Annotated in this window: 178 protein-coding genes, 2 tRNA genes, 2 rRNA genes, 7 pseudogenes and 2 riboswitches (2 of these 191 running past the window's edge); of the genes and pseudogenes, 93 read left to right on the top strand and 96 right to left on the bottom strand. The window is 50.4% G+C overall.

What is annotated here, in order from left to right:
* The 17 genes and pseudogenes from ABGT88_RS02780 to ABGT88_RS02700 form a co-directional block, all read left to right on the top strand.
* Positions 1–1,442, top strand: partial view of a phosphodiester glycosidase family protein gene (locus tag ABGT88_RS02780; protein ID WP_346700289.1) — the 3' portion only. Its footprint begins 1,033 nt before the window's first position; only the last 1,442 of its 2,475 coding nucleotides appear in the window; its start codon lies beyond the left edge, outside the window; its stop codon occupies positions 1,440–1,442.
* Positions 1,443–1,461: 19 nt separating this feature from the next.
* Positions 1,462–2,364 carry a PD40 domain-containing protein gene (locus tag ABGT88_RS02775; protein ID WP_087408737.1) on the top strand — a complete coding sequence of 301 codons (903 nt, stop codon included), beginning with the start codon at positions 1,462–1,464 and terminating at the stop codon, positions 2,362–2,364.
* A 10-nt stretch (positions 2,365–2,374) separates the two neighbouring features.
* The gene (locus tag ABGT88_RS02770) at positions 2,375–4,759 is read left to right on the top strand and encodes an Ig-like domain-containing protein (RefSeq protein ID WP_258327151.1); all 2,385 of its coding nucleotides are present in this window, start codon (positions 2,375–2,377) and stop codon (positions 4,757–4,759) included.
* Positions 4,760–5,030: 271 nt separating this feature from the next.
* Complete coding sequence (locus ABGT88_RS02765; RefSeq protein ID WP_087408739.1) at positions 5,031–5,870, top strand: hypothetical protein; 840 nt, start codon at positions 5,031–5,033, stop codon at positions 5,868–5,870.
* A 261-nt stretch (positions 5,871–6,131) separates the two neighbouring features.
* Positions 6,132–9,107, top strand: a complete 2,976-nt coding sequence (locus ABGT88_RS02760) for a fibronectin type III domain-containing protein (protein ID WP_346700286.1) — start codon at positions 6,132–6,134, stop codon at positions 9,105–9,107.
* Positions 9,108–9,114: 7 nt separating this feature from the next.
* Entirely contained in the window at positions 9,115–10,980 is a 1,866-nt protein-coding gene (locus ABGT88_RS02755; protein ID WP_346700284.1) for a PQQ-binding-like beta-propeller repeat protein, read from the top strand.
* Between the two features lie 10 nt (positions 10,981–10,990).
* A complete protein-coding gene (locus tag ABGT88_RS02750; RefSeq protein WP_346700282.1) occupies positions 10,991–12,448 on the top strand; it encodes a glycosyltransferase family A protein in 1,458 nt (485 codons plus the stop codon).
* A 6-nt stretch (positions 12,449–12,454) separates the two neighbouring features.
* Positions 12,455–13,384 carry a DUF4922 domain-containing protein gene (locus ABGT88_RS02745; RefSeq protein ID WP_346700280.1) on the top strand — a complete coding sequence of 310 codons (930 nt, stop codon included), beginning with the start codon at positions 12,455–12,457 and terminating at the stop codon, positions 13,382–13,384.
* Positions 13,385–13,391: 7 nt separating this feature from the next.
* Positions 13,392–14,696, top strand: a complete 1,305-nt coding sequence (locus ABGT88_RS02740; protein WP_346700278.1) for a SpoIID/LytB domain-containing protein — start codon at positions 13,392–13,394, stop codon at positions 14,694–14,696.
* A gap of 11 nt (positions 14,697–14,707) precedes the next feature.
* Positions 14,708–15,199, top strand: a pseudogene (locus tag ABGT88_RS02735) (MFS transporter); the annotation flags it as partial.
* 570 nt (positions 15,200–15,769) lie between these two features.
* Positions 15,770–16,573 (top strand): annotated as a pseudogene (locus ABGT88_RS02730) (MFS transporter); the annotation flags it as partial.
* 14 nt (positions 16,574–16,587) lie between these two features.
* The gene (locus ABGT88_RS02725) at positions 16,588–17,820 is read left to right on the top strand and encodes an exo-beta-N-acetylmuramidase NamZ domain-containing protein (RefSeq protein ID WP_087881021.1); all 1,233 of its coding nucleotides are present in this window, start codon (positions 16,588–16,590) and stop codon (positions 17,818–17,820) included.
* Between the two features lie 19 nt (positions 17,821–17,839).
* Entirely contained in the window at positions 17,840–20,638 is a 2,799-nt protein-coding gene (locus ABGT88_RS02720) for an FAD-binding and (Fe-S)-binding domain-containing protein (protein ID WP_346700276.1), read from the top strand.
* Positions 20,639–20,650: 12 nt separating this feature from the next.
* The gene (locus tag ABGT88_RS02715; RefSeq protein WP_087408747.1) at positions 20,651–21,823 is read left to right on the top strand and encodes an acyltransferase family protein; all 1,173 of its coding nucleotides are present in this window, start codon (positions 20,651–20,653) and stop codon (positions 21,821–21,823) included.
* Positions 21,820–22,659: an ATPase gene (locus ABGT88_RS02710; protein ID WP_298662146.1), complete on the top strand. Its 840-nt coding sequence runs from the start codon at positions 21,820–21,822 to the stop codon at positions 22,657–22,659. The genes ABGT88_RS02715 and ABGT88_RS02710 overlap by 4 nt, the downstream gene beginning before the upstream one ends.
* Positions 22,660–22,671: 12 nt before the next feature.
* On the top strand, positions 22,672–23,499 hold the full coding sequence (gene murQ, locus ABGT88_RS02705; RefSeq protein WP_087408749.1) for an N-acetylmuramic acid 6-phosphate etherase: 828 nt from the start codon (positions 22,672–22,674) through the stop codon (positions 23,497–23,499).
* Positions 23,500–23,514: 15 nt separating this feature from the next.
* Entirely contained in the window at positions 23,515–24,180 is a 666-nt protein-coding gene (locus tag ABGT88_RS02700; protein WP_346700273.1) for a GDSL-type esterase/lipase family protein, read from the top strand.
* A gap of 273 nt (positions 24,181–24,453) precedes the next feature.
* On the opposite strand, the gene ABGT88_RS02695 is transcribed toward ABGT88_RS02700, so the two are convergent.
* The 3 genes from ABGT88_RS02695 to ABGT88_RS02685 form a co-directional block, all read right to left on the bottom strand.
* A complete protein-coding gene (locus ABGT88_RS02695; RefSeq protein ID WP_087408751.1) occupies positions 24,454–25,896 on the bottom strand; it encodes a hypothetical protein in 1,443 nt (480 codons plus the stop codon).
* Positions 25,897–25,945: 49 nt separating this feature from the next.
* Complete coding sequence (locus tag ABGT88_RS02690; protein ID WP_346700271.1) at positions 25,946–28,786, bottom strand: TonB-dependent receptor domain-containing protein; 2,841 nt, start codon at positions 28,784–28,786, stop codon at positions 25,946–25,948.
* A 180-nt stretch (positions 28,787–28,966) separates the two neighbouring features.
* Positions 28,967–29,329: a helix-turn-helix domain-containing protein gene (locus ABGT88_RS02685; protein WP_087408753.1), complete on the bottom strand. Its 363-nt coding sequence runs from the start codon at positions 29,327–29,329 to the stop codon at positions 28,967–28,969.
* Between the two features lie 171 nt (positions 29,330–29,500).
* Between ABGT88_RS02685 and ABGT88_RS02680 the strand changes: the two genes are divergently transcribed.
* A complete protein-coding gene (locus ABGT88_RS02680) occupies positions 29,501–29,914 on the top strand; it encodes a cupin domain-containing protein (RefSeq protein ID WP_298662153.1) in 414 nt (137 codons plus the stop codon).
* Positions 29,915–30,015: 101 nt separating this feature from the next.
* Here the strand turns inward: ABGT88_RS02680 and ABGT88_RS02675 are convergent, their stop codons facing one another.
* Both ABGT88_RS02675 and ABGT88_RS02670 read right to left on the bottom strand, forming a co-directional pair.
* On the bottom strand, positions 30,016–31,311 hold the full coding sequence (locus ABGT88_RS02675; RefSeq protein ID WP_346700268.1) for an alpha-L-fucosidase: 1,296 nt from the start codon (positions 31,309–31,311) through the stop codon (positions 30,016–30,018).
* Positions 31,312–31,516: 205 nt separating this feature from the next.
* Positions 31,517–32,290 (bottom strand): META domain-containing protein, encoded by a 774-nt coding sequence (locus ABGT88_RS02670; RefSeq protein WP_346700266.1) that lies wholly within the window; start codon positions 32,288–32,290, stop codon positions 31,517–31,519.
* Between the two features lie 229 nt (positions 32,291–32,519).
* Here ABGT88_RS02670 and ABGT88_RS02665 point away from each other — a divergent pair, with 229 nt between their 5' ends.
* A complete protein-coding gene (locus ABGT88_RS02665; protein WP_346700265.1) occupies positions 32,520–33,191 on the top strand; it encodes a lipocalin family protein in 672 nt (223 codons plus the stop codon).
* Between the two features lie 1,187 nt (positions 33,192–34,378).
* Here ABGT88_RS02665 and ABGT88_RS02660 read toward each other — a convergent pair.
* The 7 genes from ABGT88_RS02660 to ABGT88_RS02630 form a co-directional block, all read right to left on the bottom strand.
* Positions 34,379–34,452, bottom strand: a tRNA-Met gene (locus tag ABGT88_RS02660).
* A 99-nt stretch (positions 34,453–34,551) separates the two neighbouring features.
* Positions 34,552–37,275: a calcium-translocating P-type ATPase, PMCA-type gene (locus ABGT88_RS02655; RefSeq protein ID WP_346700263.1), complete on the bottom strand. Its 2,724-nt coding sequence runs from the start codon at positions 37,273–37,275 to the stop codon at positions 34,552–34,554.
* A complete protein-coding gene (gene hisS / locus ABGT88_RS02650) occupies positions 37,272–38,684 on the bottom strand; it encodes a histidine--tRNA ligase (protein WP_346700261.1) in 1,413 nt (470 codons plus the stop codon). Before hisS ends, ABGT88_RS02655 begins: the two co-directional genes overlap by 4 nt.
* 356 nt (positions 38,685–39,040) lie before the next feature.
* Entirely contained in the window at positions 39,041–42,424 is a 3,384-nt protein-coding gene (locus tag ABGT88_RS02645) for a hypothetical protein (protein ID WP_346700259.1), read from the bottom strand.
* Positions 42,425–42,426: 2 nt separating this feature from the next.
* Positions 42,427–44,460 (bottom strand): carboxypeptidase-like regulatory domain-containing protein, encoded by a 2,034-nt coding sequence (locus ABGT88_RS02640; RefSeq protein ID WP_298662923.1) that lies wholly within the window; start codon positions 44,458–44,460, stop codon positions 42,427–42,429.
* 15 nt (positions 44,461–44,475) lie between these two features.
* On the bottom strand, positions 44,476–45,024 hold the full coding sequence (locus ABGT88_RS02635) for a DUF3575 domain-containing protein (RefSeq protein ID WP_143240939.1): 549 nt from the start codon (positions 45,022–45,024) through the stop codon (positions 44,476–44,478).
* A 233-nt stretch (positions 45,025–45,257) separates the two neighbouring features.
* Positions 45,258–45,938, bottom strand: a complete 681-nt coding sequence (locus ABGT88_RS02630) for a zinc metallopeptidase (RefSeq protein ID WP_087408763.1) — start codon at positions 45,936–45,938, stop codon at positions 45,258–45,260.
* Between the two features lie 276 nt (positions 45,939–46,214).
* Between ABGT88_RS02630 and ABGT88_RS02625 the strand changes: the two genes are divergently transcribed.
* Together ABGT88_RS02625 and ABGT88_RS02620 are read left to right on the top strand one after the other, a co-directional pair.
* A complete protein-coding gene (locus ABGT88_RS02625; RefSeq protein ID WP_346700256.1) occupies positions 46,215–50,411 on the top strand; it encodes an acyl-CoA dehydratase activase-related protein in 4,197 nt (1,398 codons plus the stop codon).
* A 5-nt stretch (positions 50,412–50,416) separates the two neighbouring features.
* Positions 50,417–51,079: a TetR/AcrR family transcriptional regulator gene (locus tag ABGT88_RS02620; protein WP_087408765.1), complete on the top strand. Its 663-nt coding sequence runs from the start codon at positions 50,417–50,419 to the stop codon at positions 51,077–51,079.
* Between the two features lie 97 nt (positions 51,080–51,176).
* Here ABGT88_RS02620 and ABGT88_RS02615 read toward each other — a convergent pair whose 3' ends face one another.
* The gene (locus ABGT88_RS02615; protein ID WP_346702809.1) at positions 51,177–51,623 is read right to left on the bottom strand and encodes a DUF4465 domain-containing protein; all 447 of its coding nucleotides are present in this window, start codon (positions 51,621–51,623) and stop codon (positions 51,177–51,179) included.
* 921 nt (positions 51,624–52,544) lie between these two features.
* Between ABGT88_RS02615 and ABGT88_RS02610 the strand changes: the two genes are divergently transcribed.
* Complete coding sequence (locus ABGT88_RS02610; protein ID WP_064975453.1) at positions 52,545–53,771, top strand: MFS transporter; 1,227 nt, start codon at positions 52,545–52,547, stop codon at positions 53,769–53,771.
* Positions 53,772–53,860: 89 nt separating this feature from the next.
* On the opposite strand, the gene mobV is transcribed toward ABGT88_RS02610, so the two are convergent.
* The 11 genes from mobV to ABGT88_RS02555 all read right to left on the bottom strand — a co-directional run bounded on the left by mobV (position 53,861) and on the right by ABGT88_RS02555 (position 71,778).
* Positions 53,861–55,228: a MobV family relaxase gene (mobV, locus tag ABGT88_RS02605; protein ID WP_022508104.1), complete on the bottom strand. Its 1,368-nt coding sequence runs from the start codon at positions 55,226–55,228 to the stop codon at positions 53,861–53,863.
* 193 nt (positions 55,229–55,421) lie between these two features.
* Entirely contained in the window at positions 55,422–56,390 is a 969-nt protein-coding gene (locus ABGT88_RS02600; protein WP_016564201.1) for a toprim domain-containing protein, read from the bottom strand.
* Between the two features lie 254 nt (positions 56,391–56,644).
* Positions 56,645–57,886: a primase-helicase family protein gene (locus ABGT88_RS02595; RefSeq protein ID WP_016564203.1), complete on the bottom strand. Its 1,242-nt coding sequence runs from the start codon at positions 57,884–57,886 to the stop codon at positions 56,645–56,647.
* Positions 57,887–58,196: 310 nt separating this feature from the next.
* A complete protein-coding gene (locus tag ABGT88_RS02590; RefSeq protein WP_016564204.1) occupies positions 58,197–58,586 on the bottom strand; it encodes a hypothetical protein in 390 nt (129 codons plus the stop codon).
* A gap of 18 nt (positions 58,587–58,604) precedes the next feature.
* On the bottom strand, positions 58,605–59,840 hold the full coding sequence (locus ABGT88_RS02585) for a site-specific integrase (RefSeq protein WP_016564205.1): 1,236 nt from the start codon (positions 59,838–59,840) through the stop codon (positions 58,605–58,607).
* Between the two features lie 260 nt (positions 59,841–60,100).
* Positions 60,101–61,063, bottom strand: a complete 963-nt coding sequence (locus tag ABGT88_RS02580; protein ID WP_346700250.1) for a DUF4465 domain-containing protein — start codon at positions 61,061–61,063, stop codon at positions 60,101–60,103.
* A 26-nt stretch (positions 61,064–61,089) separates the two neighbouring features.
* Complete coding sequence (locus ABGT88_RS02575) at positions 61,090–63,270, bottom strand: DUF5074 domain-containing protein (protein WP_346700248.1); 2,181 nt, start codon at positions 63,268–63,270, stop codon at positions 61,090–61,092.
* Positions 63,271–63,349: 79 nt separating this feature from the next.
* Positions 63,350–67,018 carry a leucine-rich repeat protein gene (locus ABGT88_RS02570; RefSeq protein WP_346700246.1) on the bottom strand — a complete coding sequence of 1,223 codons (3,669 nt, stop codon included), beginning with the start codon at positions 67,016–67,018 and terminating at the stop codon, positions 63,350–63,352.
* Positions 67,019–67,162: 144 nt separating this feature from the next.
* Positions 67,163–67,353: riboswitch (cobalamin riboswitch) on the bottom strand.
* 31 nt (positions 67,354–67,384) lie between these two features.
* Positions 67,385–68,590 (bottom strand): cell surface protein, encoded by a 1,206-nt coding sequence (locus tag ABGT88_RS02565; RefSeq protein WP_346700244.1) that lies wholly within the window; start codon positions 68,588–68,590, stop codon positions 67,385–67,387.
* 6 nt (positions 68,591–68,596) lie between these two features.
* Positions 68,597–69,763: a YncE family protein gene (locus ABGT88_RS02560; RefSeq protein WP_346702807.1), complete on the bottom strand. Its 1,167-nt coding sequence runs from the start codon at positions 69,761–69,763 to the stop codon at positions 68,597–68,599.
* Positions 69,763–71,778, bottom strand: a complete 2,016-nt coding sequence (locus ABGT88_RS02555; RefSeq protein WP_346700242.1) for a TonB-dependent receptor domain-containing protein — start codon at positions 71,776–71,778, stop codon at positions 69,763–69,765. Before ABGT88_RS02555 ends, ABGT88_RS02560 begins: the two co-directional genes overlap by 1 nt.
* 111 nt (positions 71,779–71,889) lie before the next feature.
* Positions 71,890–72,090, bottom strand: a riboswitch (cobalamin riboswitch).
* 181 nt (positions 72,091–72,271) lie between these two features.
* Here ABGT88_RS02555 and ABGT88_RS02550 point away from each other — a divergent pair.
* Genes ABGT88_RS02550 through ABGT88_RS02530 form a run of 5 tightly spaced genes read left to right on the top strand, consistent with a single transcriptional unit; the run spans position 72,272 to position 76,534 of the window.
* Positions 72,272–72,541, top strand: coding sequence for a DUF4492 domain-containing protein (locus ABGT88_RS02550; RefSeq protein WP_087408772.1), 270 nt, complete (start codon positions 72,272–72,274; stop codon positions 72,539–72,541).
* Positions 72,538–74,091 carry a cytochrome ubiquinol oxidase subunit I gene (locus tag ABGT88_RS02545; protein ID WP_087408773.1) on the top strand — a complete coding sequence of 518 codons (1,554 nt, stop codon included), beginning with the start codon at positions 72,538–72,540 and terminating at the stop codon, positions 74,089–74,091. Before ABGT88_RS02550 ends, ABGT88_RS02545 begins: the two co-directional genes overlap by 4 nt.
* 9 nt (positions 74,092–74,100) lie before the next feature.
* The gene (gene cydB, locus ABGT88_RS02540) at positions 74,101–75,252 is read left to right on the top strand and encodes a cytochrome d ubiquinol oxidase subunit II (RefSeq protein WP_087408774.1); all 1,152 of its coding nucleotides are present in this window, start codon (positions 74,101–74,103) and stop codon (positions 75,250–75,252) included.
* A 58-nt stretch (positions 75,253–75,310) separates the two neighbouring features.
* Positions 75,311–75,913, top strand: coding sequence for a YigZ family protein (locus ABGT88_RS02535; protein WP_346700239.1), 603 nt, complete (start codon positions 75,311–75,313; stop codon positions 75,911–75,913).
* Positions 75,914–75,916: 3 nt separating this feature from the next.
* A complete protein-coding gene (locus ABGT88_RS02530; protein ID WP_346700237.1) occupies positions 75,917–76,534 on the top strand; it encodes a sugar O-acetyltransferase in 618 nt (205 codons plus the stop codon).
* A 20-nt stretch (positions 76,535–76,554) separates the two neighbouring features.
* Here ABGT88_RS02530 and ABGT88_RS02525 read toward each other — a convergent pair whose 3' ends face one another.
* From ABGT88_RS02525 to ABGT88_RS02480, 10 genes are all read right to left on the bottom strand, one after another.
* Complete coding sequence (locus tag ABGT88_RS02525) at positions 76,555–78,291, bottom strand: hypothetical protein (protein ID WP_346700235.1); 1,737 nt, start codon at positions 78,289–78,291, stop codon at positions 76,555–76,557.
* Between the two features lie 17 nt (positions 78,292–78,308).
* Positions 78,309–79,022, bottom strand: a complete 714-nt coding sequence (locus ABGT88_RS02520; RefSeq protein ID WP_346700233.1) for a YjjG family noncanonical pyrimidine nucleotidase — start codon at positions 79,020–79,022, stop codon at positions 78,309–78,311.
* A gap of 231 nt (positions 79,023–79,253) precedes the next feature.
* A complete protein-coding gene (locus ABGT88_RS02515; RefSeq protein WP_087408776.1) occupies positions 79,254–80,255 on the bottom strand; it encodes a phosphodiester glycosidase family protein in 1,002 nt (333 codons plus the stop codon).
* A gap of 24 nt (positions 80,256–80,279) precedes the next feature.
* Complete coding sequence (locus ABGT88_RS02510; RefSeq protein ID WP_346700231.1) at positions 80,280–82,853, bottom strand: endonuclease/exonuclease/phosphatase family protein; 2,574 nt, start codon at positions 82,851–82,853, stop codon at positions 80,280–80,282.
* A gap of 13 nt (positions 82,854–82,866) precedes the next feature.
* Positions 82,867–85,341, bottom strand: coding sequence for a phosphodiester glycosidase family protein (locus tag ABGT88_RS02505; RefSeq protein WP_346700229.1), 2,475 nt, complete (start codon positions 85,339–85,341; stop codon positions 82,867–82,869).
* A 104-nt stretch (positions 85,342–85,445) separates the two neighbouring features.
* The gene (locus ABGT88_RS02500) at positions 85,446–87,254 is read right to left on the bottom strand and encodes a T9SS type A sorting domain-containing protein (RefSeq protein WP_346700227.1); all 1,809 of its coding nucleotides are present in this window, start codon (positions 87,252–87,254) and stop codon (positions 85,446–85,448) included.
* 91 nt (positions 87,255–87,345) lie between these two features.
* A complete protein-coding gene (locus tag ABGT88_RS02495) occupies positions 87,346–89,091 on the bottom strand; it encodes a RagB/SusD family nutrient uptake outer membrane protein (RefSeq protein ID WP_346700225.1) in 1,746 nt (581 codons plus the stop codon).
* Positions 89,092–89,110: 19 nt separating this feature from the next.
* Positions 89,111–92,362: a TonB-dependent receptor gene (locus ABGT88_RS02490; RefSeq protein WP_346700223.1), complete on the bottom strand. Its 3,252-nt coding sequence runs from the start codon at positions 92,360–92,362 to the stop codon at positions 89,111–89,113.
* Between the two features lie 90 nt (positions 92,363–92,452).
* A complete protein-coding gene (gene glpT, locus ABGT88_RS02485) occupies positions 92,453–93,790 on the bottom strand; it encodes a glycerol-3-phosphate transporter (protein ID WP_346700221.1) in 1,338 nt (445 codons plus the stop codon).
* Positions 93,791–93,835: 45 nt separating this feature from the next.
* Entirely contained in the window at positions 93,836–95,404 is a 1,569-nt protein-coding gene (locus ABGT88_RS02480) for a glycerol-3-phosphate dehydrogenase/oxidase (protein WP_258327186.1), read from the bottom strand.
* 231 nt (positions 95,405–95,635) lie between these two features.
* On the opposite strand from ABGT88_RS02480, the gene ABGT88_RS02475 reads away from it, so the two are divergent.
* Both ABGT88_RS02475 and ABGT88_RS02470 read left to right on the top strand, forming a co-directional pair.
* On the top strand, positions 95,636–96,400 hold the full coding sequence (locus ABGT88_RS02475; protein WP_087408784.1) for a DeoR/GlpR family DNA-binding transcription regulator: 765 nt from the start codon (positions 95,636–95,638) through the stop codon (positions 96,398–96,400).
* 568 nt (positions 96,401–96,968) lie between these two features.
* Complete coding sequence (locus ABGT88_RS02470; RefSeq protein ID WP_346700218.1) at positions 96,969–98,702, top strand: DNA/RNA non-specific endonuclease; 1,734 nt, start codon at positions 96,969–96,971, stop codon at positions 98,700–98,702.
* A gap of 197 nt (positions 98,703–98,899) precedes the next feature.
* On the opposite strand, the gene pgeF is transcribed toward ABGT88_RS02470, so the two are convergent.
* Positions 98,900–99,712 carry a peptidoglycan editing factor PgeF gene (gene pgeF / locus ABGT88_RS02465; RefSeq protein ID WP_346700216.1) on the bottom strand — a complete coding sequence of 271 codons (813 nt, stop codon included), beginning with the start codon at positions 99,710–99,712 and terminating at the stop codon, positions 98,900–98,902.
* On the bottom strand, positions 99,712–100,848 hold the full coding sequence (gene obgE / locus ABGT88_RS02460) for a GTPase ObgE (protein ID WP_087408788.1): 1,137 nt from the start codon (positions 100,846–100,848) through the stop codon (positions 99,712–99,714). The genes pgeF and obgE overlap by 1 nt, the downstream gene beginning before the upstream one ends.
* A gap of 522 nt (positions 100,849–101,370) precedes the next feature.
* Here obgE and ABGT88_RS02455 point away from each other — a divergent pair.
* Positions 101,371–103,407: a leucine-rich repeat domain-containing protein gene (locus ABGT88_RS02455; protein WP_346700213.1), complete on the top strand. Its 2,037-nt coding sequence runs from the start codon at positions 101,371–101,373 to the stop codon at positions 103,405–103,407.
* A 171-nt stretch (positions 103,408–103,578) separates the two neighbouring features.
* On the opposite strand, the gene ABGT88_RS02450 is transcribed toward ABGT88_RS02455, so the two are convergent.
* Positions 103,579–104,151: an adenylate kinase gene (locus ABGT88_RS02450; RefSeq protein WP_346700211.1), complete on the bottom strand. Its 573-nt coding sequence runs from the start codon at positions 104,149–104,151 to the stop codon at positions 103,579–103,581.
* A gap of 37 nt (positions 104,152–104,188) precedes the next feature.
* Positions 104,189–104,731, bottom strand: a complete 543-nt coding sequence (gene hpt, locus ABGT88_RS02445) for a hypoxanthine phosphoribosyltransferase (RefSeq protein WP_087408792.1) — start codon at positions 104,729–104,731, stop codon at positions 104,189–104,191.
* A 348-nt stretch (positions 104,732–105,079) separates the two neighbouring features.
* Here hpt and ABGT88_RS02440 point away from each other — a divergent pair, with 348 nt between their 5' ends.
* From ABGT88_RS02440 to ABGT88_RS02430, 3 genes are all read left to right on the top strand, one after another.
* Positions 105,080–106,609: an NAD(P)H-hydrate dehydratase gene (locus ABGT88_RS02440; protein WP_346700209.1), complete on the top strand. Its 1,530-nt coding sequence runs from the start codon at positions 105,080–105,082 to the stop codon at positions 106,607–106,609.
* Positions 106,610–106,733: 124 nt separating this feature from the next.
* Positions 106,734–107,801, top strand: coding sequence for a DUF4831 family protein (locus ABGT88_RS02435; protein WP_087408794.1), 1,068 nt, complete (start codon positions 106,734–106,736; stop codon positions 107,799–107,801).
* Between the two features lie 10 nt (positions 107,802–107,811).
* Positions 107,812–108,408: a ribonuclease HII gene (locus ABGT88_RS02430; RefSeq protein WP_087408795.1), complete on the top strand. Its 597-nt coding sequence runs from the start codon at positions 107,812–107,814 to the stop codon at positions 108,406–108,408.
* A gap of 13 nt (positions 108,409–108,421) precedes the next feature.
* Here the strand turns inward: ABGT88_RS02430 and ABGT88_RS02425 are convergent, their stop codons facing one another.
* Complete coding sequence (locus ABGT88_RS02425; protein WP_258327192.1) at positions 108,422–109,087, bottom strand: YitT family protein; 666 nt, start codon at positions 109,085–109,087, stop codon at positions 108,422–108,424.
* A 124-nt stretch (positions 109,088–109,211) separates the two neighbouring features.
* On the opposite strand from ABGT88_RS02425, the gene ABGT88_RS02420 reads away from it, so the two are divergent.
* On the top strand, positions 109,212–110,066 hold the full coding sequence (locus tag ABGT88_RS02420; RefSeq protein WP_346700206.1) for an AraC family transcriptional regulator: 855 nt from the start codon (positions 109,212–109,214) through the stop codon (positions 110,064–110,066).
* A 70-nt stretch (positions 110,067–110,136) separates the two neighbouring features.
* Here the strand turns inward: ABGT88_RS02420 and ABGT88_RS02415 are convergent, their stop codons facing one another.
* The 20 genes from ABGT88_RS02415 to ABGT88_RS02320 form a co-directional block, all read right to left on the bottom strand.
* Complete coding sequence (locus ABGT88_RS02415) at positions 110,137–111,696, bottom strand: peptide MFS transporter (protein WP_298662526.1); 1,560 nt, start codon at positions 111,694–111,696, stop codon at positions 110,137–110,139.
* Between the two features lie 27 nt (positions 111,697–111,723).
* Positions 111,724–112,149 (bottom strand): SufE family protein, encoded by a 426-nt coding sequence (locus tag ABGT88_RS02410; RefSeq protein ID WP_087408799.1) that lies wholly within the window; start codon positions 112,147–112,149, stop codon positions 111,724–111,726.
* A gap of 22 nt (positions 112,150–112,171) precedes the next feature.
* Complete coding sequence (locus ABGT88_RS02405; protein WP_087408829.1) at positions 112,172–113,161, bottom strand: M28 family peptidase; 990 nt, start codon at positions 113,159–113,161, stop codon at positions 112,172–112,174.
* A 46-nt stretch (positions 113,162–113,207) separates the two neighbouring features.
* Positions 113,208–114,113 carry an LD-carboxypeptidase gene (locus ABGT88_RS02400; RefSeq protein ID WP_346700203.1) on the bottom strand — a complete coding sequence of 302 codons (906 nt, stop codon included), beginning with the start codon at positions 114,111–114,113 and terminating at the stop codon, positions 113,208–113,210.
* A gap of 151 nt (positions 114,114–114,264) precedes the next feature.
* Complete coding sequence (gene der, locus ABGT88_RS02395; protein WP_258327196.1) at positions 114,265–115,578, bottom strand: ribosome biogenesis GTPase Der; 1,314 nt, start codon at positions 115,576–115,578, stop codon at positions 114,265–114,267.
* 41 nt (positions 115,579–115,619) lie between these two features.
* Complete coding sequence (gene era / locus ABGT88_RS02390) at positions 115,620–116,507, bottom strand: GTPase Era (protein ID WP_346700201.1); 888 nt, start codon at positions 116,505–116,507, stop codon at positions 115,620–115,622.
* A gap of 176 nt (positions 116,508–116,683) precedes the next feature.
* Positions 116,684–117,673 (bottom strand): beta-ketoacyl-ACP synthase III, encoded by a 990-nt coding sequence (locus tag ABGT88_RS02385; protein ID WP_346700199.1) that lies wholly within the window; start codon positions 117,671–117,673, stop codon positions 116,684–116,686.
* A gap of 67 nt (positions 117,674–117,740) precedes the next feature.
* The gene (gene rpmF, locus ABGT88_RS02380) at positions 117,741–117,926 is read right to left on the bottom strand and encodes a 50S ribosomal protein L32 (protein WP_008861440.1); all 186 of its coding nucleotides are present in this window, start codon (positions 117,924–117,926) and stop codon (positions 117,741–117,743) included.
* An 11-nt stretch (positions 117,927–117,937) separates the two neighbouring features.
* The gene (locus tag ABGT88_RS02375) at positions 117,938–118,525 is read right to left on the bottom strand and encodes a DUF177 domain-containing protein (protein WP_087408804.1); all 588 of its coding nucleotides are present in this window, start codon (positions 118,523–118,525) and stop codon (positions 117,938–117,940) included.
* 171 nt (positions 118,526–118,696) lie between these two features.
* Positions 118,697–119,851 (bottom strand): ATP-binding protein, encoded by a 1,155-nt coding sequence (locus tag ABGT88_RS02370; protein WP_346700196.1) that lies wholly within the window; start codon positions 119,849–119,851, stop codon positions 118,697–118,699.
* Between the two features lie 71 nt (positions 119,852–119,922).
* Entirely contained in the window at positions 119,923–121,068 is a 1,146-nt protein-coding gene (locus tag ABGT88_RS02365) for a hypothetical protein (RefSeq protein WP_143240940.1), read from the bottom strand.
* Between the two features lie 5 nt (positions 121,069–121,073).
* Positions 121,074–121,709 carry a hypothetical protein gene (locus ABGT88_RS02360; RefSeq protein ID WP_346700194.1) on the bottom strand — a complete coding sequence of 212 codons (636 nt, stop codon included), beginning with the start codon at positions 121,707–121,709 and terminating at the stop codon, positions 121,074–121,076.
* Between the two features lie 43 nt (positions 121,710–121,752).
* Complete coding sequence (locus ABGT88_RS02355) at positions 121,753–122,550, bottom strand: DUF1266 domain-containing protein (RefSeq protein WP_298662544.1); 798 nt, start codon at positions 122,548–122,550, stop codon at positions 121,753–121,755.
* Between the two features lie 33 nt (positions 122,551–122,583).
* Entirely contained in the window at positions 122,584–123,603 is a 1,020-nt protein-coding gene (locus ABGT88_RS02350) for a DUF1266 domain-containing protein (protein WP_346700192.1), read from the bottom strand.
* A 24-nt stretch (positions 123,604–123,627) separates the two neighbouring features.
* Positions 123,628–124,602 (bottom strand): ankyrin repeat domain-containing protein, encoded by a 975-nt coding sequence (locus tag ABGT88_RS02345; protein ID WP_346700190.1) that lies wholly within the window; start codon positions 124,600–124,602, stop codon positions 123,628–123,630.
* Positions 124,603–124,611: 9 nt separating this feature from the next.
* Complete coding sequence (locus ABGT88_RS02340) at positions 124,612–126,135, bottom strand: ankyrin repeat domain-containing protein (protein ID WP_298662549.1); 1,524 nt, start codon at positions 126,133–126,135, stop codon at positions 124,612–124,614.
* Positions 126,113–126,601: a hypothetical protein gene (locus tag ABGT88_RS02335; protein ID WP_346700187.1), complete on the bottom strand. Its 489-nt coding sequence runs from the start codon at positions 126,599–126,601 to the stop codon at positions 126,113–126,115. Before ABGT88_RS02335 ends, ABGT88_RS02340 begins: the two co-directional genes overlap by 23 nt.
* An 18-nt stretch (positions 126,602–126,619) precedes the next feature.
* Positions 126,620–127,300 (bottom strand): hypothetical protein, encoded by a 681-nt coding sequence (locus tag ABGT88_RS02330; RefSeq protein ID WP_143240942.1) that lies wholly within the window; start codon positions 127,298–127,300, stop codon positions 126,620–126,622.
* A gap of 30 nt (positions 127,301–127,330) precedes the next feature.
* On the bottom strand, positions 127,331–127,810 hold the full coding sequence (locus ABGT88_RS02325) for a hypothetical protein (protein ID WP_346700185.1): 480 nt from the start codon (positions 127,808–127,810) through the stop codon (positions 127,331–127,333).
* Positions 127,811–127,916: 106 nt separating this feature from the next.
* Positions 127,917–128,531, bottom strand: coding sequence for a TetR/AcrR family transcriptional regulator (locus tag ABGT88_RS02320; protein ID WP_087408814.1), 615 nt, complete (start codon positions 128,529–128,531; stop codon positions 127,917–127,919).
* A gap of 129 nt (positions 128,532–128,660) precedes the next feature.
* On the opposite strand from ABGT88_RS02320, the gene ABGT88_RS02315 reads away from it, so the two are divergent.
* The 4 genes from ABGT88_RS02315 (at position 128,661) to ABGT88_RS02300 (ending at position 134,090) form a co-directional block, all read left to right on the top strand.
* Positions 128,661–131,237, top strand: a complete 2,577-nt coding sequence (locus ABGT88_RS02315) for a glycosyl hydrolase 2 galactose-binding domain-containing protein (RefSeq protein ID WP_346700183.1) — start codon at positions 128,661–128,663, stop codon at positions 131,235–131,237.
* 60 nt (positions 131,238–131,297) lie between these two features.
* On the top strand, positions 131,298–132,221 hold the full coding sequence (locus ABGT88_RS02310) for a WYL domain-containing protein (protein WP_346700181.1): 924 nt from the start codon (positions 131,298–131,300) through the stop codon (positions 132,219–132,221).
* Between the two features lie 271 nt (positions 132,222–132,492).
* Positions 132,493–133,299, top strand: a complete 807-nt coding sequence (locus ABGT88_RS02305) for a DNA gyrase subunit A (protein ID WP_346700179.1) — start codon at positions 132,493–132,495, stop codon at positions 133,297–133,299.
* A 59-nt stretch (positions 133,300–133,358) separates the two neighbouring features.
* Entirely contained in the window at positions 133,359–134,090 is a 732-nt protein-coding gene (locus ABGT88_RS02300) for a hypothetical protein (protein WP_298663776.1), read from the top strand.
* 75 nt (positions 134,091–134,165) lie between these two features.
* Here ABGT88_RS02300 and ABGT88_RS02295 read toward each other — a convergent pair whose 3' ends face one another.
* Positions 134,166–134,792: a Crp/Fnr family transcriptional regulator gene (locus ABGT88_RS02295; protein WP_346700177.1), complete on the bottom strand. Its 627-nt coding sequence runs from the start codon at positions 134,790–134,792 to the stop codon at positions 134,166–134,168.
* 215 nt (positions 134,793–135,007) lie between these two features.
* Here ABGT88_RS02295 and ABGT88_RS02290 point away from each other — a divergent pair, with 215 nt between their 5' ends.
* The 14 genes from ABGT88_RS02290 to ABGT88_RS02225 all read left to right on the top strand — a co-directional run bounded on the left by ABGT88_RS02290 (position 135,008) and on the right by ABGT88_RS02225 (position 152,429).
* Entirely contained in the window at positions 135,008–136,912 is a 1,905-nt protein-coding gene (locus ABGT88_RS02290; protein ID WP_346700175.1) for a hypothetical protein, read from the top strand.
* Between the two features lie 19 nt (positions 136,913–136,931).
* On the top strand, positions 136,932–139,190 hold the full coding sequence (locus ABGT88_RS02285) for a hypothetical protein (protein ID WP_346700173.1): 2,259 nt from the start codon (positions 136,932–136,934) through the stop codon (positions 139,188–139,190).
* A 51-nt stretch (positions 139,191–139,241) separates the two neighbouring features.
* Positions 139,242–140,144 (top strand): Ig-like domain-containing protein, encoded by a 903-nt coding sequence (locus ABGT88_RS02280; RefSeq protein WP_346700171.1) that lies wholly within the window; start codon positions 139,242–139,244, stop codon positions 140,142–140,144.
* 70 nt (positions 140,145–140,214) lie between these two features.
* Positions 140,215–142,515, top strand: a complete 2,301-nt coding sequence (locus ABGT88_RS02275) for a hypothetical protein (protein WP_346700169.1) — start codon at positions 140,215–140,217, stop codon at positions 142,513–142,515.
* Positions 142,516–142,897: 382 nt separating this feature from the next.
* Positions 142,898–143,659 (top strand): class I SAM-dependent methyltransferase, encoded by a 762-nt coding sequence (locus tag ABGT88_RS02270; RefSeq protein WP_346702805.1) that lies wholly within the window; start codon positions 142,898–142,900, stop codon positions 143,657–143,659.
* 409 nt (positions 143,660–144,068) lie between these two features.
* Positions 144,069–144,890 carry an AraC family transcriptional regulator gene (locus ABGT88_RS02265; RefSeq protein ID WP_346700167.1) on the top strand — a complete coding sequence of 274 codons (822 nt, stop codon included), beginning with the start codon at positions 144,069–144,071 and terminating at the stop codon, positions 144,888–144,890.
* A gap of 75 nt (positions 144,891–144,965) precedes the next feature.
* The gene (locus ABGT88_RS02260; RefSeq protein ID WP_346700165.1) at positions 144,966–145,586 is read left to right on the top strand and encodes a CatA-like O-acetyltransferase, family 2; all 621 of its coding nucleotides are present in this window, start codon (positions 144,966–144,968) and stop codon (positions 145,584–145,586) included.
* 243 nt (positions 145,587–145,829) lie between these two features.
* The gene (locus ABGT88_RS02255) at positions 145,830–147,119 is read left to right on the top strand and encodes an MATE family efflux transporter (RefSeq protein ID WP_204447254.1); all 1,290 of its coding nucleotides are present in this window, start codon (positions 145,830–145,832) and stop codon (positions 147,117–147,119) included.
* A 12-nt stretch (positions 147,120–147,131) separates the two neighbouring features.
* Positions 147,132–147,770, top strand: coding sequence for a CatB-related O-acetyltransferase (locus ABGT88_RS02250; RefSeq protein ID WP_346700163.1), 639 nt, complete (start codon positions 147,132–147,134; stop codon positions 147,768–147,770).
* 1 nt (position 147,771) lies between these two features.
* Entirely contained in the window at positions 147,772–148,617 is an 846-nt protein-coding gene (locus ABGT88_RS02245) for an RteC domain-containing protein (RefSeq protein ID WP_346700161.1), read from the top strand.
* 242 nt (positions 148,618–148,859) lie between these two features.
* Positions 148,860–149,213, top strand: a complete 354-nt coding sequence (locus ABGT88_RS02240; protein WP_249053075.1) for a helix-turn-helix domain-containing protein — start codon at positions 148,860–148,862, stop codon at positions 149,211–149,213.
* Complete coding sequence (locus ABGT88_RS02235; RefSeq protein WP_346700158.1) at positions 149,176–151,221, top strand: bifunctional DNA primase/helicase; 2,046 nt, start codon at positions 149,176–149,178, stop codon at positions 151,219–151,221. Before ABGT88_RS02240 ends, ABGT88_RS02235 begins: the two co-directional genes overlap by 38 nt.
* A 19-nt stretch (positions 151,222–151,240) precedes the next feature.
* Entirely contained in the window at positions 151,241–151,519 is a 279-nt protein-coding gene (locus ABGT88_RS02230; RefSeq protein WP_055095680.1) for a helix-turn-helix domain-containing protein, read from the top strand.
* Between the two features lie 403 nt (positions 151,520–151,922).
* Positions 151,923–152,429, top strand: a complete 507-nt coding sequence (locus ABGT88_RS02225; protein ID WP_346700156.1) for a dihydrofolate reductase family protein — start codon at positions 151,923–151,925, stop codon at positions 152,427–152,429.
* A gap of 262 nt (positions 152,430–152,691) precedes the next feature.
* Here the strand turns inward: ABGT88_RS02225 and ABGT88_RS02220 are convergent, their stop codons facing one another.
* On the bottom strand, positions 152,692–154,077 hold the full coding sequence (locus ABGT88_RS02220; protein WP_346700154.1) for a transposase: 1,386 nt from the start codon (positions 154,075–154,077) through the stop codon (positions 152,692–152,694).
* A 246-nt stretch (positions 154,078–154,323) separates the two neighbouring features.
* On the opposite strand from ABGT88_RS02220, the gene ABGT88_RS02215 reads away from it, so the two are divergent.
* Positions 154,324–154,863, top strand: coding sequence for a hypothetical protein (locus ABGT88_RS02215; protein ID WP_346700152.1), 540 nt, complete (start codon positions 154,324–154,326; stop codon positions 154,861–154,863).
* Positions 154,864–154,960: 97 nt separating this feature from the next.
* Here the strand turns inward: ABGT88_RS02215 and ABGT88_RS02210 are convergent.
* From ABGT88_RS02210 to mobA, 10 genes and pseudogenes are all read right to left on the bottom strand, one after another.
* Positions 154,961–156,712 (bottom strand): annotated as a pseudogene (locus ABGT88_RS02210) (DNA topoisomerase); the annotation flags it as partial.
* Between the two features lie 129 nt (positions 156,713–156,841).
* Positions 156,842–157,867 (bottom strand): tyrosine-type recombinase/integrase, encoded by a 1,026-nt coding sequence (locus ABGT88_RS02205; RefSeq protein WP_057256749.1) that lies wholly within the window; start codon positions 157,865–157,867, stop codon positions 156,842–156,844.
* Complete coding sequence (locus ABGT88_RS02200; protein ID WP_206422497.1) at positions 157,857–158,861, bottom strand: tyrosine-type recombinase/integrase; 1,005 nt, start codon at positions 158,859–158,861, stop codon at positions 157,857–157,859. The genes ABGT88_RS02205 and ABGT88_RS02200 overlap by 11 nt, the downstream gene beginning before the upstream one ends.
* The gene (locus ABGT88_RS02195; RefSeq protein ID WP_346700149.1) at positions 158,848–160,092 is read right to left on the bottom strand and encodes a site-specific integrase; all 1,245 of its coding nucleotides are present in this window, start codon (positions 160,090–160,092) and stop codon (positions 158,848–158,850) included. The genes ABGT88_RS02200 and ABGT88_RS02195 overlap by 14 nt, the downstream gene beginning before the upstream one ends.
* A gap of 148 nt (positions 160,093–160,240) precedes the next feature.
* Positions 160,241–160,582 (bottom strand): annotated as a pseudogene (locus tag ABGT88_RS02190) (toprim domain-containing protein); the annotation flags it as partial.
* Positions 160,583–160,608: 26 nt separating this feature from the next.
* Positions 160,609–161,931 carry a DUF3945 domain-containing protein gene (locus ABGT88_RS02185; protein ID WP_346700147.1) on the bottom strand — a complete coding sequence of 441 codons (1,323 nt, stop codon included), beginning with the start codon at positions 161,929–161,931 and terminating at the stop codon, positions 160,609–160,611.
* Between the two features lie 272 nt (positions 161,932–162,203).
* Positions 162,204–163,538: an RNA-binding domain-containing protein gene (locus ABGT88_RS02180; RefSeq protein WP_346700145.1), complete on the bottom strand. Its 1,335-nt coding sequence runs from the start codon at positions 163,536–163,538 to the stop codon at positions 162,204–162,206.
* 58 nt (positions 163,539–163,596) lie between these two features.
* Positions 163,597–165,609, bottom strand: a complete 2,013-nt coding sequence (gene mobC / locus ABGT88_RS02175) for a conjugal transfer protein MobC (RefSeq protein WP_346700143.1) — start codon at positions 165,607–165,609, stop codon at positions 163,597–163,599.
* Positions 165,610–165,626: 17 nt separating this feature from the next.
* Positions 165,627–166,868, bottom strand: coding sequence for a conjugal transfer protein MobB (mobB, locus tag ABGT88_RS02170; RefSeq protein WP_346700141.1), 1,242 nt, complete (start codon positions 166,866–166,868; stop codon positions 165,627–165,629).
* A complete protein-coding gene (gene mobA / locus ABGT88_RS02165) occupies positions 166,853–167,275 on the bottom strand; it encodes a conjugal transfer protein MobA (protein WP_068856495.1) in 423 nt (140 codons plus the stop codon). Before mobA ends, mobB begins: the two co-directional genes overlap by 16 nt.
* Before the next feature lie 577 nt (positions 167,276–167,852).
* Between mobA and ABGT88_RS02160 the strand changes: the two genes are divergently transcribed.
* The 15 genes from ABGT88_RS02160 (at position 167,853) to ABGT88_RS02090 (ending at position 179,234) form a co-directional block, all read left to right on the top strand.
* Positions 167,853–168,638 carry a ParA family protein gene (locus ABGT88_RS02160; RefSeq protein WP_068856494.1) on the top strand — a complete coding sequence of 262 codons (786 nt, stop codon included), beginning with the start codon at positions 167,853–167,855 and terminating at the stop codon, positions 168,636–168,638.
* Position 168,639: 1 nt separating this feature from the next.
* Positions 168,640–169,068, top strand: coding sequence for a DUF3408 domain-containing protein (locus ABGT88_RS02155; RefSeq protein ID WP_068856493.1), 429 nt, complete (start codon positions 168,640–168,642; stop codon positions 169,066–169,068).
* Between the two features lie 2 nt (positions 169,069–169,070).
* The gene (locus tag ABGT88_RS02150) at positions 169,071–169,697 is read left to right on the top strand and encodes a hypothetical protein (RefSeq protein ID WP_346700138.1); all 627 of its coding nucleotides are present in this window, start codon (positions 169,071–169,073) and stop codon (positions 169,695–169,697) included.
* 161 nt (positions 169,698–169,858) lie between these two features.
* A complete protein-coding gene (locus tag ABGT88_RS02145) occupies positions 169,859–170,155 on the top strand; it encodes a DUF4134 domain-containing protein (protein ID WP_068856491.1) in 297 nt (98 codons plus the stop codon).
* Positions 170,156–170,165: 10 nt separating this feature from the next.
* On the top strand, positions 170,166–170,501 hold the full coding sequence (locus tag ABGT88_RS02140) for a DUF4133 domain-containing protein (RefSeq protein ID WP_068856490.1): 336 nt from the start codon (positions 170,166–170,168) through the stop codon (positions 170,499–170,501).
* Positions 170,498–173,011: a TraG family conjugative transposon ATPase gene (locus tag ABGT88_RS02135; protein ID WP_068856489.1), complete on the top strand. Its 2,514-nt coding sequence runs from the start codon at positions 170,498–170,500 to the stop codon at positions 173,009–173,011. Before ABGT88_RS02140 ends, ABGT88_RS02135 begins: the two co-directional genes overlap by 4 nt.
* Before the next feature lie 11 nt (positions 173,012–173,022).
* Positions 173,023–173,373: a DUF3876 domain-containing protein gene (locus ABGT88_RS02130; RefSeq protein ID WP_270738642.1), complete on the top strand. Its 351-nt coding sequence runs from the start codon at positions 173,023–173,025 to the stop codon at positions 173,371–173,373.
* A complete protein-coding gene (locus tag ABGT88_RS02125) occupies positions 173,373–173,999 on the top strand; it encodes a DUF4141 domain-containing protein (protein ID WP_068856518.1) in 627 nt (208 codons plus the stop codon). Before ABGT88_RS02130 ends, ABGT88_RS02125 begins: the two co-directional genes overlap by 1 nt.
* A gap of 12 nt (positions 174,000–174,011) precedes the next feature.
* On the top strand, positions 174,012–175,010 hold the full coding sequence (gene traJ / locus ABGT88_RS02120; RefSeq protein WP_068856487.1) for a conjugative transposon protein TraJ: 999 nt from the start codon (positions 174,012–174,014) through the stop codon (positions 175,008–175,010).
* Between the two features lie 20 nt (positions 175,011–175,030).
* Positions 175,031–175,654, top strand: coding sequence for a conjugative transposon protein TraK (gene traK / locus ABGT88_RS02115; RefSeq protein ID WP_068856486.1), 624 nt, complete (start codon positions 175,031–175,033; stop codon positions 175,652–175,654).
* Positions 175,655–175,658: 4 nt separating this feature from the next.
* On the top strand, positions 175,659–175,946 hold the full coding sequence (locus tag ABGT88_RS02110) for a TraL conjugative transposon family protein (protein WP_346700134.1): 288 nt from the start codon (positions 175,659–175,661) through the stop codon (positions 175,944–175,946).
* Positions 175,924–177,219: a conjugative transposon protein TraM gene (gene traM, locus ABGT88_RS02105; RefSeq protein WP_270738640.1), complete on the top strand. Its 1,296-nt coding sequence runs from the start codon at positions 175,924–175,926 to the stop codon at positions 177,217–177,219. The genes ABGT88_RS02110 and traM overlap by 23 nt, the downstream gene beginning before the upstream one ends.
* A 34-nt stretch (positions 177,220–177,253) precedes the next feature.
* A complete protein-coding gene (traN, locus tag ABGT88_RS02100) occupies positions 177,254–178,189 on the top strand; it encodes a conjugative transposon protein TraN (RefSeq protein WP_346700132.1) in 936 nt (311 codons plus the stop codon).
* Positions 178,190–178,192: 3 nt separating this feature from the next.
* On the top strand, positions 178,193–178,774 hold the full coding sequence (locus ABGT88_RS02095) for a conjugal transfer protein TraO (RefSeq protein ID WP_117709839.1): 582 nt from the start codon (positions 178,193–178,195) through the stop codon (positions 178,772–178,774).
* A gap of 19 nt (positions 178,775–178,793) precedes the next feature.
* Positions 178,794–179,234 carry a DUF3872 domain-containing protein gene (locus ABGT88_RS02090; protein ID WP_068856481.1) on the top strand — a complete coding sequence of 147 codons (441 nt, stop codon included), beginning with the start codon at positions 178,794–178,796 and terminating at the stop codon, positions 179,232–179,234.
* Positions 179,235–179,496: 262 nt separating this feature from the next.
* Here the strand turns inward: ABGT88_RS02090 and ABGT88_RS02085 are convergent, their stop codons facing one another.
* From ABGT88_RS02085 to ABGT88_RS02065, 5 genes and pseudogenes are all read right to left on the bottom strand, one after another.
* Positions 179,497–179,979, bottom strand: a complete 483-nt coding sequence (locus tag ABGT88_RS02085) for a DUF6956 domain-containing protein (RefSeq protein WP_068856480.1) — start codon at positions 179,977–179,979, stop codon at positions 179,497–179,499.
* A gap of 11 nt (positions 179,980–179,990) precedes the next feature.
* A complete protein-coding gene (locus ABGT88_RS02080; protein WP_068856479.1) occupies positions 179,991–180,212 on the bottom strand; it encodes a DUF3873 domain-containing protein in 222 nt (73 codons plus the stop codon).
* Between the two features lie 20 nt (positions 180,213–180,232).
* Positions 180,233–180,445, bottom strand: a complete 213-nt coding sequence (locus ABGT88_RS02075; protein WP_074024222.1) for a hypothetical protein — start codon at positions 180,443–180,445, stop codon at positions 180,233–180,235.
* Positions 180,446–180,495: 50 nt separating this feature from the next.
* Complete coding sequence (locus ABGT88_RS02070; RefSeq protein ID WP_068856478.1) at positions 180,496–181,029, bottom strand: antirestriction protein ArdA; 534 nt, start codon at positions 181,027–181,029, stop codon at positions 180,496–180,498.
* Positions 181,030–181,829: 800 nt separating this feature from the next.
* Positions 181,830–181,970: pseudogene (locus ABGT88_RS02065) on the bottom strand (site-specific integrase); the annotation flags it as partial.
* A gap of 55 nt (positions 181,971–182,025) precedes the next feature.
* Between ABGT88_RS02065 and ABGT88_RS02060 the strand changes: the two are divergent.
* Positions 182,026–183,795, top strand: coding sequence for a recombinase family protein (locus ABGT88_RS02060; protein ID WP_258336303.1), 1,770 nt, complete (start codon positions 182,026–182,028; stop codon positions 183,793–183,795).
* Between the two features lie 77 nt (positions 183,796–183,872).
* On the opposite strand, the gene ABGT88_RS02055 is transcribed toward ABGT88_RS02060, so the two are convergent.
* The 11 genes from ABGT88_RS02055 to ABGT88_RS02005 all read right to left on the bottom strand — a co-directional run bounded on the left by ABGT88_RS02055 (position 183,873) and on the right by ABGT88_RS02005 (position 193,599).
* Complete coding sequence (locus ABGT88_RS02055) at positions 183,873–184,517, bottom strand: hypothetical protein (RefSeq protein ID WP_346700128.1); 645 nt, start codon at positions 184,515–184,517, stop codon at positions 183,873–183,875.
* A 292-nt stretch (positions 184,518–184,809) separates the two neighbouring features.
* The gene (locus tag ABGT88_RS02050; RefSeq protein ID WP_258336301.1) at positions 184,810–185,067 is read right to left on the bottom strand and encodes a leucine-rich repeat domain-containing protein; all 258 of its coding nucleotides are present in this window, start codon (positions 185,065–185,067) and stop codon (positions 184,810–184,812) included.
* A 67-nt stretch (positions 185,068–185,134) separates the two neighbouring features.
* Positions 185,135–186,175, bottom strand: a complete 1,041-nt coding sequence (locus ABGT88_RS02045) for a hypothetical protein (RefSeq protein ID WP_258336300.1) — start codon at positions 186,173–186,175, stop codon at positions 185,135–185,137.
* A gap of 34 nt (positions 186,176–186,209) precedes the next feature.
* Positions 186,210–186,608, bottom strand: coding sequence for a hypothetical protein (locus ABGT88_RS02040; RefSeq protein ID WP_258336299.1), 399 nt, complete (start codon positions 186,606–186,608; stop codon positions 186,210–186,212).
* 66 nt (positions 186,609–186,674) lie between these two features.
* The gene (locus tag ABGT88_RS02035; RefSeq protein WP_258336298.1) at positions 186,675–187,721 is read right to left on the bottom strand and encodes a hypothetical protein; all 1,047 of its coding nucleotides are present in this window, start codon (positions 187,719–187,721) and stop codon (positions 186,675–186,677) included.
* A 377-nt stretch (positions 187,722–188,098) separates the two neighbouring features.
* The gene (locus ABGT88_RS02030; RefSeq protein ID WP_258336297.1) at positions 188,099–188,371 is read right to left on the bottom strand and encodes a hypothetical protein; all 273 of its coding nucleotides are present in this window, start codon (positions 188,369–188,371) and stop codon (positions 188,099–188,101) included.
* Between the two features lie 103 nt (positions 188,372–188,474).
* On the bottom strand, positions 188,475–189,476 hold the full coding sequence (locus ABGT88_RS02025; RefSeq protein WP_258336296.1) for a DUF3871 family protein: 1,002 nt from the start codon (positions 189,474–189,476) through the stop codon (positions 188,475–188,477).
* A 424-nt stretch (positions 189,477–189,900) separates the two neighbouring features.
* Complete coding sequence (locus ABGT88_RS02020; protein WP_258336295.1) at positions 189,901–190,806, bottom strand: hypothetical protein; 906 nt, start codon at positions 190,804–190,806, stop codon at positions 189,901–189,903.
* A gap of 232 nt (positions 190,807–191,038) precedes the next feature.
* Positions 191,039–192,112: a hypothetical protein gene (locus ABGT88_RS02015; protein WP_346700124.1), complete on the bottom strand. Its 1,074-nt coding sequence runs from the start codon at positions 192,110–192,112 to the stop codon at positions 191,039–191,041.
* Between the two features lie 140 nt (positions 192,113–192,252).
* On the bottom strand, positions 192,253–193,113 hold the full coding sequence (locus ABGT88_RS02010; protein ID WP_258335970.1) for a hypothetical protein: 861 nt from the start codon (positions 193,111–193,113) through the stop codon (positions 192,253–192,255).
* 285 nt (positions 193,114–193,398) lie between these two features.
* The gene (locus ABGT88_RS02005) at positions 193,399–193,599 is read right to left on the bottom strand and encodes a tyrosine-type recombinase/integrase (protein ID WP_346700122.1); all 201 of its coding nucleotides are present in this window, start codon (positions 193,597–193,599) and stop codon (positions 193,399–193,401) included.
* A 219-nt stretch (positions 193,600–193,818) separates the two neighbouring features.
* On the opposite strand from ABGT88_RS02005, the gene ABGT88_RS02000 reads away from it, so the two are divergent.
* The 6 genes from ABGT88_RS02000 to ABGT88_RS01975 all read left to right on the top strand — a co-directional run bounded on the left by ABGT88_RS02000 (position 193,819) and on the right by ABGT88_RS01975 (position 200,308).
* Positions 193,819–195,048 carry a site-specific integrase gene (locus tag ABGT88_RS02000; protein ID WP_346700120.1) on the top strand — a complete coding sequence of 410 codons (1,230 nt, stop codon included), beginning with the start codon at positions 193,819–193,821 and terminating at the stop codon, positions 195,046–195,048.
* A gap of 19 nt (positions 195,049–195,067) precedes the next feature.
* Positions 195,068–196,255: a site-specific integrase gene (locus tag ABGT88_RS01995; protein ID WP_346700118.1), complete on the top strand. Its 1,188-nt coding sequence runs from the start codon at positions 195,068–195,070 to the stop codon at positions 196,253–196,255.
* A gap of 168 nt (positions 196,256–196,423) precedes the next feature.
* Positions 196,424–196,702, top strand: coding sequence for a DUF4372 domain-containing protein (locus ABGT88_RS01990; RefSeq protein ID WP_346700116.1), 279 nt, complete (start codon positions 196,424–196,426; stop codon positions 196,700–196,702).
* A 15-nt stretch (positions 196,703–196,717) separates the two neighbouring features.
* Entirely contained in the window at positions 196,718–197,596 is an 879-nt protein-coding gene (locus ABGT88_RS01985) for an IS4 family transposase (protein ID WP_346702803.1), read from the top strand.
* Positions 197,597–197,676: 80 nt separating this feature from the next.
* Positions 197,677–198,438, top strand: a complete 762-nt coding sequence (locus ABGT88_RS01980; RefSeq protein WP_346700114.1) for a hypothetical protein — start codon at positions 197,677–197,679, stop codon at positions 198,436–198,438.
* Positions 198,431–200,308, top strand: a complete 1,878-nt coding sequence (locus tag ABGT88_RS01975) for a hypothetical protein (protein WP_346700112.1) — start codon at positions 198,431–198,433, stop codon at positions 200,306–200,308. The genes ABGT88_RS01980 and ABGT88_RS01975 overlap by 8 nt, the downstream gene beginning before the upstream one ends.
* 413 nt (positions 200,309–200,721) lie before the next feature.
* Here the strand turns inward: ABGT88_RS01975 and ABGT88_RS01970 are convergent, their stop codons facing one another.
* Together ABGT88_RS01970 and ABGT88_RS01965 are read right to left on the bottom strand one after the other, a co-directional pair.
* Positions 200,722–201,030, bottom strand: a complete 309-nt coding sequence (locus tag ABGT88_RS01970) for a helix-turn-helix domain-containing protein (protein WP_346700110.1) — start codon at positions 201,028–201,030, stop codon at positions 200,722–200,724.
* A gap of 41 nt (positions 201,031–201,071) precedes the next feature.
* Positions 201,072–201,392, bottom strand: a complete 321-nt coding sequence (locus ABGT88_RS01965) for a helix-turn-helix domain-containing protein (protein ID WP_346700108.1) — start codon at positions 201,390–201,392, stop codon at positions 201,072–201,074.
* Positions 201,393–201,846: 454 nt separating this feature from the next.
* Here ABGT88_RS01965 and ABGT88_RS01960 point away from each other — a divergent pair, with 454 nt between their 5' ends.
* From ABGT88_RS01960 to ABGT88_RS01920, 9 genes are all read left to right on the top strand, one after another.
* Positions 201,847–202,299 (top strand): DUF3408 domain-containing protein, encoded by a 453-nt coding sequence (locus tag ABGT88_RS01960; RefSeq protein ID WP_346700106.1) that lies wholly within the window; start codon positions 201,847–201,849, stop codon positions 202,297–202,299.
* Between the two features lie 240 nt (positions 202,300–202,539).
* Positions 202,540–202,914, top strand: a complete 375-nt coding sequence (gene mobC, locus ABGT88_RS01955; RefSeq protein ID WP_346700104.1) for a plasmid mobilization protein — start codon at positions 202,540–202,542, stop codon at positions 202,912–202,914.
* Positions 202,911–203,840, top strand: a complete 930-nt coding sequence (locus tag ABGT88_RS01950) for a relaxase/mobilization nuclease domain-containing protein (RefSeq protein WP_346700102.1) — start codon at positions 202,911–202,913, stop codon at positions 203,838–203,840. Before mobC (ABGT88_RS01955) ends, ABGT88_RS01950 begins: the two co-directional genes overlap by 4 nt.
* A gap of 49 nt (positions 203,841–203,889) precedes the next feature.
* Complete coding sequence (locus ABGT88_RS01945) at positions 203,890–204,657, top strand: hypothetical protein (RefSeq protein ID WP_346700100.1); 768 nt, start codon at positions 203,890–203,892, stop codon at positions 204,655–204,657.
* Between the two features lie 4 nt (positions 204,658–204,661).
* Entirely contained in the window at positions 204,662–205,861 is a 1,200-nt protein-coding gene (locus ABGT88_RS01940) for a site-specific integrase (protein WP_346700098.1), read from the top strand.
* A 254-nt stretch (positions 205,862–206,115) separates the two neighbouring features.
* Positions 206,116–208,065, top strand: a complete 1,950-nt coding sequence (locus ABGT88_RS01935; protein WP_346700096.1) for a site-specific DNA-methyltransferase — start codon at positions 206,116–206,118, stop codon at positions 208,063–208,065.
* A 5-nt stretch (positions 208,066–208,070) separates the two neighbouring features.
* Entirely contained in the window at positions 208,071–210,707 is a 2,637-nt protein-coding gene (locus tag ABGT88_RS01930) for a DEAD/DEAH box helicase family protein (protein ID WP_346700094.1), read from the top strand.
* 229 nt (positions 210,708–210,936) lie between these two features.
* Positions 210,937–211,902 (top strand): IS30 family transposase, encoded by a 966-nt coding sequence (locus tag ABGT88_RS01925; protein WP_346699950.1) that lies wholly within the window; start codon positions 210,937–210,939, stop codon positions 211,900–211,902.
* Between the two features lie 113 nt (positions 211,903–212,015).
* On the top strand, positions 212,016–212,642 hold the full coding sequence (locus tag ABGT88_RS01920; protein ID WP_022083695.1) for a sce7726 family protein: 627 nt from the start codon (positions 212,016–212,018) through the stop codon (positions 212,640–212,642).
* On the opposite strand, the gene ABGT88_RS01915 is transcribed toward ABGT88_RS01920, so the two are convergent.
* Genes ABGT88_RS01915 through ABGT88_RS01905 form a run of 3 tightly spaced genes read right to left on the bottom strand, consistent with a single transcriptional unit; the run spans position 212,630 to position 214,891 of the window.
* Positions 212,630–213,715, bottom strand: coding sequence for a beta family protein (locus ABGT88_RS01915; protein ID WP_022083694.1), 1,086 nt, complete (start codon positions 213,713–213,715; stop codon positions 212,630–212,632). The two genes, ABGT88_RS01920 and ABGT88_RS01915, sit on opposite strands and share 13 nt — an antisense overlap.
* Complete coding sequence (locus ABGT88_RS01910) at positions 213,708–214,262, bottom strand: ImmA/IrrE family metallo-endopeptidase (RefSeq protein ID WP_022083693.1); 555 nt, start codon at positions 214,260–214,262, stop codon at positions 213,708–213,710. The genes ABGT88_RS01915 and ABGT88_RS01910 overlap by 8 nt, the downstream gene beginning before the upstream one ends.
* A 2-nt stretch (positions 214,263–214,264) precedes the next feature.
* Complete coding sequence (locus ABGT88_RS01905; RefSeq protein ID WP_022083692.1) at positions 214,265–214,891, bottom strand: hypothetical protein; 627 nt, start codon at positions 214,889–214,891, stop codon at positions 214,265–214,267.
* Between the two features lie 183 nt (positions 214,892–215,074).
* On the opposite strand from ABGT88_RS01905, the pseudogene ABGT88_RS01900 reads away from it, so the two are divergent.
* Positions 215,075–216,030: pseudogene (locus ABGT88_RS01900) on the top strand (IS1595 family transposase).
* Between the two features lie 251 nt (positions 216,031–216,281).
* Here the strand turns inward: ABGT88_RS01900 and ABGT88_RS01895 are convergent.
* Positions 216,282–217,313: pseudogene (locus tag ABGT88_RS01895) on the bottom strand (site-specific integrase); the annotation flags it as partial.
* Positions 217,314–217,756: 443 nt separating this feature from the next.
* On the opposite strand from ABGT88_RS01895, the gene ABGT88_RS01890 reads away from it, so the two are divergent.
* The 8 genes from ABGT88_RS01890 (at position 217,757) to ABGT88_RS01855 (ending at position 226,977) form a co-directional block, all read left to right on the top strand.
* Positions 217,757–219,037, top strand: coding sequence for a phage integrase SAM-like domain-containing protein (locus ABGT88_RS01890; protein ID WP_346696567.1), 1,281 nt, complete (start codon positions 217,757–217,759; stop codon positions 219,035–219,037).
* A gap of 69 nt (positions 219,038–219,106) precedes the next feature.
* Positions 219,107–220,405, top strand: a complete 1,299-nt coding sequence (locus tag ABGT88_RS01885; RefSeq protein ID WP_346696565.1) for a PDDEXK nuclease domain-containing protein — start codon at positions 219,107–219,109, stop codon at positions 220,403–220,405.
* 7 nt (positions 220,406–220,412) lie between these two features.
* The gene (locus ABGT88_RS01880) at positions 220,413–221,432 is read left to right on the top strand and encodes a hypothetical protein (protein ID WP_072545214.1); all 1,020 of its coding nucleotides are present in this window, start codon (positions 220,413–220,415) and stop codon (positions 221,430–221,432) included.
* A 223-nt stretch (positions 221,433–221,655) separates the two neighbouring features.
* A complete protein-coding gene (locus tag ABGT88_RS01875; protein WP_007842330.1) occupies positions 221,656–221,964 on the top strand; it encodes a DUF3853 family protein in 309 nt (102 codons plus the stop codon).
* A gap of 14 nt (positions 221,965–221,978) precedes the next feature.
* Positions 221,979–223,055: an AAA family ATPase gene (locus tag ABGT88_RS01870; RefSeq protein WP_122330702.1), complete on the top strand. Its 1,077-nt coding sequence runs from the start codon at positions 221,979–221,981 to the stop codon at positions 223,053–223,055.
* A gap of 216 nt (positions 223,056–223,271) precedes the next feature.
* Positions 223,272–224,231, top strand: coding sequence for a toprim domain-containing protein (locus ABGT88_RS01865; protein ID WP_346694573.1), 960 nt, complete (start codon positions 223,272–223,274; stop codon positions 224,229–224,231).
* Positions 224,232–224,455: 224 nt separating this feature from the next.
* Positions 224,456–225,859, top strand: coding sequence for a mobilization protein (locus tag ABGT88_RS01860; RefSeq protein WP_346694575.1), 1,404 nt, complete (start codon positions 224,456–224,458; stop codon positions 225,857–225,859).
* A gap of 158 nt (positions 225,860–226,017) precedes the next feature.
* Positions 226,018–226,977 carry a hypothetical protein gene (locus ABGT88_RS01855; protein WP_302726957.1) on the top strand — a complete coding sequence of 320 codons (960 nt, stop codon included), beginning with the start codon at positions 226,018–226,020 and terminating at the stop codon, positions 226,975–226,977.
* A 287-nt stretch (positions 226,978–227,264) separates the two neighbouring features.
* On the opposite strand, the gene ABGT88_RS01850 is transcribed toward ABGT88_RS01855, so the two are convergent.
* From ABGT88_RS01850 to ABGT88_RS01840, 3 genes are all read right to left on the bottom strand, one after another.
* Positions 227,265–227,349 (bottom strand) — tRNA-Ser (locus tag ABGT88_RS01850).
* 1,999 nt (positions 227,350–229,348) lie between these two features.
* Positions 229,349–229,457: ribosomal RNA gene (gene rrf / locus ABGT88_RS01845) — 5S ribosomal RNA — on the bottom strand.
* Positions 229,458–229,536: 79 nt separating this feature from the next.
* Positions 229,537–230,686 (bottom strand): 23S ribosomal RNA (locus ABGT88_RS01840); it runs 1,717 nt beyond the window's last position.

The following is a 230,686-nucleotide window of genomic DNA, read 5'->3' as shown; positions in this document are numbered from 1 at the left end:
AGTCGAGCACTTCGGTAGGTTGCAATACCGCCACCATGTGCTACATTCTGAAACAGGCCGGGGCCTGGAACGTGGCCAATATGGACGCCGGCGGTTCGGCCCAGATGATGCTGCGGGGCAGCCTCGTGAACAATCCGGCCGACGGCAAGGAGCGCCCGGTATCGAACGGCTTCATGATATTCACCAACGCCCCCGACGACGAAAACCTCACCCACCTGGCTTTCGACCACTACAACCTCGAGATTCCGGCCTATGCCTGCTTCGAACCTACCATTCTGGGTTATAACCAGTATGGCGTGCTGGTCGATACGCAAGTGGCCGACTACACCCTCAGTTGCGACCCCTCGCTGGGAACCGTCTCGGACGACGGCAAACGCTTCTACGCCGCGCCCCAGGCTACTACGGGCATCCTGCACGTCACCTCGGGCAACGCTACGGGCGAAATCAAGGTGACCGTCAAGGCTACCGAAATTGCCATGAAGAACAGCGCCGTGCTGGCCGACAAGGCTCACCCCTATCCCATCGAGGTCGTCTCGACCATCGGCGAGAATACCTATACCTACGACCCCTCTTCGCTCACCTGGAGCATCGACGACCCCACCGTCTGCCAAATCGACGGGGGTGTACTCACCGGCCTCCAGAACGGGCAGACCCGCATCACCGGTTCGATAGGCGACTTTAGCGGCTCCATGGATGTGACCGTAGAGATTCCGCAGTCGCCCTGCATCCCGGCCGACGACTTCACCGGCTGGACCACCAAGGCCATCAGCGCCATCACCGACGCCACGGTCACCCCGGCAGGCGACGGGGCCGGCACGCTGGCATTCACCTACAAATCGGGCCGCCAGCCCTACGTCGAGATGGACAAGAGCGTCACCCTGTACAGTATCCCCGATACCATACGGCTGCTCATCCACAGCGAGATACCTCTCTCGAAGGTACAGGTTGCCTGCAAGGCCAACGGCGACAAGGAGCAATACCTCGAATACGAAGGCCTGGAGACCAACAGCGACTACCTCATCGCCATCCCTTCGGCCCAAATCACCGGCGAGAACAACCGCGGCGGATTCCCCATCACCCTGAACTACATCAAGTTCTATATCAGCACCTCCGGGACCACCAGCGGACAGGCCTACAAGATTGACCTCAAGGAGTTCAGCCTCGTCTACAACGGGGTAGTGAGCGGTATCGAGGCGATAGCCGGCGACCGCAACCTCACACTCTATCCCAACCCCGTGACCGACGGCACCTTCTGCCTCGAGGGTGAAGCCATCGCACCGGGAAGCCTCGTGCGGATATACGACCGCAACGGTGCCCTCGTGCTGGAACAGACCATCGACCGACCGGGTACCATCGATGCCGGTTCGTTGACCCCCGACGTCTACATCGTCGCCGTACAGACGCCCCACGGGAACTTTGTCAACAAAATTGTCGTACAATAAAATCAAAAAATCATACACCATGAAAATGAAATTGACCATAGCCCTGTTGGCGTGCGCTGCCACGCTCTCGGCACAAAACGTATCGGTTACCCGCCACACCGAGGTAACCCCCGAGGGAGGAGCCGCCTATTTCCCGGTGCTCAGTCCCGACGGCAGTAAAATGGCCTATACCTCGTCCGACTACACCGGACTGAAAGTGCTCGACTTCACGACCGGCAACAGCCAGGTGGTGAGCTTCTCGGCCGGGGCCGGTTTCGACCCGGTATTCAGCACCGACGGCTCGGCCATCTACTACCGGCAGCAAAGCACGGTGGGCGGACAGAAGCTCCGTTCGCTCTCGGAGTATAACCTCGACCAGAAGAGCGAACGTCAGCTCATAGCCCCCACCCGCGACCTGAAGCGCCCGGCCGCCATCGCCGGAGGCATGGCCGTATTTGCCGGCAACAAACTGTTCAAGAGCGTAGGCGCCCGCATCAACAGCCTCTACGTCTACTCGGTAGCTCAAGAGGGTACCATCGTCGTATGCGACGGCAAAACCTCGCGGGTGTTGCGCCCCTACGGCAATCAGGTGCGCAGCTACTTGTGGACCACCCTCTCGCCCGACGGCACCAAGATTGCCACCTATGCCATCGGCAAAGGGGTAGTCGTGCTCGACCTCGACGGTAAGGTACTGGCCGAACTGGGCGACTTCGAAGCCCCCGCCTGGTACGGCAACGATTTCGTAGCCGCTGCCCGCACCACCGACGACGGCCACCAGTACACCGCCTCGCAAATCGTGCTGCTCGACCGCCACAACCGCCAGGTACACAACCTCACCGCCCCCGACGAGATGGGCATGAACCCCTCGGCCGCTGCCGGTAAAATCGTGTACAACACCCCCGAAGGCAAACTCTTTATGCTGGAATTAAACATCACGAAATAAAAACGCTGCCATGAAAAAACTCTATATACTCGTCATAGCCCTCGTGGGCTGTCTCGGTCTGCAAGCCAAAGACATGACAGGCCTGAGAATCTACATCAACCCCGGCCACGGAGGCTGGGACTCGGACGACCGCAACGTAGCCGTCGCACCCTTTGCCCAGGGCGATACGCTGGGCTTCTGGGAATCTTCGTCGAACCTCCACAAGGGGCTCATGCTGCGCGAACTGCTCGAAGGCCAGGGGGCTACCGTGGCCATGTCGCGCGTGCTGAACCGCACCGAAGACGACCTCAACCTGAACACCATCAGCCGCGAGGCCAACGAATTCGATGCCGACCTCTTCTTCTCGATTCACAGCAACGCCACCGGCACCAGCAATCGGGTCAACTTCCCCATGATGCTCTTCAAGGGATACACCGAGAATCCGGCCAAACCCGAAGACAAGGTGGTGGCCAAGATTCTGTTCAAGCACCTCATCGAAAACCAGGTCACCTACTGGACGCAAACCAGTGAATACGTAGTGGGCGACTGGGATTTCTACCCCGACTGGAACAACGCCGGCCTGGGCGTGCTGCGTAACCTCACCGTCACGGGATTCCTCTCGGAGGGTTCGTACCACGACTATGTGCCCGAGACCTACCGTCTGCTCAACATGGACTACAAATACATCGAGGCCTGGCACTTTGCCAAGGCGGTGATGGAGTATTTCAATACCGATGGCTTCACGACTGGCCACATTGCCGGTGTCGTATACGACAGCCGCATGACCCGCACCGAGTCGTACGTACAGCACGGCCGCGACAAGCAGGTGCCCCTGTGCGGTGCCACCGTCACCCTGCTGCCCAACAACATCACCTACACGACCGACCCCTATTTCAACGGCGTATACATGTTCCGCGACCTGGCTCCCGGCAACTACCAGTTGAAAGTAGTGGCCGATGACCACTACGAACAGACCATCGACGTCACCGTTACGGCCAACACCATAAGCTATACCAACGTCGCCATGGACCGCGTGAGAAGCACGCCGCCCGAGGTGCTCTCGTACAGCCCCATGATGGAGAGCGAAACCGACAGCATCAACTGCACCACCCCCATCGTCATCAACTTCAACTGGGATATGGATGTAGAGTCGGTACGCGAAGCCTTCTCTATCGAGCCGGCCGTCGAGGGCGAAATCACCTTCGAAGACTCGCAATACCGCATGGTATTCACCCCCAACCGTCCCTACGAAGTGGCTACGCGCTACACCGTGACCATCGACAAGAGCGCCAAACACCCGGGTAACCTGTCGATGGAAGAGGACTTCTCGTTCTCCTTCCTCACCCAGGGCCGCAACCAGTTGAAACTGCTGGCCTCCAGCCCGGCCGATGGTGGCGTGGTTCACTACACGAAACCGACCCTCGAGGTGCGGTTCGACAACGTGCTCGATGCCGTCGACATCCGCAACCTCATCAAGCTCTACGACAACGAGGGCAACGAGGTGAGCATCAACCTGCGCTCGGCCAAGTACAACCAGCTGGGCGACGTCTACGGCAACTACTATTTCACCACCGCTTCCGACCTGGTTCAGGGTCAGGAGTATCAGTTGCGAATCGATGCCTCGCTGAGCGACGTCAACAGTCTGCCCGTCATCGACCCCATCGTGATTAACTTCACCGCCGGCGACGTGCGCCACAACGACGCCCCCATCGAGGACTTCGAGACGGCCGACCGCATCACCTACGACGCAGCACAAAGCAGCGGCGTGTCCACAGCCAAGGCGGTCCGCTCGACCTCGCAAGCCCTCTTCGGCAGTGCCGGCTACAACTTCACCTACACCTTCAACGCCAACGAAGCCTATGCCTTCTACCCGACCGATGCCACCTTTGCCGGTGGTGCCACCGTCGACAACACCCAGACCATAGGCATGCACATCTATGGCGACCTGGCCTGCGACGAAATCTGGCTGCAACTCTCGTCGGGCGACGACACCCGGGAGGTGCTGCTCACCAACATCGACTTCCGCGGCTGGCAATTCCGCGAGGCCCGTCTCGACCAGCTCACTCCCGGCAAGAGCTACCGGGTGAGCGGCATCAAGGTGGTGCGCAAGGGCCCCTTCTTCTCCAACTCGGGCAGCTTCTACCTCGACAACATGCTGGCCTACACCTCGTCGGGTATCCAGTCCGTAGCCACCTCGGCCTCGATTCAGGTATACCCCAACCCGGCCACCGACCTGCTGCACATCCAGTCCGAGGCTCCCGTGCAACGCGTAGCCCTCTACAACCTGGCCGGTAGCTGTGTAGCCACAGGCACCGAAGCCGTGCTCGACGTCACGGGTATCCCCGCCGGTACCTACCTGCTCCAGATCAGAGCCGCCGACCACAACTTCTGCTACCCGGTATTGATTGTTCATTAGTTCATTTATTACCTCCTGCGAGGCTGCATACTCCGGCATTCCCGCCGGATATGCAGCCTCGTTCACCCATTAGGTTTTAACAGAAATTTGGTACTTTATATAAAAAATAAGCATTCCTTTTGGAAAATGTCGAAAGAAATTTTATCTTTGTGATGTATAAGCAACAGAGTAGCGATGCAAGGACCAGCATAATCACAGGCAAGGACTTGCAGGCTCTTTTTTAATTTAATGGAGTGATACCAGAAAACACCATTATCAAGATTTTGGATTTATGAAGATTATAGCAGAAAGTGGTTCCACCACTACGGAATGGGTTCTCGTCGACGGGAAAAATGTGGTAGAAAGGAGTTTTACCGAAGGTATAAACCCCTTCTTTCAGACACGTAGAGAGATCAGTCACAGCATACGGCTCAACCTGCCCGAAGCCTTCTTCAAGAAAAGATGGGAGCGGGTCTATTTCTACGGCGCCGGATGTGCCAACCTCGACAAGAAAAACATACTCGAGGCCTCGCTGGTAGCCCAGTTCAAGACCCCCATCTCGGCCGAGAGCGACCTGTTGGCTGCCGCCCGCGGTATGCTCATCGACAAACCGGGTATCGCCTGTATCTTGGGTACAGGCTCCAACTCGTGCCTCTACGACGGTGAGCGCATCATCAAAAACGTACGGTCGGCCGGCTACATTCTGGGCGACGAGGGCAGTGGGGCCGCCATGGGCCGCCGCTTCCTGAGCGACTACCTCAAAAATCTGGCTCCCAAAGAGTTGTGCGACGCCTTCTACGAGAAGTTCAAAGTCACCCCCGACGAGATTCTCGACTCGATCTACAACCACCCCTTCCCCAACCGGTCGCTATCGACCTTCTCCTACTTCCTCAAAGACCACCTCGACAACAAATACGCGTTCAACCTGGTCTACGAAGAGTTGATGCGGTTCTTCCAGCGCAACATCATCCAGTACGACTACAAGTCATACCCGGTCTTCTTCATGGGAAATCTCGCCTACACCTACGCCGACATCCTCGACCTGGTGGCTAAAGATTTCGGACTCAATATCGAAAAGACCGAGAAGAGCCCCATGCGGGGACTTATCGAGTACCACTCGATTTACGGATAAGCTTCAACCACTTCCGCACCTCATAGCTATGCAGAACCGACACCCTCGATTCTGCATATTTTTTTTCGTTCACAAACGGAGGGAAATTCATATTAAAAAATACTAAATATATGTTCCCGAAATCAAAATATACCTATATTTGTATTAACTAAAAAGATAGTTTTTGCCCGCCGACACCGACGGTGGCTCTTTGGCACGGCCCAAATCGGAGCTACCCGACAAGAGGAGCGGAAAATAACCGAATTGATCCATTCGAAAAACATGAAAGAGAAACGCTATATCTTCCTGCTTATCCTCATAGCAGTCCTGCTCGGCCCCACACATGCCCGCAATCTGGAGCCGACCGTCGAGCAGGCACTCGCCTCGCTCAAGCCCCAGCATCTCGGCATCGGCGAAATCAAGCTGAAATCGCTCTCGCAACAGAAGGGCAACCGCCTCGTCATCGTCATGAACGACGAGTTTTCTTACCTGCCGTTCCGCGAGGAGCTGGTCAAACGGGCCTATGACACCGTGCGCTCCATCCTCCCCAAGAATCTGAGACACAAGAAGCTGGCCATCTACGCCGGTGGCTACGAAATCAGCCGACTCATCCCCTTTGCCGAGAATCACAAGCGCTTTGCCGTCAAGTGTCACCGACCCATTGTCGAGCCGGTAAACCGCCTCTACACCCCCGACCGGGGGCTGCTCAACCGCCACATCGCCCTGTGGCAGAGCCACGGGTTCTACTTCGAGCAGTCGCTCGACCGTTGGGAGTGGCAGCGCGCCCGCATCTTCCAGACCGTAGAAGACCTCTATACCCAGAGCTACGTCATGCCCTTCCTCACCCCCATGCTCGAGCAGGCGGGAGCCTACGTCTTCTCGCCCCGTGAGCGCGATACCAACGGGCACGAACTCATTGCCGACAACGACAACCCGGCCACCTATCGCGAAACCTCGGCCGGGAAAGAGCGCTGGAAGGAGGGCGGTATCGGATTCGCCCACCGGCAACAAGTCTATACCGATTTTCAGAACCCCTTTACCGACGGGAGCTTCCGCCAGACCCACACCACCACCGACCCGCACAAGGAGATACGGGCCTGCTGGCACGCCACGATTCCCGAGGGGGGCCGATATGCCGTCTACGTGGCCTATCACACGGTCAAAAACAGCACCGACGACGCTCTCTACACCGTATATCACAAAGGGGGTAAATCGCAATTCCACGTCAACCAGACCATGGGCGGCGGCACCTGGATCTATCTGGGGCACTTCGACTTCGAGGGGGGCCGGGAGGCCCGTATCGAGTTGAGCAACCTGGCCCGTGAAAAGGGACGCACCGTCACGGCCGATGCCGTGAAGATAGGCGGTGGCTACGGCAACATAGCCCGCCGGGTGAACCCCTCGCGCATCGAGAGCAACCCCACCCTGGCCGCTATCGACTATACCGACCAGTCCAGCGGATACCCCCGCTTCACCGAAGCGGCCCGCTACTGGCTGCAATGGGCCGGATTCCCGGCTTCGGTCTACTCGCCCACCCAGGGCGAAAACGACTATGTCGACGACTACAAATGCCGGGGAGAGTGGGTCAACTACCTGGCCGGAGGCTCGTCGGTACTGCCCGACAGCACGGGCCTGAACGTGCCGATAGACCTGGCCTTTGCCTTCCACTCCGATGCCGGCACCACCCTCAACGACTCGATTATCGGCAGCCTGGGCATCTACTTCACCGGGAAAGAGCGCAAAGTCTACATCCACGACGTGCCGCGGCAAGTATCGCGCTACCTCACCGACGCCGTGCTGTCGCAAGTGACCGACGACATACGCCGCACCTACGAACCCCAATGGAGCCGCCGGGGCATGTGGAACAAGTCGTACTTCGAAGCCCGCGTGCCCGAGGTACCCACCATGCTGCTCGAGTTACTCTCGCACCAGAACTTTGCCGACATGCGCTACGGCCTCGACCCACGCTTCCGCTTCGTCGTGGCCCGGGCCGTCTATAAAGGCATCTTGAAGTTCATCGCCGCACAAAACGGCTACGACTACACCGTGCAACCCCTGCCGGTGAGCCACCTGCGCACCGAGTTTACCGGGGCGAACCAGATACGCCTCGCCTGGCGTGCCGTGACCGACTCGCTCGAGCCGACCGCCACCCCCGACCGCTACATCGTCTACACCCGGGTGGGCAACGGGGCTTTCGATGCCGGCACCCTGGTGAGCGACACCACCTGCACGCTGACCATACGACCCGACTCGATCTACAGCTTCCGCGTTACCGCCGTGAACCGGGGCGGCGAGAGCTTCCCCTCCGAGACGCTGTCGCTCTGCCGCGCCTCCAACGAGAAGGAAGTCGTGCTGGTTATCAACGGATTCGACCGCATCAGCGGCCCCGACAGCTTCGAGGTCGACACCATCACGGCGGGCTTCGACACCCGCAAAGACTTCGGGGTGCCCTACCTCTGCGACATCAACTACATAGGCGAACAATACGAGTTCCGCCGCCATATCCCCTGGCGCGACGATGACGACCCGGGCTTCGGTGCCAGCCGCGCCGACTACGAAACGCAGGTCATCGCCGGCAACACCTTCGACTATCCCTACCTGCATGGCCGCTCGATTGTGCGGGCCGGATACTCCTTTGTCTCGACCAGCAACGAGGCCGTAGCCGAGCAGCTTGTCGACCCGAGTCGCTACCGCATGGCCGACCTCATACTCGGCAAGGAGAAACAGGTCACGATGGGCCGGGGCACCAGCGGCTACGCCTTCAAGACCTTCGACCGGCCGCTGCGCGAGGCCATCACCCGCTACTGCAACGGGGGCGGCAACCTCTTCGTCTCGGGGGCCTACGTAGGTACCGACCTGTGGGACAACCACGAGGCCGACACGCTGGGACAGCAGTTTGCCAACCAGGTGCTGCACTACACCTGGCGCACCGGGCAAGCCTCGGTGAGCGGTCGGGTGAAACCGGCAGCCTCGCCCTTTGCCCGCTTCGGCAAGCTCGACTTCGAGTATTACCACACCCCCAACGCCCAGTGCTACGCCGTAGAGTCGCCCGACGGCATCGAACCCTTCGGCAAGGGCAGCTACACCATACAGCGCTATGGCGAGAACAACATCAGCGCCGGCATCTTCTACCGGGGCGATACATACAGCACCTGCGTGCTGGGCTACCCCTTCGAGACTATCAAAAGCGAAGTCCAACGCGACGCGCTCATGAATGCCATACTCTCTACCTTCAACGAAAACTCAAACGACCGATAAACAACCCATGAAACGATTTCTCCTCTCACTCTCCCTTCTCCTGCTGGTCATTGGCAGTCAGGCGGCCGACTTCAAGTTTGCCTTCCTCACCGACATCCACATCACCGCCGGCGACTCACTGCCCTGCAACGACCTGGCCCGATCGGTCGACCAGATCAACGCGACACCCGGTATCGACTTTGCCATCGTCTCGGGCGACATCACCAACCTGGGCGACCGCCGCTCCATGGAGGTGGTCAAGTCGCTGCTCGACCGGCTCGAGGTTCCCTACTACATCGTGCCGGGCAACCACGAAACGAAGTGGAGCGAGTCGGGGGTAACCGATTTCGCCCGCATCTTCGGCAGCGAGCGGTTCCGGTTCGAACACGACGGTGTGCTCTTCCTGGGCATGAACTCGGGTCCCATCATCCGCATGGCCGACGGCCACGTGGCTCCGCAAGACATCGACTGGCTCAAGCGAGAACTGAGTGCCGCCGGTCCGGAGAAGCCTGTCATCGTCGTCACTCACTATCCCCTCCAGCCGGGCGACGTCGACAACTGGTACGATGTGACCGACGCCATCCGTCCCTACAACATCCGCCTCGTCATGGGCGGCCACTACCACCAATACCTGAATCTGAAATACGACGGCATACCCGGCATTCTGTGCCGGTCGAACCTGCGCGACAAAGCCCCCGTCGGCGGCTACTCGCTCTGCGAGGTGACCCCCGACTCCATCCTCATCTACGAACAGCAGATAGGCCGGGAACCGGTGCGCCGGGGAGGCTACACCATGACCGGCCCCAACTTCGACAAAAGCAACACCGGCTATCCCCGCCCCGACTACTCGGTGAACCTCGAGTATCCCCAGGTCAAGGAGCAGTGGCTGGTCAAGTGCGGCTATGAGATATTCTCCTCGCCCGCCTGCTGGGACCGCAAGGTCTACGTGGGCGACGACTCGGGCACCCTCGCCTGCTACGCCCTCGCCGACGGCAAGGAGCTGTGGCGGTTCAAGAGCGGCATGCGCATCGTGGGCACCCCCGCGGCCGACGACAACGTAGTGGTATTCGGCTCGGCCGACATGTGCATCTACGGCCTCGACGCCACCACCGGCCGACTGCTGTGGAAAGTCCAGACCGACGCCCCCGTGCTGGGCGCCGTGACCCTGCACAAGGGGGTAGCCTATATCGGTGGCAGCGACCACTGCTTCAGAGCCATCGACCTCCACTCGGGGCAAGCCGTCTGGACCTACGAAGGGGTGGCCGGATACATCGAAACCAAACCGCTCGTCTACGACGGGCTCGTCATATTCGGGGCGTGGGACAAGAACCTCTATGCCCTCGACCTGAAAACCGGCCGTGAAGTGTGGAAGTGGCACGACGGCAAACCGGGCAAATTCTACTCGGCCGCTGCCGTATGGCCCGTAGGTGCCCACGGCAAGGTGTTCGTGGCCGACCCCGAGCGGGTGCTCTCGGCTATCGACGTCCGCACCGGGGCCACCGTGTGGCGCACCAAAGAGTCGATGGTGCGCGAGACCATCGGTTTGTCGGAAGACAACCGCCGCATCTACAGCAAGACGATGAACGACAGCGTGGTCTGCTACTCGGCTACCGCCGACCACCCGCAAAAGCTGTGGGCCTCGAACGTGGGCTTCGGCTACGAACACGCCCCCTCGATGCCCGTCGAGAAAGATGGCGTGGTCTTCGGCAGCACCAAAAACGGACTCATGTTCGGCCTCGACGCCCGCACCGGCCGGGTATTGTGGAAGCACAAGGTGGGCAACTCGCTCATCAGCACCCTCGTACCCCTCTCGAAAGAGCGTTGCCTCTTCACCGCCACCGGCGGCGAGATAGGGCTGCTTGTCATCGATTATAAAACGAATAAACAAAAATAAAACTCCAGTTATGAAAACAATCAACTGTTTCATTCCTTTCTCGAGCCAGGCTCAGGTAAGCGAAACCGTAAAAGGGCTGCGGGCCTGCGAACATGTGAAGAGCATCTACCTGCTCGCCACCGAAAAGAATCAAGAAGCGGTAGAGGGGTGTGAACTTCTGCCGGTAACCAGCCTCAACGCCTCGGCCACGCTGCACGCGATAGCCGACCGCAGCAATGCCGACTACACCCTACTCTACACCAAATACACCACCCTCGAACTGGGCTACTTCGCCCTCGAGCGCATGGTGCGCATCGCCGACGACTCCCAGGCCGGCATGGCCTACGCCGACTCGTACCACGTGACCGACGGTAAACAGGAGAAGGCCCCCGTCATCGACTACCAGTACGGCAGTCTGCGCGACGACTTCAACTTCGGGTCGCTGCTGCTCTTCAACGCCGCCGCCTTCCGGGAGGCCGCCTCGCGCATGACCACCGACTTCCAGTTTGCCGGTCTCTACGACCTGCGTCTGAAGCTGTCGCAAAAGGCTTCGCTGGTACACATCAACGAGTATCTCTACTCCGAAGTCGAGAACGACAACCGCAAGAGCGGCGAGAAGATTTTCGACTACGTCGACCCCAAGAACCGGGGCGTACAGATTGAGATGGAGGCCGCCTGCACCGAGCACCTCAAGGCCATCGGTGGATACCTCGAGCCCCGTTTCGAGAAGATTGCCTTCGACGAGGGTAACTTCGAATACGAGGCTTCGGTCATCATTCCCGTGCGCAACCGCGTACGCACCATTGCCGATGCCATCGAGTCGGTACTGAAGCAGCAGACCAACTTCAAATTCAACCTCATCATCATCGACAACCACTCGACCGACGGCACCACCGAGGCCATCGACCGCTTTGCGGCCGACGAGCGGGTCGTCCACCTCATTCCCGAGCGCAACGACCTGGGCATAGGCGGCTGCTGGAACCTGGGCGTGCATCACCCCAAGTGCGGCAAGTTTGCCGTGCAGCTCGACAGCGACGACGTCTACAAGGACGAGCACACCCTGCAAACCATGGTCAACGCCTTCTACGAGCAGAACTGCGGCATGGTGGTAGGTACCTACATGATGACCGACTTCCACATGAACATGATTGCCCCGGGCATCATCGACCACAAGGAGTGGACCCCCGAAAACGGCCGCAACAACGCCCTGCGCATCAACGGCCTGGGTGCTCCGCGCGCCTTCTACACCCCGCTTCTGCGCAAGGTGAAGGTGCCCAACACCAGCTACGGCGAAGACTACGCCCTGGGTCTGAACATCTCGCGCCGCTACCAGATAGGCCGCGTCTACGACGTGGTATACCTGTGCCGCCGCTGGGACGACAACTCCGACGCCTCGCTCAGCATCGAGAAGATGAACGCCAACAACCTCTACAAAGACCGCATCCGCACCTGGGAGCTGCAAGCCCGGGTGGCCATGAATAAAAAATAAACCGGTATGGAACTGACATCGAAACATATCGAACGCCTGCTCGACGACCAGCTCGCCGTGTGGGATTCGGCCCGCAACAACTACCAGGCACTGGAGTCGGTACGGGTCAAGGAGATACCGCTGGGGGGCTGCACGGTCAAGGTGCAGTTCAACCCGGCCCGCATCGTTTCGTCGGCGGCCAAGGTCGACACGAAATCGTTGAAGGAGCGCAAGTGTTTCCTCTGCGTCGAGAACCGGCCCGAGGTACAGCACGGGCTGCCCGACGGGGAGTACACGTGGCTCATCAACCCCTTCCCCATCTTCCCCAAGCACTTCACCATCCCGGTCAACCGACACACGCCGCAACTCATCGGCAGCCGGTTCGGCGACATGCTGCGTCTGGCTCGCGAGGCCGACGACTTTGTGCTCTTCTACAACGGACCCAAATGCGGAGCCTCGGCTCCCGACCACGCCCACTTCCAGGCCGGCAACAAAGGTTTCCTGCCGCTGTGTGACGTGGTAGCCACCTGCCACCGCACGCCGGTGATTACCCAGGGCTCGGCCCGGCTGAGTCTGGTCGAGGAGTACATCTGCCCCTTCTTCCTCATCAAAGCCACCGGGGCCGACGACGCCCGGGCCCTCTTCGACAAGTTCTACCAGACGCTCGAGGTGAAACCCGACGAAACGGAGCCCATGATGAACGTGCTCGCCTGGTACGACACCGACCGCTGGTCGGTCGCCATCTTCCCGCGGGCCCAGCATCGCCCCTCGTGCTACTTTGCCGAGGGCGACGACAACATCCTGCTCAGCCCCGCATCGGTCGATATGGGTGGTGTATTCATCACCCCGCTCGAGAAAGATTTCGAGAAAATCACGGCCGACGACCTGGCCCAGATACTCGCCGAGGTATGCCTCGACCGGGAGAAAATGAACCAAATAGCCCAAAAACTCAAATAGCACAGCCATGAAAGAGCCATCGGTAACCGTAGGAATCATGTCGGGCGAAACCATCGAGTTCGTCCTCAACGGCACCTATCTGCAGGGCGGCCACCCGGTCGAAGGGGTCCAAACGGCCCGCATCGAGCAGGGGCGCATCGGCTGGAACGGCGGATTGTACGACCAGCTCCTCTTCACCCCGCAGGAGGCCGGCCACTCGTTCTGCCTCAAGGGGGTGACCATAGGGGTAAAATTCCACTGGGAGCGCCGCGAAGACCAGACCTTCAGGGGAGCCCTGAAGCTGATTGTCGAGGGCGACCGCCTCACCGCCATTAACGAGCTGGGCATCGAAGAGTATCTGCTCAGCGTCATCTCGTCGGAGATGAGCGCCACCGCCTCGCTCGAGCTGCTCAAGTCGCACGCCGTCATCTCCCGCAGTTGGCTGCTGGCTCAAATACAGAAGAACAAGGCGCTGGCCGGGCAGAAACCCGTCTCGTGCTTCCGCACCGATCACGAGCTCATCCGCTGGTACGACCGGGAGGACCACGACCGCTTCGACGTCTGCGCCGACGACCACTGCCAGCGCTACCAGGGCATCACCCGCGAATCCACGCCCATCGTGGGGCAGGCCATCGAGGCCACCCGGGGCGAGATACTCACCTACGACGGCCAGATATGCGACGCCCGCTTCTCGAAGTGTTGCGGCGGCGTGATGGAGCGCTTCTCTTCGTGCTGGGAAAACCGCGACTTTCCCTACCTCGTCGCCCTGCGCGACGACCGCAACGAGCACGACTTCCCCGACCTGACCGTCGAGGAGAATGCCCGCCGCTGGATTTGCGAATCGCCCGAGGCCTTCTGCAACACCACCGACAAACGGGTGCTCTCGCAGGTGCTCAACAACTACGACCAGGAGACGACCGACTTCTACCGCTGGAGCGTGGCCTACACCCAACAGGAGCTGGCGGCACTCATCCGGGAGAAATCGGGCATCGACTTCGGCCAGATTGTCGACCTGAAACCCGTCGAGCGGGGCACCTCGGGTCGGCTCATCCGCCTGCAGATACAGGGCACACGACAGACCCTCACCATCGGCAAGGAGCTGGAGATACGCCGCACCCTCTCGCCCTCGCACCTGTACAGCTCGGCCTTCATCGTCGAGCGCGAGGAGGTGGTCGACGGCATACCGCAACGCTTCGTGCTGCGGGGAGCCGGCTGGGGCCACGGCGTAGGACTCTGCCAGATAGGCGCCGCCGTCATGGGCGAGCAGGGATACGACTACCGACACATCCTCCTGCACTATTTCGCGGGAGCAACCATTGAAAAACTCTATTAACACATAAAACCATGAATTCGCAGAAAAAGACATCGCCCTGGGCCTGGATTCCTACGCTATACTTTGCGCAGGGGCTGCCCTATGTGGCTGTGATGACCATCTCGGTCATCATGTACAAACGACTGGGAATCTCCAATACCGACATCGCCCTCTACACCAGTTGGCTCTACCTGCCGTGGGTCATCAAACCCTTCTGGAGCCCCTTCATCGACCTGTTGAAAACCAAACGGTGGTGGGTAGTGACCATGCAGATGCTCGTGGGCGCAGGCCTGGCCGGCATCGCATTCACCATTCCCGCGCCGCACTTCTTCCAGATTACGCTGGCCATTTTCTGGCTGGTGGCCTTCAGCTCGGCTACGCACGACATTGCGGCCGACGGTTTCTACATGCTGGCCCTCGACACCCACGACCAGGCCATGTATGTGGGCATCCGCAGCACCTTCTATCGGGTGGCCACCATCGCCGGGCAGGGATTGCTGGTGATTCTGGCCGGACTGCTCGAGTCGAACACGGGCCTTACCCCTCTGTCGCTCGAGGTGAAGGCCGGCCCGCAGTATGCCAGTGAAATCGCCCTCCCCTCGACCGACTACGTGACCGACAGCAACAACGACGAGATGCACTTCGTGGCCACGCCTGCCGTGCTCGAGATAGGTACCGCGGCCAATCCCGCCCAAGTCGACTCGGTAAATGCCTGGGTAAAACAACAGAACATCGCCAACGGTTTCGCCGCTCCCGAGACGGCCGCCACGACCCAGAGCAGCACCGCCGCAAAGGGTCAGGAGCTCAGCAAGTTCGAGCTCTTCATCAAGAACACCTTCGGTGAAAACCGCGAGCGCACCCAACACCAGCTCACCGGCAACATCGGGGTCATCAAGGTATGCCTCTCGCAACAGCCCAAACCCGGCGAAAAGGTGGTACTCAACACCGTGCACAAAACGGGTGACCAGAGTATCTTCCTCACTCAGGGCGACCGCATCGAGTTCAACGCCGACAACTGGAACAAACCCGCCTACATCACCATACAGGTAGACCCGAAACTGAAAGAGGCTTCGTCGGCTTCGTTCGAGTCGACCTCGGGCAACATCGCCCTGGCCTGGTCCATCACCTTCTTCGTACTGGCCGGTTTCTTCATCGCCATCTGCCTGTATCACAAATACATTCTGCCCAAACCCGCTTCCGACCGGGCCGTATGCGAGGCTACCGCCTCGAACATCTTCAAGGAGTTCTTCGCCACCTTCGTCACCTTCTTCAAGAAGAAACAGGTATGGGTGGCCGTCCTCTTCATGCTGCTCTACCGTCTGCCCGAGGCACAGCTGGTGAAACTCATCAACCCCTTCCTGCTCGACCCCAAAGAGCTGGGCGGTCTGGGTCTGACCACCGGCCAGGTAGGTCTGGTCTACGGTACCATCGGCATCCTGGGCCTCACCGGCGGCGGCATCATCGGCGGTATCGTAGCAGCCAAAGGCGGCCTGCGCAAATGGCTCTGGCCCATGGCCTGGAGCATCTCGCTCACCTGCGCCACCTTTGTCTACCTCAGCTACTACCAGCCCGACAGTCTCTTCATCATCAACCTCTGCGTCTTCATCGAGCAGTTTGGCTACGGCTTCGGCTTCACCGCCTACATGCTCTACCTCATCTACTTCTCCGACGGCGAGCACAAGACCGCCCACTATGCCATCTGTACCGCCTTCATGGCTCTGGGCATGATGTTGCCGGGCATGGCTGCCGGTTGGCTGCAAGAGCTCATCGGGTATAAACACTTCTTCTACTGGGTAATGATTTGCTGCGCCGCCACCATCGCCGTGTGTGCCTTCATCAAAATCGACCCCAACTACGGCAAGAAGGATGCAAACGAAAATGAAACAGTAACAAAATAGCAAAAAGAAAGTCTATGACATTAAAAAAGTATATAATTTTGTGCCTGATTGCAATTTTTGCAGGAGGATTGAGTGCACAGAAAACAATGACAGGAATCGAGGTTCTGAAAAAAGATAACTTCAAGATACTGGAGGGGAAAAGAGTCGGTCTCATCACCAACCCTACGGGGGTGGACAATTCGCTGAAATCGACCATCGATATCCTGTTTGAAGCTCCCAACGTCAATCTGGTAGCCCTCTACGGTCCCGAACACGGTGTGCGCGGCGACGTGCATGCCGGCGACAAAGTAGAGAACTCGACCGATCCCTCGACCGGACTGCCCGTCTATTCGCTGTACGGGAAGACCCGCAAACCTACCCCCGAGATGCTCAAGGGCATCGATGTGCTCGTCTATGACATCCAAGACATAGGCTGCCGCTCGTTCACCTACATCAGCACCATGGGGGTAGCCATGGAGGCTGCCGCCGAAAACGGCATCGAGTTTGTCGTGCTCGACCGTCCCAACCCCATCGGGGGCGAGAAGGTCGAAGGCAACATCGTCGAGGACGGCTACTTCTCCTTCGTGAGCCAGTTCAAGATTCCCTACGTCTACGGACTCACCTGCGGCGAGCTGGCTCGCATGCTGGTGGGCGAACACATGTTGGCCAAGGACTGCAAGCTCACGGTCGTACCCATGAAACACTGGAAACGCAATATGGACTATGCCCAGACGGGGCTGCAATGGATACCCTCGTCGCCCCATATTCCGCACCCCCACTCGGCCTACTTCTACCCCCTGTCGGGTATCGTGGGCGAGTTGCCCTATCTGTCGATAGGCGTGGGGTACACCATTCCGTTCCAGATGTTTGCCGCCCAGTGGATCGACGCCGAGAAGCTGGCCGACCGCATGAACGCGCTCGAGTTGCCAGGCATCAAGTTCCGCCCCATACACCTGAAGCCCTTCTACGCTTTCGGGCAGGGCGAACACTTGCAGGGAGTACAAGTGCACATCCTCGACTATCGGAAGGCTCGCCTCTCCGAGGTCCAGTTCTACATCTTGCAGGAGTTGGCTGCCATGTACCCCGACAAGAAGGCTTTCGGGCCCGAAACCGAAAAGCGTTTCGACATGTTCGACAAGGTGTGCGGCAGCAACCAGATACGCGAGCGGTTCTCCAAGAACTACCGCTTCGACGACATCAAGGACTACTGGTATAAAGATGTAGAGAGCTTCAAGAAATTGTCACGCAAATACTATCTTTATAAGTAACACCAAGTAACAGACCGAGATGAAAGATCAAAAGTACAACGCTTATCTGAAAGAGGTCGGGACATTCATTCCCCAAGACCGTATCTACACCGACGAACTGCGCCTGCTGGCGTGGGGTACCGATGCCGGATTTTATCGCCTTATCCCTCAGATCGTAATCCGATCGAAAAACGAGGCTGAGGTGGCCCGGCTGCTGGCCCTGGCCGACAAGTATGCCTTGCCGGTAACTTTCAGAGCTGCCGGGACCTCGCTCTCGGGACAGAGCATAAGCGACTCGATACTGATTGTTGCCGGCAAGAACTGGGAACAATACGCCATCTCGGACGACCATACGCGCATCACGCTCCAGCCCGGCATCATCGGGGCCCGTGTGAATGAAATATTGAAACCCTATGGCAGAAAATTCGCACCCGACCCCGCCTCGGTAAAATCGGCCATGGTAGGAGGCATTGTGATGAACAACGCCTCGGGCATGAACTGCGGCACCCACGCCAACAGCGACAAGGAGCTGCTGGCGGCCAAAATCGTCCTGGCCGACGGGACTCGCCTCGACACGGGCGATCCCGCCAGCCGACAGGCTTTTGAGCAGAGCCACCCCGACTTCTTGAAACGGCTCGTCGAGCTGCGCGACGACATCCGGGCCGACCAGGCCCTGAGCGAGCGCATCCGCCGGAAATACTCCATCAAAAACGTAACCGGCCTCAACCTGCTCCCCTTCGTCACCTACGACGACCCGTTCGACCTCATCGCCCACCTCATGGTGGGCTCGGAAGGTACGCTCGCCTTCCTCTCCGAAGTGACGATGAAGACCGAGCACGACTACCCCTGCTCGGCCAGCGCCATGCTCTATTTCAACGACATCAAGGAGGCTTGCCACGCCGTCGTGGCCATGAAGCAGGGCCCGGTATTCAGTGCCGAGATGCTCGACAAGAAGTCGCTCGCCTCGGTGGGCGACACCACCGGCACAGGGCTCACCGCCGTGCTCACCGAGACCAAGGCCGACTCGCCCGAAGAGCTCCAGGCCAATATCGAGGCCATCAAAAAGATACTGGCCCCCTTCCAGACGGCCACACCCATACACTTCACCGACAAGCCCGAGGAGTACTCGAAATATTGGGCCATCCGCTCGGGCATCTTCCCCTCGGTAGGCGGCACCCGCCAACTGGGCACCACCGTACTCATCGAGGATGTGGCCTTCCCCATCAACGACCTGCCCGAGGCTACTGCCGACCTGCAGGCCCTGCTCGAAGAGAACGGCTACGACGATGCCTGCATCTACGGCCATGCTCTGGAGGGTAACTACCACTTCATCATCAGCCAGTCGTTCGACACGCCCGAACAGGTGGCCCGCTACGAGCGACTGATGGACGAGGTGAAGAGCCTCGTGGTCGACAAATACGACGGCTCTCTCAAGGCCGAACACGGCACGGGCCGCAACATGGCTCCCTTCGTCAAATACGAGTGGGGCGAAAAGGCATTCGGCTACATGAAGGCCGTCAAAGAGCTCTTCGACCCCAAGGGGTTGCTCAACCCCGGTGTCATCTTCAACGACGACCCGCGCTGCCACCTGAAGAACTTCAAACCCATGCCGCTCACCAACGCCCACGTAGACCGTTGCATCGAGTGCGGCTTCTGCGAGGTCAACTGCCTCACCTGCGGCTTCTCGCTCTCGTCGCGCCAACGCATCGTCATCCGGCGTGAAATCTCCCGGTTGAGCCACCTGGCCGACGCCGAGAGTCAGGCGCGCATGCACACCCTGCTGAAACAATACAAATATCTGGGCAACGCCACCTGCGCCGGCGACGGACTCTGCTCCATGTCGTGCCCGATGGGCATCAGCGTGGGCGACCTCACCCACGACCTGCGCGAAGAGAGCCTGCCCGCCGGAAGCCTGGGCTACAAAACCGGCGACTGGGTAGCCAACCACTTTGCCGGTACCAAAGCCAGCATCCGTCCGGTGCTCTACCTGGCCAATGTGGCACACTCCCTGCTGGGCGACAAATCGATGAGCGCCGTAGGCCGCACGCTGCACCGCATGGGCCTGCCGCTGTGGACCCCGGCCATGCCCAAACCCTACCGTCCGCACACGATACAACAACATGCCGAACCGCTGAAGGTAGTCTACTTCCCCAGCTGCATCAACCAGACCATGGGCCCGGCCAAAAACTCGCCTGACCCCACGCCGCTTATCGACAAGACCGTAGCCCTGCTGCAAAAGGCTGGCTACGAAGTCATCTTCCCCAAGAACATGAAGAACCTTTGCTGCGGTACCATCTGGGAGAGCAAAGGCATGCGCGATATTGCCGACCGCAAGTCGACCGAACTGGAAGATGCTCTCTACGAAGCCAGCCACGAGGGGCGCTACCCTGTGCTGTGCGACCAGAGCCCCTGCCTGCACCGCATGCGCGAGGTGATGACCCGCGTCAAACTCTACGAACCGGTAGAGTTCATCTACACCTTCTTGCGCGACAAGCTGCAATTCACCCCCATCGACGCCCCCATCGCCGTGCACATCACCTGCTCGATGCGGAAGATGAACCTGGGCAACATGCTCGTCGAGCTGGCCCGGCTCTGCTCGCGCCACGTCGTCGTACCCGACGAGGTGGGCTGCTGCGGATTTGCCGGCGACCGCGGCTTCACGCACCCCGAGGTCAACGCCTACGCCCTGCGCAAGCTGAAACCCCAACTCGAGAAAGCCGGCGTAAAGACCGGCTACTCCAACAGCCGCACCTGCGAGATAGGACTGACCACCAACTCAGGCATTCCCTACCTCTCGATCGTCTATCTGGTAGACCAATGTACAACCCCTAAAAAATAAAAGAAAAACGCCATGAACAACCCACCCAGCAAACGACTCCTCTCGCTCGACATCCTGCGAGGCATCACCATAGCCGGTATGATTATGGTCAACAACCCCGGCTCATGGGGTCACATCTATGCCCCGCTGGAGCACGCCGAGTGGATAGGGCTCACCCCTACCGACCTCGTCTTCCCCTTCTTCATGTTCATCATGGGTATATCGACCTACATGTCGCTGCGGAAGTTCGATTTCAAACTATCGGGGCCGGTGGCCTGGAAAATCATTCGCCGCACGATTGTCATCTTTGCCATCGGCTTGGCCATCGCGTGGTTCGGGTTGACCATGCGCAACTATCACCAACTGGGCGAAGAGTCGCTGCCGTGGCTCGAGCGTCTGGGCCGGTCGATGTGGAACTTCGATCACCTGCGCATCCTGGGCGTGATGCCCCGTCTGGCCATCTGCTACGGCGTGGCCGCCTTCGTGTCGCTGCTGGTCAAACACAAGTATATCCCGCACATCGTCATCGTGACCCTGCTGGCCTACTTTGTCGTGCTGGTTACGGGCCGGGGATTCGAGTTCTCCGAAGATAACATCATCTCGGTAGTCGACCGCGCCGTGCTGGGTACCAACCACATGTATCACGACAGCGGCCTGGCCTTCGACCCCGAAGGTCTGCTCAGCACCATCCCGTCGATATGCCACGTGCTGATAGGCGTATTCTGCGGAGGCCTCATCATGCACACCAAAGACAATGCCGTGCGCATGCAAAACCTCTTCATCGCCGGTACCATACTCACCTTTGCGGGCCTGCTGCTCGAGTATGGCTGCCCCATCAGCAAAAAGATATGGTCGCCCACCTTCGCCCTCACCACCTGCGGGCTCGCCGCCAGTGCGCTGGCCCTGCTCATCTGGATTATCGACATCAAAGGCTACAAAAGGTGGAGCCGCTTCTTCGAAGCCTTCGGCATCAACCCCCTGTTCATGTATGTGCTGGGCGGCGTGCTGAGCATCCTCCTGGGCAACATCTACGTCACCTACGGCGGCACGGCCATGACGCTGAAGGGGGTCATCTACAACGAGTGGCTCGTACCCCTGTTTGGCGACGAGACTTTCGCCTCGCTCATCTTCGCCCTGCTCTTCATCGGGGTAAACTGGCTCGTAGGATATGTTTTGTATAAAAAGAAAATATATATAAAGATATGATTATTATAGCAGATAGCGGTTCAACCAAAACCGACTGGTGTGTAGTAAACCAGGGAGCTCCCGTCAAACGAATTACTACCGAGGGTACCAACCCGTTTTTCCAGACCGAGGAGGAGATTAGCCTCGTAGTCAAAGACAAACTCATGCCTCACCTCGAGGGCTTGAAAATCGATGCCGTCTACTTCTACGGTGCAGGCTGTGCCTTCCCCGAGAAGAATGCCATTGTCGAGCAGGCCATCGCCCGCCACATACCCGACGCGCACATCGAGATAGGCAGCGACCTGCTGGCCGCCGCCCGCAGCCTGTGCGGCCACAAGCCGGGCATCGCCTGCATCATGGGCACCGGCTCGAACTCGTGCTACTACGACGGCAAAGAGATTGTCGACAACATATCGCCTCTGGGCTACATCCTGGGCGACGAAGGCAGCGGCGCCGTACTGGGCAAGCTGCTGGTGGGCGACTGCCTCAAGAACCAGCTTACCCCCGAGTTGAAGGAGAAGTTTTTCAAACGCTTCGACCTTACCCCCAAGGAGATTCTCGACCGGGTCTACAAGAAACCCTTCCCCAACCGGTTCCTGGCCTCGGTTTCGCCCTTCCTCATCGAGAATATCGAGGAGCCCTGCATACACCGCATCGTGCTCAACGGCTTCAAGAACTTCTTCACCCGCAACGTCATGCAGTACGACTACAAAAACGTGAAGGTGCACTTCATCGGCTCCATCGCCTACTACTACAAGGAGGTGCTCGAAGAGGCCGCCAACGCCCTGCAAATCGAGCTGGGCACCATTATCAAAAGCCCCATGGACGGACTTGTAGAATATCATTCAACCCTATAAAACGCAATCGCTATGGCATTCGTGAAAATCACCGAGCAACCGTCTCTATACGACAACCTCGAAAAAAAATCGGTTCGTGAGATTCTGGAAGAGATCAATACCGAAGACCAGAAGGTAGCCCTGGCCGTACAAAAGGCCATCCCCCAAATCGAGAAACTCGTCACCCAAATCGTGCCCCGCATGAAACAGGGCGGCCGCATCTTCTACATGGGCGCCGGCACCAGCGGACGGCTGGGTGTGCTCGACGCTTCGGAGATTCCCCCCACGTTCGGCATGCCGCCCACGCTGGTCATCGGACTCATTGCCGGCGGCGACATCGCCCTGCGCAACCCGGTCGAGAATGCCGAGGACGACATGAACCGCGGCTGGGAAGAGTTGCAGGAACACCACATCAACACCAAAGATACCGTCATCGGCATCGCCGCTTCGGGTACTACCCCCTACGTCATCGGGGCCCTGCGGGCCGCCCGCGAGCACGGCATCCTCACCGGCTCCATCTCGAGCAACCCCGACTCGCCCATCTCGCACGAGGCCGATGTGCCTATCGAGATGATCGTGGGTCCCGAATATGTAACCGGCAGCTCGCGCATGAAATCGGGCACGGGACAAAAGATGATTCTCAACATGATTACCACCTCGGTGATGATTCAGTTGGGTCGGGTCAAAGGCAACCGCATGGTCAACATGCAGCTCTCGAACCAGAAGCTGGTAGACCGCGGTACCCGCATGGTATCCGAAGAGCTGGGCATGGACTACGAGCACGCCAAACGGCTGCTGCTCCTGCACGGCTCGGTCAAGAAAGCCGTCGATGCCTATCACGCCGAAAATCCCGACAAATAAAAGGAGCCAAGTCCTATGAAAAAGATTCCCGTCCTTCTGCTGCTGTCGCTCGTAGGGGCCACGGCCCTGTCGGCTCAAGAGGTCTACCACTACAACCTCTTCTACTACCAGCGGGCTACGCTTTTCGAGAAGCTGCCGGTCGACAGCGACGACATCATCTTCCTGGGCAACAGCATCACCAACGGCTGCGAGTGGCACGAACTGCTCGACAACCCCAACGTCAAGAACCGGGGCATCAGTTCCGACGTGGCCATGGGGGTCTACGACCGCCTCGAGCCCATCGTGCAGGGGAAACCGGCCAAGATTTTCCTGATGATCGGCATCAACGACGTGTCGCACGACCTCTCGACCGACAGCATCGTGCGCAACATCGCCCAAATCGTGCGCAAGATACGCCACGACAGCCCCGCCACGCAGCTCTACATACAGAGTATGCTGCCCATCAACAACTCGTTCGGGCAGTACCGCAAACTCGCGGGCAAGGAGCCGCAGATCGTCGAGATAAACCAGCGGCTCGAGCAACTGGCCGCCGCCGAGCAGTGCACCTATATCGACCTCTATTCGCACCTCACGGCCCCCGGCTCGAACGACCTCGACCCCGCCTACACCAACGACGGGCTGCACCTGCTGGGCGATGCCTATCTGGTGTGGAAAGAGGTATTGCAACCCTACTTGAAATAGCGAAAGTTCTCACTCCATACCACGAGGGGGATAGGCCGAACCACCGGTCTATCCCCCTCGCCGTATAGATATACGTCCGGGAGCCGTTTCTCCCTGCTCCCGACAAGCCCCCTCCGGACAGACGGTACACGAAAAAGGGCTCTATCCTGCCCTCCGAGAGAGCGACGATAGAACCCTTTATGTTCCCGGTTATTGCTAACCCTTCAAGTGTCGAGCCCGGGGCACAGGCCCGACCGTATTAGATTGTGTTCAGTTAAATCAGATTGTGTTGTATCAATAGACTGTGTTCTGGGGATCCATGTTGGTCCAGCCGGTCATCCAGTTGTTGTCGGCCGTTTCGCTGGGCGAGAAGGCACCGATGTACGAAACCTGCTCGAATCCCGAAGCTACCAGCGGGTTGCTCCAGTCGGCAGCCTGGCTTACCAGCGGGCTCTCCTGCGAAGGAATCAGGTTGAAGCCCGTGAGGCTTTGGGGATTGCCCTGCAACTTGAGGTCGGCGATAGCGGCATAGGCGTGGTTCTTGCCGTCGGCCCGGTTGAAGTAGCTGTCGGCAAAAGCACCGTTGTCGGTGGGGCTGTAGGGCGTGTTGTTCTCCCAGTATTGGGCATCCTGGAAGTTCTTGACCATACCGGCAAAGAGGCAGTTCTCTACCACCAGTTTCCCGGCCGTAGCAAAGTCTTGCGTCGTGGAGTTCTTGTCGTTCTCGATGATGAGACCGAGGGGGAATCCGGCAAATACCGAGTTGAACACTCTCAACTGGGTGTTGCGGCGCAGGTGCATGGCAGCCTGGAAGTGGGCGTCGGTATTGCTGCCGTTCACGCCGGCTTCGTCGGTGTAATTGTTCGGATCAACCACGGGACCGAACATCGAGACGTTGGAGAATACGCACGAGGTGTAAGGCTCGATGGTAGCGGCGTCGCTGCAGTTGTCCGATTCGAAACCGTTGGAGGCCGACTTGTCACCGATTTTCGGGTCGCGTACGGCTGCCAGGAACTGCAGACGGCCCGAGAAACCGTTGTCGGTATCGAAGTCGTCGTCCCAGGTACCCAGAGCTACCAGGTGCTTGCAGTTGACGTCACCGCCGAACCACTCGTAAGAGTCATCGCCCGAGTAGGAAACCTGTACATAATCGACCGTCGTACCGCTGCCGACCGACCCGAAGGTGATGGCGTTGATTTCGTTGTCGACCGAATATTCGATACCGGCAAACTCGCAACGTACATACTTCAGCACACCCGAGTTGTCGGCATCGTCGTTACCGCCGTGTTTGCTGCGTACGCCGCCCTCGATGGTCTGCTCGCCCTTGTTGTTCTTGGCTTTACCCAAGAGGATGATACCGCCCCAGTCGCCCGGTTTACGGCTGCCCGGAGCCTGAGCCGACGTGAAGACGATAGGACGCTCTTTCGTGCCCTCGGCAATGAGTTTGCCGCCCCGCTCTACAATCAGGGTAGCCTTGGATTCTTTCTCACCCTTGATAACCACACCCGGCTCGATGGTGAGGGTAGCCCCCTCGGTTACATATACGAAACCGCGCAGGTTATAGGTATTGGGATAGGTCAAAGTCATGTCCGACGAAATCTCATAGGCATCGGAACCATCGCCCAGGTCGTAGCTCGAACCGGCCGGAACAACGGGTTCGTCGTTATTCTCATCACAACTTACTACGGTCATGGCTGCCAAACATACGAAGGCAATCGTTTTGAATAGCTTTTTCATTTGATTTTCTTTTTGGTTAGTATGATAGAAAAGTTATCTTTTTTCGAGATTAGAAATTGAAGGTGATACCCACACTCACCGCACGGCCCGGACGATACGATTTCGTCACCTGCTCGCGCTCCTGCAACTGACCGGCGGCATCGTAGAACTGCGGGAACTGCTTGTAGACCACCTTCTCGGCCAGTATATCCTTCACGCCGGCCTTCAGCTCGATGAGCTTACCCAGCTTTTTGGAGATGGTGAAGTCGAGGCTGTTGCGGGGCATCTCGTAGGTATCGGGTATGTTCACGCTCACGTCGTGGGTGGTGCTGTTCGACTTGCCGATACCGATAATGCGTTTGCCCAGGCGGTTGTAGAGGAGCGACGACATCAGACCCCACTTCTCGTTCTGGTAGTACAACCCGGCGTTGATGATGTAGGGCGACTGGCCCTGCATGGGGCGGTCTTCGGTCTTGATGATGCCCGACTCGTCGAACCGCACATTGCTCTTGATGAGCGTGGCGTTGAACAGCAGGCTGAAGTTGCGCATCCCGATGAAGTCGAGGCTCTTGCGTATCTCTACCTCGGCACCCAGACTCTGGGCCGAGAGGGCATTCTCGTAGTTGTAGCGCAGGGTACCGCCCATGTCGATGAAGGTCCATTCGATGGGGTTCTCGAAATGTTTGTAGAAGAGCCCCACACTCACCATCTCGCCCCGGGCGGGATAGAACTCGTAGCGGAAATCGAGGTTGTCGATCTTACAGGTTTTCAAATCTTCGTTACCGCCGATTTCGTTGAAGAGGTCGAAGTCGTAGTAGACGGCCGGCGACACCTCGCGGAACTCGGCCCGGTTGAGCGAGCGGCCGTAGGCGAGCCGCAACAGGTGCTGCTCGTTGAAGTTGTAGGTGGCGTTGACCGAGGGCAACAGGTCGAGGTCGACGTAGTCGCGACTGGTCAGCAGGGTTTGCGTGGCCGACATCGACTTGTCGCGGGTGAGGCGCAGTCGGTTATACTCGAGGCGCAACCCGGCGTAGATGTTGAATTGGCCCAGCGGCAGCTCGATGGCTCCGTAGCCGGCACCGTAGAGGTTGGTGGCTTCGTAGGCGTTGGTCTTCTGGGTGATTTCGTCGATGTAGACCTTGTCGGCACTCAGCCAGGCATCGCTCATCATCTCTTCGTAAGGCAGGTAGAGGTACTCCTGACGCTCGGCCACGGTGAGGTTGTCGTAGCGGTAGACAAACTCGCGGGGGGTATAGCTGCGGGTGCGGTATTCGCCCATCAGGCCGCCCTTGACGGTCGAGCGGATGGAACCCAAATTGACAGAGCCCTTGTAATCGACACTCCCCGAGAAGAGGTGGTCGCTGAGCGACTGGAAGTAGCGCGAGATCTCCTCGTTGCCCACCTTCAGTTGCGACACGTCGGCGCCCTCGCTCATACCGGCCTGGTTGACGATGATGCGTCGGTCGGGCTCGGTTTTGTAGGCGTAGCTGTAACCTACGTTCCACGACAGGGAGTGCAGCTTGTGCTCGTCGAGGAAGTGGTTGCCGGCCAGCTGCCCCAGGTAGGTGAGGCGCGACTGGTAGAGCATCTCGGTCTCTTCGCGGTAGAAGGGGCTGCTGATGTTGCGCTCGCCGGTACGTTCGGTCAGGCGGTTTTTACCCAGCATGTTGAAGAGGTTGCGGAACTCGATTTTGTTGCGGTCGCTGAAGACAAACGACCAGTTGTGCATGGCCCCTACCCGCACGTCGTTGGAGTATTGGTTGTCGATATAGTCGTCAAGGTAGACCGGCTTGTCGGCCTCCGACGAGTAGACGCCGAACCGGGCGTTGACAATATCCTGTATCGTCTTGTAGGTGTTGCTGTAATTGATGAAGGTGGTCATGCCTATCTCGGTGCCCCCTTCGGTGTCGAACCGCCGGTTGACGGTGAGCGACAGCCGCTGGTCGGGCATGGGAATGTAGCTCTTCACCCGCCAGTCGGAGTTGAACGAACGGGTCAGCCGTGTCACCTCGTCGGGGTTGCTGCCGGCCACATCCATGTGCGAAGGCATGCTGCTCGAGAGGGGGCGTTTGCTCAAGTCGAAGCCCAGCCAGTCGGTCGAGCTGCCGGGGTTGAGCCGGATGTCGGTAAACTGCGTGCTGGTGTTGAACCCGGTGGTGTAGTTCACCTGCACCGAGTTGCGCAGCGGCAGGCTCTTGGTGGTGATGCGGATGAAACCGCCGGCAAAGTCGGCCGGAATTTCGGGAGCCGGCGACTTATAGATAATCATATTTTCGATTTGCGAACTGGGCAGCATGTCGAACGAGAAGACCCGGCTGTCCGACTCCAGACTCGGGGCCGTGTTGCCGTTGATCCACACGTTGTTGTAGCGTTGGGCCAATCCCCGCACCACCACAAAGCGGTCGTCGAGAATCGAGATACCCGGCACGCGCTTCACCACCTCGGAGGCATCGCGGTCGAGCGTCTTGGCTATCTGCTGCGACGAGATACCGCTCGCCACCTGCACCTGGGCCTTCATTCCCTCAATGAGCGACGTCTCGGTGTCGTTGCGCCGGTAGGTCGAGACCACCACCTCTTGCAGGGCAACCCCGTCCTCTTCGAGCTCGATTACCAGCGGAGCAGCACTCTGTCCGGCAACTACCTCGACCGGTATCCGGGCCGTCTTGTACGAGAGATAGCGGCAGACAATCACCTGTTTGCCGGCCGGCACGCTCTTCAACGCGAAGTTCCCGTCTATATCGGTAGCCGCAGCTATCGAGGTATTCTCGACCTGGATGGTGGCTCCGATGATGGTCTCGCCGCTCTTCTTGTCCTGTACGGTTCCCGTAATCGAGCCGGTAGCCGGAGCGCCCAACACCCGAAGTGTAAAAATGAATCCTAAAACAATCGCTAATAATCTGTTTTTACCCATACTTTCTTATCTTTTTTCTTTCCGCCGCAAAGATATGGGCATGGGGCTACGAAGATGAGACAACGACGTGAATGAGCATATAACATCTGTTACATTTCGATAACCTGCATTTATCAAAAATGTTTCAACAGATGTATATCTATCTGTCAAACAGAGCGATTAGAAACAAAAAGGGTAACACTACGACTCCCCGGAGCGCATTGCCTCCCGCGAAGCCATGATGTCGCCCGAGTGCTCGAAGGCCCAGCGCACCAGCTCGCCGAGCACCGGCATGAAGCTCTGCCCCCGTTCGGTGAGGGTATACTCGACCCGCGGCGGTATCTCGGCATAGACCCGGCGGGTGAGCATGCCATCCTCCTCGAGCGACCGCAGCGTGACAGTGAGCATGCGTTGCGAGATGTCGCCCAACGAGCGCTGTATGTCGTTGAAGCGCATGGTGCCGTTTTCGTGCAAGGTCTCGAGCACCAGCACCGACCATTTGCTGCCCAGCCGGCTCAAAATATCGCGCACGGGACAAACTCCGGTATGAAGAAAAGTTTTCATCTTATTTAATATTTTGTATATTCCTGATTTCCTGCATTCGTTACCTCGGTGTAACTTACCTATCTCGCTGTGCCTTCTTGCAAGGGAGCCGGGAAAAGAGCATCTTCGCACTACAAAAATAATAAAGTTATTTTTAGTAACCAATCATAAACCAACTTAATCGATAAGAAAATGGAAACAATTCGTAAAGTCAATGAGGGTGAAAAATTCACCCACGCCACGGTAGGCGACCTGAGCGCCTTTGCCGGCAAACAGTTTGTAAAAGATTGTGCAGGCACCACCGGTTGCGAAATCTCGTTCAGCACCTTGAACCCGGGCGAAGCCGCACCCTTCTTCCACAGCCACAAGCAGAACGAAGAGGTCTATCTGATTCTGCGGGGCTCGGGCGACTTCCAGGTCGACGACACCGCCTTCCCCATTGCCGAGGGCTCTATCGTGCGTGTAGCTACCCACTGCAACCGCTCGCTGCGCTGCACCTCGGCCGGCAGCATGCTCTACCTCTGCATCCAGGTCAAAGAGGGTAGCCTCGACCAATGCACGTTGAACGACGGTATAATTACCGAGCAGGCCACGGCTTGGAAATAAGCCTGTCTCTCCCGAAAAAAAGCCACAGGGCTTTGCTCCCCTCGAATGGGAGCGAAGCCCTGCGTTTTATTGCTGCGTTTTATTATTGCAAAGTCCGATGACTATTTGAGCGTCACCTTCACCACATAGTCGATGCAGTCGTCGGGAATCTCTACCCCGAAGTCGAGCACCCCCTTCTTACATTTGTAGTCGATGCGGGTACCCTCGCCCAGCACCTCGACACTCTTCACCTTCTGCGCAACCGGCATCTTCACCTGCTCGATGTCGGTATTCAGAATATGCACATAGAGCACGTTGCCGTTGCGGGTCGTGATGAGGTTGTCGCCCTCGCGATAGCCGCCGGCCACGGTGGCATAGATCGACTCGCCGTAGCGGTCGAGCCACTTGCCCATCTCGGCCAGGCGGGTCAAGGCAGCCTCGGGCAACGTACCGTCGGGTTGCGGGCCGACGTTGAGCAGCAGGTTGGCCCCTTTGCCCGAGGTGCGCACCAACAGCTGGATAAGCTCCCGAGTCGATTTATACTCCTGGTCGGTCACCCGGTACCCCCACGAGTGGTTCATGGTCTGGCAGGTCTCGAGCGGCAGCGCACTGATATCCTGCCCCGAGAGTCCGGCCTTGTTTTCGCCCGGCACATCACGCTCGAAAATCTGAATATCCTCCCCCTCGAAAGGCACCTGATGGTGGTTGTTCCCCACCAGGCAGCCGGGTTGCAGTCGGTGGATAAGCCGATATTGCCCGTCCAGCTCCCAGTCGAAAGGCACGGAATCGACGTCGTGGTCCCACCAGCCGTCGAACCAGATGGCCCCGATCTCGCCGTAGTTGGTGAGCAACTCGGTCAACTGGTTGTTCATAAAGCGATAGTATGCCGGCCAGTCGGCGCGGTCGAGCCGCTTGGTCCCCCGGCCCGTACGGCCTGCGGGATAGTCCTCGCGGGTCCAGTCGATGTGCGAGTAATAGAGGTGCAGCTTGATGCCCTGGCGGTGACACTCCTCGGCCAGCTGCCGCACGATGTCTTTGCCGTAGGGCGTATTCATGATGTTATAGTCCGACCACCGGGTATCCCACATGGAGAAGCCCTCGTGATGCCGGGTGGTGAAACAGATGTATTTCGCCCCCGCAGCCTTGAAGGCCGACACCCACTGGCGGGCATCGAAACGGTGGGGATAAAAGCCGTTCATGGCCTTGGCATATTCGCGGGCGTCGACACTGGCATTGTTCATATACCACTCACCCTGTGCAAAGGTGCTGTACAGGCCCCAGTGGATAAAGATACCCAGCCGGCTCTCGGCAAACTCTTTCCTGTTCTGAAGATTCTCGGGGGTAGGTACATACTTCTGGGCCTGCGCCGACACAGACAGCAGGCAGAAGCATGCAAGCGTTGCAATCCATTTTTTCATCGGTTCTTGTTTTTAGTATTTCATGTGTATCAGGTCGATGCCGGGAAGGGGCCCGACACCCATACAAATGTAAGGAAAATCTGCGGAAAGCACACTCCGGAGGCGCAAAAATCCATACCTCCCAGAGCACAAAAACAACCGAGGGGCTACCCTCCCGCATGGCGGGAAGGCGGCCCCTCGGTCTCACCTGTATATCTGGAACAGTTTATTTGCTCCGTTCCAACTCGAGCACAATCGTGCCACCCTCGCTCATGAGTGCCAGACGGCCGTTGTCGAGCAGACCGTAGGAACGCACGCTGTTGAGGGCCGAGAGTACCTGATTCTCGGTATCCATGTCGGGGCAGGCCATACGGGTAGAGGCCACGTTGCCAAACGAGATGGAGTTCTCGTCGGCCCCGTCGTGGTTAATCGCACCCGAAAGCCGGTTACAACCCGAATTGCCGGTTACCCGATTGGCTGTCACGTCGAAGTTGAGTGCTGGCACGGTTTCCATGCCTTCGGGCAAAGCGGCTCCGTAGAGGCTCACCACACGCCAGTCGCCTTTCAGGCTCGACAGGGGCACGACTTCGAAACGCTTCTGCAACAGCATCACCGGCTCTTTGTCCGCTCCATACAGCACCAACGTCTTGCCCGAGCACTTGAGGCTTTTCACCGAGGCCAACGCATTGAGCATGAGCCGCTCGGTCTCCATATCGGGACAAGCCATGAGGGTAGAGGCCATCTGCCCCAATTCGATTTTATTGGGTTTCGAGAGGGTCAAAGCACCCATCAGCCGGTTGCAACCGGTATAACCATATACCCGTCCGTCTTGGGCATCAAACCCGATAAAGGGTTGCGACTCGGCCTGCACGGCCTGGCCTTGAATCTCCACTACATTCCATTCGCCGTCGAGATCGTTTACCGACACGGCCTCTTTTGAGGAGCGGCACGCAGCCAACGAAAGCACGGCAGCAGCCACAGCCACATATAAGCACTTCATTTTCATAGTTCTTTTTGTTTTAGTTTCTATTCTATATTTTCTACACGAATTTCTCGTATAAAGATAAAACAAAAATAAAGGCCAATACTGCGCTACGATACATTAAATTGTCTTAAAACCGTCTCGCATTTGTATATTCTTTCTTTTCTCCCGGGGTATCGGGATACCAAAATTCCTTTTTATTCATAGCTTTGCAGAAAGTACCATAAACCTAAAACACTTTTCAACAATGAAAACAAAAATGTTCACGGCCTTGACAGCTATTGCTATTCTGGCCTCGGCCTGTCAGAACAAAGCCTCCTTGACGGGACAATGGATCGAACCGATACCGGGTAACCCCGATGCCATACAGGGTATCGACCTGAAAGAAAACGGCGAAGCATCATCGATCAACATGGCAACCCTCCAATACGAACAGTGGAGTCGGGAGGGCGACCGGCTTATCCTCTCGGGCGAAAGCATCGGCAACCACCAGACCATCGCCTTTGCCGATACGTTCGAAATCGGCAAACTCACGGCCGACAGCCTCGTATTGAAAAAGGGCGACTATGTGATGAGCCTTGCCCGTCCGCAAAGTTCGATACCGGCCACTCTTATACAACCGGCGACCCCGCTCTCCTTCACGGTGAACGGGCGATTGATCATCGGGCACGAGGTGCGCTCGTTTATTGCCGACGGCGATACGGCCGAATACTGGATTATCGACGAAACCGATTCCCTGAAGCCTCTGTACGAAAAGGCCGTCGGCGAGAAGGCAAAACCCTACACCGCCGTGAAAGCCTCGCTGCGAGTGGTCGACGCCGGGAAATCGGCCGAAGGATTTGCCGCCGAATACGACGGTGTCTATCGGGTCGAACAGGTTATCGACATCGCGCCCCTTGACCTAAACGAGAAGCGATAACAACAGAATCCAATCCCCCTCTTTCCTAGATGAGAAGCGACGGAATCCCGACTCCTACGGGCCGTCGCTTCTTCCCTTTTTATGACACAGCGTCACCCCTCACTTGATGCAGGAACAGGCACAGAACTTTGGCGGGTATTCCTTTACGGGTATTCTCTGGATTCCGCGTCGAAGCGCGGAATGACAAGAACGTCACCCCGCACCTCGATGCGGGGTCCAGAAGAGGACAAGCGAGACTTTCATTTACGGGGTCTTTGCCGATATTTACCTCATGCGGGTATTCCCCCTTTACGGGTATTCTCTAGATTCCGCGTCGGAGCGCGGAATGACAAGAACGTCACCCCGCACCTCGATGCGGGGTCCAGAAGAGGATAAGCGAGGCTTTCATTTACGGAGTCCTTGCCAGTATTTACCTCATGCGGTATTCCCCCCCTTTGCGGACTGTCTCCTTTGCGGGTATTTTCTGGATTCCGCGTCGGGGCGCGGAATGACTACATACAAAAAAAAGAGCTCCAATTACCTGAAGCTCTCTTCGTAGCGAGACCGGGGTATAATCCCGGGACCTTCCCGATACTGTATCGGGACGCTCTAACCCTTCGCTATCAACTGCTTGATATATATTCTACTCTTCTTATTCTTTATCTCTCGCTCCCGAGCCATGGCGGCCCCTTTCTCCGTATAGGATTCGCTATACACCAATTCCCAAGGCCTGCCGCTTCGGGTACTCGGCGTAGCTCCCGCATTGTGCTTCGACAAGCGAGTGGCTATATCGTGAGCATAACCTACATAGTATCGATTGCGTGTACGTGAATAGAGGATATAAACGTAATACATTGGAGGAGGTAAAAAAATGCCTCACTGAATCGTGAGGCAACTTTTATTTTTCGTAGCGAGACCGGGGTATGATCCCGGGACCTTCCCGATGCTGCATCGGGACGCCCTAACCCTTCGCCACAATAATAAAAAGCACCAAGCCTCACTTCAAGTGCTATATGAACTTAACGAAAAAGAGCTCCAGTTACCTGAAGCTCTCTTCGTAGCGAGACCGGGGTATGATCCCGGGACCTTCCCGATGCTGCATCGGGACGCCCTAACCCTTCGCCACAATAATAAAAAGCACCAAGCCTCACTTCAAGTGCTATATGAACTTAACGAAAAAGAGCTCCAGTTACCTGAAGCTCTCTTCGTAGCGAGACCGGGGTATGATCCCGGGACCTCATGATTATGAATCATGCGCTCTAACCAACTGAGCTATCTCGCCATCATGTCTATTTTTGCATCGACCACTTGTCAAATGCGGTGCAAAGATAAACGATTATTTTGGACTACGCAACAAATCGGCGCATTTTTTATCAACAATTTATGCCACAATTCTGCGAATGAGTCGATAAATCTCGCCAATCCACAACACAATGGAGGTAGCGGCAAAGATATAAACCCAATCCATGAGCTGCAGCGGGGTCACGCTGAAGAGCGCACCGCCCACACTCACGATGAGTATCTGCCCGGCCAGGATGATGAGCGTTACCCACAGGAAGCCTTTGCAGGTGTTCAAGCGGCTGAAGGCCGACTGCACATTGCCGAAGGCCTTGGCGTTGAACATGTTCCAGAATTGCAGGAAGACGAATATCGAGAAGAAGAGGGTAAGCTCGTAGCGGGTAAGGCCTTCGTGCACGGGGCTGAAGTTGAAGAAGTTGGCCAGGAAGAGACTCAGGTCGAACTGGGCTATCGAAGTGACATCGACATGCTTGAAGTATTGCAGCAGCCCGAAGAGGAGCAGCACAAAGGCGATACCGGTACCGATGATGCCCTTGCCCATGGCACGGGTCACGATATTGTCGTTGAGGTGGCGGGGCTTGTCGCGCATCACCCGTTCGTCGGGCGGCAGCGAGGCCAGAGCCAGCGCGGCAAAGGTATCCATAATGAGGTTCACCCACAGCATCTGCGTGACGGTGAGCGGCGACTCGGTGCCCAGGAAGGCCCCCAGCAGCACGATGAGGCAGGCCGCTACGTTGATGGTCATCTGGAAGAGAATGAATTTCTGGATATTGCGATAGAGCGAACGGCCCCACAGCACCGCTTTGGTGATGCTGCCGAACGAGTTGTCGATGATGGTGATGTCGCTGGCCTCCTTGGCTACCGAGGTGCCGTCGCCCATCGAGAGGCCCACCTGGGCGGCATTGAGGGCGGGAGCGTCGTTGGTACCGTCGCCGGTCACGGCCACCACCTCGTCTTGCGACTGCAGCAACTTCACCAGCCGCTCCTTGTCCATGGGGCGGGCGCGGGCAATCACCTTCAGGTCGGGGATACGCTCGAGCAACTCCTTGTCGGAGAGGTTGGCAAACTCGGTACCGGTGATGATGTTGCGGTCGCCATCCTCGGGCTTCCACAACGAAATCTGGCGGGCTATCTCGCGTGCCGTAGCCGGGGTGTCGCCCGTTACAATCTTCACCTTGATGCCGGCATTCAGGCACTCGGCCACAGCCTCGGGCACCTCCTTGCGCACAGGGTCGGCAATAGCGGTCACACCCAGGAAGGTGAGGCGGATATGAGGCGACAGATGGCCGGCGATGAAGTAAGGCTCGTCGGGACCTACCAGCGCATAGGCAAAGCCCAAGGTACGCATGGCCTGGTTCTGATACTGCAACAGTTTCGCCTCCACGCCCGGACGGCTGCTCTCCATGGGCACGAGCCCCTGGGCCGTAACCATCTGCGAACAGAAATTCATCACATACTCGGGGGCACCCTTTACATAGACCACCCGGTGGTTGAGCAACGGCGAGTCGACCACCGTAGCCATATACTTGCGCTCGGTCGAGAAGGTGAGCTGCTCCACCACATGAGCCCGGTTGCGCAACTCGGCATAGTCGACACCCTGGTCGGCCAGCCACAGCAGCAGAGCCCCCTCGGTGGGGTTACCCAGCACCTTCACCCCGTTGGTACCCTCGTCGAGGTGAGCCGTCGAGTTGGCGGCAATGCCTTCGGCAATAATCGCTTTGATATTCGAGTCGGAGGCGTAGTCAAAAGCAGCCTCGCTCACCCGCATCTGGTTTTGGGTGAGGGTTCCCGTCTTGTCGGTACAGATGACCGTAGCCGCACCCATCGTCTCGCAGGCGTGCATCTTGCGCACCAGGTTGTTGTTGGCCAGCATACGCTTCATGCTCATGGCCAGACTCAGGGTCACACTCATGGGCAACCCCTCGGGCACGGCCACCACGATAACGGTCACGGCAATCATGGCCGTCGAGAGCAGGTAGCTGCCGAAGCTGAGCCAGTCGAGCACCGGATGGTCGGTGAGGTAGATGACCGTGCGGGCCACAAAGATGATAGCGGCAATCACATAACTGGCCTTCGTGATGAACGATGCCAGCGTATTGAGCTGCTTGTCGAGCGGAGTTTGGGTATTGTTCTCGATTTGTGAGCCGGTATAGACCTTGCCATACTCGGTAGCGTCGCCCACCTGAGTCACCTGCATCACGCCATAGCCGCCCAGCATGGTCGAACCGTTCATCACGGCGTTGGAGGGATAGGTAGCATCCTTGTCGAAGTCGGCTTCGACCGTCGTCTTGGTGGCCATGGGCTCACCCGTGAGCGACGACTCGTTCACCTGCACCGAGACGGCACTCAGCAGAATACCGTCGGCCGGTATCTCGTCGCCGGCATTGAGCATGACGATGTCGCCCACCACCACCTCACGTTTGGGAATCTCGACAATATGTCCGCCCCGCACCACCTTCACGGGCAGGTCGTCGTTCACCTGATTGAGAATGTCGAACTTCTTGGCGGCACTCATCTCGAAGAGGAAGCCCACCACCGTAGCCAGCAGGATGGCCAGGGCGATGCCGGCCGGTTCGAACAGGGCCGAAGCTCCGGCCTCGCCGGTTGCCACGTGATAGACTGAAACGGCTATCGACAGCAACAAAGCTACCAATAAAATACGAATGATAGGGTCGGAGAATTTCTCCAGAAACAATTTCCACATCGGGGTTCGGGCCGGTGGCGTCAACACGTTTTCGCCATACTTTTCCCTACTTTTCAACACCTCGGCCTCAGTCAAGCCGGTGTATTCCAATTTCGAGCTCATCGATTCAATCTATCTATGGTTTTATTTTCTTTTATCGTTTCTTGCCGATTACGCAAAAGGGCAATAACCTCGTCGAGCGAGAGCAACGACTGCTCGCCCGTAGTCATGTTTTTCAGAGCTATCTTGCCGGCGGCGATTTCGGTCTCGCCCACCAGAGCCACATACTGGGCCCCTATCGAGTCGGCATAGCTCATCTGTTTCTTCATCTTGGCCGGTTCGGGATAGATTTCGGCCCGCACGCCGGCAGACCGCAACCGAGCGAGGTGGCCCAGACAGACCTGGCTCTCGCGCTCCCCGAAGTTGACAAAGAGCACCTGTGTCGACTGCATCGACTCCTTGGGATAGAGGTCGAGCTGGTTGAGCACGTCGAAGATGCGGTCGGCACCGAACGAGATGCCCACGCCCGATACACCCGGCAGACCAAATACTCCGGTGAGGTTGTCGTAGCGGCCGCCACCCGTGATGCTGCCTATCTGCACATCGAGCGCCTTCACCTCGAGAATGGCACCCGTATAGTAGTTGAGGCCGCGCGCCAATGTCAAGTCTATCTCGAGCGTCGAGCGCAACGGCGAGGCCGAGAGTTTCTGCAAGATATACTCCAGCTCGTCGATACCCTTCAAGCCCGTCTCCGAGCCAGCCAATTCGCGGCGCAGCACCTGCAGCTTCTCCTCGTTGCTGCCCTGCAACTGGATGATGGGTTGCAGTTGGGCCACAGCCTCCTGCGAAAGCCCCTTCTCCATCAGTTCGGCATTCACCTTGTCGAGCCCCATCTTGTCGAGTTTGTCGATGGCCACAGTAATGTCGACAATCTTCTCGGGAGCCCCTATCCACTCGGCTATACCGCTCAATATCTTACGGTTGTTCAACTTGGTGGCTACCCGTATGCCCAGACGGGAGAATACCTCGTCGATCATCTCGATGAGCTCTACCTCGTTCAGCAGCGAGTCGGAACCCACCACGTCGGCATCGCACTGGTAGAACTCGCGATAACGCCCCTTCTGCGGACGGTCGGCCCGCCACACGGGCTGAATCTGATAACGCTTGAAGGGGAAGGTAAGTTCGTTGCGGTGCATCACCACAAAGCGGGCAAAGGGCACGGTGAGGTCGTAACGGAGCCCCTTCTCGCACAGGCGGGCAGCCAGGCGGTTGAGATTGCGCTCGGCCAGGTCGGCCTCCGAAACATCCGAGAGGAAATCGCCCGAGTTGAGCACCTTGAAGAGCAACTTGTCACCCTCCTCGCCATATTTGCCCATGAGGGTCTGCAGGGTCTCCATGGCCGGCGTCTCAATCTGCCGGAACCCATAGAGAGCAAAAACTTGTTTTATCGTATCGAATATGTAATTGCGCTTGGCCATCTCGTCGACCGAGAAATCGCGCGTACCTTTGGGAATGGAAGGTTTTGCCATCATATTTTTCATTGTCTATTTTATGTTCTTCGCGGGGAGAGCTCCCGGCTTCAATCTATCCCGGCAGCCACCTTGCCGATTGCAGGCTTCACGGCCCGGCTGTCCAATCGAAACCTATCGGGTATCTGCTGCCTTCGCTTTTTTACCGAGCAAAGATAATGCAAAAAAGTGATATAGCGCACATACTCCGCGATATAGTTGGTTCTTTATCCTTGAAAAAAAAGCCGGTATTCACCCCCCCCCTTCCGAGTATCCTGCCCCGAAAGCCGACGACAGGTATCCCTGGCCACGACCTCTGAAAAACGCAGGCACCCGACTCACGCTCGAGAGTCGGGTGCCTGCAATATCATAGTCGTGCGTCAAAACCGATAGGCGGTTCCTACCGAAACCCGGCCTACGCCGATAAAGTGGTGAGTGTTGGTTTCGAACAGCTTATCGTCCCAGAGGGTCATCGAAGGCTCCACAAAGAGGTCGAGCGTGCGCGATACGTTCCAGCGCAACTGAGCGGCACCGCGAGCCACCCAGCCTATACCGCCATCGCGGTTGTAGTTGCTCCAGCCCAGACCGGTACCCAACGAGGCAATCAAGTGGAACCGACGATCGGGGTCGGGCTCGAGTAGCGACGAGAGGTTGAGCAGATAGTCGGCATGGAGCGTCCCTACGTTGAGTGTAGGCGAAGTTCTCGGGGTAATGAAGTCATAGCCCAACCCTACCGATACACCCGATGCGGCCGTAAACCAACGACCCAGTGCAATGTCGGTAGCGACCGACACCTTGCGGTAACGGTCCATCAATATCGTTTCGCTGAAGAGCGAAGGGCCTACCGATACCGATACAAAGGTGTTGCGGTCGGGAGCACGACGGCCACCCTCTACCGCATTGCGGCCCAGCTTGTAGTTGAGGCCCACCAGCACGCGGGCTTCGGTATCGACACTGCCATAGGTGTGAGGCAGGTGCGAAGCCACGAGTTGCGGCTCGACAAACAGGTCTATCCCCGACGAGAGGTTGAACCGTCCCTGAACGCCGGCCCGGGCTCCATACACAAATTCGTTCTGTTTCCGGCAATTGCCCACGCCGCCATACACACCACCCAATACCAGCAGGTCGAAGAAGCGGTCGGGGTTATACCCCACGGTAAAGGCCGAGAGATTGAACAGATAGTCGGCCGAGAGCGACAAGGCCATATATTGCGGTTGGGTGCGATAGTAGCCGTAGTCCAAGCCCAAACGCCAGGCCGACAGCGGAGTATACCACTTACCCAGCGAGAGGGTGGCTCCATAACCCGGAGAGAACTGCAGGCCCGACTTCCGGAGCCAGCGACCCGTATAGCCTACCGACACGAAATATTTGTTGTCGGTATCGTAGGCGGCATGATTGGCCTGGTAGTCGTAGTGGTTGAGCCTGTATTGAAGGCCCACGTTCACCGAGGTGAGCATGTCAATCGGCAAACTGGCCATGCCTTCGCGCGAATAGTTCTTCCCGAATACCCGCAGTTGAGGCTCGACGAACAAGCCGATACCCGAACCGACATTCCACAACCCTTGCAGACTCAGGGCGGCTCCGGGGTAGAATCCCGTGTGGTTGCCGGTAGCATAAGAGAGCACGGCACCTACCCCCAGGTGAGTCTCGAAGATGCGCGACGGGTTATAGCCGTAAAGGGTCGAATTGATATTCCACAGATAATCGAGTTGCACGAGCCCGAACTTGCGATACCCGATTTCGGAGTCGCGATAAGCACCGGCACCGGCCGAGAGCCGCACACCCGATGCCCCCGTAAACCATTTGCCCACATAGGCCGAAGCCATGGGCCCGATGCGGTCGAGCGGATGAAAAACCAAATTGCGGTGCATAATACCGGCAACACCTACGCCCGCTCCGTAAAATATATGGTCTACGAAGTTTTCGTGGCGAAACTCCTGGGCCTTCTCCATCGTACCATGTGTGCGCCCGTAGCCATAGAGCGAATAGGTGAGACCGGCCGTAATCGTGGGCACGACATCGATGCTCGAGATAAGCTGCTGTTCCCAACGGTTATCCTGCCCTACAATCAGACGGGGCTCGATGAACAAGCCAAACATATCGTTGAGCCGGAAGAGACCTTGCAGACCTACACCTGCACCCACGCTGTGCTGGAAATAGCCCTCCGACGATACAAAATCGTAATTGAGACCGGCCACCCCACTCAGCGAGAAGAGGCGGCTGCGATCATAACCATAGAAGAGGTTAGTCAGGTTGAACAGATAGTCAAGCTGACCACCCACGGCCCACGTGTGGTGCGTCGTAAAGCGGGCATCGAGCGACGAGAAATTGGCCAGCAACCGCACGCCCGAAACCGGATTCCACCAGGTGCCTATACCGCCGAACAGGCGATAACCCTTGTTGGGTAACGGGTCGGAGATTGAGGTATTGAGCACACTGGCAAAGCCACCGCCTATCGTCAGGTAGAGGTCGCCGATGCTCCGAGGCAAGTCGAACGGGTCTTGCTCGATGGTCGAGCGATTGATTGCAGGCGAAACCGGCCGATAGGTAAGTCCGGCCCATACCGAAGCCAACGGGTCTACCGCACTCAGGTGGTCGCCCCAGGCTCCGTTGGCAAAGACATCGACCCGAGGCTCTATGAACAGGCCCAGATTTCCAGACAAGCGGAACTCGCCGTGCAAACCGGCCCCCACACTCCAGCGACTCTGGAGCTTTTCATCGACAGCCACCTTGTTATAACCAGCTCCCAAAAGGCCCGACATCTCGAACACCCGACCAGGGTTATATCCACCGAAGAGGGCGTGCATGTTGAAGAGGTAATCGAGCTGGGCTCCTACCGATGCCTTATGGGTATTCCGGTCGGTTTTCAGATAACGGACCGTCCCCGACAAGCGCAGCGACGATACCGGCGTGAACTGTTCGCCAATCGACACCATGGCAGTATAACCCGAGTCGAGCAACGGATTCAACGAACTGGTCAAGGTCGACGACAGACCACCTGCCAACGAGAAGAAGAGACCTTGATTAGCCCCCCAGAACGATTCGTGCCGACGTACCGGCGCCGAGAGCAACCGATACCCCAGACCGGCCATGAGCGAGGCCTCCCAGTCGTATCGCATCCAGGTAGAGATGCCGTCGATGCCGTCGGTATAGATACCTACCCGCGGCTCGAGGTAGAAGAAGGTGAGCGGCGAGAAGTTGAAGCGCGTCTGCATACCCAGTCTGAAACCTCCGCCGTGGTTCCAGTTGCCCCGGCGGTACAACAGTTGATATTCACCGCCGGCTACCCCTATCAGCTCGAAGATGCGCGACGCATTGTCTTTGTGCAACAAGGCCGAGAGATTCATCAGATAGTCGGCCGAGAGTCCGGCAAAATAGGGGTTGACCTCGCCCAGTCCATTGTGCAACCCGGCATTCAGCCCCAGCCGCACACCATGTACGGGGGTGAACCAGTCGCCCACCGTGAGACCGCTACGCAGCCCCAACCCCGGCGTAGAAAAGAGAGTCCCGGCCGAGCGGACGGCAGTGACTCCCGCCTCGCCCGTAAAGAAGAGGTGGTCGCCAAACTTTTTCCGGGCAAAGCGCTCGTTTCTGGCCGGACGCTGTAACATGTAATTCAATCCGTTGAACTGGGTCGTATCGTTGTTCGCAGCCTCCTGTGTCTGGGCCGACGCGCTCCACGCACACAGCACCATCAACAGGCAGGCACACCTTACTGCCCCTTTACAACCACGCATACTGTATTTCGAATTTTTCCTTTTCATACTTACTCCTCATCATCATGTTGTTGCAACAATTCCAGCACATCGCCATCGATGCTGGCCACATCGCGCAGCGACGGGTCTTTCTTGAACGCACTTTCCAGATACGAGAGTGCGAGCACCACTTCGTCGACACGATTGGCCGCAACGGCCTTGATGTAGTTCTCGCGGGCCGAGTTACCCAACAGCTTGGCCTTCTCCCAGGCCTGGTCGTTGGCTTTGATGGCCAGCAACATCAACACTTCGTTGAAGGGCGAATCGGCCGAAACCTCCTGTATCACCTCGCTGTACCTGCCGTTCAAAGCCGCCGCATACACCCTGGCCTTGTGATAGACCCCGGTATCGGGCAAATCGGCGGCCAACGAATCGGCCTGACCGAACTTGCCGACCGCCATCCAGGCGACTACCTGGTTGAGCCGGGTTTCATCGGGCAACTCGGGCAAACTCAGATAGGGGACGAGCAACTCGGCATCGGGCTTACCCTTCTCGATAAGGAGGGCTGCCAGGTCGGTGGCAGCTACCAGGAACTTCGGATAGACCTCGAGAGCCCGCCGGCATATCGCCTCGCGCTCGTCGGCCGAACCGGCCTGGTTGTACAACCGCCAGAACTCGTTGCGGGTGAGCTCGGCACTGTTGGTCCGATACAGAGTCCTTATCTCTTCGTCGGTGAGGTAGCGATACTGCGAGAAGAGCAGTTCGTAGCTGACCCGACGCAACTGCGGCAAATAGGTGCCCGTAATGAGCGGACGATAGAAGGGCAGCGACACCACCTTGCGCCACTGCCGGTTGGGATTGTCGGGGTATTGGTCGATAATGGCCTGTATGGCGTCGGCCTCCTGGTTCTTGCCGTCGGCCCGAAGCAGTTCGACCACCCGGCTCCAGGGCTCTACCGCGGCATCGGTACTTATATCGAGTTGCCGACGAGTCGACTCGTTCAGCTCTTTCAACACCCAATCCATGGCCGACGACATACGCTGCCCGGCCAACTTCAGGTTCTTTTCGTAACTACCGTCGGGCGAAGCCGTTCCCGCAATGGAGAAGCTCTTCAGCCGGGCATTGGGGTCGTTCTCGACCTCGCGCAGGCGGGCTACCAGCCGTTGCATCTCCTCGCGGTTGTTGCCGTCGTCGAGGTTGAGCCGGCTCTGGTTGACCCGGAAAGTCAGATTCACATCGCCCCGGGTATCGCGCAACTGCATCTCGGGTTGCGGGAAAAAGCGCTCGTTCTTCACCGCACTGCCGGGAATGTCGTACTCGAGGAACCGCAGCGGGTTGACCACGCCGCGGGCAATCACAAAGGTATCGCGGTAGAGCACCCGGTTGTAGTTCTCCATCGCCACCATCATGTCGCAACGGAAGTCGTCGTTGGGGTTCTCGACATAGGTCGAGTCGTTGTAGCCCACCCAGTCGTCCTTGCGCGACGAGGTAGTTTTTATCTGCACATATTGCGACAAGGGGTCTTGCCGGGTGTCGTAGTCGTACATGCGCTCTTGCGTGATGGCATACTCCTTGCCGTCGAAAACTACCGGTTTGAGAAAGACCATCTGCCCGCGAGAGACATTGTAGATACCCGGTTGTATAATCATGCGGGCATCGGTCGTGAAGAGTTCGCGGGGAATCTTCACCCGGGTCTTCACATGGAAGTAGTTGCCCTTCACCTCGATATCGGTAGGCTCGGGCACCACCTTGTCGACGATGCGTTTGGCCGAGACCACCACCTCGTTCAGCGCCACGGCCGAAGGTTCGAGTTCGACATCGATGGTCAGTTCGCCACGCACGGCTACTTGTTTCTCTTCATATCCCAGCGACGAGAAGAGCAAATCGCCCTCCGAATCGATTTTCACCAAATACTTGCCATCCTCATTGGTAGCCCCCACCAGCTTGTTGGTAGCGGCGTTGAAGATGCTCACCCGGTAGAGCGGCTCACCCTCGATATTGGTGACCGTTCCCCGCACATTGATGTCGCGAGCCCACAGCGGCAGCAGTGCAGCCCCAATCAAAGCGCCTGCCACCCAGCAGGAGCGTAATCTATTTATCAGCATAATCACAAATTATTATCACTTGAATATATAGGAAAACGAAAGGCCCAGCCGAATGGGAATCGGCGACCATTTGCGCAAGTTGGGCGTAGCGGGTTTCTCCTCGCCTTCGCGATAATCGAACGCCCGCAACCGGGCCATACCCACACCGAGCGTAGCCTCGAGGTTCCAGTGCCTACTCAATACGAACGCATAGCCATACGACAGCCCGGCGCCCCATATATCGCCCTGATACAGATGTTGCCTGATGTTCATGTTGTACAACCCGCCCAGAAAGCTAAGGCCCACGAAATGGCGGGCCATGGGACGGTTGAACCAATAGCGCAACTCGGGTTGCAATCGGGCATGTGTGGCCTTTACGTCGGCAACGGAAAACGTAAACGGATTGGCCGTGGCACTAATATCGAGGGTCAGCCGACTGTTGAGCCGCATCTCCAGTGCCAGGTTGGGCGACAGTGTGGCCCAGTCGATTACATTACTCTTAAGCGCTACGCGCTGTGCATTGACAAATTGAGTACATAGGATAGCACACGCTATCCACACAATCTTATACCAATATTTCTTCATACGTTCTATCGGGTCGATCAAGGACCCGTCTCGCCGGCAGACTTCACCCGAAGCACTTTGCCAACGATTCCATTCAAAAAAATTAGACCTTAAACAAAAACTATCGCAAAAGTAGGCAAATTGCTCATATTTACCAAAAAAGCTTTTACTTTTATATCTTTTAAAAAAAAGCCGCTGCCCACACGGAGCAACGGCTTGTACATCTATCGGCTCAAACGGTATGGTATCGTTCCTTACTCGTCGCGACGACCTCCCACAAAAATGAGAATGTAGTACACCAGCGTAGCCAACGATCCCAGAGCAGCTACTACATAGGTGTAGGCGGCCCACTTGAGGGCATCTTGTGCCTTGTCGTGAGTCGTGGCATCGGTCACACCGGCCTGATTCAACCACGCCAAAGCCCGCTGACTGGCATTGATTTCGACCGGCAACGTAATGAAACTGAACAACGTAGTGGCAGCAAACAAAATGATACCTACAAGCATAATCTGAGGCATCACCTGTATGGTGAAGATACCAATCAGCAAAATCCATTGTACCCAGTTTGAAGCAAAGCTGACAAACGGAACCAGAGCCGAGCGCAACGTCAGGAACGAATAGGCTCGGGCATGCTGTACCGCATGGCCACACTCGTGAGCAGCTACAGCCGCAGCAGCCACGCTGTTGCCGTAGTAGACCTCGCGGCTGAGGTTGACCGTGTGGGTCGTAGGGTTGTAGTGGTCGGTCAGGCGACCGTCGATCTGTGTCACCGTGACATTATTGATGCCATTCTCCTGCAACATACGCATGGCAATATCGCGACCGGTAAGTCCATAGGGAATAGGCACTTGCGAATAGCGTTCGAATTTGCTCTGCAACGTACGCTGTACGGCGAAGCTCACCAACGCAATGACTATGAACAAGACATAAATCATAACTTTCTCTTTTGTTTTCTGTTAGTAACCTGCCGCAAATATATAGGAAATAGTGCATCAATTGTGTTAATTCAAGAGGAGTTATAACCAAATTGTGTTAAATCAGAATCTTCGAACAGAAAATCCGAACAAATGAAGAAAGAGCCGCGTCCTACCCGAAAAGCCAAAAAAATTTAACAAGAGTTCCAAGGTCAAAGAATAATCTCTACATTTGCGTCTGACAGTATAGTCAGACATATAAGACAAATTATTTTTTTGACTTCAAATCATCGACTCATGCAAGCGACCAACTATTACAGAACAGGGTTAGACGTTGGCTCTACGACCGCCAAGATGGTGATTCTCGACAACCACGGACAGGTAGTATTCTCGCGTTACGAACGGCACAACGCTCAAGTAAACCGATTGCTCGAAACCTACTTTCGCGAAGCCCGCGAGCAACTGGGCGACGTGACTACGGCCATCGCCGTCACCGGCTCGGTAGGTATGGGCACGGCCGAACAGTTGCAGGCCGGGTTTGTACAGGAGGTGGTAGCCGCCACCCGGTACGCTCAGGAGAGATACCCCGAAGCCTCGGCCTTGATCGACATCGGTGGAGAGGATGCCAAGGTAGTCCTCTTTCAAGGCGAGAATATCGACCTGCGCATGAACGGGAACTGTGCCGGCGGCACGGGAGCCTTCATAGACCAAATGGCTGTATTGTTGGGCGTGAGCATCGAGCGATTGAATGAACTGGCCCTGCAGGCCGATCACATCCATCCCATCGCTGCCCGATGCGGTGTATTTTCGAAAACCGACATCCAAAACCTGGTCAGTCGCAACGTCCCTCTCGCCGACATTGCCGCCTCAATTTTCCATGCCGTAGCCGTGCAGACGATTGTCACACTGTCGCGGGGATGGACCTTCCGCCCGCCCATCCTGTTGTGCGGAGGCCCACTCACCTTTATCCCGGCCCTGCGCAAGGCCTTTGCCGACTACCTGCAAATTGCCGAGAGCGACTTCATCCTCCCGGCCGGAGGCAACTTGCTGCCAGCTCTGGGATGCGCCTTGTGTGCCGATGAGAACCAAGTCACCTCGCTTTCGCGCCTGTCACAAGCCATCGCCCGGCACAACGACACACCCCGCCAGGCCTCTTTGCCTCCCCTCTTTGCTTCGGCTCAAGAGTATGAGCGATGGCAAGCCGAGAAGGCCCGCTACAACTGGCCCTCACGGCCGCTTGCACCGGGACACCAGCAGGCAGTACTCGGCATCGATTCGGGCTCTACCACGACAAAGATTGTAGCCGTGGCCCCCGACGGAGCTATCCTCTTCACCCACTACGCCCCCAATCTGGGCAACCCCATCGAGGCGGTTCGCCAGGGACTCGCCGAACTGAAGAAACAGTGCGACGACCGGCAGACCCGACTCGACATCATCGGCTCGTGCTCGACCGGCTATGGCGAAGAGCTTATCAAGGCGGCCTTTGCCCTCGACGGGAGCATGATCGAGACCATGGCCCACTACAAGGCTGCGCGGCAGATGGAGCCCGAGGTAAGTTTTATCCTCGACATCGGCGGGCAAGACATGAAGGCCATCTTTGTCAAGCAAGGAGCCATCATCCGCATGGAGCTGAACGAAGCCTGTTCGTCGGGATGCGGTTCGTTCATCGAGACCTTCGCCCGCACGCTCGGCTACAAGGTTTCCGACTTTGCCCAAGCCGCCTGCACCGCCTCGCGACCTTGCGATTTGGGGACCCGCTGCACGGTATTTATGAATTCGAAAATCAAACAGGTACTGCGCGAAGGGGCCACTATTGCCGACATTGCCGCAGGCCTCTCCTACTCGGTCGTAAAAAACTGCCTCTACAAGGTACTGAAACTGAAGCACAGCAAAGAGCTGGGCGATACCCTTGTCGTGCAGGGAGGCACCATGCACAACGACGCTATCGTGCGGGCCTTCGAACTGGAAACCGGCCGACAGGTAGCCCGAAGCAACCACCCCGAACTGATGGGGGCCTATGGTTGTGCCCTTCAGGCGCTGGAACGGCAGTCGGCACCCCGCACACTCGACTCGCTGCTTGCCTCGACCGGCTACACCAGTCGTCAGATTCAGTGCGGCGGTTGCGAAAACCGTTGCTTCGTATGCCGCTACACCTTCCCCAACGGCAACACCTTCTACTCGGGAAACAAATGCGAACGGATATTCACCAACCGGGGCGAAAGCGAAAATCCCGGCCAGAACATCTACCCCTACAAGTACCGGTTGCTTTTCGACCGGGCGACTCCCGAACAGGGCTCGCCGGTCGTGGGGATTCCCCGGGTACTCAATCTCTACGAGAACTATCCCTTCTGGCACGCCCTCTTCACCCGTTGCGGCATCCGGGTCGTGCTCTCCGACCTGTCGACTTTCGTCAGCTACGAAAAGGCACTGCACACGGTCATGTCCGACAACATCTGTTTCCCGGCCAAACTGGTGCACAGCCACATCCAGAATCTCGTACAAAAGAAGGTCGACCGCATATTCCTCCCTTATGTTGTCTACGAACACGAGAGCGACGAAAAGATGTCGAACAGCTATACCTGCCCCATCGTAGCCGGATATTCCGACGTGATACGCAGTGCCATGTCGCCCGACATACCGGTCGACTCGCCGGCTATCACCTTTGCCGACATCGACCTGCTCACCAAGCAGTGCACCCGCTACCTGGCTACACTGGGTATCCCGCACGAACAGGCCCGCGAAGCGGTGAAGCAGGCCTGGCAAGCCCAGCGACAATACACCATCGACATCCGACAAAAGGCCGAAGCCATCGTACGGGAGAGCCGGCAGAAGGGCGAACCTGTCATTCTACTGGCCGGGCGCCCCTACCACACCGACCCGCTCGTACAGCACAAACTCTCCGAGATGATTGCCAACCTGGGGGTGAATGTCATCTCCGACGACATCGTGCGGGGAGATGACGGAATCGATACCCACGACACCTACCTCGTCAAACAGTGGGCCTACATGAACCGCATCTTGAAGGCCGCCGAATGGGTGGCCCGACAAGGTAACGATATTCACTTCGTGCAGATGACCTCCTTCGGCTGCGGCCCCGACGCGTTCCTGCTCGACGAAATCCGCGACATCCTGCACCGCAACGGCAAGCCATTCACCCTGTTGAAAATCGACGACGTGAACAACATAGGCTCCCTGAAACTGCGGGTACGCTCGCTGGTCGAGAGCCTGCGACAAAACAATCGCCCCGTCACGACCGAAGCATTCCGCACGACCCAGGTATTCCACAAGAGCGACCGCCGTCGAAAAATCATCGCCCCCTTCATGTCGGAGTACATCACACCCATGCTGGTACCGCTTTTCAAACTGTCGGGATACGACGTCGAAGTGCTGCCTCCGAGCGATGCCGCTTCGGCCGAGACGGGATTGAAATATGCCAACAACGAGGTTTGCTACCCGGCCACCCTCATCGTGGGCGACATCATCAAGGCACTGGAATCGGGGCGATACGACCTCGACCACACGGCCGTAGCCATCACCCAAACCGGTGGACAGTGCCGCGCCACCAACTACCTGGCCCTTATCAAGCGGGCCATGCTCGATGCCGGGTTCGGCCATGTGCCGGTCGTCACGCTGGGGCTGGGACGAAAGGCCGTAAACGAACAAGAGGGATTCGAACTGAAGTGGGGCAAGATACTGTCGGTAGCCCTCAATGCCCTGCTCTACACCGATACCATCTCCAAGTTCTACCACGCCTCGGTCGTACGGGAACGGGAGCCGGGAGCCGCAGCCCGTCTGCGCGACCAATATCTGGCCATGGCCGAGAAGCCTATCCTCGACAACACGCCGTCTCTGCTGGTCGAATATGCAGCCCGGGCCGCCCGGGATTTCAACGGCATCTGCCTCGACAAAACGTGCCCCCGCGTAGGCGTAGTGGGCGAGATTTTCCTGAAGTTCAACTCCTTTGCCCACCAGCACGTGGTCCGCGTCCTTACCGAACAGGGCATCGAGGTTGCCCCGCCGCTGCTGTTGCCCTTCTTCATGCAGGGATTCGTCAACCGGGACAACAAGGAGTCGATGTACCTGTCGAAGCAGCACATCCCCCACTTCCTCTCCCGGATGGCCTATCGGCTCATCGACAAACGGATAGCGCAGTTCAACCGCACGGGCTCGGAGTTCCGCTACTTCGTCCCCTTCAGCGACATCTACGAAGAGGCTGCAAACACCCGAGGCGTAGTATCGGGTGCCGCCCAGTTCGGCGAGGGGTGGCTGCTCCCGGCCGAGATCATCGAGTTTACGAAACAGGGCATTCACAATGTCATTTCGCTACAACCTTTCGGCTGCATTGCCAACCACATTGTATCGAAAGGCATCGAAAAGAGACTGCGCATGCTCTATCCTGAATTAAATTTATTATCTTTGGATTTTGACAGCGGTGTAAGCAGCGTGAATGTAACCAACCGATTGTTGCTTTTCACCCACCACTTAAGAGCCTAACAACCATGAAAACCCAACCGACACATACCGTCCCCAAAAGCGGAGCAACCGAAAATATAGAAACCCGCATTATCGAAGCGGCCAAACAGGAGTTTATCGAAAAAGGATTCGAGCAAACCTCGATGAGCGACATCGCGGCCGTCGTGGGAATAAACCGCCCCACGCTGCACTACTACTTCAGGACAAAAGACAAAATGTTCCAGGCGGTCTTTGCCTCGATTGTGAGCAATTTCCTGCCCCATATCGATGCCATTTTTTCGCAAGACAAACCATTCGAAAAGAAACTGGAAGAGATTATCGACATCTATTTCGACATCTTCACGGCCAACCCCTCGCTACCCAAATTTATCGTCGGCGAGATTCACCGCGACGTCAATCACCTCATCGATACCTTCTACATCCTGAAGTTCGACCAGTACCTGAGCCACATCGGCGAGCTGCTCAAGCAGGAGATTGACAAGAACCATCTCGAAAAGGTACCGATGCAGTTCCTCTTTATGACCTTTTACAGCCAGATTACCTTCCCGTTCCTCAGCCGCAACCTTTCGAAAAAGCTCTTTTTCCACGACAATCCCGAGGAGTATGCCCGGTTTCTGCCTCAATGGAAACAGCATATCATCGCACAAATCCTGCTCCTGCTCAATCCCCGGGAAGGCCTGCCCCTTTAAAAGGGAGCACCCCCGTCGAATCACTTCGCCGGAGGCACCATTCACTGTAGCAGTAGAGACTTAGCTAACAATAATCATCATACACTTTTTATAGAAGTCACTTTACAATCTTCACTCTGTACTCGCCACAGCGTATTACGTAAACACCCGAAGGATAGGCTGTCATATCGATAGTTGCAGTACCATCTATCGGCTGAGTCACAACCGGAGTTCCGCTCAGGCTGTAAAGTGTGGCGTCGACCCGACGATCGGACTCTACCCGCACTACCCCGGCCGCACGGTCGTAATAGGCTTTGACGGCAGGAGCCACAGCCTCTTCGACCGACGAGGGCGCAGTCAGAACCGTAAGACGGTCGAGGCAAAAGTAGGTCGGGGTCTTGGGGCCATGCTTGCCTTGATTGCTCGACTCCAACGTGAAGTAAAGCGAAGCGACTCTTCCCAGCGGGCTCAAATCGACCCACTCCCACGATTTATTCAAAGTCCAGGTGTTGGAATCTTTGCCCCGGTAATCGGCCAGATAACAGTTACAATTAAAGTAAGTAATATTCTTCTCATTTACAAATTCATTTTAATGGATTATTTCATTTCGTCCGCCTCTGTCTCCACTCTGGTGGAAGGCGATTCGATAGGATAACGCATCGAATCCATTTTCCCCCTACTGGAGAAATGAAAAAAAATGATTTCTCGAATACTTTTGGCCTGAGAAGCGCAGCCATACATCTATTATACAAGCTATTACGACTATCAAAAAAAAAAGAAACGCCTCCGTCGAATCACTTCGCCGGAGGCGCCATACCCTATGGCAGTAGGGACTTAACTAATAAATTATCATACACTTGCTATAAAATTTATTTTAAATTCTGAACGGTTTCGTCTAACCGTTTGATGAATAAACATTTAACGGAGTATCTGAAAAGTAATGGTAACGACTAGGAAACCGTGCGATTTTCAGCGTTTTGCGGTGTTTTACTATCAAATAACTCTTTCAGGTGCAAAGATACGACAAATCTTTGATATAGTATCCAATACAAACAGTATTCGCCATTTTTTGCCTTTCGATATATACCTATTTGCTTATGCCGTTATTTTTTGCAGATTTGGATAAAAAAGGAAAGGCAAAATTCAGGAAGCATTGAAATTCTTTACTTTAGTTAGTGCAAAAATCGAATAATTTATTGTAACTTTGCAGCGGATTCGGTGTGCATATAATACCATCCCAATTAAGATAAGTCGCAACATATATAGTGGTTTTCAATATGATTATGAACAATTGTACAATATTAACAGGTAAAAACACCGTTAATATTGCATATCATAAACCTTGGTAATTTTTCCACATTCAAATCTAATTAATTCGATTTGAATGTCATTGTCTTTGTAATCCGGCATGCTATTTCAGGCTTGTCGAGAGATTTTTTGTGCTATAAAATCAAGAAACATTCAAAAGATAAAAGGAAAAATTCAAATGGAAAAAATCAGAAATTGGAAACAAGATTTCTATACAATATGGGCGGGGCAAGCTGTGTCCCTGATAACAAGTGGGGTTCTTCAAATGGCCATCATCTGGCATCTGACAAATACAACAGGGTCTGCGATGGTGTTGTCAATGGCGACCTTGGTTGGGTTTCTACCTCAAGCGGTTTTAGGTTCTGCAATCGGAGTACTTGTTGACCGCTGGAACCGGAAAATGGTCATGATTGGTGCAGATGTCATCATAGCTTGTGCTGGACTGGTACTTACCGTAATTTCCCTGTCAGCGGAACTACCTGTATGGATAGTAATGCTCATCCTCTTCATTAGAAGCGTTGGCACTGCATTCCATTCCCCTGCGTTAAGTGCGGTAACACCTCTTTTAGTGCCTGAAGAACAGTTAGTCAAATGTGCCGGCTACACCCAGTCCATCCAATCGGCAAGTTTCATCCTAAGTCCGGCAATTGCCGCTTTTCTCTATGCAAAATGGGGGTTGAATTCTGCGGTTGCCCTTGACGTATTCGGAGCAATAATTGCCTGTATCACTGTTGCAATGGTTCACATCCCAAAACAACCGATTGAAGCGCTGCAGCAAGAAAACTTTTTCACCGAACTGCGCATTGGCTATAACGCAATACGACAAAATAAAGCTCTTTTCACATTGCTTTGGATAGGAGCAATCAATATGTTCATTTATATGCCAATCAATGCGCTATTTCCGCTGATGAGTATGAATTATTTCGAGGGAAGTACCTTGCATGCTTCCGTGGTGGAAATTGTTTTTGCAGTTGGTATGTTGTTGGGCGGACTTCTATTGGGCGCATGGGGAGGTTTCAAAAAGCGCATGGCAAATATCATCGGCTCTATCTTTCTTGTGGGAGTGTCATTGACTGTTTCCGGCTTGCTACCAACCAATGGTTTTATGATATTTGCGATATGTTGTACGTTGATGGGCTTTTCTGCCCCATTCTATAATGGAGTACAGACCGCGCTATTTCAAGAACAGATACAACCCGAGTATTTAGGGCGTGTTTTCGGACTTCTTGGCAGCATCATGTCGTTTGCCATGCCGCTTGGGTTGGTAGTGTCGGGTGCATTTGCAGACCAAATCGGGGTAAACCGTTGGTTTTTGTTCTCAGGTATGGCTATTCTGCTTCTCGCTATAATAGCCTTATGTCTTCCACAACTTAGAAAGGTCGACAATCAAAAACAAAAATCATGATTTATGAAACGTAACTAAATCTAAACAGCAATAAGCCTCTGATAGGGAAATACGATTATCGGAGGCTTATTGCAATCTGTTTTAACTACTTATGTAATTCCTCTACTTTTCCTTTGTGGTTGAATTGGCTGTCGTATGCTCTGCCGTAGCCTGTCGAACTGTTCCCTGAACCATTCGCCTATGGGCTGGCGGTTGATTACGAGTGTCAGTTTAGACTTGTCCGCAGGGTCTTTCACCACTTGAAAGCCTGCTCTTTCTGTCGTAAAACTCCGATTATGTTCCTCCGAATAAAGTTTGCCCTCGTATATCAAAGGCTTACCATAAGTCAATGTCGTGGTCTGCCTTTCATTGAACCCGACAAGGCGGCACAGGCTCTCTATTCTCATAATTTCCTTTGCCATAGGAAACCATGCACACAGCTTTTCGATAATGCGTTTCAAACCTGATACTTCATCTTTGTGTCTGACACTTTTTTCCGCCATCTCCTTACGGTGATTCTGCTGTATTTCCAACAACTGGCGGTTGTGCTCGGTTTGCATCGTGTGTATGCGGTTTTGCAGTATCTCAATGGTTTCCTCATGGGTGGCAACTTCCCGATACAGGGCGGTGTTCTCCCTTTCCAAAGTCTTGACCTTGTTGCTCCCGAAAAGAGAACCGACACTTTCAGCTATGTTGGTCGCTGCGGTGGTGGCTGCACCTTTCAGTTTCTCGGTCTGTACCTCTTTCTTGGCTTGTCTGAGTTCCTGTTCGGTTTCGGTTTTCTGCTCCTGTAACCGCTTGTTTTCTGCATCAAGGGCAGCGTTCTTTTTCTGTATGTCCCGATAATACTGTGTCGTGGTGGTGTGCCGTGCTTCGGAACCTCGCACACCTCGCTGTAATCCGTATTTAGCCATAACCCTTGCATAATTGTCGTGGTACGCAATCAAGGTCTGACGGTTGAACAGGTCATCGGCACACAAACGGACGGTATTTGCTTTCTTGTGATACTTCCGTTTGCCGTCTTCCTGCTCTTTCTTGGCTTTGCGCCTTTCACCTGTCACGATGGGAACAATGGCTGCATGGATATGCGGTGTCTTCTCGTCCATGTGAAGATGGGCGGCAACCACGTTCTCCCTGCCGAATGTGGCTTGCAGCCATTGGATGCTGTCGCTGCACCATTCGTCAAGTCTTCCGTTTTCCTGTATGTCCATCATGTCCTCATGTGTTCCCGACAGAACCACTCGGACTACACGGACTTGGTCATGTGTAATCTTCCGCTTGATGCCTGCCGTGTTCAGCCTGTGGGCAATCGCTTCATCCCTGCCATGAACGCCATCGGGGTATTCTATAAGTACCCTGTTCAGATGCGTTCTTGTCGGGTCTGCGTTTTTAGGTATGATTCTTCTCTCTATATGGTCGGATTGTACGGTGTCCGATGAACCTTTTGCTTTCTTTATGTCCAATGAAAAATATCCCATGTAGTTTGATTTTTACGGTTATTGTTATGAGTGTATTCTCTGCCTGTGGCATTGGCTCTCAGGGTTTCCAAAGGGATTTCCCTTTGGCTCGATAGGGAGTTTTTAGCATTACCGTGTAATGCGTGAAGAAAACGCCCTATTGAGCTATGGTATTTCTGTCTAAATACCCTTGGGAAAGCGAACCTGTTCCCCTCTATATTTTCAGCCCTTTCTTTTTCGGTGGCTGCATCATCCGCCTTGCGGATTGTACTTGCTTCTCCTCCTTTATCGGCTCTGTCGATTGGGACAAGAGTTTTTTGCACAGGTACTCGTTCAAGTCATTATACCCTGCATAGTGAACCGACATATCCTGCAAGCGGTCACCCAACATCCGTTGCAGGTTGGCGTATGCGTTCCGTCCTGCTGTGTCATTGTCAAGGAAACAGCCGATTCGGGTATAGGTTGCCAATATGCTTTCCGCTTTCGAGAGGTTGGAAACGGAGTTGAGAATGACGTAATCCTGTGCATTCAATCGTGGGTGTTGCGGATTGTTCTTTACTCGGATGGTCAGGAACGAGAGATAATCCATGAAGCCCTCGAAAAGATAACAGACGGTTCGTGGCTCTTTTTGCTGTCGGATATGGGTGATGTCCTTCGGGGCGACACATCCCTTGAAGTATCTATTACGCACTTCATACCCTCTTGCCATATTCGGGAAGCCGATGGCGAAATAGGGTTTGTCGGCATTCTCAAACCGCAGTTCCTTACACTCCCTTTTGGCGAGTTCAATGTCTATCCCCCTTTCTTGCAGATAGGCAATGAGCGCAGGTGATGACAGCTCGCCAACTCTTAATACCCGATAAGTGCGGTTGTCGGATTGCTGCTTGCCAAAAGAAAACGATGCAGGGCGGATGTATGGTGTCCGTTCCTCTATGCGCTTCAACAGGCAGGTTACATCTTCCGTATGGTAGAGTTCCGCTGCCAATGCGATGATGTTACCGCCCTTGCCAAGTCCAAAATCGTACCATTTGTTGAGTTCTGTGTTTACCTTGAAAGATGCGTCCGTTTCCTCTCTCAGCGGTGATTTGTACCAAAAGCTGCTGCCCTGTTGCTTGACGGGCGTGTAACCCAAACTTTGCAGATAGTCTGCGATTCTGATTTGTTTAACTTCTTGTATGTTCATGATATTCTATAGATTTGATGATGATTGTAAAAACGTTGATTTGTTGAATGGCTTATATAACACATTTATTTACAGAAAGATATTTGCTCAACATCTTCTCAACAAACCACTCGCCAAAAGAGAAATCAACAATCGGGTGCTGTTCCTCTCTCAACTTCTCTTTTCGATTGTTGAGATTTTGTTGAGAGTGTATATTGTTTATTGTCAGCATAGTTATATCCTTATTCATCAATTCAACAAAAAAAAGAATGATATTACAGGGATTCAAGTTGTTCCCTCGTGACAGAATAGAAACGACCGACCCGTTTTACAGGCTCATACCGACACTCCCGATTGTAGTTGAATTGGTAGGTGGTATAGGTCAGTCCGTTGGGTGCAGGCGTAAGTTTCCAACACTCCTGCAACACCTTTCGGACTTGGTGCTTCTCCACTTTTACCTGCGAGTGTACCAGCAACAGAAGAATGTCGTTGTAGCAGAACGAGAATGTGTCCGTGCCGACACTATCCATGATGTCAAGTATCAGCTCGTGCATCTCTATCTCCAGTCGGTTACGGTTGCTGCGGATTATCTTCTGCAAGGCTTCGGTATGCAACAGCGATGGAGCAAACCACATACGGCTTTCCTTTTCGGTGGATAGTGTTCTGTGTTGCAGGAAATGAAGAAAGGCGGGTATCTCCGCTTTCAGCTTTTGCAGGAAGTCGGTATCATCAGACTGCAAGCGGTCTATCTTGCGTACCCAATAGCGTGTTTCCCCTGCATCAATGATTACAGGCAAGTACTCGTTGTTGGAGCATAGCACGAACTTGGCGAAAAACGCTATCTCGTCACGGTCTTTGCCTTTGGCTTCCACCTTGTAGGAAAGTGTGGTGCTTAGGTTCTTCAACCGCTCGCTGTCCTCCCTACGGTTGAGCAGCACCTCGTCCACCACGATAAGCAGTTTGCCGGCCCAGTCGGAATTGAATTGGCTACGGAAATCCTCGTTGGTGTTAAAGGTTACATTGTTCTGAAATAGGAGTTTTAGAAAATTCAGAAATGTGCTTTTGCCTGTGTTGCGTTCCTCTGATACCAACAGCAGGATAGGCAGCTTTTGAATGGGGTACAAGTAGAGCAGTTGTAGGTAGTCCATGCCCAACTCGTATTGCTCCCCGAAGATGTGACCTACCAAAGATTGGATATGCGAGAAATCGCCCTCTTTAGGTTGGTGGTCTATCGGTTCATAGAGGTTAAGGAACTTGCCGACCACGGGATGGTAGCCGATGTGTTCGGGTACGGTGCAGAAGCCGTCATACTTGGGAACGCTGCCGATGTAGTCCTTGCCGTAGTCTTGGCGCAGGGTTTCGTTGTTCCATGCTATGCGTTTCCTTACATACCCTCCGTTCAGTTTGGGCTGCTCCACAATCTTGTAAAGCGTAGTCCCCACTCGGATGAATTCCTCCTTTGCCATGCCACCATCCGATGGCGGTCTGTGGCTGTCTTGTTGTTTGTTAGCTGACATAATCAAATGGTTTTAAGTTTGAAAAATACCAGCTACAAAAGTATAAGCATTTATCGGATAAGTTGTTACGCAAAACGCGGCAGAACGGTGACAAATAGCCCCCGAAGAAAAAACTTTCAATGGTTTGGAACGGAAGTCGGGCAGGACAGACGAAAAAACTCCCAAAAAACGAATGTGGGGATTACGCTTTTCGGGAGAAAAAATTGGAGTTCCTGTTGATATGTCGGTCAGATTATATGCTGACACGCTGGCTTGATTACTCTATTCGTGACTGAATGAATGGATTCCGTCAGTCGTGCAACCAATTCAGCTACGAGAAGTATTCGGCTTTGGCTATGCCGTTGGTGTTCAGCGAAAAGAAGATGCTTGTTTTCTCTTTTCGCAAGTACAGTCTTTCAAGAACGGCATTGCGCACCTGCTTCGCACTGTATGTGCCGATACGGAACGCAAGGGCGATTATCGTTTCAAGGCTGTAAACCTCCATGCTGCACTTGTCGGACAGTCGGATGGTATGCCTTATCTCACACTCATTCAGAATGCCGTTCTTGCAGAGTGTCTTTATCCCTGCCCTGATAGTCGGGGCGGTTACATTGAACAACTCGCAAAGCTCCCACTCACTCATGGCGGTTGCCTGTATATCTTTCGGCATAACTACATTGCCGAACTCGTTCATTGTTATGATGTTTCTTTCCTCTTTCATTATCGTTTGATTTAAGGGTTACTGAATGGCATTGCAAATGTTCTTTTCCATATCCTCCAGTTTGTGCGACAATGTTTCCATATCCTGACTAATCTTTTGGGCTGTGATTTTTGCGTAAATTTGGGTCGTTTTTATGTTGGTATGTCCCAAAAGTCGGCTGACGGTTTCAATGGGTACTCCGTTGGATAACAGCACAGTGGTCGCTGCCGAATGTCTTGCTACATGATAGGTCAAGTGGACTTTTATACCGCACAACTTGGCAATGGCTTTCAGCTTCTTGTTGCAAGTCGTGTTACTCGGCATGGGGAATACTTTATTATCTCTTGTCATACCCCTGTACTTCTCTATTATCTTTCGGGGAACATCCAACAATCGGATATTGGATTCCGTGTTAGTTTTCTTTCTTCGGGTGATAATCCACAGATTTCCGTCAAAGAATGTTTGCAGGTTGTCTTCCGTAAGGTTCTTGACATCGGAATATGCCAAACCTGTAAAGGTGGAGAACAGAAATAAATCCCTGACAAGCTCGTGTGTCTTGTCGGGCATATCGGTGTTCATCATTGTGTGTATCTCCTCTCTCGTAATATACCCTCTGTCCACGCTTTCGGGAGAGTTGATGTACCCTGCAAAGGGATTGAACGGCAGACGACCGTCATTCCTCGCTATGGAAATAATGTGTTTCAGCACAATCATGTAGCCCCAAATGGTATTGGTGCGGCATTTTTTCTCAGTACGCAGGAAATACTCGAAGTCGTTGATGAACGAGAGGTTCAACTCTTTTAACGGAATATCTTCACGCTTGTAGGTATGGGGTAGGAACTCACGGATGTGCTTGCAGACGGTAACATAACGTCGGAATGTTCCTTTTGCCCTGCTGTGTCCCACTTTCTTGGCAAATTCGCTGTTGTGTTGTTCAAACAGTTTTAGCAAGGTTTCCTGTTTGATACCGATGCCGAGATAGGCATCTTTCAACTTGGCAGCAGTGACATAACCGTCCGTCTGCATCAACTCTTGATAACGGCGGTTTATCTCCACTCTGATTTTGTCAACGGCACGGTTGATTCTTTGCGCTTCGGCACTCTTACCCGAAGCACGGTTGTTCTTCACGTCCCACAGGCGCAAGGGAACATCCATCTTGCAACTGAACTGCTTAATCTCTCCGTCCACCGTAATGCGACACATCAAAGGCAGGTTGCCGTTGGGTTTCTCACTGCCTTTCTTCACGTAGAACAATACCTTAAATGTACTTCTCATAACTCACTTTTTTTTGGTTACAAAATTAATTCATAGTGAGTTACCGACAGATACGACACATAACGCCAAACGATGCAAAATTTAGGTTTCGCAAGAAATTTGCATCATCGCACGGGTAATGATAAAGTAACTGAACTTTTGCTGCGTTTGTCCATATTCTGTCTCTTCTTGGCTTTTGAACAAGAGAAAAATATAGCGTAACGAACGCTTTTTCAGTCTGTTCGCTACGCTTTACTCAAATTTGCTATTCCGTTAGGTGTTTATTTTACAATCTTCACGCTATAATCGCCACAGCGCACTACATATACGCCCGAAGGACAAGCGCTCATGTCGATTGCAGCCGTACCCTCTACATGCTGATTCAGCACCAAAGCACCGTTCATGTTGTATACGGCAGCCTCTACCGGCTCGGCTGACTCTATGCGCACGGCACCATCGGCGCGATTGTAGTAGGCTTTAACGGCAGCTACCGTAGGCTCTTCGACCGACGAAGGTTCGGTCGACACCGTGAGTTTATCGAGACAGAAATAGCCGGGTGTATTCATGCCCCATTCGCCCGTATCGCTCGACTCCATCGTGAAATAAATCGAAGACACCTTGCCCAGTGAGCTCAGGTCGACCCATTCCCACGAGTCGTTGAGTTTCCACTCGTCGGAGTTTTCCGAACAGTAATCGGCCAGATAATATTCAACCGTTCCTATTTCGTCTCTATTCCCGTCAAGGCCATGAGCTACCAACTTGAACCAGGAACCTTGTTCAAATTTAGCGGCATAATTATTCCCGTTTTTCATTACATAATAGGAATAGGGACTGTTGCACACATAGCAACCTACGGCATAATGAGGAGACGAAATCTTTACTTCACACGATTTCCAGTCTTCGGTTTCATTACTGGTTTCCCAATATGCGCCCAGATAGGGAGTACCTTCACCGGCTACTCCCCCTTTGGCCATACACCCATATTGGTCGTCATAATCGGCCGAAGCTAAAATGGTGGTCATCTTACTGGCAAAGAATCCGCAAGAATACTCGGGAAAGGGCGACCTGTGTGCAAACGTAAACTCTTGGGATTTCACCTTGGCTTCATCATTAAAGACCTCGGTCCACAAGCCATCTTTGTCATAATTAATAGGTTCATTGGGGGTAGACAAATCCAACACAATGTTTTCGGCCGAAGCCATGCCGCTCAAAAGAACAGCCAACGCAAGTAAAATTTTCTTCATTGCTATATGATTTAATTGGTTGATAACTATCGTTTTACAATTCGCATATTTTTCACGCTACCGCCATTTTGGACGGTCAGCACATAGATGCCCGGCGCAATGGACGACAGGTCGACGGCCGCTTTTCCACCCGAGACGACACCCCGGCAAACGGGTATGCCCCGCAGGTCGACCAGCCCGAATACCGAACCGTCGACGGCTACAATCGTAAGCCGGTCGTGCACCGGGTTGGGCCAGGCCTCGACGGCAGTACACATCGCCTCGTCGATACCGCTCGCCTCGGTCACCTGCACATCGACGGTGCGGGTCGCCTTTTTCCCGTTCGAGTTGACCGTGAGGGTCAAGCGGGTATCCCCTATGCTCACGCCGCTCACCGTGAGGTCATAGCCCGAGATGCGGGCCGTAGCAACCGAGGAATCCTCGACCTCGACGGCCGACACAATGGAGGCCGACAGATTGTCGGCATCGGTCACTGCTTCGAGCAACGAGATTTTTACCGGCTCACGGCCTATCGACAGCCGGTCGGGAAGAGCGATGACGGGCGCCTCGTTGTCGGGAAATACCGGCAGGGCCGGGAACCAGTAGTAGGGCTCGAGCTCTACCGTACCGAGCAGCTCGCCCGAGAGGCCGTCGACCACGTGCACCCAGTTGTTCATGTAGTGCGACAGGTATCCGCTCTGGGTCGCCGTCACAATCAGGCGGTCGTTTCGAGGGTCTACCCGCAGGCCGGCACCCTGGAACTGCTGCACATAGGCCTTGTCCTGGTCGGGCAGGGTGAAGAAGTCGGCATCCAATTCGTCGGTCGGAATATGATAACGTGCAATTTGGTTTCCTTTTTCGTTTGCAAAATAAAGAAAATTATTTCGATATGCCGCACACAAACTGCCCGCATTCCACGCGCCCCAGGTGCTGGATACCCGGCAATCGTCGGGCAAGAGGCGGCTTCGGGTCTCGAGTGTAGCCACATCGATGCGCACGAGCGACGTGGCATCGGCGGCCCACACGCCACCGTCGCGTCCCAGCGTCAGGGTCGAGATGGTAGGCAGGTCGATCGTGGTGTGCAACGTGTGGGTTGTGGCATCGATTACCAGCACACCCACCGCCTGCTTGGCGGCAAACACATAGCCGCCGGCCCGCACCATGGCACCGATCTGTCCGGCATAGAGGCCGCCCTCGCCACCGGTCCCGGCAATCTCTTCGCCCAGGCTCATCGACTCCAGGTCGAAGCGGGTGATACCCGACGAGGTCCCTATGTAAGCCGTGTGTTCATCCACGCCCACAAAGGCCCGTCCGTCGCCCCCTATCTCGTCGAAGGCGGCCACCCTCTTCAGGGTGAGGGCATCGGCTACGGCCAGACGACCGCCGGTCGAGGCATCGGCCGTACTGCTGGCCTGCTTCGAGACAAAAAAGAAACGCCCGCCATAGATGGCGCCATACTGTGTGGTCACCCCCAGCGTTTCGCCGGGATTCTCCCGCCGGAAAGCCCGATAGACCCAACGTCCGTCGGACGTGAGGAAGTTGACCGTACCGTTGTCCCAGCCATACCAATCCTCATTGACCAGAAAGAGGCCCTGCGTGTAATCGACGGGGGCCTGTTCGTAGGGCTCCACCGCCACGGCCCCGGTATAGTCGGGGCGACTGCCGTCGGCCTTCTCGTAGAGAAACAGATAGGTAGCGCCGGCTTGCAGACGGGTGGCATTTACATCGGCCTCGACCGTAGTGCCGTCGGGCTGTTGTTCGAGACAGCGCCACACCCCGGGCTCGGCCTCCGAAGGCGAATTCCAGTGGTCCTCCTCATCGGTACAGGTCCAGCGGTTGTAGTTGCCGGGAGTCGAGGTGAAGAGACCCGAAGTCTGGTATTTGGGATAGGTGCTGTTGCCGCCCACAACGAGCGCGACGGTATTCTCGCCGTTCAGGTCGAAGCCGAGGCCGTCGACCGTATATCCGCCTTGACGGCGAGTGAGCGAAAAGAGCCGCGGGTCGGCCTTCACCACCTCGTTGAGCATAGCAATGACGGTAGTCTCGACGGTACCCCGATAGCCCCAGGCCAGCGCCTCGGGCGACCGTCCGTCGTTCCAGGCAATCACCAGCGCCACCTCGGTATCGCCCTCGCCGGTCCAACTGGCAATATCGGCCAGCGGGTAGGCCCCGACGAGCGCAAACAGGCTGCTCGCCCAGGCGGTCAAAAGGAGTACATAGCGTTTCATCTCTTCTATCTCTTTTTTTGAGGGGACCTCCCGGAGCCGAGCCCCGGGAGGTTGCCCTCTATGCCATGACCTCGGTCGCTCAGCGTCTGAGGTCGGTATTTACAAACACTTTCAAAACCTCTACCGAATGGTCGTCATACACGACCTTCACCAGATTGATACCCGGCACGGGAGCGGGCAACCGCTTGCCGTCGACCGAATAGTATTCGCGTGTCAGCACCACCTTGTCGGCCCCGACACCCTCGATGCCGGTGGGAGTAGCCACCCGGAAGGAGATTCGGAGCGTCGCCGTCGAGGTGGTCAGCACCAGCGTATAGTCGCCGGCCGGGAGCTCCTCGCCCTCACGCACGAGCGTAAGCACGGCCCCTTCGCTCGAGAGCGAGAAGGTCTGCCCGGCAAGCTCGGTATCGCCCTGTTTCAGGCGGACCGTAACGGCATCGGCCTCCACGAGGCTGCGATTGAAGGTGATGGCAAAGGTGGTTGTCTTTCCGTCGATTTCGAGCAACTCGCCACCGTCGAGCGTCATCTCGGGAGCGGTCGATACGATGGAGAGTTGGGTGAGCCAGGGCTGTATGTCGAAGGCCTTCCAGTAGTTGGCCTCGGCATAATCGCCGCACGACTCGGCCGGCACATAGATTTTACAGCTCTCGGGCACCTTGTCGAAGGTGTTCGAGCTGGCCCCCGAGGGGAGCGCGCTGTTGATGTAGAGGCTCTCAAGAGCCGAACAGCCGCCAAAGGTATAGTTTGCTACCGAAGCGATGGCACCGTTGGCCACCACCCGGGTGAGCGAGGTATTGTTTTTGAAGAGGTTCGATTCGAGCGCCTTCACGCCGGTACCCAGCTCGGCCGACTGCAGGGCCGAACAACCGTAGAAGGCCGAGGCTCCCAACGAAGTTACCCCGTCGGGCACCACAATCGAGGTGAGCGAAGTACAGCCCGAGAAGAGGGCCGAACCCAGCGTGGTCACCTTATCGGAAAATTGAGCCGATTCCAGCCCCGTGCAACCGTAGAAGGCCGAGCGGCCGAAGGTGGTCACTCCGGGAGCATCGGGCAATCGTTTCAACCCGCGGCAGTTGTAGAAGGCGTAGTCGGCAATTTCGACAATCTTGTCGGAGAGCACCACCGAGTCGAGCACCGTACAGCCGTAGAAGGCATAGTCGGGAACTGAAGTTACCCCACCGCCGATGCGTGCCGTACGCAGGCCGGTACACTCTCTGAACACATAGCCGCCCAACATGGTCACCCGGTCGGGAATATCGACCTCGGTCAACTTCGCACACCCTTTGAAGGCATACTCCCTTATTTCGACAATCTGCTCGGTCAGGGGCAGTTGGCTGAGGCCGCTGTTCTGGAAGGCATATTTCCCTATCGCCGTAATGTTGGCGGGCAATACCACCGACTCCAGAGCCGTACAGCCGCTGAAGGCATAGTCGGGTACCGCAGCAATGCCCGTGCCGAGCGTGGCCGAGGTCAATGCCGTACACTTTTCAAAGGCGTAGGAACCTATCGAGGTGATGCTGTTGGGCACCGTCAACTCGGTAATGCCCGTACAGCCCGAGAAGGCCGAGGCTCCCAGCGTCACAATCCGGTCGCTCAAGGGCAACGACTTCAACGCCGAACACCCTTTGAAGGCACTGGCCCCTATCTCGGTCACCGAGGGGCAGGCAATCTGCGACAGCATCGTACAGGAGTTGAAGGCATAGTCGCCAATCTTGGTGATGCCGTTCCCCACGGTGAGGGTCTCCAGCTTCTTGCAGTTACTGAAGGTATAGGTGCCCAGCATGGTGACACTGTTGGGAATATCGAGGGTCTGTATCGCCGCTCCATAGAAGGCACGGCTGCCAATCGACTGCAACCCGTCGTTGAGGGTAAGGGTCGTGAGCGGACAGTTGAAGAAACTCCACTCCCCTATCGTCTGCACCGTAGCGGGCAATACCAGCGAGGTGAGGCCGGCACTGTCGAAAGCGCGGTCGCCGATGGCGGTGAGCCGGTTGCCCAGCGTGAGCGACGTCAGCTTCTTGCAGTCGGCAAAGGCATAGTCGCCGACAGTCGTGAGGCCGTTGCCCAACGATACGGTCGTGAGCGAAGCGCACTTGCTGAAGGCATGGCTACCCAGCGAGGTCACCCCGTCGGGCAGCGACACCGAGGCGATGGCCGTCTCGGCAAAGGCATATTTCCCGATTTCGCGCAAAGCCGATTGCCCGGACAGGGTCAGGCTCTGCAAGGCACTGCAACCGTAACAGGCATAATCGCCCACCCGTGTCACCGTAGCCGGAAGCTCCACCGCAGCCAGAGCCGAGCAGCCGTAAAAGGCCGAATCGCCTACCTGCGTGAGCGAATGGCCCAGCGAGGCCGAAGCCAGTTTGGCACAGCCGTTGAAGGCCAGAGCCTCTATGGTAGTCAGACCGTCGGGCAACGCTACGGCGGTCAAAGCCGTACAGCCGGCAAAGGCCGAGCGTCCCAGAGTCTTGAGATTTTCGTTTGTCGTGAGCGTAGTCAGTGCCGTACAACCGCCGAAGGCTTCGGCACCAATCGTGGCGGCCGACTCGGGCAGCTCCACGGCGGTCAGCCCCGTACAGCCGTAGAAAGCCCCCTCGCCTATCGTCTGCACCGTGGCGGGGAGCTCTATCGAAGTCAGTTTGGTACACCCCATGAAAGCCATGTCGCCGATGGCGGTCACCGTACAGGATTGGCCATCGAGCTCGACCGTGGCGGGTATGGTCAAGGTGCCCGAAAAGGTTGCATACGAGTCGTCATACATGATGACTGCCGTGTGGGGAGCCTCGCCCGGCATGGCCACCACGGCCTTTTCGCCCACGGTGAGGGTGACCGGGTCGGTCGATACCGAGCCCAGCCGGTTTCCGGCCACACAATAGTAGCTGCCGGCATCGGCCGTCGTAGCCGACGCTATCGAGTAGACAGCCTTCACGGCCCCTTCGATGGCGACCTTGTCCTTATACCACTGATAGGTGAGGCTGTCGCCCCGGAATACCGGCACAAAAGCGGCCGGCTCGCCCGGCGACACCACCAGGCTCTCGGGCTGACTCTTTATCGAGGGTTCGGTGAGCCCGTTCTTGGCGGCAGCGGCCAGCGGTTTCCAGTCATACGACTGCATGCCGGCCGAGAAATTCCAACCGTCCCAACACCCGTCGGTGAGCTTACGGCCCGAGATTCCCATGTTGCTGTAATACCACGAATCGCTATCGGCCGACTTCGTCCAGTACGACCAGTAGCCCTGATACCACCCCGACTGCCAATAGTCCTCGGGGTCGGTACAGCTCCACCCGTCGTAGGAGTAGCCCGACATGGGTATCAATCCCAACTCGTTGGCCTGCCGCACCTCACCATCCTTGACGATGGCAAAATCGCCGCTCTTGTTCACATCGTAGCCTAAGCCCGAGACCGTGCTGCCGAACGCCGTGCCCGACTCCGAGGCAATGACAAACCGCGGGTCGGCTGCCGCAATGGCCGTAATCATGGTGGCGCCGGTAGCCTCGCCGTCCCAGCGGAAGCCCCACACCAGGGCACTCTCCTCGCCGTCGACATTCCACTGCACCGCCAGAGCCGCCCGGTTGGCGCCCTCGCCGGTCCAGTTTTCAATCATTTCCATCGTGAAGGTTCCATCGGCAATAGCCCGAGGCGATACCTGCTGCACGGCGGTAGGGTGCGGCCGCCCCTGCACAAGTACCTGTGCCGGCAACTGCATCACCGCAAACAGCAAAAGCATGAAAACATAAATCTTTTTCATTTCGGTTAAATCTTTAAGTATTAAAATTGAACAATCGTTTTTGCCATTTCAATACTTGCAAGATATGGTTTACCCCTGCCCATAGAACCGCCTCCGGCCTGCCGGCCCGGAATCGTTTTTTGCCACAGCTCATACCTCGCAAGCTATCGGGACAATACGCACGGCAGGTCTTCTGACTCACTCCGACAGCCGAGGCCTTCCCAATCGCACGGATCAGTGGCTTGTCTCTCGGCTCCTTTTCGATGGAGTTCACAGCAGCGGGACTGTTCGGGACTCACACCCGATTCCCTTTTAATCGGCCTTCAACGGGCCGAACCGGTGCGCACTATACGCTATTTTATTCTTACTATTCTATCTCTCTTTTTCTTACTTTTCCTCGATGTGCAAATCGGTCACTCCGGCCACCTCGGTCGAGCACTCGCCCAACCAGCCGTTGAACTGATTGACACCGGTATAGATCTTGATAAAGTCGATGCCCTGCAAATGCACGGGATTACCCTCGGCATCGACCGCCCAATCGATATTGAAGTTAGACTTCTCGCTGTCGTTGGGGTGGTTGTCGGCATACCCCCAGTCGTAGGCATAGAGCACATAATAGGAGCCGTCGCCGCTCTCGTCGATGGCATTGTCGGGCAAGCGGGTGCCCTCGAACGTGAGCGTCTCGTCGGAGAGCCACTGCGGGTAATAGGATTGCTTGTGGAAAACGACCTTCGACACGTAGCCGGTCCCGCCCTGGTTGTCGGTCCAGCGCACATAGGTCGAGTCGGTCACGCTGGTATCGGTACCGGGCACCGGCGTCTTGGCCTCATCGGGGCGGTAGTAGGTAATCTCGTAGTTCTTTATCGTCGACGGCTTCTGATACTCGCTGCCGGCCAGTTCGTACCACTCGTCATCGGGGAGGCCGTTGCCGTTGACATCGACCGATACCATCACGATACCGGGCTCGCTGCTGCCGCCCGATGCGGCAGTGGGTTTGCCCGTGGAGTAGAAGGCATTGCCCAAGACCTTGAAGTCGTATTCGCCGGGACGGTTGACAATCGTATGGTCGAACCCTACGACAATGTAGCCGCCATAGCCACCCAAGGTCACCATAGTACCGGCATTGTAGGCGAGGCAATCCTCGGCCTTCTGCCGCATGGTCTCCTCGGTATCGCCCTCGGTGTAGCGGGGCAGCTCGTTGACAAACTGCCCGGGTGCGGGACGGTATTCATACACGCGGGTAATATAGGGGCTGTAGGCCACCTCCTCGTCATACACGACAATCTGCATGAGGTGTTCGATTGGATTGGTCGCATCGTAGATGTTCAACCTCAACCAGTAGGTGCCGGCCTCAGCGGCGACAAAGGTATAGTCGCGGGTGGTGGCCACGAGCGAATCGGCCGCCGTCGACTCGTAGGAGAGCTTCCACTCATAGCGCTCCCCGCTGAACTCGGGGTGAAGCGTGAGGCTCTTCATGCGTTCCACCACATAGGTATCGTCGAGTCCCAGCGAAATCATGGCCGGGGAATCGGACTGACAAGCGGCCAGGAAACCAAGCCACACGATCGACAAAAAGTACAATATCCGTTTCATATCCTGTTAGTTTGTTTTCTTCAAAAAAGCCATGTGCGCCGGTATGTCGCCGGTACGCACCTTCCACTTGAGCTTCCCGTCGCGGCCATAGCACAGCAGGTTTCCGCTCGACACATAGTTCTTGGCATCGGTCACGTAGATGTCGCCGTTCTCGGGGTTTACCTTCACCCCGTAGGGAATCTCGATATCGGCCTCGGTGCCGTCCTTGATAAAGCTGTCGGACACCACCTCGCCGGTGCGCACATCGACAATGCCGTAGGTCACGCTGTTCTCCTGCGACGCATCGTTCCAGGCCACACTGTACAGATAGAGCGAATCGCCGCATATCTCCATCTCGCTGCACGGAATGTCGAGCGTGTCGCTCACCTCCATGCGGCCGGTGCGCTTGTCTTTCTCCAGCACGAAGAGGCGCGAAGGCACCGACTTGTAGTCGCCCCGCGACGATACCCACAACTTGCCGTAGCGATCGGCCCGGATGCGATGCAGGTTTATCCCCACGGGAATCTTGCGTATCTGTGTCATCGTGGCGATGTCGACTACCGAGACCGTATAGTCGTAGTTGGGCTTGCGGTATCCGCCCGAATTGGCCACATAGATGAGGCCGTCCTGCACCACCAGCTCGTCAGGCTGATAGCCTACCGTCACCTCGGCCGTCACCTCGAGGGTGGCCGTGTCGACCTGGAAGACGGCGCCCAGCTGTGCGTTGGGGTCGATGCCCACCGGCCCCACATAGGACGACACATAGGCATAGCCGCCGTCGAAAGCGACGTAGCGGCAGTTGGGTATGTCGACCTGCCCCAGCCGCTTGCAGGTGCGGGCGTCGAGCACCTCGACCTTGTGCGAGCAGTTGATAACGGCATAGAGTTTGGAGCCGTATATCTCTATGTCGTTCCCCACGTCGCCCAACTCTTTCACCACATTGGGATTACGCTCGGCATAGAGGTTGCGGGCATACTGCCCCTGCTCGAAGTCGACAAAGTCGAGCGTACACTTGTTCGACCCCATGTTGCCCTCGTTGAGCAGATAGAGCCCGGCAAAGGGCGACTCACGGTCGAGCATCGGCAACGACTCGTATTCGGTGAGGACAATCACATCGTCCTCCCGGCACGAGGTCATCGATACCAGCATCGCCAGCATCATCCCGATAATTATATGTAAAATTCTGCCTCTCATCATAATTCGATAGCTATGCCAAACCGATAGTTACGCATCGGCATGGGGAAATTGAGCACTACGTCGTAGGCCTGGTCGAACAGGTTGTTGACCTCGGCCGTCACTTTCAGATTCACAGCTTTGATTTTGAACGACTTCACCAGCGATATGTCGCTCGTGTACCACGGCTGCACATAGTTATACTCGATATTCTCCTGCTGGTTGTACCGCTCGCCCACGTAGACAAAGCTGTAGTTGAGGCCCCAATCCTTGTAGGTGAGCCCCAGAATGGCCGAGCCGCTGTGCCAGGGGATATAGGGTATCTGGTCGCGGTAGTAGTTGTCGCTGGGGTTGGTGATGTCGATGGCCTCCTGATAGGTATACTGCACCTTGGTCATCAGCCCGATTTCGAGCGGCAGACGGAAGGTGGCCGTGGCCTGCACGTCGACACCCCGGATGTCGACCTTCCCCAGGTTGAGCATGGTCCAGCGGAACTGCTGCCCCTTGGGATAGGCGACAATCTTGTCCTTCACCAGATTGTAATAGGCATCCACACCGGTATGGAATCCCGAGAGGAATCCCGTCTTGGGTGCCACGGCATAGGTAAAGCCCACGTTGTACTGGGTGGCACTCTCGGGCTTCAGGGCCGAGTTGCCCATATCGGTGTAATAGAGGTCGTTGAAGGTGGGCATGCGGTATATCTGCTTGTAGAAGGCTCGCAGCACCCAGTTGTATCGCTTGAGCGGCTGGTACGAGAGGAAGACGGCGGGTGTCACCTTGCTCTTGTTGGGAGCCTTGGTCTGCCCCTCGGCCGTCTCGTCGACCAGCGTAGCCAGCACGCTGGCCTGCATCTTCAGCCGGTCGGCCAGCGAGAAGGCGGTAGCGGCCGAAATCCAGTGGGTGTAGCGGCTGGCCGAGAGGTACTCCGACAGGCCGTTCCACTGCATGTCGTAGGCCACCGACACGTCCCAGTTGCGGAGTATCGAATACTTGTTGGCCAATGACACGTAGACCTCGCGCTGCTTGTACTGGTTGTCGACCCGCATCAGCTTGTCGTCGTTGTTCACATAGTGGGTATAATCGAACGCATACTTGGCATTGACCTTGAGGCTGTACTTGCGGGTAATATCCTGCTGATAGACGCCTTGCACGAAGGTGTTGCGGTCCCACAACCGCTCGCCGTTGCGCCACACGTTGTTGACGATGGCGCCGGGGATACCCCGCTCGGAGCTGTAATGGTAGACGTAGGCTTTCCAAAAACCGTTGGAGAGATAGCCCTGCAGACCGCCCTCGAAACGCACGGCATCGATGTCGCCGTTTTGCCGGGTAGCCGTGGTGTCGTAGGCCACCTCGCCCGAGGGGGTAACCCGCTTGTAACGGAATTTGTACTTACCGCTCGAGTTGGTCCACTCGCTGTTGAAGGTCATGCTCACGCTCTCGCTGAGCTTGTATTCGAAGAGCACCGAGGGGTTGACCAAGTCGAACGACCCCGTTTTGAACGAGGCCTTCAGGTGCGACTTCTCGCCCGGCTTGAACTTGGGCCGACGGGTAGTGAGGTAGATGGAACCGGCCGAGCCGAACTCACGGGCCGACTGGAATATCTCGCTCTTCTGCCCGTTGTAGAGCGAAATCTCCTCGATGTTCTCGAGCGAGAATTTCCCCAGGTCCACCTGGCCGTTCTGAGCATTGCCCAACTGGATACCGTTGTAATATACCCCCATGTGGTTGGTACCCATGCTGCGGATGTTGACGGTCTTCAAACCGCCCACTCCACCGTAATCCTTAATCTGAATACCCGAAAAGTAACGTATGGCATCGGCCACCGAAAAACTGTTGAGAGCCTGTAACTCCTTCCCTGCAAGTTTCTGTGAGGGTATCACCTCGCTATACCGGTTGGCCGTGACCATTACCTCGCCCAGCGACCGGGTCTGTATCGAGTCGGTCGACGAAGTCTCATCGGCCCACACCCGCACGGGCAGAGCAGCCAGTACCCCAATCGCACACACAAACGATACCCAACGACAAAGTCTTTCCATCGGACTATTTTTTAACAGCCTCGGAGCGGGTTCTTTCGATACAAGTCGGTGTAAACAGACGGACGCGTGTAGGCCACCCTTCCGCAGATTCACAAGCTCTACCCCCCGAAAGCTAATGACTAAAAGCATGGCAGGTCTTCTGACTTACTCCGGTAACCGAGGCCTTCCCAATCGTCATAATCAGTGGCTTTCAAGTATTCTCGGCACCTCTACGGGAGCTTACAGCAGCGGGACTGTTCGGGATTTTCACCCGATTCCCTTTTCATTCTACGCCCCGGACGGGGTTTCGAAACCAATGCGTGACAAAGGTAACACAAATTATTGATACTGTTCTATTTTTTCTTGGAAATTATTCCAAACCAAACCTGCACCCCAATCGTTACTTGTGAAAAAAGTATTGATTCGTAATAAAAAATAACGGTTATAAATTTGTATCAATCACAAATTTTACCGAATATTGCGAAAATTTTCTTCATCTACATACAATACACTTATGGAAGAAAACCAAACCTTGAAAAACGACAATTTCGTAGTGCGCGTATGGCGATTCTACCTTGAAGGATTCCGATCGATGACCTTGGGAAAAACACTTTGGGCAATCATTCTTATCAAACTGTTCATCATGTTTTTTATCCTGCGGCTCTTCTTTTTCCCCAACATTTTGCAAAAAGAGTTCGATACCGACGAGGAGCGGGCCAATGCCGTCATCGAAAATCTCACCAATACTAATAATTCTCAACAACAACAATCACAGGAGTTATGAACGATCTTTTCACGCTCGTAGACTGGTCGAGGGCACAATTTGCACTCACCGCTATTTATCACTGGCTGTTTGTCCCCCTCACGCTGGGGTTGGGCATAATCGTCAGTATCATGGAAACCATCTACTACCGTACCGGCGACGAACGATGGAAAACCATTACCAAATACTGGATGACCCTCTTCGGCGTCAACTTCGCCATCGGGGTGGCAACCGGTATCATTCTCGAGTTCCAGTTCGGTACCAACTGGTCCAACTACAGCTGGTTCGTGGGCGACATCTTCGGGGCGCCGCTCGCCATCGAGGGCATCATGGCCTTCTTCATGGAGGCGACCTTCATCGCCGTCATGTTCTTCGGCTGGAACAAAGTGAGCAAACGGTTCCACCTGGCTTCGACCTGGCTCACCGCCATAGGGGCCTCGATTTCGGCGCTGTGGATTCTGGTAGCCAACTCGTGGATGCAATACCCCGTGGGCATGAAGTTCGACCCCGAGACTGCCCGCAACGTCATGGACGACTTCTGGGCGCTGGTACTCTCGCCGGTAGCTGTCAACAAGTTTTTCCACGCCGTATCGGCCGGCTGGGTGCTGGGCGGTATCTTCGTCGTGGGCGTGAGTGCATGGTATCTGCTTAAGAATCGCGAAAACTTCCTGGCCAAACAGAGCATCCGCGTGGGGGCCTGGGTAGGTCTGGTGGGGGCTCTCGTCGTAGCCTACACCGGTGACGGTTCGGCCTATCAGGTAGCCGACAAGCAACCCATGAAACTGGCTGCCATGGAGGGTGTCTACCACGGCAAGGAGGGGCAGGAGCTTATCGCCTTCGGTATTCTCAATCCGGCCAAGGAGTTCAACAACAACGAGAAGGAGTTTCTCTTCGACATACCTATCCCCAAACTGCTCTCAATACTGGCTACGCGCCAGGTCGACGGTTTCGTGCCGGGTATCAACGACATCATCGACGGCGGTTACCCCGACAAGAACCTCAAGGGTGAGGAGATTATCGCGCTCTCGGCCCAGGAGAAGATGGAGCGCGGCCGCCTGGCCATCGCCGCTCTGGCCGACTTCAACACGGCCCGGCAAAACAACGACACCACAGCCATGAACGAGGCCCGGGCCCGACTCGATGCCAACTACGAATACTTCGGCTACGGCTATGTCGACTCGGTCGAACAGCTCATTCCCCACGTGCCGTTTGTCTTCTACTCGTTCCACATCATGATTATCCTGGGCGGTTACTTTATCCTCTTCTTCATCCTCGTGCTCATCCTCTCCTACAAAGAGAAACTGCATAACCTCAAATGGATGTTGTGGGTAGCCATACTCACCATTCCGCTGGGATACGTCTGCCTCGAAGCCGGCTGGATTGTGGCCGAGATGGGCCGCCAACCGTGGGTTATCCAGGACATTATGCCTACCTTCGCCGCCATCTCGAAAATCGAGGTAGCCTCGGTACAGACCACCTTCTGGTTGTTTGCCGCACTCTTTACCATCCTGCTCATCGCCGAGGTGGGTATCATGTTGAAACAAATCAAAAAAGGAACCGAAAAAAAATAAAGACACACTATGGAACTGAACGAACTATTTTACCAGCACTATTGGTGGTTTCTCATCTCGCTGCTGGGCGCAATACTGGTATTCCTGCTCTTTGTGCAGGGCGGACAATCGCTGCTGGCGACCATGGGTAAAAACGAAATTGAAAAGAGCATGATGGTCAACTCGCTGGGCCGCAAGTGGGAGTTCACCTTCACCACCCTCGTGGTGTTCGGCGGGGCCTTCTTCGCCTCCTTCCCCCTCTTCTACTCCACCAGTTTCGGCGGGGCCTACTGGCTGTGGATGGCCATCCTGTTCAGCTTCATCATACAGGCCGTATCGTATGAATACCGTTCGAAGAGCGGCAACTTCCTGGGCAAAAAGACCTACGACGCCTTCCTCTTTGTCAACGGCGTGGTGGGCCCCCTACTGCTGGGCGTAGCCGTGGGTACCTTCTTCACCGGAGCCGATTTCGTGGTCGACAAGGCCAACCTCACCACTCCCGGGGCACCGGTCATCAGCAGCTGGACCAACGACTGGAACGGCCTGGAGGCTCTGCTCGACGTGCGCAACCTGTTGCTGGGCATCACGGTGCTCCTGCTGGCCCGCACACAAGGAGCCCTCTACTTCATGAACAATATCAAGGACGATACCCTCTTCGAACGGGCACGCAAACAGGTGCTGGTCAACGGCATCGTATTCGTGCTCTTCTTCCTCTCGTTCGTGGCTGCTACCCTGATGGCTACCGGCTACGAGACCAACCCGCTCACCGGCGAGGTATTTACCCGGCCCTACAAATATTTCTACAATTTCGTTGAAATGCCGTGGGTAGCCTTCATGTTCCTCGTGGGTGTGGTGCTGGTGCTCTATGCCCTCATCCGCTCGGTATTCGGGCAGCACTTCACCCGAGGCATCTGGTTCTCGGGTATCGGCACCGTGCTGGTGGTTCTCAGCCTCTTCTTCATCGCCGGCTACAACCACACCCCCTACTACCCTTCGGCTGCCGACATGCAGAGCTCGCTCACCATCTGCAACAGCTCGTCGAGCCTCTTCACCTTGAAAACCATGAGCGTAGTATCGCTGCTCATCCCCTTTGTGCTGGCCTATATCTTCTACGTATGGCGCGCCATGGACAAGAAGCCCATCACCGCCAGTGAAATGGAAAGCAACGAACACAAATATTGATACTTGCGTATTCCCCAAAAAGAGCTTACTTTTGCAGAGGTAAGCTCTTTTTTTGTATATGGACGACACCTACTTGACCATATCGCGCACCTCGGAGGGAATTTACAAGGAGAAGATGAGTAAGTTCCTCTCCTTCGCCATCCCCGTGACCACCGTCGACGAGGTGAAGCGTGAACTCGAAAAATACCAAAAGGAGTATTACGATGCCCGCCACGTGTGCTGGGCCTACATGCTGGGACACGAGCGCACCCAGTTCCGCTCGAACGACAACGGCGAGCCCTCGGGGACGGCCGGGAAACCGATACTCGGCCAAATCAACTCGGCCAACCTGACCGACATTCTCATCGTCGTGGTGCGCTACTTCGGGGGCATCAAACTGGGTACCAGCGGACTCATTATCGCCTATCGCGAGGCGGCCGCCGAGGCCATCGCCGCCAACGAAATCGTGGAGCGGCTGGTCGAAGACGAGGTGCAGTTCGGTTTCGAATACCCCCTGATGAACGAGGTGATGCGTGTCGTCAAGGAGGAGGGGCCAACCATCGTCTCGCAACTCTTCGACATGGACTGCGAGATGACCCTGCGCATACGCCGCTCCCGCATGGAGAACCTCAAAAACCGGCTGTCGAAAATCGACGGTCTTCACTTTCTAAACGAACCTTAGCCGATGATGACCGAACAAGAGAAAATGGAGAGAGGGCAACTGTACGATGCCTCGGCTCCCGAACTGTTGCAAAAACTGTTTGCCACCCGCGATAAACTTTTCGAACTCAACTACCGCCTGCTACCCTCGCAAACCGAAGAGCGGGAACGGCTGCTCCGCGACATTCTGGGCACCACGCCCGAACGGTTCACCATCGTCTCGCCCTTCCTGTGCGACTACGGCCACAACATCCACGTAGGCAAAAACTTCTTTGCCAACTTCAACTGCGTGATGCTCGACGAGGCTCCCATCACCATCGGCGACAACGTGCTCATTGCCCCCAACGTGGGCCTCTACACTGCCGGCCACCCCATCGACGTGGAGCGTCGCAACCAGTGGCTCGAGTATGCCTGGCCCATCACCATCGGCAACAACGTGTGGATTTGCGGCGGCGTGACCATCGCCCCCGGCGTAACCATCGGCGACAATACCATCATCGCAGCCGGCAGTGTGGTGACCGGCGACATCCCGGCCAACGTTATCGCCGGCGGTAACCCTTGCCGCGTCATACGCCCCGTCACCGAAGCCGACCGCCAGCGCTCCTACGACTGGACTGAACAAAAAGCCAGAAAGAATAAATAGAACCGTACACAGAGAATAGCCTACTTGGAATTTCCCGTATAATGTTCGTTCGGTTCCCACCTCAGCCCGAACGAAGAGTAAATTGAAAGAATCCTAGGCTGATTGGTCTCAAAATCAAAATCTTCCCGATTCAAATAAATCGGGTTGGAAATATCGAGTCTATCTTTCAGGGTCTCTTCAGGCACCAACTTATACGGGATACCACGTTGGTCCATTTTATCGAGGAACAAATAGTTACAGGTGCTCAATTCCACTTCCTGCGTCGAAGCCTCCATTCGATTCAGCACATAGTCTACCGTCTGTCTGTAAACCACATTCTGCACTATCACTCCCGACAGACTAATGAAAACATCGATAGAGAGCAATGTAAGAATGAGGATATGTACCCCTCGAGACAGACGTCTTTTCAGGCCATATCGCTCGGCATAAAACAACAGCACAAACGGGAACAGATAGAAGAAACTTACATATCGAGCCCAATATCCGTATGGGAGGATAAACAACGAAGCCAGCAACCCGACAAGGGCCACCAGATACCAAGCCATACGACGGGAATAACCGGTACTAATAAACAGAATCAGCGCCAACAAAACAGACTCGAAGAAGAATATGCCAAAACCGCCTATCCGAGCATCCGACACCCACGATGCCGAAAGATTGTTTTTAGATATACCCACAACACTCACCTCATCGGAATTCATATTGTTCGACGGATTAGCGACTAACGATAAAAGCACATTTTCAAAATTCGATTTTCCCTGCATCATCGGCAAAACCTGATTGTTAAAAATATCTACCTTCTCATCTCCGGCAAGCGGATAAAAAGGAGAACCATGCTCTTGCCAGTTGGTCACATAAGGATTGTAACCTCCTATGACTATTCCCGCCAAAGCTATAACGGCACATATTACAGTCAGGCGACAAGGCTGTTTGTACTTATGATTTCTCAGCAAGATAAAAAAGAGAATGCCACCCCACAGTACAATCCAAAAGAAAATATTGAATTTTATCGATGAGATGAAAAACAGCAGAAGCAAATCGACATACAACGCCCTGCGTTCTCCCTTCTCGAAAAAGAGATATAGATTCACCAGAAATATAACCAACAGGGTATAGAGAGTCCAATCGATATAACAGGTAAATAATTGAACAATCACTACTGGATTGAGAGTTATCAACACAGTTATCCACAACCGCATATACCGGGTACGGTTTGGCAGAAAATCGTGCAGGAATATATAGACATACCCCATCGACGCAATAACGAGCCACATATTCAAAACCTTACCTGCATCCAAATTTCCCAAGAAAGCAACAACCGTAGCGACAATGGTCTCTATGCCTCGCGGATAATGCTCCACCCACATGGCGGTATCCCGATCGACCGAACTACTTACAGAAGTATCCCACAAAGGGTTCCAACCATTGACCAATTCTCGCACGGTACAAATATGATACCATTGCCCGTCGTACGACCAATCATAGACATACATCGAAATCAATATCGTAACCAGCAATACACCCACCACGGTCAATACGCTACTCCACTTCACCCGTCTCTGCATATTCTTCTCAGTACATACCCACAAAACGGACAAACACACAGCAGCAGGAAATATGAAGCCATTGACCGAGAAACCTATCCACAAAGACAGGACAGCCAGCAAATAGCTAACCAATGGTATGGCTACCAACAGTTGTGCAGAGGTCTGTATCCAAGAAATCGTTTCGTCTGAAGAGGCTCGAAAAACATTCATATCCTTATTTTTTTCGATTACAGAATCGTTTTCAACTGCTCCAACGCCGTAACCATATAGTCGGGTTGAGGCCCGGTCACGGGCAAGTTGTCACGGTTGAAATAGATGGCCCGCCACCCGGCATTCATCGCCCCCAGAATATCGGCGTCGTAGTTGTCGCCCACAATCACCGTATCGGCAGCGGTGCTCCCCACCACCTGCAAGGCGTAGTCGAAGAGCCGGCGGTCGGGCTTGGTGATGCCTATCTCGTCAGAGAGGATGAGCCGCTTGAAATAGCGATCGATACCCCCCGACTGCAATTTGCGAGCCTGCACTTCGGCAAAGCCGTTGCTCAGGATGTAGAGCGGGTAGCCCTTGGCCGTGAGGTAATCGAGCAGATCGATAGCCCCCGGCACCAGCGTCTTCTGCTGGGCCAACACATCGAGATAGCGGTGGTTGAGAGCCATGATGAAGTCCATGTCGCCGCTCAACGCACTGCCCGCCTCACGAAACGGACGGGCAAAACGCTCCACAATCAGGAAATCTTTCGTCACCCGATTGTGGTGATACTCCTCCCACAACTCGTGATTAGCCGTCATGTAGAGCTTCTCGAACTGTTCGTAACCGGTAAATGCACGCCCGAGCGAAAACTCGTCGTACACCTGCCGCAACGACAGTTTGGAGTTGGCCTGGAAATCCCATATCGTATCGTCCAAATCGATAAACAGCGTCTTACACATCAAACCACTCATAGCTTTCTTGTTTTAGAACCGGCCATTGCATGCCTCATCGACAACACGGCCACAGGAGAGGTAACCTCCCACTCCGGCGCAAAGATAGTGCAAAAAAAGAGCAGAGACAAACCACGGTCTGCCTCTGCCTGTACAAGCTATCGAAAAATTTTCCCAACTTCCCGATAGAGCCGATTTTATTCGAAATACAGCGTCCCCCTGTGCAAAGGGGGGAACATTCACACACGTATCTTATTTCTCGACAATGGCAAAGCCGTTGCCCACGGCGCGAGGGGTGCCGTCGGAGGGCCGGTTGCGCACCACGAACGAGGCCCGGTCGGTTACATTCTCGTCGCGCAGCACCATAATCGAAGAGCCGCCGCCATCGTAGTTCACGGCATCGTAACTGCCTATGCCCCACATGAAGTCGGCCAGTTCGTAGATGTCAAGACCTTCGGCATAGTTCACCCGACGGCCGTCGACCACCACGACATAGAGCGTCTGCTTGTCTTCGGAGAGCCCGATGGCCGTGCGCGGATGCGTATCGCACAGATAGGTACCTATGCTGCTGATGCCGTCGTTGAACACGCCGCGGCGAATGAGACAACCCAGACCGCCCAATGCCTGATAAATCTCGGCACTGCGCTTGACCACGTTGCTGGCCACGTCGATGTCGACACTGCCGTCGCGCGTCATATAGACGGTAAACTCGTGATTGGGGTCCTGCCACCAGTCGCTCAACGGATAACCGTCTTTCCAAAAGAGCTCCTTGGGCTTGATGAGCGTAATCTCTCCGTCCGAAGCCGTTTTGTATACCCAAAAGCCACCGTTCACCGCCACATGTACCCGACGGCCCGAGTTCTCGAGATACTTGGCCTGCTCGGGAATCGTGTTCACCCGGGTAGGCATCACGTTCACCTCGCCATAGGGTGTAGTGGTGGCAATGGTCAGTTTCGACAAATCGACCTCGGCCACATAGGCATGTTGCCGGGCCTTGGCCGTGTTGAAGTCAATCTCCGAAAGCACCAGCCCGGGGAAACGCTCTTCGGTCGTCACCCGCGTTACTTTCGTCACCAAGTCGGTACGACTCAGGATGCGCTGCACCAATACCGACGTCGTGTCGATAGTTACCGGGTAGGAGGGCGTGTTGTTGCCTGTTCCACCCGGTTCGTCATTTCCGCTGCACGATGTAACACCCAGTGCCACAATCACGCACCAGAGCCAATACTTGCAATCTTTACCAAACCTTTTCATCTTGTTTTACCTGTTTACAATTAACTATTCGTTTATCAATACTTTAATCACTTTTACCTGTCCGGCCCGGTCGTGGACATACACCACATACACACCGGCGGGCAACGACGAAAGGTCGACCGGAGTACCCGGCACCGCTTCGCCTTCGATTTGTAAACTGCCCGATGCGGTATATATTGCGTAGCTTGCCGACGAATTTTCGGACAATACATAAAGCCGATTCTCCGATACATAAAGGTCGAGACCACTGTCGCTCGAGGCCGCCTCTATTCCCGACTCGCCGGTATACTCATAGGCACCCACCATCGAGCCGCTCGTGTTGCGCTCCACACCCCGGCCGTCGACCGTCAACTGGTCGGTATACTTACCGTTGCCGTCGATGTCGATATAGAAAGACGATTCGCGCAGAGAGGCAGCTTTCAGCACGTTCAGATTGTTGTTGCCGCAAGCGACCGACAGCACCCGCACCGTAGGCGCATGGCCACCGTTATCGGTCAATATGGGGCACAGCTTGCCGTCGACCACTTCGCTGTGAAGCATGCCGTTCAGGTCCTGCACGCTGCGGTCGTAGCTGGAACATACCATATCGCGCGTTTTAGCCGTGATGTTCATCCGGTCGGCAGCACCGTAGAGGTTGTAGGTCGAGGTCATCAGCTTGGCCGAAGTTCCCAGATAGACCTCGCCGGCCTCGGCAGCCGACGAGAAGTTGCCGGCAATGATGTTGTTGACCAGCTTCACACTACCGGCCATGACATGAACGGCCGAACCGTTGAAGTTGGCCGAGGGGGTACCGCTGCTCGTGTAGCACGAGTCGGTGTTGCCCGTGATGGTATTGTTGACCAGGTTGAGAGCCCCCGACGCGGCATTGAAATAGATGGCCGCCCCACCGTTCGACTTGTCGGAGAGGGCGTTGCTCGTGGCTGTCAACCGATTGTTGACAAAAGTATTGTTGACAAAAACACTGTTCATATATATCGAGGAACCTGTTTGGGTATAGACCCCGTTGCGGTTGCTCACGTTACCGGCAAATGTGTTGCCTCTCACCCGAGAGAGCACCACGCCGTCGGAGTAGCCGGCACTGCCTTGCACCGACCGGTTCTGCTCGAAATACGAGTGGTCTATGTCGGTGCGCCAGCCGGGAGACATCAAATAGAAAGCTCCGCCTTGCAATCCCGACTGGTTGCGGGCAAAGGTCGTACGCTCGGCCGTGAGGTTGCCTCTGGTGTATACGGCACCGCCATATCCCGAGGCGTAGTTGTCGGTCAGGCACACATCGCGCAGCACAAGGTCTATTCCTTCGGAGCAGATAGCACCGCCGTTGTTGGCACCCGAGAGGTCGGCATAGCCGCCGGTGATTTCGAGCCCGCCCAGGTCAAGGAAGCACGAGTCGGCCACCGTCACCACATGACAGGCATTATCGCCGGCCCCCGAAACGATGCGGCCGTCGGGGCCGATTACATCGTTACGACCCAGGTCGCCCGAGAGTACCGTCTTGCCCACCACAGCCGAAAAGTCGACATTGTAACCACCCCGGATATAGACACCCTTGGTGACATTCATCGTGGCCTGACGCCCCGTGAGCGAACCCGCCTCCACGGGATAGAAGGTCCCCGCGGTCATATAAATGGTATCTTGTTTCGAAGCCGCATCGAGAGCCTCCTGCAACGAAGCGAAGGGAGCCTCTTTCGAGCCGTCGCCCGCACCCGAAGCCGAAGCACTCACATACCACTTGCCGGCCTCGGCACCCTCCTGTAAGGTACAAGTAATGAGGATAGGCAGGTGATCCGAGGGGGTGATTCCCCGGCCGAAGTCCTCGGTTATCGTTTCATAGGACAACACATTCACGCGATTGCAAAAGACATAGTCGATAGGCTCACCGCCCGAAAGAGTCGGGTCCCACGGTCCAAACGTGGCACCCGGCCCTACCGGAGCAGATTGTGTCGTCTTGCGACTATCATTAAAATAAGCATTAAATGTGTTATACATAGCTTTCTCGTCATAATAGGCATTGAAATCGCCTACGATAAAAGCGGGATAGTCGCCCGCTATCTCCTGCATCTTGCGCACATTCAGGCGCGCAGTCTCGGCCCGGGCAAATTCTCCCTTATGGTCGAGATGAGTAGAAAAATAGAAAAAGATTTCGCCCGTTTCCTTATTTTGCAGTTTCACCCATACGGTAATTCGCCGCACGGCCGTATCGAACGGCAACCCCGGAGCAGTAGGGTCCTCGGCCAGGAAGAACTGTCCCTTGTCGAGCAAAGTGAACTTGTCGGCTTTATAGACAACGGTCGTGTGTGTGCCCGAGCGGTTGTCCGAGGCCGAGCCTGCACCCCACGAATGGTTGGCATAGGCATCGCCCAGCAGTTTTTCGAGATCGGGCAGCATGTCGGTACTGTTCTCTTGGAGACCTATCACATCGAAATCGTGGTCTACGATATTCTTGACCACGTATACATTGCGCACGTCCCACGACTTGTCGCCCGTATCGCTATCGTTTTTGCCTCGTATATTGTACGAGCCCATTCGATAAACGGGCGCAGCCACGAGCACCGAGGCAAAACAGCAGCTTATCAGCAATCCTAAAAATCTTTTCTTCATATTTTTGCCCATATTATTTCGTTATCCATATTTTCTGCGAAACAGATTGGCCGTCGCTTACCACACGCACCACATAGAGGCCCACGCCGGGAGCCGATATGCGGTCGCTCTCCCGGGCCAAAGCCACCAGCCCGCCACCGACGTTATACAGTTCGATGCGGTCGGCGGTGCGGCCCAGCAGCACCGTGCGCCCCTCGACCGTCCAGGCGAGACCGGCATTTGCCACCGACTCGATACCGGACGCATTTTCGTTGTAATAATTATAGATTACCTCTACGGCGGGAATCGTCATGTGATAGGTCTCGCCCAAGGTATTCATATCCAAGCCCAGGGTCAGATACGACAGCGTGATGGGATAGTTGGCCATATCGATAGTCTCGCCCAGCGCATCGGGGAAAACAATATCGGCCACACTCTCCCGCCCCACTGCCGGAACAGGCAGGTCGACGGTATGCGTCCCCGACGGGGTCCGCAACGTGCAGGAGAGGCTCTTCATTCGGGCTTCGCCGGGATTGACATGTATGCGCAGCGTATCGGGCAAGCTGTACAACGGGATATTGCCCGACAGGGTGATGGTCTTGGCCGAAGGACTGTTGTAGAGGAACGAGAGTTCCAGCCCCTTGTCGACCGAATTGGTAACCGAGGTATTCTTGAACCCGGCCGATGTCACGAACGACACCCGCATCCAGTCGGCCGAACCGTCGTTCAGGTTCATGCAGTGGCGCACAGGCTCCTGTACTTTCACCAGCAGCGTATCGGTAAATCCTGACATCGAGCCGTAAACCTCGGCCACACCGCTCGCGAGGCCTCTCAAAACGCCTTCCTCAACCACTGCCACCTGTTCGTCGGAGCTGCGCCACGAAAGCATTTGCGGAGCTATCGATACCTCCTCGCCTTTGAGGTTGGTCATAAATACCTCGACCGGGTAGCGGTAGTGGCAATCGTTGATGACCGAGTCGAGCCGGAAATAGAGGTCCTCGATATTCTCGCGGATTGAGATTTCCATCTCGCAAGTATAGCCGGCCGGGGTGCGGGCATAGATTTTGCCCTTGCCGCTGCCGTCGGCCACGAAGCTCTTGCCGTCGGAGGTGATGTGCCCGATACCCTCGTCGCAGGTGAGGGTATAGTTGGTCACTTCGGTACTTATCAATAGGCCGTATGCGTTATAACCGTATACCTCGGGGGTATACTCCTCGCCCTTGGCCAGCACATGCGGCGGCGTGGCAAAACCGATGCCCCCGATATAGACCGATCTGGGCGCCGTGGAGACGACAAAGACCCCATCGCCCACCTGGCGCTGCACGCCGTTGGAACTGGGGTGATTGCGCACCCCCAGCATGCTGGTATATAGAGTGCTCGAACCGCCGCCGTCGAGATTCAAGGCTTCGTAAGCCCCGGCATAGCGCATGAGGTCGGCCAGCTCGCGGGTGCGTACACCCCGCGAAACCGACGTGCGCCCGTCGCAGACGAGCATAATCAATGTCTTTTTATCCCGGCTGTATCCGATCGAGGTGCGCGGGTGCCACTCTACGGCATCCTTCCGCTCGTCCTCGGTATCGAGTACGGTACCGTTCCCCAGTATCTTGGGATTGCCGGTCACCAGATTGTCGACCGGCACCTCCTCGCCATCGAACGACATGGGCAGGTATACCTCTACCTCATCGCCATCGTTCAGGCTTTGGATAAAGACTCCCGACATGCCTTTCCCGCTGATGACATAGCCGCCGTCGGGCACGGCCATGTTGGTACCCCGGGCCCACGAGCCCGAGACTCTCATTTTGCAAGGTTTGCCGGGCACCAGTTTCTCGCCCGATTTGGGCAAAAGGGCAATCTCGTAATAGAGCGGGAACGAGTTGCTCGTCACCTGGGTGACTTGCCCCGGCATTTTATCGGTATAAAGTATCAGTTTGTTGTTTGCGGCGTCGACATTCACCCCCGAAATTTCATAGGATTGAGTAGCCGATGTGATGGTTCCCGTGAAATCGACCGAGGCGTTGCTCAGGTAAGGGACCTTGTCGGCCGTGATGCCAAAGTGTCGACAAATCGACGAGGTAGATGTGCGGAAAATCTCACCCTCGGCCACGGTGGCATGGTGAGGCCGCCCCACGATGCTGGTCTTGCCGTCGTTGGCCTTCCCCGACATGGCGAAGAAACCGCCGTTGATACCGGCAAAATAGAGGCTTTCGCCCTCGACGCTGTGACTCTCGGCCATATCGGTCACGGTCTGTGCTCCGGCCAGATGGTCTTTGGCGCACACCGTGCGTATATCGACATAGGGATTGGTAAGGTCGACCGTCAGATAAAATACCGTCAAGGTGGTATCGGGGCCTGTGAGCAACAACGAGGTCTGGGTCGTTCCGGGCCCTATTTGGGCATGAAACGTGGTGTCTACCCGATATTCGGTATTCCACACTTTCCAGGTAACCGAAGCAAACGCATTACCGGTCACAAGGGCCAAAAGCAAAAACAGGCATTTACTTATCTTCATGGCACGACAAATCATGGCATTGACAACCGTTTTGAGAAAGATATGCTGCCGGCAAAACACCGGCAGCATACCCGATGAAAAAACTACTTAATTAAAGATTCTTATTATTTAATCACTTTGAAGGCTTCGCCATCGACATGAATGATATACACACCCTTGGCGAGCGAAGAGAGATCGATAACGTCGTTGGCCGGAACCACCTTCACGACATTACCGCTCAGGTTGTAAACCGTAGCTTCGGCTTCGGCACCGTTTACCCGGAAGAGGCCGTTACCCAGCGTGCAGACAGACAGACGGTCGGCAACGGTTACATCGGCAATACCCGAGGTAGCACCGGCATCATACGAACCTACACAGGTCGTAGCAGCCCGTTTGTAACCGCGTTGGTCAACCGTGAGGTCGATATTCTCGGGCAACTTCCATTCGGTCTTCAAGGCATTCAGCTCATCGATAGTCAAGCTCTTCACGGGCGAAACCGGAGCCAAAGTCTGGCTGAAACCGCCGTTGTCGCCGAAAGTGTTGTCGCCGAAGACATCGGCATAAGTATACGTTTCTCCGTCGGTATCGCTCAGATAGAGGTAGGTACCTTGTACGATTTTGCCCGTACCGTCGTCATGGTCGTCTTGAACCGAGGGGTCTTGCGTGCGGTCTCTCGGCGAGGCCCAGGAGGTGCAATACCAAGCCGTACCGGAGAGGTTGTAACCGCCGCTATACCATTTGCCGGGACGGGCATTGTTACTACGGCTCATTAATATAGCAGGATTAGAAGGTGCTGATTCGCCTAAAACACCATTCACAATATAATTATTCGCCATATAATTGAATCCGCCATAGCTCATTACCCCCAAACCGCGGCCTACATCCTTTGTAGCATTTTTATTAGCGGAAACCGTACGAGTTTCTTGTGCAGCGGTATAATCTTTATTAGCGATTGTATTGGAAATCATATACATCGTCGTTCCGGGATAACCCATTATAACACCAAATCCTTCGGTATAGTTATCGGCAACCAAACTGTTCACCAAATAGAGGCGGAGACGCTCGTCATTGCTACCCAAAAAGATTGCCGTTCCGCGAAGTTTATTGGTATAAGCCGGTTTACCGTCTTCGCCATATTCAGCTACAGGATAATAGTCGGTCGTAAAATAATTATCGGTAAACTGGCAACGTTGAACCACAGCTTGCGTCAGATATTCATCTCCTGCATAAGCCGAGCTTATAAACAATCCTAAGGCAGCACCCTTCTCACTAGAAAAGTTTTCTGAAAAGACACAATCAGAGATATTTGCCTCAGAAGCAACAAGTGTCAAACCCGATGTTCCGACAAAGGCGGCTCCATTTTGAATAAAGTTACACCATTGCATATCCAAATCGGTATTGAACACCATCACCGCCCCTTTATAATTACTGGCACTGTCGTAGTTGCGGAAAGCGTGTTTGAAAGTAAAACCTTTCACCGTCACGTTGATGCGCACAGGCTGGTCGCCGTCTTTGCGCTCCATATACCACAAGTGAGTGCGGTTGCCGGGCACGGCAGCCTCATCGCTCTCGATACCGCCCGAAATCACGGTCTCGTAGGGCGAAGGATAGGTAATATCGGTGTTCGTTCCCGTACTGTTGGGATCGAAACCACCCAGGAAAGTCACACTGCGGTTCACCGACAGATACTCGTCGAAATCGGGCGAAGAGAGTTTGTAGACACCACCGGCAAAGCAGAACACGTCGCCGTCGGCAAAGTTCCCGTTTTCCATGTTCTCGGCGAAATAGTCATAGCTAATCGCCTGTTCCCAAGACGAACCATCGGTATCATCCGACCCGTCGGCCTTGATAAAATACGTCGTGGCCCATGCGCCGGGCACCGATGCCAACATAAACCCTGCAGCAAGCAGGCAAGAAGTCAATTTTCGTTTCATAACCACTTTGTTTTAGATTAGATTTATTGTTAATTATTGAACTGTAACCGGAGAGAAAGAGACTGTACAATCTCCTTCTCTCCGTGATGGTTTAGAAGGACAGACCGTCGTCCCAGCCCGGGTTCTGCGTGAGATTATGGTTTTTCACACGTTCTTCGGTGGGGATAGGCCACAGGTAGTCGCGGTCTTCGTCCCAGGTACGTTTCACATCTTTATGAGGCCACATGTAGCCTTCGGTATCGTTGGTAAGGAAGAAATCAACTCCTAACTGATATTTGGTCAATCCCAAACCCGATACAGGTTCGTCTTTCCAAAGAGCTGTTTCATTGCGCCCATCACCGTTGAGATCATATTTACCCACACCAGGGAAATAAACGCCATGGAACTCGTGAGTAAACTGTTTACCCTCTTTCCAACGGAACATATCCCACTGGCGGAAGCCTTCGAGACAAAGCTCGACGGTGCGCTCGCGGCGAATCTCCAGAATTACACCGGTCATGTTGCTCTTCGTCACGTTGGGATAGCCTGTCACGTCGGCCTTCAGGTAGGGGTCGGGGTTGTTGTTGGCCTCCTCCAGGTCGATGCCCGGCATGCCCACGCGGTCGCGCAAGAGGTTGACCGAAATATCGAGATCGTTCTGCGTGAGGGTGCCCAGCTCGGCTTTGGCCTCGGCATAGTTGAGGTAAACCTCGGCCAAGCGGAAGAGCGGGTAATACATGGGCGACTTGTTCGACTGGTCGTATTTGGGTTCCATCACGAACTTGATATACTGGTAGCCGGTCAAGGTGTATTTCGACAAGGTATTGATCATCTCCTTGTCGGTTCCCATCTGTACGTAACCCGGTGTCAGGATGGTTTGCGCCAGACGCGGGTCGCGGCCGGTCACCTCGTCGACAAACTGTTTCTTCTCATGCCCGGGAATATCGGTGTAGCGCGAGCCGTCGGCCATGAGGTAGTGGTCGACAAAACGCTTGGTAAACGATACCCGTTGGTTACCGGCCATCGAGTTGCACTGCGTGTTGTGCAGGATAGAGAGCTCGGTGCTGTACCGGCGGCCCAGGATAATCTCGTCTGCGGGAGCCTCGAGTTTGGCAAAGAGGTCGCGGTAAGGAGTGCTACCCTCTTTGTAAAGCGAGTAACCGCCTTTCTGTATCAGTTCGAGCGAAGCATCGGCCGAGAGTTGCAGCATCTCTTCCCAGTCGCCCAGATTGTGATATTTGCGGAAAGTACCCTCGAACAGGGCGGCACGCGACTTCAAGGCCAGTGCCGTCCACTTGTTCACCTCGTAGGGGGTATGGGCTTCGGGCAGTTTGTTGATAGCCGAGTCGAGGTCGGCCATGACATGAGCCATCACCACCTTGCGCGAATCGCGGGCCTTGTAGAGCAACTCGTTGTCTTTCGACCCGATTACCTCGTCGTACCAAGGCACATCGCCATAGCGCTGTACTTTCTCGTAATAGAAGAAAGCACGCATGAAATAGGAGAAACCGTCGTAGTGGTTGCGGGCATTTACGTCGTCACAGTTTCCGCAATGTTGGAAATAGAAATTGATTTTGCGCAGGTCGCCCCAATTCCAACCGCCCTCGGTGGCCGGAAGCCGGTTGCCCAAAAGGACATCGGAAAGGATATTCTTTACCACATCGTCGGCACACATGTCGTTAAGATCGTCGGCATCGGGGAGCATGGCATAGTAGGCATTGGTCCACAGGCGCAGCTCCGTCTCGTTCGAGAAGTAGGACTCGGGCGTGACCGTATCCTCGGGAATCAAATCCAAATCGGTACAGCCGGCCAGAGCGGCTCCGATCAACAAACTGGATATATATAAAAACTTTTTCATCGTCGTTCTGTTTTAATCGTTAAAATGTAATATCCACACCCACCGAGAAGTTACGCGAGTAGCTGTATGCCATACCGGTACCGTCGTTCTGTCCGGCAGCCTCGGGGTCGATATAGAGGGTATGCTTCTTCATCGGCGACCAGTACCACAAGTTTTCACCCGTGAAATAGACACGCAATCTGGTAAAGACTTTTTTCAATACCGGCAAGGTATAACCGATGGTGAGGTTTTTCAACCGCAGGTAAGAAGCATTTTGCAGATAGCGGTCGTTGGCCACGCCCAGCTGACTGGATGCAAAAGTCTGATAACCACGGAAACGGGGGAAGTATCCGTTGGGATTCTCCTCAGACAAGCACTGATCCATGAAATTGGCCGGGATAAAGCTCGTGAATGCGCGTGCATAGGGACCCCAGAAACCGGTCGAGAGATAATCGGGGTACCAGTCTCTCTTGCCTACGCCCTGGAAGAAGGCGGTGAAATCGATACCGTTCCAGTCGGCACCCAAACGGAAGCTATATGAATAGCGGGGAGTGGTGTTACCGATAATCTCCCGGTCGCCCGGGCTGTCGGCAGTCTCGTCACCCGAGTTGATGATGTTATTGCCGTCAAGGTCGATAAACTTCAAGTCGCCGGCACGGTAGTAAGGATCGACTTTATCGGTGAGGATACGAGTATTCACAGCATCCTGGTTTACCCGCGAGGTGTAGTCGGCAGCCTCTTCGTCGGTAGCGAACAAGCCGGCTACACGATAGCCCCAGATTTCGCCCCACTCCATGCCTTCGTAATAGTCGGTCAAGTTCTTTTCGGGGTTGTTATACTTGGTAATAACCGTTTTGTTATCGCCCAATGTAGCCGAAATGCTATAATTGAAACGCTTGCCCATCAATGCAAACGAGTCGTTCCAGCCCACAGCAAGTTCCCAACCCTTCGTGCGCAGGTTGGCACAGTTCTCATCGGGTTCTACCGCCCCAAAGACACCGGGCAATACAATCGATTTACCCAACATGCCCTCGGTATCACGAATGAAATAGTCGCCGGTGAAATTCAATCGATTGTCGAGGAACGACAAGTCGAGGCCCACGTTCCAGGTGGCAATGGTTTCCCAAGTGAGGTAACTGGTCTTGGGGTTGGAAACGCTGGCATATTGCACCTTCGAGGTACCGTCGAGCGTATAGCTCATCGTATTGCCGGTAGAGATTTCCTCGATATAAGAATAGGCATCGGAGTCTTGATTGGCCAGTTTACCGTAAGAGAGGCGAATCTTGGCATTATCGACTACATCTTTGATAGGCTCCCAGAAACTCTCCTCGCTGATGCGCCAGCCGGCCGATGCCGAGGGGGTGAACACCCAGCGGTGATCGCTGCGGAAACGCGAAGAACCGTCGTAACGGGCACTGGCTTCGAAGAGATAACGGCCTTTGTAATCGTAGTTCACACGACCGAAGAAACCGCTGTTACGCCACTCGGAGATGGTTTGAGCACGAGTAATTTCGCCCGTGGCGTTGGCAAAGGTCGACATGTTCTCGCTCAACAGAGCCAGCTGCTGCAACCGCAAATAGGTGTCGCGAGAGCCACGATACTGATAACCGGCCAGAGCCTTAAAGTTATGCGCCTTGTTCCAGGTGTGGGTATAGGTAGCATAGGCATTCAAGTTGTGCTCGTTGGTCTCGTAGTGATTTTCACGATAGAAATCCTTGAAGTTACCGGTAATGATGGTCTTCTCCTCGCCCTGTTTGTTGGAGTAGTGCAGGTTGTAGTTACGCACCGAGTTGAGACGTTTGCGGTATTTGTAGCTGTAATCGACCGTCAAGACGAGGTCTTTGAAAATATCGATGTCGAAGCGGTTGCCTATGATAATATACTTTTGGTTGTTCTGATGGTGCGAACGGTCGTCGACCAGATAGGGCCCGGCACCGTTGAGGGTGGTGTTGGCATGAGTTTCGGCATAGACCGGCAGCCCCTCGGGAGTCTTGGCCGGCCACGAAGCCATCAAGGTTTTGTCGACCTCCATCAGGGTCGAGTTGATGGTAGCCAGACCGCTGTATTTATAGGACGAGGAGAAGAAGTTGACATTGGTCGAGTAACGTAACCAAGGTTTAACCTTCACATCGAGTTTGGCTCGAGTCGAATAGGTGTCGTAGGTATCGGGGGTTACGTTCAAGATACCCTCCTCGCGGTTGTACCGGCCGCTCACGAAATATTTCACCCGGTCATTTCCACCTCGTATCGAGAGGTTATACTCTTGTTGCGGACGGGTTTTGCGGAAGAGGTAGTGATACCAGTCGAAGTTGGCATAGTAGCGGTACGAACCGTCGTCCTGCAGGACAATCCAGGGACGCTCGGGATTCTCGGTCTTGTCGTTGCGACGCTCATAAAGCATCTGCATCTCCTCGGCCGTATAGTTGGTAAAGTTGGTAGCATATTGCGAGTAGTAGGCCTTGTCGACCAAGCTCACCTGATCGTAACCCGAGGTCATATAGTCGGTCGATGTCGTATTCTGCGACCAACCGAACCGGCCGTTGAAGCTTACCGTAGCCTTACCGGCCTGGTCGGCACCCGTCTTTGTCGTAATAAGTACAACACCTTTCGACGCGGTAGCACCATAGATGGCGGCAGCCGAAGCATCTTTCAAAATAGAAACCGACTCGATGTCGTTGGGGTTGACCATATTCAGCTCGGTCACCACACCGTCGACCATAATCAGCGGGGTATTGGACGTAGAGACAGACGATACACCGCGGATATTCATATCGTAACCACCGCTGGAACGCCCCGACTGCATCGTCAAGTTCAACGAAGGATCGGCACCCTGCAAGGCCATGGCCACGTTACTTACGGGGCGGGCGTTAATCTCCTTGGCGCTGATGGTTCCCACGGCTCCCGTCAGGTTCACCTTCTTCTGGGTACCGTAGCCCACCACAACCACCTCGTCGAGCAGCTGATCGGCATCTTTCATCCTGATAAGAACAAAGTTCTTGCCGTTGACCGAAACATTCTGTTTTTCATAACCGATAGAAGTGACCTCGAGGGTCGCATCGGAGGGTACGTTTTTCATAGTAAAAGCTCCGTCCACATCGGTCGAACGCCCGATAGAGGTTCCGGCAACCTTGACTACGGCCCCGATAATGGGTTGGTCATACTTGTCGACCACCTTACCGGACAGTGAATTACCACCTCCAGACTGAGCAAACATCTGTAGACCAGACATGAAGACAATAGCCACCAGCAGGCAAGCCCATCTTCTGTGCAGTGTGTTTGTTAGTAAATTCATAATTTTTTTGATTTATGGTTTTTATTAGGTTTTTGAAGTTTCCTTATATCGTTCGGGAGTGTAACCGAAACCTCCCTACAACCATCGGGGTTATCGACGGTTCACCGCCCTATCCTCTTTGCAAAACAGCATCAGCACCACCGTAACGGCACAGGCCCCCAGCAGCAGGAAGAAACCTCCATCCCAGCCGAAGTGCTCGAAGACATAGCCCATGCCGATGTTGGCAAAGACGGCCGAACCCAACAGATAGCCGAAGAGACCGGTGAATCCGGCAGCCGTACCGGCGGCTTTCTTCGGAACCAGGTCGAGAGCCGAGACACCGATCAGCATCACCGGGCCGTAAATGAGGAATCCGATAGCGGCCATGGCCACGTTGGTCACCGTAGCCGAGGCACTGTTCCAATAGACGTAGACGGCGACCATCACCAACAGCATATAGATAATGGTTACCGGCGAACGACGACCCTTGAAGACCTTGTCGGAGAGCCAACCGCAGAGTATCGTACCAAAAATGCCGGCAATCTCGAAAGCGAAATAGGACCAACTGCTGTTGGCCAAATCCATGTGTTTCACCTGCTCGAGATACATCGGCGCCCAGTCGAGTACACCGTAACGCACAAAATAGATGAAGGCATTGGCAAAGGCAATGACCCACAACAGCTTGTTATTGAACACATGACCAAACAGGATCTCACGGGTAGAGAGTTCCTTCTCCTGTTCGGCCGAATAGGCCTGCATACACTCATCGGGTTTATAAAGCTCGATGGGAGGCAGACCGCACGATTGTGGAGTGTCGCGTACCAGCAGATAGGCTATGGCCGCTACCCCCACGGCTACGATGACCGGGAAGTAGAATGCGCCGGTCCAATTACCAAAAAGGGTGATACCGAAGACAGCCAACGGGGCCATCACCGCACCACCTATATTATGAGCTACATTCCAAATCGACATCTTCACGCCACGTTCGCGGGCCGAGAACCAATGCACCATCACCCGTCCGCACGGAGGCCAACCCATACCTTGCACCCAACCGTTTACAAACAAGATGCAGAACATAAAAAGTATGGAGAGCGAACCGACGCTCCAAGGAATAAGACCCATGACGGTCATTATCACCGCCGAAGCGACCAGACCCAGCGGAATGAACACCCGCGCATTGCTGTGATCGGAGACGGTTCCCATCACAAACTTGCTGATGCCGTAGGCTATCGAAACTGCCGACAGAGCCCAACCCAAATCGGCCTTGTCGAAACCCATCTCCTCGAGAGCCGGCATGGCTATCGAGAAGTTCTTGCGCACCAGGTAGTAACCGGCATACCCGATGAATATACCGAGGAACACCTGCCATCTCAACTTCTTGTACTCCTTGTCGACCTTTTCCTTGGGAAGGGGGTCGATGACGGGAGCCGGTCTGAACAACTTCAACATATTATCCTCTATCTTTTTTTATCCTCTATTCCTCTTGCGCAACCGTCAAGCCAAAATGTAATTCTTGGCCAAACGGGTAAAGGCTTCGACCTGGTCGGCCTCCCACCGTCGGTCCTTACCCATCTCGCGAGCCATGATCGAGGCCACCCGGGGTGCCATGTCGATAGCGGCGCGGGCATCCATAAAGAGGGCTCTCACCCGGCGGGCCAATACATCCTCGACAGTCTGCGCCATCTCTTCACGCACGGCCCACACCACATGAGCCACCCGGAAGGTGTAACCGATATGGAGCAGGTCGCCCAGCGAAGCATCGTTCTCAATCATGGCGGCTATCTTGTCGGCATCGCTGCCATAGACGTAGTCCCACGTCGAGCGGTCTACCTGCTCGCGATAGCCGTGCAGCCTCATCTTGCACGTCACGCACGGGCGACGTTCGAGCCCTATCAGTTCGGCCACCTTATCGACCGCATCCTCGGCCATCTGCCGGTAGGTAGTCCACTTGCCGCCGGTAATGGTGAGCATGCCCGAGTCGGAAACATATATCTTGTGGTTGCGCGAAATCTCTTTCGTCTTTTTGCAATCGCTGTTCGAGGGAGCTGCCAACGGACGCAATCCGGCAAAGACCGACAGCACGTCGCTGCGTTTGGGCTTGCGGGTGAGGTATTGTCCGGCCTGGTCGAGAATGAAATCAATCTCCTCGTCGAGCGGTTTGGGTTCGAGCGAATTTTCATTGAGCGGCGTATCGGTCGTACCCAGCACCGCCTTGCCGTGCCAAGGCACCCCGAAGAGCACCCGGCCGTCGCGGGTCTTGGGAATCATCAGGGCCGACTCTCCACCCAGAAAGGCGGCATCGACCACGATATGCACCCCTTGACTGGGGCGTACCTTCTTGCGGCTCTCGGGCTTGTCCATCTGCATGATGTCGTCGACATACACGCCGGTGGCATTGACCACCCCTTTCACATTCACTTCGTAGGTACCGCCCTCGAGCGTATCCTCCAGAACGGCCCCCCGAATCTTGCCCGAAGGGTCCTTGAGCAGCGAAGTCACCTTCATATAGTTGATGCACACGGCTCCGTGATCGGCAGCACTCTGCATGAGCGTAATGGCCATGCGCGAATCGTCGAACTGTCCGTCGTGATATACCACACCGCCGCGCAGGTGGTCGTGCAGCAGACCCGGCAGCTCCTTCAACGTCTGTTTCTTCGACAGCGGCAACGAACGTCCCAAACCCAGCCGGCCGGCCAGGAAGTCGTAGCAGCACAACCCAATCGTGTAGAACGGCTGCTCCCACCAACGATAATTGCCTATAATGAAACGCATGTCTTTCACCAGATGCGGCGCATTACGCCACAAGCGACCACGCTCGTGCAAGGCCTCGATTACCATCGATATATCGCCCTGCCGCAAATAACGCACCCCCCCGTGCACCAGCTTCGTACTTCTGCTCGAAGTAGCTTTGGCAAAGTCGTGTTGTTCAACCAATAAGACACGATAGCCTCGACTCGACGCATCGACTGCCACGCCCAGCCCGGTGGCTCCGCCTCCTATCACCAACAAATCCCATGGTCTCTTTTCCTCGGCCATCTCTTTTATCAAGCCCTTACGTTTCATTTTCTTATCTTTCAATTTTTGATTTCTTATCAACCTTCGCGATTCTACTTTCTTTTCGTGATACAAAGAAAATAAAAAAAGATAGATAAAACAAGAAAATATGTGTATATTTTTCGTTTCGTTTTCGTTTCAAAGATATTTCATTTCGTTTTCAAAAATATTTGTCTATATTATTTGGGCTTTATTCAAATAAATTTTATATTTGTCGTATAAATACATTATATAATATATATGCTCAGTATTGCAGAACGACACAAATACATTCTCGACAAGCTCAATTCCCAAGGATTTGTAAAGGTTCTGGATATCGCCCGCGAACTGGACGTAACCCCCGTTACCATACGAAAAGACCTGAAGCTGCTGGAAGAAAAGAAACTTTTGTTCCGTACGCACGGGAGTGCCAGCCCGGTGAATCCCCATACGGCCGACATCAATATCCACATCAAAGAGCGTATCAACAGCGAAGCCAAGCGGCGTATCGCCCACAAAGCCATCAAACTGATCGAGCCCAACGATTCGATTATCGTGGCCTCGGGCAGCACCGTCTACGCCTTTGCCGAAGAGATTACCGACGACTTGAACCTGACGGTGGTCACGGCTTCGCTCAACGTATCGACCCTGCTCAACCGGTTTGAGCATATCCATGTGATTCAGTTGGGCGGGACACTGCGCAAAAGCTCCTTCTCGGTGATTGGCGACCTGGCCACTCACGCCTTCGACAACCTCACCTGCTCCAAGCTCTTCATGGGAGTCGACGGCATCGACCTCGACTACGGGCTCACCACATCGAACATCGACGAGGCCCGACTCAACCAACGCATGATTGCCGCTTCGCTGCGCACCATCGTACTGGCCGACTCGTCCAAGTTCGGCAAACGGGGTTTCGGAAAAATCTGCACCCTCGACCAGGTCGATGTCATCGTTACCGATTCGGGCATCTCGCCCTCGATTGCCAAGAGTATCGAAGAGGCCGGTATCGAATTGATTATTGCCTGATTTCGAATTTAATCCTATTTACAAACAGGCATAAAGAAACGAAAGGCGCGGAACTCGGTTCCGCGCCTTTCGTTTCTTATCGTTTTTCAGCCGGTTAAGGGTATAATAGACCCATCGGTCTATTTCACCACCACTTTCCCCTTAACCGGATTTTTCTGTCCAATCCGTATCACATAAACACCCGACTCGATTTCGAACTCGTCGGTTGCACCGGCGGCCCTACGTACCACCTGCTCACGGCCCAACGTATCGTAGACACGTATCGTCTCACCGCCTTGGAGGTTCGTTTAAAACAACCTATCGGGAAAAAACAGTTGATTCGAACAATCACCACCCGTTCCTATCCAATACCCTCTCTCCCTCCAGGGGGATAGAGGTATTGGATATTTTTAGCGGGTTAACAGGCTGCTCCACAACCTTTATCAATGCATCTAAATCGAATCTGACCCCAGTAGAACCTCTTCATGATGCACATTTTGACGCATTGACGCCAAAATTTGACGCATTGCCCGCTCGCCTGGCCCGGTCTCGACTATTTTTGTAATTATATACAGAAAATACACCGACCATGAGAAAAGTCATTTTCTTCCTTCTGGGGCTACTTCTTTCCCTCTGTGCATGCAAGGAGGAGAAACAGCAAGAACCCGAAATGCCCGGGACTACGCCCGAAGAGATTCTCCTCGCCGTATCGCCCGAGCGATTGACTTTCGACGAGACCGATGCGTCGAAAAACGTCGTCACTGTCAGCACCAACACCTCGTGGCGGGCAACCGTGGCGAATGCCGCCCTGAAGATAGATCGAAGCGAGGGGACAAGCGGCGAGTGGTCAATACGCATCTCCGACGCTCCGGTCGGCGAGAGTTGCAAGCTCACCGTATCGACCGTACCCCGGAGCGACAACGAGAAAGCAGTCGTGCGCGAGGTGACCGTCACACGCGAAGCGGCGGTCGTTATCCCCGAACGCACTGTTATCTATAACAACGATTTCGACCGGGAGGTGGCGCAAAAGAATACCTACTGGCCCTACCTCGACCAGTTCGACGGCTGGAAAAATGCCTCGGGCACCGGCCAGGGCAGCGAGACCTACGACCAGATGAGCGTATCGGTGCGGAGCGACTGGACCTCGGACTACGCCCCGTCGGCCGACTACAAGCCTTACGCTTCAGGAAAAAACAACCTCTACTTCAACAAGAGCGGCAGTTTCGTCGCCATCAACGGCATACGGGTGGGCGAAGAACGCGACTTCGTGTTGCAATTCGGCAGTTCCGAGAACAAACTGTTCGACTACACCGACCTGCGGGTCGAGGTGGGTAACGGCTCGACGTGGATTGCTCTCGACTATACCCGGCCGCTGACCAACAACTGGGAGCTCACTACCTGCGAGTTTTCGGTCGAGGGCCTTACCGACGGCACCCTCGGTATCCGGTTCAGCACCACCGACGGGGCCAACATGATGCGCATCGACGACGTGCGGCTGACCGACGGCGACCCGTCGGGCCAGGTCATCGCCTTTGACAATGCCGTCTATCCCCCGGCCGAACTGCCGGTCTACGGCACCAACGACGAGGTGGTGACTCACTACGGCCTCATCGGCGGCCAACGGGTGCGCAACTACACCCTGCTCTTCGACCGCGACAAGCATGCCGCCCTGTGGGTGGCCTACCCCCTGCACGCCTGCTACCGGGGTGGCAGCGGACGTACTGACGCCTGGGCAGCCGACCCCTTGATTGAGGAGAGTTTCCAGGCACTGCTCTACGGCAATCCCTACTGCTACTACGACGGCTACTCGCGCGGCCACCAGATACCCTCGGGCGACCGCACCGTGAACGACGAGCTGAACGGCCAGACCTTCTACGCCTCGAACATGACCCCGCAAAACAGCGACTTCAACAGCGGCGTGTGGGAATCGCTCGAGAGTAAAATCCGCAACAACATCTGCAACGATACCCTCTATGTGGTGACGGGCTGCTACTTCGGCAACGGATACACCACGACCTACGACGGCAGCTACGGCAGCAGCCGCGACCCCAACGCCAAACTGTGCGCCGTGCCTACCCACTACTTCAAGGTAATCCTGCGTACCCGCTCGGGCAATACGGGGAAAGCCATAGGCCAGTGCGACGCCGGCGAACTGAAAGCCATCGGCTTCTGGCTCGAGCATCGTAGCGACTATCCCACCGCCTTCAGTACCGACTGTTGCAAATCGGTAGAGTATATCGAGCAACAGACGGGATTCACCTTCTTCCCCACGGTCGACGCCGCGGTGAAACAACAATGCACACCCTCAGAGTGGGCTCTCTAACCTATCCCCACTGAGACAGACAATACTAAAAAAGGGGAAACGCCGACCGCCAGACGACTGATGTGCGGTCGATTATAAAAGACTGTAACCCGACGACTCGATCGAGGGTTCAGTCTTTTTTATTTCGGTACAGACAGAGTTTCCCGGGCCGTAAAAAGAGGCCCGCGTAATGTCAAAGGCAGGCAACAGAACGGGGCTTACCCCTCCTGCCGAAAATACAATCCGGTGAGAAAACGGCCGGAGTGCACCCCCAGTGCCCGGGCCGAGAAAAATTCGTCGCTGTGTAACCGGGTACAGATGCCGGCCACCTCGATGTGCGAAAGCTCCACCCCGCATGCCTCCAGCTCCTCGACGGCTGCCGCCCACAGGTCGATGTGCGACCGGCGCGACGGATAGCGCCGCACCACGGCCCGCTCGTCGAATCCGGCCGAGAGGAAAGCCTCGACCACTTCGTCGCCCACCTCGAAACTGTCGGGTCCTATCGACGGCCCCACCGCAGCATACAGGCGGGCGGGCCGGGTATCGTAACGGGCTTGCATCGACTCGACCGTAGCGCGGATGATGTGGGCCGCCATGCCCCGCCACCCCGCATGCACGGCGGCACAAGCCCGGTGGTCGGGGTCGTAGAGCAGCACCGGCACACAATCGGCCGTAGAGACGGCCACAGCTATTCCGGTGCGGTCGGTCATCACCGCATCGACACCCTCGAGCATCTGTCGCCTATCGCCGTCAGGGCTGTCCTGCCAGTCGCGGGAAACCGCAGCCACCTCCACCCCATGCACCTGATGGGGAGCAGCCAGGCAGTCGAACCCCAAGGCATCGTGCAACCGCCGCCGGTTGGCAGCCACCCGCTCGGGAGCATCGTCGGTATATTCGCCCAGATTATCGGTCGAGAAAGAATCGTCCGTCACAACGCCCCCTCGGGTAGTGACAAAGGTGACGACACCCGGCAGCGCATCGAAAAGCGGGAAAGAGTACCAGCGGAAAGTATCGGTCGTGTGCAGAATCATCACCACTCCTCTTCGTCGAAGTTATCTCCGTCGACCAGGTCGTCGGCCTCATCGTCGAGCCCGGCGCTCGTATCGAAATTGTCCTCCTCGGCTACCCGGTGACGGGCATCGAGGTTGCGGTGTGTCAAGGTCATCACCCGGTTGGACTCGTCGTTGAGTTGATTCCACAAGAGATCTTTCAATTCGGTAATACCCAGCCCCGTCACCGACGAAATAAATACGGTAGGGATGTCGGGCAAATCCTCTTTCAGGGCCTCGAGCAACTCGTCGTCGAGCATGTCGCACTTGGTCACGGCCAGCACCCGCTGCTTGTCCTGCAAATCGGGGTTAAAGGCGGTGAGCTCGCGCAGCAGGATTTCGTACTCGCCCCGAATGCTGTCGGCATCGGCCGGCACCATAAAGAGCAACACGGCATTGCGCTCGACGTGGCGGAGGAAACGCAACCCCAGACCCTTGCCCTCGCTGGCCCCCTCGATGATACCTGGAATATCGGCCATCACAAACGAGCGGTTGTCGCGATACGAGACAATGCCCAGATTGGGTTCGAGGGTGGTAAAGGGATAGTCGGCAATCTTGGGACGGGCTGCCGATATGGTAGAGAGCAGGGTCGATTTGCCCGCATTGGGGAATCCCACCAGACCCACATCGGCCAGCAGTTTCAGCTCCAGAATCACGGTGCGCTCGATAGCCGGCTCACCGGGCTGGGCATAACGCGGAGTCTGGTTGGTGGCCGACTTGAAATGCCAGTTGCCCAAGCCTCCCCGGCCCCCTTTGAGAAGCACCAGCTCCTCGCCGTCCTGGGTTACCTCGCACAGGAACTCGCCCGTGTCGGCATCGAATACCGCCGTACCGCAGGGCACCTCAATGGTCTTGTCCTCACCATCCTTGCCGAAACTGCGGTTGGCCCCGCCGGGCGAACCATTGCCGGCAAAGACGTGACGCGAATATTTCAGGTGCAGCAGAGTCCACAAATTGCGGTTGGCCCGCAAATAAATATTACCGCCCCGGCCGCCGTCGCCGCCGTCGGGACCGCCTTTGGGCACATACTTGGCCCGGTACAGGTGCATGGCTCCGGCGCCACCCTTGCCCGAGCGACAAAGTATCTTCACATAATCTACAAAATTCGACTCTGCCATATTCTTCTCTTATTTTTATTATCCGCTGCAAAGATAGTGAAAGGCGAGAGCAGTGGCAAATGAAAACTTTGTTTTCAAATTTGACCATGCCGAGCCGCCTCCTGTCTTCTACAAAGATAGTGAAAGGCGAGAGCAGTGGCAAATGAAAACTTTGTTTTCAAATTTGACCATGTCGAGCCACCTCCTGTCTTCGTGTAACAAACGATAGTGAAAAGTGGTCGGAGAGGCAAACCGAAACAAAATTTCGAGTCTGATTATCCCGAACCGCATCCCATCTTCTATCCATAAAGATAGAAACAAAAAGTCAAACCCCATCGGGTTTCAGACACTTTATCTTTTTTAAATAGGAATACCGATTTGTACAGCGATAGTCCCTTATCGAGATTTCAAGTAAAATCTACCGATAAGAAAAATAAATAAAAATTCACAATAACTCTTTTTAATAAAGATTTTATGTATATATTTCCATATATTATGGAAACATATACCTTTGCAGTCGTATTAACTAAAACAGGTATAACTATGAAGAGATTTCTTACTTTTTTTGCTCTCATTACAGCTCTTTGCCCGTTCCAGTCCAAAGCCGCAGATGCTACAACATTTGAGGTAAATCGAATCCAATACACCGTTACCGGCGAGAATACGGTAGGCGTGTCGGGATTTAACGAGACGTATGGATCGGACGAAACCCCGATGACCGAAGTTATCATTCCCGAATCGGTCGCTTACGAAGGGAAAAACTACACCGTGACTTCGCTCGAAGAGTATGCCTTCCAGTGGTTGTCGGACATTCGCAAAATCGAAATGCCCAACACTGTAACGGCCCTGAAAAACAACGCCATCTACTACAACTACGATCTGGAAGAGGTAGTACTGTCGCAAAACCTCACCACACTGGGAGCCTATGCCCTGGCTTCGAACAGCAAACTGAGCTCGCTGGCTATTCCGGCCGGAGTGACCGAGATTCCGCAAAGTTGTTTCTTCAATGACCAGGGACTGAACACTATCACCTTTGCCGGTGACTTCACCTCGATAGGCAGTGGAGCCTTCTACAAGACGGCCATTACCGAGATTGAGATTCCCGGCAGCTGCAAGACGATTGGCAACAATGCCTTCCAGCTCTGCCCCAACCTGGCCCGGGTAACTCTGGACGAAGGAGTAGAAGTGCTGAGCGAAGGTGCCTTCAGAGAGTGCAGCAAACTGACCGAAATAAACCTCCCCGCCAGCCTCAAGTCGATAGGAGAATATGCTTTCCTCGATGACTCGTCGCTCGCTTCGGTAACCATCCCGGCCGGCGTAACCGAGATTGGCGACGCGGCCTTCTCCTACACGGGAGTAACAGCCTTCGAAGTAGAGGCCGGCAACACCGTATGCCAAGCCATAAACGGGGTATTGTACTCGGCCGACGGTAAAGTGCTCATGGCCTATCCGACAAAAGCCGAAGCTACCGAATACACCATTGCCGACGGCTGTCTGGGTGTGGGCGAAGGTGCATTTGCGCACTCAAACGTACAGAAAATAGTTGTGCCCGATGGTATGCGTGCCTTCGACGACAACGCCTTCTCCGAGTCGGCCCTGTCCGAAATCAACTTCCCCGCATCGCTCGTACTGATGGGTAACCAGGCTTTTGCCTTGACGCAACTGACCACACTAGTTCTTCCCGAAAACATGACTGCCGTGTATGAAGGGACCTTTGCCCAGTGTACCGCTCTGAAATCGATAACGATTCCCGCAAGCATCCGCGACATCGAGGCCTACGCCTTCAACGGCTGCACCGCTCTCACCGAAGTATTCTGCCTGGGTGCCACCCCTCCCGTACTGAACTATTACGAGGGTTACGACCACCCCTTTGGCAACCTTGAAGCCTCACAGGTAACCGTGTATGTTCCCAAAGGCTGCAAAGCCGACTATGAGGACAGCGAGTGGGGCTACCAGTTCGACCACATCGTCGAGTCGGCTACCGGAGTCTTGGCTTACGAGAGTGTGCTCCCTGCCAACGATTCGGAGCTCGAGACCCTCGGCACACTCGAAATTACCTTTGCCGACAACATCTCGCTCGTGCAACAATACCCCGAGGTAACCGTCGTAAAAGGCCAAGAGCTCTATGGCGAACCAGTCGTGAACGAGGGTGGCTGGATGGCCTATGCCAGCGGAAAAACGGTAAATGTATTCCCGGCCGATGAGTATCAAGAGGGCGTTCAACCCATTGTCCTGGAAAGCGGCGAAGAGTATTATGTGACTATCCCGGCCGGTATTGTCGAAAATGCCGACGGCGACCAAAATCAGAAAATCGTGCTCCACTACTCCGGCAAGGTTCAGTCGGGTATCGAACAACTCGAAGGCAATGCCTGCTTCGTAGCCCAAAATGCCGGCATGCTGCAGGTGGTATTGGGCGAGCTGAGCAACTGTACGGTCGAGCTCTTCAACGCTACGGGCAACCTTGTCGATCGCATCGACGGGGCTCAAGGTTCGGCTTCGTTCCAACCTGCTGCCCAAGGTCTCTACCTCATTCGGGTAACTTCTGGTGGAACTGTCAAAACATTCAAAGTGGTCAAATAATTTTCCAAACACGCCACTTGCAAAAGAGGGTGCCTTGTCAAGTCATCGACTTGAGGGCACCCTCTTCTTCTCTATCGACTCTTCCCTGCACGGGCAATTGAGGCAACACCAGACACAAAAAAAAGGAGCACCCCGTCCGGGGGCACTCCTTTCTGCCGGCTTGCATGCAGTTTACAAGCTGGCTATCTCTTTCTTGATGCTCTCGAAAATATCGTCGATGCTGCCCATGCCGGGGATAGCACGATATTTCTTCTCTTTCTGATAGAAGTCCTTGAGCGGTCTGGTCTGGTTGTGGTAGACATCGAGACGTTTCTGGATAGTCTCCAGGTTGTCGTCGCTGCGGCCCGATACCTGTCCGCGTTTCAGCAGACGGTCGATCAGCTCCTGCTCCTCGACCTCGAGACCCAGCACCACATCTACCTGAGCCTGACGCTCGGCCAACATGCGGTTCAAAGCCTCGGCCTGTGCAATGGTACGGGGAAAACCGTCGAAGATGACGCCCTTCTTGGCCTCTTCGTGCGAGTCGAGTACATGAGCCAGAATATCGACCATCAACTCGTCGGGAATAAGCTGACCTTTCGAAATATACGAATCGGCTGTCTTGCCCAGTTCGGTACCTTTGGCAATCTGCTCGCGCAATACATCACCCGTAGAAATATGGAACAGACCATACTCCTTGATAAGATTCTCACTCTGAGTTCCTTTACCCGAACCCGGAGCGCCAAAAATAACTACATTCACCATTTTACCTTAATATTATCCTATTCAACCTTGTGTTTGTTCAATCTTCGACAACGACATAAATATCTTTCAGATTACGACCCTGCTCGTCATAGTCGAGGCCATAACCCACGATAAAGGCGGGGGGAATCTCGAGCGCCACATAGTCGGGCTTTACATCGCACTTGAGCGACTCGGGCTTGAACAGCAGCGTGGCCACCTTCACCTCTTTGGGATTGTGGGCATAAAGCTGCTTGAGCAGCTGCTGGATGGTGAAACCCGTATCGACAATATCCTCGACCACCACTACCGTGCGGTCGGTAATATCTTGTTGCAAACCATAGATTTGTTTTACTTCGCCCGTCGAGTGCATGCCCTCGTACGATTTCATGCGGATAAACGAAATCTCGGAATCGACCTTGATTTCGCGAAACAGATCGGCGGCAAAAACAAATGCACCGTTCAATACGCATAAAAAGAGGGGGTTCTTTCCGGCCAGGTCTTCGTTCATCTGCGAAGCGACACGAGCCACAGCCTCGGCAATCTTTTCTTTCGAAATATAGGGCGTGAAAAAACGGTCCTTAATCTGAATCTTTGTGTCCATTGGTGTTATTCTGAATGTTGCACAAAGTTATAATAAATCGCAAAAACTCCGATAACGACACACTATATTTTTGCAGAATTACCGTTTGCATCGCCTCTTGACCTGCCAAAATATTTCTTAGCCCGTTTTTTTCGCATGTTTTCGAAGTAGACAGAATATGCTTCAATATAAAAAATCAAGCAAACTAGCTCTTCCTCTTTCGACTTTCGCTCTCTTTATAGATGATAAGATGCAGTTCGGCATAAATCAAAAACGAAAACTTCGTTTTCTTTTTGTCTCTGCTCTCACCTTTCACTATCTTTGTAAGACTCCTCCCGGCCCTGTAGCCGAGGGTAAAACCTGTACGACATGAAACTGTTTACGACCCAATCGACCAAGTTGCTCGACCAACTTACTTTAGAATACGAGCCTATCGACTCGATCGACCTGATGGAGCGGGCAGCCGAAGCTCTCACCGAAGAGATCAATAAAACCGTATCGCCCGACCGCCGCCTCTATATCTTTGCCGGCCCCGGCAACAACGGGGGCGATGCACTGGCTACGGCTCGCCTGCTGCTGGGATTGGGCTATCAACCGGCCGTCTATCTGTTCAATACCATACCCAGCCATCGCCTGTCGACCGACTGCGCGCGCAACTGCGACCGATTGAGGGCTACCGGCATCACCCAGTTCTACGAAATCACCAACCAGTTTACTCCGCCCGAAATACAACGAGGCGATGTCATCATCGACGGCCTGTTCGGGGCCGGACTGCACGACCCGCTTTCGGGCGGATTTGCCTCGCTGGCCCGATATATCAACGAGTCCGAGGCCTTTGTCATCTCCATCGACATCCCCTCGGGCCTCTTCGGCGAATGGAATCCCGACGCCTCGCCCGACCGTGTGGTCAAAGCCGACCTCACCCTTACCCTCCAGACTCCTAAACTGGCTTTCTTCTTTGCCGAGAATACCCAGTTTACCGGTCGGGTCAAGGTGCTCGACATCGGTCTGCACCCCCGGGCTATCGCCGAGACGGCCACCGACTACTACCTCACTACGGCCATCGATGTAGTCCGCCACCTGCATACTCGGGCCAAATACACCGACAAGCACGACTACGGCCACCTGCTGCTTGCCGCCGGACAATACGGCATGGTGGGAGCTTCGGTTCTCGCCGCCCGGGCTGCCCTGCACAGCGGGGCCGGTCTGGTATCGGTCCACGCGCCTCGCTGCGCCAACCTCATTCTGCAAACAGCTGTACCCGAAGCGCTCTTCTCGCCCGACAAAGGCGAAGAGCATATCGAAGAGATTCCCTCGAACCGGCGTTACACGGCGCTGGCCGCAGGCCCGGGCATGGGGTGCAACGCCACCTCGATAGCGGCTCTCAAGCATCTGCTTCAGGAGGTGAAGCAACCCCTCGTGCTCGATGCCGACGCGCTGAACTGCATTGCTCAGGACCCGAGCATTCTGCAATCGCTGCCCTCCCACACCATACTCACCCCGCATGTCATTGAACTGGAGCGCATGTTCGGCCCGCAAACCAGCGATGCCGACCGGCTGAAATGTGCCACTCATGTAGCTGTCAAATACGATATTATCGTGGTGCTGAAAGGGGCCCATACGGCCATAGCCATGCCCGACGGCTCAATCTACTTCAACTCCACGGGCAACCCCGGCATGGCTACCGCCGGCAGCGGCGACGTGCTTACCGGCATCATCGGCTCTCTGCTGGCCCAAGGCTATTCCCCCGAAGAGGCGGCTATCATCGGAGTATTCGTTCATGGTACGGCCGGCGACATTGCCGCCCGACAGGAGGACGAAGAGTTCGTCACAGCCGGCGACATCGTGGCCCGTCTGGGACAAGCCTTCAAACAGATAAAAACGGAGCGAATGCAATAAATTTCAAAACATTCGCTATCTTTGTAAAAGATAGAATAACCCGGCGAGGGGAAAAAGCCTATGTACGGCTCCCGACTCCGAGTTCTCCCGAATGTAAACCAACAGCAAAACAATACAAAGCTCTATGAAATACGCCCTCTTATCCCTCTGCCTGCTCTTCACGACCAGCATAGGATTGGCTCAGGAGACGAAAAGACTCACCGCCGACAAACATAACGAGTACGGACTCATATTCTCTTTGCCGCAAACTCACCTCGACCTCGAGGTCGTAGCCACAAAGACCATCCGCAAGGCAGGCCCCTACTATCAGTATGCCGAGAAATATCTGGGCATACCGGGTGCCATCACCCAGGACTCCGAATCGTGGAGCCTCACTTCGGTCAAGGTCAACCCCTACGGAGTGCCCGACCCCGAGGAGCAATACCTCATGCAGTTCAAGTCGGGTAGCGACGGCTACATCGTACTCGACGAAAACGGCCTGTTGCTCTCGATCAACACCGAACCCGTGGTCGACACGATTGTCCCCATCGAACCTAAAGCCAAAAAGAAGTCGCCCCTCGATAACCACGACTATGCCAAGGTATACTCCGAAGAGCTGCTCATGTCGGCCTCGACCGCCAAGATGGCCGAGGTGGCTGCCAAGCAGCTCTACCGCATACGCGAAAGCCGCCTGAACCTGGTTACCGGCGAGGTGGACGAGCTGCCGGCCGACGGCGAATCGTTCAAACTCGTCATCCAACAGCTCGACGAGCAGGAGGCTGCCCTCACCGCCCTCTTCATGGGTACGACCCAAACCGAAACGGTGGTCAAGCACATCGACTATATCCCCGTAGCTGAGGCAACCAACGAGGTGGTGTTCCGCATCTCCGACCTCTATGGCATAGTCGACTCCAATAACCTGAGCGGCGCCCCCATATACCTCAACCTGCAAATTACCGAGGAGGGACAACTCCCCGTCGACAACAAGGGCGAGGTGAAAAAGATGCCCAAGAATGCCGTGCCCTACGCCATTCCCGGCAAGGCCGAGGTGACTCTCACCGACGGCAAAAAAGCCCTGTTCAAAGGCGAAGTGCCGGTGGCCCAGTTCGGCGTTATCTTCGGGCTCGACCCGTCGCTCTTCACCGACAAGAAGAACCCCACCTGCGCCACCTTCTATCCCCAGACCGGGGCTATCCGTCAATTAGGGAAATAACCGAGAGAATATGTTGCTGCCCTACATGAACAGCGGAGTGGTCGAAGCCGGCTGCGACGAGGCGGGTCGCGGCTGTCTGGCCGGGGCGGTCTATGCCGCAGCCGTGGTGCTGCCACCCGACTTCCGCAACGAACTGCTCAACGACTCGAAAAAACTGACCGAGAAACAGCGCTATGCCCTGCGCCCCCTCATCGAAGAGGCGGCCCTGGCTTGGGCTGTGGGGATTGTCACCCCGCAGGAGATTGACCGCATCAACATTCTCAACGCCTCGTTCCTGGCCATGCACCGGGCCATCGAGCAGCTGCGGGTCACCCCCCAGCATCTGCTCATCGACGGCAACCGCTTCAAACCCTATCCCGGCATTGCCCACACCTGCGTGGTGAAGGGCGACGGCAAATACGAGGCCATCGCCGCCGCCTCGATTCTGGCCAAGACCTACCGCGACGACTACATGAACGAACTGCACGAAAAATACCCCATGTACGACTGGAAATCGAACAAGGGGTATCCCACCAAAGCTCATCGAGCAGCCATTGCTCAATACGGGCCTTCGCCTTACCACAGGCTATCGTTTCAGTTGCTCGAGCGGCAACTCTCCATTTTCTGATTACGGAACTCGTTTATGCTGCGGGCGAAAGCAACCACCGGTCGAGCACACGGTAGAAGGGGCTCACCATATGTACAATAGGGCCCACAAGCAAGGCCGAAACCACCGTACCCAGCCCTACGCCGGTAACCGTCGACGAGAAGAGATACGACATGATGCAAGCTATCAGCACCAGCGTCACGTCGAATCCCAGTTTCACGAAACCAAAGGGATGCTTCAACCGCTGGGCTATCACCTTCACAAAAAACTCGCCGGCCGTCATGGCCACATTCACCTTCATCTCGAGGGCAATACCCATGGCCAACACACAACAGCCAATAAGCAGATAAACAATCTGTTGCACAAAATTGACGGGGGCTACCCAAAACAACATGTTCATACCCCAGTCGATAAAGATACCGAAACTGAGCGAAATGGGTATCTGCAGCAGGTAGGGACGCAAATCTTCCTTGAACGACTCGTGCGTCATGAACGGCAACTCAAACAGCATGAACAGGATATTGACAATAATCGTCCATTGCCCCATCGTGAGCGGCGTAAACAGACTCAATACATAATTGACACCGGTAATAGGCGAAGTCCCCAACAAGGCTTTTGTAATAAAGTCGATACCCAAGGCGTTGATAAACAGCGAAACAACAAACAAAAAGCAACGCCTCAACGAATAAACATTCATCATAATGTGTAATACCTTAAAAAAACGGTGCAAAGTTCGCCCTATTTCCGCAATGTGTGCTCATAAAAGAATAAACAACTTTGGTTAAAAACGAAACAGTTCTTACCTCTGGTAAAAAATTCGGCTCATGGACATTTTGCTACTCGACCTGCTCCGCAAGATACCGCAAATCGGAGCTTTCGCCCACAGGCAAGGGCTCTCACCCCACGACCGGGCAACCATCGGCAAAGGCTTCTTTTTCGTTTTCGTCGAAAGTGGAACAGCTTTGCTCACCGACATGCGCCAGGACTACACGATTAAGGGCGAAGATCTGATTGTACTCTCGCCCAGCCTGGCAGCCACCCTGCACCATGCAAGCCCCGACTTCACCTTTACCTTCATCTGCCTCGTGCCCGAATACTTCGACAGCCTGCCCGGCAGCCAGCTGCTATACAGCCAACTGGCCGAGTTCATCCAGGTCGACCACCTCCCCATCGTGTCGTTGAAACCCGAGAAAAGTCGCTATCTGCGACAGACATTCACCCTCTTCTCGAGCGACCTGCGGGGCTTCAAAATCTACCCAAACGGCATCATCGACCACCTGTGCTGCCTGCTGCTGTTGCAAACGGCCGATACCTTCTGCCAGAGCAACCGCCACATGCCGGTCTACGTAAAACGCTCGGGCGAGATATTCCGCAAGTTCCGCAAACTGTTGACAGCCCATTACAGGCAGCACCACGACATCGGCTTCTATGCCGACGAGCTGCACATCTCGACCACCTACCTCTCGCGAATAGTCAAGCAGACGACCGGCAACACCGTGCGATTCCTCATCTCGGAGTTGCTCTGTGCCGACGCACGCCGCATGCTGGTATGTACCGACCTCGACATCAAGGAGATTGCCTCGCAATTGGGCTTCTCGGACCAGTCGGTATTCGGCAAATTCTTCGTCAAGAAGACGGGGCTCTCGCCTCTGAAATTCCGGTTGCGAAAAGAGCTATGAAACAACAAGGCCCCCGGGAGCACTTTCCCGAGAGCCTTGCCTTATAAGGTGTTAGACGTAAACAGGCGCACTATTCGGCCACCCGCTCCAACCACCGGAGCATACCCAGCATTACGCCCATCGAAATGAGACATACCACCAGGAATACCGTCCAGCATTGCCAGATGGGCCAGGCGTTGTACATGAGCGGACCTACCCACAACAGCAGGTTACCTGCGGCAGTGGCTCCCAGCCAGAGGCCCTGGCAGAGACCCAACAGGTGCTTGGGGGCCACCTTCGAAACGAACGACAGCCCCAACGGAGAAATAAACAACTCGGCCACCGTCAGGAAGAAGTAGGTCACAATCAGTACCCACCAGTGGGCCTTGCGAGCCATTTGCTCGGCCACGGGGAGGAGCTTGAAGTCGTCGGCCGAAGGATAACCTTTCATGGCCGAGAAGATGGCCAGGAAGAGGAAGGCCAACCCGGCAATGAACATACCGATGGCAATTTTGCGGGGCGTGGAGATGGCTTTACCCCGGCGAGTCAACCAGGCAAACAGCGCCATGACAATAGGGGTGAGCGTAATTACAAAGAAGGGGTTGATGGCTTGCCAGATTTCGGGAGCCACGGCACTCGAGTCTACGAAGTCGCGAGCAAAGAACGAGAGCGACATACCGTTCTGGTGGAACGAGAACCAGAAGAAGATAACCACACCCAACACGGCAAACAGAGCGGCCATACGTTGGCGAATCTCCTTGGCCATGGCCCGCTTCTCTTCGGCGGTATAGGATTGTGACTCGACTTTGGTCTTCTTGCCCGGAGTGGGGAACCGACGTTGGTAAGCCACAAAGATAACCAACGAGATGAGCATGGCTACCACCGAAGCGATGAACGAGTAGTGGATACCCTCGTTGAAAATCTGGAGGTAGTTCTGGCAGGCGCTGGCCAGGTCGGTCACGTTGCCGCCGGCAGCCGCCATCAAGGCATTGAGGTTATCGAGAGCGGCCTGACTCATCTGGGCACCGTTGTTGATAAACTGGTGGCACAGGGCCGGCAACTGGGCATTGTAGGCCATACCGTTCGCACCCAGCCACCACTCGCGCAGCAACGGAGCCACAAACGGGGCAATGAGTCCGCCCACGTTGATAAATACATAGAATATCTGGAATCCGCTGTCGCGTTTGCTCTTGGCCTCCTTCAAGGCTTCGGGGCCCTGCTTGGCAGCTTCGGCCTCGAAATCGTCGTAGAGCTGGCCCACGATGGCCTGCAGGTTACCCTTGAACAGACCGTTACCGAAGGCAATGAGGAAGAGCGAGAAACAGGTGAGCGGGAGCAACCATGCCACGTTTCCGCTGGTAGCCAGGATAGGAATCGACAGCAACACATAGCCTGCAGCCATGATAATCAAACCGGTCTTGATGGTACCTTTGTAGTTTTGCGTACGGTCGGCAATGATACCGCCTACCAACGCCAACAGATAGATACCGGCATAGAAGAATGAATATATGGTACCCGAAGTCTCTTCGCTCAAACCGAATTTGGAGCATAGAAACAGTACCAGCACGGCATTCATAATGTAATAGCCGAAGCGTTCGCCCATGTTGGAGAGTGCCGCAGCTATCAAACCCTTAGGATGTCCTTTAAACATAATGTTAGATTTTAAGTATTAAATGATTTAGTTGTTTTTCACTTTGAAGGCCAAGGCATACATGCGCATCTGCTTGACCATGGCCACCAACCCGTTGGAGCGGGTGGGCGACAGGTGCTCGGTGAGCCCTATCCGATCGATAAAGTAGAGGTCGGCGTTGAGAATCTCGTCGGGGGTACGGCCCGAAAGCACCCGCACCAGCAGCGACACGATGCCCTTCACGATGATGGCATCGCTCTCGGCCTCGAACCAGATGCGGCCGTCGCGGTAGTCGGCTTGCAGCCACACCCGGCTTTGACAGCCTTCAATCAGATTCTCGTTGGTTTTGTATTTCTCCTCGATCGGGGGCAGGCTGTTGCCCAGGTCGATAAGTAAGGCGTATTTATCCATCCAGTCGTCGAAGACCGAAAACTCGTCTATAATCTCGTCTTGTATTTCGTCGATACTTTTCATATAAGTAGTTTAGTTTTATCAATCACTCTTCATAAATGACCGTCAGTACGGTTTGCCCCACCGCCTTCAGCGTGGCGGGGTCGATATTCTTCATCGTGTCGTCTACGGTGTGCCAGTAGGGCGGGAACCCCGTAACCGTCTCGCGCGAGCAGGCGATGATGTCGACACTGGGTATGCCGTAACGGTTCACATACACATGGTCGTCGGTCACATAGCCTCCCTTCTCATCTACGAAATAGTCGCCGTATCCCAGACGACGGGCCGTCTCCCACACCTGCTTCACGATACCCGAGGCGTAATACTCCGAAAACATCTCGCGGCAGAAGCGGGCACCCGAGCCACCCACCATGTCGAGCAGAATGCCGAACCGGGCCCGGTAGCCGGGCTTGTGCGGACGGCGGGTCCAGTATTGTGTACCCAGGGCCCAGGTATCCTCGTCGTTCGACGTGCTCCAATAGGGGGCTCCGTAGTCCTCGGCATCGAAGAAGGCAATGTCGACCCCCGCATCGGGGAGCTTCTGCCCCACCTGTCGGGCTATCTCGAGCAACACGCCCACCCCGCTCGCACCGTCGTCGGCACCGGCAATGGGCTGGCGATGCTTGCTCTTGTCGGCATCGTTATCGGCATAGGGGCGGGTATCCCAGTGGGCAAAAAGGAGTATGCGGTTTTTTTTCTCGGGCGAGAACGACCCGATGATGTTGCGGATGGCCAGCTCGCTGCCGTCGTAGGCGGTGACGGTGCCCTCCTGCACCTCGACCGTGGCTCCGTGACGGGCCAGCTCGGCAGCCAGATAGTCGGCCGTAGCACGATGTGCCGGCGTATTGGGCACCCGGTATCCGAACTCGACCTGACGTTCTACATAGGCATAAGCGCTATCGGCATCGAACACGGGAACCTCGACCGACACGGTATCGGTCGCCTGAGTCTCACTGCTGCTCCCCGATTTTGCCGAACAGGCCATCAGTCCTATAATCAGAAATAAATATATCAGTTGGCGGTTTAGCGTTTTCATCTTGCTCAAAAGTACGCATTCTGACAAAAACTCGCAAATATCCCGCCTATTTTATACAAAAAGAGAGGTCGACCGACTCTTTACCGACCGAGAAGAGCACCTCGGCCCCCTCGATGAGAGGCAGATTGTCGGAGACATGCCCCACGGGGAAATCGAAACAAACGGGGTAGTCATACTCCTCGACCAAGCGATAGATGAGTTCGTAGAGCGTACCACCCAGCCCCTCGTTCTCGGTATACTCGGTGAAGCGGCCTACAATCAGCCCCGAGAGCGAAGCCAGCCGCCCGGCCAGTTTCAACTGGTAGAGCATGCGCTCGATCTTGTAGGGAGCCTCGGCAATATCCTCGATAAAGAGCACCGAGCCGGGCCGGAATATATCGTAGGGGGTCCCTATCAGTCCACACAGTACCGCCAGATTGCCGCCCACCAGCATACCGCGGCCTTCGCCCTGCCGGTTCAGCGGGTGAGTTTTCTCGTGATACTCGGGTATCTGACCGAAGAGAATCTGCCGCAGATACTGCGTGCAACGGTCGTCGGCCGGCTCGGCCGTGAGGTGCTTGCACATGGGCGCATGCAGCGACATGATGCCCCGGCTCACACACAAGGCATGCAGCGCCGAAATATCGCTGAAACCGATTATCCACTTGGGATTACGGGCCACATCGTCGGCCAGCCGGTCGAGCAGATGCACGGTGCCGTAACCGCCTCGGCTGCACAAGATGGCTTTCACCTCGGGGGTATGCAGGGCGTTGCGAAAGTCGTCGGTACGATCGTCGACGGTACCCGAGTAGACCCCCGACTCTCCCAGACAGTGCAGCGATACCGACACACCCAGCGGCCAGGACTCGAGCCGCTCGACGGCACCTTTTACATAATCGGGGTTAATGATACTGGCCGGCGAAACAATGGCGAGTCCGTCGCCGGAAATCAGAAAGGGAGGTTGTGTCATCATCTCTATCGTAAGGCTTAAAAGGTTGTACCCGGCCCCTCATCGGGCGAGCGTCCTACAAATGTAACGAACTTTCGCCAGCCTTGAAACAAATAGCCCCGGAATCTTGTAAAAAACTCCGGGGCCAGTGAACGATAAGGTATCGCTTGTTTCGTTATTTCTCGCGCATGAAGATGTTGATGGGGGTTCCGCTGAAGTTCCACGTCTCGCGAATCTTGTTCTCGAGGTAGCGCTTGTAGGGCTCCTTCACCCACTGGGGCAGGTTGCAGAAGAAGACGAATGTGGGCACATAGGTCTCGCGCAACATGGTCACATATTTTATCTTCACATACTTACCCTTGTGTGCAGGGGGCGGATAGTTCTCAATGGCGCTGAGCATCACCTCGTTGAGTTTCGAGGTGGGTATCTTGCGCTGGCGGTTCTTGTAGACCTGCACGGCGCTCTCGAGCACCTTGAAGATGCGCTGCTTGGTCAGGGCCGAAGCGTAGACGATGGGGAAGTCGACAAACGGAGCGAGGCGCGCCCGTATGGCATTCTCGAAGGTCTGTATCGCCTTGTTCGACTTGTCTTCGACCAAATCCCACTTGTTGACGCAGACCACCAGCCCCTTCTTGTTCTTCTGTATGAGGGAGAAGATATTGAGATCTTGCCCCTCGATGCCGCGGGTGGCATCGATCATGAGGATGCAGACGTCGGAGGCCTCGATGGCCCGTATCGAGCGGATTACCGAATAGTATTCGAGGTCTTCGGTCACCTTGCCCTTCTTGCGGATACCGGCGGTATCGACCAGATAGAAGTCGAACCCGAACTTGTCGTAACGGGTATAGATGGAGTCGCGCGTGGTACCGGCGATGTCGGTCACGATGTAGCGCTCCTCGCCGATGAAGGCATTGATAATGGACGACTTGCCGGCATTGGGACGTCCCACGACGGCAAAGCGGGGTATATTCTCTTCGATTTCGGGCTCCGACTTCTTGGTGAAGCGTTTCAGAATCTCGTCGAGCAGGTCGCCCGTGCCCGAACCGCTGGCGGCCGACACACAGAAGGGGTCGCCCAAACCGAACGAATAGAACTCGGCGGCGTTGTATTGCCAGTCGTTCGAGTCGGCTTTGTTGGCTACCAGAATCACCGGCTTGGACGAACGTCGCAAGATGGCGGCCACGTGGTCGTCGAGGTCTACGGCTCCGGTTCTCACGTCGACCATGAACAGGATGACATCGGCCTCTTCGATAGCCAGCGCCACCTGCTTGTTGATCTCTTCTTCAAAAATATCTTCCGAATTAACGACCCATCCACCGGTGTCGATAATGGAAAACTCCTGCCCGCACCACTCGACCTTGCCATACTGGCGATCGCGGGTCGTGCCGGCCTCTTCGTTGACGATGGCCTTGCGGGTTTGCGTCAAGCGGTTAAACAGGGTCGACTTCCCTACGTTCGGGCGTCCTACGATTGCTACTATATTTCCCATAATTTCTCTTTCTTTTTTACGGCTGTCACAGCCATCGGGTTTTACTCGGGTATGTATCCAAATCCTTTCAGTTTATTCTCGCGGCTCCGCCAGTCTTTCTCGACCTTGACGTAGAGCTCGAGGTAGACCTTCTTGTCGAAGGATGCCTCTATATCCTTGCGGGCCAGCATGCCCACCTTTTTCAGGGCCGAGCCGCCCTTGCCGATGATGATGCCTTTCTGCGAATCGCGCTCGACATAGATCACCGCCATGATGTGTATGCGCCCCTCTTCCTCCTTGAACTGCTCGACAGCCACCTCGCAGGCATAGGGTATCTCCTTGTCGTAGGTGAGCAATATCTTCTCGCGGATAATCTCGGTCACGAAGAATCGGGCCGGCTTGTCGGTGAGCGCGTCCTTGTCGAAGAAGGGCGGCGAGGGAGGCAACAGCTCTTGAATGCGCTTGAGCAGATAGTCGAGGTTGAACTTATATTGTGCCGAAACGGGTATCACCTCGGCCTTCGGCAACAGGCGTTTCCACTCCTCTACCAGCTTTTCGAGCGACTCCTGCCCTCCTTGCAACAAGTCTATCTTGTTGATGACCACCAGCACGGGCACCGTCTCCTCGGCCACCTTGTCGAGGAACGACTGGTTTTTGGTGGGGGTCTCTATTACGTCGGTCACATAGAGCAGAATGTCGGCATCGACCAGGGCCGACTGCGAGAAGTTGAGCATCGACTCCTGCAGCTTGTAGTTGGGCACGAGTACACCCGGCGTATCGGAATAGACAATCTGCATGTCGTCGGTATTCACGATGCCCATGATGCGGTGGCGCGTAGTCTGCGCCTTCGACGTAATGATCGAGATGCGCTCGCCCACCAGCGAATTCATCAGCGTAGACTTGCCTACGTTGGGATTTCCTACAATGTTTACAAAACCGGCCTTGTGCATAGTTTTATCGGGTTAGTTTGCCAGACAATATATAGACGTTTCTCTTATTCTATTGTCCCCAAAGGTAGTGAAAATATTCTACTTGACGAAACAACCGCCGTCGGCTTTTGTTCAAAGACAAGAAAAGACGCATCTCTTGCTACAAAAGATGCGTCTTTGTCTTATTCTCGCAATGTTTATTTCGCGTTGTATCCCCACACGAGGTAGAGAGCGCCCCAGGTAAATCCGGCACCGAAAGCCGTGAGTACCAACTTGTCGCCGACTTTGAATTTATCTTCAAATTCGGCCATGCACAAGGGGATGGACGCTGCACTCGTATTGCCATACTTCTGGATGTTGACCAGCAACTTCTCTTCGGGAAGTTTCATACGGTCGGCGATAGCCTCGATAATACGCAGGTTGGCCTGGTGAGGAATGAAGTAATCGATCGTATCGACCGTGAGGCCGTTACGTTCCATCAACTTCTCCGACGAGGTGAGCATGTCGGTTACGGCGTGTTTGTACACGGCGCGACCCTCCTGATAGACGTAGTGCTCGTCGTTGTCGACCGTCTCGTGCGAAGCAGGATGAACAGCACCGCCAGCCTTCATCAGCAGGTGGGGCAAGCCCATACCGTCGGTATGCAGCACGGCATCGACGATACCTACCGGTTCGTCGGTGGGCTCGAGCATCACACAAGCGGCAGCATCGCCGAACAGCGGACAGGTCGAACGGTCTTTGTAGTTAACCATCGACGACATCTTCTCGGCAGCCAGCACCACTACGTGCTTGTACAAACCGCTCTTGATGTAAGCGGCTCCCGACTGCAAGGCTACGATAAAGCCGGCACATGCAGCCTGGATGTCATAACCATAGGCGGTCTTGATACCCAACTTCTCCAATACGATTGAAGCCGTAGAGGGGAAACGATAGTCGGGGTTGGAGGTTGCACAAATGAGCAGATCGACCTCTTCGGGTTTTACGCCGGTCTTCCGCAAAAGCTCGGCCACAGCTTTTTCACCCAAATCGGACGAGCCCGTACCTTCACCTTTCAAAATTCTGCGTTCCTTGATACCGACGCGAGTCGTAATCCACTCGTCGTTGGTATCGACCATGTGCGACAGTTCGTCGTTGGTCAGCACATAATCAGGGACATACGAGGCTATTCCCGTTATTTTAGCATTCATAACTATAAAATCGGCTTAGTGTGTGAAAAAATGCCCTAAATCGCTTTAGGGCTCTACATATCGAAACTTAGACTGCAGCCTCTTTTTCGATAGCCAATTTTCCTCTGTAATAGCCACACTCGCCACATACGGTGTGATATACATGCCAAGCACCACAGTTGGGGCAAACTGCCAAAGTAGGAGCTACTGCTTTGTCGTGAGTTCTTCTTTTGGCTGTTCTCGTTTTAGATTGTTTTCTTTTAGGATGTGCCATTTTTCTATTATTTAATTATTATCTATTATTTTCTTCAATTCGTCCCAACGGGGGTCGGTCATTGTCTCGCCTTCGTCGGGTACCACGTCTGCGATGTCCTCATCGTCAAACGCATCGAGGGCCTCGTCGTCGCCATCGTCCAGCGAGCGGGCCGTATGTTTGCGCAACTTAGCACTCATCGACTTGTTGCACTTCCCTGCCGGGTGAACGTGCTTCAAGGGAATTGTCAGCGCCACAAATTCGTACAAGAACCAGGCGATGTTCAACTCCCCGTCGCTCTCGGGAATCACTACCACATTGTCGCTCTCCTCGCTGTATTCGCTACCGAATTTCACGAAAAGCGTCTCGTGGGTTTTTACCTCGTGATCCATGTCGTCGAGACAGCGATCACACGGAATCTGAATCACTCCTTCCAAATCGAAATTCAATTCAAAAGAAGCCGCAGTCCGCTTCACGGTCAGCTTCACATTTACCTTCCCTTTTTGAACATCTTCTCCTTCGATATTCTTAAAGAACTCATTATCCAATACATACTCAAAATCCTGAGTACCTATCGGCATACTCTTGAGCGGTAATTTATAAGCACTAAATCGTCCCAATGCTATTTGTCGTTAAAACTGCGCAAAGGTATAAAAAATAATCGTTATAAATCAATCTTTTCGGGAGTTTTTATTTCATATTTAAAATTTTTCAATCCCGAAAGGGCCCGTTTCCATCGGGGAAGCGAAGCACAACGCTCGTCACTGTCGACCGATTGGGGAGTCACAAAGTCAGGCTACGCGCTTCAGCTCGATTCGGAAGGTAGTACCCTTGCCCACCTCCGACTCCTTCACAAAAATCCGACCGGCATGATACTCCTCGATGATGCGCTTGGCCAGCGTGAGGCCCAACCCCCAACCGCGTTTCTTGGTCGTATAACCGGGATTGAACACCGTCTTGAAGTTTTTGCGGGCAATACCCTTGCCTGTATCCTTGATGTCGATATAGATCTGCTGCCTCTCCGAGGTCAGATATACATCGATGCGCCCCTCGCCGTTCATGGCGTCGACCGCATTCTTGCACAGATTTTCGATAACCCACTCAAACAGCGGCAGGCACACCATGGCCCCCTCGGCATCCGATGGCAGATGGGTTGTTATCTGTACCTTGCTCGAGACCCGCCGACGCATGTACTCGGTGGCATTCTCGAGCACCTCGTTCACGTAAACCAGCTCCATCTCGGGCTTCGAACCTATCTTGGAGAAGCGTTCGGCTATGACCGAAAGCCGCTTCACATCCTTGTTCATATCAGACAGCAACGCCGGGTCTACCCCCGAAGCCTCCAGCAAATCCATCCACGCCATCAGCGACGATATGGGAGTGCCCAACTGGTGAGCCGTCTCCTTCGACAGCCCCACCCACACCTTGTTCTGCTCGGCCTTCTTCGTGCTGATAAGTGCAAAATAGACAATCAGCACAAACAGCACCATCACTCCCAACTGCACATAGGGATAGAACGAAAGCCGTTTCAGCAGGATAGAGTCGTCGTAGTAGAGATACTGTTTCTCGTCGCCACCCAGATTGATTTCGATCACATTCGAGCCACTCTGCAAATGAGCCAGCTTCCGCCGCAAATATTTCTCGGGATCAGTCTCAGGAAGATTCAAGTTGACATACTGATTTATCTCGTCATTCCCATCGACCAGAATAGCCGGTATCGAGGTATTGCTCTGGATGACCTTCAGGATAAGCTCCATGCTCATCTCGGTCTTGTCGCTGGCCAACTCGCGAGTCGCCTCGGCCCAAATCTCCATCTTCTTGCGCTCCTCGACCGAGAGGTCCTCGACCAGGTCGTTCGACACATAGAGCACCCCGCCGACCAGCAGCACCGATATCAACAGAAAAATCAACTTCCCTTTTTGCCGGAGATCATAAATATTTTGCATAGCCTCAAACCGCATTATATACATGTAATATATATAAGAACGGTGCGACCCGCCAAATATTATCCGACTGCTCATTTCGCACCTCCATACTCCCGCGCCCGGATGGCCTCGACTATCCAACGGAGATTGCGACGCGTATACCCAAAAGAGACAATCGAACTACGCCGGTCGAGATTATTCACGCTGTTGAGCCACACCCGACCGCTGTCATAGACAACAAATATATGTTCGCCCCAAGTGAAACTCCACATCGAGGGATTGGTATGGGCTACGATACAGTCGTACCCCAGGTGGTCGATACTCCACTCGTGTACCTCGGCCAATTCGATAAAGAGGTTACCTATCTCCTCGATCGAAAGGCGGGTTGGCACCTCTTCGAAGTCAAGCCGGTTGCGCTGCACATGAAACAGCAACAACGCCAGCAGTAACGGTATGCACAAAACCCATAAGGGCAACAATACACCCCAGGAATAAATCAGGGAGAAAAGGTTGAACAACAGCATACAACACAAAATAAACACCATCAAAGAGGGCAGGGCATAGTGAGTCGTGGCCCAATCGGTCGTAAGCGGCAAATGCCGTGTGCGCAACACAAAGTCGGCCAGCGGTTCATCGCCCTCCTTATGAAAGAACAGCCAAAACAAAAACCACTCTGCCACAATACAGAAGACGACAATGCCCACTAATATCCATCCCCACTCTGTGCCGGAAGCAGGAGTGTCGAAATCGTGATTTACGCGATAGCCCGACGGGGGAATATCGAGAATCACCATTCCCTGGTCGTAAGCAATGTTGTCGAACGAAAGGTCTTTGCAACGAAACTCGTAGTGTCCGTCTGTCTCGAGTCGCAACGGATAAAAATAGCGGTAGCACGAGGTCGTCTCTCCATTGCTGTAAACGGTTGAGCTACTGTTGCTGCGAGGGCGTATCGACCGGCCGTTGGCCACGATAATCGGGGGCTCGGCATCGGGCCGACGGTTGCACTCCAACACAAGCATGATGGCACTGCCTACCCGCAGGCTGTCGCCCCTGACTGAGAGTTCACACATTACCGAGGAGTCGACCGAATCGGCAGGCAGTATCCGGGACGAATAGGCTTTCTGATAAAGATCGGAAAAACCACTCAAAAAGTTGGCAATGATGGCCGAGTCGGACTCTTCGGCCCGAACGAACACCGTCCAAACAGCCAGACAAACAACGACTATACACCGTTTCACGCTTCTCATCTTTTTATCGGTGACGAATCGAGCAGAACTTCCTGAGGCAAATCGGCACACTCGCTCCAAAACAGGCCTTCTTCCTCATCGTCAATCCAATAGAGAGGCAACACCGTAGCTTCGTAACCAAAGATATAACGCTCGTTGGAAAGACGGGGTATCAACAATATTTCGGCATTCTCTTCCATACGCTCGTCATAAGCGAACTTGACGGAGTAATAAACATACTCGATATGATTCGCCCGGGTCTCCACGTCGACCGAAGAATCTTCGCCGCAGTCGGAACCGCCCTTTTTCTTGTGGGTTCTCGAGTCGAGCGAAAGGTTACCCAACTCCATCATCCCTTCGGGTACATGAAAAATCATATCAACCGAGTAGAATTCCTTTTTCCATATCGCCTTGTAGGGAATGGCTACGCGCACCAATACCCAACACGAGTCGGCCGTCTTGACCGCCCGCTCGACAGTATACCGCACCTGCGGGCGCTCAAGCGGTTTGAGTTTCTTATGCAGTTTCAATACCTCGGGGCTTACATCGTAGTCCATCCCCTCCACCGCCGTTACCGGCTCGAGCGGGGCGGTTGTTCTGCACCCCGCACAGAGGCACAACAGAACGACTACAAGCCAAACACTCTGTTTCATCGCTTTCTATTTTTTGAGGGTGTCACTTCTCTTATCATCCAATTTACCAGGGATATTTCACCCACGGGCTGTTCGCATCGGCCAGCAGCTTGTCGGCGGTATCTTTCATCACCGAATTATAGGCCCGCTTACCGCCCCACAACGAGCGGCCTATCACGTAGCTCAGGGCCAGTTCCCGCCACGACGAGAACGCTCCGTGGGCCAGTTCGTTTGCCACATCTACATATTGCCAGGCCTCGGTCTCGGTAATATAGCCCATCTCGCAGCAGGCCCGTGCCAGAAAACAGATACGTCCGGCATCCCACCCGGTCACGCCATAGCGACGCAGGTCGTCTTTCACGGCAATGACTTTGCACGCGAGCAGTTCGTCGCAGGTATCCTGCAGGTTCTGGAGTTGAACGGTTATCTTGTCATAATCCTCCTGCGAGGTCATGTTTTGCTGGAAGACCTCGTCCTGCTGTTTCGGATCGGTCAACAAGAAGGCCTGCCACACAAAAGGAAAGTAGTAGCGGTAACCTTTCTCGCACAGGTATTGCAGCTCTTCCACGGCCTCGGTACGACAGGTGATGCCCCACCACTCACCCAGAATCTTGGGCAGTTCGCTGCGGATACCCGTCTCAAGCGAATTTTGATAGGCCCCCTGTTGCGAAGCATAGAGAGCCCCCACGGCCAGCTTCCGACACTGCTCGTCGCTCAAGGTTGAACGAGGATTGAGACAGACGGTCGTGAAAGCCCGGCGCAACTTGCGCACGGTACCGATAGCACTTTTGCTCTTTTTATAAATCCATATTCCACCACTCACGACAGCTATCGTGAGCATGATGTAAAATTCGTTACTCATCGTCCATACAGTTTTTCGATTTCGCATTCTCTATTACCAGGCTATCTGCCGCCAGGGCGAATCGTCCCGACCGAGCAGCAGCGATGCTATCTCATAGGCGGTGTCGCAGTCGTCGGTATCGTCGTGCCAAACGCCGCGCCCCAACGTGTAGCTGAGCCCAAACTCCTGCCACGACGAGAACTCCTGCCGGGCCACCTCGGCTCCCACCTGCATGATGTGCCACATCTCCTCCTCGGTGACATAACCGCACAGGTAGGCCCAACGCCCCAGATTGACGACACGCACCAAATCCCAAGCTATCGCCGTGTGGGGGATTGTAGTCCTGTCGCAATATTCGTTTCGAATCATGTAGGCAACCATCTGACGCACCTCGTCAAGTTTTTCGTCCAGTTCAGGGTCGGCATCGACCTCCTCGTCACTCAAGAGTACGGCCAGAGCTTCATCGGCCTCGGCGTGGTGCCCTTCGTTCAACAGCCAGTTGACCGTCTTGACGACCGAGTCGCGGTCGGCAATCTCCCACCAGTTTTCGAGTTGAGCCTTGATGGTATCGATCTCGATTTGGCAATCGAGGGTATCGACACACTCGTCGTTATATACCAACAATGGTGCGGCCAAGGCCAGCACACGGAGTTGCTCGGGTGTCAACCGACTGTCGCCGCTGCGGCGTATCGTCCAGTCCTCTCCCAAGGAATCGAGAGCGAGATCGTTCATCTCACGGAGCTCCTGCTCCAGCGACCCATCCTGCATCTGCCGGTAAAAGTCCCCGGCCTGCGCCATATTCGCACGGGCTGTTTGTGCCACAGTATCGGCATCTACACCACCCAATGTTCCCATCGCGGCCTGTTGCCTCTGAATCTCTGCCAGGTTGGGTACGGCTGCCTGCATCTGGGCCATAATCTGCGCCTGCATATCGCTCATGTCGGGCATTTCAAATCCCGGAATATTCCCATACATCGACTGTATCTGTTCCATCGCCGCCCGCACCGAAGCCTCTTGTGCAGCCCGGGCTATCTCCTCCGGCGTGTGAGGGGTGTTCAATTCATCTTGTGCCATATAAATAAGTATTTTAAGGTTCTGTTATCCTTCGGCTCCGGCATATAGCAGAGTTTCGACAATCTCGTTGAAACCCCGCTCGCCGGCATAATAGAGGGCCGTGTGTTGTAGGTTGTCGGCCACATTTACGGCAGCTCCGGCAGCTATCAACAACGACACCATCTCGTTGTCACCCAACCGGGCGGCCTGGATGAGCGGAGTCTCGCCCCGACTGTTGCGGGCATCGACATTTGCCCCTGCACCCAGCAAAGCCTTGCCTATAAAACGGTTGCCCGACAAAACGGCAGCATGCAGCGGAGCAGTCCCAACCAGCGAAGCCCGGTTGACATCGGCTCCAGCCGCAATCAGCAACTCGGCCAGAAAGAGGTTGCTCCGACCACAAGCCAACAGCAGAGGGGTCTCCCCTTCGTCGTTCATGGCATTGAGCTGAACCTTCGAATCGGCCAACAGGGTGCACACCACCTCTCCCTGGTCGTTATGGACCGCCTGATGCAGAGCCGTATTGCCCCGGCTGTCGCAAGCGGAGGCATGGTCCAACAACGACACCACCTCGCGCAACCCATGTGCGGTAGCATAGTCGAGTGGAGTATGCCCCGACTGGTCGGTCTGTCCGGTATCGGCCCCCAACCCGATGAGATAAAGAGCGGCATCGGTGCGTTTGTAATCGAGCAGCACCATGAGCGGCGTGCGTCCCTCGCGGTCGGTCGCATTCAAGTCGGCTCCATGCCGGGCCAGCAAGGCCACAATCTCCTTGTTCCCACTCTGTGCCGCAGCATGCAGGGGGCTTTCACTACGATTGTTGATCAAAGAGACATCGGCTCCCCGATCGAGCAACAGAGCCACCACATCGCGGTGCCCCTGCCGACAGGCGTAATAAAGAGGAGTATTCCCCTCGCCATCACGCTTATCGAGATTGACACCTCCCTTGTCGAGAAAAATGCGCACGATGCTCTTCTGTCCGTTGCGACAGGCATTGAGAAAAGTCAGGTTATTGTCCATCGTTTGAGATTAAGCATATTTCAATAAAAGTTTCACCAGTCCTTCGTTGTTTCGGCGGGTGGCCCTGTCGAGCGGAGTCTCCCCCGCATTGTTGACAGCGGCAACCGACGGAACCCCAAAATCAAACAATAGTCGGGCCGCCTGTTTCGCCTCTGGAAGCGAATAACAGTCGGCGATATAGTGCAAGATGGTATTCCCTTCGCTGTCGACCGCCTGCACATCGGCTCCGGCTTCGAGCAAAAACTCCTCCATGGAACCACTGTGGAGGCCGCAGGTCTGACGGTTGAAGAGGTGCATCAACGACACCCGGCCCCGACAATCGCGAGCGTTGACAGCGACACCCCGCTCGAGCAGACGGCGCAGGGCATAGAGGGCCAAGTCGTCACTCTCGTAACAGCATACAAGCATCAAGGCAGTCTCCCCTTTACCATTCACCGGGGCATCGGGGTTCCACCCTTTTTCCAGAAAAAGATTCAACAGAGGTCCGAAGGTCTCCATCCCAGAAGCATGCCGGCACCCTTTGTCGAGCCACTCGACAAAAGCAGTCTCGCCCCGCGAATTGCGGTAGTTGGGGTCAGCTCCGGCTCGAAGCAGCATCACAGCCGCTTCGACATTCTGCCAAGTGAGCGCACAAGCCAGCGGCGATTTCCCGTAAAAGTCGTTCATCTTCTCATACCCGCACTCGGTCTGCAGCTCGACACCCCATCGCAACAGGGCCGTGACCGCCGCCAAATCCTTGTAATACAATGCTTGGAAAATATCCATGCCTCCAGTCTCTTCGAGCGGTTCGCCCGATGCAGAGTCCTTACCCGAAAGCAAGGCACTCACCCGCTTGGCGCCCCCTTCCATGGCCAGGTCGAAAGGTGTCCGTCCATAACTGTTCTTCTCGTCGGGGTCTATTCTCCCGTCGACCAGCAGAAGAGAAGCCGTACGATAGCAGCGTTCGGCCTCCTCGAGCTGCTCGTCCCGCTCGCGCAGAGTCTCCTCCTTGCGTCTTTCAGGGACCCAAGTATCTGCAAAGCGTGCTATCCCCGACTCCAACCGACGCAAACAAGCGGCCGTATCGACAGCCACACGGCATACAACGTGCAAAGCATTCTCGCCGTTGGAGTCGACCGAGTCGATACACCGTGCCGAACGGACCAACAGTTCAACCAGACGATGATGCCGATTCCGCACCGCCTCGATGAGAGCGGTCGTATTGCAGGCCGATCGGGTCACACTGGCCCCTTGCTCCAACAATAACCGCGCAGCCTGACATATCCGTTCGCCAGTAAAGGTCCGCTCGCCAGATACAACAGCCAGGCAGTGCAAAGGGGTATATCCCCGACCGTCTCGCACATCGACCTTGGCACCCCGTATCAGCAACAACCCGATGGCCTCGACATCGACCTGCTCGGCAGCCAGATGCAGAGCCGTACGGTCGTAAAAGTTGTCGTCCCGGTCGTCGAGTGGAACTTCGGCAAAAGCCTCCAGCAATTCCCCTCTGGGGACCTCGCAATCATACAGTTTATAAATGGCTTTGACTGTCATGGTCGATTTGTTCAATGAGGTTACAGATGTGCCGGTATCTACCGCCCAGTCGGGCGGCAATGGCCCGTACTTCGTCGTATCGCCTCAGCCGGAAAGCAGCCTCGGCCTTGAGGCGAAGGAAAAGGGTATCGGTCTCGGGAGAAAAGGGTGTAACAAGCATGGGGCACAAGGGCAAGGCGCTCTCATGCTCCCAGTCGAGCAGGGATTGGGGCAAAGCCGAAGGCGCGGAACAAGGGCGTACCGGTAACAAACGGTCGGCCTCGCAGAGCAAAGAATAGCACCGCTCATAATCACCCGCCCCGAAACAGCACACAGCCTTGTTGTAAACGACCCGCAGGTCGTCATCGGCAAGCCGGTCGAAACAGGCATAGCCCAGGGAATAGGCCCCACAAGCGAGATAGCTCACCCCGGCCTCGAACAGCCGGTCGGCCCCGGCACCTGTAACGACCGCTTTATCTCCGAGCAAATTCACCCGTCATCCGTTTTACTCGAACTCTACCTGCCCGGCCTCGTTCACCCGGAATGGCACAGTGTAGTAGTTGGTAGTGAGTAATCGGCCGTTCATCTCGGTCTTCTCGCCTTTCTTCGTGTAGTTCAGCGAGAAATAGGCATATTGCTTCTGGCTGTCGGCCTTGTAGGATTCGTCTCGGTTCCAACGCTCCACGTCATTCAGCCCGACGGGCAAGGTATAAAAAGTGTAGTTTTCGACCGATTTCAATTCATATTGGTCGCCTTCTTCCTCGGCTTGCAACAGATTATTCCCCTCCTCGCCCCACTTTTGCAACTTCGCTGCGTCGATAGCATTCAGGTCGAGTGTAGCCGTTGGTTCATAAGCGTATGTTTGGCGGTTACTTTTCGAAGGTTCATCGGCTTTGAAGTCGCCGCCATCCTTGTTAATCGTCAATACGTAATCGCTATTGTCGGGAGTAATATAAAACACGATTACCTGGCTCAACACATTCTCGAGCTTGCGGTCGCCACGATCTTCGTTCATCTCGACTCGATAGACTTTTGCATCAGCGGGTACATGAGTTTTCACGAGTTCCTTCACTTTGGCCACAGCCTCTTCAGAAGCCATACCCAAATCATTGCCCGACGAGCAGGACGACAACATGGCCACGGCAATAGCCACAGCCGTTAAGATTCTCATAACTTTTGTAATCATGATATAGATGTTTTAGTTGGTTGTCATATACTAACCGAGCAGAGCACGAAACTCTTCGTACTGCTCCCACGAATCGAAATAGGGAATTTCGAAAACCAGGTATCGGTCGGGCAGACTCACCTTGCACTGGCTCTCCTTCTCGTCGTACTTGATATACTCGATATCGCTGATGGAAAAGGTGTCGTACTCGACCCGCCCCGACTTTACCGTCGGGTAGGTGACCCTGTTGCCATCGACCGTAATCATGGCCCCCTCGCGAATGAGGGCTCGAGCCTTGCGCATGGCCAGCCAGGTGAATACCAGCAACACGATACCACCGATAATGAAGATGGTCGAGAGTACCGCCGGCGACAGAATGTGCAAACGACGAATGCGCAACCCGAAAGGCCAGATGGCCGGGACGACAATCATGCCGATACCGAATGCCAGGTTGGACCACTGGTTGGTGAAGATGCTCCCGGGGGTATAGTTGAATGTCTTGTGAATGCTTGTAAATCGCTCCTGTTCCATAAATATTACCGTTCGGTCATTTTTAACAGGAGCAAAGATAGAACAAAAAAAATAAAAATATGACCAATGGGTCATATTTTTATTTTTTTATGATTATCCCTGGCGATTAGCGCTTCAACTGATTATAAATATACCGGAAGTGTGCGGCCAATCGATTCACATCGAGCCCCTCGTAAAACGACATTTCGAACGACATGCCCACAAACGTGAGGCGGAACTGGGCCACCGCCTCCTCCACATCGGTCTCCCGATTGATTTCGCCGCTTTCGATAGCCCGACGGATAACGCTACGCCAATGGTCGTACTCCGATTCAATCCAGGCATGCAACTTGGCCTTACCGTCTGGATAATAAAAGAGTACCTGCTGGAAGAGATGAAAATAACCCGCATTGGCCGACTGACCAGGCATGGCCTCCTGACGAACATTACCCAACCGTACAATCTCGGCCATCGTACGCTCTACTCCTGCCACGTACTTATCGATAAAATCGGACAGCGTACCGTCCGACTCCTCATACTTGTGCTTCGGGTCCTGGGCGTTGAACAGATATTTGTCGGCCACAGCCACAAACAAATCGAGCTTGGTAGGATAATAGTTGAAGATTCCCGTCTTGGTCAGTCCCACCATGCGGGTAATCATCTGCAGGCTCACCCGCTCGTAATTCATCGACATGAACAACTGTAGCGCGCTTTGCAAAATTTCTTCTCTATTGGTTTTCATACACTCTTTCCTATAATATTATCAAAGATAAGGGCTTATTTTTGAAAAATCAAATGAAAAAATTCCGGGGCTGTCGCTCCCGACCAACTTTTTGCGTACCTTTGAACAGGAGAGAACAACGCATACACCATGAAACACCGTATAGTTATTTTACTGATACTCTTATTGATTGCCATGCAACCGACCCGTTCACAAACGACACCCGACAACACCCGCGTAATCGAGCTCGATCGAAGGTGGAATTTCGCCGCCGAGGGGGATAGCCTCTCCTACCCGGCCGTGGTGCCCGGCACCGTGCATGCCGACCTGCTGCGCAACGGGCTGCTCGACGACCCTTTCTACGGGACGAACGAGGAAAAGGTGGCCTGGGTCGAAACGAAAGGGTGGAGCTACACCACCACCTTCACCGTCGATGCCGACGACTTGGCCCGGTACTCCTGTGCCCGCCTCATCTTCGAGGGACTCGACACCTTTGCCCGCATCGTTCTCAACGGCGAGCCGGTGATGCAGACCGACAACATGTTCGTGGCCTGGGAGAAGGAGGTACGGGATAAAATCGTTGCAGGTGAGAATACCCTCGCCGTGCACTTCGCCTCGCCCCTCAAGGCCGTAGAGCCGATATACAGCCTGACCGGCATCGACTACCCCGCCGACAACGACCGCAGCACGCCCCACCTGAGTGCATACGCCCGCAAGGCTCCCTATCACTACGGGTGGGACTGGGGTATCCGACTGGTGGGTTGCGGCATCTGGCGACCGGCCCGACTGGTGCTCTACGACGGCTGCCGCATCGACGACGCCTTTACCCGCACCCTGCACATCGACAACGACCGGGCCCGACTGGCTACCGACCTGACCATCGTCAACGAGAACCGCCAGGCTGCCGAAGGGGTCGAAGTGCTGCTCACCATCGCCAAAGCGGGCAAGAAGGTGGCCCACTCGACCCGTCGCTGCACCCTGCAACCGGGCGAAAACCGCATCGGCTTCACCTCCGAAATCGAGCAGCCCCAACTGTGGCAGCCCAACGGCTGGGGCGAAGCGCATCTCTACGATGTGGATATAACGCTCGTACAAAACGGCCGAACCCTGGGGAGCAAACATTACCAGACCGGGATACGCACCATCGAGTTCGGCAACGAACGGGACTCGCTGGGCCGCAACTTCTACTTCCGCATCAACGGCCAACCGCTCTTCGCCAAAGGCACCAACTACATCCCCCAGGACATCATTCTCACCCGTGTCACCCCCGACGACTACACCCGGCTGTTCCGGGCCATGAAGCAGTCGCACATGAATATGGTGCGGGTTTGGGGCGGCGGCGTGTATGAGGATGAGCTCTTCTACCAGCTGGCCGACCGCTACGGCATACTCGTGTGGCAGGACTTCATGTTTGCCTGCTCGGCCTATCCCGGTGACCCGGACTTTCTCGGCAACGTAGCCCGCGAGGCCCGCTACAACATCCGCCGCCTGCGCAACCACCCCTCGCTGGCCCTGTGGTGCGGCAACAACGAAATCTACGAGGGACTCAAATACTGGGGGTGGAACCGCCGCTACACGCCCGAGACTTTCGAGAAGATGCGGCGCGACTACCACACCCTCTTCCGCGACACGCTCGCCGCGTATGTGCGCCGGTACGACCCGCAACGCAGCTACATACACACCTCGCCCGACTCGGCCAACTGGGGGCGCCCCGCTACCCAGACCCAGGGCGACATACACTACTGGGGCATCTGGTACGGGCAGGAGATGTTTGACGCCATGGACACGCTCCAGCTGCGGTTCGTCAGCGAATTCGGCTTCGAATCCTTCCCCGAGATGAAAACCCTGCGCACCTTCGCCGGCCCGGCCGACCTGAGCATCGACTCCGAGGTGATGACCCACCGCCAGAAGAGCAGCATCGGCAACGACCTGATAAAAACCTACATGCAGCACTACTACCGCATGCCCCGCAACTTCGACGACTTTGTCTACCTGGGGCTGCTGCTCCAGGGGCACGGTATCGCCTACGGCATCGAAACCAACCGCCGGCAGCGCCCCGTGTGCATGGGTTCGCTCTACTGGCAGCTCAACGACAGTTGGCCCGCCATCTCGTGGTCGGCCATCGACTACTACAAAAACAAGAAGGCACTCTACTACCACGCCCGCGATGCCTTTGCCCCTCTGATGCTCTCGACCTTCGTCCACGGCGACAGCCTTGAGATTCATGCCCTCTCCGACCGGCTCGACCGGCTCGACCGGGCACAGATTGTCGTGGGCATCGACGACTTCCACGGCAACCGGCTGAACACCGTCACCCTCGAGCGCACCATACGGCCCAACGCCAGCCAGAAGATGGCCACCCTCGCCCTGGCCAACCTGCAGAAGGGATACCCCGCCAACGAGGTATTGCTGACTTGGCAGATACGCCACGACGGAGAAACCCTCGCCCACGGCCACAAGTTTCTGGTGCTGCCCAAGGAGCTGAAGCTACCCCGGCCTCACCTGACAAAAGCCATCGAGACAACGCCCCAAGGTATCGCCCTCACCCTCTCGACCGACTGTCTGGCCAAGGATGTATTCATCGAGATACCCACCCAGGGAGCCGACCTCTCCGACAACTTCTTCGACCTGATGCCGGGCGAGCGCAAGGTGGTGACCATCGAGAGTGCCGACATCACCCCCGACGATATAGCCCGTATCCGGATACGTACCCTCACCGATACATGAGGGTAATACGAAATAAAACCGCCCATACATCTAAACAATTTCACAATAATCAATAAGTAAATGGCAACCCTTCTTATTAAACGATACTTATGGTTGATTGAGTTATTACGACGAAACCCTTCGGGACTTACTCTTGCCGAAATCAACGCCGAATGGCAAAGGAGTTCACACTATAAGGATTGTGGCGAAACCGATATTTCCCGAAGGACATTTCTCAATCACTGTCATGCGATAGCAGACCAATTAAATATACAGATCGAGTGTGTACGTTCAGGAGCAAATAGCCATTATAAAATCGATACTGCCAATGACTCTCAATACAAGAACATTGAATGGTTATTGAGCAGTATAGCCACGGAAGAATTGATTACAAGTTGTAAAAATATTTCGGACAAAATAATATTGGAAAAGCCAGACACAGGATCCAAATATTTAAGTCCAGTTACAGAGGCTTTAAGAGACAATGCAGTACTGTGTATCGACTACAAGTCATTTCATGTCGGCAGTATGGCACGACAAGGAATATTAGTAGAACCTTTGTGTTTGAAGATGTTCAAACGCAGATGGTACCTACTTTGTCGACATTATACAAACAAAAAAATCCGCATCTATGCATTAGACCGATTCAATCGTTGCGAACTTACATCGGCTCACTTCACCTATCCCCCCAATTTTTCACCCCAGGAATATTTCACCCCATTCTACGGCATTTCGACCGATGGATATACCGAGAAACCATGTCGTATCGTCTTGAAGGCCTATCAGGAACTTCCTCAATACCTCATATCCCAACCACTCCATTACAGCCAAAGAATTAAAGAACAGACCTCGGATTATACTATTTTTGAATACTGGCTGATTCCAGCCTTTGATTTTGTACAGGAAATATGTCTTCATGCCGAACAACTCGAAGTCTTAGAGCCCGCCTCTCTCCGGGAGATCTTAAAACAGAAATCACATCGACTGACCAGCCTTTACCAATAATTTTTTTTAGTTACAGGGGGTATGCGAAATATTATTTCGCATACCCCCTGTAACTTTGTCGTCGAACCTGATTCATGGAATTAAAATAAAACAATCCCCACGATGCTGCCTATTAAAAAACTTTCACTATATTCGCCTTGTCGTTCAACACATGAACGGCTGGACATAATAGATGAAAGTGTTTTCGCACTATCCTTAACAAGATATGAGCTACCAATCACGAGAGAACCTTATTCGAGCTATTCGCCAGACAATTTAACAAGCACAACACATGGAAAACATTTCAAATATATTAGACTTCGATGAAAACGGACGCGCCGTCATTGAAATTCCTCGGGTTCAAGATAATTATTCTTTTATCCTTAATCATTGGCAAAATATAGAATGCCAGTTGACAGAAATCGAAAACGACTTATCATATTTAGAACCAGGGGAAAAGCGGTTATTTCTAGAAAATGTAAAAAAAATATTAGTGAAATACAGAGAGTCGGAAGATTGTAACCACAAAGATAACGACGATGACTTCGACGATAACGATGATGACAACGATGATGACTTCGATGATGACTTCGACGAGGCTTATCTTAACGACATTGACTTTAACAATATTGACTTTAACGAGTATTTCTCTGACGAGGATGATAGCGAAGAAGAAAAATTTGAGACGAAACTATTGGCAGCCAACATCCCGTTATGTGTCAAATACGATGAAGAAACAGAAGAAGCGGTTTTATGCGTTTCCCATTTCAAACTGAAACATTCATTGGCATGGTATCTCATGAATCGCCTTGACCATGAGATTGCAATGATAGATCAACAAATTGAGAAAACCTCTGGATTATTAAACATTGTAAGCTGTGAAAATAAGCTGGATAAAGCAATCCTTACAATCAGAGAATCGAATAGTTATTTAGCCGCCCGAAATAAGTTGATGGAAGAGTTTCAGTTGACAGAAATTCAAGCAGAAAATATCCTATCTATGAAGATAAAAACATTCGTATCAACAACGGAAGATGATGTACTGGCCGATTTAAGTTTGTATACTTCAATCAAATCAATACTGACAGCTCTCAAATGATAACATTGCCTAAATTCCCGGTAAATCGGGCTCTGTATAATAAGTTAAACCAAATCCATATGGAAACGAACAAACGACTTTGCGAAATATGGTCAAAAGACTATATTGCTACACTACCTGTCCAAATTAAGGATAGAGGCTTCGATTATTCAGAAAATGAAAGCCAAAAAGATATTCTGATTACAGGTATTAACCCTTCATTCAATCCACAAGAGCGACCCAACAAGAGTTTCAAATTCAGCGACATTCTCTTTGATCGAGTTCCCCAATCTCGTTATTGGAACCCCATAAAAAAGATGCTCTTAGATGCCAATTATGACTTTCGCGCTGAATCGGCTTATTTGGATTTATTCTATTTTCGAGAACAAGATCAAAATTTCCTTAGACATGACATTCTCACCAATCCAATGGGGATACCATTTATTGTCGATCAACTAAACTTAACACAACACATTATTGAAGATGTGATAAGGCCGAAATGTATAATCATTGCCAACAAAGAGTCTGCAGCATATTGGGGAAAGCTCGCAAACGAAGGTATCATCTGGATGGGATACAACTTACAATTTATTAAAAGTTTGAAGACAGGAGACTTATATCGGGTAACCGGGCTGCTAAATTCATCTCAACGCATCGGTCCAGAATTCAAAGATACCAATATCAAAGATTCACTCATTCTGTTTTCACAGCATATCAATCAGTTTACACCATCAGAAAAGCGACCAACGGCACAAACCATCAAAGTATTGCTGGATTATTACACGGCAACTGAACAGTTGAAAAATCTGTAATCTACCGATTAGAAAAAGAGACAAGAGGAGTTCCATCATAGAATGGGACTCCTCTTGTGTAATAATTATACCCTTTCAAACAAGTATATACCCCTTGTTCTCCTTCTTGAGCACGCCTTGATTGACCAGTTGCAATATGGCTCTCGAAAGGGATGGACGGGCCACCCCGAGAATGAAGGCGGCCTCTTGAAGGTTCTGTATGGTTCCGTTCTGCTCGATGTAACTGATGATTCTCGACGAGAGTGTCTGCAAGGCAAACTCGTTCAGGCGCTTGCTCAGGAACATACTGTGGTCGGATATGACCGTCAGGTAGTTTCGCAAGACCAGTTTGTCGGCTTCGATGATTCTCAAGATACTCTCCTTGTTTACGATCCAGAGGTTACAGTCACTATTGGCCAATATGGTAACGGGGAATATCCCCTCGGTACTGAATAGAAAGGAAGAGGCCAACACATCGGGAGCCGAGAGGGTATCCAATGTCAGCTCCTTACCCTCCTCGCTAATCATTTTGGCATAAACACTGCCTTCGCACAGAATATACAGCGAACGGCACACATTCCCTTGCATGGCTATGGTTTCTCCCTTTTTGTAATGCACATAGCGGCTGGGGTAATCGTGCATGATTTTTTCGATAACTTCTTTATTTCCGCCTTTGAATAAAGGCATTTCATAAATATCATTATTCATTGTAGCCCAATCCATATCTTACCGATTTTTCCTTGCGTAACAATTGTTACCGATTATGACCATACAATCTGGTACTTTTGCACCGGTCAAAAAGATTTAGACAATTTGTAACAATAGGTAACATCATACACACTTATCAACGATCAAAATTACCCATTTTGTTCTGTTTAATCTCTTTTTTCCCAACAAAATACAACTAAACGAACCCGAAACAAAGAAGTGTTCATAAAATGAGAAATATAATTTATACTCTTTTAATCGGCATCATTCTGCTTCCGGCCTGTGTCGAAGAAGATCATCTGGATTCCGTCTCTTCCGGGAACGGGTTCGGCGATTTTTCGTTCCGACTGGTACCCGAAGAGTACGAGGGGCTCCCCGCCGAAAGTTTGCAAAAAGGCCATCGCCCTCAACAGGCATTTGCCACCACCGAGCGACAAACCCTGTCGAACTACGATCGGGTAGAGTTTGTGGTAGTCGATGACGACGGATATAAGGTGAACGGTGTCAAGGGCCTGTACGACAAAAATACCTCGGACATGCAGTTGGAAGGGTTGCACGAAGGCTCTTACCGCATTCTTATCCTGGGCATACGAGGCGACCTGACGGACGACAACGCCACAATAAACCCGATCAATCACATATCGGAAGTGTGGCTCTCATTTCCCGAAGAGCTGGCCCGACCTTTGGCTTGCGAGTACTTCTATTCGATAACTCCCTTTACCGTCCGGAAAGTCTCCACCGCTCTCGGGAACGAGGTCGTAGCCGAGATTGCCGAAAAGATTGTACAGCGCAGAATTGTGGGGCGGATGGATCTGATTTTCTCGTACAACAATCCATACGTCGAAACGGCAGTCACCTCGAACACGGTTGCCTTTAATGCCAGTAGCAGGTTTTATACCCGACTCTCGGGCGAGGGAACATTCTCGGGCGAGAGCAACGGCGAAATGAAGGTCTTGGATATGGCCGAATACACCGAATATCTGTTCATGCCAACGATTGAGGGAAGTTCGGTTCAAGGAGAGGTGACCCTGTTTACACGCGATTATCGGGGAAATATGACCAAACGCTACTATACCTTCGATTTAGACTCGGTCGTAGAGAATCACATCGGCCGGGTTGAGATAAATGTCGTACACCCCGACGATGAAATCGGGACCATGTTTATCACCAATCGGGCATACACTCAGGGGCAACACGGTCTCATTCTGCAAGACGATGAACCGCATACCATATACACCGACAAAGAGCTTCGTAACTTCAATACGACCAGGCCCTTGCAGCTATCGGTCACCAGCGAGGGGCAACTCCATGCCCGTTTTTACTCGCCGCGGAGCCTAAGTCATGTTCTGGTAAAAGCACGCATCCCGGCAGCAGGGAACGAATATGTAGACTTTGCCTATTTCGACAGCATCCCTCCTTTTGCCGATTTCTATGAAGCCATACCGCTGTTGCAGAAAGAGCTCTATTTCCGCTCCGAATCGGGCAAGATTGTCCGCATTCCCCGAATGCAGGCCGACGATTTCTCCGGAATTGAATTCAAGATTGAGTCCGACGACCCCTATCTGGAGAAGCTGAAAGGCATCATACACGGCTGGAACATACGGTTCCACCTGTACGACGGCGACCCTACCAAACCCGACGGAGGCCCCGTAGGAAACTGGATGGGTATCCGCCCCGTGCATTGTCGCGAAGCCGTGGCCTTCTTCCTGAACTTTACCTACATGATCGATATGCCCGAGCATGAAGAGATACTGAGAGCCAACGAAGACCGGCTGTATGGCAACGGCGGTGTAAACGACAAGGTGACCCCCGATGTCGTATTGCGACAGATGAGACAGGAGCGCACCCTGAACGTGGGTCTGGTATACCCGGGAAACGGTGTTATCGGACTGGGGGGAGGTTCTTCCTACGGCGTATGGCAGACGGGCTGGCTGAGCCACTACACCAATACCTATGCCTGCGAAATCATGTTTCACGAGCTGGGCCATGTGATGGGATACAACCACAGCAGCGCCTTCACGTATGGTCCCTGGGCTCAGGAGCTGATGAACCACTTTTATGTCAACCATCTGGACGACATGCCCATAAACTCGTCCAGCTACCTCAACAGCAGTAAAAATCCGAATCTGTATTAGTATCCGTTTTTGACTTGAAATGAATACAAGAATATTTAAATACGTCTCCCTGTCTATTGCCCTGCTTTGGGGAATAACGGGATGCAATGAAGACCACAACCTGGTGGCATCGGGAAATTCGAAAGCAATAACCGTACGGTTGGCTGCCGACAACTCGACAGGCACCGGCGACGAATCGGCCATCCACCGGGTAACCGGCTACCGGTTTGTCGACGGCACACTCGCTGAGGTAATCACCCCCTCGCAAGCCAGTGCGGAAAATCTGTATACGTTCGTCCCGGCTTCGTTCTCGGGGACTCTATACATAGTAGGCAATGCCCGGTTACTGACGGGGCTCGATGCACTTACCCCCGAGAGTTCGACATTGGACAATTTTCTCTCTATCGAAGGGAGCATCGGCGAGCTGACCGGCGAGGGATTGCTGATGACCGGCAAGAGCGACCTCCAGAGTACAGCCACCTCCGTAGTAGTACCGATGACCCGCAGCGTGGCCCGGGTCGATATTGAATCGTTCGAGAAAGGGGTAGAGGTGCAAAAAGTGGTCGTTCACAATCTGGCCGACAAAGGCTATACCATGCCTCGGGGAACGGTGGAGACATCGGCATCGGCTTCCACCTTCGACTTTACCAAAGAGTATGCCGACGCTCCGCTCGCAAACGGGAGCGAAACACTGCTCTATATTCCCGAGCAGGCCAACCCGGCTATCCGAGTCGAGGTCACCATCCGATTCGGCGAAGGGCAACATCTGCTGAAAGCCAACTTGCCTTCGGTTATCCGGAGGAACGAGATATACACCCTCGCCATCCAGGGCAAGGGGGCCGAAGCGCAACTGGTTATCGAGGCAGACGGCTGGGGTACTGGAGCCTCTACCGAATCGGACCCTTCGATTCAAGGATTGGTCGACGTGGAAAACTCTCTCTTCTCCGACGGCGTTCGGGTAAACGAAACGAGAGATACCGTCTTTGTACCGTACCACGGGAGCGACTTTATGCTGGCACTTCTGGCCGAAGCCAACGCCACGGTAACGGTAGACGGCTCGGTAGAAGGTGTAGAAGTAAACCGGAACCTCGGTAAAGGGCGATCCACCTTGCAAAAAATAGCCGAGCTCTCCGTTCGCAGCAGTCTGCGCATGCCCGGCAGAGACACCGAGAGGATTCACCTGGATATTCAAGACCCCTCCTCCACCAACTTAGGACGCGTGGTTCTCGTTATCGAAGCCAATCCTATACAGATAGAGGGGGCTATCCACTTCGACAAAGAGGCCACCTGCGACTTCAAGGAGTATGTCGAAGGCGAATTGGGAATCATCCGTCTGCCGGCCAATAAGGTGCTCCGGGTAGAGTTTGATACCGACGAATCGGCCTGGATGCAAGCCACGGAAACGGAATCGATTACCCGCACGGGGCTGTCGGGCAAGAGCTATCGGATTGTCGGTGGCTGGAAACCCAACGACCCCCGAGCCGATGGACGGCCTCAGGAGGGACGGATTGTCATCTCGAACGAAGATGGGACCCACAAGGAGACCTATACCGTCCGCCGCATAAACTGGGGATTACCGGTGGTGAAAATTGGCGAGACCTGGTGGTGCAAATACAATTTGCGGGGAAATGTAAAATCGTTTGAGGACCAGATAACCATCCCCAACGACCCGGCACCGCACCACGACCTGCTCTCGTATCTGACCACCGTATCGGAAGACGAACTCCTGAACCTGTTGGGCGACCAGTATCAGGGCGGCAACAAACAGGGTCTGCCTCTGCGACACGACGGAACGGCATTCTACCACGAGGGGGTTGCCGCAAGCGCTCAAAACTTCGGGACACTACCGCCTGCCGAAATGGCTCCACCGGGGTACCAGATTCCCGGCTACGACGATTATCTCGCCTTTTCGAAAAACGGGAATTTCAACCTCGGTGGCGTAGGTTCCAGAAGCTACCAAAACAGCAAGGGACAGATCATACAGATTACGATTGTAGAGCGAGACGTCAATTTTCTGGGCCATAACTATGGCGTCATATCGTTCTACGATTTTGAAATAGACGGCGCCCACTATGTGCTCAACGGCTTGGGCCACCAATGGAACACGGTTCATGGCAATATAGCCAGGATGAACCTGCTCCTGGCCACCTATGGCAACAGCAGCCAGACCTGGGTCATGGAGGGCTATGAAAGCCAGGTAAAGCCCAATGAGAACTGGATCAAGTACACCGCCAACAATTCGACCAAGACACGGCTGATACGGTGTATCAAGACTCCCGTAGAGTATACCTACGATTGATAATGACAATAATCATAATAAAAACAAATGTTGAATTTTAACCAAAACACAATGAAGATAACAAATCTTTTTTTTGCAGCATTCGCCTCTTTGGGCGTATTGGCATCGTGTAGCAACGATGACGCAACCACCCCCTCTCTCCCCGGCGGAGAAGAGACCAGAACTGTAAAAACCTCTATCACCCGTTACGAAGGCTTCGGACAGGCTCTGGAAAACGATATCAACATCACCGACATGCAGGCTTGTATATTCGAAGGCGGAAAGATGACCCAGATCTATACCGATCTCACCCCCTCGAAAAGCAGTTTCGACATTCGCATCGAGAAACATGCCGGTACGTTATATGTATTGGCCAATACTCAGGAGCAAATCAACCTGGAAGAGTTGAAGAGCCAAAACATCACCGAAGAGGAGTGGTTGAAAAAGTGTATGACGATGAAAGATAATGCACCGGTACAGTTCTACTCGGGCAGTCTCAGTCTGAACGACATGAGCAACTCTCAAACGGTGCTCCCCGTGAATCTGAAAAGAGGTTTTGCCCGTTTCGACCTCAACTTGAGAACGACAGGTGTGGCCTCGGTAAACAGCATTACGCTGAAGAATGCGGCTCAATCGGGCTCTCTTTTCCCGGCTACCCCCGAACTCTCTTCGAAGGAGGTGCAGGTCAAGGATATGACCGTATCGTTCGACTCGCCGCTCACGACAGATACACCGGCCGTACTGTATGCCTATGAGCAACCTCAGGGAAGTCTCGAAATCAGTGTAGATGTAACGATTGACGGCAAGCCGCAGACTCTGACCAAGGCGCTTGGCTGCGACCTCAAACGCAACACGATTTATACGGTAACCGTACGCAAGGATGTAATCGACGTAACGGTCGAAGTATCTTTCGACGAATGGGAAGGGGGCGAAGATACCGAGCTGGTTCCCCAAGCTCGGCTCTCAGTCCAATAAAAAAGGGAGATGAGCGACGGGATACATCTGACAATTATCGGGATTACACATGGAAAAAGAAATAGAAGTCATGAAAAGAATATATTCAGTTTTGTTTTTTATACCAGCCCTTCTCTTCTGTTTATCGTGCAACGACCAGCTCGATAAAGAGAACCTTTTCGATGGTACCGACCGAATAGTTTGTGCAGAGGTATCCCGTCTTTCTTCCGACAATTCCGTCGACGACAATGGAGAAGAGACGATAGAAAGCATCCGCGCATACCTGTTCGACGAAGGAGTACTGGTCAAGAAGTATACCGACATCAAACACTCGGGAAACAGGTATGAATTCCCGCTCGAAGCCCTGAGGGGCAACCTCTATATCGTAGCGAATGACTCCCGTCTGCCCGACTTCGGTTCGCCCGAACCGGGCTACTCGGAAGAGGAGTGGAAAGCGACCGTCATACACTCGACCAACGGCCAGGCCGAAATGGTCTATACCGGGGTGGTCTCTCTGGCCGACTACACGGCTGCCGACCGGCTAATCCCGGTATCGCTGAAACGGGTAGCTGCCCGGTTCGATTTACGCATGGCCGTGGCCGGGACTGCCGAGGTAAAGAGCATCACCTTCAAGCGGGTACAGAAAGCGGCCTATCTCTTCCAACAGTCAACGGTTGCCACTCCCGAGGGCAGCTCGGCGGTCGACATCCCGCTTGTTCCGGAAGAGCCCTACACCGCCAGCAAAAACGGAATCCTCTACCTGTACGAGCAGGACAATGCCGATTTGAAAGTAGCGTTGAATGCCTCGATAGATGGTAAAGAGTATTCGCTGGAGACGAATTTGCCTGAGAAAATATCGCGCAATACCGTCTACTCCATAACCCTCCGCAAAGATGTAATCGATGCCGAGGTGCAACTAACCGTAGAGGAGTGGAAAGAGGGCGGCGACACGACTCTGAAACCGGGCATAGACGACCGGCTGGTCATAGACTCGGCCCTGACCGAATTGCCCGGGAATGTAACCGTCGCCAACGAGGGAAGCATGCTCATCTTGCCGCATCTGGCTACCGATTTTATCGTGGCCATCCAGAGCGACAGCGAATTGGAAGTCTTCCCCGTAACCGACCCCTCGCTGACCGTGGAACCGGTCTCGCCCGAAGAACTGAAGAACAAGACGACCCGCTCTCTGGCCGGAATCAACCTGTTCAGAATCCGCAAGAAACTCTACTCCCCCAACATGAAAACCGTCGATACCCAAGTCTATTTCCACCGGAAAGGATTGACCCACTCCTATCCCGAGGACAATATCCACATACGAATGACGGGAAATCCTACCACCAGCCAAGGGGCACTGGAGTTCGGGATAGACACCTATACCCACGACTTCAACCGCTATATCGATAACGAATTCGCCATCTTTACCCTCCCCGCCGAGAAAGAGATGCTCGTAGAATTTGCCGATGGAGAAGACCGTTGGATAAGAATCGACAGCGAGAGCGGCAGCAACACCTGGCGGGTATTGGGTGGCTGGCGCCCCAACGACCCCACGGCCAACGGGCGACAACAGTCGGCCACGCTCGTCATACGGAATAAAGCCGACCAATCGGACAGAGAAGAGTATACCGTCATCCGACGCAATTATGGCCTGCCCGTCACCTTTCTGCATGGCGTATGGTGGTGCAAGTACAACGCCATCAAAAACTCAAAGGCCTTTGACGACCAGATACTCTCCTCGGCCGACCCGGCGGTGCAAGCCAACAAAACCCTCTTCCAGTATCTCACCGACTGTACGCCGGACGAATACTACAAACTTTGGGGGTGGGCCTATCAGGGCAATAGCGGACAAGGCATGCAGGTAATCGAAAAAGACAGTGTCATCGTTCTCGAGAGATTCACAAGAGACGAAAAGGTACACATCAACAAACTGCCGCCCACGACTCTCTCGCCCGACGGATACGAGCTCCCCTCCATGGAGGAGTTCAACCGGTTGTTCGATGCCACCGACTATGTCTGGATGATGTACAACGGGACCCACACCCTCAGAAATCCGTGGAACGGACATTCAAAAGTAAAGCGTCAACAACTGCGTAAAAACGGAATACAGGTAGGCTCCATGACCATTTCGAATCTCATCTACATTGCCCTGTCGAGCCCCGACTTCCCGGAGCATGAACCGCTCGTCTGGTATGGACCGGCGGCACAATGGAACGACACCGGTATCCTGCACTCCGGCCACTACAACAATATACTCTTCGGAGTCTACTCTCCCACCGGCGAAGGATGGTATATGAACGGAGGCATGGGCAACCTCTACATGATCAAAAACGGAGCCAGCAGCTACGACACCCGCATCCTCCGGTTCAAGAAGTCGGACGTCGAATATATCTACTGACATTATGCCATCAGCATATATACCCGAAGGGATAAACGAGATAACCAGGCTCGTTTATCCCTTCTCTCTGTTATCATACGGTAGAGAATGATGACGGGACGGGGAAACCCCTATTCCCCGATGCAGGAGCGGATGGCACTCATCGCTTTTTGATAACGATTCGCTATTTCGCCAACTTTAGCCTAATCTACAAAGTCAACGAAAATCAGCAGAAGAACTCTTAAAAAGCAGGAGATTCAAATTATGATGTTATATAATATCAGTAGAAAAGAAGTGAAATAGCATTTTGTTTACTCCTTTTGCGTATTTTTACACCATCGCTATTACGGTTAGATTTATATAATATACTTTTAGCATTAGGTATTTACAAAAACATAAGATGATGGATAAAAATTATACCGTTGGAGACTTGATATATGACGCGGCTCTTTATGATGGATTAAACACGTCCCTTAATGATCTGAATTTTTACAAAAAGTGGTTACCCAAAGATAAAGAAGCAAGCATTCTTGAACTTTGTTGTGGTACAGGTCGCCTAACAATACCTATTGCAAAAGAAGGCTATAATATAACAGGTGTTGATTATACCGCTTCTATGCTTAATCAAGCAATTACAAAAGCAAATAAAGAACAACTGTCAATAGATTTTGTACAAAAAGATATAAGAACATTAAATTTGGAAAAGAAGTTCGATTTCATTTTCATACCTTTCAATTCCATTCATCATTTGTACAAAAACGAAGATTTGTTTAAGGTTTTAAAAATGGTAAAAAAACATCTCCAAAGAAACGGTGTCTTTCTATTAGATTGTTTCAATCCTAATATCCGATACATTGTTCATGGAGAAAATAAGAAAGAAACAACGGCAGAATATACCATTGATGACGGGCGGAAAATCATAATAAAACAAACAATGAATTATGAAAACGCAACTCAAATCAATCGTATAAAATGGCATTATTATATAGATGGTGTATTTCATTCAATCCAAAACTTAGATATGCGGATGTTCTTCCCTCAAGAACTGGATTTTTATTTAGAGAGTTCCGGATTTAATATCGTCCATAAGTTCGGAAGTTTTGAAGAAGATGATTTCTGTAACGATTCAGAAAAACAGATATATGTTTTGTCTTTAAAGAATTAGTCCAACAAAACAACCCTTCTTAATTCCATCCCCAGACATTCATTTTTGGATATAAAAAAGGGTGCAAACCTTGCAAACGCTTGATTTACACCCTTTATTGCGGAGAGAGAGGATTTTGAACCTACCCTCCAATATCCTTGAAATTCAATTTATTATCATTATGTCAAAGCCTTAGGGGGTACAACTTAGGTTACAAGAATAACACTTTTCTGTCACCTTTTGGCTGTTCGTTGTCTGCCTAAAACTACGGTTCAAAGATACTGCTTTATTTTGAAATACACAAATCGTTGAAAATAAATCTTCTGGGGTTAGTGCAAGGTGCAAGCTATATATAGATATATACTTGCACCTTGCACTAAAAACTACCCTGTAATAAACAAGATACTACTAAAATAAGTACATTTGTAAAATGATTCAAGAGGAACTCAAATTTTACAAGCCATGTAAGTTGCTGCAACCTTATATAAGATATTATTGGGTATTCAAAAGCAATCAACCGCTGAATACCCTTACTTTTCCTATTGGTTGTCCTCAAATCATTTTCCATAAACAAACACCGCTTTATATCCCGGAACTGGGAATCTCTCAATCAAAATTTACCGTTAGCGGTCAGGTAAATTATCATTCACATTTATATGCGAATGGTAACGTAGAAATGATAGTTGTTGTATTTCAGCCATACACCCTAAAAGCCTTCTTGAATTTGCCCATATCCTTATTGCACAATCAAGAGGTTTCCGGTTATGACCTTGAAAACAAGCATTTGAAACGACTGGCTACACAAACCTTTGACTGCGAAAATACAAATTTATGTATTAGCGCAATAGAACAATGGCTGTTATCCCAAATAGCAGGTGCATTGACCTTAAAAACAGAATACAACATCAAAAGAATAACTGCTGCTATAAAACAACTGTTCGCAATTCCGGCAACTTCTGTCGCAGAATTGGCTTCCATTACCTGTTTAAGTAAAAAACAGTTTGAACGCCTGTTTAATGAACTGGTAGGTGCGAATCCCAAAGAATACGCAAGGATAGTTCGCTTCCAAAAATCATTGAACCTGTTGCAGCATTGCTCGGAAGATACAAATTTGGCTCAGTTGGCATATCAATGCGGTTACGCTGACCAGTCGCATTTTATCCGGGAGTTCAAACAATTCAGCGGCTATACGCCATTGTCTCTGTTAAATGTATGCAAACCTTATTCCGATTTGTTCAGTAACCCTACATAATGTCCCTTTTATTCTATCCATAGTCTAATAGCCAACTTACCTTTGTGCTTATTTAACTTAAAAATGAACGATAGAATGAAAGAAGTAAATCCAAAAGAAACGACCCGTGCTTACGCATTTGAAATGTGGATGAATGCACCTATGCCCATGCTCACCTTTTTCAAGACGGTAGATGTAACCCGCCTTGTCCGCATCAGCAAACGGACGGGGTTAAAGTTTAATATGCTGATGTGCTGGTGTGTTGGAAAAGCGGCAAGTAACATCAAAGAGTTCTATATGCTACCTGTTGGCAGGAAGTTAATGCAATACGACAACATTGCCGTCTGTACCATTGTAGCCAATCGGGAGGGTGAAGTCAGTTCCTGCGATGTCCCTTTCTCCAACAATCTCCAACAATTCAATACCAATTACCTGAGACTGACGAAACAAGTTGCCGAAAGTTGCCGGAATCATGACCTAACAGATAGCATGGTCATCGGCACGTCTGCCCTTGCACAATATGAGATAGATGGAGCGGTTGGCATGTATAGCGGTGTGTTCAACAATCCGTTTCTGATTTGGGCTAAATACAAAAAGAGTTTGTGGAAATGTACATTAACTGTTTCCTTTCAGTTTCACCACACACAGATGGATGGCGCACATGCTTCCCGTTTTTTGGAAAATCTACAAAAAGAAATTGGAAAATTGGAGGTATAATCAAGAACAAATGCTATCTTTGCGGAACTAACAGAAAAAAATAGAATTGTTCAACCCGTATGAAATGGCAAGTGTGCATATAGCTGCGCTTAACGGATAGCATTTTAATCAAGCTATTCAGCAACGGACAGGCTTATAAAAGGTTTGTCCTTTCTTGTTTTGCCATTATTCCAAATTCATAATCATGCAATGTGTCATGCCGCCTTGTGCAGCAGGACTTGTCGCATCATATCAAGTTGAACAATGAACTATACATATAAGAATATCTGGCTCATCAACTTTCCTGTAATGATGAGCATCCTTATCGAACAACTTATCAATATCACCGATGCCATTTTCTTAGGGCATGTAGGAGAAATAGAATTGGGCGCATCCGCCCTTGCCGGGATTTGGTATCTGGCTATCTATATGCTCGGCTTCGGTTTCAGTTTGGGATTACAGGTCGTTGTCGCACGGCGTAACGGCGAGCAGCATTATTCCGAAACAGGAAAGACGTTCTTTCAAGGATTGTTTTTCCTGTCGGGACTTGCTGTCTTTTTGTGTCTGCTCTCCAAACTGTTTTCTCCGATTATTCTTAGTAGGCTGATTACTTCTGCGGAAGTCTATCATGCCGTGATTGATTATTTGGACGGACGAATTTGGGGGTTGCTGTTTTCCTTTCCGTTCCTTGCCTTGCGCTCGTTCTTGGTCGGAATTACCCGTACAAAAGCCTTGAACGTAGCAGCTCTGATAGCCGTATTGGTGAACATTCCGGGCAACTGGCTGCTCATATTCCATTGGAACATGGGGATAGCGGGTGCAGCCATCGCATCATCTTTTGCCGAAGCGTGTTCATTGGCGGTGCTGGTAATCCATGTATTGCGGAAAATGGATAAACGGCTTTATGGTTTGTCTTGGAGCTTCGACAAAGCTGTACTGTTTCATGTCTGCCATGTGTCCGTTTGGAGCATGTTCCATTCGTTCATCAGCGTAGCCCCTTGGTTTCTGTTCTTCGTGGCGATAGAACATTTGGGAGAACTACAACTGGCAGTGGCAAACATTCTCCGAAGCATTTCCACTCTGTTCTTTGTCATCGTCAATTCATTTGCCGCTACAACAAGCTCGTTGGTAAGCAATTTGATTGGAGCGGACGAAAGAAGGCAAGTGTTTCCGCTATGCAGCAGGGTAATCCGATTAGGCTATGCCATCGGCTTACCGCTGATTGCGCTTGCATTGGTCTTCCATCAGTCTGTTGTCAGCGTCTATACGGACAATCCAGCTATCGTGCAAACCGCATGGTTGCCGTTTGTAGTTATGTTGCTGAACTATGTCTTTGCTTTGCCCGGCTATGTCTATATGAATACCGTTACGGGAACGGGGGCGACACGGACGGCTTTCATCTTTCAGGCGACGACCATTGTTGCCTATCTGCTCTATCTGTGGGGATTGAGCCATTGGAATGTACCTCTTGCCGTTTATTGGACGGTGGAGTACCTGTTCGTGATTGGACTTGGGGTGCAGTCTGTCATTTATCTGAAATATAAACACTATTAAAAACTGAATGTCATGATGAAAAAGATATATCCACGCACGAGCGACACGCAGACCGTGTACCTGAATGCAGTAGTGAAAGACCCGTCTATCGAAGTGGGCGACTATACTATCTATAATGATTTCGTGTCCGACCCGTTACTTTTCGAGCGGAACAATGTACTTTACCATTACCCTATCAACCACGAACGGCTGATAATCGGCAAGTTCTGTTCCATTGCCTGCGGTGCGAAATTCCTATTCAACAGTGCCAATCATACCTTGAAATCTTTATCTACTTACACCTTCCCACTCTTTTATGAGGATTGGGATTTGGAGAAATCAGATGTGGTAACGGCTTGGGACAACAAAGGCGACATCGTGATAGGCAATGATGTATGGATAGGTTACGAAGCGGTGATAATGGCGGGCGTTCACATCGGGAACGGGGCGATTATAGCCGCCCGTGCCGTTGTTACGAAAGACGTGCCACCTTATACGATAGTCGGCGGTGTTCCCGCCCGACCGATAAGGAAGCGTTTCGATGAAGAAGTGATACGAAAACTCGAAACGCTGAAATGGTGGAATTGGTCTGCCGAGAAGATACGGCGATGCCTACCTTATATCGGGAAAGGTGATATAAACGGGTTGTTGCAAATGGCTGATAGTATGTAACATGAAAAGATTTGCGGAGGAAATACTGGCTAAGATTGACGCAGAAATCCGATTAAGGGATTGTGGTGTCAATTCTACAATGGATAATGCCTTGCATATGGTAAGGTTCATTGCACCTATGTACGAACAACTAAGAGAAATGACTATTAACTATTTATTTCCGAGTGTAGAAGATGAAATATGTTTTTTCAAAGAATTGAAGCCGGAAATTCTTAGCAAGTATATCTATTTCAGCAAAGTGTACCATATCGAGTTGAAGTGTCCAGATGGTAGCAATGACTGCATCCGGGAATATCTGAGTGCAGAATTGGATAAGCTGACGTATTTCTTCCGCAACAATATAGAGTTTTACCAGTATGTCCGTTCCCAATCAACGCATTTGGATAATTTTTATTTTACCCGAAAACCAATAGGAACTTCAATAATGCCAAGTTTTGAAAGTTTCCAATATGATGCAGACCCATTATTTTCAACCGGATATGACTATAAAACCGCAAAAATACTTTGCAACAAGTATTTGAAAGTTTATTTAGAAAACAGGATGGTTAAATTAAACAATGCTGAATACAAAACTGAAAGAAGTTCTAAATTTAACTCTGTGTGTTTTACCGGAAAGAAAAATACCTTGATAGAATTGGGTTATGCGCTTGTTTCTTCCGGTGATATAAATCATGGCAACATAGAAATAAAGGAATTTATGGAATACCTTAGTTTCGTGTTCAACATTGATTTGGGCGATTATTATGATGCATATATTGCTATGAAAGAGCGAAAAAACAGAACTTCTTATTTGAGCAAGCTGATTGAGAATCTGACAAAGAGAATGAATGAAGATGATGCAAAATAAATAAGTGCTTTTTAATCAGCAAAGTAAAATACCGTGTTCATACCGACACGGTATTTTTTATTTTTACTGAAACAGTCTCAAAAAGGACCTTTTTTATTCTCAACACATAATAAAACTATCTGAAAACTATCTGAAAAATATCCGAAAACCACCGAAAAATATTTTTACCATGACGGCATGAACCATGACTTTTAATCATTTTCATATCCCGAACTTTGCATCAAAATCAATTAGTTAGCAATATGGATGTGATTACGATTGAATCAAAAGCCTATAAGGAGATAGTGGCTAAGATAGATGTGATAGCCAATTATGTGTTTTCACAGGAGGACACGAAAAACGAGGATGAAATCTGGGTGGACAGTTACGAAGTATGCACATTCCTGAAAATCAGCGACCGTACACTGCAACGCCTGCGAGCAGCAGGACTAGTTTCCTATTCCGATATAAAAGGGCATTATTTCTACAAAATCAAGGAAATAAAACGTCTGCTGGAAGAACGCCTGATCAAACGGGACAAGGAATATATAAACGACCTGATAACCAACCATCATCAATATGTTAAAGAAAGAAGAAATACTAAGCCTAACAAATAACGGCTTATCCGTTTTCAAGCATTATTTACCGGGTGAATGGCGGATAGGCAGGCATTTCCTTAATCCCTTATACGAAGATAGAAAAGCATCCTGCAACATCTACTTCGACCGCCATAGCGGTATGTACAAGATGAAAGACTTCGGTAACGACAATTACAGCGGTGACTGCTTTTTCCTCGTGGGGCAACTGAAAGGGCTGGACTGTAACCGGGCTTTGGACTTCATCGAGATACTGGAAACCATCGACCGGGACTTGGGGCTGGGCTTATCTTCCGGGACACCCGTTCCTATATCCCAGACTACCGACAAACGTATTGCGGCAAACACACCTGTTGAACCGCCCGAAAAGCCTGTCAAGCCTTACCAGTTCAGGGAACAGAAATTTTCCACCGCAGAAATGGAATACTGGCGGCAGTACGGCATCACTCCCGAAGTGCTGGAGCATTACAAGGTCTGCTCACTCCGGGAATACAGCAGTGAAACGGCAGAGGGAAAGCCATACACCTACATTTCATCGGCGGCAGAACCGATGTACGGCTACAAGGGCAAACAGTACATTAAGCTGTACCGTCCCTTTTCCACACCCCGTTTCCTATATGGCGGCAGCTTCGGGGAAAACTACTGTTTCGGATTGGAGCAACTGCCCGCCAAAGGTGACACATTGTTTATCACGGGTGGCGAGAAGGACGTACTTTCACTGGCGGCACATGGCTTTCATGCCATCTGCTTCAACAGTGAAACGGTAATGATACCGTCCACGCTGGTTTATCGGCTGACGTTCCGTTTCAAGCACATTGTCCTGCTTTTCGACATGGACAAGACAGGCAGGGAGAGTTCAAGCAGGCAGGAAAGACTGCTGGGGGAATTTGGCGTGAAACGCCTTTCTCTACCGCTTCCGGGCACGAAAGAGGAAAAGGACATATCGGATTATTTCAGGGCGGGTAACACCAGTGAAGATTTCCTGAAACTGTTTATCAGATTTTTAGACGACCTATATAGCGACACACTGATTATGCTTAAATCATGCGAGATAGACTTCAACAACCCGCCCGTCAAAGCACAGGTCATCATATCGGCGGGCGATGTTCCACTGGGAACACAAGGCAACCTGTTCGGCATCACCGGGGGCGAGGGAACGGGCAAGAGCAACTATGTAGCCGCAATCGTGGCAGGCTGTATCAGCCCTCCCTATACGGAAACAGACACGCTGGGCATACGGATAACCGCTAACGACAGGCACAAGGCGGTCTTGTTCTATGATACCGAACAGTCGGAAGTACAGCTTTTCAAGAACGTAAGCAACCTGCTGGCACGTGCGGGGCAAAAGGAAAAGCCGGAAGAACTGAAAGCGTTCTGCCTTACGGGAATGTCCCGAAAGGAACGGTTGAACGCCATAATACAAAGCATGGATAAGTTCTACTACCAGTATGGCGGCATCCAGTTGGTTGTCATTGACGGCATCGCCGACCTCGTAAAGAGTGCCAACGATGAAGCGGAAAGCGTGGCGGTGATAGATGAACTGTATCGGTTGGCGGGTATCTACAACACCTGCATACTTTGCGTGCTTCATTTTGTCCCGAACGGATTAAAGCTGCGTGGACATCTGGGAAGCGAACTACAAAGGAAGGCAGCTACCATCCTGTCAATCGAGAAAGACGATGAACCCACGCAATCGGTAGTGAAAGCCCTGAAAGTAAGGGACGGAAGCCCGCTGGACGTGCCGCTGATGCTTTTCGCATGGGACAAGAAAGCTGGGATGCACACGTACCGGGGCGAAAAGCCACGTGAAGAAAAAGAGAAGCGCAAGGAAAGGGAGCTGGTGGGTGTAGCCCGTGATATTTTCGGGCGGCAGACACACATCACCTACATAGACCTTTGCGAACAGTTGCAACAGGTACTGGACATCAAGGAGCGGACAGCCAAGAACTATATCCGTTTCATGCGGGAGAAAGAAATCATCCTGAAAGACCCGGCAAACCAGAGTTATTTTATGATAGGTCTCATTTAATTTCAATCGGGGGTAGCTTATGTATATAGACAATGACAACTTCGTGGCATGGATGGAGCGTATCATGGACAGGCTCGACATGCAGGATAAAAAGATAGACCGTCTGATGAACAGCCACAACTGCCTGAACGGTGAAAAGCTGCTCGACAATCAGGACTTGTGCTTTATGCTCAAAGTGAGCGTCAAGACCTTGCAGCGTTACCGGAAGAAAGGCATATTGCCCTATCTTCTTCTGGACGGAAAATATTACTATCGGGCAAGCGACATACACAGGCTTATTCGTGAGCGCACGGATTAGACCGTGTTTTTTGTCATCATTCAATTAGTCGTGTCCTGCCCTGTTGTGATAACACGGCAGGATTTTTTATTATATGCCATGATTTCTCAATGATTTTCACTACTTTTGCAAAAGTAGTATAAGAGAATAACGGCGATTGAGCAGCTTTGACTGTGATTTCGTCTTTATATATAATATTGAAAATTAGCGTTCCGCTGAACGTCCTGATACGAAAACTGGCAAATTTTCAAATTGAGGGGATATTCAGTGCAGGATACGTTATGCAATCGCATAGCGTGGTCTTGCCTGTTTCCTCAAAGGTATTGCCAGTACCACGTATCGAAGCAGTGTAAGAACCACGCTTCTTTTTTGGGTACTGGCGGACAGTTGAATACGAATATCAAACTGTTAAATACCTGATAGTATGAAACAAATAAAAGCGCATATTGCCGTATCTCTTGACGGATTTATTGCAACCCCAGACCATGAATTGGACTGGATACCACAGTCTGTAAAATCACAGATTGGAAAAGAAATTGCAACTGCTGATACACTTTTGATAGGAACAAATACTTACACCTACATTTTCGAACATTGGGGAGGATGGCCATATAAAGGAAAGCGTTCTTTTGTTGTGTCCAGCAATGATATTAATGTTACACCAAATTGTGGTGTGGATTTTCTGACAAATAAACCGCTAAATCAGGTATATAAATTAAAACAAGAAAATGATTTATTAGTTGTAGGCAGTAGTAAATTACTCACGTCTTTGATAAAAACTAATTTATTAGATTGTTTAACCGTTTATACTGTACCTATTATACTTGGAGAAGGAGTCAGATTTATGTGTGAAACCTTAGATTCCAAATGGAAATTGGATAAATTCTGTATTATGGATGATTTTTTATACTCATCATTTTTAAGGGTTTAATCGATTATCGTATTTTTGTAAAAAAATAGTAAGTTATGAAATTTCCTAATTGGTTTAAGGTTACTTGGTGGATAATACTTATTTTAGGGACAGTCGTTTAATTCCGTCATTATGAGTCAATCGGCAGACTGTCCCGGTAATTTTTCCGATCGAACTCATCTTTTTATATTTTCGGCTCCGTTTCGGAGCCCCTTTTTTCATTTTTGGACCCAACTGGAGCCAATACTCCAGTGAAAGGGCCGTTTCTCACTCACCTCGAACATCAGGCAGCCTGAGCAATTTCGTTGACTTCCCGCCGGACGAGCTGTACTGCATTCGCCGTGTGGATGCCAAAGAAGATGTACAGGATTTCGGTCAACTTCGTCCTTGCCTTGATGCGTTTCAGGCCATAGTGTTCCTTCTGCGTTCCGAACGAGCCTTCCATCCTCGTTGCCCTCACCCTCGCCAGCTCGTTGCGGATGATGTCGTTCTCTTTCTTTTCCAAGGACGGACGGCCACGCTTGACGAATGACGTCTGTATTCCTCTATCCTTGCAGTACCCCCTGTTGGCGCTGCCGGCATAGCCTGCATCTCCTCCGACCTTCTTCGCCTCCACACCGAAGAGCTTTCGGTGCATCTTCAGGCAGTGCGTAAGCCTGGTTCCCTCGTTGAAGGCATTGAATGACAGCTTCTCGATGAATGAGAGTCCGTCAACCTGGATGTTGTTGCACTTCGCACCGAACTCTACGCTCTTCACTTCCTTGCCTCTCACGATTGGCCTCACATACGGCTTGCTGATGCTCACTATCCTGTCCTTGACACTCTCGCGAGGATTGTTGTTCTCGAAGTGGGCCTTCTGCTGGCGGTACACTCTTGTGATGATTTCAATATCGCTCTTCTGTCTGGCTGTCAGCAATTTCTCCGCGCCTGCATTCTCCCTCTCCAGTGTGCGGGTCTCCTTCAGTATCTTCCCCAAAAGGTTGAGCAGGCGTCTGGTCAGTTTCCTGGTCTGGACTTTCGTATGCCTGCGCCGCTTCCTGTACGACAGGTTGGCCTTCTCTACGTCTACGTACTTCGTCCTCGGACGGTGCACATTCAGCTTGGCACTCAGAGTGCACATTATCTCATATGACTTCTCTATTCCTTCCCACAGAAGCTTCGCATCCGTAGGATAGCGCATCTCGCTCTCGTAACAGGTCGCATCCGTATACATCGTGTCCAGGTCCTTCATGTACGGTTTCCAGGCTCTTGCCAGTATCTCCTGCTGCTGTTGGATCTTCAGCCCGCGGGCCAGCTCCGAAAACACGTCGTCCAGAAGTTTGTAGTTCGTCAGAGGATGCATCGGGTCTATTCTCACATCGCAGAAGAGCTGATAGTGGACGTTGCCGTTAAGATGCTCCATCAACTTCGGGCTGCTCAGACCTGTGTACATCTTCAGGAACATCAGCGCAACCTTGCCCTCCGGGGTGAAGTATGTTTTTCGCCCTTTCTTCGCTCTCATGCTCTTGCTTATCAGTCCAAAGTTCTCTGCCATCTCACCAAGCGGCAGCCTCTTCCTGATTTTTCCCAGCTCGCTAGTCTCGAACGTCCGCCTATACAATTCATAAAAATCGAACTCCGTGAAAGGAAGATCGGGTGATATTTCAGAGAAATTTTGTACCTTAGCCATGCAGATTAATTTTTGCGATACCTCCAAATTTGGCTTTTCTAGGGCAATTGGAGGTATTCTTTTTATCTTTAGCTAAGATACAAATTTTATATTACATTGGCAATCAATTCGTTATAAAGTTTTATTCTTTTTACGACAGTCCCTATTTTAGTATCAGGGTATATTTTATATCATAGAATCAATGAAATTATTAATGGAAACTCTAATCAAACTGATACTGTAATCTTTCTTATTTTCATAGCTTTGATGTTAGTCCCTATATTTCCAGAAGTAGATTTATTAGGAATAAAACTAAAACAAAGTTTAGATGATTTGAAAGAATATATAAATGTAAAAGTTGGTGACATTAAGACTGAAATACATTCAAATCACGTTCAGTCTGTATATATACAAAATTATGAAAAGCCTTCTCCAGAAAGTAAATTACGAGATATAGAAGAAAAAATCAAACAAGAAATAACTCCTGAATTAAAACATAATTCAAAAATAAATCTTGATATTCCTGATGCAAATCTTTTATTATTTAAGGTTCGATATAATATAGAAATTGAACTTCGACGTATTTGGGAGAAGTATTACCCCAAATCAAATAAACCTATTCCTTTAATGGAAATTATCAGGACTTTATTAAAAGACAATATATTAAATACTAATATATATAATCCATTAAGAGAAATTTTGGCTATCTGTAATTATGCAATACATGGAGAAAAGGTTAGTGATAATCAAGTCTCTTTCATTAAAGATTATGCGAATGAACTGATTCTATACTTACAGCAGCAATAAAAAATGCGCCCGGTTTCCCTCCGGGCGCAACCACTAAAATTTCAATTATCATAAGCCTTAAAACCCATCACAATGAAATTTCAGCGGTAAAGATAAGTCATTTCTTCGGCTTTCCTTTCTTTTCAGGGAATGAAAAAGCGACATTGAACTGTTCGTCCAGTACCAGCGAAGCATCGAAAACCTTGCCGTTCTTTCCCTTGAAGCCCTTGATTAACCCGGTCTTCCGCTTCGTCACCAGTTCGACAACCTGCTTGTCGGTTAGTTGCTTGTCGCACTTGTTACGGAATATGGTAAGCGTACAGTCCACGTTGGAACATTTCGCCACTTTCGGGTAGAACAGGATGCGTCCGCTGCCACATTTCGGACAGGGACAGGTTTCACCTCCGGCAATGGACAGTTGTACGGAAAGCAGTTCCGCCGTGATTTGGGCGGCATAGACCTCGATGCCTTTCCTGAATGTGTCGGCATCCATGCAGCCCGCTTCTATCTTGGCAAGGGCGGTTTCCCACATACCCGTCATTTCGACATCGGCAATCTTCTTGTCCTTGACAATCCTGTAAACGGCAAGTCCCTTTTCTGTGGGTATAATATTCCTTTTCTCACGCACGATGTACTGGCGTGCGAACAGTGTTTCTATAATCGCCGCACGAGTGGCTGGCGTACCTATCCCGGCATCTTTCAGGCTGGCTTTCAACTCGGCATCCTCCAGTTCCCTGCCCGCATTTTCCATTGCGGCAAGCAGGCTGCTTTCCGTATGCAGCGGCTTCGGCTTGGTCTGCTTTTCGAGCAGATCCACGCCGGAGAGCGACAAGGTTTCTCCCTCCTGAAGCTGTGGCAGTCCGGCAGCTTCTCCGTCCTCGCCTGCTTCCTGTTCGTTGAACACAGCCCGCCATCCGGCTTCTTTCATTATCGCCCCTTTTACGGTGAAATCGGTATTTCCGGCGGACAATACAGCGGTGGTAACGTCTTTCACGCATTTGTCCGAAAAGGCTTCCAGCATACGCCCGGCTACCAGTTCATAGACCGCCCTTTCATCTTCGGAAAGTTCATCGGGCAGGTTCTCGGTAACGATTAAGGCATGGTGGTCGGTTACCTTGCCGTCATTCACGCTGCGGCGGTTCAGTGTGTTGCTGTTCAAGCTGGCGGCATATCCGGCAAAGCGGGGGTATTGTCCCAACAGTGCGATGCGTTCCGGCATTTCCTCGAAAACATCCTCCGAAATATAACGGCTTCCGGTTCTCGGATAGGACATCACTTTCTTTTCATACAGGCTTTGTGCTATCGAAAGCGTCTTGTCCGCTGAAAAATCCAGCTTCGTGTTCGCTTCCTTTTGCAATGTGGTAAGGTCGTACAAAAGGGGCGGTTCTTGGCTGGTTTCTTTCCTCTCAACAGACTTCACCACAAGCTGCCCGGCATCCTTTACCCGTTGCAGGGCGGCTATGGCATCGGACTGCTGTTCCCACTTGTCGGTCGATTGGGCGGTGAAACCTATTCCCCCGCTGGCGGTCGCCGCTTTGAGCTGCCAGAACTTGGTCGGGACAAAATTCCTGTTCTCCAAAAAACGGCTGCATATCATCACGAGCGTGGGTGTCTGCACCCTGCCCAACGAGAACACGCCCTGTCCGGCGGCTACGCTCAACGCTTGGGTGGCGTTTATCCCTATCAGCCAGTCGGCTTCACTGCGGGACTTGGCGGAGAGGTAGAGGTTATCGTAACGTCCGCCCGGCTGCAAATTGTCCATCCCCTCACGGATAGCCTTGTCGGTAAGGCTGCTTATCCACAGCCGGACAAAAGGCTTGCGGCAGTTCAGGTAATGGAATATATACCTGAAAATCAATTCCCCCTCACGCTTATCACAACTTTAGATAATCGCGATTATCCAAAGTAAAAGATTATCCAAAGTAGAATTCTATTCGTATTTGATTATGAGATAGTTATATTTAATACTTACAAAAACTACTTTGGATAATAATTAGTCCTACTTTCCAAGTCCTTTTAACCAGTGCTTCAATTTTGAATCTTTCTCCCAAGAGCCTTCTACTTTATCCATGACAGGAATGATGTCTGCATAAGCAGCTTCAAGAGCCTCTCTTTTCTGTTTGGAATCAGCCCGAGCGTATATTTCTGTAGTTTGTATAGATACATGCCCGAGTATATCCCGAATATAAATCAAGTTTACTCCGGCTTGCAACAAGTGCATCGCCTTGCTGTGCCGTAGGCTATGAGGGCTGATTTTGGCTGGTATAAGATTCGGATCTGCAACATGTGCATTCCTCACGTATCTCATCAAAATAAAAGTTACCCCCGCATTTGTGAGTTTTCCCCCTCTGTTGTTTACAAACAAAGGACGTTGGTTCAACGATTGCTTCAACAGACCTTCGGTTTCCATATACTTTTTAAGTAATTCCACTTGCTGTTCTTGTAGCGGAACAAGCCTTCTTTTCCGTCCCTTGCCAAATAATGACACATAATATGGCTTAACCAAATGCAAGTCTGTCGGTGTCAAATCTATGAGTTCCTGAACTCTGGCTCCACTGTCATACAGTAACGCTATCAAGGCAAGATCACGAAGTCCGTTTCTCGTATTTACTGGTATTAACGACAACAATAGTCTTATTCCGTCAATAGACAAATAACTTACCGACTGCTTTTCGCAATGTTTCGATTTTATAGATAATATGGATTGCCATTGGTCCAAATGGAAGATGTCAGTATACAGCATATACTTACAAAAAGTATGGAATGCGGAGAGCTTTTGATTGCGTGTTGCTGTACCGCATCCTTTGTTTTCTTCCGTCCAATGTAAAAAATCCGAAACGTTGTTTCGTGTCAGATGTTCCAGCGATATCCTGTCTGCCTTAATGCATCTTGTTTTTTCCATAAAATCTATGAATGACAAGAATGTATTTCCATATGCCCTTATGGTGTTATGGCTCAGACCTCGTTCTCCGGACAGATAACTTGTAAAAAAGCGAGTCAGATACTTTGCAAAATCATCTTTCATAGGCTACAGGATTATTAGGTAAAGCGGGGTATAAAAAACTTGTAATGGAACTTTCCAGTTTCAGTACATCCGGATACATCTCTTGTGTCAGCCGCACATAGGTTTCCGTATCGGACAGCTTCTTATGTCCAAGAAAAACGGAAAGAATAGGAAGCGTACAATATATATCCGCCCCGTTTCTTACTTGGCGCATCAACGAATGTACGGCAAATGTATGCCTTAGATCATGTACTCTGGGTCCTTTTTTAGCACAATGCGGAATACTGCATTTTCTTAATATAATTCTGAACCACGCATAAACCCTGCTCTGGTTCAGAGGCAATCCGGATGGAGAAATAAAAAATGGAGACTCCATGGCATTTACATGGGGTAAAGGCAGCCTGTTCCTCGCTTCCACATATTGGCTTAACATCTGGTGCAATGACGGACAGACAGGTATCAGGCGTTGGCGCTGGTTCTTGGTTTTCCTTATTGTGATTACTCTTTTCTCGAGATTTATATCTTGGTTCAACAATGACGTGGCTTCACTCACACGCATCCCTGTACCATACAGCAGGCGAAAAATGGCAGGTATAGAAAAAAGACGGCTGTCCATATTTCCGTGATCGCTGGCCACAAGAGAATCACACACTGTAAAAATGGAAAGCACTTGTTCGTGCGTGAAGATGTATGGTGCATACGTATTGGCTTTGCTCTTTGGAATTCGAGGTACATAACAAGGAAAACCTATGTTATTCATATACTTTGCAAACTGTGCCAATATAGAATATTTGCTACAAATCGTTTTATAGCTGTTATTAATCAAAGTATGTCCCCATTTGTCTATCAGTACACTTGGGATAAAAGGAGTCCGTACCTTTTCTTCGATGAAGAACCGATCGAGTAACCCTAAAACACTTTCAAAATATTTCCTTGAAAAACCCAGAGCTTCTTTTGCATCCACAAACTTTTGCATATATGGAGCGAATACGCTCATAAATTTACATTTTTCCATAAAAGATACCTCCTTTCTGTTCGTAAAAAGCGGGATTGACAAGCGGTACGTCAAGGGCACATTTCATCAGGCTTGACAAATCTACCCTTAAATATTCCATTGTACTCAAGGAACTCTCGTGTCCCAATGATTCAGATATGACTGGCAGCGAAACACCGTTGGCAAGCAGTCTGCTGGCGAGAGAATGACGCATAGCATGAGGACCGAACTTACGTTTGGATATATCAACGCCTGATTCTCTCATAATTCTTGATATTACACCGTTTATTCCCCAACGGAACATTGGACGATAAGGTGGACGTGCCGATAAGAATATTTCCGAATGCCCGGAAATCGGTCTGCCATAACGCAGATAATTGACTATGGCTTCACCGACATCAGTAAGCAACGGAAGCTCTATCGATTTTTTTGTTTTGTATTGGATGAATGCAATGACATTGTGATCCCAATCCAAATGGTCAAACTCCAATCTGCAAATATCCGAAGCGCGTAAACCGAGCCGTGTGGCAAGAAGCAATATTGCATAATCACGTTTCCCTACCGGACCTGATTGTTCAACCGACAACTCTATTTGTTTGACTTCTTCGGCACTATATATGGAAGGCAGTTTTTCCCGTTTGGGATAACGGTTACGAGAAAGAACATATTCAAAATCTGTCTGAATATATTCTTTACCTGCCAGGAATCGGAGAAACAGCCGTATAGAAGAATATCTGTCCCTGGCGTTTCTACTCGTACTCAAAAAAGTCACGATTTCATCTTCTCCAATATCGCAAAGTTTTGATTTTGACTTGGTTTCCAAAAATTCAATAAAATAACTCAAATTACGGCGATGTTTTAAAACCGTAATATCATTACGCCGACTATTTACCAGCTCTTCCAGAAAAAGATGTGCAGCTTCTCCAATCTCTCCGGGCAAAGGATGTTCTTCTATTGGTACTATCCTTTTTGGAATAATACCTGTATCCAAATAAGCGGAAAGGATATGCACACTACGAGTAAGTACCCGCTTGGAGAATGGGGTTAAATTCGAAAGAACTGATTTCAGGTAACATTCTCCGGCTTCAGTCGAGTAGAACATGATGTCTTTTTCCTGTAGATAAGGCAACAGGTATTCCGACCATTTCTTCTGGTGTAAAGTAATGCAGGCTTCCGAATACCCAAGAAACCGCAAGTGTTCTGTACATTCTTGTATCAGAACATGAATGTTTTTCTTTTTGTTGTTGGACATATTTATTGATTTTAACGGGTGGTTTGTTCCAACCCTATGCGAAATTACCATTATATTATCCAAACAACATTATCAAAAGTAATATTGAAAATCAATTTATTGGAAACTTATAGTTGTTATTGCTTTGGATAATCTTTTACTTTGGATAATCACGCCCGGCATCGGTGGCGACAATAATCCTGTCGCACTGGTCGAACACCTCCTTAATCACTTTCAACTGTTTCAACACGCCGGGGTCTGCCTTGTAGCCTTTCTCGGCTTTCACCTGACGGGGGATTAGCCGGAAATCGGACGGAAGTATGGGCAGGCTCTCCCTGCGAAAATTTGCCACGCCGTAGGCTTCGGGCATGGCAAGCTGTATCAAGTGCCCGAACGCCCATGTCACCATGTACCCGTTGCCGGACAGATACCCGTCATTCCTTTGTGTCGCCCCGATAATCCGGGCGATGTCTTTTGCCACGCTGGGCTTTTCCGCTATCAATGCAATCATAATTCTTCACTTTTTAATGGTAGGTACTACATTTTCATCCCTCTGGACTTCTTGGGTTTGTCCGTTTTCAGGCTCTTGTCCTGTGCTTTTTCCTGTTTCTCTTTCTGCTTGGCGGTGGGTTTCTGTTGTCCCTGTTTCAGCGGCTCTTTGGTCTGTTTGGTTGCTTCATCGGTCTTTCCTCCAGAATTGACCGCTACCTGCGTCCGGCTCTCGGAAACGGGGATAACATCTTTCGGCTGCACCTTGCCGGAGGATTTGCCCTGTACTCCGGGCTGCACATGACCGTTGAACTCCACACCCTTGCCGTCCTTTAATCCTGTGACCTGCTGCTGTGCGGGCTGCTGCCCCTGCTGCAAGAACTGGACGGCAGACCTCGGCAGGAACTCCAAGCCACGCTCCACTGCGCTGACTTGAAGATAGGCACTGCGTTTCGTCCCGTCCTTGAATTGCAGGTTTTCCAGCTTGACGGGTTTCCCAGCTTCAAAAGCGGCTTTCTGTTCTGGGCTTACTTTCACGCCACAAACGGTATCGGGGCATTTCCACTTGTCTGCCCGCATGTACTCCAGTTCATGGGTGTATCTGTCCCGGCTGACGAACACGGGGATTTGCTCCCCGTTTTTCGGGTCTTTGATTTGGATAATACCGCCCAGATTGCCAGTTCCCAGCAGGTTGCCTTGTTCCTGCTTGGAAAATTCGTGCCCGTTATACGGGCGTTGAAGCAGCTTTTCATCCATTTGCACGCCGTGCAGCTTAGGCACTACCGTCCCGTCCTTTGCCTGATAGAAAGAGAGCTTGACATCGGTAGGTTTAAGGTAGAAACCGCCTACCGTCCCCGAAACGGTATAGGTGTTGCGGGATTTGTAGCCACGCATCACCCTGTCGAAATCCTTTGTGTTTTTCAACGTGTCGGCGGTAATGCCGACTTTCTTCAAGTCCTCCCAATTGATTTTAGCCGGGTCGAAACGGTAGTCCTGCCTGCCCCCGTTATTGTCGGGATTCGGAACTCGCAACATTTCCGCCCGTCTGTCGCCCTCCGGCGTGGGGTTGCGGTGGTTGTCCTCGATAGCTTTTGCGTCCTGTTCCGCTTCCGTAGCCTTGCTGCGGAACAAAGCCAGTCCCTCCGTGTCCTGATACCTGCGGAAAAAATTGGAAATGAAGTTGCTGAACACATCGCTGTTCCTGTCCACCTGCATAAACTCACCGCTATGGGATTGGGTCGGTTCTACGGTCTGCAAATTGCCCTCGTTGTCGATACCTTTAACGGCACTCACTTTCCCCTGCTGTTTATCCAAGACCAGCAGCACGTCTTTTTCCTGCCCCTCTGCGGGCTGGTTCATTCTGTTTGCCATAAATAATTGGAATTTTAGTGGTTACGGGATTATTCCCGTCCAAAGGTAACGACTAAATATGCTATATTTTGACTGGCGGCAATGAGTGTCCCGATTTGTCCTGCGGTGTCCCGGTTTGTCCGGGTAGGATAAATCTCCGACTGGTGATTGGAGAATTAAAAAGGGCATAAAAAAAGAGAGCGAAGTCAATCACTCTCTTTTGATGAGCCATTTATGAGCCATTTAATCATGTCTCTTCCGGCTAATAATCAGCATTTTGCAAAAAAACGGCATTATATCCGTGATACGTTAGTGAGCCATTTAGGTGTATAATAAGTTCCCTTACCCACTTTTCCCTGCATATCCAGCCAGCCGTTCATTTGCTGGAGTATGCGGGAAGCTGTCGGTTTGCTTACTCCCAAAATTTCCTGCACGTCCGAGTTTGTCACACGCCCGTTCTTGGCTACATACTCTATAACAGGAATATACCTTTCATCCACCCGCTGCGCCAGCAGTTGAGAACGTATATCGGTATAATAGGTAATCATCAGACCGCTTAACATTTCAAGTCGGGGCGGCAGCAATTTGTATGCGCTGACCGCTTCCAAGATACGCTTGTAGCCCCGTCCCCAGCTTTCGATGTCCCCGCTTCTGAAAAATGCGTTGGCGATTAACGGGTTATATGGAGAGGATGGATGGTTTTCAAAAAGCCTTTCGGTAGTCCAGTTCTCCGGCAACTGCCCGGCGTTCCAAAAAGTGATATGGTCGGGAAATACGCTAATCTGAACGGGCACGGCACTGGCGTAGTCTTTATGTGCTACGGCATTCATCAACGATTCCCTGATGGCTTCTACCGGGAACTGCGGCGTTTCACGCCGAGAAATTCCCTCGTATGAGATACGGTAAATCAGGTATTTGCTTTTTATCAAATCCATAGCCTTGTCCACCTGCTCCATCAAAGCACCGTGAATTTCGTCCTGAAACTCCAGATTGCCTTTGTCATCCCGGAAGAAACCAATCTTTATATATGCACCGAACACAAACCTTTCAGGGTCGGGATGGAACAGCAGCAGTGCTGCACGGTTCAAATGTCCGTCCTCGTCTATCAGACGTAAATCATGCAGCAGGTGTTCGGTCTTATCTTTCAAAACACCTTCGTCCACCCGTCCGCTCCTTGCCGCTTCCTTACGGAAACGGTTCAATGCGCTTTCCGACAGTTCTTCTATTTTGGCTCTTTCTATGGGAAACTCGTCCCAATGCCTGCCTGTACGTTGCAGGATAAAGCGGTTCAATGCCGCACCTTTCAACTCCTGTTTCGTGCTGCCGCTGCGGTAATGGTATTGACCTTTATAATTGATAGGGTTCGAATAAGGCGGCACGTCAATTTCCACATACTCCAACCCGTCTTTGTCCAACAGGTTCACGTCCACAATGATACCCAGCACATCACGGACTTTGTTCGGTATGTCCTCCAACAGCTTCTTGGCATCGGCAACACCGACCACCTGCCCGCTGTCATTCATGCCTATATATATCTTGCCGCCTGCGGCATTGGCAAAACCACATATCCATTTCAGATAGTCGTCCCGCCAGCTTTCTTTCCATTCTATATTTTGGTTCTCATTCATAATCATTTCTTTGTCTGCAAAATTAGCAAAAATACTGTGTGTCAGGAAAGAATATCGGTTATTCTTCCTCCTCCTTAATCAAATGGCACAGCTCCGGGTCATTCTTGATACGGGTTATCTCGTCTTCGACAATCTGCCGGACTTCCTGACGGATGCGTTCGTAGTTGGCTTGTATTTCCTCCTGCATCCGGTCGTTGCCATCCTTGTCGGTGAAGTCGATAATCTGCGGCAGCTTCACGTAACGGGCAGTTTCCCGTTTCACCTTCTCGTTGTCCACCACGATTTCACAGTGGAAAATCTTCTGTTCTATCCGTTCATCGAAGTTGTCCGCCACCGCTCCCACGAACATGCCTTGCGTGAGGTTGGATATTTTGCTGGCAGGTATCAGGCTGTCCATCTGGGTGCTTATCGAGGTGGACTTCTCCCGCTGGTTGATTGTCATGCTCTGCCGTTTCTGCAACACCTTCCCGAAACGCTCCGACAGGATTTTTGCCGTTTCCCCGACCACCTGCTCGCTGAACACGTTGCCTACCGTATTTTGTATCACACGGCTTTCCTTGTCCCCGTAGTCACGGGTAAGCTGGCTGTAATCCTGAAAGCCCAGCAGAACCGCCACCTTGTTGCTTCGGGCGGTCGCAATCAGGTTGTCAAGACCACGGAAATAGATAGTGGGCAACTCGTCTATAATCACCGAACTTTTAAGCTGACATTTCTTGTTTATCAGCTTCACTATTCTACTGTTATACAATCCCAGTGCCGCCGAATAGATGTTCTGGCGGTCGGGATTGTTGCCGACAACCAGTATTTTAGGCTCTTTCGGGTTGTTTATATCCAGCGAGAAATCATCGCCCGTCATTACCCAGTAAAGTGCCGGGCTTATCATACGTGAAAGCGGTATTTTGGCACTCGCTATCTGCCCCTGCAACTGCTCTTGGGCATCTGATTCCCAAGCGTCCACGAACGGGGAAAGATAATTTTCCAGTTCTGGATAGCTGCGCAAAATCGTGAACACATCGGCGTATTTCTTGTTCAACAGTTCAATGGCATGGGGGAACGTGCAATACCTGCCGCCCTGATAGATGCGCAAATACCAAATGATAGCCGCCAAAAGGATAATCGGGCTTTCCACGAAGAAGTCGCCCTGCTTGGTTATCCAACTGCGATTGAGGTTGAGCATTATCGTGTAGCTGGCTTCGTAAGCGTCCGCTATGTCCGACATGAAGCTGGCGTTTATCGGGTTGCACCGGTGGCTCCTGCGTGGGTCGTCAAAATTGATAATGTAAAACTTGGGCTTGACCTTGTAGCCGTCCAAATGCGTGAGCAAATGATTATATGCTATTTCCGACAGGTCGGGAAACTTATAATCATAACAGTAGAGTGCAAAACCCTTCTCGATTTGCTGTTTTATGTAATTGTTTACCACTGCGTATGACTTTCCGCTTCCCGGCGTGCCCAGTACAAGACTGGCACGGAACGGGTTCACCACATTTATCCAGCCGTTGTTCCATTTCTTCTTATAATAGAAACGTGTGGGCAGGTTTATCGAATACTCGTTCTCGATAAGCCGGGTTTCCTGCTGGAAACTCTCGTTCTCGGTGTTAAAGACATCATCCATAAGGTTGTTCTTCAACAGGCGGGACATCCATGTACCCGCCATGAGCAGGCATATATAGCCCGCAGACAGCGTGGCGATGTAAAATGCCGTGTCCGCCGTATGCGGCAAGGGCAGTTCCAGCAGCCACCAGTTCAGGAAGAACAGGACGAAGCCCACCGCAAGGCAGCAATATATCTTCGTCCAAGTTATCTTCTCGTTCTTCACCCCCTTTGTCCCGATGCACGACAGGGCGAGAAACACCACCGCAAAAAGTTTCGTCCACAGCATGGACGAGAACAGCCCGGTGGTACGCTGGAAGTTCCACAAAATCTTGTCTATCACCTCAAAGGTTACTCCCCATCCTTTCAGGCTGGAGTAACAGAACCAGTACACGTTTATTCCCACGAATAAAATACTGATTGCCCGCATAAAGTCCATGACCCTTGCAAGCCCCCTCAAATCATCTTCCTGTTGCATAGTCGTATGTTTTTAAGTTATTCGATGCGTCTTGTGCGCTTCTTTTTCTTCTTTCTCTTTTGCCCGGCGGTGTCCTGCGGCGGTTCTTCTCCTATGGAAGATCCGCCGAACAACCCGCCCAGTCCGCTGACCGGATGCCGTGCCGCCGTATGCGGCTGCTGCGTGAAGTCCTGCCCTTGTCCCCGCTGCGGAGCAACGCTTTCGGTCTGTCCCGTTTGGACATCCGAATACAGGTCATTGAACACGTTCGCCGAAAACTCCTTGCCCAAACGTGAACCGTTCAATACCACCCGGCTGTCGTGGTCGATGAACGTAACGCCATAGATGCGCCCGCTGTCGTTCTGCCGGAACACCACGTCAATGCCCTGCCGTTTCAGTTCCTGTTCAAACTTTTGTCGGTTACGGGCGGTCTGCATGGCTGCGGCGACAATCTTCCGGGTACGCTCTTTCAGCTTCCCGTCCTTAATCGTCTTGCCAGACTTTTCCATCCTGCACAGCACCGCTTCGTAGCCTACCGACTTGCCGATGCGGGATGCCTTTACCGGGTTGCCCACCTTTTCGCCCTTATCGTCCGTGGCGGAATAGACAATGCCCTGATAGGGTCTGCCGTTTATTTCCCCCCTGACTTCCTCGGCGCACACGTTGCAGGTGGCAAGCAACGCCCTGTACTCCCCGAACGACTGGAAGCGGTAGCCGTAACAAGCCGCTTTCACGGTATTGCCAATCTGGTGCTTCACGTCCCCGGCTGTGTAATCGACCTTTTTAAGTTCGGGGCGTTCGGCACGCTCCTTTCTCTCCGCCGGATGCAGGTTGTATTTCCGTTCCAGTTCACGGGTGATCTGCTTGCTTCTCCGGTGCTCGAACCTGTCATTCAGCGGCTTGCCGTTTTCGTCCACCCGTAAGCCCACGATGTGGATATGGTGGCGGTCGATGTCCTCGTGTTTATAGACCAAATAAGGCTGGTCGCCATAGCCCAACTTCCGCATATACTCCCGTGCGATGTCGGAAAGTTGGCTGTCCGAAAGCACGTCTTCCGGGTGCGGGTTTATGGAAATGTGCAATATCGGCTTCTTGGTGGACAAATGGACGGGCATCTGCATTTCAAAGCTGCGCATACACCCGCCGATGCTGGAATGCCCGTCCTCGTCCAACAGCATTTTATTGGAGAAAAGCACCTTCGCTTCCCCGTTGTCCACCTTTTCCTGATTGTATGCCAGTGCGCCGAACATGGAACTTCCCGTACTTATTTTGGCAACCATAGTTCCCTGCACTCGTTTGTCAGGTCGATAACCTGACGGTTCAACATAGCCAGTTCAGTAGTCGCTTTCTCCAGTTTATAGAGAAAAGCGAGTGCCTTTTTCTCCGAAAAGTTACTATTTAGAGCCTTTACCACTTGGTTGTAATTGACCGCTACCGCTCTGAATTGCGCATAAAATTCGGTCAGTCGGGCGCAATACTCGACCGCCGACTTGTCCACTTTCACCACCCGGAACGGCTCGCCGAAGATACGTGCGGCGATGAAACGGGACTTGCTCGAAACGCCCGACTGCTCCCACTGCGAGAGGAAGCGGGCGTTCTCCCGGTCGTTCAGGTAAAGGACATGGCGATGTTTCGCCGGGTCTTGGAGGGCGGGGCGACCGCCCTTGCTGTTTTTCCTTGTTTCCATACTTCCTTGAATTAAAAAATCACGACTTCGGAGTGTTTTTTACCCCGCAAGGGGCAAGGCGTTTTCAGGCACGGAAAACGGTTTCGTGTGCCACGAAACACACCTTGCTATTTTCTGGCGAAAATCGAAAATCCGTCCGGGACGGATTGGGGTCTGCATCAGGCGGCAATCCCTGCCGTCCACCAGCACCGTTATACGTCTTTACCCCTTGCGGCTCGTTACTCCGCTGCAAAGTAACGGTGATTTATAATGCTGTAAAATAGGCAGTTGGTGGACAAAACGGGACACGAAAGGACAAAACGGGACACGAAAGGACAAATCGGGACACATCTAAAAACGGACGTTTTTTCTCCTTTTATTTGCATAAGATTTCAAGATTGAAAGCAAGATTGAAAGACACATTTCAATCAGGCAGGAACGGTTGAAAGCAGGATTTCAAGAAAACGTGATTGCTGGATTTCAAGAAAGAATGAAAGCAGGAAAGCAAGATTGAAATAAAGCAGTCTTTCCATATTTCAAGCCTGCAATATGGAAAGCCCGAATGATTGGAAGCAATAAACAAATATATCAACCAATAATGAACGGAAGCAATATGGAAAACGAGAAAACACCCCTTTATGTCGCCTTTTCCACCCAGAAGGGCGGGGTCGGCAAAACCACCTTTACCGTGCTTGCGGCGAGTTACCTCTATTACCTCAAAGGCTACGATGTGGCGGTAGTCGATTGCGACTACCCGCAACACTCCATTGCCGGGATGCGCAAGCGTGATGCCGAACAGGTCGGGGCGGACGAGGATTACAAGCGCATGGCGTATGAACAGTTCACCCGTCTGGGGAAGAAAGCCTACCCGGTGCTGTGCAGTTCGCCCGAAAAGGCGATAGCCACGGCTGACGGATATACGGCAGAAGCCGGACACGTGCCGGACATCGTGTTTTTTGACCTGCCGGGCACGGTGAACAGCGAGGGCGTGATAAACTCCCTTGCGGGCATGGACTATATCTTTACCCCGATTTCCGCCGATAAGGTGGTTCTTGAAAGCAGCCTGTCGTTTGCGGTGGCTATCCAAAAGCTGCTGGTGAGGAATGAAGCCTGCCGACTTGCCGGGCTGTACCTCTTCTGGAACATGGTGGACGGTCGGGAGAAAACCGACCTCTATGCCGCCTATGACAAGACGATAAAGGAACTGGAACTACCGCTGATGAAAACCTTTATTCCTGACACCAAACGCTACAAAAAAGAACTGATGACGGACAGGAAGGCGGTGTTCCGCTCCACGCTCTTTCCCGCCAGCCGCCCGCTGGTAAGGGGCAGCAACTTGGAAGAACTGATAACAGAAATGATGTATTACATTAAATTACAATGATATGGCAAAGCAAAACGGCACTCTGCCGAAAATAGACGAGGATTTCATGCGGGAACTTATCTCGCAGGGTGTCCCCGCCAAGCAGGACAAGCAGCCGGAGAACATACCGAACCCCGGCGGCGAAACGGGCATCACCCAAGAGGGACAACAAACGGAAACGGTACGGATGGAGAAACCGACACCTCGCAGGCGCAAGGGTTGCACGGGCGACTACCGGGAAACCTACTTCCAGAAAGTGGAACTGGCAGACCGACAACCCTTGTACGTTAGCCGAGCCACCCACGAGAAACTGATGCGTATCGTGACGGTGATAGGCGGGCGCAAGGTGACGGTAAGCAGCTACGTGGAAAATATTCTGCTGCGGCACTTCGAACAGTACCAAGACGAGATAAACGCCTTGTACGAAAGCCACTTCCAAAAGCCTGTCTGACTATGGTAACCTATTGCATACTTACCGGGCTTCTGGTGTACTATATCGCCCTGTGGCTGTGGTATCGCCATGCGGACAACAGGCGTTCCGAAAAGGGAACAAATGATAAAACCGTTCCCGAAAGTCAGGCGGACGGCTACACGCTGATAGGCGAGAGCCGCTACAAGGGTGGACTAATCGGGACAGCGCAGGACAAATCGGGACATCTCCCGCAAGCGGCTGAAAATGATACTATTTTTGCGGCGCAAGCTGCCGGACAGCCGGACGAAACGCCCGACTGCGGGGATGACGAACCCGATTACGAGGACGAAGAAATATCCGGGTACATGGACGGGTACGATGATACGGGCAGGGCTGCGGGCGTGAGCTTTGAGGAACTGGGCGAAACGGTACGCACGGCGAACGCCGACAACTCCACCGAAGCGGAACAGCGGCAAGCCGCCGTGACGCTGGCTCGGATTGAGGGGACGAACCTCTACGATGCGGTAGTGGAGAACATCAACGGCGGGCTGGCAAAGGTGGCGGAACTGCTGGGACGCAACGAAGCGGAACTGGCTGCGGTTGCTCCCGCCGGAACTGGCAATACCAGCGGGGAATACGAAGCGTTCGACATGAACGAGTATCTGTAACATAACAAGTAACTATATGAAGCAACGTGATTACGGTTGATTGGCAATACTGACACCAACAGACGGCATCCGTGCCGCAACCACTAAAATTTCAAATTATTCATCCGCCGTGCGGCAGCGGACTATCCACCCGCTGTCCCGGCATTAAAATCCAATTCGCAATGAAAAAGAAAATCTTTTTGTCGGCGGCTCTCCTTGCCGCTGTGGTAAGTGCCTACGCACAAGGTAACGGACAGGCGGGCATTACCGAAGCCACCAACATGATAACCGGGTATTTCGACCCCGGAACAAAGCTGGTGTACGCAATCGGGGCGGTCTGCGGCTTGATTGGCGGTGTAAAAGTGTATAACAAGTTCTCAAGCGGTGACCCCGATACCAGCAAGACCGCCGCAAGCTGGTTCGGGGCGTGCATCTTCCTGATTGTCGCCGCCACTATCCTGCGTTCGTTCTTCCTCTAAAACGGCGGCTATGTCTGAATATCCGGTAAACAGGGGTATCGGGAAGCCGGTGGAGTTCAAGGGGCTGAAAAGCCAGTACCTTTTCATCTTTGCGGGCGGCTTGCTCGCCGTGTTCGTGGTGTTCATCGTCTTGTTCATGACAGGCGTGAACCAGTGGCTATGTATCGGTTTCATCGTGTCGGCTTCGCTGCTGCTCGTATGGCAGACTTTCCGGCTCAATGCCAAGTACGGCACGCACGGACTGATGAAAGCTGCCGCCCGCAAAAGACATCCCCGCTTCATCATCAGCCGAAAGGCGATACCCAGATTATTCACCTATAAAAAAAGGAAGGAAGAAAGACCATGAGGAATATGTTAAAGGCTACCACGCTGGAAAGGAAATTTCCCCTTTTGGCGGTGGAGAACGGCTGCATCATTTCAAAGGATGCCGACATAACGGTGGCTTTCCGGGTGGAACTGCCCGAACTGTTCACCGTCACCAGTGCCGAATATGAAGCCATACATTCGGCATGGTACAAGGCAATCAAGGTACTGCCCGACTATTCCATAGTACACAAGCAGGACTTCTTCATCACGGAGAACTACCAGCCCGACACCGGAAAGGACGAACTCAGTTTCCTGTCCCGGAGTTTTGAGCGGCACTTCAATGAACGCCCGTTCCTGAACCATTACTGTTACCTGTTCCTGACAAAGACGACAAGGGAGAGAAGCCGCCGACAGAGCGACTTCTCCACCCTCTGCCGGGGCAGGATTGTTCCGCAGGAGATAGCGGACAGGGAAACGGCTATGAAATTCATCGAAGCGGTCGGACAGTTCGAGCGTATCATGAACGACAGCGGGTTTATCACGCTTACCCGGCTGGCAGTACCGGAAATCACCGGGCAGGACGGAAAGGCTGGCATCATCGAGAAATACTTCTCGCTTTCACAGACAGATACCACCTGCCTGAAAGACATCGGGCTTTACCCGGAAGAAATGCGTGTCGGGGACGACATACTGTGCCTGCACACGCTTTCGGACGTGGAAGATTTGCCGGAAAAGGTCGGTACGGACACACGGTTTGAAAAGCTGTCCACCGACCGGAGCGACTGCCGCCTGTCATTCGCCGCCCCGGTGGGCGTGCTGCTGTCGTGCAACCACGTCTATAACCAATACATCTTCATAGACGACCATGCCGAAAACCTGAAAACGTTCGAGCAGACCGCCCGGAACATGCAGTCGCTTTCCCGCTACTCCCGTGCCAACCAGATAAACAAGGAATGGATAGACGAGTACCTGAACGAAGCGCACAGCAAGGGGCTTGTTTCCGTGCGCTGCCACTGCAACGTCATGGCTTGGAGCGATGACCGGGAGGAACTCAAACGCATACGCAACGATGTGGGAAGCCAGCTTGCCCTGATGGAATGCAAGCCACGCCACAACACGGTCGATACGCCCACGCTCTTTTGGGCGGGCATACCGGGCAATGAGGGGGACTTCCCGGCGGAAGAAAGTTTCTACACGTTCTTGGGGCAGGCTCTCTGCCTGTTCGTGGAAGAAACGAACTACAAGAGTTCGCTTTCGCCCTTCGGCATCAAAATGGTGGACAGGGTGAGCGGGCGACCGCTGCACATCGACATATCAGACCTGCCCATGAAGAAAGGCATCACGACCAACCGCAACAAGTTCATACTTGGGCCGAGCGGCAGCGGGAAGTCTTTCTTCACCAACCACATGGTACGCCAGTATTACGAGCAGGGGGCGCACGTGCTGCTGGTAGATACGGGCAACAGCTATTTGGGGCTGTGCCAGCTTATCCACAACCGCACGCACGGCGAGGACGGGATTTATTTCACCTACACCAACGAGAACCCGATAGCGTTCAACCCGTTCTATGTCGAGGACGGGGTATTTGACATAGAGAAGAAAGAGAGTATCAAGACCCTTATACTCACCCTGTGGAAGCGGGACGATGAAGCCCCGAAGCGGTCGGAAGAAGTGGCGTTGTCCAATGCGGTAAGTGCCTATATCGAACGTATCACGGGCGACAGGTCGGTAACACCCTGCTTCAACACGTTCTACGAGTTTGTCCGGGACGAATACCGCCGACAGCTTGAACGGAAGAATGTCAGGGAAAAGGACTTTGACATTGACGGCTTCCTGAACGTGCTTGAACCCTATTACAAGGGCGGCGAGTATGACTACCTGCTCAACTCCGACAAGGAACTGGACTTGCTGCACAAACGCTTTATTGTCTTCGAGCTGGACAATATCAAAGACCACAAGATACTGTTCCCGATAACGACCATCATCATCATGGAAGCCTTTATAAACAAGATGCGCAAATTGAAGGGAATAAGAAAATTAATCCTGATTGAAGAAGCGTGGAAAGCGATAGCGTCGGCGAACATGGCGGACTACATAAAATATTTGTACAAAACCGTCCGAAAGTATTTCGGGGAAGCGATTGTGGTAACGCAGGAAGTGGAGGATATTATTTCCTCGCCTATCGTGAAAGAGAGCATCATCAACAATTCGGACTGCAAGATTCTGTTAGACCAAAGGAAATATCTCAACAAGTTCGACAGCATACAGAACCTCTTGGGACTGACCGACAAGGAACGTTCGCAAATATTGTCCATCAACATGGCGAACCATCCCGGACGGAAGTACAAGGAAGTGTTCTTCTCGCTGGGCGGCACGCAGTCGGCGGTGTACGCAACGGAAGTTTCGCTGGAGGAATATTACACGTACACGACCGAAGAAAGCGAGAAAACGGAACTGTTCGCCCTTGCCGACAAGCTGGGCGGCAACCTTGAACTGGCTGTCAAACGGCTTGCGGAGAGCAAAAGAAATCCCGGATTATCAACCACCTAAAAATAAACGATATGAAATTAATGGACAATCTGATTTACACGCTGCTGTCCGCCTGCCTGCTGGCTGGCTGTAAGGACAGTGAAAGCAAGGAACTGGAAAGGATGCAGGGCGACTGGGTACACGTCAGGGGACACCCGGCTTTCACACTCACGGAAACGGACGGCAGATACACCGTCATCCGTAAAGCGAATGTCAGGGGCAGGGTACTGGAAACTACTTATCCGGTGACAGAGCGGAACGGCTGCCTGTTCATTGAAACAGGCTTCGGCATACAGTTCACCTACGACAAAAGGAACGACCGGATAACGCTCCTGCCCGGCGGCGAATACAGGCGTGTTACAAATCCTAAAAACAAAAAATGATGAAAAGAACGATTCTTCTTATGGCGGTATGCCTGTGCTTCATGGGCAGGGCATCCGCCCAGTGGGTGGTGTCAGACCCCGGCAACTTGGCTCAGGGCATCATCAACACCGCCAAACAGATTGTGGAAACGGCGGGAACGAAAGCCAACACCCTGAACGGCTTTCTGGAAACGCAGAAGATTTTCCAGCAGGGGAAAGCCTATTACGATGCGCTCAAATCCGTGCATGATGTCGTCAAGGGCGGTATCAAGGTGAAGAAAAGCATCGAACTGGTGGCGGAAATCTCCGAAATCTACGTCAGGAACTACCAAATCATGCTCGCCGACCCGTATTTCACGGCGGACGAGCTGGCGACCATATCCTCCGGCTATGCCATGCTGCTGGACGAGAGTTCGGACGTGCTTCAGGACTTGAAAAATGTCGTGAACATCACGGGCATGTCTCTGACGGATGCCGAACGGCTGGCAATCATCGACAATGCCTACCGAAGCCTGATGAACTACCGCAATCTCGTGAACTACTACACCCGCAAGAACATTTCCGTGTCCTACCTGCGGGCAAAGAAAAAGAACGACACCGACCGGGTGCTGGCTCTCTACGGCTCGGCGGATGAACGCTACTGGTAACATCAAACGGACATGCCTATGTTGTTAGCAGTGGATTTTGACAACCTACACCAAGTGCTGCGGGTGCTGTATGACGAAATGATGCCCCTGTGCGGCAACATGACGGGGGTAGCCAAAGGGATAGCCGGGCTGGGTGCGCTGTTCTATGTAGCCGCCAAGGTATGGCAGTCGCTCGCGCGGGCGGAAGCCATAGACGTGTACCCGCTTCTACGCCCATTTGCGCTGGGGCTGTGCATCATGTTCTTCCCCACGTTCGTGCTGGGGACTATCAACACGGTGCTGTCGCCGATAGTGAAAGGATGCAGCCAGCTTATGGAAACGCAGACCTTCGACATGAACGAGTACCGGGCACAGAAAGACAGGCTGGAGTACGAAGCCCTGATGCGAAGCCCGGAAACGGCATACCTCGCTTCGGACGAGGAATTTGACAGGCAACTGGAGGAACTGGGCTGGTCGCCCTCCGACATGGTTACCATGACGGGCATGTACATGGACAGGGCGGCATACAACATCAAGAAATCCGTCCGGGACTGGTTCAGGGAACTGCTGGAAATACTCTTTCAGGCAGCGGGGCTGATTATCGACACGCTGCGCACGTTCTTCCTGATAGTGCTCTCGATACTGGGTCCGCTGGCGTTCGCCCTTTCCGTCTATGACGGTTTCCAAAGCACGCTGACCCAGTGGATTTCACGCTATATCTCGATTTACCTGTGGCTTCCCGTGTCGGACTTGTTCAGCAGCGTGCTGGCACGCATACAGACACTGATGCTCCAGAAGGACATCGAGCAGCTTTCCGACCCGAACTTCATACCGGACGGGAGCAGTACCGTGTATGTAATCTTTATGATTATCGGCATCGTGGGCTACTTCACCGTTCCGACAGTGGCAGGCTGGATTGTGTCAGCCGGGGGTACAACCGCATACAACCGCAACCTGACACGTGCGGGCGCACTCACGGGTGCGGCGGCAGGTGCGGCAACCGGAAAGATTGCAGGAAAACTTCTCAAATAACCAACTTCAATTTTTAGAATATGGAATTCAAGTCATTGACGAACATCGAAACGAGCTTCCGGCAAATCCGGCTCTTTGCGCTGGTATTCATCTGCCTGTGCGCACTGGTCACGGGCTTTGCCGTGTGGAACTCGTACAGCTTCGCCGAAAAGCAGCGGCAGAAGATATACGTCCTCGACAACGGCAAGAGCCTGATGCTGGCTCTCTCGCAGGACATGGCGCAGAACAGACCGATTGAAGCGAAATCGCACGTGAAGCGTTTCCACGAACTCTTTTTCACGCTCTCGCCCGACAAGGACGCCATCGAGGGAAACATCAAACGCTCCCTGTTCCTCGCCGACAGGAGTGCGTTCAACTACTACAAGGACTTGTCGGAAAAGGGCTACTACAACCGTATCATTTCGGGCAACATCAACCAGACGGTGGAGATTGACAGCGTGAAATGTGACTTCAACCAGTACCCCTACAAGGTGAGAACCTATGCCCGGCAGCTTATTGTCCGGGAAAGCAGCCTGACGGTCAGAAGCCTTGTCACCACGTGCAGGCTCCTGAACGCCACACGGAGCGACAACAACCCGCACGGCTTCATCATGGAAGCGTTCACGATTGACGAGAACAGGGATTTGCAAACCATTAAACGATAGCCTTATGGAGAGGAAGCGAAATTACATTGAAACGGTGTGGGACTGGGCGGATGAACGCCTGCGCCGCCTGTGCGGGCGTATCACGCCGGGCAAGCGGCTGGCGGTCATCCTCGTGATGTCCGCCCTGTTCGGCGGCTTGTCCCTCTATATCACCGTTTCGTCCATTTACAACATCGGGAAACGTGACGGGCAAAGGCTGCAAATCGAACACATCCGGCAGCTCCCGCTACATGGTAACGACAGTATCAATTTAACAAACAGACCTGAATATGGAAGAAGTACAGAAAAATGAACCGGGCAGACAGCCCGAAAAGGAGAAGAAGCCCAAACGGGAACTTTCCCCGAAAGAGGTGCAGCGGCGCAGGAAAATGATAGTCTTCCCGCTGATGTTCCTCGCCTTTGCAGGGTGCATGTACCTGATATTCGCCCCCTCCGGCAAGGAGAAAGCGGAAACGGAAAGCGTGGGCGGTTTCAATGCCGACATCCCGCTGCCCGCAGAGGACGGGATTATAGCGGACAAGCAGACCGCCTACGAGCAAGCGATGATGAGCCGGAAACGGCAGGACAGGATACAATCCCTTCAGGACTTCGGTTTCATAGGGGACGATGAAACGGAAGAACCGCAGGCGGAAGCCGGACTGATGCCGGAAGAAGATCCGAAGCCCGTGCGGGGCGGCGGCGCTTCTTCCTCGGCGACCGCCTACCGGGACATCAACCGCCAACTAAGCACATTCTATGAAACACCACCGGAGGACAGGGAAAAAGAGGACTTGAAACGGCAGGTGGCGGAACTGACCGAAAAGCTGGAACGTCAGCGGGAAGCCACGCCCACCGCTGACGAACAGATGGCTCTATTGGAAAAGTCATACGAGCTTGCCGCCAAATATGCAGGCGGCGACAGGCAGGCGGCACAAGTGCCAGTCGTGGGCGACATCGAAAAGAAGCCGGAAACGGTGTCCGTGCAGGCAGTACGGGAAAACGCCGTTTCAGGGCTGCAACAGCCCATGAGCGATGCCGATTTTATCCGTGCTTACAGCCACCCACGCAACTACGGTTTCAACACGGCGGTAGGAACGGGCTACGCAATGGGCAGGAACACGATAGCCGCCTGCATCCATCAAGACCAGACGCTGACGGACGGGCAGGCGGTAAAACTCCGTCTGCTTGAACCCATGCAGGCGGGCAGCATCGTCATCCCGAAGAATACCCTTGTGGCGGGCACGGCAAAGGTACAGGGCGAACGTCTCGACATACTGGTGTCCTCGATAGAGTATGCGGGAAACATCATCCCGGTGGAACTCGCAGTGTTCGACACGGACGGGCAAAAGGGGCTTTCCGTCCCGTCCTCGATGGAGCAGGAAGCGTTCAACGAGGCGATGGCGAATATCGGCAGCGGGCTGGGTACAAGCATTTCCTTTACGCAGAACGCCGGGCAACAGGTGGCGATGGACGTTACAAGGGGGCTGATGCAGGGTGCGTCCGGCTACCTTGCCAAGAAGTTCCGAACCGTGAAAGTGAAGCTGAAAGCCGGGTACAAGGTGATGCTTTACGCCAAACAGCAATAATCATTTGACAAACCACTAAAATTTCCAATTAACGATGAAACAGATTTTTGTAATGTGCGCCCTCCTGCTGGGCGTGTGTGCGGCAAACGCACAGGAAACCGACACGGTGAAGTATGCGGCAGGCAACGACTTGTACCGGGGTATCACCCGAAAGCTGCCTTACCGACAAATGGTAACGCCCTACGGCGTGGAAGTGACTTTCGCCAAAACGGTGCATATCATTTTCCCCTCCGCCGTCCGCTATGTAGATTTGGGGAGCAACCACATCATAGCGGGCAAGGCTGACGGTGCGGAAAACGTAATCAGGGTGAAAGCCACGACAGAGGGCTTTCCGGGAGAAACGAACTTCTCCGTCATCTGCGAGGACGGCAGCTTCTATTCATTCAACGCCAAGTATGCCCGTGAACCGGAAATGCTCAACATCGAAATGAAGGACTTCTTGGGAAATGAAGATACGTCCGACTTTTCGCATACCCGCATGAACATCTATTTCCGGGAACTGGGAAATGAAAGCCCGCTGCTGGTAAAACTGATAATGCAGAGCATCTACAAGAACAATGACCGTAAAGTGCGACACTTGGGCAGCAAGCGTTTCGGCATACAGTTCTTAATCAAGGGGATTTACACCTATAACGGGATGCTTTACGTGCATACGCAGACGAAGAACAGTTCCAACGTGCCTTTCGATACGGACTTCATCAAGTTTAAGATTGTCGATAAGAAAGTGCCCAAACGCACGGCTATTCAGGAAACGGTACTGGATGCGGTACGCAGCTACAACGAGGTGATAGAGATTGCCGGGAAAAGTACCGTCCGGACGGTGTACGCCTTGCCGAAGTTCACCATCCCGGACGACAAGCTGCTGCTGGTGGAGCTTTACGAGAAGAACGGCGGTCGGCATCAGACCATACGGGTGGAGAATGCCGACATCGTGAACGCCGAAGTGATAAACGAACTGAAAATAAAGTAGGGAATGAAGAAACACATCTTTATAATGACACTCTTTGCGCTGTGCCTGCATTTGAACCAGGCACACGCGCAAAGATACCTTCCGGGCATGAAAGCCTTGCAGGTAACAGCAGGCATGGCGGACGGGGTACATTGGAACTCCGACACGGATTTTGCCTGCCATTTCGGGGCGGCATACAGCGTCTATACCAAAAACGCCAACCGCTGGGTGATTGGCGGGGAATACCTGCATAAGAAGTATGACTACAAGGATATGCGCATTCCGGTAGAACAGTTCACGGCGGAGGGCGGCTATTACCTGAAATTCCTTTCGGACAGGCGAAAGACCTTTTTCCTCTCGCTGGGGCTGTCGGCTCTCGCCGGGTATGAAACCAGCAACCGGGGCGACAAGCTGCTGCCGGACGGGGCTACGCTGCTGGACAAGGACTGTTTCATCTACGGCGGTGCGCTCACGCTGGAACTGGAAACCTACCTGACCGACCGGGTGGTGCTGCTCGTCAATGCGAGGGAACGTATGCTGTTCGGCTCGGACATCGGCAAGTTCCACACGCAGGTAGGCATGGGACTGAAATTCATTATCAACTGACCGCTATATAATAATGTAGATGAAGAATGTAATGTATAAAATCATCGTGGGCTGCTACATCGTGGCCGCCCTCGTGCTTGTAACCGCCTGTAATGACAGCTTGGACATTCAGCAGGCTTACCCATTCACGGTGGAAACGCTGCCCGTGCCCAAGAAACTGAAAGTGGGCGAAACAGCCGAAATACGCTGCCAACTGGTGCGTGGCGGCGACTACCAGCCTACGACCTACCAGATACGCTATTTCCAGCCTGACGGCAAAGGAAAGCTGGAAATGGATAACGGTACGGTGTTCCTGCCCAATGACCTGTACCCGCTGGAGAAAGAAACGTTCCGGCTCTACTACACATCGGCATCGACCGACCAGCAGACGATTGACATCTATATCATCGACAGCTTCGGGCAGATGCAGCAGGTTTCGTTCTCGTTCAACAATGACAGCAGCGAAGAAGAAACGGAATGACCCTGTGGATATTTATCGGAATAAGCGTTTACCATGTATTGTTTATAACTTGGTTCAGGCATGAATTGATAAACGCCCCGACAGACAAGGAGCTATGGGGAAAAGAAATGGATTGATACACAATGTGTATGTTATGAAAATCTACCCGCCGAAAATATCGGCGGGTGTTTTTTTATTAGGGAACACGGTCGGGTTTCTTTGGCTACTTTATTTTCCGGCACTCATGAAAGAAAGTAGCGGCGGCATTTCTGCCGCCTTTGTATCAACTGATTTTAAGGCTCTGTATGGGTATATTTTTCTCTAACCACACCTTTACCTGTTCAAAGTTGTATTCTCCCGTTATGACCGCCGTATGGTCGTTTATGGCTACAAACCTGACACTTTCATAGCTGTTTATCCAACCTTGCAAAGAAGAAACACCCCAAGTGGAAACATCTTCAAAAACGCTGCGGTCTATCTGGCTGATAGGCTCACCGAAAACTACTGTCATCGTCTGAAAGTCCGGTTCGTCTGCCAACAGTCGCAAATGGTGCAGCGTGCCGAACTCGTCCGTCTTGCGTCCCCATGCCCAATCTTCCGTGTACAAATCATCGCCCCACTGCTGCGGCTTATCGAAATGCACTTTCACGTTTACAGAATACTTGTTTTCCTCGATGTCCTCAATAACGCCCGTTACCATCATGCCCGTAAAAATACACTCGCAACGTCTGCCGATTAGGTTCTTGTTTACTTCTGTCGTTTTCATACCCTTAAAATTTATCTGTTATTACCCTGTTCTTTCTTTTCTATCCATTTATCCCGCCTGTGGCGGCACTCTGCCAGCGTTTTAGCCACTGTGGAAAACAGTTCCCCGTCCGTGTGGCGGTAGTCGTACTGGTAAAATATCCGTCCCTTGAATGCGACCGGACGGTATTTTACAAACTTTTCCTCTCCCGGTGCTTGGGTGATGCTCACCCCGTTTCTGTTCAATGATTGCATGATATTCTGTTTTTTATTCGTTATATACTCAATAGGGAAAGCAACAGCAGGAAAAGCAGAGCCACGCACAACGCATAAAACGCCGACAGGCAGACCCGGAGCAGGAAACAGGCGGCACGAAATACAAGATATGCCGTTACCGCCGTGATTGCTCCGGCTGTGCAGGCGAGCCGCCACACAAGGCAGAACAATAACACCCGCAGGATGATTTTATAAATGCTTTTCCGTTTCATCGTTTCTCTGTTTATGCGGGCAGGGCTTTTAACCCCGCCCGAATGGTCGTTTAAGCCGCCCGGAATACAAACCCGTCATCAAACCAGTAGTCGCACATGAACAAATCACGGGCAAACTGTTTGTAGTCGAAATAGTTTTTTGCGAACTCCGGCAGGTCGTAACATTCTTCCACGATTTGGTAGGCGAAATCTTCTTCATCGTCATATTGTCCCTGATATTCGTCCTGAAAGTCCCGTACAAGGTCGTCCGCATCTTCCTCGCTCAAATCATGGCTTTTGTAGTTGCACCACACGAAAAAGGCTTCCTGTTCGGTGTCGCCCAACTTTTCCACCGCATCCCGCAAGGTGAAGAAGTTCTCGGAAATCCAGCTTTCGCCGATTAGGTTTTCCGGTACGTTCTCCCAGTCCTGAAACATATACTCCGCATCTTCCTCGTCCTTGTGAAGCTCCCGGCAGGCTTCGTAAAAATCTTCCTTGTCCGAATAGTCCGACAGGTCAAGCCATGCCCCGAACAATGAACCGTTGTTGTACTTGCCATAAGTGCCTACATAAACTCTTGCTTCCGATAATGTTGCCGCTTCCATATCCTGTAATTTTTAAGTTTTTAATTTTATGCGGATTTGAGAGGTGAGGGAGTTGAAGTTTCACTGAACTTTTTTCCTGTTTCCCGTAAATCCGACTTTTTTTTTATGCGTCTTCCGGTCGGGTCGGTCGTTTTCGTTTCACATAGGCTTAAAAGGGCAGTGTTTAGAGTTTGCAGGGTTTTGTGGAAAAAATACCTCGCAACGAATGTCGCAGGGAAGATTTTTTCGCCAAACCTGAAAAGGCTTGACCTTGCAAACCCGTGAAGAACACGTAACTACCTTTGCCTATTGAAATGATAAAAACGACCTTCCGGCTGGAGGACTGCTTAATGAGGAAGATTTACAGGTTGGGAAACAGGGGAAAAGTTCTTGTTCCCCATTCAGTCCATTAGGGAATTGCCTATGCGGGCGGAAAAAACAAGTGTGTCGGGAGTTCACCTTCCGATACTCTTGTGCGGGTTTCCAAAGGCTCTTTTCACGAAAGACAGTCTGCGATGCCATGCACCGCTGGCGTTTCGGGGAATGTGGCTTTGGAAAAGGATATAAAAAATACGGGTAGTCCACAGACTGCCCGCATGATGGATGATAGCCATTGGCGAAATAGGCGTATGACGAATGTTGTCAGGAGTTATCACAAATTGTGATAGCTCCCGATCATCACTCGTCTTTGCCCAACTCAAACATGGAATAACCGGGAAAGCATCTGCAAGCCCATAATTGTATATTTTAAGGATTAAGTAATGTTGGAATAATGCAGCAAGAACAGGTCGCAGTTTACGACCTGTTCCCTATAATCAAAATCACATGGCGACTTCCTTATAAATCTTTTCGATACCGACAAATTTCTTGTCAAGCCCCTGCATATCGCTGCTAATCTTGTTGTTAGTGATGCGGGCGTACAACTGTGATTTGTGGGTGTAACTATTTATTAGTATCTTTGCAGTGCGGTTACGAGGGTTGCAATTCCGCTATCTGTTGCTGACCGCTACAATGATTATGGAAAAGAAGAAAAGAGCCATAGGATATATTCGTGTTTCCACGACAGCACAAGATGCAGCACGGCAGCGTTTGCAGATTGAGGATTTTTGCAGGGATAATGGCTACAGTCTGAATGATGTCCTCAAAGATGAGGGTATAAGTGGTGCTGTCAAGAACAGACCAAGTTACCTAAAGCTCCTGACTTTGACTGCTGAAGATGCAGATGTGGTTGTTGTCAGCGAATTGAGCCGTTTATCAAGACAAACGGAAATTTTGTCAGTAATGAACGATGTGAACAGTCTGTTGCAGAATGGGTTGGATGTAATATTCATTGACACCAAAGCACATTATAAGGGTGGTAAGGTATTAGACCTTGTGGATATTATGAGGATTGCCATTGCCGCAGAATATGCAAGGGCTGAACGTTTGAAGATAACCGAGCGTATGAGAAGTGGTAAAGTACGCTGTTTTCTCCAATCGGAGGAATTGATGTGCAAGGGTAGTGTTGTGCCTTTTGGCTATTCTGCTGTGCCTAATCCGAACTATGTCAGAGGGAAAACACCAAAATCCATATTGGTACGTGATGAGAATGCTCCTGTTGTTCAAGAGATATTTCAGATGTGCATTGATGGTTTAACTGCAAAAGAGATTCAGCGTGAAATGATTTCACGTGGAATAAAGACCGTAAAAGGCAATGATTTCTTTTCGGAAAATATCTATCGCATATTGCATAATCCATGCTACAAGGGAGTGTGGCGTATTATGCCAAACCGTGATGGCAAGAACAAGACAGAGCAGGCAAGGCGAGAGCCAATAGAACGCAAGGGTGATGCGTTGATTCCAGAAGAAACATGGGATAAGGTGCAAGCCATCCTCAATCAGAATAGGATTGTAGATGTTCCAAACAATGGAGTGAACTACAATGCTTTGAGATATATCCTGAAATGTCCATGTGGAAAAAACATGTATATTGTCAGACAAACAGGTACGGGGCTACGTTATTATCGCTGTGCTGTCAAAAAGAACAAATATGATGAAACCATTTGTGCCAATGGTGGTGTCAATGCCGATATTGCATTAAAAACAATATGGGTAATCGTAAAGACAGCCATTGCCAAAGATGAGTTCATGGAAATGAGCAATGAGAAAATAGCCAAAATAATCAGGGAAATAGACAACCTCACAAGTAAAATCCAATCGCTTAATGCAGACATCTCCACTGCAAAATCAGAGCAGGCATCCATTTTGGAGAGTATCAAAATACTAACCAATCCAGCCTTGCTTCTTCATCAGCAACAACAATATGAAAACAAGGAAAAATTTATTTCAGGTGCAGAGGATGAAATAAGGCAGTTGAAAGCAGAACGGCATCAAAAAGAGGTTTCAAAGGCAGAATTAGCCAACGATGTTGCCATTGAAACACTTGATAATTTTTCCATAGAAGATAAGGCACGTCTGTTCAAAAAGTACCTTAACCGTGTCGTGTATTATTCGGAAACGCAGAAGCGAGGCACATTTGTTGTTGATTTCAAGAATGGCACAAGAAAAATAGTCTGCATCCATATCAAGGCAAAATCGGCAGAAGTGGTTGAACTGCCTCATTCGTTTCAATTTGACGAGCAAAATCGGTCTATTTTGGTGCCGATTCCCCATCGTGTTCCAGACAACAAATTTGCATTTCCAACAATAAAGGACACTCCTTACACAGCAAAAGAAGTTATGGATATGCTTATATATCAAAGGGAATATTGGATTGAGGGTATTGCCAATCAACCTTATTTTGAATGATTCATGTCTATTTTTCTGACACTCTCATTTGTCTTTATTAAGAGTGTCAGGAAGAAAAATGGACGGACAAAAAACATCTATTTCAGAACTATTTTCGCTTGTAATAATGCCATGTTCAAAATTTCAGCATTTGCCTTGATATGCACTTTTGTAAAATCATTCAATTTGCTAATAAGTTCAACCGCTTTGCCGATTGTGGGAGCAGGCAGTTTGATATTCTGATTTGTGTTCATCCCTATGTTCACTTGCTTTGGATTGCATTGCTTGACAAGTGACACAAATTCGTCCACGTCAAAATCCATTATAGGCTCAATCGTAACGTATGTATCAATCCCTTTCTTTGAAATAATCTCCATAGCTTCAGCCCTTTCCTGTGGTAAAGGGGCATTGTTCATAATATCAGGATAATGGCGATTTGTTTCCAATGTGGTGCAAACAACAACTTGCTTCCTTTCCACATCAAACAATGGATGATTGATAAAGTCCAAAAGCCGTTTCGGGTTCTTTGTCTGAATCAAGAATCGTGTCCTATTCTGTGGCTGTTGGTACTTTGTCTTATTATAGCAGCAATCAAGCACTCTTGTTATCCATTCATCGGGTACGTCTTGTGCAAATTCATCTGTGGAACTGCCCAAGAATATAAACTTATTCAGACCAAAATCACCCTGTAATTCACCCTCTACAAGATTTATCGGACGTTCATAGGCTACTATATTCTTCATGTAGCAATAGCTACAATCATGGTAGCACTTGCCTTTAATCGGATTCCATGTGTGAGTGATAAACTCGTACATATTTCCTTTGCTCGGATTCAGTATCATAATCTTGCAATTTTGTACAAAGGTAACAAAATCTTGGAAGAAAACAGGTTGAAAAGTGAAATGTTTTATAATCAACAAGTTATTGAAGGCAAATAAAGAAACGGAACTTATGCTTGTAGCACAAATGCCATTTCAAAAATTTATAGTAGCTCTAATTTGATATTTACTCTTCAATAATATTACCGAATTTTCCTCAGATTTCATGTTGCATATAAGCATTTTTGCTTTCAACGGGAACATATAAGGTAACATAGGCGTATGTTGAGAAAGCGTATTCTGCAACATCAGGAGGTGTTGAGCTTTTTATATGCACTTCTTTTAATGCAGAGCAGCCATTAAAAGTAGAACTTCCAATCTTCGTAACACTATTTGGAATTTCAACAGAGATAAGGTTTGTACAAGGTATAAGGAACTTTCCTCCATTTGAATAGAATAAAATATAAACCGCCATATTCTATCTTTCTTCAATGTCAAAGAATATGACGGTTTCTATTGATGAAAATCTATCAAAAATCGTTTTAATTACCCGCATTAGATTTGTTTTCATCATAAACAGGTCTTATGGGAAGTCCCCAATATCTTTCTGCAAGAGAGAGTTCTTCCCCTTTTAAGCACCATCTGTAATCTCCTGAATCCGCAGAATCGCCTATCCAAAAATAAGGTACGTCATCTTCTGAAACATCATCAGACCAAGCAATGCCTGTAATGGATAGGTTGCCATTTCCATAGTCTTTCACCGTATATGGTATATATGCAGAGCCAGGAATATATAGATGCTCACCATTTATGTTGCTTTTGAAGTCATATATGATTTTGCCGTTAGCGTAGTTGGCTGTACACGTTGTATTATTCAATAGCTCATAGACATCATTATAAATAGGCAAACGCCAATTCTCTCCAAGATTTACCGTTGCAGCATCGTATTCTGTACCACAGATGTTTTCCAATTTGATAGAGGGTGGATTAGGTGAATAAGACATATTAGTATTAGTATATGTCGTTGGCTCTGTATTGCCCCAAATGTAGAAGCTGCCTGTGCTGCAATGGTTTTCTGCGTTCAAATTCCACCCTCTCCATTTTATGTTAAGTCCTAAATCCACGATTTCTTCCGTCCATGTTTCTTCATTCGGAGTTGTAATTTCTATTATATCTCCTTTTAAGTATTGTGCTGTTGGTTTACCTTGATTATTAGGGCTGTAATATGGCATTATGTAATAAGTCGTATTTGGCGAAAGATTGCCTACTATCACATCGCAATCGCAAAGGCTGCAATAATAATCCATGTTTTGGGCATAGTCCTCTTCGGCTTTATTGTGGTATTCACCAATATATGCTTCCACTTCGCTTCGGTTGGTAGAAACAATGCAACCTGAATATGGATAAGACACAATATCCAATGCAAAGGACACAGGTGTAACCCATTTTTCTGCAATTTTCACGCTTTCGTCATATTGGTATCTACCCCATTTCTCATAATCTTCTTCATCGCTGCAAGAAGAAAAGTTGGCACAAAGGGGGATAGCCAATAAAACCATTCCGATAAATCTTAATGCTTTCATTTGTCTTTTGTTTTTACATTAAACGTATATCTTGTTACTCGTTTGTCACTCTTATGTATTTCTCTATTTCTCCGTTTACAAGCTCGTCTATGCTGTCTGCATATATCCTTTGTCGTCTTATCTGCTTTATAAGGCTATCATTGGATAGTTTGAGTATCTTGAAATGTTGTTCTCCAATGCCTTTATTGCAGACAATCAATGAATCGGACTTTACAAGACGGTAGGTAAACTCACCTGTTTCAGGTGGGCAGTCTGCCTTGCCATTCTTGTAAAAATCAAGAGTATCAAGGGCATTTACATAGCCACCTCCATATTCTACTATTTTCCATTTGCCAACTATCAGGTTGTCAATGGAAACAGATTGTTGCTTGTTACCACAACTACAAACAAGTAGCAAAGCCAACATTATAAAAGAGAACTTCATTTGTTTCATCTGTATGTGTCCGGTCTCAAAATTTATCTATTGTTTTGTTATCTATATTTATAAAATGATATAATATCAAAGTTTACCCGTTCCATTGCATTTTTCACACGCCTTCTTTATGAAGTAACTATCATCATGAGGGGTGTTTTTATATCCATATTTTGCTATCCTTATAATTTCAGAACTAATAATTCTACCTATTCCTTTGCAGTAAGGACATTCTGGAACATTTTCCAGCTTCTTATAAAGTAATTCACGAAAAGAGTTTGTACTATAATTATAGGATATTCCTTTCTTTAGCTTGTCTCTTCCCCTCCCAAACAATGAATATCCTTTAAAAAAATCAATATGTTCTCTTCTTGTTATTCTAATTCTTTCAGTTAATCCTATCATTTCCTCAGTGAGGATATATCCTTTCCCTTGACAATAAGTGCAGCTTTTATTACTTCCCTCACAATGTGTACAAGAATTTTCTTTCATTTTTTCTTGGTATTCATGGATAATATTATTGCATTCATTTAGTGATTTCATGTAAATCCCATCAAATGTTTTATAGTCCATGTTGAGCAAAGTAGTTATCGTATATTCAAAATCTCCAATTCTTCGTTTTTTATTCTGATATTTAGCTCTCTCTTCCATTTCTATTTTATCCTGCTCAATTTTTTCTATTTTCTTCCTTTCTTCATTACGCCTATCCTCGTCTTTTACCTTTTTAACTAATTCATGTAATTCTTGTGTGAGCACTTTCCCAAATCCATTACAGTGAGAGCATATAGGAAGCTCGTAGAAGTTGATTTCATCTCCTTTAATCCAACCACGCCCCATGCAGTCAGGGCAAGGTATTATGGACGGATAATATTGCATATGTTTCTTATTTTTGCTCTTCTGTTCATCTTTCTCCTCTATGTTGTCTTTCATCTTATAATAGCCACTTCTTAATAGGAGAAATATCAAACAAAGAAGTAAGCCACTCCAGAAAAGAATGCTTAAAAATGCTGTAATTTGATTCCCATCACGAAGTATGTAATCTCTTCCATAATCTTCCGGTGCAGCTATTAAATTAGTTGCATCAAAAAAGACAACAATTAGCAAAAGAACCAACTTTGGAAGAGTTTGCTTCATATATACGACTGTCCCTCATCCTCCGTTGGAACGGCTAAGTTATTAAATGCGAAAAGCGTGAGGACTGTATCTTGCTTATCCTCTTATCTGGCTTCTCGCATTGCCTATGGAGTGGATAAGCAACAGCCACTCACGCCATGCGAGTATATAGTTCTCCCTTTCAGGATAGTATATATCCGTAGCGTGAGCGTTGTTGCTACCCATCCTACTCCATATCCAATTTTGCGAGAATTCGATAAGAAGGACGAGTTCAATAACGCTCTTCGTTCTCTTATGTCTGACAACCTTTCGGAAGTCAGTTACAAAGGTACGAAAAAGCGTTGAATATCTGCATCTAAATGAAATATATTTGATGATTTCTGCTAAATAACAGCATTTTAGATGAAAGGCAGATGTGTATCATCCAACACACCACTTTCCACTATCCTTTTACAAAGCTCATGTGAAGCTCTGTTTCTAAGGTCTGTCCCATAGTTCTCACTGCCCACCATTCTTATAATGGCTACAACAGTCTTTACCAAATTCTGTTGTAAAGTCCTATGAAAGTAGCTTGTACTTTCGGCAAACCTTTCAGGATTCCAACCATAATCATTCAAGGCTCTTTCCAAGTCTTGTGCAGCCTTGTATTCACGTGTATTCTGTATGTCCATTTTTGTATTGTTTATTGTTATATTTATAAGGGTGTCAGGAATAAAAATCGGACACTCCCCATAATGAGGAATGCCCGATTGTCAGAAGTGAATCAATAAGCACTTAGCCCAAGAACCAAGCGTATTTCGTATCTCCATGCAGTGCGTTGTTAATTCCTACCGCCACTTCCGTTGCATTCACAGCCCTTTGCAGGTAGGTATCAATATAACTGCTCTTGTTGGCTTCTGTCAGCAAGTTGTGGAAGTCAAACATGGAGATAGTGTTGCCTTTCGCTCCAAAGTTTGGATTGGTGAAGTAATCACGGCAGACATTGTTAATCTGACTGTCCGTTATCAACAAACGTGGAACAGCCCTTTGGTAGCCATTAGGCAGAGCCTGATATAATCTCATCCTACCCACAATTTGAGCAAACTGCGTTTCAGTCAAGTAAGACTGTGATAAGGTCTGCATCAAATGGATTTCCCTCGCAGGATTGAAGTTGTAGAACAGTTCAAGAACAGCCCTGTAAAGGTCATTCAGGTTCATCACTTCAAGTTGGAGTTTCACCCCATCCCCTGTAAGCACCTGATTGCTGCACACGTTCACCCTCCAACCGATAAAGACAGAGAACTTCTCCAAGCCTTTGTTAGCCCTGTAAAGATTCAGGTCAGAATAGTTACGGACACCTCCAATGCAAAGTTCCAACTTCTGACCGTTTACCTTTTCATGGATAGTGGGAATGGTGAAAGCAAAAGCCAGTCTTTGGTAGAACTGTGTCTTTTCAGATTCAAGAAGTTCACTTGCTTTCTTGCCAAGTGCTGACGGAACTCTGCCACGTACTATGTGTGACACTCTAATCGCAGGCTCACAGATGGTTTCACCTGAAAACATGGTATGTGCAGCTTCATGCACTGTGTGGATGAAGTCCTGATGCGAAATAGTCAGCTCTTGGTTAGCCCAAGTAGGCACTACGCATTGAGTAGTCAGTTCCTCAATGGAGATTTCAGAAGTGTTGGCTTCCAAGAAATTCACATTGGATTTGATAGAAACCTTTTCTTCCTCTCTCACTTCCTCAAAAGGAACGTACTCTGCTTCTTCTCTAAATGATGAATGATTTTGTACCATTGGTACGGATAATAATGTTGCTTCCATAATTTAATTGGGATTAAGTGTTATTGATTACAAGGACAATGACTATCATTGTCATATAGTTATAGAAGTTTATAGCAGGATAGGTTATATTTTTCTCCTGTACCTATCGGATAGGTTTTACTTTTCCATTCCACTTATGGGGAGGGGAGTTTTTTGGGGTATAGTCGCTTGTATGTAACACGTTCCGTATTTTTTGATTGGCATAAGTTCCTGTTTTGCGTTGTATATCCCTTTTAAGTTGGAAAGTGGGTATTGCGAATTAGAATTGAGTGGTGCTATATATTCTTGACATAGGGAAGACTGATATTAAGTATCGGCAAAAAACAAGTATAATTTGCTATCTGAATGTGCTTAAAAGCAAAAAAGACAGCCTAAGCTGTCCTTTCTAATGAATGTTTCACATGATGAAATCCTGATGTTCTTTCTTAGGTGGTATGATATAATCCTTATTGGTCAGCACCTTGACGAAATAGTTTAGGCTATTTATCGGCTCGTTCAAATTTGGCAATCGTTGTGCCAACTGAAATTTGACGGAGTACCTTTTTATAAGTTCTATGTCATCCATTTGTTTCAAGTCCTGCCGTGTATATGGATATTCCACTGCTATCTGTCCTATCAGTTCCCTCTGATAAGGTGGAGTTTCAAGCCCCTTAGTTTGGCAGAACAAGTCTATCGTAGTGTAAATCTCCTTATAAAGAGGTGGAGTACCTTTAGGGAAATAGTTGGTGTTGCCTTTGTCAAAACAATCAAGTGTGATTCTGTAACAGCCTTTGTGTCGTTTTATCAGATTCAGTTCGATGCACTTTTTCATGTACTTCTGAATCGTACCGTATGAAATGCTTAAATGTGCAGCCATTTCTCTAAGGCTGTACAATGTCAGGTTGCAATTGTTCAGGCAAATGCACTTTATAAGGAGGATAAAGCCTTTGATGTCTGTTTCTTCATTTGGCGACAGCCCGTCAAAGTGCAAGTCAAGAAAACTTCTGCTTACCATGATGAAATCCTTTGGTGGTATATGCACTTTATAGAAATTCTTTTTCTTGGGTTGTCCGTTTTCTGCTTTGATATATTGAGGTGTAATATCAACATAACCAAGTCTTTTAGCTTTATGAAGATAACCACTGACTGTATCAGCGTTATATCCTGCTTCATTTGAAAGCGTTTCCAACAGCACATTCGATTCGCCTGTATTGTAATCACTCTTAAAAAGAAGCAAGAGATAGACGTGTGCCTCTTTATTGGAAAGCTGTTTGCCCAAATTTATAGGAAACACCCTATAATAGTTCTCGTCCTCTACTTTCATGTCTTCTGCACTTTTATAGCTATTCAACTTATGGCTGCTGAAAGCCTGTATAGCTATGTTAGTAGTAAATATAGTTAATAGTATATCCTTGCCTTTTATATCACCCAATCCGGCAATTTTATATCAGCCTGAAAAACAGAATAAAACAGCATTTCAAGTCGGATGTTTTAAGCAACAGACAAGGGCAGAATAGGGCTTGCCTGTCACACAAGCCCTATTGCTGCATTTTGGCTTAGGCAGTTGCAGCCGCCTCTTTCAGCAAGGTAATGAAACAGTCGTTGTCCTTCACCTCTTTCAACCTGCTTTCTTTCAGCTTCAAATTCTTCATGGCATCCAAAGCCTTGAATGCGTCCTCGTCACTTGTCAGTGTCGCATAGGAATTGAATCCGTCTATAAAGTAACGCTTTGTGGCAAACATCACTGAAATGTTGGCTGCCTTGCAGAGAGTGACAAACTTATGTCCTCTTTCAATATCCACCTTTGCATCTTTCGGCAGGGCAACATCATCTCCTTTGAGAGCCTTTTTAATCAGGTTGTTGGAGAGTTTCTTGCCTGTGAAGATGATGGATGAAGTGGACGGGTTGAATCCCTCGTTTATCAGGTCTGCCATGCTTGCGAACAAGTCTTTGTGATTTCCTGCTGTCAAAGCGGCAACTACAAGCCTGTCCTTGTTGCTCCAGCTTGTACCTGTGCCGTTTATGTCCACAAGGTACTCACCTACATTCTCCACGCTTCTTACACGGGTATTGGGTATCTTGTAGTCCTTGCCTGCTGCAACAAGTTTGGCAAATGCCATGCCCCTGTGTTGTCCGTCAAGTATGACGAAATAATCATCGGCTTCTTCCACAGCAACCTTGTTGCCTCTAATGTCATGCAGCTCATATCCTGCTGCAATCAGTGTCTTTGCATCAGCAACGATTGTAGGATAGGCATTCTCGTACTTGCCGTTGCTTATCAGGGCGATAAACTTGTCCACCTTTGAGTTGTCTATTGGACGGTTGTTTACCACATAGGCAATCTTCTTAGACACCTCTATCTTCTCACCTGTTGTTTCATCCACAACTTCAAATATCACAGGTGTGTTGCCCAAATTCTCTTGTGCCTGCCTTTCAGCTTCCACAGAATCATCATACTGCTTGTTTTTCGCATCGACGACATCCTGCTGTGCTTTGATTACGGCTTCATCCGCACCCCTGTTTTTGAGTGATTGCAGCAATTCTTCTGCTTGCTTCTTTGCTCTTTTCAACTCTGTAATGTTTGCACCCATTACAATGTTTGTTTCTTTGTTTTTTACCTTTGCTTCCATTTTGTAGAGATTTTAATTGTTCATAAATATGTTAACTCGTAATCATCAGTCCTATGCGCACTCGGCTTTCTGATTACAGGTGCAAAGGTAGTATGAACATTATGGGTAAAATAGCGTAGAAAATTCCCGTTATTTTTACGCTACATCAATGGCAATACGGCAGGCAATGGCAAATCTTTATAATCTCTCATCAATTTGTCAAAGGTTGCATTGTTGAATTTTGAGCAAATAATATTGGGGCTGTCGCCTTTCAGGTGGTCTATTTCTCCTGTAAGCCAAAGGACACACAAGCCCAAAGTTCTCTCAGATTGTGAATATGCACCTTTTTTCTCTTTCTTGTAAGTTATGGGCAGGTTGTCAAGAAGTGTTTTTATAAGTATGTAGTCTATCTCTCGTTTAAGCGGATATGACGTTTCGATAAGATTGGACGCTTCAAGGTCTGATGCGGTAAAATTGGCGATGATTGATTTGATGAAATCCTCATTGAAGAAAGTAAAATGTTTCTTGCCAACTTTTATGTCAAGTTTAAGCCTATCGTCTGGGTGTTCCTTTATCCGTTCTATTATCTGAAAGATTCTATCTCCAGTCCGTTCCTCACTCCCATAATGCAACCATTTGAAAAGTTCATGCCATAGAAAAACGATAAAATCAAATGTGGCTTTGGGTGAAAGTCCTAAATCGGAAATGCAGCTTTGTAATATATCGAATTGGAAAAACTCACTTTCAGACAATCTACATTGTTTTATCCTTTCTTCCCTGAAATCATAATATGTAAAAGCATACCACGATGGAGAATATTCTTCTCCGTCAAAATCAGGATAACGTAAAACGTATTTACGAATATAACGGATGTGTTCTTCTATGTCTGAATGCTCCTCCACAGGATATTTCTTTATCCATGCTTGAAAAGACCGTTCCTCTTCCCATTCCGCATTTTCCTTGTAATCGTCAGGCAATGTAGGGAGAGATTCTCGTTTTCTTAGAAAGTCAGATATTTCCATATTGCTTTTTGCTACAAAATTAAGAAATAATCCAGCCTATCGTTCTGATAAACAGGATTATTTTTCTTAAAGTAGTGATTTCATTGATTCATTAATTTGTTCATTGTCAAAACTGTCAAGATAGATTTGCGTCACTCTTTCAAAATTGCCCATGCAAGGTTTGATTTATCCGCTACGTTTGGTGTAAAAGTACCCAGAACTTCGACTTATTCTTTGAAAATTTGGGTTTTGAGAGGATAAAAGGATTGGTCTGTAAATAAGAGTAGATATAAATAAAAGTTAAAGTTACACCTTTAACGCACAATTGTAAATTTGTGTTGTTTCAATGTTAGTATGTCCCAGCATCTTGCTGACGGTTTCAATGGGCACACCCTTTGCCAGCGTGGTGGTCGTGGCGAACGTGTGCCGGGCAAGATGGAACAGGATACATGAAGTAAGCTGAGGAAGAAATGGGAAAGATAAACGTAATTGGTTGAATATGAGCAAAAATTCTGTTTTTTGCTGAGATAATGGAAAGCAAAAATGGACAGGTTATTGCAGGTGTTCAGTTACCAGAATGTTAGCTACCCAGTTACCTGAACCGAATAGGTAACAGACTGAACAATGAAGAAACTGTCACAGAGGCTATTATTCACTGTATGTCAGCATTTTGCATATCAAAGGACGCTTATAAAATAGGTAATTTTGCCATTAAAAAATAAGCGTATGAAAGTAGAAAAATTCAAGATGTTGCTCTACCTGAAAAAGAGCGGTCTAGACAAATTTGGGAAGGCTCCGATAATGGGGCGAATAACGGTGAACAACACGATGGCGCAATTCAGTTGTAAACTGTCATGTACTCCAGAGTTATGGAATCCAAGAGAAAGCCGACTGAATGGAAAGAGTAAAGAAGCAGTTGATATTAATGCAAAAATTGATCGTCTCTTACTTTCTGTCAATTCTGCATTTGATTCACTTGTTGAACGTAAGACTGATTTTGACGCGACTGCCGTAAAAGAGCTTTTACAGGGAAGTGTAGAAACCCAGATGACTCTGTTGAAACGGCTTGATATGCATATAGAGGATATGCGCTCAAGAATCGGTATTGATGTAGCTAAAAGCTCCATGTCAACATATATTTACACCCGCAGGTATCTTGGCGAATTTATTCAAAAACGATTCAAGACAAGTGATGTTGCTTTTGGACAGTTGAATGAACACATCCCATGGGAGTTTCAGGATTATATACTGAAGGACAAAGGACTTGCGGTAGATACAGCAAGACATTATCTGGCCATCCTGAAGAAAATCTGCCGGATGGCATTTAAGGAAGGATATGCGGAAAAGCGTTATTTTGTGAATTTCAAACTACCCCAAGAGCACCGTAAACCACCACGGGCTTTGAGTCGTGAGGATTTTGAGAAGATCCGTGATGTCGTAATACCACCGGAAAGAGTCACTCATAACATAGCCAGGGATTTATTTCTCTTCGCCTGTTATACAGGAGTTCCGTATGCGGATGCGGTTTCAATTACCCATGAGAATATATACAGAGATGATAAGGGCGACCTGTGGTTAAAGTACCTGAGAAAGAAGAATGAATATCTGGCCCGCGTCAAATTGCTGCCGGAGGCTATCTCTCTTATAGAAAAATATCGTTCGGATGACAGGAAAGAGCTTTTCCCTATGATACACCACCCCAATATGAGACGCCACATGAAAGGTTTGCGTGATTTGGCTGGTATAAGCTGTGATTTGGTCTATCATATGGGAAGGCATACCTTCGGAAGTCTGATAACCCTTGAGGCTGGTGTTCCTATTGAAACAATCAGCAAAATGCTGGGCCATACCAATCTGACTACTACCCAGCTTTATGCAAGGGTAACTCCTAAAAAACTTTTTGAGGATATGGACAAATTCATCGAGGCAACGAGTGATATGAAACTGGTATTATAAAATCAAAAAAGAAAGAATCATGAGAAGTACATATAAGCAACTATATTATATAAACCGTGGTAAAGTCAAATCTGACGGGACCACATCAATCATGTGCCGTATTACAATAGACGGGAAGGCTGTTGTATTATCGACCGGGTTGTATTGCCAGCCGAAAGAGTGGAACAGCAAGAAAGGGGAAGTCAAGAACAACAGACTGAACGGGATGCTTTGCGAGTATAAAAAACGAATAGATGAAACTTATGCTGAACTGTTGAAAGTAAATGGCGTCATCAGTGCAGAGCTGCTGAAAACAGCCATGAGCGGAGCAGTCGACATCCCGAAATACATATTACAGGCAGGAGAGGTGGAACGGGAAAATCTGAAAATCCGTTCCATTCAAATAGATTCAACCTCCAGTTACAGGCAATCAAAAATGTATCATTACTATCTGGGTGAATACATCCATTCTCTGGGCAAGGAGGACATGCTTTTTACAGATATAACCGAAGAGTTTGGTATCAATTATATTTTATATCTGAAAACAAATTACCCTCATAAGCCATCATATCGGAACCATTGTCTTTGTTGGCTGAAACGCCTGGTCTATCTTGCTGTAGATAACGGAATCTTGAGGTATAATCCTTTGGATGATATAAAATATGAAAAGAAGGCACCTGCAAAGCTCATGTATATAAGCAAGAAACAACTTCAGGAGATAATGAGCAACCCGAAACCGGATCCACTACAGGAACTTGCAAGAAGAACCTTTATATTTTCATGTTTTTGCGGTTTGGCTTATGTTGATGTACGTAATCTCTATCCGCATCATATAGGTACAACTGCAGAAGGGCGGAAATATATCAGAACTTATCGTAAGAAAACAAGCGTTGAGTCGTTTATTCCGTTGCATCCGGTAGCGGAGCAGATTATTTCCTTGTATAATACGACGGATGACAGTAAGCCCATTTTCCCGTTACCAAGACGTGATATGATCTGGTTTGAAATACATGAGATGGGATTTTCCCATCAGTTCAAACATAACTTGTCATACCATCAAAGCCGTCACACCTTTGGTACCCTGATGGTTTCAGCTGGGGTTCCTATGGAAAGCATATCAAAGATGATGGGCCATGCAAATATCAGAACTACACAAGGATACGCAAAAGTTACTGATGACAAGATTTCAGAGGATATGGATAAATTAATTATGAACATAAAAACATAAAGATATAGTATTTATAAATAAAGTTTTATAACTTTACTTTTAATATTGATATCACTACTGTCCCGTAAAAGTGGATAAATAGTTCTTTGAAATTATTGAAATATAGTCAATTACACGGTCTTTTGAAATGAAACGGACTTGATTTTGCAACTTTGCAGTCTAATACAAATGGCTGCTATGTTCCAAGACAAATACGTATTCTCTCAATTAACCGCTTTTCTGAACAGGACTCAGTTCAACAACTATGTTCGCAAGTATGATGGCAACCGGTATGTGAAACATTTCACTTGCTGGAATCAGATGCTTGCAATGATGTTTGGGCAACTGAGTAACCGTGAGAGCCTGCGAGACTTAATCGTTGCTTTCGAGGCGCATAGGGGCAAGCAATATCATCTTGGGTTAGGTCGTGAACCGATAGCCAAGACAACTCTTGCCACAGCCAACTAGAACCGCGATTACAGAATCTTCGAAGACTTTGCTTTCTATATGATGAAGGAAGCCTGCGAGAAGCGGACGACCAACATCCTTGACATTTCCGGAAAGAAATATGCGTTTGATTCAACAACGATTCCGTTGTGTCTTGCAACATTCCCATGGGCAAAGTTCCGAAGCAAGAAAGGAGGGGTGAAAGCTCATGTCTTATACGACATTGAAGCACAAGTTCCTGCCTTCTATACTGTAACCACTGCCTCAAAGCATGATTCTACAGCGATGTCTTCAATCCATTATGAACCAAATGCTTATTATATATTCGACAGGGCTTATGATTCTTTTAAAGAGCTCTATAGGATACATCTTACAGACTCTTTCTTTGTTGTCAGGGCCAAGACGAACTTAAAGTATAAGACTGTCAAATGGAAGCGGAGAATGCCAAAGAACATAACGACAGATGCGGAAGTGAAACTGACCGGTTATCTCTCCGGGAAGAAATATCCGGAGTCATTCAGACTCGTCCGATATTACGATGAAGAAGATGACCGTGAGCTCACTTTTCTGACGAATGCGAAACAACTTTCTGCATTGGATGTCGCCAATCTTTACAAGAAAAGATGGTTGATCGAGCTGTTCTTCAAATGGCTCAAGCAGCACCTCAAGATAAAGAAATTCTGGGGCACAACAGAGAACGCCGTACGCATACAAATCAGTGTCGCTATTATCACATACTGTCTTGTGGCTATTGTCCAACATGATATGAAGTTGAAACGCTCTACCTATGAAGTTTTGCAAATTCTCAGCATATCATTGACAGACAAAACCCTCTTGCGTGACCTGTTCGACAAGACTAATTTCAATGATGTCAAAGATCTATATAATCCCATTATTCCGGGGCTATTTGATTAATTGTTTAACTCGTCCCATTTTAACGGGACACTAATGTATTGATATATAAAAAATTAATTGTTGCATAATTTAGTATAGCAATGGAAACAAAAAATAAACAGATAATTAAAACTATTACAAAATTAAGTATTACATGTCAAGACAAATTGGGAGATATTATTGCTCCAATTTTATTTGAAAGTGAGACATGTGCTATTTTTCTTTCAAGAAAGACAAAGAACGTAGAACTTTTAGTCTCTGCAAATGAAAAAGAAAAACATTATGAAATGTTTTGGCTTTTAACCGAATTAATTTCTTTATTACGTGAATTAGAAATTAAACACCTTATATATGTAATAAGGCAAACTGAAGACGCCTTTTCTGAATTCTACTATCAAGAAAAGAAAGACTATAAAAGAACTCAAATAGACTCAGAAATCAAAATAAATGATATATGCGTGTTACGGACAGAAGAGAATGGCTTACATGCTATATATAAAAATGGTTCTCGAATTTTATTAGGAATTGTAGGCCCATCTGCAATTTATAGTGATTTAATGTATTTTCTAAATTCAATAGTATATCCTACATCTGGATTGAAAAAATATATTGAAAGAGGTTTTAAATCTGAAGAGACATATCTTTCAATAAGAGCTAATATAATTAGTAAAATTAGTATTTTAATTGCTATTTTTATTGCCTTTATTTCTCCATTTGTTTCAGTATGGTGGAGTAATCGACATGGAATAAGTCGAATTGATGAGAGTCAATACGAAAGACTTATAAAAGTAATTAAAAATTACAATGACTCCACAAATTCAACTAATAATAATCAAGTAAATATCAATCAAGATTATGAGTAATATAACATTATTGCATGGTAATGATCAATTAGAAGATTCTATGTTAAGAAGCATATTGCTTTTTAATGCACAAAAGACAACAAGCAGTAGTAAAGATTTATTATTAAAAGCTATACTTTCAATTATAACCTATGGTGATGGAAAATATGGGCTTAACGAGATTAATAATATTCTTAAAGAACGCTTTGATGTTACATATGTTGCGGAAGAACTTAATCAGCAAATTTCTAAATTAAAGAATAAAGGACTTATAATCCAATGTCCAAATGATAAGTATCAAGCGATTACAAATAAAAAACAAGGACAAGATTTTTATGTCCAAATAGAAAAGGAAACAGATTCTTTGATTAATGGAATTCTTGAGAGGACAAGAACATCTAATATTACAATCTCTCAAAATAATGAAATGAAAATGAGAGAAAATATTCGTCAATCTTTATCGGTTTATTATAAAATGTATGGTTACTCTTTTTTAGGATTAAAAGAAAATAGTAAACATAAAAGTATGCTCGATGCTGTAGATGTTGTTCGCAAAGGACTTCCGGATAATTTAGGAAAGGCTTTGGTTGGTGCTATAGCCGATGCACTTAATGAACCAACATCGCAAGAACGTGATATATTAGAAAAATGGGCACGGGCTTTTGTTGCAATGGAAGTTATAAACTTAGATCCGTCATTACGAAATTTTAAAGCAACAAAACTACGTGAGAAATCTTTTGTAATAGATACTGATATTGCATTAAATGCTCTTACAACACATGCCAAATATAGTGTTGTGTATAGGCAAATGATAACCCTTCTTAGAAATGCTGGTTGTAAGTTATATATACCATATATTGTAGTTGATGAAATTCAAAATCATATTGATGCTGCACAAAAAAGGTATAGTTTTGAAGGTTCAAGTTGGTATTCAATGACAGATGAACTTTTAGAGAATAAAATCGCGAATGTTTTTGTTGAGGATTATGTTAAAATTATAAGAAGTGATGAATATAAGAGAGACTTTCCATTTGAAACTTATATAAGTAATTTTTATGATCCTGAGGAACCTTCATTATTGATGAATAAATTAAAGGATGTTTTTGGAAAAGACTTTATTTTGTTAGAAGAACTAGAATCATTAGATAATGAATTAAAAAAGAAATTAGCTGAAAAAATAAAATATTTAACGATAATATCAGAAAAAGGGACAAGAAGAGATGAGGGAAAAAATACTCAGATAGCAGAAGCAGATGCATCATTGTATTTGACTATTAGGCAAATGAATAGAGCCTTTAAAGGTAATGATAAACCACTTAGCCAAAAGGCTTATTTGCTCACAAAATCACAAAAGACAATATCATGTGCAAAAGAGTTAAGTATTTATGATAAAAACATAATCTGTGATCCATTTGCTTTATTATCAATTTTGCAAGAAATGGGAATGTTTGCTGGACATGAATTTGAGATTGTGAATTTATTTGAAAATCCTTTTTTGGCATATACTGCAGATTTAATTTGGGATGAAGTTAAACCTTTGTTAGATAGAGGCGCAAAATTGAAATATGCGGAGATTCATCGTTTAAGAATAGATGTAGATGCAAATATTGATAAAATTCTAACATGTGAGACTTTGGAAGAACGTACAAATGAAGCTAAGCGTCTATCAGAAAGAGGATATATTTTTGCAAACGATTTATTAAAAATTCAACAAGAAATAGAAAAAAAGGATAGAGATATTCAGGAAAAAGATACTCAACTTACAAAACAACAAGAAGAAATATTATACCTCAAAAAATTATTAGAAGTAAAAACAAAGAAAGAGAAAAAACAGCAATATATTGAACGGATATTACCATCTAGTAAGAAGAAAAAGATAGGTAAAAAATAATCATAATTACGGTTTTAAAAGGCTATTATTAAATGGCACTTCAGTCGCCCATTTCCTCGCCGTCCATAGAAGTTAGTACAGACTCTATTGAAAGTGAAAAGGTCTGGCGGCTGTGCCGTTTCGGGCAGAATCTTCCTCTTTCAGAGCGTATTCAGCCCGAAAACCTTTTCCCTTTCACGTCTGTACAATGAACGCTGACGGCAGCGGAAACAAGCGACTGACGGAAAAGTCAGAAGAAAAAAGATAAAACAGCATATAGATCGGTTCAAATAGGGCCTAATTCTATATGCTGTTATTTTATCATTTGGAAAGGCTGTTTTTTAGAAACACAAATAAAATGGGCAGGCGGCAAACTGCGCTCCCTCAAGAAAAATCTAAATCCTTATGTGTCCTTTGTGGGAACGCTTGGGTTATTAGCTCCTTTTGTATCTGTATGCCTCCTTGTACCCTTTCATCAATGTTTTTTCTATGTCGGAAGCCCGGTAGAGAATCTTGCCGCCTACCTGTGTGTAAGGCAGAATGCCGTTGTTGCGGTAGTCCTGCAAGGTTCTCCGGCTCACTTTCAGCATGTATGCCACTTCTTTGTCCGTCAGCAGTTCATCGCCATAGGCGGACGGTTGCCGTTTCTCCAACAACTTTTCGAGCATGGCCAGCAGCCTGTCGAAATTCGAGTGGAACGTTTTTACCCACTCATGGTCCTTTTCTCTGATTTCATTACTCATACGCGCTTGATATAGGGTTATACATTATTCTTGAAACTCGTTCAAATGGTCTTGCCTTTCCAGCGGGCTTCCTTACGCTTTTCCTCCACATTCCTGACCACACGCTCTACATCGTCAGGACGGTAATAAGTCCGGTTTCCGATTTTTGTAAAGGCCAGCGTCCCGTTATCCCTCAAGGTCTGCAAGGTTCTAGGACTGATACGCAACCTGCGGCAGACCTCGTGGTTGTCCATCCATTCACTTGTTTCCTTTCCGCCGTGTTCACGGCACAGACTTTCCACCCGCTGCACGAAGCGATCCAGCTTGGCAGAAATCTCCTCGAAAGTCTTTTTTTCAAAGCTGATGATTTCCATTGTCTTCATTATTTTCTAGTTAAACATATATTCAAAACTCCGGAACAGAACAGGTCTTTTACAGCCGATATGCCATCATGTATCATCGTCCTATTCTCGGCAGGAAATGTGACCGTTTTTTCTGTTCCCACTGCAAATAAAAGCAGTAGGAATCACACTACAATGGATTTTCAGACCGGTGACGATGCGTTACCCGGAATGACATCATGTTACATATCAACTGCTTACAATGAGCCTTCTCCATAAACGGAATCTGCTTGAACAATCCAGTATGTAGAAATCATTCCGGCAAATCACGGCAGTCTGCACCGACTGCCCAATCGGTATAGTGCACGAGGTTACATAATTGCCACGGTATCTCCATTTGCTTGATTCTGTTCACTATACACATTTCCTTTGCTCACGACAACGAGTCAAGGTGCGCACCGAGACCAGTGAGTAAACCGATTAAAATCAAAAATGTATGGTAACAAAAAAGAAATTGACCAAAGAAGAATGGGAGGCTATGACAGGTACGGATATGTCACTCATACTCCCGTCAGATTGCAGCATTGAGACTGCCAGGGAATCATCCTTGAATGATATTGGAAAAGAGAAGTCAGAAGGGACGGTAGAACTGACCAACACCACATCCGAGAACCAGGAACTGTCAACCGTAAAAAAGGAAGCCGTTCCCGTATCTCAACGTCGTATAAGCAACAGGCAAAGGAAACTTTCTCTGGACGAATACCGGAAAGCCTTTCTTCAGGTCCCGAGAATCGAAGACCGCAAACCCGTGTTTGTTAGCGGCGAGGTACGTGACAGGCTGGACGAGTTTGTCCGCAGGTTGGGAGGACGTAAAATGAGCGTTTCAGGACTGCTTGAAAACATCGCCCGGCAACACCTTGAAATCTACTCGGAAGACTTCGAGCAGTGACGAAAGTTGTGACATTTTCCGGAATGACAGACTTGCTTACTGACTCCAGTCATTACAGTATTCAGACAGTCAGTAGCCGACCTGAGGGAGTAACGGATAAAACTTCAGTTTTGGGAGTTAGCGAGGTTATCTTTCGGGCATCCCGAAAACCTCGCTCCACTCCCGAAGAGTGGAGGCAATCCGCTCCCGGTGGTCGCAGATTGTGAGAAAAAGAATAATCAAAAATCAAAAGAAGAAAATATGAATGACAGAAAGAAAAACAGACCGAGGGGACGCCCCAAAGTAAGCGGAGTGTGCAAACTCAGCAAAGCCGTTACAGTGAAATTCTCCAAGATAGACTATGAGCGGCTATGCCGACGTAGCAGACAGGCCAACCTCACGCTGGCGGAATTTCTTCGCGTATCAGCCTTTGAGACGACGATAACGGTCAGGCACTCTGCCGAGGAAACTGCCTTCATACGCAGTCTTACGGGGATGGCGAACAACCTGAACCAACTGACCCGTCTGTCCCATCAGGCCGGATTCCACCGTACCCAAAAGACGGTGACAGAACTCCTGCAGAAACTCAAGGAGATTATTGTCCGGTACAGGCATGGAGAAAGGAGGCCGTCATGATTGGCAAGATCAAGAAAGGGAAATCCTTCGGCGGCTGTATCCGTTACGTGATGGGCAAGGACAACGCGGAAATCATCGACTCCGATGGCGTACTGCTGGAGAATATCCGGGAAATAACGGCCTGTTTCAACTACCAGCGTGAGCTTAATCCGAAGATAAAACAGCCTGTCGGACACATTGCATTGAGCTTCAAGCCTGAGGATAAGGCCTTACTTACGGATGAATTTATGGCTAAAATAGCCCGGGAATACATGGAACTGATGGGGATAAAAAACACTCAGTTTATTCTGGTAAGACACCATAACACAGACAATCCGCACTGCCATCTGGTCTATAACCGCATCGGGTATGACGGCAAGGTAATCTCTTCCCAAGGCGATTACAAACGTAACGAAATCGCCACAAAACTACTTAAGAACAAGTACGGGCTGACATACGCCGAGGACAAGGGCAAGACTAACGTGGAGAAACTCCATGCTTCGGAACGTGTGAAATACGAAATCTTCAATGCCGTCAAGGCGGCTTTGAAGCACTCCGGAACATGGAAAGAGTTCAACGATTATCTGCTTCGCCGGGGCATCAGGCTGGAATTTGTAAAGCGTACCCGAGAGATAAAAAGGCCGGAGGACATACAGGGAATCCGGTTCACCAAGGACGGGCAGACCTTCAAGGCTTCACAGATCAGCCGGGAGTTCAGCTTTGCCAGACTGAATGCCCGGCTGGGCTGGAAGACTTCGGAATCCCAACAGGAATCCGAACGTAAGGTGCAGCAAAGGATACCAGACGGAGGCCATCTTCTCGAAAGTACGGGACCGGGACTGTTCAGCCCGACAAGCGGCACCGCTCCCGAAGAGCCGTTATCTCAGGAAGAACTCTTGCGCAGACACAGGAAGAAGAGACAAAAGAGGAAAGGTTTCGGATTGTAGTCCGTCCTTTCCCATTCAAATTATTCATGAACATTAAAATTGCAGGAATATGAAAATGGAAGAATGTATCGAGAGCATCTTCGGATGCCTGGAAAAAATCGAGAACAAAATCAACGGGTTGTCCGTCCCCTCGCCGGAAGGCAACAGCCCGACAGTTAATAATACACAGGATGAGTCCGTGCTGAATGAAGTCCGGAAAGGTCATGAGACATTTCGCAAATTGTTGGCTCGCGTATACGAAGGTCTTGCCGCCATCAAGAACGATATGGTTTCCATGGACAGGAAAAACTCGTCACAGGAAAGGTTTGGACAGGTCTTGTCAGAAATACGTAATGAACAGCGGCAGAACCAGGAGAAAGTGGAAACCCTGTTTTGTGAGACCAATGACACAATCAGGAAGAATGCCGTTAAGACAAGCAACATCAACCATCATTTCAGCCTGAGCATAAAATCCCCGTACATCTTTGGAAGTTTTTCCGTGATGTTCGCGGCAATCGTGGCCCTGTCCGTGGCTCTCTATTTTTCGGCGAGAACAGATAACGAGCAGGCCGATAATGATCTGAAGTACCGTTATGTCAAGATGAAAGGAAAGGTTACCCCTGAGCAACTCGTGGAACTTGAGAACCTCTTTGGACCGAACCGGGATAACGGACGGATAGAACAGATGCATGAGGACGTGGAAGCCTACGAGGAAGCGGTACGGAGACAGGCCACCCTGACCGAGCAGGCACGGCTGAAAGAACAGGCCGCGAGAGAACTGGACAGCAAGGCGAAGCCCATCAAGGACAAGTCGATTACGGACGAACCTAAAAAGTAAGCCCATGGCTAGTGTCAAAGTGAAATTCAGACCTTCCACCATAGAGGGAAAGGAAGGTACCGTCTATTATCAGATTATCCAGAACCGTGTAATCCGTCAGTTAAAGACGGATTACCGGATATTTACAGATGAATGGAATGAAAATGGAAGCTGTATCATTGTCGGCAGTTCGGAACGAAGCAATCTGCTCCTTTCCTTGCAGGAACGCATGGAGTGGGACTTGAAGCGGCTGGACATGATTATCCGACAACTGGATAACCGGAAAGCCGGATATACGGCAGATGATATTGTCGCTTCTTTTCAAAGCAACACAGAGGGACAGTCGCTTTTCAACTTCATGCAGGGCATCATAGCCCGTCTCAAACAGATGGACAAGATACGCACGGCTGAAAATTATTCCTGCACTCTGAAAAGTTTCATGCAGTTCAGAGGGGACAGGGATATTCTGTTGTCTGAAATCGATTCGGATTTGATGCAGCTTTATGAAGCCTATCTTCATGGGAAAGGTGCCGTACGGAATACCAGTTCATTCTACATGCGTATTCTTCGGGCGGTATATAACCGTGCCCTGGAAAAGGAACTGATGGAACAACGCAATCCTTTCAGGCATGTCTATACGGGAGTGGACAAGACCGTCAAACGTGCCGTTCCATTATCTGCCATCAAGCGTATGAAGAATCTGGATCTGTCCTTACAGCCTAATCTGGAATTTGCAAGGGACATGTTCCTGTTCAGTTTCTATACCCGTGGCATGTCATTCATAGATATGGCTCACCTAAAAAAGAAAGATCTTCAGAACGGATTTTTATCGTATCGCAGACGAAAGACCGGGCAGCAGCTAGTCATCAAGTGGGAAAAATGTATGCAGGAGATTGTAAATAAATGTCATACATGGGATAGAAATCCATATTTACTTCCCATACTCAATTTCCCGAATGAAAGCCGAAAGCAATACAAATACGCACAAAGTCGTATAAATGTGCATTTGAAAGAGATTGCGAATATGATTGGAGTTTCCATACCATTGTCGATGTATGTTGCCAGGCATTCATGGGCAAGTATCGCTAAAAGCAAGAATATTCCAATATCCGTTATCAGCGAAGGCATGGGGCATGATTCTGAATTGACAACTCAAATATATTTGGCTTCTCTGGATAATACCATTGTGGACAATGCCAATGCACAGATATTAAAATGTTTATGATTAAATGAAGTAATGTTTCGCAAAAACAATTCTCTCTATGCAAGAGGTATTCATTCTATCGCAAAAATACTCAAAATACAGAAAATAACATCATTATGTTGGTATCAAAAAAGGATTGCTTTGCTTTTCTATTGAAAATATGTTTAGCAAAAGGAAGATAAAATGATGTCATATTTCCTCATTATCAGTTAATTCAATTCAATATCGGGACTCTTGCATAGAGAGCAGTTATAGCTATAAAATATTCCCGGTATATGAACAGTAGAAATTTATTCACTGAATTGGAGAAACTTCTTCGTATGGATAGCACATATTGTACAGAAGATGGTACTCTCCTTAAAAATACAATAGTAGAAGCAGCTCTTGCTCTTCGCCCTGATTTAATTGCAAAATTATTAACTCATGATGGACTTAAACGCAATTTCTTTACTGAAATAAGTGGCGTTATGGTTTTTGATAAGGTAAAGTTTCAAAAGTTTGTAATGAACAAACGCTTTTTACCTGACAGTTACACTTCTTTTAAAAATAAAGTCGGTTTGACTAATGAAGATGGTGAATTTCTTTCTGAAAGTCGGGAAATTGTATTGTCGTGGCCATATAAGGATTGTATTCTTGAAGGAGGGCAAACTAAAGAAGATGCCAAACGTAATGAAGTGTTCTGGAATGAAATACTTGCTCCAGATGAAATTAATAGACTGATTGAACCTAAAGTGTTAACAAATTTCAAACATTTTGATTCTATTGGTGAACATGATGTTGAAAGTATATCAATGGATGACAATCTTATCATTAAAGGAAACAATTTGCTTGCACTGCATTCCTTGAAGAAAAAGTATGCAGGAAAAGTAAAACTAATTTATATAGATCCCCCCTATAATACAGGAAGCGACAGTTTTGGATATAATGACAAATTCAATCAGTCAACTTGGCTGACATTCATGCAAAACAGATTGAGTGTCGCTAAGAAATTATTGAAAGATGATGGGGTCGTTTGTGTACAATGTAGCTTTCATCAGTTTGCATATTTAAGAGTTCTTATGGATGATTTATTTGAAAAACACTTATGTGATTTTAATATTCAAGTACGTCATCCAGATAGAGCACTCACAGGAGATAAGGAATTTAATGATATAATAGAGTATATACTTATTTATTCAAATAATTCTGACAAAAGAATGCCATATAAAGAGGAACTAAAAACAATAGATGATTATACTTTGCAAATTGAAATAAAAGATAATGTAAATCCTCAAGTGATAGTTTGTGGTGATAAAAAAGTGGAAGTATATACTCCTGAGCAATACAAAATAAGAACAATTGCACCAAGTCAATTTGGTCTAAAAAAAATGAGTATTCGTGGCTCTATTCGTGAGAAGAATAGTAGTGGACGATTCTTTGTTAAATACATCGAGCCATTGACAGAGTTTCCTTCAGAAACATTATTTAAGGTGCCTAATATGGGAGATGATATTTTTGATTATCGGTATTTTTATTCTGCACCGGACGGGAAGAAAAATGGAGGTTATTTTCAGGGGATGCCTACTAGTTCAAATGTGACAAAAAAACAATATGCGAATTTCTATAATTTTGAGAAAGAATATAACAATGTTTCAGGAGAAGGAAATGTGAGCTTTCGCAACGGTAAGAAACCGGAAGCACTTATTGCTTTTTTAATAGATGTATTTACAAATCCAAAAGATATTGTTCTTGATTATCATCTTGGATGCGGAACGACATCGGCAGTCGCACATAAATTACAAAGGCGTTATATTGGAATAGAGCAAATGGATTCTCAAATATCCCTTATTAAAACCAGATTGCAAAATGTAATAAGTGGTGATTATACAGGTATTTCCCAATCTGTTAATTGGCAAGGTGGAGGCTCTTTTATCTATTGTGAATTAGCTAAAGCAAATCAACGATTTGCTGATGAGATAGAACAGGTATTAACTCCTGATGAACTTGCTGTTATCTGGGAAAAAATACAAGAAACAGGTTTCTTAAGTTGGAAAGTCAATCCACAAGAGATAGATATCAGTGCTGAAGATTTTACTCAAATGTCATTAGAAGACCAAAAGCGTTTTCTGATAGAATGTTTGGATAAAAATCTTTTATATGTTCCATATTCTGAAATAGATAATGCAGAGTTTGGTATCAGTGAGAGTGATAAAATAATAAACAATCAATTCTATCAAACGAAGTAAACAGCATGAAGATATTACAAGACACTCTTCGTGAAGAATTTGGTAAAAGAACAATAGCAGAGACTGAATTACCAAAATATTTCACCACATCTCTCAACCCGATAATGAAATTACGCCCTTATCAAAAGGAGTGTTTTCAATATTTCATCACCTATTGGCAGAATGAATTCGATGCAAAAGAATTAAAACCGCACCTGTTGTTTCATATGGCGACAGGTAGTGGTAAAACTCTGATAATGGCAGGTGCTATGCTTTTTTTATATGAACAAGGGTACAGGAATTTTCTTTTCTTTGTTGATTCTACTAATATTATCGAAAAGACAAAAGAGAATTTTCTGAATGCAGCATCGGCAAAATATCTTTTCGACCAAACAATCAATATTAACGGAAAACAAGTGGAAATAAAACTTGTGGATAACTTCCAAACTGTTGATGAAAATTGTATCAATCTCTGTTTGAATACAATTCAAGGACTACACACATCACTTAATGCACCCAAAGAAAATGCTATAACTTATGATGATTTTGCAGAACATCGAGTCGTTTTAATATCAGATGAAGCGCATCATACAAATACCGCTACCAAGAAAGGTAAAAATACCATTGTAGAGTCGTCCCCAACAATTCCTGGTATTGAAGTTGAGTCCACGGAAAATTGGGAGAGTACTGTAATGAAGATTTTTCATAGTAATGAAGCAAATGTTTTATTGGAATTTACGGCTACAGAAGATTTTCAGAATGCCAATATCGCAGATAAGTATGAAAACAAGGTAATTTTTGATTATCCGTTGAAAAAGTTCAGGGAGGATGGTTATTCAAAAGAAATATCTGTGATTCAAAGTGATATGTCTCCGATAGACAGAGCCATTCAATGTGTATTATTAAGTCAATACAAAAGGAAATTATTCTCTAGCATACATCAAGATATCAAACCAGTTATAATGCTGAAATCTAAAACAATAGCAGAGAATAAACAGTTTTATGAAGAATTTATAAATACAATCAAATATTTGTCAGTAGAAGATATTAAGCGTATTGGTGCAAATGCCAAAGATGATATATTTGATGTGTTTTCATACATCAAGGAAAAAAATATTGAATTAGAAAATCTACTCCTTGAAATAAAAGAAGATTTTAAGGAAGAAAATCTTCTTTTGATTGACGGGAATAACATTTCACCAGATAAACAGCAAAAATTAAACTCATTGGAAGCAAAAGATAATGAATTCCGTGTAGTATTTGCGGTAGATATGCTGAACGAAGGCTGGGACGTACTGAACCTGTTTGATATTGTACGACTTTATGAAACACGTGATAGTGGACATGGAAAAATAGGTAAGACAACTATGCAGGAAGCACAGTTGATAGGTCGAGGAGCGCGGTATATGCCTTTTACAGAACCCACCGGAGAGCTACCGAATGGAAAACGTAAATATGATAACGATACAACTAACAGATTACGTATGTTGGAAACACTGCATTATCACAGTGTTAACAATCCCAAATACATTCATGAATTGCGTACAGCAATGGTTCAAACTGGTATCGTAGCTGAAAAGGTCAAGACCGTAGATCTCAAACTGAAAGATTCATTCAAGGAAACATCCTTGTATAAAAACGGATATGTCTTCGCAAATGATGTGGAATCGTTTATCCTCAATGAGAACGTCACTTCGCTCGGGGACAACATATTAAGTAAGAATTATAAAGTGCATATTAACAGTAGAAGAACAAGTACTGGCTTAATTTTCGGAAATGAAGACAGCCGAATTGCAACAATTCCATATAGGAATTTCAAGTTTAAGGATTTTGGATATCATGTCATACGAGCAGCAATAAACCGTTTTAATACGTTTAAGTATTCTGATTTGAAGGTTAGATATCCGAATCTGACTTCCATTAAGGAGTTTATAGAAAGTGACAGTTACTTATCCGAAATAAATGTTCAAATATTTGCTGTACAAGAAAAACTTGACAATCTCAATCAAAAGGACAAATTGTTTTGTACAGTTCAAGTATTAAAACAGATAGAGCCACAACTGTCTAATGGAGGAATTGGATACAAAGGTACAAGACTATTTAGTCCTAAACCTATAAAAAATGTATTCCGTGAAAAAACGCAAAAATTTGCTTTGGATGAATCTTTGGACAAGGAATATGGTAAGTCAATGAAAGATACAGACAATTCAGAACTGCGTCTGGATTTATCATGCGTAAATTGGCACGCTTACGAAGACTGCTATGGAACATCTGAAGAAAAATACCTCATTCGGTATATTGAGTCAATATATCCTAAACTTGCTGAAAAATACGAAGATATATACTTACTTAGAAATGAAAAAGATTTCAAAATATATAGTTTTACATCCGGTGATGCATACCAACCGGATTATGTACTATTCTTGAAAAAAAAGAATGATGTAGGAAAGGCAGATTATATTCAAATTTTCATTGAGCCTAAAGGAGATCATTTACGGACAACAGATAAATGGAAAGAAGATGCAATGAAAGAGATACGGTTAAATGCCGATATTCAATTTTCAACTCAAGGAACAAACTTCAATATTTGGGGTATGCCATTTTTTACGGAAAGGAAACGTCAAATCTTTGATGCTGCAATAAAAGAATCGCTTGGTATATAGAATAATTGAAATTAAGCACAAAAAACCTTCATTAGTAGTGTTATGTTAATGGCATTTGAAGAATCCAAATCAAAACGCAACGTTTTTCGAGTAAGGAAGGAACAAGAACTATGAAAAACACTGCGGGGGAAGCCATAGCGGCGGGGGCGCAAAGCCCCTGAGAGCGTCCAACAGCAATACAAAAAAGGGAGACCGAAATCTCCCTACGATTAATTAATTTTGTATTGCCATGTCAAATCAACTAATCGAAGCCCAAAGATATGAAATATATCTTGGTCTGAAAAGGAAATGGAGCCGTTCTCGCATAGCAGAGGAAATAGGAGTATCAAAATCGACAGTCAGTCGGGAAATCAGGCGCAACTCAAAGCCGGAAGGAGAGTATATATGGAAATATGCTCAGAGGCAGTGTGATAGCCGCAAGCACGGATTTAAGGGCCATCACAGGAAACCGGAAGATCTATGGTGGCGAATTGAGCGCATGATCGAAGAGGAGGAATGGTCTCCGGCCCAGATAGCGGGAGTACTCAGGAAAGAAGGTATCCACATCGCCAAGCAGACCATCTACAACCATGTCCATGCCGATACGACCGGGAAACTGGCTCTGCATATGCCTCATGGGCTCAAATACAAAAAGCGAGGCAAAATCCTGTGTCCGACAAAAGCGACCAATATACCCAACCGCACAAGCATACACGAGCGCCCCAAGGAGGCAGACGGAACCCGATTCGGCGATTGGGAAATGGACACCATCATCGACTCCTGCGGTCATGCCATCGTCACCCTAACCGAACGTTCGACCAATTTCATACTCATGGAAAAGTTGCCTCAGGGACGGAAAGCCCTACCGACGGCCCGGGCGGTCATCCGACTGCTGTTCCCATATAGGCAAACGATACATACGATTACCACCGACAACGGTTGTGAATTTGCAGCACATCAGGAGATAACCAAACAACTCAGCCTCAAAGGTAGGCCGCCAGTTAAGGTTTATTTTACGGATGCTTATTCAGCCTGGCAGAAAGGAGCCATTGAGAATGCAAACAAGCTTATTCGGAAATATATCCCAAAAAAGGCCAACTTTCAGGATTTCTCCGACTGGAAAATCAAAGAGATACAAAAGAAATTGAATCGAAGACCTCGGGAAAAACTTAATTTTGATTCGCCCAAATACAGATTCTTCATAAACGTTTTGTAGTTTTGCATTTGCTGTTGGACTCTACCTATGTTAATGGCATTCATAAATCAGATGAAAATATCGACCTTTGAAAATGATGTGATTGAGGAAGATTTTGTACCTTTGTGAGTAGGATGAAAAAGTATGGACTAAATTCAGCAGAGTATATAAAATGCCTATTTATCGATTTTTTGCTTTCAAAAGGAGAAAATCTAATTATAGGTAATGAATTTATGTATGGTATTAAAAGGAAAGTAGTTGATTTAGTTGTTCTTAAAAATGATAAGATAATAGCCGTTGAAATAAAATCAAATAGTGATAATCTCAAACGTCTTGAAGAACAAATTTTAGAATATAAAAAAATCTTCGATTATGTTTTAATAGTAGCAACGGAAAAACATATAAATAAGATTTGCGAAGTAACATCTTCTTCTATAGGAGTATATGTAATTAAGAATAATCTGGTTATAAATAAAATACGTTCTCCACATATTCAGAGAAACAAGGATAAAACAGAAATGTTATTCTCCATCAATGCAAAATACTTATGTAAACTTAATCATTACAATTTAAGAAATTATAATGCTGATGAAGTTAGAAATATGTATAAAAAGAGGAGAATTTCTAATATTCAAGAAATTCTCCGTAAGTATATAATTAAAAAATATAAAGAACGATATTGTCTCTTTATAAATGAGAGAGGAGTACAAACTCATATTGAAGATTTATGCATTCTTTCGTCTTCTTTTCAAATAGAATAAATTCTTTTAACTTGTTGGGCAATATGAATATTCATCCTAACTGAAATCCAAAAAGATGGAGATGAGGATGGCGTTCCTCCTGCAGCACACGCTTTAATCTGTTCAATACCCCAAATGCCTAAATTTGAAGGAAATCTCTGGTCAAAACATACTAATTGTGCAACTTGAATATATGTTGAAGCATATGCAGATACACCTTTGGGCCTTCGCTGCTTATAATAAAAAATTTCGTCAGATAGAGGAACATCTATCCTTGGTATCCATCCACGAGCCATTGTTATAGTGTCATTACGAATCGGGTTAATAGAAGCATAATCAGAATATATTACATCATCATGTGTTTGTTGTATGCTATTATACATACTAATTTCTGAAATACTAAATGTATCTGTGTCTAAGTCCCCCAAATCTCTAACATTGTTAGGAAAAGAAGTCGATGATACTATATATTCACATGGCGTAGTTATTATAGTCTTTATGTTGCTTATTCTTGCAATACATTTATTTGCAACATTTTGATACGACGCTTGCGGAACATATCCACAATCAATAATAATTGTAAGTCTATTAGTTCCTATATGATTAGAAATAAGCTCAATATCTTCGTAACAATTTTCATCACTGATACTGCTTCTATATAATACAGAGCCAAAATTGGATATTAAACTATCAATTTGACGAGCAATATTATCTTCAAAATTTTCATCATCAAAATTGAATAATATTGTCGGAATGATTTCAGTAAAAACATTCTCATCTTTTAATTGAAGTAGAAAATCTATCCAATTTTTATATCCAAAATCGGGAGAATACAAAGAATCTACTTCTGAGGAGGATAATGCTTCTTCAGAAGTAACATCAATGGCAATAGTATTACCTTTGTATATCTCTTTTAGCTTTGCTATACGTTTGTCAAATGGATATGTCTCTATATTATTTTTTGTAACCTTACGGCCTCTTGTTATTTCAATCAACGGTATTGTTTTAGACAAAATATCCTTAGGAACATTTTCCAATGCTCTAATTTCCGCTTCTCCTGTTTTAATAATGATCCAATACTTATTATCATTCATTTTCTTTAACTTTGTATCCAAGCGATATTACCCTATATTTCATTGCAGCAGAAGAAACTCCAAATTTCAATGCTAACTCTCCAATGTTTTTTATCTTGTCCTCATCTATTAATTTTCGAACAATTTCTTCTGGCATAAGTAAACGAGATGCAAATTCATTAGCATGATATTCCATAGAATCCATATCACTGCTTCGAAAGAATGTAGTATCTACAAATTCTGTGTTTTTCCCTTTATGAAGCATATAATGCCCAAGTTCATGTGCCATGGTAAAACGCTGTCGTTTTATGTTATGATTACTATTTATGCTCATAACCCATTTCCCGTTAATATAACTCAAAGAACCAGATTTACTAGCATCCATAACTTCATATTTAATTTCTATATCATTGAATGTTGATATCACCTCCTTTATTTTAAGTGCATTGTCAATATAAAGTCCATTATCTTGAGCCATTTTTAGGATATCATTAACACTAACCAATAAATCAGGTTCTTCAAATTTATCTGATTTTTTTGGACCTCTTCTATTTCCTTTTGTTCCCATAGCTATTCTATTTCTTGGTTAGATGATTTTTCTTCTTCTAAATTATCATATGCTTCAAAGAGTAGTTTCATATCACTCTCAAGTTTTAGAATTCTATTATCTATGGCTTCCTTATCCTCGTGTCTTAATATTTCATCTTCAATTCTTCCATACAAAGCATTAATACATGTATCTTTAAAAGATATTGAATCTCGCATAAGTTCACTCAGTGCTCCCACTATGTTTTGCTTTAATTCTGCATTTGTACGTACTTTATGATTCTCTATATCTGTTTTTATATCATCTATTTCTTTTTTTGATGCAGATTTAATCGAGTAGATTGTTCCAAAGGTGAATATAGCAAATAATCCTAATAGGATTGTTATCAATGAGTTATAATAATCTGTAATATGTGATGTATATTCACTAGGATTCAATAATACCCCTTTTGATTCCAAATCTCTTAAAACTTCAATATGTGCACATTTAATACTATCTATTACCAAAGAATCATTATAAGTTAATGCTTTTTCTGGATTTAATAAATATATTGGAGCATAATTTATTGGTGTTACAAATGAAGTTATGACAACGATTACTAATATAACAACCGCTGCTCCAACTATACCTGATATGATGTATTTCTTCATATTTAATCTTTTTGCAAAGATACTCAAACAAATTCAATATCAGATATTATAACTATTAATCTTTAATGAATGTCCGCATGTTCCCAAATTAGCAAAGTTTAAACCGCCAAGATGTCCGATAGGCGTGTATTGGAACACTTTATGCTTGATGCGAGATGTATGGACAATAAAAACGTATATGATATGACCCTGCTTGATTTTTACCGTCAATACCCAGACGAGGCCTCCTGCGAGGCTGCATTGCGTAGTTTCCGTGAACACCACGGTCTGTTCTGCAGCCAGTGCGGCGGTTTGCGCCTGAGCTGGAATCCGAGCCATAAGTCCTGGACTTGCATGGATTGCAAACATGAGATGCATCTTCGTTCGGGCACGGTCATGCAAGGCAGCCATCTTCCTGTGCGTGATTGGTTTGCGGCCATGTTCCTGCTGACGGCTACCAGGCGTGCCATATCGGCAAAGGAGATACAGCGCCAGCTCGGCCGCAAGCGTTACCAACCCGTATGGGAAATGGTGCATAAGCTGCGCGATGTGATGGGCAGGCGCGACAGCCTTTACGCCCTTCATGGGGATATGGAAGTGGACGAGGGCTTCTTTTCCACCGAAACTCCTGAAGACCAGAAGAACTGTCCGCTGAAGCGAGGGCGTGGAAGCCAGCGCAAGACTTCCGTCCTTGTCATGGCCGAAAGCAGCCGGTCCGCTACGCCTCCTGCCAGAAAGTACAGTACGCCCAAAACTGTCGGGCATATAAAATAAAGATGCTGGTCATCGGCGATTTTAAGGCTTCCACCATCACGGGCAAGATAAAGACGGGGACGGACGGAAACGCCGATGTGACCACGGACGGGTTCAGCAGTTATGCCGCTCTTGAAAAGGACGGAGTGACAACCTCCCACCATGCCGTAGTTGCGGATGACAAAAAGAGTGTCGGGAAAGTTCTGCCTTGGGTGCACATTGCCATCAGCAATGCCAAAAGGAGCATACTGGACACGTACCATGACATAAAAGCAGAGTTCCTGCAACTCTACCTTAACGAGTTCTGTTATAAGTTCAACAGAAGGTATTTGGGCTTCAGACTCTTTGACAGGCTCGAACTTTGCGCATGTACGTATAGGGCGAACTTTAAACATCGAATTTATTGATTGGCAACTTGCGGACATTCATATAATCTTTTATGCCAGCACCTTAGTTTTAATTGAAATGTAATAATAAGATTTTGTAGACTAGTATTATTTTTGTACTTTAGGGCCGTAGATAGCGTTCTTTTGATATAATGAGCAAAACATAACAGAATATAGAGCTTTTCTCGTTTCTAAATCGTTACCTATCTAAAAGTTTGTTTTTGTAAAATTCTTGTTTCCAGTGAATAAGAAAATATGCAATGTCTTAAGCAGTGGAATGTGAGGTTCTTTTTAATCCCGCACACATCGGCAATCTCTTTCAGGTAGGCATTCAGCTTTTGGTTGCTGATTATAGGTAATATCTTTCCGTCCGGCAGCTTGCCTTTGTATTTCTTCAATATCATTTTGGGAATATCCAACAGGGGAACATTCACGTCCGTGTTGGTCTTTTGCCGCTTCGTCATTATCCACAGATTACCGTCAAATGACTTTCGGATATTCTCTTGCCGCAGGTTGGCAACATCACTGTAAGCCAGACCGCAGAAACAGGAAAAGATGAACAAGTCCCTGACGTGTTCCAAACGCTCGGAAGCCATTTTCTTTTTGAGGATGATTTTTATCTCGTCTTCCGTCAAATAGCCCCTGTCCACTTTTTCCAGCCGGATTTTATAGCTGGCGAACGGGTCTTTGTCCAGTATGCCATTGTTTCGGGCTATGATGATGATGCGCTTGAAAAACTGCATGAACTTGGCGGTGGTGTTGTAACCGCACTTGCAGGCTGTACGCAAATATAACTCGAAATCGGTAATGAACATCGGGGTTATTTCCCGGATGGAAATATCAGAAAGGTTATATTTACTCTGTATAAACTCCGCAAGGTGACGGCGTGTAACCTCATACTTGCGGTAGGTCGCTATCGTCTTGGATATGCCAACAAGCTGTTTCACGTCCTCATTGTGCTTTTGGAACAAGGTAAGGATGGTTTCGTGGTTCTCGCTGTGTCCCAAAAACTCGTTTTTAACTTTCTCGGCAGTAACGTAATTATCACGCCGCTGCATTTCGTGGTAGATGGTGTTCAGCGATGCGTTTATATCGCTTAACATACGGTTGATACGTCCGGCTTCCGCTGTGCGTCCGATAGCCTTGCCAGCCTTACCGTCCCACATTTCAGGCAACACGTCCAATTTAGTATTAAAACGGCTTGCCACACCGTCCACTGTGATACGGGCGAAAAGGGGGTACGCACCGCCCGCTTTCTGCTTGTCTTTCTTTGCGTAAAAGCAAATGTTGAATGTCGATTTCATATACTCACTTTTTAGTTACAAAAATACTGTAAATGCTTAAAAATGAGTTTTATGCAGGCTCGCCAAACACCGACAGAAGTTCGCCAATTTCCGACTATCTGTACCCCCTTTTTGATTTTGTTTGTCGGGGGTACGAGTTAGGTTAGAAACCTTGTCTTTTAGGGGCGAAAAAATGTACTTTAAGGCAGACACAAGGGGATAAAAAAGTCCCACAAATCATTGAATTTGTGGGACTTGTCTGTTCGTTGTCCGGTTTTGTCCGTAACGTTCAGCGGAGAGACAGGCTCTCGAACCTACATGTTCAAGAAATATCATAAAATTGCAAACTATTGATAATCACTCACTATTTGGAGTGTGTAGTAAATCTAAATCTTTCTGAATATCTTTTGCCATTCCAAATATTGGGTGTATATTTGGGTGTAGAATTTCAAACGCACCCAATTATGAATATCAAACGAAACATCATTTTTGCATTGGAAAGCCGGAAAAAGAACGGTGTGCCAATCGTGGAGAATGTTCCCATCCGTATGCGCGTCATATACGCAAGCCAGCGTATTGAATTTACAACGGGTTACCGCATTGATGTAGCCAAGTGGGATGCTGACAAGCAGCGAGTAAAGAACGGATGTACCAACAAATTAAAGCAAAGTGCATCCGAAATCAATGCCGATCTCCTGAAATACTATACCGAAATTCAAAACGTATTCAAAGAATTTGAGGTACAGGAAACTATGCCCACTACTCAACAATTAAAGGACGCATTCAACCTGCGGATGAAAGATACAAGTGAAGACCAGGAAGACGTAAAGATAAGTTTTTGGGAGGTATTCGATGAGTTCGTTAAGGAATGTGGCAATCAGAATAACTGGACTGAATCCACATACGAAAAATTTGCAGCCGTAAAAAATCACCTGAAAGAGTTCAAAGAAAATGTGACTTTTGAGTATTTCGATGAGTTCGGACTAAACGAGTATGTAAACTTCCTGCGTGACAAAAAAGACATGAGAAACAGTACCATCGGCAAACAGATAGGATTTCTCAAATGGTTCCTGCGATGGAGCTTCAAAAAGGGATATAATCAAAACATTGCATACGATACATTTAAACCGAAATTGAAGACCACCTCAAAGAAAGTAATCTTTCTGACATGGGACGAATTGAATAGACTGAAAGACTATCAGATACCCAAAGACAAACAATATCTGGAACGTGTCCGGGATGTTTTTCTGTTCTGTTGCTTTACCAGTCTGCGTTATTCAGATGTTCGTAACCTAAAACGAAGTGATGTCAAGTCCGACCACATAGAAGTTACCACCGTTAAAACGGCAGACAGTCTGAGTATTGAACTGAACAAGTACAGTAAAGCCATACTTGAAAAATACAAGGACATCCATTTTGAAAACCACATGGCACTGCCCGTTATCAGTAATCAGAAAATGAACGATTACCTGAAGGAACTGGGTGAACTTGCAGAGATCAACGAACCTATACGAGAAACCTACTATAAAGGGAATGAACGTATAGATGAAGTTACACCGAAATATGCATTGCTTAGCACACACGCAGGAAGAAGGACATTCATCTGTAATGCACTGGCTCTCGGTATTCCGGCACAGGTCGTAATGAAATGGACAGGACACAGCGATTATAAAGCCATGAAACCTTACATTGACATCGCAGATGACATTAAGGCAAATGCAATGAATAAATTCAACCAACTATAAAAACAATCAGCAAGTTTCACGGTATGCCTGTTATTGGGCTTATCTTTGTAACTTTCAATACATACAACAATGAGCAACAACGATAACAACAATATAGAAAAAAGAAGTTTCGAGGCTTTCGTCAATGCCATCGGCTCGGAAATAGAGCAGGCGCAAGTCCGGCTCATCAGTGCCGCCAATGCGCAGATGCTGTTCCATTACTGGAAGATGGGTAATTACATTTTATACCACCAGAAACTGCAAGGTTGGGGCGGCAAGGTCATCAAGAGACTGGCGCAGGCGATACGGTTCAATTATCCCGAAAAGAAAGGGTATTCGGTCAGGAACTTGGCTTATATGTGCCAGTTCGCACGCTCCTATCCATTGGGCGCATTACGGAGTTTCATAGAAACCGATGTGAAATTACTTGCTCCAAGTGTGCAGAAAATCACGGATGAACTTCAAAGCCTGAACAATGTGTCATTTACGCAAGAGCCTCTTGCGCAAATTCAATCCTCAGACAACAAGGAAGTTGCAATTGTGCAAGAACCTCTTGCACAAATTCAGGATGTAGCCCAAACAGTCGCTGCCGCTTACCAAATAGCGATTGAGGACATAGAAAAACTGTTCCTGGCATCACCTGTTGCAAAAATCAATTGGGCAAGCCATGTGATTCTGCTGAACAGTTCCCTTCCGTTGGGTGTCGATTACTGGTATATGAAGCAATCCGTGGAAATGGGCTGGAGCAGCAATACTCTTAAAATGCAGATTGAAAGCAAATTGTTTGAACGGCAAGTCAACAGCCACAAGGTCAATAATTTTACCGCCACGCTTCCTGCGCCCCAAAGCGACCTTGCCAACTACCTGTTGAAAGACCCGTATATCTTTGACTTGGCGGGAGCCAAAGAACGTGCGGACGAAAGGGACATAGAGGAACAACTGGTGAAGCACGTTACCCGTTATCTTTTGGAAATGGGCAACGGATTCGCCTTTGTCGCAAGGCAGAAGCATTTCCAGATTGGCGACAGCGATTTCTATGCCGACCTGATTCTGTACAATATCAAGCTCCATGCATACGTGGTTGTGGAACTGAAAGCCACCCCGTTCAAACCGGAATACGCCGGACAGTTGAATTTCTACATCAATGTGGTGGACGACAAACTGAGGGGAGAAAATGACAACAAGACCATCGGGCTGCTGCTGTGCAAGGGCAAGGATGAGATTGTTGCGCAGTATGCACTGACAGGCTATGACCAGCCTATCGGCATCAGTGACTACCAACTCAGCAAGGCCGTACCAGAGAACCTGAAATCGGCATTGCCGAGCATAGAACAGGTGGAAGAAGAACTGACGATGCTTCTTGACAATGAAAAGAACAAACAAAAGTAAGACACCTATGGCAGACAAGATACAGACGATAATCCCCCGGTACGGAGAACTCAACAGAATATACAGGGACTATATAGACAATCACGTTTTCTCTTTTGACAGGCAGAAATTCATTTCGGATTTCTATCGGCAGTATAGTGACACAAAGTCTTTTGAAGCCGCTATCCTTGAACTGGTGCTTGACAGGCAAAAAGAACAATACACCTTGATACTCAGCAGCCTGAGAACCGAAATAGAAAAGAGCATACAGTCTTATGAAACGCACCCCATAAGTGACAGTGTGATAGAACGTGTTTGCTATCAGCACATGGAAAGGTATTCCCCTGAAATTAAAGCCCAACTGGATGTTACAAGAAGTCTGAGCAAGCCGCTGAATGAAGCCAACAACAAGTATGATTCCATTGGCTATAGGGAACATACCGCCGAAGAGGAAAAGCAGGCGGAGAAAGAATATGAACGCTGCAAGGCTGAATATGACAAGGAAAGAGCCATACTGAACGAACTCTATGACCAGCAAAAGGCTGCAAGGAAAGAGGCGTTCCAATATATGAAGAACCGTTGTACGGACATATACCGCCAAAGCCGCCTTTTTCTGGACATATTGAAAAAATACATTCCTGACGGGAAACGACAGGACGAGCCGGGCAACCCCATCAGCCAGCAGGAAACGACGGACGGACAACAAGAATATTTCAGCATGAAATTGCTTTCGCTCATTCATGAGGTATGTGTTGGAGAACAGTTCGAGGAAATTTCCGCACTGGATTTCTATGCCAATATGAACCTGCAACCCTGCAACTGCAAGTTGAGAATCAAACCGAGAGAGAAAATCCGTGTATGCTATCTGATATTCCTGATGGGCGAGAAACTCTCCAAGCAGGACAAGGACAAATGGAAGGCCGGAATACTGGAATTGCTGGATATTGACGACAGCTACTACAAATCCAAATACAAGGAGCCGGTTTCTGATTTTCCAAGTGACAGCAACCAGAAATTCGCCAAGGAAATGGAACATATATTCAGATAATCCGTGATATATCCTGATACTTTACGAAAGTTCCACTTTTACCACTCAAAATAATTTTTGAGTGGTATTTTTATTTTCTGACATTCAATAAGATACAATGATATTCGGTTTATATCATCCCCATCCTTACCACTCATAACCCTACCTAATTTTGCATCGTTCGAGAACAGAAATAGCAGCCAGTGCGCAGGGCTGATTGTTTAACGACTAAATAGATTGGACGATGACAAATATCCAAGAATTATTATCAAAACCCGTCTGGCAGATGACAGGAGAAGAATTCATATTCCTGAGTAAGCACGCTTCAGGTCAGGCCGAAGCATTGCCGCAACCCGTTACAGACACGGAAAAGAAGTATGTGTACGGAATACTCGGTATAGCCAAACTGTTCGGGTGCAGTCTGCCCACTGCCAACCGCATAAAGAAAAGCGGTAAGATAGACAAGGCTATTACCCAGATAGGGCGCAAGATTATCGTAGATGCAGAATTGGCTCTTGAACTTGCCGGGAAGAAAACAGGAGGACGGAAATAATGGGAGGTATGCTTATGGACTATATGAAAGAAATAAAGGAGATTTCGGCAGAACAGGCAATAATCCTTTGGCAAGCTTCACGCCTGAGCCTGTCGAAAATCTACGAGAAAGCACCTGAGATTCTAAAAGTGCAAGGTTCGGTCATTGGTACACTGGGCAATTTCAGTGCATCCATCGGCAAAGCCAAGAGTAAAAAGACTTTCAATGTATCGGCTATCGTAGCCGCCGCATTGAAAAACGGTACGGTACTGCGGTATGTTGCGGAACTACCGGAAGAAAAAAGAAAGATTCTTTATGTGGACACGGAACAAAGCCCTTATCACTGTCTGAAAGTTATGAAACGTATTTTACGACTGGCTGGTCTTTCTGATGACAGGGACTATGAACATTTGGAGTTTCTCGCTTTGAGGAAATACACACCCGAACAGCGTATCAGGATTGTCGAACAGGCTATCTATAATACACCGGACATAGGGCTTGTAGTCATAGACGGCATCCGTGATATGGTATATGACATCAACAGTCCGGGAGAATCGACACGCATCATATCCAAGCTGATGCAGTGGACGGATGACAGGCAGATACATATCCATACGATACTCCACCAGAACAAAGGCGATGAAAACGCAAGAGGTCATATCGGTACGGAGCTGAACAACAAGGCGGAAACCGTGCTTCTTGTGGAAAAGGATAAGGGCAACGGAGACATAAGCAATGTTTCAGCCATGCACATCCGTGCAATGGATTTTGAGCCTTTCGCATTCCGTATCAACGACAATGCATTGCCTGAACTCATAGAGGGGTACAGACCAGAAGCGAAGAAACCCGGAAGACCGGAAGAGGAAAAGTTCGACCCTTACAGGCATATTACCGAACAGCAGCACCGTATAGCATTGGAAGCGGCTTTCGGGCTGAAAGAGGAATACGGCTACAAGGATCTGGAAACCGCCTTAGTCAAGGCATATATGTCGGTAGGTGTAAAACTGAACCATCAAAAGGCGGTATCACTTATTACCATGCTCCGGAACAAACGGATGATAGTACAGGAGAACGGCAGGAAATACACGTTCAAGCCGGACTTTCACTATTAGACCGTCTAACCTGTAACCACTTCACTTTATTCGGCTGGTCTATATATTAAGGATAAAGCGAAGCGATTGCAGAAAATGTAAAACCGCTTCACTTTATTACCGTATCCTATATATACGAAAATAAAGTGAAGTGATTATACAGACCGTACTTCATAAAAAGGTACGGGCGAAAAGAGAAATAAATATTCCAACCATTATTCAAATACTCATCTTATTATGGATATACAGACAGCAAAACAAATCAGGATAGCGGATTTTCTGTACAGCTTGGGACATTCTCCCGTCAAACAGCAAGGTATCAACTTGTGGTATAAATCCCCGTTACGGGAAGAGACAAAACCCTCGTTCAAAGTAAATACCGAACGCAACCAATGGTATGATTTTGCAATCGGTAAAGGTGGAAATATCATCGCACTGGCAGAGGAACTCTACTGTTCCGATTATGTGCCTTATCTTCTACAGAAAATTGAGGAGCAGACACCACACATACGTCCCATATCTTTCTCTTTTGGCAAGCAATCATTTTCCGAACCGAGTTTTCAGCAATTGGACATTGTACAGCTGGCTTCTCCTGCCCTGCTTGCCTACCTACAGGAAAGAGGGATAAACACGGCACTGGCGAAAAGAGAATGTAAGGAAGCCCGTTTCACCCACAACGGCAAACGGTATTTCGCCATTGCCTTTCCGAACATATCGGGCGGATATGAAATTCGCAACCGATATTTCAAGGGATGTATCGCACCGAAAGAAATATCCCATATCAGACAGTCAGGAAAGCCAAGGAGTAGATGTTACGTTTTTGAGGGATTTATGGATTACCTTTCCTTTCTTTCCTTAAAGCTGGAAAGCTGTCCGCAATCACCCGACTTCGACAGACAGGATTACATGGTTCTTAATTCCGTAGCCAATGTTCCCAAGGCACTCTATACGTTGGGAAGCTATGAGCGCATCCACTGTTTCTTTGACAATGACCGTGCAGGAATGGAAGCAGTACAGCAAATCCGAAAGGAGTATGATGCTACTCGGTATATACGTGACGCCTCGCAAATCTACAGTGGATGTAAAGATCTGAACGAATATTTACAGAAACGAATAGCCGATAGGAAAGAGCAATCGCAATCTGTCAAAAAGAGGAATGATACGCTATCCAAGAAACCGAAAGGCTTCCGGTTATAGCCCACTATAACTACACGCTTCGCTTACGTAGTTGTGGGCTCTCCCGAGGGGATTAGGGCTTTGCCCTAATGACCCACTCAGGGCGTTTCTCCCCTGAGAACCCCGAGCAAAGAGTGACCCTCTCTTTGCAATCTCCGCTTATGGGTTACACCCCTAAGAACCCTGTGCGGCAATGAGCAGACAACAGAATATTTTATCAACAATCCGAATCAAAATTTAAGAATATGGCAACAAAGTCAAGCATACATATCAAGCCCTGCAGAGTTACATCAAGCGGGGCTCATAACCGGAGAACTGCCGAGTATATGCGCAATATCGGCAAATCTCAAATCTACATCGTGCCCGAACTTACTGCCGATAACGAGCAGTGGATAAACCCGAACTTTGGCAGTCCTGATCTGCAGGTGCACTATGAAAACATCAAACGGATGGTCAAAGAAAAGACCGGACGAGCGATGCAAGAAAAGGAGCGTGAACGCAAGGGAAAGAATGGGAAGATTATAAAAGTAGCTGGATGCTCACCAATCCGTGAGGGAGTATTGCTCATCAGAGCGGATACGACATTGGCAGACGTGTGTAAATTCGGTAAAGAGTGTCAAAGACGTTGGGGTATCACACCGCTGCAAATCTTCCTGCACAAGGACGAAGGGCATTGGCTGAACGGACAGCCTGACCCGGAGGACAGGGAGAGTTTCCAAGTAGGCGAAAGGTGGTTCAAACCGAATTACCATGCCCATATCGTATTCGACTGGATGAACCACGATACAGGCAAGAGCCGTAAACTCAATGATGAGGATATGACTGAGATGCAGAGTTTGGCATCCAACATTCTGCTGATGGAGCGTGGACAGTCAAAGGCTGTAACAGGCAAGGAACATCTGGAACGGAACGATTTTATCATTGAGAAGCAGAAAGCCGAACTGCAACGCATGGATGCTGCAAAGCGGCACAAAGAAGAACAGATAAATCTTGCCGAACAGGAACTCCGTCAAGTGAAATCGGAGATACGCACGGACAAGCTCAAAGGTGCAGCCACCGATGCCGCTACGGTCATAGTAAGCGGAGTGGGTTCTCTTTTCGGCAGCGGGAAAATGAAGAAACTGGAACAGTCCAATGAAGAACTGCATCGGGAAATTGCCAAGAGGGACAAAGGAATTGATGACTTGAAAGTTCAAATGCAACTCATGCAAGAGCAGCATGGCAAGCAGATACGCAATCTTCAAGGAATACATAATCGGGAGCTTGAAGCCAGAGACAAGGAAATATCACGGCTGAATATCCTGCTTGAAAAGGCTTTCAAGTGGTTTCCGATGCTTAAAGAGATGCTGAGAATGGAAAAATTGTGCGCTGCCATCGGATTTACTAAAGATATGATTGACAGACTTTTGACAAAGAAAGAAGCCATACAATGTAGTGGCAAAATTTATTCTGATGAACACAGGCGGAGGTTTGACATCAAAAACAATATTTTCAGAGTTGAGAAAAGTTCAATTGATGATAATAAATTGGTGCTGACAATAAACAGGCAGCCAATAAGCGAATGGTTCAAGGAACAATGGGAAAAGTTAAGACGAGGTTTGCGACAATCCGATGAAGAGGCAAGAAAAAGCAGAGGATTGAAGTTTTAATAGTTGCTTATATTGTATCATATGAAAAAGTAGTATTTTTGTTGCCGTATTTGTTTGAGGTTATGAATAACAATATTTTGTAATATATAATGTAACAAATTACTATATTCACTAAACTTATAGTTACTTATTTTTAATGAACATATATAAATAATACAATGAAGAAAAAGACAAAACGTAATTTGATTATCGCAGCGATAGTGATAGTCTTGATTGCTGCCGGAGCCGCTTGGTTTATTTATCCTTTCATCCGTTATAGTTCGCATACGCTTGCATACCGTTCAGCCCTGCCGGGAAACGCGTGCTATCAATATCCGATTCAGTACAGCAAAGAGGGTTGGTTTCTGATTGATTGTACCCTCAACGGCACGCACAAAGTTCCGCTCCGTATCGACACGCAAGCGACAAGCCTTATGCGCGAAGATTCCATCCAAGCCTACGGTGGCGAATACTGGGGGAATCTGCCGATTAAAAGCACCAATGCGTATCAAGAGAAAAATTCTCCGGAATTGTACACATTCACTTCTATTGCTTTTGGTGAGGCAAGCATCCAAGAACCGATGTTCAACGGCATTCGCAAAGATAACGTGATATATGATGTGATAGATGAAGGCGTGTTCGGAACGGAAATGTTGGCTATTGGCACGTGGAAATTCGACACGGAAGCGGGCACGATGACGCTTTTCCATTCCAATAACAAAGATCTGCTGGCGAAGGAGACCGCAGGAATGACCTATCTCCCTCAAGGATTGCGCGAGGATTCCATTCCGGTTTATATGAATGGATTGAATGAAGAAGTACGCTTTACGCTCGATTTGGGTTATACAGGAGTATTGGAGATAAACAACGCACTTGCAGACCGGCTGAAAACGCACTTTCCTTACGAAGAAAAAATCAAACAGCACGGAGGGAAATTGACCGATACGCTCACCGTTTTCAAGATTCCCGTTACGGTTGCCGGAACACGGGTTGATTCTTGTGAGGTAGTTAATAGCCGCGTGGTGAATGCCAACTATATTGGAGCTAAATTTATGCACCAATGCAATTTTGTATTACATTATTCTCTTGATGAGCATGGCAAGCCAAACAAAGACCTCTACCTGAAAGTAAGAAAATAAGCAAGATTAATATTAGTAGATAAGGTAATCGCTGTAGATAGAGGGGTTATCGATTCATGCATCATGTCCGTATTAAGCGGCAAATTAGAAACATATATCTGACAAGCAGAGAGCCTTACTTTGGAGATAGAGCGTAATAGAAAGGAAAATTTTAGCATCATCAGAGAAACATTTTTCAAAACAACAATACCTTAAGGTAGAATTGCATTGCAAAAGCATTCTGCTTCAATTTTTGGGTGTAAAAAAGGGTGTAAATCTTGTAATTACTTGATTTACACCCTTTGTTGCGGAGAGAGAGGGATTCGAACCCCCGGAACCTCTCAGTTCAACGGTTTTCAAGACCGCCGCAATCGACCACTCTGCCATCTCTCCATAGTCGATGCCTTATTGAGCGGTGCAAAGATACAACTTATATTTGAGATATAAAAGCAATTTTATACTTTTTAGGTTGAATATTCCAACCCCATGGATAACGAATATTCCCTTGCCTCTATTTCCTGGATGCTACGTCGAGGAGCAGCATACCCCGGCACGTCACCCCGCACGTGATGCGGGGTCCAGTTCATGGCATAAGAGGAATAACAACGGGGACTCTCTCCCCCAGATATTTCTGGATACCGCGTCAAAGCCATGACCAAGGGCGTCACCCCGCACTCAATGCGGGGTCCAGTTCATGGCATAAGAGGAATAGCAACAGTGACTCTCCCCCCGGATATTTCTGGATACCACGTCGGAGTGCGGTATGACAAAGGGTGTCACCCCGCACGCGATGCGGGGTCCAGAAAGGGGCCGTAAGGGGAGTGTATTTTGCAAGTGCTTCTGCCGGTATTTCCTGGATTCCACATCAATGTGCGGAATGACAAAAGCGGGTATTCCTGGATCCCGCATCGGAGTGCGGGATGACCAGATGACCGTGTCGGGGGCGATGACTAAAACGCGTAGCCCAGTCCGGCCTATGGGAGAAAGCGGAAAGAAAAATGGCGGAGAGGGACGAATGAAGGGAAAAGATGTTTGAGCCGGGGCGAATCAATCGAAGTGCCCGAGGCAGTAAAGCCTGCCGAACGGCTGCTGCAAAGCGAGCCCGGCGAGTTCTTTTTCCCCGGGCCTCGCAGTCATTTTTCAGCTTTCGGACATCAGCCGGGAGCTTTCTTTTGGCTCTCCCTTTTCTTTTGCGGGAAAAGAAAAGGGAGATTCTGGATGCACGGGCCGTGCGTCCCTACTGGCCCGGACGGTACTGCCGGCTGTTTTCTTTGGGTATAAACAGCGGGTATATCCTGGATACCACGTCGAGAACCGTGTCACCCCGTATCAAGTGCGGGATGACAAAAGGCGGGTACTCCCTGGATCCCGCATCAAGTGCGGGATGACCAGATGAGCGCGTCGGGGTACGGGATGACTGGGTGGCCGCATCGGGGGCGATGACCGAAGCGCGCTGCCCAGTCCGGCCTATGGGAGAAAGCGGAAAGAAAAATGGCGGAGAGGGACGAACGTGGGAAAAAGATGTTTGAGCCGAAGTGTATCGGTCGAGAACCTGGAGCTGTATAGCCAGCCGAACGGCTGCTGCAAAGCGAGCCCGGCGAGTTCTTTTTCCCCGGACCTCGCAGTCATTTTTCAGCTTTCGGACATCAGCCGGGAGCTCTCTTTTGGCATAAACAACGGGTATTTCTGGATGCCGCATCAAAGTGCGGTATGACCGAAGCGCGAAGCCACTCCGGCCTATGGGAGAAAGCGTAAAGAAAAATGGCGGAGAGGGACGAACATGGGAAAAAGATGTTTGAGCCGAGGCGAATCAGTCGAAGGGCCCGGAGCAGTAAAGCCTGTGGAATAAATAACGATGTGGAATGAGCCCGGGAGTTCTTTTTCCCCGGACCGCGGAGGCGATTTTTCAGCTTTCGGACATCAGCCGGGAGCTTTCTTTTGATTTTCCCTTTTCTTTTGCGGGAAAAGAAAAGGGCGATTCTGGATGCACGGGCCGTGCTCCCCAGTGGCCCGGACGGTACTGCCGGCTGTTTTCTTTGGGTATAAACAGCGGGTATATCCTGGATACCACGTCGAGAACCGTGTCAGCCCGCACAGCGATGCGGGGTCCAGGAAAGAGAATCTCACGAGTAAACTTGCCGGTATTCTCTGGATTCCGCATCAAGTGCGGGATGACTAAATGACCGCATCGGAGGCGATTGGGTAAACTAAAAAAGGTGATTATAAAAAAGTGCGGGATGAGTTTACCAAAGGTACGGGATGACTAAGGCGGGTATTCCCTGGATCCCGCATCAAGTGCGGGATGACTCGGCAGGCCCTCCGGGGGATTGGGGAGGGCATAAAAAAAGAGCCGGAAGGTTGTCTCTTCGACTTCCTTCCGGCTCATCTTTTAAGGTGGCGGCTACCTACTCTCCCACTTGCGCAGTACCATCGGCGTGACGGGGCTTAACTTCTCTGTTCGGAATGGATAGAGGTGGATCCCCCGTGCTATAACCGCCTTGAATATCTCGATCCTTGACGTTTGAAAAAATTTGAACTTACACTTTTACTTACCTTATCGGCCCTTCCCGACTATCCGCCGCTGCAAAGTTTCGGGAGATTAGTTTCGCTCGGCTTTGGCATTGCTGCCTTTACACCTGCGACCTATCTACGTCATCGTCTTTGACGTCCCTCATGGAAATCTTATCTTGGGGCGGGCTTCGCACTTAGATGCTTTCAGCGCTTATCCCTTCCAGACTTAGCTACTCGGCTGTGCTCCTGGCGGAACAACCGATACACCAGGGGTCTGTCCAACACGGTCCTCTCGTACTAGTGTCGGACCCCCGCAAATTTCCTACGCCCACAACAGATAGAGACCGAACTGTCTCACGACGTTCTGAACCCAGCTCGCGTGCCACTTTAATGGGCGAACAGCCCAACCCTTGGGACCTTCTCCAGCCCCAGGATGTGACGAGCCGACATCGAGGTGCCAAACCACTCCGTCGATATGAGCTCTTGGGAGGGATCAGCCTGTTATCCCCGGAGTACCTTTTATCCTTTGAGCGATGGCCCTTCCATGCGGAACCACCGGATCACTATGCTCTAGTTTCCTACCTGGTCGACTTGTCTGTCTCTCAGTCAAGCACCCTTGTGCCATTACACTCTGCGGCCGGTTACCAATCGGCCTGAGGGTACCTTTAGAAGCCTCCGTTACGCTTTTGGAGGCGACCACCCCAGTCAAACTACCCACCAAACAGTGTCCTCGCTCCTGCGAGTTAGCGTTCAAACATTCAAAGGTCCGTATTTCAACAGCGGCTCCACGATGACTGGCGTCACCGCTTCTCAGCCTCCGGACTATCCTACACATCGAATGCCCAAACGCAATGTTAAGTTGCAGTAAAGGTTCACGGGGTCTTTTCGTCCCGTTGCGGGTAATCGGCATCTTCACCGATACTACAATTTCACCGAACTCACGGTTGAGACAGTGTCCGGATCATTACACCATTCGTGCAGGTCGGAACTTACCCGACAAGGAATTTCGCTACCTTAGGACCGTTATAGTTACGGCCGCCGTTTACCGGGGCTTCAATTCAACGCTTCTCTTGCGATGACGTCTCCTCTTAACCTTCCGGCACCGGGCAGGTGTCAGGCTGTATACTTCATCTTTAAATTTTGCACAGCCCTGTGTTTTTGTTAAACAGTTGCCTGGACCTATTCTCTGCGCCCCATCTTACTGGGGACCCTTTTTCCC

It is taken from the genome of Barnesiella sp. An22 (assembly GCF_963931395.1).
Taxonomy (GTDB): Bacteria; Bacteroidota; Bacteroidia; order Bacteroidales; family Barnesiellaceae; genus Barnesiella; species Barnesiella merdigallinarum.
The sequence above is the reverse complement of the archived record's forward strand: the minus strand, read 5'-3'. Positions and strand labels throughout refer to the sequence as shown.

Excerpts from the sequence above, each read along its gene's own strand:
- ABGT88_RS02775 (WP_087408737.1), top strand. The coding sequence starts at position 1,462 with ATGAAAATGAAATTGACCATAGCCCTGTTGGCGTGCGCTGCCACGCTC.
- ABGT88_RS02770 (WP_258327151.1), top strand. The coding sequence starts at position 2,375 with ATGAAAAAACTCTATATACTCGTCATAGCCCTCGTGGGCTGTCTCGGT.
- ABGT88_RS02765 (WP_087408739.1), top strand. The coding sequence starts at position 5,031 with ATGAAGATTATAGCAGAAAGTGGTTCCACCACTACGGAATGGGTTCTC.
- ABGT88_RS02760 (WP_346700286.1), top strand. The coding sequence starts at position 6,132 with ATGAAAGAGAAACGCTATATCTTCCTGCTTATCCTCATAGCAGTCCTG.
- ABGT88_RS02755 (WP_346700284.1), top strand. The coding sequence starts at position 9,115 with ATGAAACGATTTCTCCTCTCACTCTCCCTTCTCCTGCTGGTCATTGGC.
- ABGT88_RS02750 (WP_346700282.1), top strand. The coding sequence starts at position 10,991 with ATGAAAACAATCAACTGTTTCATTCCTTTCTCGAGCCAGGCTCAGGTA.
- ABGT88_RS02745 (WP_346700280.1), top strand. The coding sequence starts at position 12,455 with ATGGAACTGACATCGAAACATATCGAACGCCTGCTCGACGACCAGCTC.
- ABGT88_RS02740 (WP_346700278.1), top strand. The coding sequence starts at position 13,392 with ATGAAAGAGCCATCGGTAACCGTAGGAATCATGTCGGGCGAAACCATC.
- ABGT88_RS02725 (WP_087881021.1), top strand. The coding sequence starts at position 16,588 with ATGACATTAAAAAAGTATATAATTTTGTGCCTGATTGCAATTTTTGCA.
- ABGT88_RS02720 (WP_346700276.1), top strand. The coding sequence starts at position 17,840 with ATGAAAGATCAAAAGTACAACGCTTATCTGAAAGAGGTCGGGACATTC.
- ABGT88_RS02715 (WP_087408747.1), top strand. The coding sequence starts at position 20,651 with ATGAACAACCCACCCAGCAAACGACTCCTCTCGCTCGACATCCTGCGA.
- ABGT88_RS02710 (WP_298662146.1), top strand. The coding sequence starts at position 21,820 with ATGATTATTATAGCAGATAGCGGTTCAACCAAAACCGACTGGTGTGTA.
- murQ (WP_087408749.1), top strand. The coding sequence starts at position 22,672 with ATGGCATTCGTGAAAATCACCGAGCAACCGTCTCTATACGACAACCTC.
- ABGT88_RS02700 (WP_346700273.1), top strand. The coding sequence starts at position 23,515 with ATGAAAAAGATTCCCGTCCTTCTGCTGCTGTCGCTCGTAGGGGCCACG.
- ABGT88_RS02695 (WP_087408751.1), bottom strand. The coding sequence starts at position 25,896 with ATGAAAAAGCTATTCAAAACGATTGCCTTCGTATGTTTGGCAGCCATG.
- ABGT88_RS02690 (WP_346700271.1), bottom strand. The coding sequence starts at position 28,786 with ATGGGTAAAAACAGATTATTAGCGATTGTTTTAGGATTCATTTTTACA.
- ABGT88_RS02685 (WP_087408753.1), bottom strand. The coding sequence starts at position 29,329 with ATGAAAACTTTTCTTCATACCGGAGTTTGTCCCGTGCGCGATATTTTG.
- ABGT88_RS02680 (WP_298662153.1), top strand. The coding sequence starts at position 29,501 with ATGGAAACAATTCGTAAAGTCAATGAGGGTGAAAAATTCACCCACGCC.
- ABGT88_RS02675 (WP_346700268.1), bottom strand. The coding sequence starts at position 31,311 with ATGAAAAAATGGATTGCAACGCTTGCATGCTTCTGCCTGCTGTCTGTG.
- ABGT88_RS02670 (WP_346700266.1), bottom strand. The coding sequence starts at position 32,290 with ATGAAGTGCTTATATGTGGCTGTGGCTGCTGCCGTGCTTTCGTTGGCT.
- ABGT88_RS02665 (WP_346700265.1), top strand. The coding sequence starts at position 32,520 with ATGAAAACAAAAATGTTCACGGCCTTGACAGCTATTGCTATTCTGGCC.
- ABGT88_RS02655 (WP_346700263.1), bottom strand. The coding sequence starts at position 37,275 with ATGAGCTCGAAATTGGAATACACCGGCTTGACTGAGGCCGAGGTGTTG.
- hisS (WP_346700261.1), bottom strand. The coding sequence starts at position 38,684 with ATGATGGCAAAACCTTCCATTCCCAAAGGTACGCGCGATTTCTCGGTC.
- ABGT88_RS02645 (WP_346700259.1), bottom strand. The coding sequence starts at position 42,424 with ATGAAAAGGAAAAATTCGAAATACAGTATGCGTGGTTGTAAAGGGGCA.
- ABGT88_RS02640 (WP_298662923.1), bottom strand. The coding sequence starts at position 44,460 with ATGCTGATAAATAGATTACGCTCCTGCTGGGTGGCAGGCGCTTTGATT.
- ABGT88_RS02635 (WP_143240939.1), bottom strand. The coding sequence starts at position 45,024 with ATGAAGAAATATTGGTATAAGATTGTGTGGATAGCGTGTGCTATCCTA.
- ABGT88_RS02630 (WP_087408763.1), bottom strand. The coding sequence starts at position 45,938 with ATGATTTATGTCTTGTTCATAGTCATTGCGTTGGTGAGCTTCGCCGTA.
- ABGT88_RS02625 (WP_346700256.1), top strand. The coding sequence starts at position 46,215 with ATGCAAGCGACCAACTATTACAGAACAGGGTTAGACGTTGGCTCTACG.
- ABGT88_RS02620 (WP_087408765.1), top strand. The coding sequence starts at position 50,417 with ATGAAAACCCAACCGACACATACCGTCCCCAAAAGCGGAGCAACCGAA.
- ABGT88_RS02610 (WP_064975453.1), top strand. The coding sequence starts at position 52,545 with ATGGAAAAAATCAGAAATTGGAAACAAGATTTCTATACAATATGGGCG.
- mobV (WP_022508104.1), bottom strand. The coding sequence starts at position 55,228 with ATGGGATATTTTTCATTGGACATAAAGAAAGCAAAAGGTTCATCGGAC.
- ABGT88_RS02600 (WP_016564201.1), bottom strand. The coding sequence starts at position 56,390 with ATGAACATACAAGAAGTTAAACAAATCAGAATCGCAGACTATCTGCAA.
- ABGT88_RS02595 (WP_016564203.1), bottom strand. The coding sequence starts at position 57,886 with ATGTCAGCTAACAAACAACAAGACAGCCACAGACCGCCATCGGATGGT.
- ABGT88_RS02590 (WP_016564204.1), bottom strand. The coding sequence starts at position 58,586 with ATGAAAGAGGAAAGAAACATCATAACAATGAACGAGTTCGGCAATGTA.
- ABGT88_RS02585 (WP_016564205.1), bottom strand. The coding sequence starts at position 59,840 with ATGAGAAGTACATTTAAGGTATTGTTCTACGTGAAGAAAGGCAGTGAG.
- ABGT88_RS02580 (WP_346700250.1), bottom strand. The coding sequence starts at position 61,063 with ATGAAGAAAATTTTACTTGCGTTGGCTGTTCTTTTGAGCGGCATGGCT.
- ABGT88_RS02575 (WP_346700248.1), bottom strand. The coding sequence starts at position 63,270 with ATGAAACGCTATGTACTCCTTTTGACCGCCTGGGCGAGCAGCCTGTTT.
- ABGT88_RS02570 (WP_346700246.1), bottom strand. The coding sequence starts at position 67,018 with ATGAAAAAGATTTATGTTTTCATGCTTTTGCTGTTTGCGGTGATGCAG.
- ABGT88_RS02565 (WP_346700244.1), bottom strand. The coding sequence starts at position 68,590 with ATGAAACGGATATTGTACTTTTTGTCGATCGTGTGGCTTGGTTTCCTG.
- ABGT88_RS02560 (WP_346702807.1), bottom strand. The coding sequence starts at position 69,763 with ATGAGAGGCAGAATTTTACATATAATTATCGGGATGATGCTGGCGATG.
- ABGT88_RS02555 (WP_346700242.1), bottom strand. The coding sequence starts at position 71,778 with ATGGAAAGACTTTGTCGTTGGGTATCGTTTGTGTGTGCGATTGGGGTA.
- ABGT88_RS02550 (WP_087408772.1), top strand. The coding sequence starts at position 72,272 with ATGGAAGAAAACCAAACCTTGAAAAACGACAATTTCGTAGTGCGCGTA.
- ABGT88_RS02545 (WP_087408773.1), top strand. The coding sequence starts at position 72,538 with ATGAACGATCTTTTCACGCTCGTAGACTGGTCGAGGGCACAATTTGCA.
- cydB (WP_087408774.1), top strand. The coding sequence starts at position 74,101 with ATGGAACTGAACGAACTATTTTACCAGCACTATTGGTGGTTTCTCATC.
- ABGT88_RS02535 (WP_346700239.1), top strand. The coding sequence starts at position 75,311 with ATGGACGACACCTACTTGACCATATCGCGCACCTCGGAGGGAATTTAC.
- ABGT88_RS02530 (WP_346700237.1), top strand. The coding sequence starts at position 75,917 with ATGATGACCGAACAAGAGAAAATGGAGAGAGGGCAACTGTACGATGCC.
- ABGT88_RS02525 (WP_346700235.1), bottom strand. The coding sequence starts at position 78,291 with ATGAATGTTTTTCGAGCCTCTTCAGACGAAACGATTTCTTGGATACAG.
- ABGT88_RS02520 (WP_346700233.1), bottom strand. The coding sequence starts at position 79,022 with ATGAGTGGTTTGATGTGTAAGACGCTGTTTATCGATTTGGACGATACG.
- ABGT88_RS02515 (WP_087408776.1), bottom strand. The coding sequence starts at position 80,255 with ATGAAAAGGTTTGGTAAAGATTGCAAGTATTGGCTCTGGTGCGTGATT.
- ABGT88_RS02510 (WP_346700231.1), bottom strand. The coding sequence starts at position 82,853 with ATGAAGAAAAGATTTTTAGGATTGCTGATAAGCTGCTGTTTTGCCTCG.
- ABGT88_RS02505 (WP_346700229.1), bottom strand. The coding sequence starts at position 85,341 with ATGAAGATAAGTAAATGCCTGTTTTTGCTTTTGGCCCTTGTGACCGGT.
- ABGT88_RS02500 (WP_346700227.1), bottom strand. The coding sequence starts at position 87,254 with ATGAAACGAAAATTGACTTCTTGCCTGCTTGCTGCAGGGTTTATGTTG.
- ABGT88_RS02495 (WP_346700225.1), bottom strand. The coding sequence starts at position 89,091 with ATGAAAAAGTTTTTATATATATCCAGTTTGTTGATCGGAGCCGCTCTG.
- ABGT88_RS02490 (WP_346700223.1), bottom strand. The coding sequence starts at position 92,362 with ATGAATTTACTAACAAACACACTGCACAGAAGATGGGCTTGCCTGCTG.
- glpT (WP_346700221.1), bottom strand. The coding sequence starts at position 93,790 with ATGTTGAAGTTGTTCAGACCGGCTCCCGTCATCGACCCCCTTCCCAAG.
- ABGT88_RS02480 (WP_258327186.1), bottom strand. The coding sequence starts at position 95,404 with ATGAAACGTAAGGGCTTGATAAAAGAGATGGCCGAGGAAAAGAGACCA.
- ABGT88_RS02475 (WP_087408784.1), top strand. The coding sequence starts at position 95,636 with ATGCTCAGTATTGCAGAACGACACAAATACATTCTCGACAAGCTCAAT.
- ABGT88_RS02470 (WP_346700218.1), top strand. The coding sequence starts at position 96,969 with ATGAGAAAAGTCATTTTCTTCCTTCTGGGGCTACTTCTTTCCCTCTGT.
- pgeF (WP_346700216.1), bottom strand. The coding sequence starts at position 99,712 with ATGATTCTGCACACGACCGATACTTTCCGCTGGTACTCTTTCCCGCTT.
- obgE (WP_087408788.1), bottom strand. The coding sequence starts at position 100,848 with ATGGCAGAGTCGAATTTTGTAGATTATGTGAAGATACTTTGTCGCTCG.
- ABGT88_RS02455 (WP_346700213.1), top strand. The coding sequence starts at position 101,371 with ATGAAGAGATTTCTTACTTTTTTTGCTCTCATTACAGCTCTTTGCCCG.
- ABGT88_RS02450 (WP_346700211.1), bottom strand. The coding sequence starts at position 104,151 with ATGGTGAATGTAGTTATTTTTGGCGCTCCGGGTTCGGGTAAAGGAACT.
- hpt (WP_087408792.1), bottom strand. The coding sequence starts at position 104,731 with ATGGACACAAAGATTCAGATTAAGGACCGTTTTTTCACGCCCTATATT.
- ABGT88_RS02440 (WP_346700209.1), top strand. The coding sequence starts at position 105,080 with ATGAAACTGTTTACGACCCAATCGACCAAGTTGCTCGACCAACTTACT.
- ABGT88_RS02435 (WP_087408794.1), top strand. The coding sequence starts at position 106,734 with ATGAAATACGCCCTCTTATCCCTCTGCCTGCTCTTCACGACCAGCATA.
- ABGT88_RS02430 (WP_087408795.1), top strand. The coding sequence starts at position 107,812 with ATGTTGCTGCCCTACATGAACAGCGGAGTGGTCGAAGCCGGCTGCGAC.
- ABGT88_RS02425 (WP_258327192.1), bottom strand. The coding sequence starts at position 109,087 with ATGATGAATGTTTATTCGTTGAGGCGTTGCTTTTTGTTTGTTGTTTCG.
- ABGT88_RS02420 (WP_346700206.1), top strand. The coding sequence starts at position 109,212 with ATGGACATTTTGCTACTCGACCTGCTCCGCAAGATACCGCAAATCGGA.
- ABGT88_RS02415 (WP_298662526.1), bottom strand. The coding sequence starts at position 111,696 with ATGTTTAAAGGACATCCTAAGGGTTTGATAGCTGCGGCACTCTCCAAC.
- ABGT88_RS02410 (WP_087408799.1), bottom strand. The coding sequence starts at position 112,149 with ATGAAAAGTATCGACGAAATACAAGACGAGATTATAGACGAGTTTTCG.
- ABGT88_RS02405 (WP_087408829.1), bottom strand. The coding sequence starts at position 113,161 with ATGAAAACGCTAAACCGCCAACTGATATATTTATTTCTGATTATAGGA.
- ABGT88_RS02400 (WP_346700203.1), bottom strand. The coding sequence starts at position 114,113 with ATGATGACACAACCTCCCTTTCTGATTTCCGGCGACGGACTCGCCATT.
- der (WP_258327196.1), bottom strand. The coding sequence starts at position 115,578 with ATGGGAAATATAGTAGCAATCGTAGGACGCCCGAACGTAGGGAAGTCG.
- era (WP_346700201.1), bottom strand. The coding sequence starts at position 116,507 with ATGCACAAGGCCGGTTTTGTAAACATTGTAGGAAATCCCAACGTAGGC.
- ABGT88_RS02385 (WP_346700199.1), bottom strand. The coding sequence starts at position 117,673 with ATGAATGCTAAAATAACGGGAATAGCCTCGTATGTCCCTGATTATGTG.
- rpmF (WP_008861440.1), bottom strand. The coding sequence starts at position 117,926 with ATGGCACATCCTAAAAGAAAACAATCTAAAACGAGAACAGCCAAAAGA.
- ABGT88_RS02370 (WP_346700196.1), bottom strand. The coding sequence starts at position 119,851 with ATGCAAAATATTTATGATCTCCGGCAAAAAGGGAAGTTGATTTTTCTG.
- ABGT88_RS02360 (WP_346700194.1), bottom strand. The coding sequence starts at position 121,709 with ATGAAACAGAGTGTTTGGCTTGTAGTCGTTCTGTTGTGCCTCTGTGCG.
- ABGT88_RS02355 (WP_298662544.1), bottom strand. The coding sequence starts at position 122,550 with ATGAGTAACGAATTTTACATCATGCTCACGATAGCTGTCGTGAGTGGT.
- ABGT88_RS02350 (WP_346700192.1), bottom strand. The coding sequence starts at position 123,603 with ATGGCACAAGATGAATTGAACACCCCTCACACGCCGGAGGAGATAGCC.
- ABGT88_RS02345 (WP_346700190.1), bottom strand. The coding sequence starts at position 124,602 with ATGGACAATAACCTGACTTTTCTCAATGCCTGTCGCAACGGACAGAAG.
- ABGT88_RS02340 (WP_298662549.1), bottom strand. The coding sequence starts at position 126,135 with ATGACAGTCAAAGCCATTTATAAACTGTATGATTGCGAGGTCCCCAGA.
- ABGT88_RS02330 (WP_143240942.1), bottom strand. The coding sequence starts at position 127,300 with ATGATTACAAAAGTTATGAGAATCTTAACGGCTGTGGCTATTGCCGTG.
- ABGT88_RS02325 (WP_346700185.1), bottom strand. The coding sequence starts at position 127,810 with ATGGAACAGGAGCGATTTACAAGCATTCACAAGACATTCAACTATACC.
- ABGT88_RS02320 (WP_087408814.1), bottom strand. The coding sequence starts at position 128,531 with ATGAAAACCAATAGAGAAGAAATTTTGCAAAGCGCGCTACAGTTGTTC.
- ABGT88_RS02315 (WP_346700183.1), top strand. The coding sequence starts at position 128,661 with ATGAAACACCGTATAGTTATTTTACTGATACTCTTATTGATTGCCATG.
- ABGT88_RS02310 (WP_346700181.1), top strand. The coding sequence starts at position 131,298 with ATGGCAACCCTTCTTATTAAACGATACTTATGGTTGATTGAGTTATTA.
- ABGT88_RS02305 (WP_346700179.1), top strand. The coding sequence starts at position 132,493 with ATGGAAAACATTTCAAATATATTAGACTTCGATGAAAACGGACGCGCC.
- ABGT88_RS02300 (WP_298663776.1), top strand. The coding sequence starts at position 133,359 with ATGGAAACGAACAAACGACTTTGCGAAATATGGTCAAAAGACTATATT.
- ABGT88_RS02295 (WP_346700177.1), bottom strand. The coding sequence starts at position 134,792 with ATGGATTGGGCTACAATGAATAATGATATTTATGAAATGCCTTTATTC.
- ABGT88_RS02290 (WP_346700175.1), top strand. The coding sequence starts at position 135,008 with ATGAGAAATATAATTTATACTCTTTTAATCGGCATCATTCTGCTTCCG.
- ABGT88_RS02285 (WP_346700173.1), top strand. The coding sequence starts at position 136,932 with ATGAATACAAGAATATTTAAATACGTCTCCCTGTCTATTGCCCTGCTT.
- ABGT88_RS02280 (WP_346700171.1), top strand. The coding sequence starts at position 139,242 with ATGAAGATAACAAATCTTTTTTTTGCAGCATTCGCCTCTTTGGGCGTA.
- ABGT88_RS02275 (WP_346700169.1), top strand. The coding sequence starts at position 140,215 with ATGAAAAGAATATATTCAGTTTTGTTTTTTATACCAGCCCTTCTCTTC.
- ABGT88_RS02270 (WP_346702805.1), top strand. The coding sequence starts at position 142,898 with ATGGATAAAAATTATACCGTTGGAGACTTGATATATGACGCGGCTCTT.
- ABGT88_RS02265 (WP_346700167.1), top strand. The coding sequence starts at position 144,069 with ATGATTCAAGAGGAACTCAAATTTTACAAGCCATGTAAGTTGCTGCAA.
- ABGT88_RS02260 (WP_346700165.1), top strand. The coding sequence starts at position 144,966 with ATGAAAGAAGTAAATCCAAAAGAAACGACCCGTGCTTACGCATTTGAA.
- ABGT88_RS02255 (WP_204447254.1), top strand. The coding sequence starts at position 145,830 with ATGAACTATACATATAAGAATATCTGGCTCATCAACTTTCCTGTAATG.
- ABGT88_RS02250 (WP_346700163.1), top strand. The coding sequence starts at position 147,132 with ATGATGAAAAAGATATATCCACGCACGAGCGACACGCAGACCGTGTAC.
- ABGT88_RS02245 (WP_346700161.1), top strand. The coding sequence starts at position 147,772 with ATGAAAAGATTTGCGGAGGAAATACTGGCTAAGATTGACGCAGAAATC.
- ABGT88_RS02240 (WP_249053075.1), top strand. The coding sequence starts at position 148,860 with ATGGATGTGATTACGATTGAATCAAAAGCCTATAAGGAGATAGTGGCT.
- ABGT88_RS02235 (WP_346700158.1), top strand. The coding sequence starts at position 149,176 with ATGTTAAAGAAAGAAGAAATACTAAGCCTAACAAATAACGGCTTATCC.
- ABGT88_RS02230 (WP_055095680.1), top strand. The coding sequence starts at position 151,241 with ATGTATATAGACAATGACAACTTCGTGGCATGGATGGAGCGTATCATG.
- ABGT88_RS02225 (WP_346700156.1), top strand. The coding sequence starts at position 151,923 with ATGAAACAAATAAAAGCGCATATTGCCGTATCTCTTGACGGATTTATT.
- ABGT88_RS02220 (WP_346700154.1), bottom strand. The coding sequence starts at position 154,077 with ATGGCTAAGGTACAAAATTTCTCTGAAATATCACCCGATCTTCCTTTC.
- ABGT88_RS02215 (WP_346700152.1), top strand. The coding sequence starts at position 154,324 with ATGTTAGTCCCTATATTTCCAGAAGTAGATTTATTAGGAATAAAACTA.
- ABGT88_RS02205 (WP_057256749.1), bottom strand. The coding sequence starts at position 157,867 with ATGAAAGATGATTTTGCAAAGTATCTGACTCGCTTTTTTACAAGTTAT.
- ABGT88_RS02200 (WP_206422497.1), bottom strand. The coding sequence starts at position 158,861 with ATGGAAAAATGTAAATTTATGAGCGTATTCGCTCCATATATGCAAAAG.
- ABGT88_RS02195 (WP_346700149.1), bottom strand. The coding sequence starts at position 160,092 with ATGTCCAACAACAAAAAGAAAAACATTCATGTTCTGATACAAGAATGT.
- ABGT88_RS02185 (WP_346700147.1), bottom strand. The coding sequence starts at position 161,931 with ATGGCAAACAGAATGAACCAGCCCGCAGAGGGGCAGGAAAAAGACGTG.
- ABGT88_RS02180 (WP_346700145.1), bottom strand. The coding sequence starts at position 163,538 with ATGAATGAGAACCAAAATATAGAATGGAAAGAAAGCTGGCGGGACGAC.
- mobC (WP_346700143.1), bottom strand. The coding sequence starts at position 165,609 with ATGCAACAGGAAGATGATTTGAGGGGGCTTGCAAGGGTCATGGACTTT.
- mobB (WP_346700141.1), bottom strand. The coding sequence starts at position 166,868 with ATGGTTGCCAAAATAAGTACGGGAAGTTCCATGTTCGGCGCACTGGCA.
- mobA (WP_068856495.1), bottom strand. The coding sequence starts at position 167,275 with ATGGAAACAAGGAAAAACAGCAAGGGCGGTCGCCCCGCCCTCCAAGAC.
- ABGT88_RS02160 (WP_068856494.1), top strand. The coding sequence starts at position 167,853 with ATGAACGGAAGCAATATGGAAAACGAGAAAACACCCCTTTATGTCGCC.
- ABGT88_RS02155 (WP_068856493.1), top strand. The coding sequence starts at position 168,640 with ATGGCAAAGCAAAACGGCACTCTGCCGAAAATAGACGAGGATTTCATG.
- ABGT88_RS02150 (WP_346700138.1), top strand. The coding sequence starts at position 169,071 with ATGGTAACCTATTGCATACTTACCGGGCTTCTGGTGTACTATATCGCC.
- ABGT88_RS02145 (WP_068856491.1), top strand. The coding sequence starts at position 169,859 with ATGAAAAAGAAAATCTTTTTGTCGGCGGCTCTCCTTGCCGCTGTGGTA.
- ABGT88_RS02140 (WP_068856490.1), top strand. The coding sequence starts at position 170,166 with ATGTCTGAATATCCGGTAAACAGGGGTATCGGGAAGCCGGTGGAGTTC.
- ABGT88_RS02135 (WP_068856489.1), top strand. The coding sequence starts at position 170,498 with ATGAGGAATATGTTAAAGGCTACCACGCTGGAAAGGAAATTTCCCCTT.
- ABGT88_RS02130 (WP_270738642.1), top strand. The coding sequence starts at position 173,023 with ATGAAATTAATGGACAATCTGATTTACACGCTGCTGTCCGCCTGCCTG.
- ABGT88_RS02125 (WP_068856518.1), top strand. The coding sequence starts at position 173,373 with ATGAAAAGAACGATTCTTCTTATGGCGGTATGCCTGTGCTTCATGGGC.
- traJ (WP_068856487.1), top strand. The coding sequence starts at position 174,012 with ATGCCTATGTTGTTAGCAGTGGATTTTGACAACCTACACCAAGTGCTG.
- traK (WP_068856486.1), top strand. The coding sequence starts at position 175,031 with ATGGAATTCAAGTCATTGACGAACATCGAAACGAGCTTCCGGCAAATC.
- ABGT88_RS02110 (WP_346700134.1), top strand. The coding sequence starts at position 175,659 with ATGGAGAGGAAGCGAAATTACATTGAAACGGTGTGGGACTGGGCGGAT.
- traM (WP_270738640.1), top strand. The coding sequence starts at position 175,924 with ATGGAAGAAGTACAGAAAAATGAACCGGGCAGACAGCCCGAAAAGGAG.
- traN (WP_346700132.1), top strand. The coding sequence starts at position 177,254 with ATGAAACAGATTTTTGTAATGTGCGCCCTCCTGCTGGGCGTGTGTGCG.
- ABGT88_RS02095 (WP_117709839.1), top strand. The coding sequence starts at position 178,193 with ATGAAGAAACACATCTTTATAATGACACTCTTTGCGCTGTGCCTGCAT.
- ABGT88_RS02090 (WP_068856481.1), top strand. The coding sequence starts at position 178,794 with ATGAAGAATGTAATGTATAAAATCATCGTGGGCTGCTACATCGTGGCC.
- ABGT88_RS02085 (WP_068856480.1), bottom strand. The coding sequence starts at position 179,979 with ATGAAAACGACAGAAGTAAACAAGAACCTAATCGGCAGACGTTGCGAG.
- ABGT88_RS02080 (WP_068856479.1), bottom strand. The coding sequence starts at position 180,212 with ATGCAATCATTGAACAGAAACGGGGTGAGCATCACCCAAGCACCGGGA.
- ABGT88_RS02075 (WP_074024222.1), bottom strand. The coding sequence starts at position 180,445 with ATGAAACGGAAAAGCATTTATAAAATCATCCTGCGGGTGTTATTGTTC.
- ABGT88_RS02070 (WP_068856478.1), bottom strand. The coding sequence starts at position 181,029 with ATGGAAGCGGCAACATTATCGGAAGCAAGAGTTTATGTAGGCACTTAT.
- ABGT88_RS02060 (WP_258336303.1), top strand. The coding sequence starts at position 182,026 with ATGGAAAAGAAGAAAAGAGCCATAGGATATATTCGTGTTTCCACGACA.
- ABGT88_RS02055 (WP_346700128.1), bottom strand. The coding sequence starts at position 184,517 with ATGAAGAATATAGTAGCCTATGAACGTCCGATAAATCTTGTAGAGGGT.
- ABGT88_RS02050 (WP_258336301.1), bottom strand. The coding sequence starts at position 185,067 with ATGGCGGTTTATATTTTATTCTATTCAAATGGAGGAAAGTTCCTTATA.
- ABGT88_RS02045 (WP_258336300.1), bottom strand. The coding sequence starts at position 186,175 with ATGAAAGCATTAAGATTTATCGGAATGGTTTTATTGGCTATCCCCCTT.
- ABGT88_RS02040 (WP_258336299.1), bottom strand. The coding sequence starts at position 186,608 with ATGAAACAAATGAAGTTCTCTTTTATAATGTTGGCTTTGCTACTTGTT.
- ABGT88_RS02035 (WP_258336298.1), bottom strand. The coding sequence starts at position 187,721 with ATGAAGCAAACTCTTCCAAAGTTGGTTCTTTTGCTAATTGTTGTCTTT.
- ABGT88_RS02030 (WP_258336297.1), bottom strand. The coding sequence starts at position 188,371 with ATGGACATACAGAATACACGTGAATACAAGGCTGCACAAGACTTGGAA.
- ABGT88_RS02025 (WP_258336296.1), bottom strand. The coding sequence starts at position 189,476 with ATGGTACAAAATCATTCATCATTTAGAGAAGAAGCAGAGTACGTTCCT.
- ABGT88_RS02020 (WP_258336295.1), bottom strand. The coding sequence starts at position 190,806 with ATGAAAGTAGAGGACGAGAACTATTATAGGGTGTTTCCTATAAATTTG.
- ABGT88_RS02015 (WP_346700124.1), bottom strand. The coding sequence starts at position 192,112 with ATGGAAGCAAAGGTAAAAAACAAAGAAACAAACATTGTAATGGGTGCA.
- ABGT88_RS02010 (WP_258335970.1), bottom strand. The coding sequence starts at position 193,113 with ATGGAAATATCTGACTTTCTAAGAAAACGAGAATCTCTCCCTACATTG.
- ABGT88_RS02000 (WP_346700120.1), top strand. The coding sequence starts at position 193,819 with ATGAAAGTAGAAAAATTCAAGATGTTGCTCTACCTGAAAAAGAGCGGT.
- ABGT88_RS01995 (WP_346700118.1), top strand. The coding sequence starts at position 195,068 with ATGAGAAGTACATATAAGCAACTATATTATATAAACCGTGGTAAAGTC.
- ABGT88_RS01990 (WP_346700116.1), top strand. The coding sequence starts at position 196,424 with ATGGCTGCTATGTTCCAAGACAAATACGTATTCTCTCAATTAACCGCT.
- ABGT88_RS01980 (WP_346700114.1), top strand. The coding sequence starts at position 197,677 with ATGGAAACAAAAAATAAACAGATAATTAAAACTATTACAAAATTAAGT.
- ABGT88_RS01975 (WP_346700112.1), top strand. The coding sequence starts at position 198,431 with ATGAGTAATATAACATTATTGCATGGTAATGATCAATTAGAAGATTCT.
- ABGT88_RS01970 (WP_346700110.1), bottom strand. The coding sequence starts at position 201,030 with ATGAGTAATGAAATCAGAGAAAAGGACCATGAGTGGGTAAAAACGTTC.
- ABGT88_RS01965 (WP_346700108.1), bottom strand. The coding sequence starts at position 201,392 with ATGAAGACAATGGAAATCATCAGCTTTGAAAAAAAGACTTTCGAGGAG.
- ABGT88_RS01960 (WP_346700106.1), top strand. The coding sequence starts at position 201,847 with ATGGTAACAAAAAAGAAATTGACCAAAGAAGAATGGGAGGCTATGACA.
- mobC (WP_346700104.1), top strand. The coding sequence starts at position 202,540 with ATGAATGACAGAAAGAAAAACAGACCGAGGGGACGCCCCAAAGTAAGC.
- ABGT88_RS01950 (WP_346700102.1), top strand. The coding sequence starts at position 202,911 with ATGATTGGCAAGATCAAGAAAGGGAAATCCTTCGGCGGCTGTATCCGT.
- ABGT88_RS01945 (WP_346700100.1), top strand. The coding sequence starts at position 203,890 with ATGAAAATGGAAGAATGTATCGAGAGCATCTTCGGATGCCTGGAAAAA.
- ABGT88_RS01940 (WP_346700098.1), top strand. The coding sequence starts at position 204,662 with ATGGCTAGTGTCAAAGTGAAATTCAGACCTTCCACCATAGAGGGAAAG.
- ABGT88_RS01935 (WP_346700096.1), top strand. The coding sequence starts at position 206,116 with ATGAACAGTAGAAATTTATTCACTGAATTGGAGAAACTTCTTCGTATG.
- ABGT88_RS01930 (WP_346700094.1), top strand. The coding sequence starts at position 208,071 with ATGAAGATATTACAAGACACTCTTCGTGAAGAATTTGGTAAAAGAACA.
- ABGT88_RS01925 (WP_346699950.1), top strand. The coding sequence starts at position 210,937 with ATGTCAAATCAACTAATCGAAGCCCAAAGATATGAAATATATCTTGGT.
- ABGT88_RS01920 (WP_022083695.1), top strand. The coding sequence starts at position 212,016 with ATGAAAAAGTATGGACTAAATTCAGCAGAGTATATAAAATGCCTATTT.
- ABGT88_RS01915 (WP_022083694.1), bottom strand. The coding sequence starts at position 213,715 with ATGAATGATAATAAGTATTGGATCATTATTAAAACAGGAGAAGCGGAA.
- ABGT88_RS01910 (WP_022083693.1), bottom strand. The coding sequence starts at position 214,262 with ATGGGAACAAAAGGAAATAGAAGAGGTCCAAAAAAATCAGATAAATTT.
- ABGT88_RS01905 (WP_022083692.1), bottom strand. The coding sequence starts at position 214,891 with ATGAAGAAATACATCATATCAGGTATAGTTGGAGCAGCGGTTGTTATA.
- ABGT88_RS01890 (WP_346696567.1), top strand. The coding sequence starts at position 217,757 with ATGAATATCAAACGAAACATCATTTTTGCATTGGAAAGCCGGAAAAAG.
- ABGT88_RS01885 (WP_346696565.1), top strand. The coding sequence starts at position 219,107 with ATGAGCAACAACGATAACAACAATATAGAAAAAAGAAGTTTCGAGGCT.
- ABGT88_RS01880 (WP_072545214.1), top strand. The coding sequence starts at position 220,413 with ATGGCAGACAAGATACAGACGATAATCCCCCGGTACGGAGAACTCAAC.
- ABGT88_RS01875 (WP_007842330.1), top strand. The coding sequence starts at position 221,656 with ATGACAAATATCCAAGAATTATTATCAAAACCCGTCTGGCAGATGACA.
- ABGT88_RS01870 (WP_122330702.1), top strand. The coding sequence starts at position 221,979 with ATGGACTATATGAAAGAAATAAAGGAGATTTCGGCAGAACAGGCAATA.
- ABGT88_RS01865 (WP_346694573.1), top strand. The coding sequence starts at position 223,272 with ATGGATATACAGACAGCAAAACAAATCAGGATAGCGGATTTTCTGTAC.
- ABGT88_RS01860 (WP_346694575.1), top strand. The coding sequence starts at position 224,456 with ATGGCAACAAAGTCAAGCATACATATCAAGCCCTGCAGAGTTACATCA.
- ABGT88_RS01855 (WP_302726957.1), top strand. The coding sequence starts at position 226,018 with ATGAAGAAAAAGACAAAACGTAATTTGATTATCGCAGCGATAGTGATA.